The organism is Bradyrhizobium sp. 149 (assembly GCF_023073915.1).
Lineage (GTDB): Bacteria > Pseudomonadota > Alphaproteobacteria > Rhizobiales > Xanthobacteraceae > Bradyrhizobium.
In genome coordinates, this window is sequence record NZ_JADPKK010000022.1 from 1,120,292 (window position 1) to 1,347,075 (window position 226,784).

General features: G+C 64.1%; 221 protein-coding genes (2 of these 221 running past the window's edge). 89 read left to right on the forward strand and 132 right to left on the reverse strand.

Translation table 11 applies throughout. The features are described from left to right. Both IVA88_RS23035 and IVA88_RS23040 read right to left on the reverse strand, forming a co-directional pair. A protein-coding gene (locus IVA88_RS23035; RefSeq protein ID WP_247499450.1) for an ABC-F family ATP-binding cassette domain-containing protein crosses the window boundary here: on the reverse strand, positions 1-1,615 show its 5' portion. 8 nt of this gene lie to the left of the window's left edge; 1,615 of the gene's 1,623 nt are visible here — the first part of the coding sequence; the start codon lies at positions 1,613-1,615; its stop codon lies off the left edge, out of view. A gap of 121 nt (positions 1,616-1,736) precedes the next feature. After that, the gene (locus tag IVA88_RS23040) at positions 1,737-3,344 is read right to left on the reverse strand and encodes a multicopper oxidase family protein (protein WP_247499451.1); all 1,608 of its coding nucleotides are present in this window, start codon (positions 3,342-3,344) and stop codon (positions 1,737-1,739) included. Positions 3,345-3,577: 233 nt separating this feature from the next. Between IVA88_RS23040 and IVA88_RS23045 the strand changes: the two genes are divergently transcribed. The 3 genes from IVA88_RS23045 to IVA88_RS23055 are packed head-to-tail and all read left to right on the forward strand — an operon-like array spanning position 3,578 to position 7,511. Beyond that, positions 3,578-6,364 carry a molybdopterin cofactor-binding domain-containing protein gene (locus IVA88_RS23045; protein WP_247499452.1) on the forward strand — a complete coding sequence of 929 codons (2,787 nt, stop codon included), beginning with the start codon at positions 3,578-3,580 and terminating at the stop codon, positions 6,362-6,364. After that, positions 6,361-6,885: a 2Fe-2S iron-sulfur cluster-binding protein gene (locus tag IVA88_RS23050; RefSeq protein WP_247499453.1), complete on the forward strand. Its 525-nt coding sequence runs from the start codon at positions 6,361-6,363 to the stop codon at positions 6,883-6,885. The genes IVA88_RS23045 and IVA88_RS23050 overlap by 4 nt, the downstream gene beginning before the upstream one ends. Before the next feature lie 8 nt (positions 6,886-6,893). After that, complete coding sequence (locus IVA88_RS23055; RefSeq protein WP_247499454.1) at positions 6,894-7,511, forward strand: Isoquinoline 1-oxidoreductase subunit; 618 nt, start codon at positions 6,894-6,896, stop codon at positions 7,509-7,511. Positions 7,512-7,646: 135 nt separating this feature from the next. Here the strand turns inward: IVA88_RS23055 and IVA88_RS23060 are convergent, their stop codons facing one another. Continuing rightward, complete coding sequence (locus IVA88_RS23060; RefSeq protein WP_247499455.1) at positions 7,647-8,126, reverse strand: heme-binding protein; 480 nt, start codon at positions 8,124-8,126, stop codon at positions 7,647-7,649. A gap of 48 nt (positions 8,127-8,174) precedes the next feature. Between IVA88_RS23060 and IVA88_RS23065 the strand changes: the two genes are divergently transcribed. Then, positions 8,175-9,116 (forward strand): LysR family transcriptional regulator, encoded by a 942-nt coding sequence (locus tag IVA88_RS23065; protein WP_247499456.1) that lies wholly within the window; start codon positions 8,175-8,177, stop codon positions 9,114-9,116. An 84-nt stretch (positions 9,117-9,200) separates the two neighbouring features. Here the strand turns inward: IVA88_RS23065 and IVA88_RS23070 are convergent, their stop codons facing one another. The 7 genes from IVA88_RS23070 to IVA88_RS23100 all read right to left on the reverse strand — a co-directional run bounded on the left by IVA88_RS23070 (position 9,201) and on the right by IVA88_RS23100 (position 15,208). Continuing rightward, entirely contained in the window at positions 9,201-9,458 is a 258-nt protein-coding gene (locus IVA88_RS23070; RefSeq protein ID WP_247499457.1) for a hypothetical protein, read from the reverse strand. Positions 9,459-9,635: 177 nt separating this feature from the next. Beyond that, positions 9,636-10,481 (reverse strand): alpha/beta hydrolase, encoded by an 846-nt coding sequence (locus tag IVA88_RS23075; RefSeq protein ID WP_247499458.1) that lies wholly within the window; start codon positions 10,479-10,481, stop codon positions 9,636-9,638. 101 nt (positions 10,482-10,582) lie between these two features. Continuing rightward, positions 10,583-11,287, reverse strand: coding sequence for a hypothetical protein (locus IVA88_RS23080; RefSeq protein WP_247499459.1), 705 nt, complete (start codon positions 11,285-11,287; stop codon positions 10,583-10,585). Between the two features lie 431 nt (positions 11,288-11,718). Further along, positions 11,719-12,540 carry a tetratricopeptide repeat protein gene (locus tag IVA88_RS23085; RefSeq protein ID WP_247500394.1) on the reverse strand — a complete coding sequence of 274 codons (822 nt, stop codon included), beginning with the start codon at positions 12,538-12,540 and terminating at the stop codon, positions 11,719-11,721. 32 nt (positions 12,541-12,572) lie between these two features. Then, a complete protein-coding gene (locus IVA88_RS23090) occupies positions 12,573-13,256 on the reverse strand; it encodes a substrate-binding domain-containing protein (protein WP_247499460.1) in 684 nt (227 codons plus the stop codon). 18 nt (positions 13,257-13,274) lie between these two features. Continuing rightward, positions 13,275-13,976 (reverse strand): GrlR family regulatory protein, encoded by a 702-nt coding sequence (locus IVA88_RS23095; protein WP_247499461.1) that lies wholly within the window; start codon positions 13,974-13,976, stop codon positions 13,275-13,277. Between the two features lie 197 nt (positions 13,977-14,173). Beyond that, positions 14,174-15,208 carry a glutamine synthetase beta-grasp domain-containing protein gene (locus tag IVA88_RS23100; protein WP_247499462.1) on the reverse strand — a complete coding sequence of 345 codons (1,035 nt, stop codon included), beginning with the start codon at positions 15,206-15,208 and terminating at the stop codon, positions 14,174-14,176. A gap of 534 nt (positions 15,209-15,742) precedes the next feature. Here IVA88_RS23100 and IVA88_RS23105 point away from each other — a divergent pair. The 5 genes from IVA88_RS23105 (at position 15,743) to IVA88_RS23125 (ending at position 18,779) form a co-directional block, all read left to right on the forward strand. Further along, a complete protein-coding gene (locus IVA88_RS23105) occupies positions 15,743-15,946 on the forward strand; it encodes a DUF2735 domain-containing protein (protein WP_247499463.1) in 204 nt (67 codons plus the stop codon). Between the two features lie 147 nt (positions 15,947-16,093). Next, positions 16,094-16,858 carry a tyrosine-protein phosphatase gene (locus IVA88_RS23110; protein ID WP_247499464.1) on the forward strand — a complete coding sequence of 255 codons (765 nt, stop codon included), beginning with the start codon at positions 16,094-16,096 and terminating at the stop codon, positions 16,856-16,858. A gap of 40 nt (positions 16,859-16,898) precedes the next feature. After that, positions 16,899-17,579, forward strand: a complete 681-nt coding sequence (locus IVA88_RS23115; RefSeq protein ID WP_247499465.1) for an SDR family oxidoreductase — start codon at positions 16,899-16,901, stop codon at positions 17,577-17,579. 112 nt (positions 17,580-17,691) lie between these two features. Further along, positions 17,692-18,378, forward strand: coding sequence for a DUF2161 family putative PD-(D/E)XK-type phosphodiesterase (locus tag IVA88_RS23120; protein ID WP_247499466.1), 687 nt, complete (start codon positions 17,692-17,694; stop codon positions 18,376-18,378). A 95-nt stretch (positions 18,379-18,473) separates the two neighbouring features. Next, positions 18,474-18,779: a hypothetical protein gene (locus IVA88_RS23125; protein WP_007591844.1), complete on the forward strand. Its 306-nt coding sequence runs from the start codon at positions 18,474-18,476 to the stop codon at positions 18,777-18,779. A gap of 80 nt (positions 18,780-18,859) precedes the next feature. On the opposite strand, the gene IVA88_RS23130 is transcribed toward IVA88_RS23125, so the two are convergent. From IVA88_RS23130 to IVA88_RS23160, 7 genes are all read right to left on the reverse strand, one after another. After that, positions 18,860-19,471: a GNAT family N-acetyltransferase gene (locus IVA88_RS23130; RefSeq protein ID WP_247500395.1), complete on the reverse strand. Its 612-nt coding sequence runs from the start codon at positions 19,469-19,471 to the stop codon at positions 18,860-18,862. Between the two features lie 168 nt (positions 19,472-19,639). Then, positions 19,640-20,041, reverse strand: coding sequence for a PaaI family thioesterase (locus IVA88_RS23135; RefSeq protein WP_247499467.1), 402 nt, complete (start codon positions 20,039-20,041; stop codon positions 19,640-19,642). Positions 20,042-20,289: 248 nt separating this feature from the next. Next, positions 20,290-21,504: a kynureninase gene (gene kynU, locus IVA88_RS23140; RefSeq protein ID WP_247499468.1), complete on the reverse strand. Its 1,215-nt coding sequence runs from the start codon at positions 21,502-21,504 to the stop codon at positions 20,290-20,292. An 11-nt stretch (positions 21,505-21,515) separates the two neighbouring features. Continuing rightward, the gene (kynA, locus tag IVA88_RS23145) at positions 21,516-22,355 is read right to left on the reverse strand and encodes a tryptophan 2,3-dioxygenase (RefSeq protein ID WP_247499469.1); all 840 of its coding nucleotides are present in this window, start codon (positions 22,353-22,355) and stop codon (positions 21,516-21,518) included. A gap of 33 nt (positions 22,356-22,388) precedes the next feature. Further along, positions 22,389-23,201, reverse strand: a complete 813-nt coding sequence (locus tag IVA88_RS23150; protein WP_247499470.1) for an alpha/beta hydrolase — start codon at positions 23,199-23,201, stop codon at positions 22,389-22,391. A gap of 261 nt (positions 23,202-23,462) precedes the next feature. Continuing rightward, positions 23,463-24,740 (reverse strand): ArgE/DapE family deacylase, encoded by a 1,278-nt coding sequence (locus IVA88_RS23155; protein WP_247499471.1) that lies wholly within the window; start codon positions 24,738-24,740, stop codon positions 23,463-23,465. Positions 24,741-24,794: 54 nt separating this feature from the next. Next, a complete protein-coding gene (locus tag IVA88_RS23160) occupies positions 24,795-25,520 on the reverse strand; it encodes a pyridoxamine 5'-phosphate oxidase family protein (protein WP_247499472.1) in 726 nt (241 codons plus the stop codon). A 75-nt stretch (positions 25,521-25,595) separates the two neighbouring features. Here IVA88_RS23160 and IVA88_RS23165 point away from each other — a divergent pair, with 75 nt between their 5' ends. Together IVA88_RS23165 and IVA88_RS23170 are read left to right on the forward strand one after the other, a co-directional pair. Continuing rightward, positions 25,596-27,068: a PLP-dependent aminotransferase family protein gene (locus tag IVA88_RS23165; RefSeq protein ID WP_247499473.1), complete on the forward strand. Its 1,473-nt coding sequence runs from the start codon at positions 25,596-25,598 to the stop codon at positions 27,066-27,068. 67 nt (positions 27,069-27,135) lie between these two features. Next, complete coding sequence (locus IVA88_RS23170) at positions 27,136-27,384, forward strand: DUF6719 family protein (protein WP_247499474.1); 249 nt, start codon at positions 27,136-27,138, stop codon at positions 27,382-27,384. Positions 27,385-27,387: 3 nt separating this feature from the next. On the opposite strand, the gene IVA88_RS23175 is transcribed toward IVA88_RS23170, so the two are convergent. The 3 genes from IVA88_RS23175 to IVA88_RS23185 form a co-directional block, all read right to left on the reverse strand. After that, complete coding sequence (locus IVA88_RS23175; protein ID WP_247499475.1) at positions 27,388-27,750, reverse strand: hypothetical protein; 363 nt, start codon at positions 27,748-27,750, stop codon at positions 27,388-27,390. A 34-nt stretch (positions 27,751-27,784) separates the two neighbouring features. Beyond that, a complete protein-coding gene (locus IVA88_RS23180; protein WP_247499476.1) occupies positions 27,785-27,949 on the reverse strand; it encodes a hypothetical protein in 165 nt (54 codons plus the stop codon). Positions 27,950-28,597: 648 nt separating this feature from the next. Continuing rightward, entirely contained in the window at positions 28,598-29,146 is a 549-nt protein-coding gene (locus tag IVA88_RS23185; protein ID WP_247499477.1) for a CreA family protein, read from the reverse strand. A 209-nt stretch (positions 29,147-29,355) separates the two neighbouring features. Between IVA88_RS23185 and IVA88_RS23190 the strand changes: the two genes are divergently transcribed. From IVA88_RS23190 to IVA88_RS23205, 4 genes are all read left to right on the forward strand, one after another. Continuing rightward, positions 29,356-31,002, forward strand: a complete 1,647-nt coding sequence (locus IVA88_RS23190) for a L,D-transpeptidase (protein WP_247499478.1) — start codon at positions 29,356-29,358, stop codon at positions 31,000-31,002. Positions 31,003-31,094: 92 nt separating this feature from the next. Further along, complete coding sequence (locus IVA88_RS23195) at positions 31,095-31,664, forward strand: glutathione peroxidase (RefSeq protein ID WP_247499479.1); 570 nt, start codon at positions 31,095-31,097, stop codon at positions 31,662-31,664. Between the two features lie 163 nt (positions 31,665-31,827). After that, positions 31,828-32,853, forward strand: a complete 1,026-nt coding sequence (locus IVA88_RS23200; RefSeq protein WP_247499480.1) for a polysaccharide deacetylase family protein — start codon at positions 31,828-31,830, stop codon at positions 32,851-32,853. Between the two features lie 8 nt (positions 32,854-32,861). Next, positions 32,862-33,413 (forward strand): dihydrofolate reductase, encoded by a 552-nt coding sequence (locus tag IVA88_RS23205; protein WP_247499481.1) that lies wholly within the window; start codon positions 32,862-32,864, stop codon positions 33,411-33,413. 5 nt (positions 33,414-33,418) lie between these two features. On the opposite strand, the gene IVA88_RS23210 is transcribed toward IVA88_RS23205, so the two are convergent. The 3 genes from IVA88_RS23210 to aspS all read right to left on the reverse strand — a co-directional run bounded on the left by IVA88_RS23210 (position 33,419) and on the right by aspS (position 38,433). Continuing rightward, positions 33,419-33,871: a DoxX family membrane protein gene (locus IVA88_RS23210; protein WP_247499482.1), complete on the reverse strand. Its 453-nt coding sequence runs from the start codon at positions 33,869-33,871 to the stop codon at positions 33,419-33,421. A gap of 213 nt (positions 33,872-34,084) precedes the next feature. Next, on the reverse strand, positions 34,085-36,394 hold the full coding sequence (locus tag IVA88_RS23215) for an NADP-dependent malic enzyme (RefSeq protein WP_247499483.1): 2,310 nt from the start codon (positions 36,392-36,394) through the stop codon (positions 34,085-34,087). 266 nt (positions 36,395-36,660) lie between these two features. Beyond that, complete coding sequence (gene aspS, locus IVA88_RS23220; protein ID WP_247499484.1) at positions 36,661-38,433, reverse strand: aspartate--tRNA ligase; 1,773 nt, start codon at positions 38,431-38,433, stop codon at positions 36,661-36,663. Positions 38,434-38,627: 194 nt separating this feature from the next. Between aspS and IVA88_RS23225 the strand changes: the two genes are divergently transcribed. Further along, the gene (locus IVA88_RS23225) at positions 38,628-40,106 is read left to right on the forward strand and encodes a protein adenylyltransferase SelO (protein ID WP_247499485.1); all 1,479 of its coding nucleotides are present in this window, start codon (positions 38,628-38,630) and stop codon (positions 40,104-40,106) included. 87 nt (positions 40,107-40,193) lie between these two features. Here the strand turns inward: IVA88_RS23225 and IVA88_RS23230 are convergent, their stop codons facing one another. Then, entirely contained in the window at positions 40,194-41,183 is a 990-nt protein-coding gene (locus IVA88_RS23230) for a zinc-dependent alcohol dehydrogenase family protein (RefSeq protein ID WP_247499486.1), read from the reverse strand. A 103-nt stretch (positions 41,184-41,286) separates the two neighbouring features. Here IVA88_RS23230 and IVA88_RS23235 point away from each other — a divergent pair, with 103 nt between their 5' ends. Then, the gene (locus IVA88_RS23235; protein WP_247499487.1) at positions 41,287-42,186 is read left to right on the forward strand and encodes a LysR family transcriptional regulator; all 900 of its coding nucleotides are present in this window, start codon (positions 41,287-41,289) and stop codon (positions 42,184-42,186) included. A 374-nt stretch (positions 42,187-42,560) separates the two neighbouring features. Next, positions 42,561-43,712, forward strand: coding sequence for a ribonuclease D (rnd, locus tag IVA88_RS23240; protein ID WP_247499488.1), 1,152 nt, complete (start codon positions 42,561-42,563; stop codon positions 43,710-43,712). A 56-nt stretch (positions 43,713-43,768) separates the two neighbouring features. Here the strand turns inward: rnd and IVA88_RS23245 are convergent, their stop codons facing one another. From IVA88_RS23245 to IVA88_RS23265, 5 genes are all read right to left on the reverse strand, one after another. Next, positions 43,769-45,151: an aspartate aminotransferase family protein gene (locus IVA88_RS23245; protein WP_247499489.1), complete on the reverse strand. Its 1,383-nt coding sequence runs from the start codon at positions 45,149-45,151 to the stop codon at positions 43,769-43,771. Between the two features lie 160 nt (positions 45,152-45,311). Continuing rightward, a complete protein-coding gene (locus IVA88_RS23250; RefSeq protein ID WP_247499490.1) occupies positions 45,312-45,482 on the reverse strand; it encodes a hypothetical protein in 171 nt (56 codons plus the stop codon). Positions 45,483-45,512: 30 nt separating this feature from the next. Beyond that, on the reverse strand, positions 45,513-46,076 hold the full coding sequence (locus IVA88_RS23255) for an isochorismatase family protein (protein WP_247499491.1): 564 nt from the start codon (positions 46,074-46,076) through the stop codon (positions 45,513-45,515). Positions 46,077-46,101: 25 nt separating this feature from the next. Next, positions 46,102-46,722 carry a GNAT family N-acetyltransferase gene (locus IVA88_RS23260; protein ID WP_247499492.1) on the reverse strand — a complete coding sequence of 207 codons (621 nt, stop codon included), beginning with the start codon at positions 46,720-46,722 and terminating at the stop codon, positions 46,102-46,104. After that, positions 46,709-47,326 carry a hypothetical protein gene (locus IVA88_RS23265; protein WP_247499493.1) on the reverse strand — a complete coding sequence of 206 codons (618 nt, stop codon included), beginning with the start codon at positions 47,324-47,326 and terminating at the stop codon, positions 46,709-46,711. The genes IVA88_RS23260 and IVA88_RS23265 overlap by 14 nt, the downstream gene beginning before the upstream one ends. A gap of 71 nt (positions 47,327-47,397) precedes the next feature. On the opposite strand from IVA88_RS23265, the gene IVA88_RS23270 reads away from it, so the two are divergent. Further along, positions 47,398-48,438 carry a LysR family transcriptional regulator gene (locus IVA88_RS23270; RefSeq protein ID WP_247499494.1) on the forward strand — a complete coding sequence of 347 codons (1,041 nt, stop codon included), beginning with the start codon at positions 47,398-47,400 and terminating at the stop codon, positions 48,436-48,438. An 80-nt stretch (positions 48,439-48,518) separates the two neighbouring features. Here the strand turns inward: IVA88_RS23270 and IVA88_RS23275 are convergent, their stop codons facing one another. Further along, positions 48,519-49,676, reverse strand: a complete 1,158-nt coding sequence (locus IVA88_RS23275; RefSeq protein ID WP_247499495.1) for an autotransporter outer membrane beta-barrel domain-containing protein — start codon at positions 49,674-49,676, stop codon at positions 48,519-48,521. Between the two features lie 377 nt (positions 49,677-50,053). Here IVA88_RS23275 and IVA88_RS23280 point away from each other — a divergent pair, with 377 nt between their 5' ends. After that, on the forward strand, positions 50,054-50,260 hold the full coding sequence (locus IVA88_RS23280) for a cold-shock protein (protein ID WP_007591938.1): 207 nt from the start codon (positions 50,054-50,056) through the stop codon (positions 50,258-50,260). Positions 50,261-50,357: 97 nt separating this feature from the next. On the opposite strand, the gene purN is transcribed toward IVA88_RS23280, so the two are convergent. Together purN and purM are read right to left on the reverse strand one after the other, a co-directional pair. Next, entirely contained in the window at positions 50,358-51,011 is a 654-nt protein-coding gene (gene purN, locus IVA88_RS23285; protein WP_247499496.1) for a phosphoribosylglycinamide formyltransferase, read from the reverse strand. Then, complete coding sequence (gene purM / locus IVA88_RS23290) at positions 51,011-52,084, reverse strand: phosphoribosylformylglycinamidine cyclo-ligase (protein ID WP_247499497.1); 1,074 nt, start codon at positions 52,082-52,084, stop codon at positions 51,011-51,013. The genes purN and purM overlap by 1 nt, the downstream gene beginning before the upstream one ends. Positions 52,085-52,239: 155 nt before the next feature. Between purM and IVA88_RS23295 the strand changes: the two genes are divergently transcribed. The 4 genes from IVA88_RS23295 to ppx all read left to right on the forward strand — a co-directional run bounded on the left by IVA88_RS23295 (position 52,240) and on the right by ppx (position 57,386). Next, a complete protein-coding gene (locus IVA88_RS23295; RefSeq protein ID WP_247499498.1) occupies positions 52,240-52,782 on the forward strand; it encodes a CDP-alcohol phosphatidyltransferase family protein in 543 nt (180 codons plus the stop codon). A gap of 92 nt (positions 52,783-52,874) precedes the next feature. After that, positions 52,875-53,552: a DnaA/Hda family protein gene (locus IVA88_RS23300; RefSeq protein WP_247499499.1), complete on the forward strand. Its 678-nt coding sequence runs from the start codon at positions 52,875-52,877 to the stop codon at positions 53,550-53,552. A 123-nt stretch (positions 53,553-53,675) separates the two neighbouring features. Further along, positions 53,676-55,868, forward strand: coding sequence for an RNA degradosome polyphosphate kinase (locus tag IVA88_RS23305; protein ID WP_247499500.1), 2,193 nt, complete (start codon positions 53,676-53,678; stop codon positions 55,866-55,868). Between the two features lie 15 nt (positions 55,869-55,883). After that, positions 55,884-57,386: an exopolyphosphatase gene (gene ppx / locus IVA88_RS23310; RefSeq protein ID WP_247499501.1), complete on the forward strand. Its 1,503-nt coding sequence runs from the start codon at positions 55,884-55,886 to the stop codon at positions 57,384-57,386. Positions 57,387-57,390: 4 nt separating this feature from the next. On the opposite strand, the gene IVA88_RS23315 is transcribed toward ppx, so the two are convergent. Continuing rightward, positions 57,391-58,251 carry a TerC family protein gene (locus IVA88_RS23315; RefSeq protein WP_247499502.1) on the reverse strand — a complete coding sequence of 287 codons (861 nt, stop codon included), beginning with the start codon at positions 58,249-58,251 and terminating at the stop codon, positions 57,391-57,393. Between the two features lie 44 nt (positions 58,252-58,295). Continuing rightward, positions 58,296-58,718 (reverse strand): nucleoside-diphosphate kinase, encoded by a 423-nt coding sequence (gene ndk, locus IVA88_RS23320; RefSeq protein WP_092294601.1) that lies wholly within the window; start codon positions 58,716-58,718, stop codon positions 58,296-58,298. Between the two features lie 310 nt (positions 58,719-59,028). Between ndk and IVA88_RS23325 the strand changes: the two genes are divergently transcribed. The 3 genes from IVA88_RS23325 to IVA88_RS23335 all read left to right on the forward strand — a co-directional run bounded on the left by IVA88_RS23325 (position 59,029) and on the right by IVA88_RS23335 (position 61,598). Continuing rightward, positions 59,029-59,274 carry a sulfur globule protein precursor gene (locus IVA88_RS23325; protein ID WP_247499503.1) on the forward strand — a complete coding sequence of 82 codons (246 nt, stop codon included), beginning with the start codon at positions 59,029-59,031 and terminating at the stop codon, positions 59,272-59,274. Between the two features lie 216 nt (positions 59,275-59,490). Beyond that, positions 59,491-59,664: a hypothetical protein gene (locus tag IVA88_RS23330; protein WP_247499504.1), complete on the forward strand. Its 174-nt coding sequence runs from the start codon at positions 59,491-59,493 to the stop codon at positions 59,662-59,664. A gap of 71 nt (positions 59,665-59,735) precedes the next feature. Beyond that, positions 59,736-61,598 carry an ABC-F family ATP-binding cassette domain-containing protein gene (locus IVA88_RS23335; protein WP_247499505.1) on the forward strand — a complete coding sequence of 621 codons (1,863 nt, stop codon included), beginning with the start codon at positions 59,736-59,738 and terminating at the stop codon, positions 61,596-61,598. A 162-nt stretch (positions 61,599-61,760) separates the two neighbouring features. Here the strand turns inward: IVA88_RS23335 and IVA88_RS23340 are convergent, their stop codons facing one another. After that, positions 61,761-62,726, reverse strand: coding sequence for a tripartite tricarboxylate transporter substrate binding protein BugD (locus IVA88_RS23340; protein ID WP_247499506.1), 966 nt, complete (start codon positions 62,724-62,726; stop codon positions 61,761-61,763). Between the two features lie 40 nt (positions 62,727-62,766). Here IVA88_RS23340 and IVA88_RS23345 point away from each other — a divergent pair, with 40 nt between their 5' ends. Beyond that, positions 62,767-63,003 (forward strand): tripartite tricarboxylate transporter substrate-binding protein, encoded by a 237-nt coding sequence (locus tag IVA88_RS23345; RefSeq protein WP_247499507.1) that lies wholly within the window; start codon positions 62,767-62,769, stop codon positions 63,001-63,003. 135 nt (positions 63,004-63,138) lie between these two features. On the opposite strand, the gene IVA88_RS23350 is transcribed toward IVA88_RS23345, so the two are convergent. The 3 genes from IVA88_RS23350 to IVA88_RS23360 form a co-directional block, all read right to left on the reverse strand. Next, complete coding sequence (locus tag IVA88_RS23350) at positions 63,139-63,633, reverse strand: hypothetical protein (protein WP_247499508.1); 495 nt, start codon at positions 63,631-63,633, stop codon at positions 63,139-63,141. Positions 63,634-63,799: 166 nt separating this feature from the next. Next, complete coding sequence (locus IVA88_RS23355) at positions 63,800-64,252, reverse strand: DNA polymerase III subunit chi (RefSeq protein WP_247499509.1); 453 nt, start codon at positions 64,250-64,252, stop codon at positions 63,800-63,802. A 6-nt stretch (positions 64,253-64,258) separates the two neighbouring features. After that, positions 64,259-65,758 (reverse strand): leucyl aminopeptidase, encoded by a 1,500-nt coding sequence (locus IVA88_RS23360; RefSeq protein ID WP_247499510.1) that lies wholly within the window; start codon positions 65,756-65,758, stop codon positions 64,259-64,261. 339 nt (positions 65,759-66,097) lie between these two features. Here IVA88_RS23360 and lptF point away from each other — a divergent pair, with 339 nt between their 5' ends. From lptF to IVA88_RS23405, 9 genes are all read left to right on the forward strand, one after another. Beyond that, positions 66,098-67,267, forward strand: a complete 1,170-nt coding sequence (lptF, locus tag IVA88_RS23365; RefSeq protein ID WP_247499511.1) for an LPS export ABC transporter permease LptF — start codon at positions 66,098-66,100, stop codon at positions 67,265-67,267. After that, positions 67,264-68,361: an LPS export ABC transporter permease LptG gene (gene lptG, locus IVA88_RS23370; protein ID WP_247499512.1), complete on the forward strand. Its 1,098-nt coding sequence runs from the start codon at positions 67,264-67,266 to the stop codon at positions 68,359-68,361. The genes lptF and lptG overlap by 4 nt, the downstream gene beginning before the upstream one ends. Continuing rightward, the gene (locus IVA88_RS23375) at positions 68,361-70,850 is read left to right on the forward strand and encodes an LPS-assembly protein LptD (protein WP_247499513.1); all 2,490 of its coding nucleotides are present in this window, start codon (positions 68,361-68,363) and stop codon (positions 70,848-70,850) included. Before lptG ends, IVA88_RS23375 begins: the two co-directional genes overlap by 1 nt. 69 nt (positions 70,851-70,919) lie before the next feature. Further along, entirely contained in the window at positions 70,920-71,846 is a 927-nt protein-coding gene (locus IVA88_RS23380; RefSeq protein WP_247499514.1) for a SurA N-terminal domain-containing protein, read from the forward strand. Next, entirely contained in the window at positions 71,846-72,862 is a 1,017-nt protein-coding gene (gene pdxA, locus IVA88_RS23385; protein ID WP_247499515.1) for a 4-hydroxythreonine-4-phosphate dehydrogenase PdxA, read from the forward strand. Before IVA88_RS23380 ends, pdxA begins: the two co-directional genes overlap by 1 nt. Beyond that, positions 72,859-73,719 carry a 16S rRNA (adenine(1518)-N(6)/adenine(1519)-N(6))-dimethyltransferase RsmA gene (gene rsmA / locus IVA88_RS23390; protein ID WP_247499516.1) on the forward strand — a complete coding sequence of 287 codons (861 nt, stop codon included), beginning with the start codon at positions 72,859-72,861 and terminating at the stop codon, positions 73,717-73,719. The genes pdxA and rsmA overlap by 4 nt, the downstream gene beginning before the upstream one ends. Before the next feature lie 16 nt (positions 73,720-73,735). Continuing rightward, positions 73,736-74,794: an alcohol dehydrogenase gene (locus IVA88_RS23395; RefSeq protein ID WP_247499517.1), complete on the forward strand. Its 1,059-nt coding sequence runs from the start codon at positions 73,736-73,738 to the stop codon at positions 74,792-74,794. Positions 74,795-74,876: 82 nt separating this feature from the next. After that, positions 74,877-75,113: a hypothetical protein gene (locus IVA88_RS23400; RefSeq protein WP_247499518.1), complete on the forward strand. Its 237-nt coding sequence runs from the start codon at positions 74,877-74,879 to the stop codon at positions 75,111-75,113. Positions 75,114-75,429: 316 nt separating this feature from the next. Then, positions 75,430-76,182 (forward strand): Crp/Fnr family transcriptional regulator, encoded by a 753-nt coding sequence (locus tag IVA88_RS23405; RefSeq protein WP_247499519.1) that lies wholly within the window; start codon positions 75,430-75,432, stop codon positions 76,180-76,182. Here IVA88_RS23405 and IVA88_RS23410 read toward each other — a convergent pair. Beyond that, entirely contained in the window at positions 76,161-76,898 is a 738-nt protein-coding gene (locus IVA88_RS23410) for a Crp/Fnr family transcriptional regulator (RefSeq protein ID WP_247499520.1), read from the reverse strand. The genes IVA88_RS23405 and IVA88_RS23410 overlap by 22 nt on opposite strands. 346 nt (positions 76,899-77,244) lie before the next feature. Here IVA88_RS23410 and IVA88_RS23415 point away from each other — a divergent pair, with 346 nt between their 5' ends. Continuing rightward, entirely contained in the window at positions 77,245-77,967 is a 723-nt protein-coding gene (locus IVA88_RS23415) for a Crp/Fnr family transcriptional regulator (protein ID WP_247499521.1), read from the forward strand. A gap of 216 nt (positions 77,968-78,183) precedes the next feature. Here the strand turns inward: IVA88_RS23415 and IVA88_RS23420 are convergent, their stop codons facing one another. Further along, complete coding sequence (locus IVA88_RS23420; protein ID WP_247499522.1) at positions 78,184-78,798, reverse strand: cupin; 615 nt, start codon at positions 78,796-78,798, stop codon at positions 78,184-78,186. 1,768 nt (positions 78,799-80,566) lie between these two features. Between IVA88_RS23420 and IVA88_RS23425 the strand changes: the two genes are divergently transcribed. Then, the gene (locus IVA88_RS23425) at positions 80,567-81,796 is read left to right on the forward strand and encodes a hypothetical protein (RefSeq protein WP_247499523.1); all 1,230 of its coding nucleotides are present in this window, start codon (positions 80,567-80,569) and stop codon (positions 81,794-81,796) included. Here the strand turns inward: IVA88_RS23425 and gmk are convergent. The 9 genes from gmk to IVA88_RS23470 all read right to left on the reverse strand — a co-directional run bounded on the left by gmk (position 81,729) and on the right by IVA88_RS23470 (position 90,425). Next, positions 81,729-82,388, reverse strand: coding sequence for a guanylate kinase (gmk, locus tag IVA88_RS23430; protein WP_247499524.1), 660 nt, complete (start codon positions 82,386-82,388; stop codon positions 81,729-81,731). The two genes, IVA88_RS23425 and gmk, sit on opposite strands and share 68 nt — an antisense overlap. A 3-nt stretch (positions 82,389-82,391) precedes the next feature. Continuing rightward, complete coding sequence (locus IVA88_RS23435) at positions 82,392-83,279, reverse strand: YicC/YloC family endoribonuclease (RefSeq protein ID WP_247499525.1); 888 nt, start codon at positions 83,277-83,279, stop codon at positions 82,392-82,394. 117 nt (positions 83,280-83,396) lie between these two features. Continuing rightward, positions 83,397-84,671: an endolytic transglycosylase MltG gene (gene mltG / locus IVA88_RS23440; protein ID WP_247499526.1), complete on the reverse strand. Its 1,275-nt coding sequence runs from the start codon at positions 84,669-84,671 to the stop codon at positions 83,397-83,399. A gap of 125 nt (positions 84,672-84,796) precedes the next feature. Next, positions 84,797-86,062 (reverse strand): beta-ketoacyl-ACP synthase II, encoded by a 1,266-nt coding sequence (gene fabF, locus IVA88_RS23445; protein ID WP_247499527.1) that lies wholly within the window; start codon positions 86,060-86,062, stop codon positions 84,797-84,799. Between the two features lie 108 nt (positions 86,063-86,170). Next, positions 86,171-86,410, reverse strand: a complete 240-nt coding sequence (locus tag IVA88_RS23450; protein WP_006020277.1) for an acyl carrier protein — start codon at positions 86,408-86,410, stop codon at positions 86,171-86,173. 309 nt (positions 86,411-86,719) lie between these two features. Further along, positions 86,720-87,457 carry a 3-oxoacyl-[acyl-carrier-protein] reductase gene (gene fabG, locus IVA88_RS23455; RefSeq protein WP_247499528.1) on the reverse strand — a complete coding sequence of 246 codons (738 nt, stop codon included), beginning with the start codon at positions 87,455-87,457 and terminating at the stop codon, positions 86,720-86,722. A gap of 102 nt (positions 87,458-87,559) precedes the next feature. Then, a complete protein-coding gene (gene fabD, locus IVA88_RS23460; RefSeq protein WP_247499529.1) occupies positions 87,560-88,519 on the reverse strand; it encodes an ACP S-malonyltransferase in 960 nt (319 codons plus the stop codon). Positions 88,520-88,691: 172 nt separating this feature from the next. Continuing rightward, entirely contained in the window at positions 88,692-89,717 is a 1,026-nt protein-coding gene (locus tag IVA88_RS23465) for a fatty acid desaturase family protein (protein WP_247499530.1), read from the reverse strand. 3 nt (positions 89,718-89,720) lie between these two features. Beyond that, the gene (locus tag IVA88_RS23470; protein WP_247499531.1) at positions 89,721-90,425 is read right to left on the reverse strand and encodes a TetR/AcrR family transcriptional regulator C-terminal domain-containing protein; all 705 of its coding nucleotides are present in this window, start codon (positions 90,423-90,425) and stop codon (positions 89,721-89,723) included. A 344-nt stretch (positions 90,426-90,769) separates the two neighbouring features. Here IVA88_RS23470 and rpsF point away from each other — a divergent pair, with 344 nt between their 5' ends. The 4 genes from rpsF to rplI all read left to right on the forward strand — a co-directional run bounded on the left by rpsF (position 90,770) and on the right by rplI (position 93,309). Then, positions 90,770-91,288, forward strand: coding sequence for a 30S ribosomal protein S6 (rpsF, locus tag IVA88_RS23475; protein WP_247499532.1), 519 nt, complete (start codon positions 90,770-90,772; stop codon positions 91,286-91,288). Positions 91,289-91,293: 5 nt separating this feature from the next. Continuing rightward, positions 91,294-91,533: a 30S ribosomal protein S18 gene (gene rpsR, locus IVA88_RS23480; protein WP_007592020.1), complete on the forward strand. Its 240-nt coding sequence runs from the start codon at positions 91,294-91,296 to the stop codon at positions 91,531-91,533. 129 nt (positions 91,534-91,662) lie between these two features. After that, entirely contained in the window at positions 91,663-92,640 is a 978-nt protein-coding gene (locus IVA88_RS23485) for a DUF2232 domain-containing protein (RefSeq protein ID WP_247499533.1), read from the forward strand. Between the two features lie 63 nt (positions 92,641-92,703). Continuing rightward, positions 92,704-93,309 carry a 50S ribosomal protein L9 gene (rplI, locus tag IVA88_RS23490; RefSeq protein ID WP_247499534.1) on the forward strand — a complete coding sequence of 202 codons (606 nt, stop codon included), beginning with the start codon at positions 92,704-92,706 and terminating at the stop codon, positions 93,307-93,309. Between the two features lie 37 nt (positions 93,310-93,346). On the opposite strand, the gene IVA88_RS23495 is transcribed toward rplI, so the two are convergent. The 3 genes from IVA88_RS23495 to IVA88_RS23505 form a co-directional block, all read right to left on the reverse strand. Continuing rightward, positions 93,347-93,814: a PaaI family thioesterase gene (locus IVA88_RS23495; RefSeq protein WP_247499535.1), complete on the reverse strand. Its 468-nt coding sequence runs from the start codon at positions 93,812-93,814 to the stop codon at positions 93,347-93,349. Between the two features lie 11 nt (positions 93,815-93,825). Then, positions 93,826-94,422 carry a TetR/AcrR family transcriptional regulator gene (locus IVA88_RS23500; protein ID WP_247499536.1) on the reverse strand — a complete coding sequence of 199 codons (597 nt, stop codon included), beginning with the start codon at positions 94,420-94,422 and terminating at the stop codon, positions 93,826-93,828. A 106-nt stretch (positions 94,423-94,528) separates the two neighbouring features. Then, on the reverse strand, positions 94,529-95,533 hold the full coding sequence (locus IVA88_RS23505) for a hypothetical protein (RefSeq protein ID WP_247499537.1): 1,005 nt from the start codon (positions 95,531-95,533) through the stop codon (positions 94,529-94,531). Positions 95,534-95,814: 281 nt separating this feature from the next. Here IVA88_RS23505 and IVA88_RS23510 point away from each other — a divergent pair, with 281 nt between their 5' ends. The 3 genes from IVA88_RS23510 (at position 95,815) to alr (ending at position 100,657) form a co-directional block, all read left to right on the forward strand. Continuing rightward, complete coding sequence (locus IVA88_RS23510; RefSeq protein WP_247499538.1) at positions 95,815-97,065, forward strand: cyclopropane-fatty-acyl-phospholipid synthase family protein; 1,251 nt, start codon at positions 95,815-95,817, stop codon at positions 97,063-97,065. Between the two features lie 754 nt (positions 97,066-97,819). Continuing rightward, on the forward strand, positions 97,820-99,328 hold the full coding sequence (locus tag IVA88_RS23515; RefSeq protein WP_247499539.1) for a replicative DNA helicase: 1,509 nt from the start codon (positions 97,820-97,822) through the stop codon (positions 99,326-99,328). 51 nt (positions 99,329-99,379) lie between these two features. Then, positions 99,380-100,657, forward strand: a complete 1,278-nt coding sequence (alr, locus tag IVA88_RS23520) for an alanine racemase (RefSeq protein ID WP_247500396.1) — start codon at positions 99,380-99,382, stop codon at positions 100,655-100,657. Between the two features lie 12 nt (positions 100,658-100,669). Here the strand turns inward: alr and IVA88_RS23525 are convergent, their stop codons facing one another. After that, complete coding sequence (locus IVA88_RS23525) at positions 100,670-100,888, reverse strand: cysteine rich repeat-containing protein (protein ID WP_247499540.1); 219 nt, start codon at positions 100,886-100,888, stop codon at positions 100,670-100,672. Between the two features lie 40 nt (positions 100,889-100,928). Here IVA88_RS23525 and IVA88_RS23530 point away from each other — a divergent pair, with 40 nt between their 5' ends. Beyond that, complete coding sequence (locus IVA88_RS23530; protein ID WP_247499541.1) at positions 100,929-101,699, forward strand: exodeoxyribonuclease III; 771 nt, start codon at positions 100,929-100,931, stop codon at positions 101,697-101,699. 1 nt (position 101,700) lies between these two features. On the opposite strand, the gene IVA88_RS23535 is transcribed toward IVA88_RS23530, so the two are convergent. From IVA88_RS23535 to IVA88_RS23550, 4 genes are all read right to left on the reverse strand, one after another. Then, positions 101,701-102,516 (reverse strand): hypothetical protein, encoded by an 816-nt coding sequence (locus IVA88_RS23535; RefSeq protein ID WP_247499542.1) that lies wholly within the window; start codon positions 102,514-102,516, stop codon positions 101,701-101,703. Positions 102,517-102,616: 100 nt separating this feature from the next. Then, positions 102,617-102,985 (reverse strand): GFA family protein, encoded by a 369-nt coding sequence (locus tag IVA88_RS23540; protein ID WP_247499543.1) that lies wholly within the window; start codon positions 102,983-102,985, stop codon positions 102,617-102,619. Positions 102,986-103,572: 587 nt separating this feature from the next. Next, positions 103,573-104,580 (reverse strand): DUF4407 domain-containing protein, encoded by a 1,008-nt coding sequence (locus IVA88_RS23545; protein WP_247499544.1) that lies wholly within the window; start codon positions 104,578-104,580, stop codon positions 103,573-103,575. A gap of 522 nt (positions 104,581-105,102) precedes the next feature. Then, complete coding sequence (locus tag IVA88_RS23550) at positions 105,103-105,951, reverse strand: L,D-transpeptidase (RefSeq protein ID WP_247499545.1); 849 nt, start codon at positions 105,949-105,951, stop codon at positions 105,103-105,105. A 222-nt stretch (positions 105,952-106,173) separates the two neighbouring features. On the opposite strand from IVA88_RS23550, the gene IVA88_RS23555 reads away from it, so the two are divergent. After that, positions 106,174-106,899 carry a sulfite exporter TauE/SafE family protein gene (locus IVA88_RS23555; RefSeq protein ID WP_247499546.1) on the forward strand — a complete coding sequence of 242 codons (726 nt, stop codon included), beginning with the start codon at positions 106,174-106,176 and terminating at the stop codon, positions 106,897-106,899. A gap of 11 nt (positions 106,900-106,910) precedes the next feature. Here IVA88_RS23555 and IVA88_RS23560 read toward each other — a convergent pair whose 3' ends face one another. Together IVA88_RS23560 and IVA88_RS23565 are read right to left on the reverse strand one after the other, a co-directional pair. Then, positions 106,911-108,980, reverse strand: a complete 2,070-nt coding sequence (locus tag IVA88_RS23560; RefSeq protein WP_247499547.1) for an EAL domain-containing protein — start codon at positions 108,978-108,980, stop codon at positions 106,911-106,913. Then, complete coding sequence (locus tag IVA88_RS23565) at positions 108,980-110,137, reverse strand: ABC transporter substrate-binding protein (protein ID WP_247499548.1); 1,158 nt, start codon at positions 110,135-110,137, stop codon at positions 108,980-108,982. The genes IVA88_RS23560 and IVA88_RS23565 overlap by 1 nt, the downstream gene beginning before the upstream one ends. Before the next feature lie 203 nt (positions 110,138-110,340). Between IVA88_RS23565 and radA the strand changes: the two genes are divergently transcribed. The 6 genes from radA to IVA88_RS23595 all read left to right on the forward strand — a co-directional run bounded on the left by radA (position 110,341) and on the right by IVA88_RS23595 (position 117,634). Next, positions 110,341-111,786: a DNA repair protein RadA gene (radA, locus tag IVA88_RS23570; RefSeq protein ID WP_247499549.1), complete on the forward strand. Its 1,446-nt coding sequence runs from the start codon at positions 110,341-110,343 to the stop codon at positions 111,784-111,786. 165 nt (positions 111,787-111,951) lie between these two features. Next, positions 111,952-112,578 (forward strand): CvpA family protein, encoded by a 627-nt coding sequence (locus IVA88_RS23575; protein ID WP_247499550.1) that lies wholly within the window; start codon positions 111,952-111,954, stop codon positions 112,576-112,578. A gap of 28 nt (positions 112,579-112,606) precedes the next feature. After that, positions 112,607-114,112 carry an amidophosphoribosyltransferase gene (gene purF, locus IVA88_RS23580; RefSeq protein ID WP_247499551.1) on the forward strand — a complete coding sequence of 502 codons (1,506 nt, stop codon included), beginning with the start codon at positions 112,607-112,609 and terminating at the stop codon, positions 114,110-114,112. Between the two features lie 157 nt (positions 114,113-114,269). Next, positions 114,270-115,010, forward strand: a complete 741-nt coding sequence (locus IVA88_RS23585; RefSeq protein ID WP_247499552.1) for an SDR family NAD(P)-dependent oxidoreductase — start codon at positions 114,270-114,272, stop codon at positions 115,008-115,010. Between the two features lie 78 nt (positions 115,011-115,088). Next, a complete protein-coding gene (locus tag IVA88_RS23590) occupies positions 115,089-116,237 on the forward strand; it encodes a hypothetical protein (RefSeq protein WP_247499553.1) in 1,149 nt (382 codons plus the stop codon). Positions 116,238-116,407: 170 nt separating this feature from the next. Continuing rightward, positions 116,408-117,634, forward strand: a complete 1,227-nt coding sequence (locus IVA88_RS23595) for an ABC transporter substrate-binding protein (RefSeq protein WP_247499554.1) — start codon at positions 116,408-116,410, stop codon at positions 117,632-117,634. A 181-nt stretch (positions 117,635-117,815) separates the two neighbouring features. Here the strand turns inward: IVA88_RS23595 and IVA88_RS23600 are convergent, their stop codons facing one another. The 8 genes from IVA88_RS23600 to IVA88_RS23635 all read right to left on the reverse strand — a co-directional run bounded on the left by IVA88_RS23600 (position 117,816) and on the right by IVA88_RS23635 (position 126,534). Further along, on the reverse strand, positions 117,816-119,072 hold the full coding sequence (locus IVA88_RS23600) for a TCR/Tet family MFS transporter (protein ID WP_247499555.1): 1,257 nt from the start codon (positions 119,070-119,072) through the stop codon (positions 117,816-117,818). Next, positions 119,069-120,451, reverse strand: coding sequence for a ribosome biogenesis GTPase Der (gene der / locus IVA88_RS23605; protein WP_247499556.1), 1,383 nt, complete (start codon positions 120,449-120,451; stop codon positions 119,069-119,071). The genes IVA88_RS23600 and der overlap by 4 nt, the downstream gene beginning before the upstream one ends. Before the next feature lie 49 nt (positions 120,452-120,500). Continuing rightward, positions 120,501-121,052 (reverse strand): hypothetical protein, encoded by a 552-nt coding sequence (locus tag IVA88_RS23610; protein WP_247499557.1) that lies wholly within the window; start codon positions 121,050-121,052, stop codon positions 120,501-120,503. A gap of 41 nt (positions 121,053-121,093) precedes the next feature. After that, entirely contained in the window at positions 121,094-121,747 is a 654-nt protein-coding gene (locus IVA88_RS23615; RefSeq protein WP_247499558.1) for a tetratricopeptide repeat protein, read from the reverse strand. A 168-nt stretch (positions 121,748-121,915) separates the two neighbouring features. Continuing rightward, on the reverse strand, positions 121,916-123,508 hold the full coding sequence (locus IVA88_RS23620) for a class I adenylate-forming enzyme family protein (RefSeq protein ID WP_247499559.1): 1,593 nt from the start codon (positions 123,506-123,508) through the stop codon (positions 121,916-121,918). Between the two features lie 73 nt (positions 123,509-123,581). Further along, the gene (locus IVA88_RS23625; protein ID WP_247499560.1) at positions 123,582-124,166 is read right to left on the reverse strand and encodes an NnrU family protein; all 585 of its coding nucleotides are present in this window, start codon (positions 124,164-124,166) and stop codon (positions 123,582-123,584) included. 71 nt (positions 124,167-124,237) lie between these two features. After that, positions 124,238-124,816 (reverse strand): hypothetical protein, encoded by a 579-nt coding sequence (locus IVA88_RS23630; RefSeq protein WP_247500397.1) that lies wholly within the window; start codon positions 124,814-124,816, stop codon positions 124,238-124,240. A gap of 98 nt (positions 124,817-124,914) precedes the next feature. Next, positions 124,915-126,534, reverse strand: coding sequence for a peptide chain release factor 3 (locus IVA88_RS23635; RefSeq protein ID WP_247499561.1), 1,620 nt, complete (start codon positions 126,532-126,534; stop codon positions 124,915-124,917). Positions 126,535-126,703: 169 nt separating this feature from the next. Here IVA88_RS23635 and sugE point away from each other — a divergent pair, with 169 nt between their 5' ends. Then, entirely contained in the window at positions 126,704-127,018 is a 315-nt protein-coding gene (sugE, locus tag IVA88_RS23640) for a quaternary ammonium compound efflux SMR transporter SugE (RefSeq protein ID WP_027569634.1), read from the forward strand. On the opposite strand, the gene IVA88_RS23645 is transcribed toward sugE, so the two are convergent. The 7 genes from IVA88_RS23645 to IVA88_RS23675 form a co-directional block, all read right to left on the reverse strand. Then, positions 127,011-128,018: an inorganic phosphate transporter gene (locus IVA88_RS23645; RefSeq protein ID WP_247499562.1), complete on the reverse strand. Its 1,008-nt coding sequence runs from the start codon at positions 128,016-128,018 to the stop codon at positions 127,011-127,013. The genes sugE and IVA88_RS23645 overlap by 8 nt on opposite strands. A gap of 72 nt (positions 128,019-128,090) precedes the next feature. After that, positions 128,091-128,735, reverse strand: coding sequence for a DUF47 domain-containing protein (locus tag IVA88_RS23650; RefSeq protein WP_247499563.1), 645 nt, complete (start codon positions 128,733-128,735; stop codon positions 128,091-128,093). Between the two features lie 158 nt (positions 128,736-128,893). After that, the gene (locus IVA88_RS23655) at positions 128,894-129,862 is read right to left on the reverse strand and encodes a branched-chain amino acid ABC transporter permease (protein ID WP_247499564.1); all 969 of its coding nucleotides are present in this window, start codon (positions 129,860-129,862) and stop codon (positions 128,894-128,896) included. 1 nt (position 129,863) lies between these two features. Next, the gene (locus IVA88_RS23660; protein WP_247499565.1) at positions 129,864-130,733 is read right to left on the reverse strand and encodes a branched-chain amino acid ABC transporter permease; all 870 of its coding nucleotides are present in this window, start codon (positions 130,731-130,733) and stop codon (positions 129,864-129,866) included. A 73-nt stretch (positions 130,734-130,806) separates the two neighbouring features. Continuing rightward, positions 130,807-132,030 carry an ABC transporter substrate-binding protein gene (locus IVA88_RS23665; RefSeq protein WP_247499566.1) on the reverse strand — a complete coding sequence of 408 codons (1,224 nt, stop codon included), beginning with the start codon at positions 132,028-132,030 and terminating at the stop codon, positions 130,807-130,809. Between the two features lie 89 nt (positions 132,031-132,119). Then, the gene (locus IVA88_RS23670; RefSeq protein ID WP_247499567.1) at positions 132,120-132,866 is read right to left on the reverse strand and encodes an ABC transporter ATP-binding protein; all 747 of its coding nucleotides are present in this window, start codon (positions 132,864-132,866) and stop codon (positions 132,120-132,122) included. Next, the gene (locus tag IVA88_RS23675; RefSeq protein WP_247499568.1) at positions 132,859-133,614 is read right to left on the reverse strand and encodes an ABC transporter ATP-binding protein; all 756 of its coding nucleotides are present in this window, start codon (positions 133,612-133,614) and stop codon (positions 132,859-132,861) included. The genes IVA88_RS23670 and IVA88_RS23675 overlap by 8 nt, the downstream gene beginning before the upstream one ends. A 322-nt stretch (positions 133,615-133,936) precedes the next feature. Between IVA88_RS23675 and IVA88_RS23680 the strand changes: the two genes are divergently transcribed. Beyond that, on the forward strand, positions 133,937-134,632 hold the full coding sequence (locus IVA88_RS23680) for a hypothetical protein (protein ID WP_247499569.1): 696 nt from the start codon (positions 133,937-133,939) through the stop codon (positions 134,630-134,632). A gap of 3 nt (positions 134,633-134,635) precedes the next feature. Here the strand turns inward: IVA88_RS23680 and IVA88_RS23685 are convergent, their stop codons facing one another. Then, complete coding sequence (locus IVA88_RS23685) at positions 134,636-135,025, reverse strand: ArsC family reductase (protein ID WP_247499570.1); 390 nt, start codon at positions 135,023-135,025, stop codon at positions 134,636-134,638. Positions 135,026-135,130: 105 nt separating this feature from the next. Here IVA88_RS23685 and IVA88_RS23690 point away from each other — a divergent pair, with 105 nt between their 5' ends. Next, complete coding sequence (locus IVA88_RS23690) at positions 135,131-135,502, forward strand: tRNA-binding protein (protein ID WP_247499571.1); 372 nt, start codon at positions 135,131-135,133, stop codon at positions 135,500-135,502. Here IVA88_RS23690 and IVA88_RS23695 read toward each other — a convergent pair. The 9 genes from IVA88_RS23695 to IVA88_RS23735 all read right to left on the reverse strand — a co-directional run bounded on the left by IVA88_RS23695 (position 135,499) and on the right by IVA88_RS23735 (position 142,357). Continuing rightward, positions 135,499-136,209, reverse strand: coding sequence for a glutathione S-transferase N-terminal domain-containing protein (locus IVA88_RS23695; RefSeq protein WP_247499572.1), 711 nt, complete (start codon positions 136,207-136,209; stop codon positions 135,499-135,501). The two genes, IVA88_RS23690 and IVA88_RS23695, sit on opposite strands and share 4 nt — an antisense overlap. Positions 136,210-136,309: 100 nt before the next feature. Further along, a complete protein-coding gene (locus IVA88_RS23700) occupies positions 136,310-136,453 on the reverse strand; it encodes a hypothetical protein (protein WP_247499573.1) in 144 nt (47 codons plus the stop codon). Positions 136,454-136,567: 114 nt separating this feature from the next. Then, positions 136,568-137,233: a DUF429 domain-containing protein gene (locus tag IVA88_RS23705; protein WP_247500398.1), complete on the reverse strand. Its 666-nt coding sequence runs from the start codon at positions 137,231-137,233 to the stop codon at positions 136,568-136,570. A 148-nt stretch (positions 137,234-137,381) separates the two neighbouring features. Beyond that, on the reverse strand, positions 137,382-137,903 hold the full coding sequence (locus IVA88_RS23710; protein ID WP_247499574.1) for a sigma-70 family RNA polymerase sigma factor: 522 nt from the start codon (positions 137,901-137,903) through the stop codon (positions 137,382-137,384). Next, positions 137,900-138,109, reverse strand: a complete 210-nt coding sequence (locus IVA88_RS23715; protein WP_247499575.1) for a DUF2892 domain-containing protein — start codon at positions 138,107-138,109, stop codon at positions 137,900-137,902. Before IVA88_RS23715 ends, IVA88_RS23710 begins: the two co-directional genes overlap by 4 nt. Positions 138,110-138,206: 97 nt before the next feature. Beyond that, positions 138,207-139,391: a serine hydrolase domain-containing protein gene (locus IVA88_RS23720; protein WP_247499576.1), complete on the reverse strand. Its 1,185-nt coding sequence runs from the start codon at positions 139,389-139,391 to the stop codon at positions 138,207-138,209. A gap of 76 nt (positions 139,392-139,467) precedes the next feature. After that, the gene (locus IVA88_RS23725; protein WP_247499577.1) at positions 139,468-140,160 is read right to left on the reverse strand and encodes a GNAT family N-acetyltransferase; all 693 of its coding nucleotides are present in this window, start codon (positions 140,158-140,160) and stop codon (positions 139,468-139,470) included. A 4-nt stretch (positions 140,161-140,164) separates the two neighbouring features. Then, positions 140,165-140,512: a Lin0512 family protein gene (locus IVA88_RS23730; protein ID WP_247499578.1), complete on the reverse strand. Its 348-nt coding sequence runs from the start codon at positions 140,510-140,512 to the stop codon at positions 140,165-140,167. A gap of 180 nt (positions 140,513-140,692) precedes the next feature. Then, positions 140,693-142,357 carry an acetolactate synthase large subunit gene (locus IVA88_RS23735; protein WP_247499579.1) on the reverse strand — a complete coding sequence of 555 codons (1,665 nt, stop codon included), beginning with the start codon at positions 142,355-142,357 and terminating at the stop codon, positions 140,693-140,695. Between the two features lie 336 nt (positions 142,358-142,693). On the opposite strand from IVA88_RS23735, the gene IVA88_RS23740 reads away from it, so the two are divergent. The 6 genes from IVA88_RS23740 to IVA88_RS23765 all read left to right on the forward strand — a co-directional run bounded on the left by IVA88_RS23740 (position 142,694) and on the right by IVA88_RS23765 (position 148,560). Next, the gene (locus tag IVA88_RS23740) at positions 142,694-142,996 is read left to right on the forward strand and encodes a hypothetical protein (RefSeq protein ID WP_247499580.1); all 303 of its coding nucleotides are present in this window, start codon (positions 142,694-142,696) and stop codon (positions 142,994-142,996) included. Positions 142,997-143,108: 112 nt separating this feature from the next. Continuing rightward, on the forward strand, positions 143,109-144,851 hold the full coding sequence (locus IVA88_RS23745; protein ID WP_247499581.1) for a type I secretion system permease/ATPase: 1,743 nt from the start codon (positions 143,109-143,111) through the stop codon (positions 144,849-144,851). Continuing rightward, positions 144,848-146,173, forward strand: coding sequence for an HlyD family type I secretion periplasmic adaptor subunit (locus IVA88_RS23750; protein WP_247499582.1), 1,326 nt, complete (start codon positions 144,848-144,850; stop codon positions 146,171-146,173). The genes IVA88_RS23745 and IVA88_RS23750 overlap by 4 nt, the downstream gene beginning before the upstream one ends. A 15-nt stretch (positions 146,174-146,188) precedes the next feature. Continuing rightward, a complete protein-coding gene (locus tag IVA88_RS23755) occupies positions 146,189-147,136 on the forward strand; it encodes a hypothetical protein (protein WP_247499583.1) in 948 nt (315 codons plus the stop codon). Positions 147,137-147,257: 121 nt separating this feature from the next. After that, the gene (locus IVA88_RS23760; protein WP_247499584.1) at positions 147,258-148,130 is read left to right on the forward strand and encodes a helix-turn-helix domain-containing GNAT family N-acetyltransferase; all 873 of its coding nucleotides are present in this window, start codon (positions 147,258-147,260) and stop codon (positions 148,128-148,130) included. A 43-nt stretch (positions 148,131-148,173) separates the two neighbouring features. Continuing rightward, positions 148,174-148,560, forward strand: a complete 387-nt coding sequence (locus tag IVA88_RS23765) for an ester cyclase (protein ID WP_247499585.1) — start codon at positions 148,174-148,176, stop codon at positions 148,558-148,560. A gap of 22 nt (positions 148,561-148,582) precedes the next feature. Here the strand turns inward: IVA88_RS23765 and IVA88_RS23770 are convergent, their stop codons facing one another. The 5 genes from IVA88_RS23770 to IVA88_RS23790 form a co-directional block, all read right to left on the reverse strand. Next, the gene (locus tag IVA88_RS23770; protein ID WP_247499586.1) at positions 148,583-149,803 is read right to left on the reverse strand and encodes an MFS transporter; all 1,221 of its coding nucleotides are present in this window, start codon (positions 149,801-149,803) and stop codon (positions 148,583-148,585) included. Positions 149,804-149,918: 115 nt separating this feature from the next. Beyond that, complete coding sequence (locus IVA88_RS23775; protein ID WP_247499587.1) at positions 149,919-150,935, reverse strand: esterase; 1,017 nt, start codon at positions 150,933-150,935, stop codon at positions 149,919-149,921. Between the two features lie 188 nt (positions 150,936-151,123). Further along, positions 151,124-151,738 carry a DUF308 domain-containing protein gene (locus IVA88_RS23780; RefSeq protein ID WP_247499588.1) on the reverse strand — a complete coding sequence of 205 codons (615 nt, stop codon included), beginning with the start codon at positions 151,736-151,738 and terminating at the stop codon, positions 151,124-151,126. 101 nt (positions 151,739-151,839) lie between these two features. Continuing rightward, complete coding sequence (locus IVA88_RS23785) at positions 151,840-152,424, reverse strand: TetR/AcrR family transcriptional regulator (protein WP_247499589.1); 585 nt, start codon at positions 152,422-152,424, stop codon at positions 151,840-151,842. 162 nt (positions 152,425-152,586) lie between these two features. Further along, positions 152,587-153,849 carry a hypothetical protein gene (locus IVA88_RS23790; RefSeq protein WP_247499590.1) on the reverse strand — a complete coding sequence of 421 codons (1,263 nt, stop codon included), beginning with the start codon at positions 153,847-153,849 and terminating at the stop codon, positions 152,587-152,589. Positions 153,850-154,039: 190 nt separating this feature from the next. On the opposite strand from IVA88_RS23790, the gene IVA88_RS23795 reads away from it, so the two are divergent. Beyond that, positions 154,040-154,537: a peptide deformylase gene (locus IVA88_RS23795; RefSeq protein WP_247499591.1), complete on the forward strand. Its 498-nt coding sequence runs from the start codon at positions 154,040-154,042 to the stop codon at positions 154,535-154,537. A gap of 27 nt (positions 154,538-154,564) precedes the next feature. On the opposite strand, the gene IVA88_RS23800 is transcribed toward IVA88_RS23795, so the two are convergent. Next, complete coding sequence (locus IVA88_RS23800) at positions 154,565-155,212, reverse strand: TetR/AcrR family transcriptional regulator (RefSeq protein ID WP_247499592.1); 648 nt, start codon at positions 155,210-155,212, stop codon at positions 154,565-154,567. A 110-nt stretch (positions 155,213-155,322) separates the two neighbouring features. Between IVA88_RS23800 and IVA88_RS23805 the strand changes: the two genes are divergently transcribed. The 3 genes from IVA88_RS23805 (at position 155,323) to IVA88_RS23815 (ending at position 157,361) form a co-directional block, all read left to right on the forward strand. Then, entirely contained in the window at positions 155,323-156,156 is an 834-nt protein-coding gene (locus IVA88_RS23805) for an oxidoreductase (RefSeq protein WP_247499593.1), read from the forward strand. 60 nt (positions 156,157-156,216) lie between these two features. Further along, positions 156,217-156,513 carry a YciI family protein gene (locus tag IVA88_RS23810; protein WP_247499594.1) on the forward strand — a complete coding sequence of 99 codons (297 nt, stop codon included), beginning with the start codon at positions 156,217-156,219 and terminating at the stop codon, positions 156,511-156,513. Positions 156,514-156,587: 74 nt separating this feature from the next. Continuing rightward, a complete protein-coding gene (locus IVA88_RS23815; RefSeq protein ID WP_247499595.1) occupies positions 156,588-157,361 on the forward strand; it encodes an SDR family oxidoreductase in 774 nt (257 codons plus the stop codon). A 248-nt stretch (positions 157,362-157,609) separates the two neighbouring features. Here the strand turns inward: IVA88_RS23815 and IVA88_RS23820 are convergent, their stop codons facing one another. The 7 genes from IVA88_RS23820 to IVA88_RS23850 form a co-directional block, all read right to left on the reverse strand. Continuing rightward, positions 157,610-158,869, reverse strand: a complete 1,260-nt coding sequence (locus tag IVA88_RS23820; RefSeq protein WP_247499596.1) for a serine hydrolase — start codon at positions 158,867-158,869, stop codon at positions 157,610-157,612. Positions 158,870-159,019: 150 nt separating this feature from the next. Beyond that, on the reverse strand, positions 159,020-160,975 hold the full coding sequence (locus IVA88_RS23825; protein ID WP_247499597.1) for a TonB-dependent siderophore receptor: 1,956 nt from the start codon (positions 160,973-160,975) through the stop codon (positions 159,020-159,022). A 653-nt stretch (positions 160,976-161,628) separates the two neighbouring features. After that, on the reverse strand, positions 161,629-162,387 hold the full coding sequence (locus IVA88_RS23830; protein WP_247499598.1) for an SDR family oxidoreductase: 759 nt from the start codon (positions 162,385-162,387) through the stop codon (positions 161,629-161,631). Between the two features lie 105 nt (positions 162,388-162,492). After that, on the reverse strand, positions 162,493-163,371 hold the full coding sequence (locus IVA88_RS23835) for an AraC family transcriptional regulator (RefSeq protein WP_247499599.1): 879 nt from the start codon (positions 163,369-163,371) through the stop codon (positions 162,493-162,495). A 193-nt stretch (positions 163,372-163,564) separates the two neighbouring features. Beyond that, positions 163,565-163,969: a nuclear transport factor 2 family protein gene (locus tag IVA88_RS23840; protein ID WP_247499600.1), complete on the reverse strand. Its 405-nt coding sequence runs from the start codon at positions 163,967-163,969 to the stop codon at positions 163,565-163,567. A 1-nt stretch (position 163,970) separates the two neighbouring features. Further along, on the reverse strand, positions 163,971-164,867 hold the full coding sequence (locus IVA88_RS23845; protein WP_247499601.1) for an MBL fold metallo-hydrolase: 897 nt from the start codon (positions 164,865-164,867) through the stop codon (positions 163,971-163,973). Between the two features lie 67 nt (positions 164,868-164,934). Beyond that, positions 164,935-165,579, reverse strand: a complete 645-nt coding sequence (locus IVA88_RS23850) for a DsbA family protein (RefSeq protein ID WP_247499602.1) — start codon at positions 165,577-165,579, stop codon at positions 164,935-164,937. A 105-nt stretch (positions 165,580-165,684) separates the two neighbouring features. Between IVA88_RS23850 and IVA88_RS23855 the strand changes: the two genes are divergently transcribed. Continuing rightward, the gene (locus tag IVA88_RS23855) at positions 165,685-166,647 is read left to right on the forward strand and encodes a LysR family transcriptional regulator (protein WP_247499603.1); all 963 of its coding nucleotides are present in this window, start codon (positions 165,685-165,687) and stop codon (positions 166,645-166,647) included. A 67-nt stretch (positions 166,648-166,714) separates the two neighbouring features. Here IVA88_RS23855 and IVA88_RS23860 read toward each other — a convergent pair whose 3' ends face one another. Then, on the reverse strand, positions 166,715-167,611 hold the full coding sequence (locus IVA88_RS23860) for a LysR family transcriptional regulator (protein WP_247499604.1): 897 nt from the start codon (positions 167,609-167,611) through the stop codon (positions 166,715-166,717). A gap of 268 nt (positions 167,612-167,879) precedes the next feature. Here IVA88_RS23860 and IVA88_RS23865 point away from each other — a divergent pair, with 268 nt between their 5' ends. Continuing rightward, complete coding sequence (locus tag IVA88_RS23865) at positions 167,880-168,614, forward strand: SDR family oxidoreductase (protein WP_247500399.1); 735 nt, start codon at positions 167,880-167,882, stop codon at positions 168,612-168,614. A gap of 41 nt (positions 168,615-168,655) precedes the next feature. Beyond that, complete coding sequence (locus IVA88_RS23870; RefSeq protein WP_247499605.1) at positions 168,656-169,249, forward strand: NAD(P)-binding domain-containing protein; 594 nt, start codon at positions 168,656-168,658, stop codon at positions 169,247-169,249. Between the two features lie 158 nt (positions 169,250-169,407). On the opposite strand, the gene IVA88_RS23875 is transcribed toward IVA88_RS23870, so the two are convergent. The 5 genes from IVA88_RS23875 to guaA all read right to left on the reverse strand — a co-directional run bounded on the left by IVA88_RS23875 (position 169,408) and on the right by guaA (position 174,940). Further along, entirely contained in the window at positions 169,408-169,791 is a 384-nt protein-coding gene (locus IVA88_RS23875; RefSeq protein ID WP_247499606.1) for a hypothetical protein, read from the reverse strand. Next, positions 169,791-169,937 carry an integrase gene (locus tag IVA88_RS23880; protein ID WP_247499607.1) on the reverse strand — a complete coding sequence of 49 codons (147 nt, stop codon included), beginning with the start codon at positions 169,935-169,937 and terminating at the stop codon, positions 169,791-169,793. Before IVA88_RS23880 ends, IVA88_RS23875 begins: the two co-directional genes overlap by 1 nt. Before the next feature lie 182 nt (positions 169,938-170,119). Next, complete coding sequence (locus IVA88_RS23885; RefSeq protein ID WP_247499608.1) at positions 170,120-171,568, reverse strand: hypothetical protein; 1,449 nt, start codon at positions 171,566-171,568, stop codon at positions 170,120-170,122. Beyond that, complete coding sequence (locus IVA88_RS23890; protein WP_247499609.1) at positions 171,565-172,926, reverse strand: ParA family protein; 1,362 nt, start codon at positions 172,924-172,926, stop codon at positions 171,565-171,567. The genes IVA88_RS23885 and IVA88_RS23890 overlap by 4 nt, the downstream gene beginning before the upstream one ends. 415 nt (positions 172,927-173,341) lie before the next feature. Further along, on the reverse strand, positions 173,342-174,940 hold the full coding sequence (guaA, locus tag IVA88_RS23895; protein ID WP_247499610.1) for a glutamine-hydrolyzing GMP synthase: 1,599 nt from the start codon (positions 174,938-174,940) through the stop codon (positions 173,342-173,344). Between the two features lie 149 nt (positions 174,941-175,089). On the opposite strand from guaA, the gene IVA88_RS23900 reads away from it, so the two are divergent. Next, positions 175,090-175,461: a nuclear transport factor 2 family protein gene (locus IVA88_RS23900; RefSeq protein ID WP_247499611.1), complete on the forward strand. Its 372-nt coding sequence runs from the start codon at positions 175,090-175,092 to the stop codon at positions 175,459-175,461. A gap of 41 nt (positions 175,462-175,502) precedes the next feature. Here the strand turns inward: IVA88_RS23900 and IVA88_RS23905 are convergent, their stop codons facing one another. Further along, a complete protein-coding gene (locus tag IVA88_RS23905; protein ID WP_247499612.1) occupies positions 175,503-175,955 on the reverse strand; it encodes a helix-turn-helix domain-containing protein in 453 nt (150 codons plus the stop codon). 93 nt (positions 175,956-176,048) lie between these two features. Here IVA88_RS23905 and IVA88_RS23910 point away from each other — a divergent pair, with 93 nt between their 5' ends. From IVA88_RS23910 to IVA88_RS23920, 3 genes are all read left to right on the forward strand, one after another. Further along, complete coding sequence (locus IVA88_RS23910) at positions 176,049-177,308, forward strand: MFS transporter (RefSeq protein ID WP_247499613.1); 1,260 nt, start codon at positions 176,049-176,051, stop codon at positions 177,306-177,308. A 92-nt stretch (positions 177,309-177,400) separates the two neighbouring features. Further along, the gene (locus IVA88_RS23915) at positions 177,401-177,733 is read left to right on the forward strand and encodes a DHCW motif cupin fold protein (protein ID WP_247499614.1); all 333 of its coding nucleotides are present in this window, start codon (positions 177,401-177,403) and stop codon (positions 177,731-177,733) included. Positions 177,734-177,992: 259 nt separating this feature from the next. Beyond that, complete coding sequence (locus IVA88_RS23920; RefSeq protein WP_007592195.1) at positions 177,993-178,202, forward strand: cold-shock protein; 210 nt, start codon at positions 177,993-177,995, stop codon at positions 178,200-178,202. A 150-nt stretch (positions 178,203-178,352) separates the two neighbouring features. On the opposite strand, the gene IVA88_RS23925 is transcribed toward IVA88_RS23920, so the two are convergent. Next, a complete protein-coding gene (locus IVA88_RS23925) occupies positions 178,353-179,654 on the reverse strand; it encodes an RsmB/NOP family class I SAM-dependent RNA methyltransferase (RefSeq protein WP_247499615.1) in 1,302 nt (433 codons plus the stop codon). A 34-nt stretch (positions 179,655-179,688) separates the two neighbouring features. Next, on the reverse strand, positions 179,689-180,111 hold the full coding sequence (locus IVA88_RS23930) for an MAPEG family protein (protein WP_247499616.1): 423 nt from the start codon (positions 180,109-180,111) through the stop codon (positions 179,689-179,691). A 167-nt stretch (positions 180,112-180,278) separates the two neighbouring features. Between IVA88_RS23930 and IVA88_RS23935 the strand changes: the two genes are divergently transcribed. Beyond that, positions 180,279-180,938, forward strand: coding sequence for an acriflavin resistance protein (locus IVA88_RS23935; RefSeq protein WP_247499617.1), 660 nt, complete (start codon positions 180,279-180,281; stop codon positions 180,936-180,938). Positions 180,939-180,992: 54 nt separating this feature from the next. On the opposite strand, the gene IVA88_RS23940 is transcribed toward IVA88_RS23935, so the two are convergent. The 3 genes from IVA88_RS23940 to guaB form a co-directional block, all read right to left on the reverse strand. Continuing rightward, complete coding sequence (locus tag IVA88_RS23940) at positions 180,993-181,313, reverse strand: hypothetical protein (protein ID WP_247500400.1); 321 nt, start codon at positions 181,311-181,313, stop codon at positions 180,993-180,995. A gap of 151 nt (positions 181,314-181,464) precedes the next feature. Continuing rightward, positions 181,465-182,487 carry an NADP-dependent oxidoreductase gene (locus IVA88_RS23945; protein WP_247499618.1) on the reverse strand — a complete coding sequence of 341 codons (1,023 nt, stop codon included), beginning with the start codon at positions 182,485-182,487 and terminating at the stop codon, positions 181,465-181,467. 254 nt (positions 182,488-182,741) lie between these two features. After that, positions 182,742-184,232: an IMP dehydrogenase gene (gene guaB, locus IVA88_RS23950; protein WP_247499619.1), complete on the reverse strand. Its 1,491-nt coding sequence runs from the start codon at positions 184,230-184,232 to the stop codon at positions 182,742-182,744. Between the two features lie 400 nt (positions 184,233-184,632). Here guaB and IVA88_RS23955 point away from each other — a divergent pair, with 400 nt between their 5' ends. Beyond that, a complete protein-coding gene (locus IVA88_RS23955) occupies positions 184,633-186,123 on the forward strand; it encodes an MFS transporter (RefSeq protein WP_247499620.1) in 1,491 nt (496 codons plus the stop codon). Between the two features lie 100 nt (positions 186,124-186,223). Here IVA88_RS23955 and IVA88_RS23960 read toward each other — a convergent pair whose 3' ends face one another. Together IVA88_RS23960 and IVA88_RS23965 are read right to left on the reverse strand one after the other, a co-directional pair. Beyond that, positions 186,224-186,910 carry an RlmE family RNA methyltransferase gene (locus IVA88_RS23960; protein ID WP_007592230.1) on the reverse strand — a complete coding sequence of 229 codons (687 nt, stop codon included), beginning with the start codon at positions 186,908-186,910 and terminating at the stop codon, positions 186,224-186,226. Between the two features lies 1 nt (position 186,911). Beyond that, entirely contained in the window at positions 186,912-187,982 is a 1,071-nt protein-coding gene (locus tag IVA88_RS23965) for a Ppx/GppA phosphatase family protein (RefSeq protein ID WP_247499621.1), read from the reverse strand. Between the two features lie 209 nt (positions 187,983-188,191). Between IVA88_RS23965 and IVA88_RS23970 the strand changes: the two genes are divergently transcribed. Further along, on the forward strand, positions 188,192-190,564 hold the full coding sequence (locus IVA88_RS23970) for a xanthine dehydrogenase family protein molybdopterin-binding subunit (protein WP_247499622.1): 2,373 nt from the start codon (positions 188,192-188,194) through the stop codon (positions 190,562-190,564). Between the two features lie 122 nt (positions 190,565-190,686). Here IVA88_RS23970 and IVA88_RS23975 read toward each other — a convergent pair whose 3' ends face one another. Continuing rightward, the gene (locus IVA88_RS23975) at positions 190,687-191,487 is read right to left on the reverse strand and encodes a hypothetical protein (RefSeq protein WP_247499623.1); all 801 of its coding nucleotides are present in this window, start codon (positions 191,485-191,487) and stop codon (positions 190,687-190,689) included. A 141-nt stretch (positions 191,488-191,628) separates the two neighbouring features. On the opposite strand from IVA88_RS23975, the gene IVA88_RS23980 reads away from it, so the two are divergent. The 3 genes from IVA88_RS23980 to IVA88_RS23990 all read left to right on the forward strand — a co-directional run bounded on the left by IVA88_RS23980 (position 191,629) and on the right by IVA88_RS23990 (position 195,084). Continuing rightward, the gene (locus IVA88_RS23980) at positions 191,629-192,126 is read left to right on the forward strand and encodes a YaiI/YqxD family protein (RefSeq protein WP_247499624.1); all 498 of its coding nucleotides are present in this window, start codon (positions 191,629-191,631) and stop codon (positions 192,124-192,126) included. Between the two features lie 8 nt (positions 192,127-192,134). Beyond that, the gene (locus IVA88_RS23985; RefSeq protein ID WP_247499625.1) at positions 192,135-193,940 is read left to right on the forward strand and encodes an ATP-binding cassette domain-containing protein; all 1,806 of its coding nucleotides are present in this window, start codon (positions 192,135-192,137) and stop codon (positions 193,938-193,940) included. Between the two features lie 64 nt (positions 193,941-194,004). After that, complete coding sequence (locus IVA88_RS23990) at positions 194,005-195,084, forward strand: alanine racemase (RefSeq protein WP_247499626.1); 1,080 nt, start codon at positions 194,005-194,007, stop codon at positions 195,082-195,084. Between the two features lie 37 nt (positions 195,085-195,121). Here the strand turns inward: IVA88_RS23990 and IVA88_RS23995 are convergent, their stop codons facing one another. The 8 genes from IVA88_RS23995 to IVA88_RS24030 form a co-directional block, all read right to left on the reverse strand. Next, positions 195,122-196,339 (reverse strand): TIGR03862 family flavoprotein, encoded by a 1,218-nt coding sequence (locus IVA88_RS23995; protein ID WP_256466846.1) that lies wholly within the window; start codon positions 196,337-196,339, stop codon positions 195,122-195,124. After that, positions 196,336-197,253, reverse strand: a complete 918-nt coding sequence (locus IVA88_RS24000; RefSeq protein WP_247499628.1) for an SDR family NAD(P)-dependent oxidoreductase — start codon at positions 197,251-197,253, stop codon at positions 196,336-196,338. The genes IVA88_RS23995 and IVA88_RS24000 overlap by 4 nt, the downstream gene beginning before the upstream one ends. A 274-nt stretch (positions 197,254-197,527) precedes the next feature. Further along, a complete protein-coding gene (locus tag IVA88_RS24005; protein WP_247499629.1) occupies positions 197,528-198,007 on the reverse strand; it encodes a MaoC family dehydratase in 480 nt (159 codons plus the stop codon). Continuing rightward, positions 198,008-199,726, reverse strand: a complete 1,719-nt coding sequence (locus IVA88_RS24010) for an AMP-binding protein (protein WP_247499630.1) — start codon at positions 199,724-199,726, stop codon at positions 198,008-198,010. Further along, a complete protein-coding gene (gene mmsB, locus IVA88_RS24015; protein WP_247500401.1) occupies positions 199,726-200,736 on the reverse strand; it encodes a 3-hydroxyisobutyrate dehydrogenase in 1,011 nt (336 codons plus the stop codon). Before mmsB ends, IVA88_RS24010 begins: the two co-directional genes overlap by 1 nt. Beyond that, positions 200,646-201,713, reverse strand: coding sequence for an enoyl-CoA hydratase/isomerase family protein (locus IVA88_RS24020; RefSeq protein WP_247499631.1), 1,068 nt, complete (start codon positions 201,711-201,713; stop codon positions 200,646-200,648). The genes mmsB and IVA88_RS24020 overlap by 91 nt, the downstream gene beginning before the upstream one ends. Next, on the reverse strand, positions 201,710-202,855 hold the full coding sequence (locus IVA88_RS24025; RefSeq protein ID WP_247499632.1) for an isobutyryl-CoA dehydrogenase: 1,146 nt from the start codon (positions 202,853-202,855) through the stop codon (positions 201,710-201,712). Before IVA88_RS24025 ends, IVA88_RS24020 begins: the two co-directional genes overlap by 4 nt. A gap of 125 nt (positions 202,856-202,980) precedes the next feature. Further along, complete coding sequence (locus tag IVA88_RS24030) at positions 202,981-204,477, reverse strand: CoA-acylating methylmalonate-semialdehyde dehydrogenase (protein WP_247499633.1); 1,497 nt, start codon at positions 204,475-204,477, stop codon at positions 202,981-202,983. Positions 204,478-204,579: 102 nt separating this feature from the next. Here IVA88_RS24030 and IVA88_RS24035 point away from each other — a divergent pair, with 102 nt between their 5' ends. Then, a complete protein-coding gene (locus IVA88_RS24035) occupies positions 204,580-205,494 on the forward strand; it encodes a LysR family transcriptional regulator (RefSeq protein ID WP_247499634.1) in 915 nt (304 codons plus the stop codon). 9 nt (positions 205,495-205,503) lie between these two features. On the opposite strand, the gene IVA88_RS24040 is transcribed toward IVA88_RS24035, so the two are convergent. Together IVA88_RS24040 and IVA88_RS24045 are read right to left on the reverse strand one after the other, a co-directional pair. Next, positions 205,504-206,121, reverse strand: a complete 618-nt coding sequence (locus IVA88_RS24040; RefSeq protein WP_247499635.1) for a TetR/AcrR family transcriptional regulator — start codon at positions 206,119-206,121, stop codon at positions 205,504-205,506. 69 nt (positions 206,122-206,190) lie between these two features. Further along, complete coding sequence (locus tag IVA88_RS24045) at positions 206,191-206,718, reverse strand: PaaI family thioesterase (protein ID WP_247499636.1); 528 nt, start codon at positions 206,716-206,718, stop codon at positions 206,191-206,193. Between the two features lie 155 nt (positions 206,719-206,873). Between IVA88_RS24045 and IVA88_RS24050 the strand changes: the two genes are divergently transcribed. The 3 genes from IVA88_RS24050 to IVA88_RS24060 all read left to right on the forward strand — a co-directional run bounded on the left by IVA88_RS24050 (position 206,874) and on the right by IVA88_RS24060 (position 210,387). After that, entirely contained in the window at positions 206,874-207,644 is a 771-nt protein-coding gene (locus IVA88_RS24050) for an enoyl-CoA hydratase (RefSeq protein ID WP_247499637.1), read from the forward strand. Positions 207,645-207,785: 141 nt separating this feature from the next. After that, positions 207,786-208,982 (forward strand): acetyl-CoA C-acyltransferase, encoded by a 1,197-nt coding sequence (locus tag IVA88_RS24055; protein ID WP_247499638.1) that lies wholly within the window; start codon positions 207,786-207,788, stop codon positions 208,980-208,982. Positions 208,983-209,091: 109 nt separating this feature from the next. Continuing rightward, positions 209,092-210,387, forward strand: coding sequence for an MFS transporter (locus IVA88_RS24060; RefSeq protein WP_247499639.1), 1,296 nt, complete (start codon positions 209,092-209,094; stop codon positions 210,385-210,387). 33 nt (positions 210,388-210,420) lie between these two features. Here the strand turns inward: IVA88_RS24060 and IVA88_RS24065 are convergent, their stop codons facing one another. From IVA88_RS24065 to IVA88_RS24095, 7 genes are all read right to left on the reverse strand, one after another. Continuing rightward, positions 210,421-210,561, reverse strand: coding sequence for a hypothetical protein (locus IVA88_RS24065; RefSeq protein WP_247499640.1), 141 nt, complete (start codon positions 210,559-210,561; stop codon positions 210,421-210,423). 27 nt (positions 210,562-210,588) lie between these two features. Next, positions 210,589-211,152 carry a hypothetical protein gene (locus IVA88_RS24070; RefSeq protein ID WP_247499641.1) on the reverse strand — a complete coding sequence of 188 codons (564 nt, stop codon included), beginning with the start codon at positions 211,150-211,152 and terminating at the stop codon, positions 210,589-210,591. A 300-nt stretch (positions 211,153-211,452) separates the two neighbouring features. Beyond that, complete coding sequence (locus IVA88_RS24075) at positions 211,453-213,162, reverse strand: response regulator (protein WP_247499642.1); 1,710 nt, start codon at positions 213,160-213,162, stop codon at positions 211,453-211,455. Continuing rightward, positions 213,159-214,673, reverse strand: coding sequence for an ATPase domain-containing protein (locus IVA88_RS24080; protein WP_247499643.1), 1,515 nt, complete (start codon positions 214,671-214,673; stop codon positions 213,159-213,161). The genes IVA88_RS24075 and IVA88_RS24080 overlap by 4 nt, the downstream gene beginning before the upstream one ends. 199 nt (positions 214,674-214,872) lie before the next feature. After that, entirely contained in the window at positions 214,873-216,570 is a 1,698-nt protein-coding gene (locus IVA88_RS24085) for a GMC oxidoreductase (RefSeq protein WP_247499644.1), read from the reverse strand. A 106-nt stretch (positions 216,571-216,676) separates the two neighbouring features. Further along, positions 216,677-218,236 (reverse strand): carboxyl transferase domain-containing protein, encoded by a 1,560-nt coding sequence (locus IVA88_RS24090; RefSeq protein ID WP_247499645.1) that lies wholly within the window; start codon positions 218,234-218,236, stop codon positions 216,677-216,679. Then, complete coding sequence (locus IVA88_RS24095; RefSeq protein ID WP_247499646.1) at positions 218,166-219,140, reverse strand: helix-turn-helix domain-containing protein; 975 nt, start codon at positions 219,138-219,140, stop codon at positions 218,166-218,168. The genes IVA88_RS24090 and IVA88_RS24095 overlap by 71 nt, the downstream gene beginning before the upstream one ends. Before the next feature lie 94 nt (positions 219,141-219,234). On the opposite strand from IVA88_RS24095, the gene IVA88_RS24100 reads away from it, so the two are divergent. From IVA88_RS24100 to glsA, 4 genes are all read left to right on the forward strand, one after another. After that, positions 219,235-219,456, forward strand: a complete 222-nt coding sequence (locus IVA88_RS24100) for an acetyl-CoA carboxylase biotin carboxyl carrier protein subunit (RefSeq protein WP_247499647.1) — start codon at positions 219,235-219,237, stop codon at positions 219,454-219,456. A 164-nt stretch (positions 219,457-219,620) separates the two neighbouring features. Then, the gene (locus IVA88_RS24105) at positions 219,621-220,787 is read left to right on the forward strand and encodes a TAXI family TRAP transporter solute-binding subunit (RefSeq protein WP_247499648.1); all 1,167 of its coding nucleotides are present in this window, start codon (positions 219,621-219,623) and stop codon (positions 220,785-220,787) included. A 35-nt stretch (positions 220,788-220,822) separates the two neighbouring features. Further along, positions 220,823-222,898, forward strand: coding sequence for a TRAP transporter permease (locus IVA88_RS24110; protein ID WP_247499649.1), 2,076 nt, complete (start codon positions 220,823-220,825; stop codon positions 222,896-222,898). 22 nt (positions 222,899-222,920) lie between these two features. Next, positions 222,921-224,768, forward strand: a complete 1,848-nt coding sequence (gene glsA / locus IVA88_RS24115; RefSeq protein WP_247499650.1) for a glutaminase A — start codon at positions 222,921-222,923, stop codon at positions 224,766-224,768. A gap of 128 nt (positions 224,769-224,896) precedes the next feature. On the opposite strand, the gene IVA88_RS24120 is transcribed toward glsA, so the two are convergent. Next, a complete protein-coding gene (locus IVA88_RS24120) occupies positions 224,897-225,424 on the reverse strand; it encodes a carboxymuconolactone decarboxylase family protein (protein WP_247499651.1) in 528 nt (175 codons plus the stop codon). Here IVA88_RS24120 and IVA88_RS24125 point away from each other — a divergent pair. Continuing rightward, complete coding sequence (locus IVA88_RS24125; protein WP_247499652.1) at positions 225,423-225,605, forward strand: hypothetical protein; 183 nt, start codon at positions 225,423-225,425, stop codon at positions 225,603-225,605. The two genes, IVA88_RS24120 and IVA88_RS24125, sit on opposite strands and share 2 nt — an antisense overlap. A gap of 313 nt (positions 225,606-225,918) precedes the next feature. Here IVA88_RS24125 and IVA88_RS24130 read toward each other — a convergent pair whose 3' ends face one another. Next, a complete protein-coding gene (locus IVA88_RS24130) occupies positions 225,919-226,278 on the reverse strand; it encodes an OB-fold domain-containing protein (protein ID WP_247499653.1) in 360 nt (119 codons plus the stop codon). Next, positions 226,275-226,784 carry the end of a thiolase family protein gene (locus IVA88_RS24135; protein WP_247499654.1) on the reverse strand. It continues 627 nt past the right edge of the window, so only the last 510 of its 1,137 coding nucleotides appear in the window; its start codon lies beyond the right edge, outside the window — the gene reads right to left on this strand; the stop codon is at positions 226,275-226,277. The genes IVA88_RS24130 and IVA88_RS24135 overlap by 4 nt, the downstream gene beginning before the upstream one ends.

A 226,784-nucleotide genomic window follows, 5' to 3' on the forward strand; every position in this document is an offset into this window, starting at 1 on the left:
GCAACCCCGGCGCTTCCTGCCCGGTCCGCGCGACGTACTCCGTGTAGCCGCCGCCAAACTGGTGGATGCCCTCTGGCGTCAGCTCCAGCACGCGGTTCGACAGGACGCTGAGAAAATGCCGATCATGCGACACGAACAGCATGGTGCCCTCGAAATCCGACAGCGCCGTGATCAGCATCTCCTTGGTGGCGAGATCAAGATGGTTGGTCGGCTCGTCCAGCACCAGGAAGTTCGGCGGATCGAACAGCATCTTCGCCATCACCAGGCGCGCCTTCTCGCCGCCCGACAGCACGCGGCAGCGCTTCTCGACATCGTCCCCGGAGAAGCCGAAACAGCCGGCGAGCGCGCGCAAGCTGCCCTGCCCCGCGGTCGGAAACTGTTCTTCCAGCGACTGGAACACCGTGTGTTCGCCGTCGAGCAGGTCCATGGCGTGCTGGGCGAAATAGCCCATCTTGACGCTGCCGCCCACCGCCACCGTGCCTTGGTCCGGCTCGCTCGCACCGGCGATCAACTTGAGCAGCGTCGACTTGCCGGCGCCGTTGACGCCCATCACGCACCAGCGCTCCCTACGGCGGATCATGAAATCGAGGCCGTCATAGATGCGCTTGCTGCCATAGCCCTTATAGACGTTCTTCAACGCCACGACGTCCTCGCCCGAGCGCGGCGCGGGCAGGAAATCGAACGCCACCGTCTGGCGGCGGCGCGGCGGCTCGACCCGCTCGATCTTGTCGAGCTTCTTCACCCGGCTCTGAACTTGAGCGGCATGAGACGCGCGCGCCTTGAAGCGCTCGATGAATTTGATCTCCTTGGCGAGCATCGCCTGCTGGCGCTCGAACTGCGCCTGCTGCTGCTTCTCGCTCAGCGCCCGCTGCTGCTCGTAGAATTCGTAATTGCCGGCGTAGGTCGTCAGCGATCCGGAATCGATCTCGACCACTTTCGAGATCACGCGGTTGATGAACTCGCGGTCATGCGAGGTCATCAGCAACGTGCCTTCGTAGTCGTGCAAGAACTTCTCGAGCCAGATCAGGCTTTCGAGATCGAGATGGTTGCTGGGCTCGTCGAGCAGCATGACGTCGGGGCGCATCAAGAGGATGCGGGCGAGCGCCACGCGCATCTTCCAGCCACCGGAGAGCTTGCCGACATCGCCGTCCATCATCTCCTGGCTGAAGCCGAGGCCGGACAGCGCCTCGCGCGCACGGCCGTCGAGCGCGTAGCCGTCAAGCTCTTCGAATGCGTGCTGTACTTCCCCATAACGCGCGATGATCTCGTCCATCTGGTCGGCTTTGTCGGGATCGGCCATCGCGGTCTCGAGCTCGCGCAGCTCGGCGGCCACCGCACTCACCGGTCCTGCCCCGTCCATGACCTCGGCCACGGCGCTGCGGCCGGCCATCTCGCCGACGTCCTGATTGAAGTAGCCGATGGTGATGCCGCGATCGGTCGAGACCTGCCCCTCGTCGGGCAGTTCCTCGCCGGCGATCATCCGGAATAGCGTGGTCTTGCCCGCGCCGTTCGGGCCGACAAGGCCGATCTTCTCGCCCCTGTTGAGGGCGGCGGACGCTTCGATGAACAGGATCTGGTGGCCGGCTTGCTTGCTGACGTTGTCGAGGCGGATCATGGGGTCTTTTTGGGGGATTGTTGCGTTGCGGCGTAATAGGCCATGCGGGCCGCCAGGGGAAGCCCGGCCGGCCCCGGATCTGCCCCCGCCAGCAGCCAAATTCGCTCAATTCGACAAAGAACTAGGGCTTGTAGACCTCGACGGTCTGCATCATGCCCATCTCCTCATGGTTCATCATGTGGCAGTGGAGCATGTAGACGCCCGTGAAATCGATGAAGCGTGAGCGGAACACGACCTGGCCGCCCTTGCGCTCCACGATCACGGAATCCCGCCATTCCGGCACCGCCAGCGCCTTGCCATTGGCCGAGACCACCTGGAACGGGTTGGTGTGGATGTGAAAGACGTGGTCGTCATGCTCATGCGTGTTGACGATGGTCCACTCCTCGACCGCGCCGAGCTTGACCCGCTGATCGATGCGGCCGGGATCGAACTTCTTGCCGTCGACGAAGAACTCGAACTCCTGCCAATGGCCGGCAGCGTCCGCCTCCGGCGCGGTCGCCGACAACGTCACCTTGCGACGGTTGGTGATCTCGGAATCCTTGATCGTGGCGAGCGGCGCCGGCGGCAGGGCGCGCGGCAGCTTCATGTCCATCGGCGCGCCAGCCACCACGACCCGCGCCAGCGGCCCGACCGGCGAAGGATGCCCCTGGTCGTAGGGCGCGGCGTTGAAGGCGTAGGTGCCGGGACCGCCTGCCTTCACCAGAATGTCCGCGCGCTGGCCGGGCGCGATCAGGACCTGCTTGAGCGACTGCATGGCGCCGAGCTGGATGCCGTCATACGCAATCGCATGCAGATCGTGCTTCTCGAGATCGAGCAGCATGTCGTCCTGATAGGCGGCATTGAGGATACGCCAGCGCTGCACTTCGCCCGGACGCATCTCGATCGCCGGCCGCCGTTGCCCGTTGATCGCCAGGAAGCGCGTCGCGGTCTCCGGAAACAGCGTCTCGAAATTCTCGACCATCCCCTTGGCGTCGTAGACCACCTGGGTCAGCACCAGCAGCCGCTCGCGCGCATCCGTGATCTCCGGCACACCGGCGAAATCGCCCTCGATGACGACGGCGCCCACCATGCCGCTGGACATCTGGATATCGGCGCTGCCGTGGTGATGCGGATGATACCAATAGGTGCCGCTGGTGTGGTCGGCCGGCAGCGAGACCTCGATGTTGTAGCTGTGCCCCGGCGCCATCGAACGCATGACATTGTCCGCAATCCCGCTCGGGCTCGCATGCGCACCGTGAAAATGGAAATTGGTGTTGTTGAACTGGTGCGGATGGCTGATGTCCGCGGGCAGCCCATCGCGGTTCGGCGGCAAATCGTTGATCAGCTTGATGCGCAGCGTCTCGCCGGGCTTCATCCGCAGGGTCGGACCGGGACTGCCGCCGTCGTACGACCTGACATAGAGCTTGACGCCGCCGATCTGGCGATAGGCGTAGCCGACGCGCAATGTGGTGCTGAGCACGCCATTGACGGACCTGCGCACCTCGGGCTCGACCAGCGGCTGGTCCATGGCCGGAGCCGGCGTTTCAGCGACCATCCCCATCGTCGGCGACATGTCCGCGCTGTGGGACATGCCCGCATGGTCGTGCACGGCGTTCTGCGCATTTGCGACACCTGCGAACAGCGACAACGCGCCGGCCTTGAGACCGCAATCGAGCAATTGTCGGCGCGACAATGTCGTAGTCCCTGTCACGCTGGTGACTGTAGCTGCACCGTTCGAATCGTGCTGCATTTGCGTTTCGCCCCCTTGTTGCCTGACGGTCTTCCGTTCGATTCGATTTTAAAGCAAGCTCGAAACCACAATTCGAACCGCAAGCGTATCACATTCATTGGTTGTAAACCTCCTCACCCGTTCTATCGTCAATGAAACGTAACGGATTCGGCGCTCGAGCTGGTCCGTGGCCTCCCGACATCGAATGCTGCCAGCATCCCGATGTCCTCGGAACTCTGTACAAGGAACTGATCATGAGGCCTTCGCGGCGCGAGTTCGTGAAGTGGTTGTCGGCGGGAGGCATCTCGGTCAGCCTGTCACACCTTGCTTCCGCAACGGGCGTTCCCTTCGCAGCCCACGAGACGCTGCCTGGACGCGGCAAGTTCAATCCCGCGACCAAGGGCGCCGGCCGAGTCGACGGCGTCGCCAAGGTCACCGGCGCAAAGCTTTACGCCTCCGACTTTCGCGCCAATGATCTGCCGGGCTGGCCGCAGACCACCTCGCACGCCATCCTGGTCCGTGCCAACGACGCCGCGCACGTCTATACCGGGCTGGACCTCGGCCGCCTCGGCGGCGCGCTCAAGCCGTCGGTGGTGGTGACGGCCGCTGATCTCGACCGGATCGGGACGCAGGTGCCGGAATTCTATGCGGGCGACCTGTTCTGTCCGCCCGGCAAGACGCCGCTTTATCTCGGCCAGCCGGTCGCGCTTTTGATCTTCGAAAAGTTCGACGCCTTCGACCAGGCGCGTCTCGCGCTGCGCGACGGCACGTTCGTCCAGTTCGGCGAGGAGACCGGGCCAGTCGTCGTGCCCGATTACGGGGCCTTCCGCTTCACCCGCGTGGCAGGTCCCTCGCCTGACAAGCCGGATGTCTATTCGCCGCTTCAGGCCGGCTGGGTCTCGCCGAAGAAAGTGCAGAGCGCAGCGCTGCCGGTGTGGTCGCCGCTTGCGAAGGAAATGCCGGCGGATTACGCCAAGGCAGCGAAACATGGCGAGCAGATCCGCGCCGAGCTTGCAGCGGATGACGCCTCGATGCTGGTGCTCGACCGCGAGTTCGAGACGCAATCGGTCGACCCGATGTTCCTCGAGCCGGAATGCGGGCTCGCCTGGTACGACGGCAAGGGCGGCAATCTCGAACTGCTGCTTGGCGTTCAGTCGCCCTACGAGGCGGCGGAGTCGATCGCGCATCTGTTCGGCAAGGCCCGCGCGCCCTACAAGCCGGCGCACATCAACGCGCAGTTCGCCCATGTCGGTGGCGGCTTTGGTGGCCGCGATCACACACCTTTCATTCTCTATGTTGCGCTCGCGGCGGTCTGCTTTCCCGGCAAGCCGGTGCGGCTGGCGCATGACCGCTACCAGCAGTTTCAGGGCGGCATCAAGCGCCACGCGATCAAGATGCGCTCGCGCATCGGCATCGATCGCGCGACCGGCAAGATCAAGGCGTTCGCCGCCGATCACGTGCTCGACGGCGGCGGGCTCGCCCATTTCTCGGCCAGCGTCGCCGTCGTCGCGGCCACCGGCGCGATCGGCATCTACGACATTCCGAAGGTCGACGTCAGAACCGTCGCGGTGCACTCGCGCGGCGTGAGCGCGGGCTCGATGCGCGGCTATGGCATCCTGCAAGCCATGACGGCGCTGGAGGTCCTTATCGACGAGGCGGCGTCCGAACTCAAGCGCGATCCGATCGAATTCCGGCGGCGCAATGCGCTGCCCCAGAACGGCCGGACCATGACGGGCAATCCCTACATCGTCTCGGTGCGCACGCCCGAAATCCTCGACAAGCTCGAGAAGCACCCGATCTGGCAGCAGCGGGCGCAGTTCAGGCAGACATCGTCGGATCGGCTGGTCGGCACCGGCGTCGCCTGCGTGACGAAGGACTATGGCTCCGGCGCGGACGGCTCGCTCGGACGCGTGGAGCTTGCCCCTGACGGCAGGATCGTCATCTATTGCGATCATGTCGAGATGGGCAACGGCATCGGGACGGCGCTGGCCAACCGGGTCGCCGGCCATCTCGGCGCCGTCGCCGACGAGGTCTCGGTCGCCCGCGTCGACAGCTATGACGTACTCGGACTGGTCACATCCGGCGATCCCTCTAGCATCGACCAGAAGACCCAGGATGCCGCGGAGAGAAATCCGCGCTGGGTGCCCGCGATCAGCTCGCCGACAAGCTCCTCGATCGGCGCGCATGTCGGCACGCATTCCGCCGCGGAGGCCGCCCGCGTCATCTTCCGCTTCGGCCTGTGGCCCGCGGCGCTTGAGCTGTGGCGCATCCCAAGGACTGATCCGCGCGCACGGCAATGGGCCAGCGCAAGCTGGCAGAACGGCCAGCTCACCATGCCAGGTCTCGAAATGGCCGGCCTCGAACCGCTCGCGCTCCCTGTGCTCGCGGCAACAGCTCACGCACGCGGCTTCGTCACCGGTGCGGTCGCGCACAGCTTCTCGCGCTGGGCGTGGTCGCGGGCACGCTTTCCGCTGCTAGGGGAGCAATACCGCGCCGACATCGACGCGCTGGCGATCCGCAAAGGCAAGGGCAAGTTCGAGCGGATCAACCGCGCTAGCGTCAAATTTCCGCCGACCGATAACAACCGGATCGGCACCGCCTACACCTCGATGTGCGGCACGGTCGTTCGCGTCGAGATCGAGCGCGCAACAGGTGCGCTTCGCATTGCCAAGGCCTATAGCGTGTTCGAATGCGGCACCGCGCTTGTGCCGGAAGTCGTGATGGGCCAGGCCCAGGGCGGTTTCGCCATGGGGGTCGGCTACGCGCTGCTCGAAACCCTGCCCCCGTTCGAGGGCGGGCCGGGCAACGGCGAGTGGAATCTCGGCCGCTATCTGGTCGCGCGCGGCTCCGACCTGCCGCTCCGCGATCTCGAGATCGAGATGCTGAAGCCGCAGACAGCAGACGAAGCACCGAAGGGCATGGCGGAGGTCGTGATGATCCCGATCGTGCCGGCGCTGATCAACGCCATCCATGACGCCACCGGCCACCGCTTCCGCGCGCTGCCGGTCACAGCAAGTCTATTGAAGGGAGTGCTCGCGTGACCACCCTCAGCCTCACCATCAACGGCCAGAAGCACGGCCCGATGGACGTCCGCGACGATCTGTCGATGAACGATTTTTTGCGCGAGATGCTGGGCATGACCGGCACCAAATTCGGCTGCGGCGCCGCGCAATGCCTAAGCTGCGCCATCATCGTCGACGCGCCCGACGGCTCCAGCACCACCAGCCCGACCTGCGTCGCGCCCGCCGTATCCTTCGACGGCAAATCGATCCGCACCGTCGAGGGCCACGCCCAGGGCGGCCAGCTCTCGGTATTGCAACAGGCCTTCATCAATCACTTCGCCTTCCAATGCGGCTATTGCACCGCCGGCTTTCTTGGCGAAGGCCAGGTGCTGCTCGAGCGCCTGGCGCGCGCGCCCGTACCGCGCGAGGCGCTGGAGCGGACCATCGCAGACGCGCTCGACGGCCATCTCTGCCGCTGCACCGGCTACATCAAATATCAAGAGGCGATGCGCGACGTGATCCTGGCCGATTCAAACCGCTACCTCATAGCCGCGAAGTGACACCCGCCATGATCTCCGACGCGCGGTTCAAGATGATTGCCGTGGTCGCGGCACTGGCCGGCAGTCTCAGTGCGGGCTACGCGGCCTCGGAAAGCGCAAGCCCTGCGCTGGCCTCGCCGGAAAGCTTCGCCGGCATCAGCGAGACCGAGAAGCGATCGGCTGCGATCTTCACCGAGCTCGGCAAGGTCCTGACAAATCCGCGTTGCACCAATTGTCATCCGGCCGGCGACAGGCCGCACCAGGGCGACAATCCCCGGCTCCATCAGCCGCCGGTCTCGCGCGGCGCTGACGGCCATGGGCTCGAGGCGATGCGCTGCAACAGCTGCCACCAGAAGGCCAATTTCGAGCCCGGTCGCATGCCCGGCCATCCCGACTGGCATCTGGCGCCGCGCGAGATGGCTTGGGAAGGCAAGACGATCGGCGAAATCTGCGAGCAGATCAGGGATCCCGCACGCAATGGCGGGCGCAAGGTGGAAGACCTGATCGACCATATCGGCAAGGACACCCTCGTCGGCTGGGCCTGGAAGCCCGGCTTCGGCCGCTCGCCCGCGCCGGGCACGCAGGAGCAGGCCGGCGCGCTGGTCGAGGCCTGGGTGAAGACGGGAGCGGCGTGTCCCGCGCCTTGAGCGCCTTCGGGCTTGTGATAAGCACGAACAGCTCCACTCCCGTTCGGGAGTGACGCTGCGGCAAACGCAGTAAACGAAGCCTTAATGAGCCCGGCCGTCGCGCCGGGCTTTTCATTGAGTGGCCTGATTTGATTTTCAGAGTGGCTCGTTCAGGCCAGTACCGAAAGCCGCAAGACCCGCCGACGCGACCTGCGCGTCCTGGGTTGATTGCATGCCTGACACACCGATCGCGCCGATCACCCTCCCCCCGCGCACGATCGGAAGGCCGCCTTCCAGAGGCGTCAGATTGGTCATACCCAGGAGCCGCAGATGAAGGCCGCCGGCGGAGAGCGCCGATTCGAACATGCCCGTAGACCGCCTGAAATCGACCGCTGTTTTCGCCTTTTGCTGAGCGACGAGCACGCTGCCATGCTGCGCCTGATCGAGACGGTAGAGCAGAACGAGATGGCCACCACTGTCGGCGACGGCGATCACCATCGGCCATCCCTGACGTTGCGCTTCGGCGCGCGCCGCGCCGGCAACGAGCGCGGCCTCGTCGAGCGTTATCGGGTCACCATAGAGGGGCGTCAGGGCCACTATAGGTGCGTTTACTTTCGAGCGATCAATGTCCGTCATGGGAAGCTCCAGGTTGCTGAGAGCTGATGACAACATATCGCGCATCTGGTGATAATATACGCTAATGAGGATATATTATCTCACTTTTCGAGAGAATGGCCCCTGACCTCGCTTGCGGACTACACGATTTTTCTGGCTATTGTTGATGAGGGCAGCCTGACATCGGCAGCTGTTCGTCTTGGCCGATCGCTTCAGGCGGTGAGCCGGTCGCTGGCAAGGCTCGAGCAGGATCTTGGCGTTGAGCTCGTGTCGCGGACGACGCGGCGCCTGCACCCCACGGCGACAGGGCTTGATTTTGCCGATCGCATCCGCCTGGCACTCACCACCATTGACGGCGCGCGTGAAGATCTCCTTGCTCGCGATCGGCGCCTCGCCGGCACCATCCGCATCGGCACGTCGAGCCTGTTCGGGCCCGAATATGTGACTCCTGCGCTGAGCCAATTTCTTACGCGGAATCCGGAAGTGCACATCGAGCTTGTCTTGTCCGATGAGCATATCGACCTCGTCGCTGAGAAGCTGGATTTCGCCGTTCGCATCGGCAACCTGCCGGACTCGAACTTGAGGGTTCGCCGCATCGGCGGATTGAATTGGGCGGTCTTCGCTTCACCGGCTTATCTCGCCGCGCACGGTCGTCCCGGGCATCCGCGAGAGCTTTCCCATCATGAGTGCGTGTTGCGGGCCAGCGACGACGACAGATGGGTATTTGACGACAACAAGCGGCGCATCGCGGTGCATGGCCGCTTTCGCTCGGAAAATGCTGCTGCACGCAATGCGGCCGTAGCTTCAGGCGTTGGCATTGGGCTCGCGCCGCTCTGGCAGGTGCGCAGGCTGATCGAGCAAGGGATCGTGGAGCAAATCCTTGTCGGCCACGAGCCGCCGCCTATTCCACTCCAGATCGTTTGGGTCAGGCGGGGCGCCGGCGCGTTGCCGCGGCGTATCCGTGCCGCAATGGATTTCCTCGTCGCGCGGCTCTCTGCCCAGCGGATATGAGTTGCGGCATTCGCCACATCGCCGTCGTCGGCGTCGTGGTAGGCGCGGACCGCGTTGCGCGGCTGTCATCGGCCAAGCTGGAATTCAGGACCGCCGCATCAACTTGAGCGAAGCCGCAAACCGTAGGCTGCGCTTACCGGCGAGCGCGATGCCTTCGAGCTCGGCGCTATCGGCCGTGCAGGTTCCGGAAAAGCAATCGAGCGCGCGCAGGCTCATTCCATAGAACCCGTTGGTGATGCCGCCCTCCCCGATCGCGCCGCGAGACGGCAGCGCCCCGTGGTCGAGCCGCGTCAGATGTGCCCAGAAACGACCACCCGGGGAATACGATGACAGCGCATTCAACTAACACGACACCCGTCGTAGCAGGACGCCCCAAGTGGTTAAATGCACTGTCACCGCAATTAAGGAACGGACCCGTGCACCGCAGCAGTTATCTCCTCTATTTCATCACCTCGTCGGCGCGGGCGAGCAGGGTCATTGGAACGTAAAAGCGGCAAGGTGTACCGGAAAAGGCTGTTTTCAATGCTCCGAAGTAAACTTTAGAACAGCTTCATTGAAAGCCTTTGGGTTCTCAGCGGTCATTGCGTGACCCGCGCAAGGAATAACGACCGGCGGCTCGAAATTGCCCCGATTCTGCATCTCGGAAATCAAAACACCATACAGTGGTGGCGATTTCTCGCCATTTATCATGAGGACGGCGAAATTGAAATTCCGCAAATCTTCGTCTGTGGTGAGAGGAAGTGGATCATCGACGATCGCGGTCCGAATATTCTGAAGAAACTCTTTCTGCCGCCCCACTGACAAACTCTGCCAAAAGTCCGGACCGACCAAGCGATGCATGAAGCGGGCCGTGCCGCCCTCAACATCTCTATTGGCTACATCTTTCCGCAACTCAGCAAACAAGTTTGATCGGAAGGCCGTCGCCTTTAAATTTGCTTCCGTTTCAGGAAGCTCAAGCCTGACGCCTGCATCCGCCAGAATGAGGCTTCGGATGAGGTCAGGATATTTTTTCGCCACTTCGATAGCAACAGCACCGCCGCGAGAAACACCCAACAAGTGCACCGGACCAAGATCCAGCTTTTCTACGAAGGCGCCCACATCGTCGGCGTGCTGGGCGAATGAGAAATCGTTTCCCACGCCGTCCCACAATTCAGGGAAATAGTGCCTGAGGCTTACGTTCAGAACTCGATGTTGTCTGGAAAACGGTTCGATCTGATCCGGCCAAATTCGATAATCGCAGAACGATCCATGGACCAGGACAAGCGGCGGGCCAGCTCCACGATCTTGATAGGCCATGGGATATCCATTGACCTCGATCCATTTTACATCAGCAGGGATCGGCCATTTCGGCGGAAGATAAGACATCAAGGAAGCTCCAGCGTGGTCCGTCAATGCTCCGAGGTCGTACCACTTTCGGGCCTGCTTTACCCTCTCAAGCGGACACCCCGGATCTTTGAATAACCGCCCTACGCCCGTCGCATCAACTTGAGCGAAGCCGCGAGCCGCAAACTGCGCTTGCCGGCGAGCGCGATGCCTTCGAGCTCGGCGCTCTCGGCCGTGCAGCTTCCGGAAAAACCGATCCCGACCTCATAGCCGCCGAACACGGGGTTTTCGCCTTTCGCCGGCGTGTGCTCCTGGTTGAGCATCTCGCCCTTCCAGCGGCCGTCCGCCGAGGAGTAGGAGCCGAGATAGTAGAAAAACGCATCGCCGCCGAGAATGCGGCCGTCGATCAGCAACATCACGCCGGAGAGTCCCGCCTCGACCCCGTCGAGTCCACGGATGTGGATCGAGTACAACCCGTTGACGATGCCATCCGGGCCGACCGTGCCGCGCGGTGGCAGCGCCTCATCGTCGAGCGGCGCCAGGTTGGCCCAGAACACGCTGCCCGGCATCGGATCCGCCTTGCCTTCGAACAGGATCGTCGATCCCTCCCTCCTGCCGCGCACCTTGATCGCGGCGACGTCGGTGCCCATCAGCGGCTTGTAATTGGGATCGTCATTGTGCCGCTCGGTGATCACACTGGCTTCGATCGCGCCGTCCTTGACGTCATAGGTCCCGAGATGCGCAAAGGCGGAATTGCCGCCGAGCATCTTGCCGTCATGCATGCACATGATGCTGCGGCCGAAGGCGCCGTTGATGCCGTATTCAACCTTGTAGAGTCCGTCCAGCAACGCAATAGACCCGCAAATTCAAAAGGAAAGCATGCGCTACCTAGCATCGCCGCCGCACCAAGGCCATCGGGCTTTTCCGCGCACGGCCATTCGCGGAGCTACACCTGCGATGATGCCATCATGCCCCTGTTTTGCCCGACGGCGCAACGATTTCGTCAATTCCGTAGAGCTGTAATTTCAACACCATCCGCAGAGCTGTGATTTCAAACACTTGGCTACTGTGCATGGGGTTGTTTTTCGACTTTTTGTTTGCCAGTCCCCGGCGGCCCCTTCCGCAGTCATCAAAGCCGGCTTCGGACCCGCCGGCGCAGGCGCGCGACCAAGCCGCATGGGTCAGACGGAGCCATCAGCCGAGGCGCAGATCGCAACCTTCGTCGCAAGCGCAGCGAAGCTGCTGCTGCTCGATGCCGCGTTCTACTACGACAAGTGAACTAAAAACACAGCGTGGTGACGAGCTTGCCCTGCTTGTCCTTGATTGCATAGGGACAGCGCAGCCGCTCCAGCGCCTGCTTGGCATCCGCGTCGCCGAGCGCTGCGGCGCGTTCGTAATAGGATTTCGCGGCGTCCTTGTCCTTGGGCCCGCCGCGGCCTTCCTGCGCGAAGGCGCCCATTCGCTCCAGCGCGCCGGGATGGTTTTGCGCCGCCGCCTTCTCGAACAGCGCGCGCGCCGCGGCGTCGTCCTTCGCCCCGCTCGTGGCTTCGGAGAGCATCACGCCGAGCTGGTACTGCGCCTCCGCGTTGGTCTCGGCGGCCTTGCCGAGCAATGCGCGCGCCTGCGCGGGATCGGCCGGCGCGGCGCCGCCGCTGCCGCCGAGCGCGGCGAGATTGCTGACGCCGCGGGGATTGCCCGCCTGCGCCGCCTTCTCGAACAATTTGCGCGCCTGCGCTTCATCCCTGGCGACGCCGGAGCCGGTGCCATAGGCCACACCGAGCTCGACCATCGCGGCGCTCGATCCCTTGTCGGCGGCCTTGCGCCAGGCAGCCATTGCTTCCGCTGTCTGCCGGTTGGCCGCATAGGCGCGGCCGAGCGCGAACATCGCGCGCCGCGACGAGGGCGCGGCCTGCTTGCAGAATTTGATGGCGGTCGCAACGTCGGAGGCCGCAATCTCCGTCACGCCACTCAATTCGGCCGGCTTGTCGGGATCGCTGGGATCGGCCGCGACCCGGTCGCACAGGACGAGATCGGCCGATTGCGCATGCGCCGACAACGGCGCGGCAAGCGTGAGAAGGATGGCAACGTGGAAAGTCCGCATGAACATCAGGTTGCGTCGCGGTCCCGGCAAATTCAAGGCTCCAGTCCCGATTGGCGCAGCACGGGGACGACCTCCGGTGATGCCAGATAGCGCAGCAGCCGGTCCGCGGCGTCGGCGTGCTCAGCGCTTGCCATGCGGCCGGCGGAGAACACGGCCGGCGTTTGCAGATCGTGCGGGACCGGGCCGACCACCTCGATGCCGGCGACCTGCTTCAGTTCGCTGATCTGCTGCACGGCGAGGTCAGCCTCGCCGCTCACGAGCCGCTCTGCGGTAAAGCCCTGCTCGACGATAGTGGCTTTGGCGTTGATCTCTGCCGCGATCCCCATCTGCGCGATCAACCGGGCGAAATAGACGCCACTCGCGCCCAGCCGCGAATAGGCCACGGACCGCGCTGCGAGCAGCGTGTGGCGCAGCGCGGATGCAGTGGCGATGTCGGGATGCGCTTGCCCTGCCCGCACTGCGATGCCAACGAAGGAACGCGCGAGATTGGCCGCGCTTTCGCCGATCACGCGGCTCTCGCCGATCATCTCGTCGAGCCCTTCGCGGGTGAGGATCACGAGATCGGCGGCCTCACCGTCGCGCAAGCGCTTGAGCAGTGCCAGGGTCGGCGCGAAATCGGCATCGATGCGGACGCCAGTCGCGGTCTCGTATGCAGAGGACAGGCTGCGCATCGCGCCCATCAGGCCGAGCGTCGAGAGCATGCGAACATTTTCCATAAGCGATTCCTGTCGCGATCAGGCGCGGTGCATCAGCTTGAGCGCGGCGGTCAGGCGCAGGCTGCGCTTGCCGGCGAGCGCCGTGGCCTCCAGCACTGCCTGCTCGGCATCATAAGTGCCTGAGAAGCCGATGCCGACCTCGTGGCCGCCGAAGATCGGATCGTCCTTGGCCGGCGTGTGCTCCTGATTGAGGATCTGGCCCTTCCAGCGCCCGTTGGCGGCGGTGTAGCTGCCGAGATAGTAGAACGATGCGTCGCCGCCGAGGACGCGACCCCTGTTGAGCAGCATCACGCCGGTGAGGCCGCCGTCGACGCCATCGAGCATGCGCACATGCACCGAGTAGAGCCCGTCGGCGATGCCGGCCTCGCCGACGCCGCCGGCGATCGGCACCTCGTCTTCGGTGATCGGCGTCATCAACGACTGGAACGACACGCCGGGCAGCTCCTTGAGCTCGCCCTTGAAGCGATAGAGATCGCCGTCGGCCCAGCCCTTGGCAAGCAGGGTGGCATCGTCGGTGCCGGCCATGGCGCGGTAGTTCGGATCGGGGTTATGACGGACGGTCTTGATCACGATGTCGACGCCGGCTTCGGTCTTGGCGTAGGTGCCGATATGGGCAAAGGCCGAATTGCCGCCGAGCATCTTGCCGTCGCCGGCATGCATCACGCTCCGGCCGACCGTGTCGCCGAGCTGAAATCTCACCTTGTAGAAGCCTTCAAACACCAGCCGTCCCCGGCCCTGCGCGCATCCAGACGCACTCTATCCCGCTTTCCGCGGCGATGGACAAGTTTCCCGCGATCGAGGCCCGAGGGACCACAGCAACGGCGGTCAACAGAAATAGAAAAATCCGCCGAAGCCTTTCGGCTTCGGCGGATCGAAGTCCAACCCGGGCCAGCCCCCCAGCCCGGGCCGGGAGGATCTTAGGCGGCGGCCTTCTTGTCGGCCGGCACGGAGGCGATCGTCTTCAGGATCTGCGAAGCGATCTGGTATGGGTCGCCCTGCGAGTTCGGACGGCGGTCTTCCAGATAGCCCTTGTAGCCGTTGTTGACGAAGGAGTGCGGCACGCGGATCGAGGCACCGCGATCGGCAATACCGTAGCTGAACTTGTTCCACGGCGCGGTCTCGTGCTTGCCGGTCAGACGCTTGTCGTTGTCCGGGCCGTAGACGGCGATGTGGTCCATCAGGTTCCTGTCGAAGGCCGCCATCAGCGCCTCGAAGTACTCCTTGCCGCCGACTGTACGCATGTACTCGGTCGAGAAGTTGGCATGCATGCCGGAGCCGTTCCAGTCGGTGTCGCCGAGCGGCTTGCAGTGGAACTCGATGTCGATGCCGTACTTCTCGGTCAGGCGCAGCATCAGGTAGCGGGCCATCCACATTTCGTCAGCGGCCTTCTTGGAGCCTTTGCCGAAGATCTGGAATTCCCACTGGCCCTTCGCGACTTCCGCGTTGATGCCTTCATGGTTGATGCCGGCAGCCAGGCAGAGGTCAAGATGCTCTTCGACGATCTTGCGGGCGACATCGCCGACGTTCGAGAAGCCGACGCCGGTGTAGTACGGACCCTGGGGCGCCGGATAGCCGGAGGCCGGGAAACCGAGCGGACGGCCGTCCTTGTAGAAGAAGTATTCCTGTTCGAAGCCGAACCAGGCGCCGGAATCGTCGAGGATGGTGGCGCGCTTATTGGTCGAGTGCGGGGTCTTGCCGTCGGGCATCATGACTTCGCACATCACGAGCACGCCATTGGTGCGGGCGGCATCCGGGAACACCGCGACCGGCTTCAGCACGCAATCGGAGCTGTGGCCTTCAGCCTGCTGGGTGGAGGAGCCATCGAAGCCCCAGAGCGGAAGCTGCTCAAGCGTCGGGAATGACGCGAATTCCTTGATCTGAGTTTTGCCGCGCAAGTTCGGAGTCGGCGTATATCCGTCGAGCCAGATGTACTCGAGCTTATACTTGGTCATTGAGCCTCTCTGTAGATGATGCGAAAGGTGGGGGCCGTAGGCCCCCGCACGATTGTTTACCCGGCCAACATCGGCCGACCCCTCACAAGCATTTAACGTGCCAAAAGGCCGCAGCGCGGGAGGTTTTCCACCGCGGCCGGCCTCACCTCGCTCCCGGCAGATCGTCCACCGCGCCGTGCGTCATAGCGGCGCACCTTTGCGTGAAGCTGCACCGCAAAAATCCTGCGGAAAACGCCCGATTCTGGAGCAGGCAGCTTGGTGCCGCAGGTTGCCGATGAAACGCGCATCAACGTCCGGCAATATTTGCCAAGTCTGTGCCCGTCGCCCGCAACCTTCGCAACGACCCACGCGTTAGCCACCCGACCGCTGCCTTAGAGGAAGCAGAATGCAGCCTGCCTACAAAATAGGCCAAGGCTGATTTCCTTTTCAGCACTTTGCATTTCGGAATGCACGGCCGATATCGGGATTCCAGTAACCACAAGCCAACGAGTCGGGCGCACCATGGAGGCCGCTGCGATCTCGGGAGATACCGCAATGATGAACAATGGACTGAGTCACGGATCCGCACAGATCTACCAATTCCCGGTCGGGGGCCGCGCGGCTCTCGGGGGGCGCCGCAACGGTGAGACCCGCCTTCCCGCCGACCACGCCTCGCTCCCCGTGAACGAGACGATTTGCAGTGGCAGCTGGTACCACCAGGAAGCAGTCGATGAAGCCAAGCCGAAATGGGATCGCTGATGCCTGCGTTCGGTTCAATACCGCCGCGTGCTCTCGATGCCGGGCGTCGGTTTGAAAAAGGGTCGGAACAACGGTGTTTCGGCCCTTTTTGATTCCGGACTCGATTGTAGGATTATATGCCCGCGCAAACCGTGACCGCCGCTTCAGATGCTTGACCAAGACACGTCCCCAAAAGACCCCCCTGCCCGCCATCTCGCGCTGCAAGGCGCCAGCAATTTTCGCGACCTCGGCGGCTATCCGACCGCAGATGGCCGTACCACGCGCTGGCGGCATATCTTCCGCTCCAACCATCTCGGCCAGCTTACCGCTGCCGATATCAAGATCGTCCGCGCGCTCCGCGTGCGCAGCGCCTTCGATTTTCGCGGCATCGAGGAGCGCGCAGCGGGCGTCTGCGTGGTCGACGAGATCGCCGTGCATTCACTGCCGATCGAGCCGACGGTCGTGGCCGCGCTGCGCGCCGAGCTTGCCAGAGGCAGGCTGACCGCGGCAGTCGCGCTCGAACTCATGCGCGAATCCTATCGCAACTATGTCCGCCACAACACGGCCAGTTTCCGCAAGCTGTTCGGGCATCTCCTTGAGGACCGCGCGCCGCTCGTCATTCACTGCACCGCCGGCAAGGACCGCACCGGCTTTGCCAGCGCGCTGATCCTGCATGCGCTCGGCGTAGCCGACGAGGTCATTGCCGAGGACTACCTCTTGACCAATCGGCACTACAAGCGCGACGCATCAAACGTGTCGGATCTTCCCACAGACGTTCTCGACGCAATCGGCAATGTCGAGGCCTCGTATCTTGCCGCTGCTTTCGAGGCCGTGGGTAGCGAGTATGGCGATCTCGAAACCTACTTGCGCGAGGGCCTCAAGCTCGGCACACCGGAGCGGACCGCGCTGAAGGCACGTTATCTGCAATCGTGAGCGGCCGTAAATCTTCGGCGGCCGTGCCGGGAGAACGATGATGCAAGGCAAGGTTCTGATCGTGACCGGAGCACTCGGCGCACTTGGGAAAGTCGTCGCCGAAACCGCACAGTCGCGCGGCGCACGCGTGGCCGGCATCGACCATGCGCCCTCGCAAATCTCCGCGACGCCTGAGCGCATCGAGATCGGCGGCGTCGATCTGTCCGACGCAGCACAAGCGAAGACGGCGGTGGATGCGGCAGCAAGACACTTTGGCAAGCTCGATGCGCTGATCAACATCGCCGGCGGCTTCGCCTTCGAGACCGTGAGCGACGGCGACATCAAGACATGGCAGCGCATGCATGCGCTCAACGTGCTGACGGCGCTCAACGCCTCGCACGCGGCGCTGCCGCATCTGGCCGCGTCCAAGGCTGGCCGTATCGTCAATATCGGCGCCATGGGCGCGCTTCAGGCCGGCTCCGGCATGGGCCCCTATGCGGCGTCGAAAGCCGGCGTCCATCGCCTCACCGAGGCGCTCGCGAGCGAGTGGAAAGGCAAGGTGACCGTGAACGCGGTGCTGCCCTCGATCATCGACACCAAGGCCAATCGCGCCGACATGCCGAAAGCCGACTTCGCCAAATGGGTGACGCCGCAGGAGCTCGCCGAAGTCATCCTGTTCCTCGCCAGCGATGCCGGAAGCGGCGTCACCGGCGCGCTGATCCCGGTCGCCGGACGGGTGTAGTTGCATACCGGTTTGGCTGTCGCTGCGCCGGCTCCGATTCAATCGGAGGCAGGAAACCTCTACACTGCCCGCAACTGATTCTCCGATCGGACGTGACATTCGGAAGCTTTCTTTGGAAACCACGCTCTATCTGCCTGTCAAACGCTTCCTCGAAGAGCTCGGCTTCACGGTCAAGGGCGAGATCGGCGGCTGCGATCTCGTGGGCCTCAGCGCCGGCGATCCGCCTGTCGTGGTGATTGGCGAGCTCAAGCTGACCTTCAATCTCGAGCTGATCCTTCAGGCGGTCGATCGCGCACCGGCCGGCGACGAGGTCTGGATTGCCGCAAAGATGTCCGCGCGCGGCAAGGGGCGCGAGACCGACGCGCGCTATCGCAATCTTTGTCGCCGCCTCGGATTCGGCATGCTCGGGGTGACCGACCGCGGTCAGGTCGAGGTGCTGGTGAAGCCGCCGACGACAGCGCCGCGCCGCGAACCGAAGCTCCGTTCGCGCCTCGTCACAGAGCATCAGCGCCGCCAGGGCGATCCGGTGCTGGGCGGCAGCACCCGCGCGCCGATCATGACGGCCTACCGGCAGCAGGCGCTGGCCTGCGCCTCGGAGCTTGCAACAGGGCCGCGGCGGGTGAGCGAATTGCGCCAACGCTGTCCCGATGCCGGCAAGATCATGCTTAACAATGTGTATGGCTGGTTCGAACGCACTGAGCGGGGAATTTACGGGCTGACGGAAGCGGGCCACGCGGCGCTGAAACGCTGGCCACAACAGCGGGTTGAGGTTGCTGCCGGTGTCGCGTCACCGCCCTGACACCCAACCGGTGCATAGCTGAGATGCCACACCGATTTCATATTGCAATGCAACATATACGGCACTAGGTATCCCGGCATCGAAACGAGGCCGTTATGAACGCAGATTGGAATACCAAATATGGCACGCGGCGCGTGCGCCACGATCCCCCGACCCTGGACGAGGCGATCTTCGCCGCCGTCGGCATCACCGACGATCAGGAGCAGCAGGCCGAGATCGCGGCAGCCCTGATGGGGATGCCGCTTGATGTCGTTCAGGCCGAGGTGAAGAAACAGGTCCGCACCAACAGCCGCATCACCTCGACGCGCGTGATCGCCGGCGAACAGGGCGCGCAGCGCTCGGTGGTGGTCGAACGCCGTGTCGTGCGTCGCTTCGGCAACGACAAGCGCACCGGCACCTGAGCGCCTAGTTCCCTATTTCCAAATCGAAAGCGGACCGGCTTTACCGGTCCGCTTTTTTGATTCCAGTCGGCTTTTTCAGGTCAGGCGGCGCGATTGCCATACATGCTGGAGATGATCTTCCAGCAAGTCGAGTTGAAGCTGAGAAGAGCGCGCCCGGCCGTGAATGGCGAGGCTGCGAGATCAGCGAGTTCGTCTTCGGGCGCCTTGGCGAGATCAATCGTGCCGGTCGATTCGCCGTGACGGAATTGCAGATGCGCCCCGAACTTCCTGGCGAGCGCTCGCATCGCGTGATTCTCGGCGCCAGTGGTGATGCGCAGGCGCTTGTAGCCTTTCCAGCGCGCTTCCGCGATCAGGCGGCTGAACAGCACGGTGCCGACATTCTGGCGCCGCGCCGAGGCTTCCACGCTGAAGGCGACCTCGGGCAGCGAATCGCTCTCGGGCGGATGCAGCTCGGCCGCACCGCGGACCACGCCGTCAACGATGTAGGCGACGATCACGGTGCCGTCCTCGGCACAGCGGGCGGCGTAACGCTCGATAAAGCTGTCGTCTAGAAAACCGTTGAAACGGTCGTGCCGGCTTTCGGCGTCGAGCCTCAGCAGGTGATCGCGCAAGAGCGGCAATTCTTCCTGCTGGCTCAAGGTCCGCACATAGCCCTGAACGGACTTCGGGCGGTTGGTTTCTTCAGGTTCCAGATCTGCTGCAAGTGACAAGTCAAAACTCCTCTTGGTGTCCCTCGAGGAGGCGTTCGAATCCCTAGGCCTCCAATATTGTGCGTCGCAACAAATTTTTCAAGACGGGAACCTGCCCAAGTTTTGAGCATCGGAGGCGACCAATTCGTTAACGAAATCAAGCCCCCGTATTCATACGAGGACCAGCTGGGTCTGCGTCACCACGGCGATCAGCTTGCCGTCCTCAGTCTCCAGCCGGGTGGTCCAGACCTGGGTCCGCCGACCCCGGTGGATCGGGGTGGCGGTCGCGATCACCATAGTTCCCTCCTTGGCGCCGCCGATGAAGTTGGTCTTGCTCTCGAGCGTCGTCGTGCCCTTGGCGTCCTCCGGCAGATTGATCACGGTGGCCGCCGCGGCGACGGAATCGGCCAGGGCCATCACCGCGCCGCCGTGGATAGTGCGATGAAGCGTGCAGAGATCGGGCCTGACCGTCATCCGCGCCACCACGCAGTCCTTCCCGGCCTCGACGAATTCGACGCCCTTGAGCTCAGCAAACGGCATCTTCATCGCTTTGAGTTTCTCGAGCGGCGTCATCGGATCTCCTCCCAAATCATTCTGCTCACAGGATGAATTGCTCAACGCGGCAAAGCAATGACGTCCAAGGTAATAGTCATCGTGACATCGGTCGGAGCGTTTGCGCATATGATTTCGCCATGCGCTGCTTCCCGCCCGCCGTATCGTCTGCTTGACCGAAGAGACCGTCGAGACGCTCTATCTCCTCGGCGAGCAGGACCGCATCGCTAAGTGGCGCCGCGCTGTGTCTGGGGCGAGACCGGCACTTCTCACGTCACCGCATTCACCACCTGATACTCCGGCCGCCGCCACACCTCGCCGGTGATCACGTCCTCGACGACCTCGGCCGCCTTCAGCACCTCGGCCTCGCCGATATACAGCGGCGTGATGCCAAATCTCATGATATCAGGCGCGCGGAAATCGCCGATGACGCCACGGGCGATGAGAGCCTGCATCGCGGCGTAGCCCCCTTCGAAGGCGAAGGAGACTTGCGAGCCGCGGCGGTCATGGGCACGCGGGGTGACCAGGGTCAGCTGGGGGCAACCGCGCTCGACTTCGCTGATGAGGAGATCGCCGAGCGCCAGCGAGCGGGCCCGGACCTCGGCGATATCGACGCGGTCCCAGATGTCGAGCGCGGCCTCCAGTGCCGCCATTGCCAGCACCGGGGGTGTCCCGACGCGCATGCGCTCGACGCCACCCGCGGCCGCATAGGAAAGCTCGAACGCGAACGGCTTTGCGTGGCCCATCCAGCCCGACAAAGCGGCGCGGACGCTGTCGGCGTGGCGCGGCGCGACGTAGAGGAAGGCCGGCGCGCCTGGGCCGGCATTGATGTATTTGTAGGTGCATCCGGCGGCGAAATCAGCGCCGGTGCCTGCAAGGTCAACCGGCAGCGCGCCGGCCGAATGCGCGAGGTCCCAGACCGTGACGATGCCGAGCCGATGCGCTCTTGCAGTCAGCTTGGCCATATCGTGGCGGCGCCCGGTGCGGTAATCGACCTCGGTGATGTAGAGGACCGCAATCTCTTCCGACAACGAAGCCTCGATCTCCTCCGGCGTCACCAGGCGTAATTGATGGCCACGGCCGAGCGTCGCGATCAGGCCTTCGGCCATGTAGAGATCGGTCGGAAAATTGCCGGTGTCCGACAGGACGACCTTGCGTGACGCGTTCATGTCGAGCGCGGCGGCGAGCGCCTGATAGACCTTGAGCGACAGCGTATCTCCGACCATGACGGAGCCGGTTTCCGCGCCGATCAGTCGCGCGATGCGATCGCCGACATGGCGCGGCTGGGCATACCAGCCCGCACTGTTCCAGGCGCGGATCAGCTGGTCGCCCCACTCGGCGGTGATGACGCGGCTGACGCGCTCGGCAACGCCAAGCGGCAGCGCGCCGAGCGAATTGCCGTCGAGATAGATTACACCGTCGGGCATATGGAACAGCGCCTTGGTGTCGTCGTAGACGCGAAGCTTGGTCGTGCGAGCAGACATTCTGGAAATCTCTACAGGATCGTGCGCACGCGCCAGAGTTCGGGAAACAGCTCGACCTCCAGCATGCGCTTGAGATAGCTGACGCCGCCGGTGCCGCCGGTGCCGCGCTTGAAGCCGATGACACGCTCGACCGTCGTCACATGGTTGAAGCGCCAGCGGCGGAAATAATCCTCGAAATCGACCAGCTTCTCGGCGAGCTCGTAGAGCATCCAGTGCGTTTCCGGCGCCTCGTATACGATACGCCAGGCCTGCAGCACGCCCTCGCTAAAACTGTGGGTCTCACGAATATCGCGCGCCAGCACGGCTGCAGGCATCTTGAGCCCGTTGCGGTCGGCGAGCCGCAGCACCTCGTCATAGAGGCTTGGCGTCGCGAGCTCGGCTTCGAGCAGCTGCGTCGTTTCCACATCGTGCGCGTGCGGCTTGAGCATGGCATGGTTGCGATTGCCGAGCAGGAATTCGATCAGCCGGTATTGCCGCGACTGGAAGCCTGAAGACTGGCCAAGCTGCGAGCGGAAGCGCGTATACTCGCTGGGCGTCATGGTGCGCAGCACGTCCCAGGCGCCGTTGAGCTGCTCGAAGATGCGCGACATCCGCGCCAGCATCTTCATCGCAGGCTGCACCTCATCCTTCGCGATCGAACGGCGTGCGGCGCTGAGCTCGTGGATGGCGAGCCGCATCCACAGTTCGGTCGTCTGATGCTGGATGATGAACAGCATCTCGTCATGCGCTTCCGACAGCGGATGCTGTGCGCCGAGGATGGCGTCCAGCGCCAGATAGTTGCCATAGGACATGCGCCGGGCGAAATCCGTCTCGGCGCCTTCGCTTGCGGGATCGTATTCGCTGGACGTCATGACAGGCCCTTTCGATCGATCTTCCAGGCCTCGTCAGTCGAGGCCGATCAGGCGCGCGGTAATTGGCGACGACGGGTCCTTGAGGGCGTCGATCACGGTGAAATGGTTCAGCCCGGGATCGACGACAAGACGCGTCGGCACGTCGAATCCAGTCCAGACATTGGCCATCAGATCGGACTGGCGGATGAATTCGGGCCGCTCGTTGCCGCCGACCCAAGCCGTCAACGGCGAAGGCCCGCGCGGCAGATGCAGCGCCGCGCTTTCCAGCGTCGCCTCTTCCATCGTCATGCGCAGGGTGTCGTTCATCTTGGTCTTGAGCAGCGGACGCAGATCATGCAGGCCGCTGATGGAGAGCGTGCCGGCGATGCGGTTGGCGACGGCAGGCTCGAGCCGGCTGTCGTCACACAGCATGCGCGTGACGAGATGCCCGCCGGCGGAGTGGCCGGCGAGCCGGATCGGGCCTGCGACGAGCGAAGCCGCCTTGGAGATTGCGGCTGTGATCTCAGCGGTGATGTCGGAAATGCGCACGGATGGCGCCAGCGTGTAGCTCGGCAATGCCACAGTCCAGCCATGATGACGCGCGCCTTCGGCGAGATCGGTCCACGTCGACTTGTCGAAGCGCATCCAGTAGCCGCCGTGGACGAACACGACGAGGCCCTTGCTGTCGCCGTCGGGCAGGATCAGGTCGAGACGCTGCCGCTCGGTGGCACCATAGGCGATGTCGGCGCGAAGAAAGTCTTTCAGCCCAGCGCGATAAGCCGCCGCCCGCTCCGCCCACAGCGCCGGCATCTTGTCCGAACCCGGGATGTGGGCCGAATTGGCATAAGCATCATCCCAATCGCGCATTGTTGCTACCTCGACGGACTCAAGACCTTATGGACCTGGTGCCAGTTTGCCACCGGCGCGGGCGGCATCCTAGTCTTTCTTTTAAGCTTAAAGGATTTTGAGGCGCCGATGGATTGGGCGGGCGAAGATTTGCTGGTTCGTTCCCCGGGCAGCGCAGCGTGCAACGATGCGCTGCTGAACCGGGGTCCAGCGTGTGCGGTGACGTGGGTCCCGGCTCTGCGGCGCATCGCTTCCCGCTGCGCCGCGTCCGGGACACGAGAACTACCCCTTCTCCACCCCGCACCAATCCGCGATGAACAGCGCCATCGCCTTGGTCGTCTTCTTCAGCGAGTCCAGATGGACATATTCATTGAAGCCGTGCATCTCGCCGCCACTCGCGCCGAAGCAGAGGCTCGGGATACCGTGATTGAGGCCGTAGAAGCGGGTGTCGGTGAGCGCGGTGAAGACGAGGTCTTCAACTTCGCCGCCATAGACGGTATTGAAGGCCTTGCCGAACGCCGCCTCGGGCGCGGCGGCGTCGGTCAGCTCATAGCCTTCCGACAAAAAGCCCGACCATTCGATCTGCGGCGGATTGTTGGCGAGGAAGCGGTGGTTGCGCGCGGCAGCCGTAACGCAGGCCATGATCTCCTTCTGGTGATCGGCGATCGACCAGCCCGGCAGCACGGCAATCCGGCAATCGACGTCGCACCAGGCCGGCACGCTGGAGGCCCAGTCGCCGCCCTTAATGATGCCGGGGTTGAAATTGATAGGATGGTTCAGTGCCTTGAAGTGACGATCGGCTTTCGCGCGCTCGTTCCACTCGATCTCGAGTTTTTGCAGCGCCTGGATCAAGTGATAGGCCGCCATGATTGCGTTCGCGCCGGAGCCGGCGAAGGCAACATGGGTCGGATGGCCCTTCACGCGCAGGCGGAACCAGATCACGCCGACCTGCGAGCGCACCATCTTGCCGCCGGTCGGCTCGGGGATGAAGCAGGCGTCCGCGCGATAGCCGCGCTGAAGCGTCGAGAGTGCACCTACGCCGGTGCTCTCCTCCTCGATCACGGACTGGAAGTGAATCCGCGCCGTCGGCTTGAGGCCCGCGGCCTTGATCGCATCCAGAGCATAGAGCGCGCCGATCGTGCCCGACTTCATGTCGCAGGCACCGCGACCGAACATCTTGCCGTCCTTGATGACGGGTGAGAATGGCGGGGTATCCCACAGTTCCAGCGGCCCGGCCGGCACGACGTCGCAGTGGCCCTGGAGGATCAGCGATTTGCCGGCCTCGGTCTTGGGACGATATGTGCCGACCACCGTACGGGCCTTGGAGAAGTCGTGCTCGATCGGCCCGAAGCCGCGCAGATCCTTGAGGTCGTCGACATTGATGTGCCAGTCGTCGACCTCGTAGCCGCGCGCGCGCAGAAGGTCGCCGATCATGTCCTGGCACGGTCCCTCCGCACCGCGGGTCGAGGGGATCGCGACGAAATTGCGTGTGGTCGCAAGCTGGGCTTCGAAGCCGGCGTCGACGGCGTCAAGAATCCTCTGCTGCGTTTCGGCATTCATCAGGCAACTCCAATCGGGCATTCAGATCATCGATGGAGCGCAAGCTAACCGATTTCAGCCGTTCGGGTACTCTGCAAAATAGGCATCCCGCAATGCATCTTCGAGCAGCCGGCCTTCGGAATAGCCATTCAGCGTCACCGGCCGGCTCACGCCGTCCAGCAGCCGCGGGCAAGGTTCCGGCGCGCCGAGCATGGTGCGTACCGGGATGCGTTCGGCATAGATCGGCAACGCATAGTCCTCGTCGTCGTCGGCGACACCCTTGGCGCGGACTTTTGCGGAGGCCTCGTCGATCTCCATCGCGATAAAGGAGGTCGCCTTGATCTCCTGCGCATTGCTCTGGCGCAGGCTCGCGGTGCGATCCGGGAAGAAGCGGTCGACCATCGCGATCACCGCGCGCTCTTTCTCCTCCGGATCCGTGACGAGATAGGCGGTGCCGAACGCCATCACGGCGCGGTAGTCGGCCGAGTGATTAAATCCGCAGCGTGCCAGCACCAGACTGTCGAGATGGGCGACCGTCAGGCACACACGCTCGCCCCGAGTCTGGTTGCGCAGCATGCGGCTGGCGCTCGAGCCGTGCCAATACAGCTTCGTCCCTTCGCGCCAAAAGAAGGTCGGCGTGCAATAAGGTTGGCCGTCGATCGCGTAGGAGACGTGGCACAGCATCGAGGAATCCAGGATGCGATGAACAGTGTCGTGATCGTAGAAGCCGCGGTCATGACGGCGCTTCACCTGGTTGCGCGCGGAGGTCGGATAGGAATTTGGGCTTTCGGTCTGGCTCACGGCCGCTCCTGGCGGATCGGAAACAATTCCAGAGCAGTTGTAGCGGTGGATTTGGTCTGCGATAGTACCAATTCCATGCGAAAAATTCCGACCAATTACGCCCCCTCGCCGGCCAAAGCCGAGCTGCCGCTCGACCTCACCGGCCCGCACATCACGTTTGGCGCCTCGTCGGCGCACCGGCTGTACCAGGCGCTGTGCGAGATGATCGTCGGCGGCCTGGTGAAACCCGGAGAGCCGCTGCCGCCGTCGCGCACGCTGGCCAAACAGACCGGCTTTCGGCGCAACGCCGTCGTCAGCGCTTATGAACGGCTGATCGCCGACGGTTTTGCCGACGCCACCGTCGGCTCCGGCACGTTCGTCGCCGCGCGCATCCCCACGCGCGCAGCCGGGCCGAAGCGGCCGAAGATCATCGTCGAAACGCCCGGGCAAGGCCCGTTTTCGCTGGGCTGTACCCATATCGACGACCGCGCCGTGCAGCGTTTCCGTGCCTTTGTCGGCCGTCGCATGCGCGCCTTCGGCGCGGAGCATCTGCACTATGGCGACCCCCGCGGCAGCCGCGAGCTGCGTGCGGCAATCGCCGATCACCTGTTGTCGGCGCGGGGCCTGCGCTGCGATCCCGATCAGATCATGCTGACGTCAGGCACGCTGCACGCGCTGCGTATCGTGCTGAGCGCAATCCTGAAGCCCAACGACCAGGTCTGGTGCGAGGACCCGGGTTACCCCGCCGCGCGCAAGACCATCGCGCATTGCGGCTACCGCGCCGTGCCCGTTCCGGTCGACGAGCACGGCATGCGGGTCGCCAGGGGCCGCACTGCGGCGCCGTCCGCCCGCGCCGCCTATGTGACGCCGTCGCACCAGTTTCCATTGGGCGTGCAGATGTCGATGCCGCGACGGCTCGAGCTGCTGGATTGGGCGAAGCAGGCCGGCGCCTTCGTGCTGGAAGACGATTACGACAGTGAGTTCCGCTATGACGGCGCACCGCTGATGTCGCTCGCCGGAATCGATCACCTCCAGCGCGTGATCTACATGGGCACGTTCGCCAAGACGTTGTTTCCGGGCCTGCGCATCGGTTATTGCGCCCTGCCCGAGCGCTTGATCGCGGATGTCGCCGCCGCGCGGGCCGCGCTCGACCGCTTTCCCGGCACGCTGATGGAGGGCGCGGTAGCCGACATGCTCAATTCCGGCGCGTTCGCAGCGAACCTGAAGCGCGTGCGCAAGCTTTACCGCGAGGCGCGCGACGCACTCGCCGAGACTCTGCAAGCGGCATCCGACGGCGTGCTGTCGGTGCCGGTCCCATCACAGGGTCTGCATCTCGTCGCCCGGTTCGATGCCTCGGTCGATCTGCCGGTGGCGGCAGAAGCCAAGCAGGCCGCCGGCGCCGAAGGCTGGCTGTTGGCCGACACCTATTCACGCGCACGTCCCCTGCCCGGTTTCGTGCTGGGATTTTCAGGCCACGCGATTCCGAAGCTCGTGGCATCCGCCGAGCGGCTCGCGCGGGAATCGCGAGCGGCCTTGCGTGCGAGGAGCAAGCCGGCCCGGCGGGCATGATGAACGTTCACTATGAGAATCGGCCGCCGCTCCCTACATTGCGGCATCGATCCCGGGACGTCACACCATGCTGCTGCGCCGCGCCACTTGCCTCTCGCTCCTGATCGCCATCGCATTCGCCGCGACGGCGCGCGCAGGCACGGTCGGACGCGAGCAGGACATCATCGATCTCAAGCTCGGCCAGCGCGTGCAGGTGGATGACGGAACCTGCCCCGCCGGACAGGTCAAGGAAGTTCGCGGCGCCAAGATGACCGACAAGGGCGTCGCGCGGACGAGCACCTGCGTCTCGCGATTTGGTCCGAAATCAAAGCGGTGAGCGCTACTTCGCCGGATCGAACATGCACTGCAAGGTCGGCTTGGCGATCTTGGTGAAGGTCGGGCCGATTTCAGTCTGCTTTGCGGCCGGCACCCAGTCGGTCTCGATCGTCGGCACCCCGGTCTCGCTGATGCCGCGCAGCAGGGCCTCGCGGAGATCGCGATCCTCGACGACAGCAGCGGCATGATCGTGCAGGCAGCCGCAGACCTCTTCCGGATGCTCCCAGCGCCCGAGCATGCGCGGCGCACATTGCCTCACGAACTCGGTACGGGGATCCGGAAGCCTTGAGGGTGAGCGCACCTGAGCCTGAGCGGCACTGATCGTCAGAACGGATATGAACGCCGCGGCGCAGAAACGAACGAGCATGATGGCCTTTGTCGGCTGATTTTCTTGTTGGCGATCAGAAGCGCGCGGCGACCACGATCGGCTGCGGCGCCGGGGTCATGACCGGCGAGCCGCTGTACTGGAAAGTGCCGATACCCGGGAGATTGCCATCCGGCGAGCCTGCGAACGAGGAGCCGGCGAGCACGAAACCGAAAGCAAGGATGAGGCTGAGCGTGCGCATGGACTTGTCTCCGAATTCGGTGGCCGGCGTGCGCCGTCGTCGTTGTCAGGTTGATAACCATGGCCGGTTTCGCGCGTGATGCGCCAGGGGCGGAAAATGGTTTCATCTCCCTGAGAATTGTTTCGTCCCGTTCGGGGCGACGACACATTCCACGGAATATCTCAATGTTTTCAGATGGCTCGTGCAGCTGCCCAACGTGGCTTGGCAGGTTCCGTGCGAGCTCGGACGCGCTTCGGACGGGAGCGCCGTCATGATCCTGCCTCACACGCTTCACATGCGTTTTACGTTTTTCTGCTGAAGCGAAGCCGAACGAAGGCTGGGCCGAGTCGAACCGGAAGCGCTTCGACAGCGACCCAAACCATCGAGACCGAGACGCCGGGGATCACCGGGCGCGCGCTCATATGAGGAACGGCCATCATGATGGCGCAAGATCGCGCAACGGCGCGCGATGCGGACCTACGGACGGACTGCGGAGATCAAGGACCTGTTCGCAGCATCGCCAACTCGTCTGGCGAAATGGCGTTGCAATTGAGCCGCGGCTTTGAGGCCACGCCGCAGACATTCGTGCGGCTGACCGGCTCGCATCTTGCCAAACCGCGCGCCAGCCGCGCTGACACTGCTGGATGACACTGAGTGAACGCGAGCGCGTCACTGAGTGAAGAACTCTCCGCACTTCTGGACGTTTGCGTCCGCCGGTCCCCATGGCATGACCGGCACGGTCGAGGTCGAGTTCTTCGGCGAACCTTCGATCAGCCTGTCCGAATAGACCATGTAGACCAGCACATTGCGCTTGGCGTCACAGCCGCGCACGATCTGCATCTTCTTGAAGAACAGCGAGCGGCGCTGGCGGAACATGTCATCGCCCTGCTCCATCTTGGTCTTGAACTTGATCGGGCCGACCTGACGGCAGGCGAGCGAGATGTCCGAGACCTCCTCGGCAAGGCCCAGCCAGCCCTTGAAGCCGCCCTTCTCCGGTACCGTGAAATGACAGGCGACGCCCTCGACTTCAGGATCGTCGAGGCCGTAGGTCGCAAGCTTGTCGTTCGGGCTCATCCATTTGAACACGGTCGAGCGGCGGAAGATGAGATCCGGCTCGTCCGCGGCGGAGGTGGACGCCGCCGGCACGGTCAGCGCCAGGAGGAATAAAGCGAGGCCTTTCAAGCGGATGCCGGAAAGACTGGGGAAACGAGATGACATGAAGTTCTCCGGTCACAAGTCCCAGACAATGTAGGCACGAGGCGACCGATCAGGAAGACGACCGGCGAGCCGACACGGGCGCCGTTTACCGCTCCGTGAGGCTTTTTTGATACGGTTTGGACAAATGTAGCTGATGGCAGAACTGCCGTGCTGGTGAACGCGTATCCCCTCTGAGAGACTAACATCTGATTTGGATTATGGATTCGAGGATGAATAGCGTGAACGGGTCCGGTTTTTCTGCCAAGCCGACGCGGCTTTGGCAGGTCGCCATTTTGACGGCGGCGGGGGCGATCGGCACGGCAAGCCAGGCGGACGCAGCGTTTTATTACTGGACGGATTATTCCGACGGGTCCTACGGGCGCCAGGAGCGCCATTCCGAAGTCCCGCGCCAGAAGCCGCAGAAGCGCGGTCCGGCCGGCAAGAAAGACCTTGTTGCCGAAAAAGAAGCCGGCACCAAACCGCAAGGTCCTCTCGTGATCGTCGTCTCGATCGACCGGCAGAAGGTCACGGTCTACGACACCAAGGGCGTGTTCGCGGAATCCCCGGTGTCGACCGGCATGAAGGGCCATTCGACGCCGATGGGTGTGTTCAGCGTCATCCAGAAGCACAAATTCCACCACTCCAACATCTATAGCGGCGCGCCGATGCCGTACATGCAGCGGATCACCTGGTCCGGCGTCGCCATGCATGCCGGCGTGCTGCCGGGCTATCCGGCCTCGCACGGCTGCATCCGCATGCCGATGGCGTTCGCGGTGAAGATGTGGAACTGGACCAAGATGGGCGCGCGCGTGATCGTTTCGCCCGGCCAGATGTCGCCGCAAAGCTTCTCGCATCCCCTGCTTGCCTCCATGCGCGTGCCGCCGCAACCCGCGGCCAGCCTGGAGCCGCAGACCAACGCCGGCGACAAGTCCGACAAGGGCGCGGCTGATGCGAAGGCCGCCGACGCAAAGCCGGTTGGAACAAAGACCGCCAGCGCCGAGGGCGTGCTCGAGCTGCGCTCGTCGGTCGGCCACACCGTGATGTCGAACCTGACCATCGGCAATGCGCCGGCCCGCGCGGACGCCGCGGGATCGGCCGACCAGACCGAGACAACGGCAAAGCCCGAGACCAAGACCGCTGACGCCGGTGACGCGGTCAAGCCACAGGAGCCCGCGAGCACTGAAGCGAAACCTGTCGAAGCCGCGGAGGCGCCCAAAGAAACGCCAAAAGAAACGACTAAGGCTTCGACGGCTGCCGAAGACGAGGTAGAGGCCGGCAAGTCTGACACCGCAAAATCCGAGCCCGCGAAGACGCCCGATGCATCGGCAACCGCGCCAGCGCAGGCCGCCACGTCCGAGGTCAAGAAGGACGAAACCCGCGTTGCCGATCCGTTGCCAGCGGCAAAGCCTGAAACGCCGAAGCGCGCCGGCCAGATCGCGGTCTTCATCAGCCGCAAGGATTCCAAGCTCTACGTGCGGCAGAACTTTGCGCCGCTGTTCGAGGTGCCTGTCACGATCGCCGCGAGCGATCGGCCGCTCGGCACGCATGTCTTCACCGCCGAAGTCGACAAGGCCGATTCCAATGCACTGCATTGGTCGGTGGTGTCCTTGCCGGTGTCCGTCCGCTCTGCCGCGCGCGAGGACGACGGCCGCACGACGGGCCGCCAGCGTGGCGCAGCTGTGATCCCCGTCTCCGCAAAGCCTGTGGTCACGCCGGACAGCCCGGCCGAGGCCCTCGACCGCGTTTCGATCCCGGCCGACGCGATCATGAAGATCAACGAAATGCTCACATCAGGCGGCTCGATCATCGTCTCAGACCAGGGCATCAACCAGGGCGAGACCGGTGAAGGCACCGATTTCATCGTCCGCCTGTACTGATGGGTTTCACCGCGGCAGATAACGCGGTGTTGACGAGGCCGCTCGCGCCGGCGGAGTAAGATGCGCCTCGGGTCATTTCGGGGGATGCCGTCATGATGAACCGCAGGTCCATGCTCATCGCCGGCTTTGCAGCCACACTGGCGCCGGCAACGCGTGCGCTGGCCGATGGCGGCATGAGCCGGATCTCCGCCTACGCCTTCTCCTTCCCGGCATTGTCCGGCGACGACATCCGCCTCGCTGCATTCACCGGCAAACCGCTGCTGGTGGTCAACACCGCTTCGCTCTGCGGTTACACGCCGCAATATGCCGGCTTGCAAGAAATCTGGAGCGAGTTTCGCGAACGCGGGCTCACCGTCATCGGCGTGCCTTCCAACGATTTTGGCGGACAGGAGCCTGGCGGCACCAGTGAGATCTCGGAGACCGCCCACCACCAATACGGCGTTACCTTCCCGATTGCGGCCAAGGCGGTCGTGGTCGGTGCGAAGGCGCATCCGTTCTACCGATGGGCAGCAGAGGCACGGCCGAGGGAGGTCCCGAAATGGAACTTCCACAAATATCTGATCGGCCGACACGGCTATATCGCCGACGTCTTTGCATCCACGGTCGAACCGGCCGACACGCGGATCAAGACGGCGGTCGCCAAGGCGCTGGCCGACACTTGAGCCACATGCCCCAACCCGGTTGGGCACAATCGTGGCGTGACGCCAAACAGCCGTTGCAATGGCGAGGGCCCACCATCTAGGCTAGGATAGTTTGGGGCAGGATGGTTTTGCCGGAGGCGAAAAGCCGCGGCGGAACAACGGGATCAATCTCGAGGACAACACGATGCGTGTGGCGGCAGGACTGATTTTAGCGAGCGCGATGTCTCTGGCGATGACAGGCGCGGCATGGTCGCAGACGCCGGCTGCAAAGCCCGCTGCCACGACGCAAGCCGCACCGGCGGCAACGCCGGCCGCGGCTGCGCCCGCCGCGGCTCCGGCACCCGCGCCTGCAGCAGCCGCCGCGCCGGCTGGCTTCGTCAATCCGCCCCCGCCCAAACAAGCGCCGCAGCCCGCGCGCGCAGCCTGCAACACGCCGGGCGCGCTCGGGGTCGCCCGCACGGTCGAGATCGACACTACGGGCGGTCCCGGCTTCGGCTTCGAGCATTTCAAGGAGCTCGACTTCCTGCGTGACAAGGAGGTCGTGCTGACCTTCGATGACGGCCCCTGGCCGAAGAACACACCCGCGGTGCTGAAGGCGCTCGCCGACGAATGCACCACCGGCATCTTCTTCTCCATCGGCAAGCACGCGACCTACGAGCCCGAGATTCTCAAGCAGGTCTACGCAGCCGGCCACACCGTGGGCACCCACACCTGGTCGCACGCCAATCTCAACAACAAGAAGCTCACGGAAGGGCAGCGCAAGGAAGAGATCGAGAAGGGCCTTTCCGCGGTGAAGTGGGCGCTCGGCGGCATCTCGCCCTCGCCGTTCTTCCGCTTCCCGGCCCTCCAGCATCCGCCGGAGATGGTCACCTATCTCGGCAACCGCAACACGGCCATCTTCTCCTGCGACATCGACTCTTTCGACTTCAAGGCCTCGAAGCCCGAGAAGGTGATCGAGACCGTCATGAAGAAGCTCGACACCAAGGGCAAGGGCATCATCCTGATGCACGACTTCCAGAAGCACACCGCGGAAGCTCTGCCCGAGTTGCTCAAGCGCCTGAAGGCGGGCGGCTACAAGGTGGTGGCGATGCGCGCCAAATTCCCGGCCTCGACGCTGCCCGAGTATGACCAGGAGCTGCTCAAGGACATCAAGCTGCCGACCGTGAGCAGCCGACCCGTCAACAGCGTCGTGACCACGGTGTCCGAATAGCTGCGCCATTGTCCTTTCGCATCGAAGGCTACGTCATCGTCTCCGCGGACGGCATGCTCGCGGACGCCGATCATGTCATGCCCGACAGCCTGAAGTTCGAAGGCGACAAGCTGTTCTTCGAGCAGGCGCTCGATCGCGCCGCGCTGATCGTGCACGGCCGGCACTCGCATGAGCAGCAGCCGAATTCACCCAAGCGCAAACGCCTGATCCTGACCCACAAGATCAGGGCGCTGACCGTCGATCCCGAGATGCCGAACGCGACCTTGTGGAATCCGGATCACGCGAGCTTCGAGGATGCCTGCGCCTTCGCCGATGTCGCCTCCGGCACCGTCGCGATCATCGGCGGTCCCGTCGTGTTCGACATGTTCATGGACCGGTACGACACGTTCTGGCTGTCGGAAGCCCCGCATCTGCGGCTGCCCGGCGGCGAAGGCTGCTTTGTCGGCGTGCCGGAGCGGACGCCTCAGGACGTGCTGGCCTCACGCGGGATGAAGCCAGGCACGCCGTATCTGCTCGACGCCGCGCATGGGGTGACGGTGACCCCGTGGCGTAGGACGTAGTTGGTTTACACGTCCCCGTAGGCCGCCTCGGCCGGACGCGTGGCGCGGCCGTAGCCCATGATCATGAACAGGGCGCCGATGATCGACAGGTTCTTGAGCGCGTCGACCAGCATCTTGGCGTTTTCGGGCGCCGCCTGGTTCCAGAAATCGTAGAACAGGAAGGTCGCGACCGCGACATAGATGATCATCAGCATCGCGAAGAAGCGCGCGCCGAAATTCAGCGCGATCATCACACCTGCGATGATCTCGAGCCCGCCGCCCGCGATTGCCAGCAGCTGCGGCGTCGTCATGGCCGTCGCCGTCTCGATCTGCTTGGCGTAAGGCGCGATCATGTCGGGGACCACGACCTTGGCGGCGATGAAGTCAACCGTCGCCTGCATGGCAAACAGTCTTGCCGCGCCCGTGTAGATGAACAGCACGGCGAACAGGATCCGCCCGAAAGTCACGAACGCTGGCATGATCGGCCTCTTGGCTCAGGCTTTTTGAAACCGGAATTTCGACGAAAGCGCCGAGCGATTATGAAGAGTCATTCGTCGGTTTACAAACGCGGAATGCCTAACTGCAAGTAATTCAAGATCGAAGAGCGCGCGGAGAAAACCTGTCATTCGGCTTCGCGCCACCTTCTCCCACAACAAGGGGAGAAGGGAATGCACCCCCAGCGCGGCTATTCCTTACGTAAACAACGTCGGCTGCTGCCGCGCCGCACGCTCCTGCGCTTCGACCACCGCGACCGCAGTCATGTTGAGGATGCCGCGCGCCGTCACCGACGGGGTGAGGATGTGGGCCGGGCGGGCCGGGCCGATCAGGATCGGACCGACGGGCAGCGCGTCGGCCAGCGACTTGATCATCTGATAGGCGACGTTGGCGGTGTCGAGGCTTGGCATGATCATGATGTTGGCCTCACCCTCGAGATTGGAGTGCGGAAGCACCATTTTTCGCGCGGCGGCTGAAAGGGCAGTGTCGCCCTGCATCTCGCCATCGGCCTCGAGCTCCGGATGCTTCTCCTTCAGCAGCTGGGTTGCCCGCCGCATCTTGCGCGAGGATTCCGTATCATAGCTGCCGAAATCCGAATGCGAGACGAAGGCGATTTTCGGCTTGATGTTGAAGCGCTGGACGTGGACCGCCGCAAGCGAGGCGATCTCGGCGAGCTCTTCAGCGGTCGGATTGGGCCGCACCTGGGTGTCGGCGATGAAGAAGGCCCCCTTGCTGGTGATCAGCAGCGCCAGCGCCGCATAGTCGCTGATGCCCGGTGTGAACCCGACGATCTCGCGGACATGGCGCAGATGGCTCATGTAGCGGCCCTCGACACCGCAGAGCATCGCGTCCGCCTCTCCACGTACCACCGCGAGCGCCGCGATGACAGTATTGTTCGTGCGCACCACTGTGCGCGCCGCATCCGGCGTGACGCCGCAGCGCCCGGCGACCTCGCCATACGACTGCACGTAGGAGCGATAGCGCGGATCGTCCTCGGGATTGATGAGGTCAAAGTCCTTGCCGGCCTTGATCGACAGGCCGAAGCGCTTGATCCGCGCCTCGACCACCGACGGACGTCCGACCAGGATCGGCGTGGCCAGCTTCTCTTCCAGCACCACCTGGGTCGCGCGTAGCACCCGCTCGTCCTCGCCTTCAGCGTAGATCACGCGGACCGGTTGGGTCTTGGCCTTCGCGAACATCGGCTTCATGACGAGACCGGAGCGGAAGGCGAAGCGCTCGAGCAGCGCGGTGTACTCGTCGAAATTGGTGATGGGCCGGGTCGCCACGCCCGATTCCATTGCGGCCTTCGCCACCGCCGGCGCGATGCGCAGGATCAACCGCGGATCGAACGGACTCGGGATCAGCGAGCCCGGGCCGAACCCTTGCGTCTCGCCCGTATCGAAGCCCTGCGCGACCGCATCGGACGGCGCCTCGCGCGCGAGTTGCGCGATGGCTTCCACGGCGGCGTGCTTCATCTCTTCGTTGATCGCGGTGGCGCCGACGTCGAGCGCGCCGCGGAAGATGAAGGGAAAGCACAGGACGTTGTTGACCTGGTTCGGATAGTCGGAGCGCCCGGTGCAGATCATGGCGTCGGGGCGCGCTTTGCGTGCCTCCTCCGGCATGATCTCCGGCGTCGGATTCGCGAGCGCCATGATGAGCGGCTTGTCGCCCATCGCCTTCGCCATCTCGGGCTTGAGCACGCCCGGTGCGGAGAGGCCAATGAAGATGTCAGTGCCGCCGATAACGTCGGCCAGCGTGCGCTTGTCGGTCTTCTGTGCATAGACCGCCTTCCAGCGGTCCATCGTGGTGTTGCGGCCTTCGTGAACGAGGCCGTCGATATCGCAGACCCAGATGTTCTTGCGCTGCGCGCCCATCGAGACCAGCAGGTTCAGTGTCGCGATCGCCGCGGCCCCCGCCCCTGATGCCACGATCTTGACGTCCGACAGCTTCTTGCCGTTCAGGCGCAGGCCGTTGGTGATCGCAGCGGCGACAATGATCGCGGTGCCGTGCTGGTCGTCATGGAAGACCGGGATCTTCATGCGCTCCTTGAGCTGCGCCTCGATCTCGAAACATTCCGGTCCGCGGATGTCCTCGAGATTGATGCCGCCGAAGGTCGGCTCCAGCGCGGCCACGGTCTCGACCACGCGATCGATGGTATCGGCCGCGATCTCGATGTCGAACACGTCGATGCCGGCGAACTTCTTGAACAGGACCGCCTTGCCCTCCATCACCGGCTTCGAGGCCAGCGGGCCGATATTGCCGAGGCCGAGGACGGCGGTGCCATTCGAAACCACGGCAACCAGATTGGAGCGGATCGTCAGCGTCGCCGCTTCCGCCGGGTTCTTGGCGATCTCCATACAGGCGGCGGCGACGCCCGGCGAATAGGCCAGCGCGAGGTCGCGCTGGTTGGCAAGCGGCTTGCTTGCCTGGATCTCGAGCTTTCCGGGGCGGGGCAGCCGATGATAGGCCAGCGCCGCCTGGTGGAGATCATCAGAATAGGACGACATGCGGTGTCTCGCCTCGCGTTACCGGCCTCAAGATGCACGATCCGGAGCGGCCGTCCAAGCGGACCTTATTCCGGCTCATGGAACCGGGATGAAGCACGGCCGGCGGCTCGGTGGCAACATCCGATTGCGTATCCATCAACATCGACGCGCGATGGGACTGCAAGCGCAGTGGTGGCTTGACGCTCGCGTGTCCGGTTGCGGCGCGTCCGCCGAGGGGCCGCGACGCCGAACCGAACCGGAGAGGCGCGAGCGAAAGCCGCCTCGACTCACTTCTGCGGCAAATTCACCCGCACATGCAGCTCGCGCAGCTGTTTTGTCGTGGCTTCCGAAGGCGCGCCCATCAGCAGATCCATGGCCTGCTGGTTCATCGGGAATAGCGAGATCTCGCGCAGATTGTTGGTGCCGCATAAGAGCATCACAATGCGGTCGACGCCGGCCGCCATGCCACCATGCGGCGGGGCGCCGTACTGGAAGGCGCGGTACATGCCGCCGAAGCGGTCGACGACTTCCTGCTCGCCATAGCCGGCGATCTCGAACGCCTTCACCATCGCTCCCGGCACGTGGTTACGGATGCCGCCGGAGGCGATCTCGTAGCCGTTGCAGGTGATGTCGTACTGGAACGCCTTGATGGTCAGCGGGTCCTGGCCCTTCAAAGCATCGAGGCCGCCCTGCGGCATCGAGAAAGGGTTGTGCGAGAAGTCGACCTTCTTGTCCTCGTCGTTGTACTCGTACATCGGGAAGTCGACAATCCAGGCGAGTTCGAACCGCTCCTTGTCCGTGAGGTTCAACTCCTCGCCGACCTTGTTGCGGGCGAGGCCTGAGAACTTCCAGAACTTGTCGGGATCGCCGGCGACGAAGAAGGCGGCATCGCCCTCCTTCACGTTGATCTGTGCACGGATCGCGGCTGTGCGCTCAGGCCCGATGTTGTTCGCGAGCGGACCGGCGCCCTCGCCGCCCTCGCGCCACATAATGTAGCCGAGGCCCGGCTGGCCCTCACCTTGCGCCCACGAGTTCATGCGGTCGCAGAACGCGCGCGAGCCGCCGCCCGGCGCCGGGATCGCCCAGACCTGGTTCTTGGGATCTTCGAGCATACGCGCGAACACCTTGAAGCCGGAGCCGCGGAAGTGTTCGGAGACGTCCTGCATCTCGATGGGGTTGCGCAGGTCCGGCTTGTCACTGCCGTATTTGCGCAGCGCTTCGGCGAACGGAATCCGCCGCCAGCCCTTGGTCACCGGCTTGCCCTTGGCAAACTCCTCGAACACGCCCGTGATGACCGGCTCCATCGCGGCGAAGACGTCATCTTGGGTCACAAAACTCATCTCGACGTCGAGCTGATAGAACTCGCCTGGCAGACGATCAGCGCGCGGGTCCTCGTCGCGGAAGCAGGGCGCGATCTGGAAGTAGCGATCGAAGCCCGACATCATCAAAAGCTGCTTGTACTGCTGCGGCGCCTGCGGCAGCGCGTAGAACTTGCCGGGGTGGATGCGCGACGGCACCAGGAAGTCGCGCGCGCCCTCCGGCGAAGACGCGGTCAGGATCGGGGTGTTGAACTCGAAGAAGCCCTGCCCCTCCATGCGCCGACGCATCGACTTGATGATTTCGACGCGCGTCATGATGTTCTGGTGCAGCTTCTCGCGGCGCAAATCGAGGAAGCGGTACTTGAGGCGGATGTCCTCGGGATATTCCTGATCGCCGAACACCGGCAGCGGCAGGTCGCCGGCCGGGCCCAGCACTTCGATCTCGCTGACATAGATCTCGATCTTGCCGGTCGGCAGATCGTCATTGTCGGTGCCTTCGGGGCGACGGCGGACCTTGCCGTCCATCCGCACCACGAATTCCGAGCGCAGCTTTTCGGCCTGCGAAAACGCCGGCGAGTCCGGATCGACCACGCACTGGGTCAGGCCGTAATGGTCGCGCAGGTCGATGAACAGCACGCCGCCATGGTCGCGAACGCGATGGACCCAGCCCGAGAGGCGGGTCGTCTCGCCGATGTTGCTCTCGCGGAGCGCGCCGCATGTATGTGACCGGTAGCGATGCATGGTCGTCCCAAAATCAATGTCGGAGGATCGAATCGGACCACCGAAACGGCCGGTCCGAAGTTGCGGCAGGGTTTACCCGACGAGGCCGAAGGCGGCAACCAAGGGAACGCGCTGTTTTCGGCTGGATGTGCCCATTTTTGCCCAATCTGGGCTCAAGCCTTTGCCATCACGTGTTCCAGCCCTATCTTGATGCCATGACAGTCCATTTCCCGTTCCAGAACTCCTATTCGGCGCTGCCGGACAGCTTTTTCGCCCGGGTCGCACCGACCCCTGTCGCGGCCCCCCGGCTGATCAAGCTGAACCGGCCGCTGGCGGTCCAGCTCGGGCTCGATCCTGATGTGCTGGAGACCCCTGAGGGCGCCGAGATCCTGGCCGGCAAGACGGTTCCCGCCGGCGCCGATCCCATCGCCATGGCCTATGCCGGCCACCAGTTCGGACAGTTCGTCCCACAGCTCGGCGACGGACGGGCGGTCCTGCTCGGCGAGGTCATCGACAAGGACGGCATCCGCCGCGACATCCAGCTCAAGGGCTCGGGTCCGACCCCGTTTTCCCGCCGCGGCGACGGCCGCGCCGCGCTTGGGCCGGTGCTGCGGGAATACATCGTCAGCGAAGCGATGTTTGCGCTGGGCATTCCGACCACACGTTCGCTCGCGGCCGTCGTCACCGGCGAGCACGTCATCCGCGAGACTGCACTGCCCGGCGCGGTGCTGACCCGCGTCGCCTCGAGCCACATCCGCGTCGGCACCTTCCAGTTCTTCGCCGTCCGCCGCGACACCGACGCCATCCGCCGGCTCGCCGACCACGTCATCGCCAGGCACTATCCGGAGCTGCTCGGCAACGAGCGCCCCTATCATGCCCTCCTCGCCGGCGTCGTCACGCGCCAGGCAAATCTCATCGCGCGCTGGCTGCTGGTCGGCTTCATCCACGGCGTGATGAACACCGACAACAGCTCCATCTCCGGCGAGACCATCGACTACGGCCCGTGCGCCTTCATGGACGCCTACAATCCCGCGCAGGTGTTTTCGTCGATCGACGAGATGGGCCGCTACGCCTATGCCAACCAGCCACGCATCGCACTGTGGAATCTGACCCGGCTCGCCGAATGCCTGTTGCCGTTGTTCTCTGAGGACCAGGAAAAAGCGGTCGCCGAAGCCCAGGACATTCTCGGCGCCTTCCCCGAGACGTTCAGCAAAGCCTATCAGGCAGGCCTGCGCAGGAAAGTCGGCCTGTTCACCGAGCACGACGGCGACGAGGCGCTGATCCAGGACCTCCTGGATGCCATGGCGAAGAACCAGGCCGATTTCACCCTCACCTTCCGCAAGCTCGGCGACGCCGCGGGCGATGAGACGGGTGTTGCCGACGTTCGCGCGCAGTTCATGGATCCTGCGGCTTTCGACGAGTGGGCCAAGCGCTGGCGCGAGCGCACTGCTCTGGAGTCGCAAACCGCAGCCGAGCGGCGCACGGCGATGCACGCCGTCAATCCCGCCTTCATCCCGCGCAACCACCGCGTCGAGGCCGTGATCCAGGCGGCCGTCAACAATGACGACTACGCGCCGTTTGAGGAATTGGTGAAGGTGCTGGCCAAGCCGTTTGAGGACCAGCCCGAGTACGCGGCATACGCCGATCCGCCGCTGCCGAGCCAACGTGTCTTGCAGACGTTCTGTGGGACCTAGAAGCGAACCGGGTGCGTAGGGTGGATCAGCCGAAGGCGTAACCTGTGACGCGGGTGCCGAAATCGTTTATTCAAGACGAACGCTGGCTCAGATCGTCACGACGATCTTGCCGAACTGCGTGTTTGACTCAAGAAAGTGATGCGCCTGGACGATCTCCTCGAACGGAAACGTTTTGGCGATGATTGGCTTCAATGTGCCGTCTGACAGTCCATCGAGGATGAATGTCTTCGCCTTCGCAAGTCGCGCGGGATCGCGGATGATCTCGTGCACGAGATAGCCGCGCAGCGTCAGGCTCTTGCTCAGGACGTTGACCAGCGGAAACGGCGTCGGCTCTGGGCTCAGGCCGCCATATTCGATGAGAACGCCACCCAGCGACATCACGGCGGTGAGCGGCTCAAATATGGGGCCGCCGACGGAGTCGAACACCACGCGAACGCCGTTTGAGCCGACGATGTCCTCCAGGCGCGACCGGATGTCCTCTTCCGCCGACGCGATCACGTCGGCGGCGCCAGCATCGCGCAAGGCCTGCCGCTTGATCAAGGTTCGCGTCACTGCAATCGGGATCGCACCGATCCGGTTCGCGATCTGAATCGCTGCAAGCCCGACACTGCTCGAGGCCGCCGTGATAACCACGGCCTCCCCTCGCTCCAGCCCAGCAATATCGACCAGAGCGCCGAACGCCGTGAGGTATTGCATCCATACCGCGGCCGCTGCGTCGAAGCCGAGCTCGGGCGGGTGCTTCACGACGAACTCGGCCGGAAACGTGACGAACTCGCCATAGGCCGGCCATCGCACCATCGACACGGGCGGCACGATGCTGACGGCCTCGCCCGGCGAAAAGCCGCTCACGCCTTCGCCGATCGCCTCGATGACACCCGCGGCCTCGAGCCCAAGGCCGGACGGAAACGTTGCGGTCTCAATATAGGTCCCTGTCCGCAATAGCGCCTCCGCGCGATTGAGCCCGAGGGCCTTGACCCTGATCTGCACCTCGCGCCTTCCTGGCGGTGCGACGTCAATGGTCTCGATGCGCAGCACCTCGGGGCCACCGTGCCGGTGGAAGCGAACGACGCGCGCCATGGACACACTCCAAAACAGTTGAATTGAATGGAGCTATGCCAACCGTTCGGCAGCGGATAAAGCGTTCAGATGGGCAAACAGTCGAAACCAGGAGTTTGCAATCATGGACCGCCTGACCAGCATGGCCGTCTTCGTCAAGGCGGTTGATGTGGGTTCGTTCGCCGCTGCCGCCGATGCGCTCGAAATGTCGGGGCCGATGGTCGGCAAGCACGTTCGTTTTCTCGAAGAGCGCCTGGGCGTCCGCCTCCTCAACCGCACCACACGGCGCCAGAGCCTGACCGAGGCAGGTCAAGCCTATTACGAGCGCTGCCGCACCGTGATCAGCGAGGCCGAAGCCGCCGACGCGGTCGTTGCCGACGAGCTTTCCGAGCCGCGTGGCCGGCTCCGCGTGACCATGCCTGCCCTGCTGGGACGGCACTGCATCGCCCCCTTGCTGATGAAGCTCGCGCGAAAATATCCGCATCTCGAGCTCGACCTCTCGTTCGGCGACCCGATCGCCGACATCATCGAGGCCCGCTATGATCTTGCGATCCGGACGGGCGATCTCGACGATCAATCCGGCCTGATCGCCCGGCGCATCGCAAGCCAGCGCATGGTGGTGTGCGGCTCGCGCTCCTATCTGCGCGCCAACGGCAAGCCGAAATCGCTCGACGATCTCGGCCAGCACCAGGCGATCATCTATCGCCGCTCCGGGCGTGTCCTGCCGTGGTTGTTTCCCTGTGAAGGCCAGCCTCCAAGCGAAATCATGCCGGCGGGAAGGCTCAGGCTCGACGACCTCGAGGCGATCGCCGATGCCGCCGCGCAGGGCATGGGACTGGCCTGGCTCCCCTACTGGCTGGTCCGTGAACGCCTGCGCGCGGGTACACTCATCGCTCTGTTCAGCAGTCGGCCGGGATTCCTCTACGACTGCCACGCGCTCTGGCCGCGCTCGCCCCGGATGCCACCGAAAGTTCGTGCCGCCGTGGACGGCTTGGCGGCCGCCCTGCCGAAGCTCATGACCTGACCCCGGATGCCATGACGCTGCGTCGCATGGCGCCCCCGTTAACCCCTCATCCACCATCCGGCCCGGCCCGCGCGCCGGTAACCACGACAATTAACAGACCCTCAATTCGCCCCAGACAAGTTTAGCAATCTTTCTGAGGGGTTTTGCCGTGGATCTGTTGGTTTTCGAGTTCCTGGGGCTGGCGCTGGTCGCCATGTGCGTGGTCGTGGTGGCACTGCCTTGCGCGCGCAAACCGGCCCGGCGGATCCGCTACGAATAGGACTTTCGTCGGAAAATGCGATTCCGGCCCAAATGCAAGGCTCGAATTCGCATCGAGCCCCTTGACATCACAGCGCTTTCGGCAGAACGGCTGATACAAATGTCATGGGCCGTTCATGGATTTGATTACCACCACCGCTGACCTTGCGGCTGCCTGCAGCCGGCTGGCCAAGCACCCCGTCATTACCGTCGATACCGAGTTCCTGCGCGAGACCACCTATTACCCGCTGCTGTGCGTGGTGCAGATGGCCAGCGCCGAGGAAGCGATCGTCATCGACACCCTGGCCGAGGGCATCGACCTCAAGCCGTTCTTCGAGCTTATGGGCAACGAAGGCGTGTTGAAGGTGTTCCACGCCGCCCGGCAGGACATCGAGATCATCTGGCACCAAGCCAACATCATTCCGCATCCAGTGTTCGACACCCAGGTCGCGGCCATGGTGCTCGGCTACGGCGACAGCATCGCCTACGACGCGCTGGTTGAGAAGGTCACCGGACATCGCCCGGACAAAACCCACCGCTTCACCGACTGGTCGCGCCGGCCGCTGAGCAAGGAGCAGATGCACTACGCCGTGTCCGACGTCACGCATCTGCGCGACGTGTTCGCAGCACTCGATGCCGACCTCAAGAAGCGCCGACGCAGCGAGTGGGTCTCGATCGAGATGGAGGTCCTGACCTCGCCGAAGACCTACGACTTCCATCCCGAGCGGGCTTGGGAACGGCTCAAGACGCGGGTGCGCAAGCCCAAGGACCTCGCGGTCCTGATGGAGGTCGCCGCCTGGCGCGAGCAGGAGGCGCAGAGCCGGGACGTGCCGCGCGGCCGCGTGCTGCGTGATGAGGCGGTCAGCGACATCGCGACCCACGCGCCGAACACGATCGAGAAGCTCGCAAACCTGCGCTCCGTGCCGAAGGGTTTTGCGAAATCCAAATGGGGCGCCGACATCGTCGCCGCCGTCGAGCGCGGGCTGGCGCGGGATCACGCCACGCTGCCGAAGCTGGAAAAGCCGCGCAACAACAACAATGGCGCCGCGATCGTCGAGCTGTTGAAGGTGCTGCTGCGCATGACCGCGGAGCGCCACGCGGTCGCCAGCAAGGTGATTGCGACCGTCGACGATCTCGAGGAGATCGCGGTCGACGACGAGGCCGACGTGCCGGCGCTACGCGGCTGGCGCCGCGAGCTGTTCGGCGAAGCCGCACTGAAACTGAAGCGCGGCGAGCTGGCGCTGGCCGTCGAGAAAGGCCGCGTGATCGGGGTTCAGCGGGCGGAATAGGCCGTTCCTCCCCGATGTCTCTTGGCGAACGCCAGCTCGCGATGAAGCGCCGCCCCCTACGCCGGCGTCAGCTTCGCCACTTCCGGCTTCATGTCGTCCAGCACGCCTGATATCGCCGCGACCAGCTCGTCGATCTGGGCCCTGGTCACGATCAGCGGCGGGCAGATGGCGATGGCGTCGAGCATGTTGCGCGAGATCACGCCGCGCTCCTGCAGCATCCGGCTAGCCATGCCGCCGACGGCGCCCGGCGTTGCCGCTGCGGTCTTGCGTCCCTTGTCCAGCACCAGCTCGATCGCTGCGATCATGCCGACACCGCGGACCTCACCGACCAGCGGATGGCTGGTGAGCTCACGCAGCTTGCCTTGCATGTAGCCACCGAGTTCGGCGGCATGCGCGACCAGGCCGCGCTCCTCGATGATTTTCAAATTCTCCAGCGCAATCGCCGAGCCGACCGGATGGCCGCCCGCGGTGAAGCCGTGGCCGAGCACGCCGATCTTGTTGCTCTCGTCCGCGATCGGTTCGAACATACGGTCGTTTAGGATGATCGCCGACAGCGGGAAATAGCTCGAGGTGATTTGCTTGGAGACCACGATCGCGTCGGGCTTGATGCCGTAGGTTTCGCAGCCGAACATCTTGCCGGTGCGGCCGAAGCCGCAGATCACCTCGTCGGCGACGAGCAGGATGTCGTACTTGTTCAAAACCTTCTGGATCTTGTCCCAATAGGTCGCCGGCGGCACGATGACGCCGCCTGCGCCCATCACCGGCTCGCCAAAGAACGCCGCGATCGTATCCGGGCCTTCGTTCTGGATCAGCGCATCGAGCTCCTCGGCCCGCCGCGTCGCGAAGGCTTCCTCGCTCTCGCCGGGCTTGCCGTCCTTGTAGAAATGCGGCGAGCCCGTGTGCAGGATGTTCGGGAGCGGCAAGTCGAAAGAGCGGTGGTTGTTCGGCAGGCCTGTGAGGCTGGCGGATGCAATGGTGACGCCGTGATAGGCGCGCATCCGGCTGATCACCTTCTTGCGCTGTGGCTGGCCAAGCGCGTTGGAGCGATAGGCGATCAGTTTCAGAACGGTGTCGTTGGCCTCGGAGCCGGAGTTGGTGAAGAACACCTTGCTCATCGTAACAGGCGCGAGCGCGACCAGCTTCTCGGCGAGATCGATCGAGGGCCCGTGCGATTTTGCGGAGAAGGTGTGGTAGAACGGCAGCGCCTGCATCTGCTTGTGCGCGGCGTCGACCAGCCGCTTCTCGTTGAAGCCGAGCCCGACGCTCCACAGGCCTGCCATCGCCTCGAAATAGCGCTTGCCCGACGCGTCGAACACGTAAGGGCCCTCGCCGCGTTCGATCACCAGAGGACCAGCCTGCTGATGGGCGCGCGCGTTGGTATAGGAATGAAGCTGATAGGCCACATCCCGGGCCTCTTGTGAATTGGGCAACATGGACATTTGCAGAATCCTTGAAAGCGTCACGCCGCCGGCGCAGCCAGCGTCATCACTTGGCTTTTGCGACAACACTTGGCTATTGCGGCAACGCAAAACTTGCAACGCCAATTCGTCGGCGGCAAGCGCTCAGCAGCGTTGCACAAAGCCACATATTGGGCAGCTGTCACGCCGCGCCGTCGTCATTCCCATCGCTATCAGCGGCAGCGGCTTCCCGCACCTCCACCAGTGCCATCGAGAGCAGATACACCGTGGTGGGCAGACCAAGACGGCGCGCCGCCTCGGCGGCATGCGACAGGTCGCTTGCCAGCTCCTTGAGCTGATCTCCCCGTGACAATGTCCCACTCCATCCGCCGATCGCGACCGCCTACACCGCGATGGCGCCGCTGGTTCTGATCAGTTCGACGCTGGACTGGATTGTAGCAAAATTCCCAATCATATTCACTACCGCATGCTTGTAGGCGGCGGCATCGCTGGTCCCCGGCTGCCGGCAGGCTACCGCGTCGGCCACCACCTGGTAGCGATGGCTGCGGTGAAACCCGTCGACGGCGGTGGCCAGGATAGTTTCATCCAGGGAAAAGCCCGCGAGCACGCAACGGACATTGCGGATATTGGACATGTAGTCCACGAACCGCGACGAACTGTAGGCCGACGGCAACGGGTGCTCGAACGTCATTTCTCCCGGCCGCGGCTTCGCCTCCGCGACCCAATCGGTCAGCCTGGATGCCGGATTGAACCAGGCCGCCTGCGCGATGCGCTTCAGATGCATCACCGGCCAGAGATTGTCGCGCCACAGCGTCAGCAGTTCCAGGCAGCGCGCCGTGGCAACCTCGCCGTCGAGGATGACGTGGCGACGTCCAGGGGTCAGATATTCGACCTGGAGATCCGCGCAGACCAGGATCGGCGGATCGTCGGTGATGGAAACCAGCATGATCTTGCGCGCAGCTGCACCAGTTTCAACGGCTAGCGGGCGCGACGTCCCGCAGCGGCGACGTCACGGCCCGTCCTGCCGAGGCGTCGAGCACGCCCGGCCGGTCCCAATCACCCTCGGGACGGATGATCACGTAAGGATCGCTGTCCAGCGTGATGGCATCCGGGCCGGGTTCGATCTCCAGCAGCATTTCCGTGTAGGAAAAATCGGAAAACGTGATCTTGCGGTTGTGGCCGAGCGGCTTGGCGCCGAAATGGGCCCAGAAATCGACCAGCCGGTCCTGCGCCTGGCCGTAGATCTTGCGAAAGCCCTTGCGCTTCACATAGTCGACGCTCGCCTGTACTAGCTTGAACGAGACGCGCGAGCGCCGATATTGGTGCCGCACCGCGAGCCGTTCGACCTTGGCGAAATCGCCGAAGAACCGCACCCGCAGACAGCCCGCAGGCTCGTTGCCGACGTAGCCTATGAAATGCGCGGCGACCATGTCGTTGCCGTCGAACTCCTCCTCGAACGGACAATCCTGCTCGGCAAGATACACTGCGGAGCGAATGGCGGTGACCAGCATGAGATCGCTGAGATCGCGCGCGAGGCGAATGGTGATGGAGCGGGAGTCGGGCTTCGCGAGAGGAATCCTAGTACCGTGCATCTGCAAAACTCCTTGCTTGGATGATCGCGCCCGGCATGCGCATCGGCTGCCGATGCCACGGCCGCTCGTAGCACCAGAGGTCGGGTTGGAAGCTCGGAACAGGCTCGAAGCCGGTCGCCCTCATGATGTCGCGTCCGGCCACGGTTGACGGCTGCGCATAGCAATCCGCGTTGCGAAACCTTAGCTGTCGCAGATGAGCCGCGGCCTTGCCGAGACCGGCGACACCGCGCCCTGTCGCCGCGATCGCCCAGATGTAGATGGCAGCAACGTCCTCGTTCGCAGAGGCGAGATGGCGCGTCTCCGGCGCGGTGAGGCAGATCTCGTCCAGCAGCAGCGCATCGTGCCCGCGGTCGTTGAGAAACAGGAAGGCCATGCCGCCGACGAGGTTGCCCTTCCGGCTGAAAGTCAGGATGCTCTCGGGATCGAAGGTGAAGTACTTTGCAAGCTCGGCCGTCCCGATCCGAACGCCCGGCACGAGCCGGTGCGCCATCTGCGAAAGCGCGGCGAGTTCGGAAAATCGGGCACAACGGACATCGATATCCGGACTGAGCGGCAGCGCGTCAAAATCATGCCTTGCGGCAAACGAGCCCCTTTCCATACCCATGTCACCCCTCTATCGTTTGCGGCTTTCGTGCCCCGCTATGACCTAGAGCTTAGCGGCTGGGGATCAGTCGTATGCAGCAGTTATTGCACCGGGGTGCTGCGATGATGCAGCACGGTGAAGAAGCCCTGGATGCGTCCTGGGACGATTTGAAACTGTTTTTAGCTTGCGCAAAATATAAAAGCTTCCGCAACGCCGCCGAGGAGCTAGGGCTCACCTCCACCACCCTGATGCGCAGGATCGACCGACTCGAAGAGAGCATCGACTGCAAGCTGTTCCTCCGCGACCAGAGCGGGCTCACGCTCAGCGACGAAGGCAGCGCGATGATCGCCGACGTCGCGCACATGGAGCGTCATGCTTTCAACGTTTTCCGGCGTGCCTCGCGGTCGTCGAACGACATGTCAGGCACCGTGCGCGTCGCGGTGACGGAAGGCCCCGGCAATTTCTGGATCCTGCCGCGACTGATCGACTTCCAGAAGACCTATCGCAAGATCACCGTCGACCTGCGCTGCGCGATGGAGCAAGCTGACGTCGCGCGCCTCGAATCCGATATCGCGATCCAGCTGGAGCCACCGACCAATCCCGATCTGATCGTCGCCAAGCTCGGCCGTCTGCACATCTATCCGTTCGTCTCGAAGGAGTACGAGAACCTCTACGGCGTGCCGGCTAGCCTGGCCGAGCTGAGGAACCACCGCATTATCAAGCAGAGCGCGCCGCAGGTCGACGACGGCGCTTATGCCCGTGTGCTCGGGCTGAAGTCCCTCGAGGGCATCGTCGGAATCAAGACCAACTCATCGGTCGGCGTGCTCTATGCAGTGGAGCGCGGCGCCGGCATCGGGTTCCTGCCGACGGTCTCGATCGCGCTCGGCGCTCCGCTCGTTGCCGTCGATCTCGGCGTCAGTCACCACGCCGATCTCTGGCTCACCTATCACAAGGAGTTCCGCGCCTCCGAGCGCCACAAGATCGTGGTCGATTGGCTGAAGAAAATCTTCGATCCCAAGGCCTATCCCTGTTTCCGCGAAGAGTTCATCCACCCGAACGCACTGGTGCCGATGATGACGGCCGCGCGCGAGGGCTTTGGATTGACGGGATATATCGCGGCAATGCCGACCTGAAGCTTGGGCATGACCTTTTTCGGAGAACCGCTTCGCACTTTTCCGGATCATGCTCTGGGCGGACGCGGGCAGGCTTCGCCTCACCACCGATATTCAAAGCCGACCGTCCCCTGGTGCGATGTCAGCTCGTTGCGGAACTTGCCGTCGTAATTGACGTAGAGCCGCGCGGTGTTGGTCAGGCTGAGGGAGGCCGAGGCGCCGGCATCCATGCCGTAGCGGCTCTCGCCGATGCCGGGCACGACGATGCTCTGGGTGCCGAGGCTGACCTGCACGGATCCCAGGTTCTGATAGAAATTGTCGACGAACTTGCCGTAGGCGGACAGGTCCAGGATCTTCTGGTCGAAGATGAAGTAGCGCCCGATCTCGGCCCCGATCATGACGCGCGCACGTGAGAGCGCCGTTGCGCCGACATTGAGGGGATCGAGGCCGCCGGTCTCCTGGAACGCGACGCTGGTGGCGCGAACATATTCCAGCGCGCCCTTGGGCACGATGCGCATCTGGTCCTTGGTCCAGTAATAGTTGATCTCGGTCAGCGCGCCGTCGATCGCGGCGCGATAGCCCGCGGTCGCAAGGCCCAAGCCGGTATCCCGGCTGGAACCGACCTTGCCGAAACCGTGCACCACCGCGAAAGCCCAGGTCCACGGGCCCTTGTCGACGGAGCCGTTGAAGCCGAGTTGCGTCAGGTCCAGGGTTGCGGATTGCAGCGCGAGCGGCACGTCGATGTCGGTGTGGCTTTGGTCGACGGAGAAGCCGATATTGACGCCGGGTGCGAGCCGAGCGCCAAAGCCTGCGACACCGCCAAACGTCTTGCGCTTGTCGCCGACAAAGTCGCCCTGCGCATCGGTCCGGACCGAGATGCCGTAGCCCTCGAACCAGGTGCGGTAGCGCGGATCTTCCGTACCGGCTGACGCGCCGCCGCCGCCGGGATTGGTCCGGAACGCCCGGTTGACGCCGCCAGATGCCTGGGCGCCGAGCCGCTCCAGGAAATTCGAGCCGAGATTGAGCGCGCTATTGCCGGCCGACTGGTCGTAATTGGTCGAACTTGGCATTGGAATCGGCGTCGGTGATGGCGTAGGTGTCGGGGACGGAGCAGGTGTCGGGCTCTGCGCGAAGCCGGGCGCCGCGGAAGACATCATCACGACGAGCGCAAACGCCATCGCGATCGCCGTTTTGATCCGGAGGAGGCCGGCCAGCCTGAACGTCTGCCGTGTCCTTGAGGGCTGCGAGGTGCAGCACATGACGACCAATCCTAAAGTAAAGTGGTGGCGCGCAAAAATGCAACACGGCCTGCGGCGCATGCGAGATTTGTGCTGAACTGCCACGATGGGTCAACCGGTCGGCACCTGATCACCGCGGCGTTTGCACCCAATTGTGGTTCCCCGGCAACAGGTCGCAAATTGCATGTCGACGCGGCCGGCCCGATCTTGAAATCCGCGCGCGGCTTGCTAACGCGCGATTTTCATGTTGCAATATCGGACACAATCGGAATTGGCCGCTCGACTGTGCGTTTCGCGACATTGACACTCAAGATCGAACAGACTTCCGGAAGCCCGTTTGTGGCGTGGCACGCGAAAAGCGGCCGCGTCTTTTTTGTATCCAGCGGAGGAGACTGAGGATGCCGCAAAAGGGCACCGTCAAATGGTTCAACCCGACCAAGGGTTACGGGTTCATCAAGCCGAACGGCAGCGACAAGGACGTGTTCGTCCATATTTCCGCCGTCGAGCGTGCCGGACTCTCGACCCTCAATGAAAATCAGGTGGTTGAATACGACCTCGTGGAGAACCGCGGCAAAGCATCCGCGGAGAACCTCAAGGTTTCCTGATTTCTCTCGCCGTCCGCGCAAGAGATCATGACGTTGCCCCCGGCTCTGCCGGGGGTTTTTGTTTGGGATGAGTAGTATTTCGCAGTGTGACGGCGCTTCACCGCACCAACGGCGCAACCAGAAAATTCTCCGATGGCCCGCTGCCCGCGGTCTTGCAGACATCGCCCTCGATCCGGACCTTGCCGGTCGCGAGCAGGCTCAGGGCTGCGGGATAGATGCGGTGCTCGACTTCGAGGATACGCTCCGACAGCGTCGCCCCGGTATCGTGATCGCTCACGGGCACCGCACCCTGCATCACGATTGGGCCGGCATCGGTCTCGGGGATGACGAAGTGCACCGTCGCACCAGACAGCTTGACGCCGGCGCGCAAGGCCTGGCCATGCGGGTCCAAGCCTGGGAACGACGGCAGCAGCGAGGGATGGATGTTGAGCATCCGCCCGTACCAGGCTTTTGTGAATTCAGCCGTGAACAGCCGCATGAAACCGCCGAGACAGATCAGCTCGATGCCGTGCTGATCGAGCGCTGCTTGCAGCACCTTCTCGAAGCCGGCGCGGTCCTTGCCGAACGGCTTGCTTTCGATCACCAGCGTGTTCACGCCGCTCGCTTTGGCCCGTTCGAGCCCGAGCGCGTCGGCCTTGTTCGAGATGACGAGCGAAATCTCCGCCGGGAAATCCGCAGCAGCAGCGGCCCTGATCAGCGCGGACATGTTGGAGCCGCGGCCGGAGATCAGGATGGCGACGCGGCGTTTCATCACAGCGCCAGGTCGAGGTGGCCATTATAGACGACGCGATGCTCGCCTTCGGCCGCGATCACGGTGCCGAGCTGCGCGACGGTCTCGCCGGCTTCGGTGAGGACCCGCACGACCTCGTCGACCTTGTCCGGTTCGACGATCGCGATCATGCCGATGCCGCAGTTGAAGGTGCGCAGCATTTCGAGCTCGGCGATGCCGGCTTGGGCTGCCAGCCATTTGAACACCGGCAGCACCGGCAGGCGCGGCAGGTCGATACCGACGCCGAGATGCGGCGGCAGCACGCGCGGAATGTTGTCGGTGAAGCCGCCGCCGGTGATGTGGGCAAGCCCCTTCACCGCGTCGGTCTCGCGGATCGCGCGCAGGCAGGATTTGACATAGAGCCGCGTCGGCGTCAGCAGCGCGCCGCCGAGCGTCATGACAGGCGCAAACGGCGCCTGCGCCCCGAAGCCGAGGCCGGATTGTTCCACGATCTTCCGCACCAGCGAGAAACCGTTGGAGTGCACGCCCGACGAGGCGAGCCCGATCACGGCATCGCCGGCGGCGATATCCTTGCGCGGCAAGAGCGTGCCCCGCTCCGCGGCGCCGACGGCAAAGCCGCCGAGGTCGTAGTCGCCGTCCTTGTAGAGGCCGGGCATCTCGGCCGTCTCGCCGCCGATCAGGGCGCAGCCGGATTCGCGGCAGCCTTCGGCGACACCGGCGACGATCGATGCGGTCGCCTCCGGGTCGAGCTTGCCGCAGGCAAAATAGTCCAGGAAGAACAGCGGCTCGGCGCCCTGCACCACGAGGTCGTTGACACTCATGGCGACGAGGTCGATGCCGATCCCGCCATGCAGGCCGGTCTCGATCGCGATCTTGACCTTGGTGCCAACGCCGTCGGTCGCGGCCACCAGGATGGGATCCTTGAAACCGGCCGCCTTGAGGTCGAACAGGCCGCCGAATCCGCCGATTTCGGCGTCGGCGCCGGCCCGCGCGGTTGCGCGCACCATTGGCTTGATCAGGTCGACCAGGCGGTTGCCCGCGTCGATATCGACGCCTGAATCGGCGTAAGTGAGGCCGTTTTTGCGGTCGGTCATGCCCGATTTCCAGTGGGTTTGGGGCTGGTTACGTCGAATTCCGGGGACGCGCAATGGCTCGCATGGCGCGTCTCCGTATACTATGTAGAGATATCAACCGGTTCAGCCTCCAAAGGGCCGAATTCGAGGTCAGGCCGGGTGCCGGGAAGCGCCGTGTGAGTATACCGAACATCATTACTTTGGGCCGCATCATGCTGGTCCCGATCATCGTCTGGGCCATCGTGTCGAGCCAAATGGAGGTGGCGTTTGCCGTCTTCCTGATCGCGGGTATCAGCGACGCGGTCGACGGCTTCCTTGCCAAGCGCTTCAATATGACGAGCGAGCTTGGCGCCCTGCTCGACCCGCTCGCCGACAAGGCGCTGCTGGTCTCGATCTACATGGCCCTGGGCATCTGGGGTGCGATTCCGCGCTGGATCGTCATCCTGGTGGTCTCGCGCGACATCATGATCGTCGCCGCCGTGATGGTTTCGTGGCTGTTCGATCGCCCTGTCGAGATGAAGCCCTCGAGAGTATCCAAGCTCAACACTGTGGCTCAGGTGGCATTCGCGGCGCTGGTGCTGGCCGCCCTCGCCTTCGGCTTCAAAGCCGGTCCTTATGATATAATCCTGATGGGGCTCGTCACGATCTTCACGCTCTCCTCCGTATCGCTCTATCTCGTCGAGTGGTTGCGGCACATGAGCACCATCGAGGCCAAATGAGTCGGGATGCGGCCCCGCAAAAGGCCAACTCCCGCTCGATCGGTCGCATCTCTTCAAACGAAGCCGGCACGCCGGCACGGAGCAAAGCAAGCGTGCCAGGCCGCGTTCATCCCCGACAATTGGCGTTTTCGCTTCCGCATGCGGAGAGCCTGAGCCGGGACAATTTCCTCGAAGGCCCCGCCAACACCGCTGGTCTTGCCCTCATCGACGCTTGGCCGGAATGGCCGAACCGGATCATGTGGCTGGCCGGTCCGGAAGGAAGCGGCAAGAGCCATCTCGCCGCGATCTGGGCCGAGGCTTCAGGCGCCCGCTCGACCACGGCCAATGGGCTGACCGCCGAAGCCGTCCCGGGTGCGCTCGCCACCGGCGCCCTGGTGGTCGAGGATCCCAACGCCAGGGAATTCGACGAGCGCGCCTTGTTCCATCTGATGAACCTGGCCCGGGAGGACGGCGCCTACGTCCTCTTCACCGGGCGCGAGGTGCCCGCATCTCTCGATATCGAGCTTGCCGACCTGCGCTCGCGGCTCCGCGCCGTGCCGGTCATCTCGCTGCTGCCGCCCGACGACCAGCTCTTCCGCGGCCTGATCGTCAAATTCTGCGCCGACCGCCAACTTGCCGTGGACGAGAGCGTGGTCAGCTACCTCGCCACCCGCCTGGAGCGGTCCCCGGCCGCCGCCCGGCAGGCCGTGGACCTGCTCGACAGCGAGGCCTTGCGCCTCGGTCGCCCCGTCACCCGGGCGCTGGCCGCCGAGCTGCTTCGGGATGTCTGACCAAGGCGGCTTGACGCGGCCGGGGGGCGGAACATCAATGTCATCGAAACGTCATCGCTCTAACACATGCTCCCGCGGGTTTTGCGCGTAAGTCGCAAATTGAACTGGATGGACCGACTTCTGATGGACTCTGCGCAAGCTGTTGAAGTTAAAGAAAAAGCCCCGGAAGCCGGAGGCCCGCCGGCGATCGCATCGAGCCCCGAGCGGTTCATCAATCGCGAGCTCTCCTGGCTGCACTTCAACCGCCGCGTCCTGGAGGAATCGGTCAACCCCAGTCATCCCATGCTGGAGCGGGTGCGGTTCCTGTCGATTTCAGCGAATAACCTCGACGAGTTCTTCATGGTCCGCGTCGCCGGCATCAAGGCCCAGGTGCGCGAGGGCATTGCCGAACGCAGCCCCGACGGCCTGACGCCGTCCGAGCAGCTCGCGCTCATCAACCGGACGGTCTCGCAGCTTGCCTCCGACCAGCAGGCGATCTGGCGCGACCTGCGCGGCACGCTCGCCGGCGAGGGCATCGTGCTGGTCGAGGGCAAGGAGGTCACCAAGGCGGAACGAACCTGGATCGAGGACTACTTCCTCAGCAACGTGTTCCCGCTGCTGACCCCGCTCGCGATCGACCCGGCCCACCCCTTCCCCTTCATTCCGAGCCTCGGCTTCACCATCGCGCTCCAGCTCACGCGCGCCGCCGACGGCAAGCAGATGAACGCGCTGATCCGCATGCCCGGCAAGATCGACCGTTTCATCCGTCTGCCGGCGGAGGGCAAGGTCGTCCGGCTGATCTCGCTGGAGCAGGCCACCGCGCTGTTCATCAACCGCCTGTTCCCCGGCTACAATCTCCACGGCCAGGGCGCCTTCCGTGTCCTCCGCGACTCCGAACTCGAAATCGAGGAGGAGGCCGAGGATCTCGTCCGCCTGTTCGAGACTGCGCTGAAGCGCCGCCGCCGCGGCTCGGTGATCCGGCTCGAGATCGACGCCAAGATGCCGGAGCAGCTGCGCAGCTTCGTGCAGCACGCGCTGTCGACCTCCGACGACGAGGTGTTCCTGGTCGACGGAGTGCTCGCCATGAACGAGCTCTCCCAACTCACCCGCCTCGACCGGCCCGACCTGGAATTCACCCCTTACGTGCCCCGCCATCCCGAGCGCGTGCGCGAGCAAGGCGGCGACATCTTCGCTGCGATCCGGCAGAAGGACCTCGTCGTCCATCACCCCTACGAATCCTTCGACGTCGTGGTGCAGTTTCTTCAGCAGGCGACGCGCGACCCTGATGTCGTCGCCATCAAGCAGACGCTCTACCGCACCTCGAGCAACTCGCCGATCGTGCGCGCGCTCGTGGAAGCTGCCGAGGCCGGCAAATCCGTCACCGCGCTGATCGAGCTGAAGGCGCGGTTCGACGAAGAGGCCAACATCCGCTGGGCACGCGACCTCGAACGCGCCGGCGTGCAGGTCGTCTACGGCTTCCTCGAACTCAAGACCCACGCGAAACTCTCGATGGTGGTGCGGCGCGAGGGCGGCAGCCTCACAACCTACGTCCACACCGGCACCGGCAATTATCACCCGGTGACCGCGCGCATCTACACCGACCTCTCCTATTTCACCTCGGATCCGACCATCGGCCGCGACGCCGCGCGCGTGTTCAACTTTATCACGGGCTACGCCGCACCGAGCGACCTGGAAAAGATGGCGGTCTCGCCGCTGACCTTGCGCAAGCGGATCATCGAGCACATCCAGGGCGAGACCGCGCATGCGCGGCACGGCCGGCCCGGTGCGGTCTGGATGAAGATGAACGCGCTGGTCGACCCCGACATCATCGACGCGCTCTACGAGGCGTCACAGGCCGGCGTGCAGGTCGAGCTCGTGGTGCGCGGCATCTGCTGCCTGCGGCCCGGCATTCCCGGCCTGTCGGAGAACATTCGCGTCAAGTCGATCATCGGACGCTTCCTTGAACACGGCCGAATCTACTGCTTCGGCATGGGTCAGGGCTTGCCGAGCGCGAAAGCGGCTGTGTATATCTCCTCGGCCGACATGATGCCGCGCAACCTCGACCGCCGCGTCGAGGTGCTGTGTCCGCTGCAAAATCCCACGGTGCATCAGCAGGTTCTCGAACAGATCATGGTCGCGAATCTCAAGGACAATGAACAGAGCTGGCAATTGTTGCCGGACGGGTCCTCAACGCGTATGAAGACCGCGAAGGGCGAGGAGCCTTTCAACGTCCACAACTACTTCATGACAAATCCGAGTCTGTCTGGCCGTGGTAAGTCGCTCAAGGAATCCTCGCCGCGCCGCCTCACGCGCCGTAATGAACGTCATCAATCCTGATCCGGGATCGTCGACGTGAAGCGGCCGCGCAGGCGCGGCTCGAGCGTCGCGGTCATCGACATCGGCTCAAATTCGGTCCGTCTCGTCGTGTACGAGGGACTGGCGCGGAGCCTCATTCCGATCTTCAACGAGAAGACGCTGTGCGGCCTCGGGCGCGAGGTGCAGAGCACGGGACTGCTTGCGCCCGACGCCGTCGACAAGGCGCTGACCTCGCTCAAGCGCTTCCGTGCGCTGTGCCGGGTGATGCAGGTCGGACGGGTGTTTGCGATTGCGACCGCCGCCTGCCGCGACGCCTCCAACGGCGCTGACTTCATCGCGAAAGCCGAACGCATCTGCGCCGTGAAGATCGAGATCCTGTCGGGCCCGCGCGAGGCGCGGCTGTCGGCGCTTGGCGTGATCTCCGGCATCCATCATCCCGATGGCATCGTCGGCGACCTCGGCGGCGGCTCCCTCGAACTGATCGACGTGCGCAAGAACAGCGTGCGCAGCGGCGTGACGCTGCCGCTCGGCGGCCTCGCGCTGCAGGACCTCGCGCATAAATCCCTGAAACGCGCCGACCGAATCGTGCGCGAGGCACTCGCCGAGGTATCGCAGCTCAAGTCCGGCAGCGGCCGCAGCTTCTACGCCGTCGGCGGCACCTGGCGCGCGCTTGCGCGCATCCACATCATCCAGAGCGGCTATCCGCTCCAGGTGATGCACGGCTATTCGATTTCGGCCGCCGAGGCGCTCGACTTTTCGCGGCGTCTCCGCCGGCTTGCGGCCGCCGACATGCTCGCCGATATCGAGATCGTCGCCGATGCCCGGCGCCCGCTCCTCACCTATGCGGCACTGGTGCTCGAGCACATCATCCGGGTGGCGAAGCCGAAGACCATCGTGTTCTCGACCTTCGGTGTGCGCGAGGGTCTGCTGCACGAAAAGCTGCCGGAGTCCGAACGCAACACGGACGGACTGATCTGTGCGGCCGAGGAGCTGAACCAGCTGCTGTCGCGTTCGGCGAAGCACGCGCGCGAGCTGATCGCCTGGACCGACCGCCTCGTGCGTGTGGTGAAACTGCGCGAGACTGCGGAGGACCGCCGTCTGCGCCACGCCGCGTGCCTGCTGTCCGACATCGGCTGGCGCGTGCATCCCGACCATCGCGGCGAGCAGACGCTGAGCCTCGTCGTCAACGGCAATTTCGGCGCGATCACCCACATCGAGCGCGCGTTCGTCGGCCTCTCCGTGTTCTACCGCTATGCGGGCCTCAGCGAGGAGAACCAGCCGCCGGTCGCCATGCAGGAGTTGCTGACGCCGGCGCAGCTCGAACGCGCCCGCCTGCTCGGCGCGGCCTTCCGCGTCGCGCATCTGATTTCGGCTGCGCGTCCGGGCGTCCTGCCCGCGACACATTTCCGCAGCTTGGGCGGCAAGCTGTTGCTGGTGTTCGAGCACCGCCTCGGCGATCTCGTTGCGGATCGCGTCGGCAGCCGCTTCCGCGCGCTCGCCCGGCTGATCAACCGCGCCGGCTCCATCGTCAGACGGTAGAAAACTATTCTGCCGAGGCCTTGGCGTGGCGCTCGGAGGAGTCCGGTGCGGCCGCGCTGAGGCTGCGGCGGCGCCAGATGGTGCCGACCACCAGCACGACGACGACGCCAAGAGCTGCGCAGAGATATTCGCCGCCTCCGCCGCCATGGGTGAATTGCGGCGGGATGCGCAACACGCCGAGCATGTTGTCCAGCGAGGCGCCGAACGGACCGTCAAACAGCGTGTGCAGCCTCGGCGCGATGCCGGGATCGGTCGCGATCACCTCGCCCGCGATCCAGCCGAGCAGCGCCGCGCCGGCCCACACCAGAACCGGCAGCTTTGCGAGCAGCGCCATGATCAGCGCCGCACCGGCGACGATCAGCGGCACGCTGATGGCAAGACCGAGCACCAGCAAGGGCGCGCTGCCATTGGCGGCGGCGGCCACCGCAATAACGTTGTCCAGACTCATGACAATGTCGGCGACGACGACGATCTGCACGGCCTGCCACAGATGCGAGGCCGATTCGACGCCGTCCTCGTCCTCTTGCTCCGGCACCAGCAGCTTGGCCGCGATCACGATCAGCGCGAGACCGCCGACGAGCTTGAGGTACGGCAGCTCCATCAGGCTTGCGACGATGCCCGTGAAGATGATCCGCAGCAATACTGCGGCGCCCGCACCGAAAATCATGCCCCACAGCCGATGCCGCGGCTTCAGGCCGCGGCAGGCGAGCGCGATCACCAGCGCATTATCGCCGGACAAAAGGACGTTGATCCAGATGATCTTGCCGACCGCAACCCAGAAGGTCGGCTCGGCCATCTCAACGCGGAACTGGGTGAAGAATGCCCCGATCATAGCGGGATCGAAGATCTGCCAGAGCCAGTTCACACTACGTCCTTTCGCCGCGTCTTTTTAACTTATCGGCTGATGGATCAGCCGACGATCTCGTTGCCCGAGAAGAACTGCGCGATCTCGATCGCGGCGGTCTCCGGCGCATCCGAACCGTGCGCGGAGTTCTCGCCGATCGACTTTGCGTAGAGCTTGCGGATGGTGCCGTCGGCCGCTTTGGACGGATCGGTCGCACCCATCACGTCGCGATACTTGGCGACGGCGTTCTCGCCTTCCAGCACCTGGACCACCACGGGGCCCGAGGTCATGAATTCCACGAGTTCGCCGAAGAACGGCCGCGCCTTGTGAACCGCATAGAAGGTCTCGGCCTGCTCCTTGGTCATGCGGATGCGCTTCTGCGCGACGATGCGCAGGCCCGCCTTCTCGATCACGGCGTTAACCGCACCGGTGAGGTTACGCGCGGTGGCGTCGGGCTTGATGATCGAGAAAGTGCGTTCGATGGCCATAATCTTGTCCTTGGGGAGAATGCGGCGGTTCGGAGTTGCCGGGCTTATATCGGCGCCTTCGCCTGACGGCAAGCGACCGCCAAAACGGGCTCGCGAGCGCTTCGCCGCAGGCCAGGGGTCCGAATTCCAATATGGATGACAACGATTTCACTCAGATGAACCCAATCTAAAGGCTCCGTCAGGGTTTGGTTCAGCCTCGCTCGGATAATCTCAGGTCCATCGAAACCTAAGCCTCCGCCCGAGGCGGACCGTTTCGGCGGCCTTTCCATCGACGCGATAGCCCCGCGCCGGCAGTTTTGAGGAGATCACCATGTTGAGGAAACTTTCGCTTGCCGCTGTCGCCGCGCTCGCGCTGGGTGCCGCGCTGGCGCCGACCTCCGCTTCCGCTCACTGGCATGGCGGCTGGGGCCATGGCGGCGGCGGTGGCTGGCATCACGGCTGGGGTGGACCGCGCTTCTATGCCCCCGTCTCCTACGGCTACGGCGGCTGCTACGTGCGCCGGCTGGTCCCGACCCCCTGGGGACCCCGCTGGCGGATGATCAACCGCTGCTACTGAGCCCGACAGCACCTTTCCAAGGGTACTTGAGCCCCCAAGGGTACTTCCAAGCGAAGCCCCGGCGTCCCCAGCGCCGGGGCTTTGTATTCGGAAGGGATATTGCGCGGCTTCATACAATTTTTGCTAGAATGCCGGGCGATCGCCGCGAGTGGCGAAACCATTTGGGGGCCAAGGACTTGGTACCGTGTCGCTCCTTTGAGAACACGGAACCCCGCGATGGCTGGCCTTTTCGCCGATGACAGCGAACAAATCGACCGGCGCACCAGCCGCTCGATCCGCGATGCCGTGGGCGAGCGGCTCCAGCAGAGCCTGCGGCCCGAAGCTAGGCTTCCGACGCACCTCGAGCAACTCCTCAATGAGCTGAAGCAGCGCGACCGCGATTCGCACTGACCTGATAAGCACCGGCTCGCGGACACGGAAAAACGGGTTGCGTTTGATCCCGGGTGCGGTGACAAGGCCGCATGCTCGCTATCACCGACCTCTCCATCCGCCTCGCCGGACGCCTTCTGATTGACCAGAGTTCCGTGCAGATCACGCCCGGATCTCGCGTCGGCATGGTCGGTCGCAACGGCACCGGCAAATCGACCCTGTTCAAGGTGATACGCGGCGAGCTCGCGGCCGAGCACGGCACGGTGACCCTGCCGCCCCGCTGGCGCGTCGGCAGCCTCGCGCAGGAAGCGCCGAACGGCCCCGAGAGCCTGATCTCGGTCGTGCTCAAGGCCGACCTCGAGCGCGACGCGCTGCTCACCGAGGCCGAGAGCGCGACCGATCCGCACCAGATCGCCGAGATCCAGACCCGGCTGGTCGACATCGACGCGCATTCGGCACCGAGCCGTGCCGCAGCCATCCTTTCCGGTCTCGGCTTCTCCGCCGCCGACCAGCTCCGCCCCTGCGCCGAATTCTCCGGCGGCTGGCGCATGCGCGTCGCGCTTGCCGCAACGCTGTTCGCGGCTCCCGACCTGTTGCTGCTCGACGAGCCCACCAACTATCTCGATCTGGAAGGCACGCTGTGGCTCGAGGATCACCTTGCGCACTATCCGCGCACCGTGATCGTGATCAGCCATGATCGCGACCTGCTGGAAAGCTCGGTCGACCAGATCCTGCATCTGGAGCGCAGCAAACTCACGCTTTACAAAGGCACCTACTCCTCCTTCGAGGAGCAGCGCGCCATGCGCGAGATGCTCGATGCCAAAGCGGTCAAGCGCCAGGAAGCCGAACGCGCGCGCCTGCAAGCCTTCGTCGACCGCTTCAAGGCCAAGGCCTCCAAGGCCCGGCAGGCACAATCGCGCGTCAAAATGCTGGAGCGGCTGAAGCCGATCACGGCGCTGGTCACCCAGGATGTGCGCGAGATCAGTTTCCCCGCGCCCGAGAAAATTCTGTCGCCGCCGATCATCGCCGCCGACAACGTCGTGGTCGGCTACGATCCGAACACGCCCGTGCTTAACCGCGTCACATTGCGCGTCGACAATGACGACCGCATTGCGCTGCTCGGCTCCAACGGCAACGGCAAGTCGACCCTTGTAAAGCTGCTCGCCGGCCGCCTCGCGCCGTTCTCGGGCAAGGTGACGCGCGCGGACAAGCTGTCGATCGCCTATTTCGCGCAGCACCAGCTCGACGAATTGAACGAGGACGGCTCCGCCTACGATCACGTCCGCAAGCTGATGGGCGAAGCGCCGGAAGCGAAAGTACGCGCCCGGGCCGGCGCGATCGGCTTTTCCGGCAAGGCGGCCGACACCAAGGTCGGAAAATTGTCGGGCGGCGAGAAGGCGCGGCTCCTGCTGGGACTTGCGACCTTCTTCGGCCCCAACATGATCATCCTGGACGAGCCGACCAACCATCTCGACATCGACAGCCGCGCCGCGCTCGCCGAAGCCATCAACGAATTTCCCGGCGCTGTCATTATGGTCTCGCATGATCGCTATCTGATCGAGTCCTGCGCCGATCAACTCTGGATCGTCGCCGACCGCACGGTGACCAATTACGAGGGTGACCTCGATGAATATCGCCGCCTGGTGCTGTCCGCGCGCAATGGCGAGCCCGCCCCGCGCGAGCGCAGCGCCGCCAGCGAGAGGCCGCAGCGTCCGAGATCGGACAATCGCGGCTCGCTGAAGAAGCGCATCGCGGAAGCCGAGTCCGAGATCGCCCGCGTCAGCGACATCATCGCCAAGATCGACACTGCACTCGCCCTGCCCGACATCTTCACCCGCGATCCCAAGCAGGCCGCGCAATTGTCGAAAGCACGCGCCAATGCGGCCGACGCGCTGGCACGCGCCGAGGAGCAGTGGCTCGAGGCGAGCACGCAGTTTGATGAGGCGGCGGGGTAAGGTCTCCGCGACGACGGCCAGCATCATCAAAAGCCGAAAAACAACCCCATGCGAAGTACCGGTATTTTATTACCTGATAATTGGCCATTGAAGGGTATGTTCTTTTCGCTATCGACTTGGCCCAACCCACGGGCAATGCCGGCGCGAGATTGCGCAGGAATCTTAGTCCGCAAATTGGCCGGCTGCCTTGATCATCGGGGCCCACCGGTCGACTTCACTCGCGAGCATCGCAGCGAGGGCCTCCGGCGTCGCCCTGTCCTGCGGGACAGGCTCCGTGTTGATGTCGTTGAACCGAGCGATCAGCGTGGGATCCTTGAGTGCGGACTGGAGCGCCGCCGTCAGCTTCTGAACGACCGCCGGCGGCGTGCCCTTGGGGGCATAGATGCCGTGCCAGACGCCAAGTTCGAACCCTTTGAGGCCGGCCTCGTCGGCCGTCGGCAGATCGGGCAGGCTCTTGAGCCGCTCTTTGGTGGTGATCGCATAGGCCTTGACCTGCTTCGACATGATCGGGCCGGTCGTGTTCGTCGCCTGGTCGCAGGTGAGATCGATCTGCCTGCCGAGAAGATCGTTCATGATGGGGCCGTTGCCCTTGTAGGGCACCGCGGTGAGCTGCTTCTGGATCGCCGTCATGAACAGCATGCCGCAGAGATGCGACGCCGCTCCGAGCCCGGCATTGGCATAGGTCAACTTGTCGCCCTGCTGTTGGGCGTAGGCGACCAATTCCTTCAGCGTGTCGGCCGGAAAATCCGGACGCGCGATGATGGTCATCGGCGCATTGGTCACAAGCCCGATCGGCGCAAAGGCCGTCTTCGTGTCATAGCTGAGGTTGCGGTACAGTGTAGCGGCGGTCGACAGGCCGACATGATGGATCAGCAGCGTGTATCCGTCGGGCTGGGCCCGCGAGGCGCGGGTCGTGGCGATGGTGCCACCAGCGCCGGGAGCGTTCTCCACGACGACCTGCTGGCCGAGCGATTTCGACATGCCTGCCGCGGTCAGGCGAGCAATGGTGTCCGTAGGTCCCCCGGCGGCGAACGGCACCAGCATGGTGACGGGCCTTGTTGGATAGTCCTGAGCGAGCGCCGCGCCAAAGGGCAAGAGCAGAGCCGATACGAGGGCGATAAGCCGCATACTTTCCTCCAAGTTTTTGCTTACTCCATATGTAGCATTCTTGGCCGCAGCCATCACGTCATCAGGCGTGTCGCGGCCGCGGCATAGTGTGGCTGCCGGCGCGACGCTGCTAATGGCGGGCAATGCGGCGATCGTCATCAACCCGACTCTTTATGCAAAGCTGCCGTATGATCCCGCGCACGATCTGGTCGCCGTAGCTCAAATCATGATCGCGCCAAACATCCTGGTCGTGAACAAGGACGTGCCGGCGACGGCGTGCAGGATCTGGTCGACCTGACGCGGCGCGACCCGGGCACCCTTACATTCGCCTCGGCGGGCGTACCCAGATCCGGGTCGAAACTCCGAGATGGGCGGAATTGATCAAGCGGGTGGGAATCGCGCCGATCCAGTAACCGGCGCGGCACTCAGAGCGTCAAGCCGCCGACTTCTTCTTCGGCTTCGGCTTGGTCGCCTTGGGCAAGACCGGCGCTTCCGGCGTGCCCTCGATCGAGGACAGGCGGCCGGCCGTAAACGTATAGATGCCGGCGCGCGGGCCGGTCGTCCACGTCACGACCGCAACGCGCCTGCCGGCGGCATCAGCGGAGAGGTTGACGTTCGAGGGCGCGCCGATGCCGCGCACGACGTCGCATTCGGTGTGGCCGAGTGCGACGGTACCGCCCGTGGGCGCAGGCGCCGTGGTGGACGCATTCGCATCAGCCGGCCCGGGCGGCGGCGCCATGCCGGCACAGCCCCCGTCGGCGCTGACCAGATCCTCGGCTCGAACCGGCTTGTCGGGGGTCAGCGGCGGCGACTCAATCGAGATGCTTTTGATGAACAGGCGGCTGGGCGTGTTGAACCACTGGGTATCCCTGGACAACAGATCGGTCCCGCCCGAACAGCCCGCGACCAGCGGGGCTACGGCAGCCATCGCAACTATGAGCGAGCTGGGAAGCTTTTGATGTCGCACGATAAACTAAATTCCCCGCGTGAAGGATCGGCTCTAAGCGATTGTCCCAACATCACTTTGCGGCACGAAGGTGACAAAAGCCATCATTGTCCGAAAAGTAGAAATTATCATTAATTGCGAGCGATCGCTAATTCCGCTTCTGCCACCGGCCCCGCTCGTCGGCCTGCCAATAGGTGACATCAAATCCGCGCGCCTTGCAATCCGTCCAGGCGCTGCGGGCGAACGCAAGCGCGTCCGGATCATCGCCGTTGAACAGCAGCACCATGCGCTCATAGTTCTGTGCGTCCTGCGGCAGCGCGGCGCTGTCGACGAGGAAGCGGACATTGGCACCGTTCGGATTGTCCTCCTCGACCGTCAGGACAATCGGCTGATCGGCGGCGTCGCCCACCCGCCATGTCGCGTGCGGCAGGAAGGAATCGTCGCGATAGGTCCACAAATGAGCGTCGAGCGCATCGGCGCGCTCCGGCGAAGTCGACTGCACCACGACGCGCCAGCCGCGCTCAAGCGATTTCTCGAGAAGCGGCGGCAACACGTTCTCCACCGTCATGTTTTGCAGATGGTAGAACAGTACTTCAGTCATCTCGGGTCATTTGCGCTCGTAATGGTCGGCGACCAGACGGTCGAGCAAGCGGACACCATAGCCGCTTCCCCAGCTCTGGTTGATGTCGGTCTTCGGCGCCCCCATGGCGGTGCCGGCGATGTCGAGATGCGCCCAAGGCGTGCCGTCCACGAAGCGCTGCAGGAACTGCGCCGCGGTGATCGAGCCGCCATGGCGGCCGCCGGTGTTCTTCATGTCGGCGAACTGGGAATCGATCAGCTTGTCGTATTCAGGGCCAAGCGGCAGGCGCCAGACCTTCTCGCCGCTCTCGATGCCGGCTGCCAACAGCCGCTCGGCAAGCTCGTCATTGTTGGAGAACATGCCGGCATGCTCGGTGCCGAGCGCGACCACGATCGCGCCGGTCAACGTCGCCAGATCCACCATGAATTTCGGCTTGGTTTTCTTGGCGACGTACCAGAGGACATCGGCAAGCACCAGGCGGCCTTCCGCGTCGGTGTTGATGATCTCGATGGTCTGGCCCGACATCGAGGTGACGATGTCGCCGGGGCGCTGCGCGTTGCCGTCGGGCATGTTCTCGACGAGGCCGATGGCGCCGACGACGTTGACCTTGGCCTTGCGTGCCGCCAGCGCATGCATCAGGCCGACGACGCAGGCCGCGCCTCCCATGTCGCCCTTCATGTCCTCCATGCTCCCGGCCGGCTTGATCGAAATGCCGCCGGTGTCGAAGCAGACGCCCTTGCCGACGAAGGCAACCGGTGCCTCACCCTTCTTGCCGCCGTCCCAACGCATGATCACGGTGCGGCTCGGCCGCGCCGAGCCTTGGCCGACGCCGAGCAGCGCGCCCATGCCGAGCTTGTCCATCGCCTTGACGTCGAGCACCTCGAGCTTGACGCCGAGCTTGCGGAGCAGGCCCGCGCGGCGCGCGAACTCCTCGGGAAAAAGCACGTTCGGCGGCTCGTTGACGAGGTCGCGCGCAATGATCACGCCATCCACGATCGCGGCGGCCGATGCGAATGCCTTCTTCGCGCCGGCGACGTCGCCGACCGCAAGCGAGATGTCGGCACGCGACCCGCCCTCCTCGCCGTCCTTCTTCTTGGTCTTGTAGCGGTCGAACTTGTAGGTGCGCAGCCGCAGGCCCGAGGCGATCGCGACCGCCTGCTCGCTCGTCATGGCGCCATCGGGCAGTTCCGCCATGATGGTCATGGCCGCCGCCCCGGCCGGAAGCTTGCTCGCCGCCACGCCGCCGAATTTGAGGAAGTCGTTGGCCTTCAGGCCGGCCGCCTTGCCGACGCCGATCACGATAAGCCGGGTGGCCTTCACGCCCTCCGGCGCGAGAATGTCGAGCGCAGCGCCGCTCTTGCCCTTGAAGGCGGCGGCGGTTGCCGCCCGCTTCACGAGTTCGGTGGCCCCGCCGAGCGCCTTGGCGGTCGCCGGCCCGAGCTTCAGGCCATCGTCGCAGAACACGACCAGGATGCCACGGGCGGCGGAAGCCAACGGGACAAAGCCGACCTTGATGGCATCGGACATGAGTAACTCCTCAAAAACATGGGGCTTTTTACCGATCGGCGGTCCCGGCCACGGGCCGGAGCTGAACGGCGATTCACTGAGCATGCCGCACTATGGGCCACCGGCCCGGCAGATGCCAAGCACCCCCGTGGCCGCGAGGCCACAACGAGGGAAATATTAACCATATGTTGAGGGTGCCATGGGGCAGCCATTTTGTTGACAGATCAAAGGGATGGTAGTGAGAGAGTAAGCTGCCGGATGAGATGGATGGCCGACCTTGGGGATCCCCTCGCGGGGATTGGTTGGAGAGCCGAAATTCCGGCCGACATTGGGGACTTGGTGGGATTCGTGCGGTAGCGCATGGGGTCAATCGACAGGTATATCTTCCGCACGACGCTCGCGTCGTTTGCGCTGGTTCTGGTCAGCCTCACGGGCGTGATCTGGATTACGCAGGCGTTGCGCGGCATCGACCTGATGACGAGCCAGGGTCAGACCATCCTGACCTTCCTCGGCATCACCAGCCTCGTCGTGCCCGCGCTGGTCCTGATCATCTCGCCGATCGCGCTGATGATCGCGATCTCGCATACGCTGAACAAGCTCGCGACCGATTCCGAGATCATCGTGATGAATGCCGCCGGCTTCTCGCCGTTCCGGCTGTTCTATCCGTTCTTCTATGCCACCTGCGTGGTGGCGCTGCTGGTCGCCTTCATCGCGGCCTATCTCGCCCCCGACGGCATGCGGCGGATCAAGCAGTGGGACGCCGAGATCACCGCCGACGTGCTCACCAACATCCTGCAGCCCGGCCGCTTCGCTCAGCTCGACAAGAACCTGACGATCCGGATTCGGGAACGCCAGCCCGGCGGCATTCTCGCCGGCATCTTCATCGACGACCGCCGCGATCCGAACGAGCGGGTCTCGATCGTCGCCGAGCACGGCGAAGTCGTGAAGAACGAGACCGGTTCGTTCCTGGTGCTGGAGACCGGCAATCTCCAGCGCTTCGAAGCCGGCAAGCGCGATCCCGCGCTGGTGGCGTTCGGCCGCTACGGCTTCGACATGTCGAAGTTCTCGGGCCAGGGCCGCGACGTCACCCTCGGCATCCGCGAGCGCTATCTCTGGGAGCTGCTCTCGCCCTCCGAGGACGATCCCGTCTACAAGCAGATTCCCGGCCAGTTCCGCTCGGCCCTGCATGACAGCCTGTTGGCGCCGATCTATCCGTTCGCCTTTGCCGTGCTGACCTTCGCGTTTCTCGGTGCGCCTCGCACCACTCGCCAGAGCCGCAATTTCTCGATCGGCTCCTCGATCATCGCAGTGTTCGGCCTGCGCATGGCCGGCTTCGCCTGCTCGGTGATGGCGGTGAAGTCGCCGGGCGCGGTACTGGTCCAATATGCGATGGTCATTGGAGCCATCGGCATCGGGCTGGCGATCATCATTGGCGGCGTCGTGGTCGAACCGCCGGCTCGCCTCATGGAGGCCATCAACAGGTCGAACGCGCGCATCGCGCGGCTGTTCGGACGGCCGGCCACCGCATGAGCATGCTCACCAACACACTCGGGCGCTATTTCGCCGGCCGTTTCGTGGTCGCAGCGCTCGGCGTGTTCGCCAGCATTTTCCTGCTGCTGGTGCTGGTCGACTACATCGAGATGGTGCGCAAGACCTCAGGCCTTGCATCCGCCTCCGCGGTCATGGTGGCCGAGACCTCGCTGTTCCGCGTGCCGCAGCTGCTGGAGAAGCTGACGCCGTTCTGCATGCTGATCGGCGCCATGACCTGCTATCTCGCCCTCTCCCGCCGGCTCGAGCTCGTGGTCGCGCGCGCCGCCGGCGTCTCCGCATGGCAATTCATCTCGCCGGCGCTCGGCAGCGCGCTCCTGATCGGCGTGATCGCCACCGTCGCCTACAATCCGATGTCGGCCAATCTGCGCGAGCTGTCCAAGCGCATGGAAGCCGAGCTGTTCGGCTCGGCGCCCGGCGGCGGCATTCAGGACGCCTCCGGCTTCTGGCTCAATCAGGTCACCAATGACGGCCAGACCATCATCAACGCTGCGCGCAGCGAGCAGCAGGGCGTCCGGCTCACAGGGCTCACGCTGTTCCGGTTTGACACAGAGCAACACTTCAAGGAACGGGTCGAGGCGCGCGAAGCGACGCTCGAGGCCGGCCGTTGGCTGTTCAGAGGCGTCCGCCGCTTCTCGCTGGATTCGCCGCCGGTCGACCAGGCCAGCCTGGAGATTCCGACGACGCTGACCGAGGCGCAGGTCCGCAACAGCTTTTCCACACCCGAGACTGTGTCCTTTTGGCAACTACCGAGCTACATCCGCTCTTCCGAAAGCTCGGGCTTCGCGACAGCCGGATACCGACTCCAGTATCAGAAGCTTCTGGCGCAGCCGTTTTTGCTTGCGGCCATGGTGATGCTCGCGGCCTCCGTGTCGTTGCGTTTCTTCCGGATGGGCGGCGTGCAGAAGATGGTTTTGAGTGGCGTGGGCGCAGGCTTTCTGCTCTACGTTCTGTCGAAAGTGACTGAAGATTTGAGCAAGGCTGAGTTGATGCATCCGATCGCTGCGGCGTGGTTGCCCGCAGTGGTGGGCGGCCTCACCGGCTTTTTGGCCTTGCTGTATCAGGAGGACGGATAGTGACGGCCGTCCACCGAGGGCCCGTGTCTCGTTTGACGCGGCGCACATTGGTGCGCGCGAACGGGTGTGGCTTGTCCATTCGCAAGTTCCTGCTTGCTGTCGCCGCTGTGGCCTCGCTCGGCGGCCTGATGGACGTTGCCGCCGTGGCGCCGGCCTCTGCCCAGAGCTTCACCTACAATCCGCTGCCGCCGCGTCCGAAGCCGCCGAAGGCTGTCAACGACAACCAGATGCTGGTTCAGGCGACCGAGGTCGACTACGACTACAACAATTCGCGCGTCTCCGCGGTCGGTAACGTCCAGCTGTTCTACAACGGCACCAGCGTCGAGGCCGACAGGGTCATCTACGACCAGAAGACCAAGCGGCTCCATGCCGAAGGCAACATCCGCATGACGGATGCCGACGGCAAGATCACCTATGCCGAGATCCTGGACCTTTCCGACGACTACCGTGACGGTTTCGTCGATTCGTTGCGCGTGGACACGGCCGACCAGACCCGCATGGCGGCGAGCCGCTCTGACCGCTCCAGCGGCAACTACACGGTGTTCGAGAACGGCGTCTACACGGCCTGCGCGCCGTGCAAGGACGATCCGAAGAAGCCGCCGCTATGGCAGGTCAAGGGTGCGCGCATCATCCACGACCAGCAGGAGAAGATGCTGTATTTCGAGACGGCGCAGCTCGAATTCTTCGGCGTGCCGATCGCCTATATGCCCTATTTCTCGACGCCTGACCCGACCGTGAAGCGCAAGACCGGCTTCCTGATGCCGGGCTTCACGTCGAATACGCCGTTCGGCTACGGCGTCGAGGTTCCGTTCTACTGGGCAATCGCGCCCGACATGGACGCGACCTTCAGCCCGCGCATCACGTCCAAGCAGGGCGTGCTGTTCCAGGCCGAATTCCGCCAGCGCCTGATGGACGGCGCTTATCAGATCCGTGTCTACGGCATCGACCAGCTCGATCGGAGCGCGCTCGCCGGCCAACCCGGCGACAAGCAGTTCCGCGGCGCCGTCGACACCAAGGGTCAGTTCGCGCTGAACGACAAATGGGTCTGGGGCTGGGACGGCGTCCTGATGTCCGACTATTATTTCTTCTCGGACTATCGGCTGTCGCAATATCGCGATCCGCTGGGCTCGTTCCTGTATCTACCGACGGATGCGCTCTCGCAGCTCTATCTGACCGGTGTCGGCAATCGCAGCTTCTTCGACGCGCGCACGATGTACTGGCTGAGTTACTCGGGCAACCAGAGCCAGGTGCCGGTCGTCTACCCCGTGATCGATTACTCGAACGTGCTGAACTATCCGGTGTTCGGCGGCGAGTTCAGCTACAAGACCAATTTCGTGAACCTGTCGCGTGACACCGCGGTGTTCGATCCGATCACGACCCTCGCCAACACCAACAGCCTGTGCACGACGACGTCGGCCGATCCGCTCGCGCGCACGCCATCGCAGTGCCTGCTGCGCGGCTTCCCGGGCACCTACACCCGCCTGACGGCCGAGGCGCAGTGGCGCAAATCCTACACCGATCCGTTCGGTGAAATCTGGACGCCGTTCGCCATTCTCCGCGCCGATGCGATCAACTCCTCGGTCTCCAACCAGCCGGGCGTGCCGAACTTTCTTCCCGTCGGCGACACCCAGGCGTTCCGCCTGATGCCGACCGTGGGCCTCGAATACCGCTACCCCTTCATCAACGTTCAGCCCTGGGGCTCGACCACCATCGAGCCGATCGCGCAGGTCATCATCCGGCCGAACGAGACCTATGCCGGCAAGCTCCCCAACGAGGACGCGCAGAGCATGGTGTTCGACGCCTCGAACCTGTTCAGCGTCGACAAGTTCTCCGGCTACGACCGTGTCGAGGGCGGCGGCCGCGCCAATGTCGGCGTGCAGTCCACCACGCAGTTCGACAGGGGCGGCGCCGTCAAGGTGCTGTTCGGCCAGTCCTACCAGCTGTTCGGCATGAACTCCTACGCCGTTCAGGACTCCATCAATACCGGCCTGGATTCCGGCCTGCAAAAGCCGCGCTCCGATTATGTGGCGAGCGCCGCCTACTCGCCCAACAGCACCTATACGTTCAGCGTCCGCTCCCGCATGGACGAGCAGACCTGGAACGTCCAGCGCTTCGAGGCGGAAGGCCGTGCCAACTTCAATCGCTGGTCGATCAGCATGCTATACGGCAATTACGCGGCGCAGCCGGAACTCGGCTATCTGACCCGCCGCGAGGGTATCCTGACGTCGGGCTCGATCAAGCTCGCGGCCAATTGGGTGGTCACCGGTTCGGCGCGCTGGGACCTGGAGGCCAACAAGATCAACCAGTATGTGCTCGGCGCTGGCTACGTCGACGATTGTTTTGTGCTCGGCTTGAACTATGTAACTGCGTATAGCTATTCCGCGGGCGCGACGCCGCCCGTGCTGAACCACGCGATCATGTTCCAGATCGGCCTGCGCACGCTGGCGAACACAGCGACGACCAGCAGTTCCGGCGGCGGCCTCCAGTGAACGGTTTGAAGGTGCCGGCCGCGTGTTCCCGATCGCAGGTTCACGGCGGCTGACATGCGAGCGACAAATATGACGATCCCATTGCCTGGCTTCCGCCTCCTCCTCGTTCTGGCTGCGCTGCTCCTGGCCGGCACGCCGTCGCGCGCGCAGAACATCGTCCTGATGGTCAACGGCGAGCCGATCACCGACTTCGACATCGAGCAGCGCTCCAAGCTCGACCAGCTGACGACGCAGAAGACGCCGGCCCGTCAGGAGGTCATCAACGAGCTGATCGACGACCGGGTGAAGATGAAGGAAGGCAAGAAATACGGTGTCGACCCCGGTGTCTCCGACATCAACCAGTCCTACGAGGGCATGGCGCAGCGCATGCGCATCTCGACGGACCAGCTGACCAAGTCGCTCGAGGTCAAGGGCGTTCGCCCCGAAACCCTGAAGAGCCGCATGAAGGCCGAGATGGTCTGGACCAGCCTCGTGCGCGGCCGCTTCAAGGAGAAGCTGATGGTCGGCGAGCGGGACGTCGCGCAAGCCGTGCAGGCCCAGACCGGCGACAAGCTGCAGATCGAGGGCACCGAATACAAGATGCAGCCGATCGTGCTGATCGTGCCGCGCGGCTCGTCGCCGGCGTTCCTGGAGACGCGGCACAAGGAAGCCGAGCAATATCGCGCGCGCGTCGGAAGCTGCGAAGAAGCCAATTCCTTGTTCCGCTCCACGCCGAACGCCACCATCCGCGACGTCGTCACCAAGACTACGGCGGAATTGCCCGAGGCACTGCGCAAGGTGCTCGACGACACGCCGATTGGTCATCTGACCGCGCCCGAGACGACCAAGGCCGGCATCGAGATGGTGGTGCTGTGCTCGCGCAAACCGACCATGATCGACACGCCGAAGAAGCGCGAGGTCCGCGAGAAGATGTATCAGGAGAAGTACGAGAAGACCCAGAAGGCCTATCTCGAGGACCTCCGCAAGGCGGCGATGATCGAGTATCGCAACCGCTGATGGCCAAGCAGCCTGCCAAGCCCCTCGCCCTGACCCTGGGAGAGCCTGCCGGCATCGGCCCCGACATCACCATCGCAGCCTGGCTCCGGCGCCGCGAACTGGACCTGCCCGCCTTCTATCTGCTCGGCGACGAGGCGCTGATCGCCCGCCGCGCCAAAGCGCTCGGCGCCGACGTCAGGATCGCTTCGGTGAGCGCCGGCGAGGCCGAGACCGCCTTCCCCGAGGCGCTGCCCGTGGTTGCGACCGGCGGGCCCGCGAGCGCCGAGCCCGGCAAGCCCGACGGATCGAGCGCCCCGGCCGCACTCGCCTCGATCCGCCGGGCGGTCACTGATGTCCGCGAGGGCCGCGCCGGCGCCGTCGTCACCAACCCGATCGCCAAGAGCGTGCTCTATCGCGCCGGCTTCCGCCATCCCGGCCATACCGAATTCCTCGCCGAGCTCGCCGCGGAGGACGGCCGTGTGCCGCAGCCGGTGATGATGCTGTGGTCGCCGCGGCTCGCCGTGGTGCCCGTGACCATCCATGTCTCCTTGCGCGATGCACTGGCCCAGCTCACCAGTGAGCTGATCGTCTCGACCGTGCGCATTGTCGCGACCGAGCTCACATCCCGCTTCGGCATCTCGAATCCGCGCATCGCGATCTCCGGCCTCAATCCGCACGCGGGCGAGGACGGCTCGCTCGGCCATGAGGAGCAGACCGTGATCGCGCCGGCGCTCAAGACGTTGCGCAGCGACGGCATCGAGGCGAAGGGACCGCTCCCTGCCGACACCATGTTCCACGAAGCCGCGCGAAACAGCTATGACTGCGCCGTCTGCATGTACCACGACCAGGCGCTGATCCCGATCAAGACGGTGGCCTTCGACGACGCGGTCAACGTCACGCTCGGCCTGCCTTTCATCCGCACCTCGCCCGACCACGGCACCGCCTTCGACATCGCCGGCACCGGCAAGGCCAACCCGGCAAGCCTAATCGCCGCGTTGATGCTTGCAAGCCGGATGGCGGCTGCGAAAATCCGATGAGCGCGATCGACGACCTCCCGCCGCTTCGCGAGGTCATTCGCCAGCATGCTTTGTCGGCGCGCAAATCGCTCGGCCAGAACTTCCTCCTCGACCTCAATCTCACCGCGCGCATCGCGCGTGTGGCGGCGCCGCTCGAGGACTCTACCATCGTCGAGATCGGCCCCGGCCCGGGCGGGCTGACGCGCGCGTTGCTCGCACTCGGCGCCAGGCGCGTCATCGCCATCGAGCATGACGAGCGCGCGATCCCGGCCTTGCAGGATATTTCCGCGCGTTATCCCGGCCGTCTGGAGATCGTGCATGGCGACGCCATGACTTTCGATCCGCTGCCGCTGCTATCGGGCGAAAGCGCAAAAATCGTCGCGAACCTGCCCTACAACATCGCGACCCATCTCCTGGTCGGCTGGCTCACCAGCGAGCCCTGGCCGCCCTGGTACGACATGATGGTCTTGATGTTCCAGCGCGAGGTCGGCGAACGCATCGTGGCGCGCGAGGACGAAGAGGCCTATGGCCGGCTCGGCGTGCTCGCCAACTGGCGCTGCGAGAGCAAGATCCTGTTCGACATCGCGCCGTCCGCCTTCGTGCCGCCGCCGAAGGTTACGTCGTCCGTTGTGCGACTGATCCCGCGCGAAAACCCTCTCGTCTGCGATCGCAAGCTGCTCGAACAGGTCGCGGCCGCCGCCTTCGGCCAGCGCCGCAAGATGCTGCGGCAAAGCCTGAAGGCGCTCGGCGCCGATCCCGCGCGGCTCGCCGCAGCTGCCGGCGTCGATGCGACGCGGCGCGCGGAGACCATTCCGATTTCCGGCTTTGTTGCCATGGCGCGTGAATTGGCCAATATACGCGGCGAAACAGAAAGATAATTTCGGAGGAAGAAATATGGCGTTGATGCGTCGGCAGTCCCTGGTCAAGTTCGATGCGCCGCTGTGCGAGACCATCGTCGACACGCCGAAACCGCAAGGACGCGAGGTGCTGGTGCGCATCGAGCGCTGCGGCCTCTGCCACTCCGATCTGCACATCCAGGACGGCTATGCCGATCTCGGCGGCGGCAAGAAGCTCGACACCACGCGCGGCATGACGCTGCCCTTCACGCTCGGCCACGAGATCGCGGGCGTGGTCGATGAAGTCGGTCCCGACGTGTTCGCCGGTCTCGTCGGTAGCAAGAAGGCGGTGTTTCCGTGGATCGGTTGCGGTCAGTGCCGCGACTGCGCCAATGGCGACGAGAACCTCTGCGTCAGACAACGCTTTCTCGGTGTCTCCATCGACGGCGGCTTTGCCAGCCACGTACTGGTGCCCGATGCAAAATATCTGCTCGACTACGATCCCCTGCCCGTCAACCAGGCCGCGACCCTGATGTGCTCCGGCGTCACCGCCTATGGCGCGCTCAAGCGCCTGGTCGACCGTCCGCGCCAGCGCAACCTCCTGCTGATCGGCCTCGGCGGCGTCGGCATGATGGGCCTTTCCTTTGCAGAGGCCATGTTCAAGCAGCCGATCACGGTCGCCGACCTCAGCGCTGCCGCCCGCGAGACCGCACTGAAGAACGGCGCAGCGGTGGCCTACGATCCGGCTGAGCCCGACGTGATCAAGCGCATCCTCAAGGACACCGAGGGCGGCTTCGACGAGATCGTCGATTTCGCCGGCAACGAGAAATCCATGGCCTTCGCGGTCGCCGTCGCCGCGCGCGGCGGCAAGATCGTGGTCTCCGGCCTGATGGGCGGCCAGTTCACGCTGCCGATGGTGCAATGGGTCTACAAGCGCATGACCATCGAGGGCTTCATGGTCGGCACGCTCACCGAGGCTCACGAGCTGATGGCGCTCGCTCGCGCCGGCAAGATCAAGCCGACGCCGATGCGCGAGGAGCCGATGGGCGACGTCCAGACATGGATCGACGAACTTCGCGCCGGCAAGGTCGTCGGCCGCATCGTGCTCAAGAACTAGGACCCGGAAGAAGCACCAGGCGGCGGGATCGATATCCTCGCCTTGGCGCGGAACGTCGGCGGCCGCGCCGCGTTGGCAGCGCATGTCCATTCGCTGCACTGTCGAGAGCGCATTCTTCATCGCCTGGAGCTGTCTGGAGCAGAGCGGAGAGCTCGGCTCTCCGGACGAGACCGCGAACGTCCTTCTCGACGCTATCGAGGCCCAGCTCAGGACCGGCGAACGGCGGCAGTTGATGCTCGCCAACAGGGCGATCGATGCCTACCGCGCGCACGCGGAAAAAAGCCGGTCCGCGCACGATTGCGAAGTACGCTTCGGGTGATGAACATCCTCGCCGCCCCCGGGCCCGCCCGCCGGGCGGCGTTCGAGGTGGCATAGCGCACGGGGTACGGTGCTCCGCGACGAGACGCTACGCCGATCCGCGCCCCTGCTATGTGCACTCCTGCACAGAGTTCGCGAAGTTGAATGCCGCAGGGGTCGGCGCGCCATGTGGCCTCGCCGGCGCCTTCCGGAATTCCGCAAACGGGAGGCCAATTTTCCAAGGCCTAAAAACGCCTTGTGTGCACTTTGGAACCGTCAGCTCCGTCAGGGGAACGTAGGGTTCTGGCTGACGCCGATTCCCGGCCAGAGCAAGACATGTGACCGGTCGGCCCCAGAACGATCTCCTCCAGCAGCTCAGTCGACCCGACTTCGAACTGCTCGCGCCGCACCTCCAGCCGGTCGACATCGAGGCGAGCCACATCCTGTATCACGCCGGGGACGAAGTGTCGGCAGTCCATTTTCCCTGCGGCTCCACACTCGTGTCGTTCGCCGTGCCCGTCGAGGACGATCGTGAGGTCGAAAGCCTGCTGGTCGGGCGCGAGGGCGCGGTGGGCATTGCCACTGGCCGCAGCGCTTCGCTCGCCTATTCGCGCATCGTCGTGAAGCTGGGCGGCACCCTGGTGCGGCTGCCGTTGCGCGCCATCGAGCAGGCCCAGCAGAGGTCGGCCACGCTGCAGCAGGTGTTCTCGCGCTATGTCGACTGCCAGTTCGCGCAGCTGCTCCAGACCGCGGCCTGCAATGCCGCGCATTCGATCGAGCAGCGCGCCGCCAAGTGGATCATCTCCGCGCAGGAGCACATCGGCGGCCCCGAGATCCCCCTCACGCACGAGCAGCTTGCCGGCATGCTCGGCGTGTCCCGCAGCTATGCCAGCCGCGTCATCCAGATGTTCAAGGCGAGGCGGATCCTCGCGACCCGCCGCGGCGCCATCCTGATCCTCGATGCGCCGGCGCTCGAAGCCAGAGCCTGCCGTTGCAATCATTGGCTGAAGAAGCATTTCGACGAGGTGCTGGGCCGGCGGCAACTGCCGACCGCTGACGCTTTGCGGCCTCACACTCGCGGCGGCGACTGACGTTTGAGGTGGAGATAGGCCGGACTGAAGTCCCCGAGCCGCTGCAACTCGCGCCATTTCAGGACGATCAGCTCGCTATCGCGCAAGTCCATGGTCCCGCTCCTCCTGAGGTCGGCGAGCGTCCGGTTCACCGTCGCGATCGCCATGCCCAGCGTTTCGCCAAGTTGCGCGAGACTGAGCGGCAAGCCGCAGCGATTGCCGCGAACGAGCTGCGCGGCGCGGGCGCGGTAGAACAGCTCGCAGAATAAGTGCGCCATGCGGGCCTGCATTGGACGCGCACTGTTGTTGGTAATGGCCTCGCGAAAGATCGCGGCGTCGCGCAGCGTCTCGCGCCAGACCGACAGCGCAAAGGTCGGCCGCCGCCGGAAGGCGGCAAACAATTGGCGGTGCGGGATAAAGGCGATCGAGGCTGGCCCCAACGCACTCAAGCCATGATCCATCTGGTCGATGAAGAGACCTTGCGCATCGGGCAGGTCGCCGGCCAGATGGAAGGCAAGATATTGCCGCCGCCCACTGCCGAGCAGATGGTAGCGCGCGATCGTGCCTGTGACGACCAGTGCGGAATGTTCGGGCTCGTCCCCCTGGCGGATGAAATCCTCGTTTGGCGCGACGTCGCGCAGCATGAAGGTGAGCGCGCGAATCTCGGCAATGTCCTCCAGCGCAAGCGCGGTGTGCTCGCACAGGTTCCGGATCAGCACGTCATGTGCTTTTTCCATGCAGGGGCCCGCGAAAAAGGCGCCGACTGTATCAATTGATACATCTGGCGGGAGTCTCGCGGACTAGAACTCGAATCGACGGGACTGGTTGCAAAGTGTGACGGCGACGGTCTGGATCCCAACTCTTATCAACCCCGCATGCGGATGGGCCGCCCCTTCTCATGAGCTGCACAACCGTTCTGGAGCGCCTCTGCGGATTGCTCAGTTCGCGCCCAGGCAAAGCTTTGGGCAGGAACAGGGACGTCTCGGCGAAGGCCGCGCACGAGGAGCCGTGCCTGCCGATGTCGGACCGGGAATTGGCCCGCGCCATCCGCGAGTTCCGTTCCGCGCCGGCGTCGAAGGACGAATGACTGCACCCACGGCCAACACACCCCAATCCAAATTCATCCAGCGGCTCCAGGCGATCGCGGATCTCTCCGACGACGAGTGCCGCGAGATCGCGGTCCTGCCGACCAAGCTGCGACACGGCACCGACGGCGAGATTCTGCTGCGTCAGGACGAAACGGCGTCACGTTGCGTTTTCATCGTCAGCGGCTTCTTGTACCAGCACACGATCGTCGGTGATCGCAGCCAGATCCTATCGTTCCACGTTCCCGGCGACATGCCGTGCCTGCATACGTTGCTGGTGCCGCGGATGGATGCGGACCTCGTCTGCCTTGGTCCTTCGGTCATGGGCTACGTCGAGCACGGCCCGATCAGGCGGCTGCTCGAGCGCTCCGTCCACCTGACCCGGGCGTTCTGGCGCGCGACGCTGGTCGATGCGGCGATCTCGCGGCAGTGGGTCGCGCGTCTCGGCGGACAGGCGGCGCTCTCAAGGGTTGCGCACCTGATCTGCGAACTGGCGACGCGACTGGAGACGGTTGGCCTTGCGGCTGAAGGCTGCTTCCAGATGCCGATGACGCAGCGGCACGTTGCCGATGCCAGCGGATTGTCGATCGTCCATGTCAACCGTACCATCCAGGAACTGAGACAGCGCCGATTGATTGCCTGGGAGGGAAGCCAGATCGAGCTGCTGCAACCCGACGAACTCCGCGCGCTCGCGGATTTCACGCCGGATTATCTGACGTGAGCGAGGCGTGCGAATTGCGCCGCCAGTCGGGCGCCGCGCGCGCTACCCGCTCCGTCGAATCTCCTCCCGCTCCTTCTCGACCCGCTCGCGTCTCCAGGCAATGCCATAGGCCGCGAAACGCGGCCGGGCGCGAGGTGGCGACATGCGCGGCAACTCGCGCGGTGCGCCGACGTTCCACGAACGAGCCCGCAGGAAGGCTTGAGCGGAGCCAGCACTTCACGACCGCGATGGCTTCATTCGCCATGATTTAAGCAGCGGGCCGCTGGCTCCCAGTACGGGATCTGTCTTGGGCTTGCGAACCTTGGCGATGCGCTTGACAGCGTCTGGTCGCTGTCTTGTGTCCGTGCACTCGTCGTACGTCCCCTCCCGCGGATAAGCTCCGACGACCAGGAAGTCCCGGCTGGACTCGATCAGCCGGTGTCCGGTGCCTGCGGGAAGGACCAGAACGTCTCCAGCCTTCACGCTCACCATCCGGCCCTTGACCCCGCCGCATTCGATCTTGGCCGTGCCGCGGGCCACGCCCATCACTTCGTGGATTTGCGAATGATAATGGACGAAGTCGTACACGGTATCGCGCCATGACCGGCTCCAGCCATTTTGGTCGAACAGCGTGTCGACAATGACCTCTGGCGCGAAACGCCGGGTCTTCACGTTCACGGCGCCGCGATAGAGCAACAATGGAAAACGCGGGTTGTTGGGCACGATGCCATCGTCCTGGAAACGGATGGCGGTCGGTTTCCGAGCCTGCACAAGCGATCGCAGCGTTGCCGCGTCGGGATGATCCTCCACGAGCTTCTTGGCGAAATTCTTAATCTGGTCCTTGACCGGCATGGCTTCTCCTCAGCCGCAATCCAACCACGGCCGAGATGATAAGTTTCCCAGGCCGGAACTCGCGGTAATCGCTATCCTACGGGCTCGCGTACAAGGCCACGGGCCGGCCAGGACACTTTACGTTCTTGAACTTGACGTTCTTGGCGGCGGCGCCGGAATGGTGGAGCGCTGGCTTTCGACCCACGTCGCCTGGATGCTTGATTTAGGTCAAATCAGACTCCGGGGAGAAGCCGAGATTCTCGGAGGGCGCCGATCCTCAGGGGCGGCATCGCGATGGTGTTGCACGGCACCCCAATCACGGAGGAGCGCCATGCTACGATATGTTCTCGCTGCGCTGGCAGCTCCTGTCTGATCACCGCCAGCCTGATTCCAGATGAGGCATATGCCCGCCGCGGAGCTGGCGGCGGATATCATGGAGGCGGCGGCATGCGCGGCGCTCACATCCGGGGCGGTGCTGTGCATGCCGGACGTGCCGGCGGATCTCGCGTGGCGGGTCGCGGATATGGATACCGCCCAATACCCGGCCGACCGGTCGCCAGGGGTGTTTACCGCAATATAGCCTATCGCGGTGCCTATAGAGGCGCAGCCTATGGTTTGGAAGCGGCTGCGATAGGAGCCGCCGCTTACGGTGCCTACAACAACAGCAACAGCACCTACGGCAATTGGGTTTGCCCGGGGCAGTACGGGTATCGGCACTGACCGAAATTGTTTGGGCGAGGATGGCTGTGCCAAGAGCACTGCCGTCCGCTCCAGTTGCACCGGTGTTCAGGCAAACATAGGACAACGGCATCGATCGTGAATGAGTGACGCCGACGCGTTTCACGCAACCCGGGCTCATAGGGCCTCAGGTTCTGCACGCACGATGGATGCGGGTCGGCCCTTCCAGCTTTCGCGGAGAGGTCACACGGCGTCGGGCAACACACCGCGTCAAGCCCCCTTCGCAAAAACATTTCACTTTTCCGAATTTCGGATTTGTGGCATACAGCGCTCATCCTGGCCCTGCCAAAGGGGCGTTCGCGATCGTCACGACATGCGGGCCGGGTGGCGGTGGACGCGGCAGCGTCGGCGCGGGCAGCGTGACGACAGGGCGGGCAACCGTGAGTCCTCACGCGACGCGGTACGACACGGCGCTGGAGAGCGGGCCTGTCGGTTGTCAGGGGTGAGCACACGCAAGCCCTTGACGATTGGGGCGGGACCGTCCGCGGACGGAGAAGTCGTGTGGTCCTGACGCCCGGGGTCTGTGCGTCAAGCCTCGCGGTGATGTGGCGGCCCGACCGGGCGCGCGCATCAGTCATCGGCGGGGCGACGGGGGCAATAGTGCATCGCTCCCCGAGGAGAGCACGAAGGACACCGTTAAAACCATCCGCGCAGGGAAGGCCGGGCGATCGGCACCCATCGGTCCACCCCGTGTGCACTCTTGTGGCGCACGGACCAACGGGTGCCGATCGCCCGGCCTTCCCTGCGCCCTTTGGCTTCCATCGGGCGATGAACGGCATCACGGCTCGGGCAGCATCTGCCGCGGGAAACGCGCAAGCATGCGCCCTCCCCGGCGCAATACGCACGGGCCGCCGCAACTGCCGCGGCTCCGACGGAACCCGAACTTCGAGCAAGCAATAGCAGCGAAGAAAGCCTGATTCCGCGGTGGAACGAACGCCGCGCAGGCCCGATTCAGGCCACATCCTCTCCGGATTTGCGGCTCATTGCCACCCAAGTCTTTGACGAGAAAGGGAAGGTAACGAGTTGCGTCGCGCGTAATCGGGAGACCAGGATGGGCAACCGCACCGCAAAGTTCATATCCGCCCTTGTGGGCAGCATCATTGCCGGCGCGCCGCTGGCCGCCGTGTCGCAGAATGCACCGACGGCAACGAGCACGGCAAATGCCGCGAGCGACTGCCTTGGCTCGCCAAAGGGCGCCGCGCCGCAGGGCCAGCATTGGCATTATCGCCTCGAGCGCGCGACCAAGCGGCAGTGCTGGTATCTGCGTGCCGAAGGCAAGGCCACGCAAACCGCACAGGCTGCGCCCGATACGCCGACGGCAGATTCAACCGCGCCGCAGCAGCACTCGGTGCAGGACGCGCGCGCCGAATATCTGACGCCGCAGAGTATTGCGGCTCCGAAGACGCCTGCACAGGCGGGACCGGCACCGACGCAAGCGGCTGCGAGCCCCTCCGCTGACGCCAATGCGCAGCAGCCCGCCGTCGCTGCGCGCTGGCCCGACGCCTCCACGGCATCCGCCGCGCCCGCAGCGGAGCCGTCGCCCGCACCAGTCGCTGTTGCCGCGCAGCCGAGCGCGAAGCCGGCGAAGTCCCCTGCTCCGATTGCACTGGCCGCGGCAGACAGCACCGCCGACAAGCCGACCGGCTCGCTCCAGATGCTGCTGCTCGTGATCGGCGGCGCGCTGGCGCTTGCCGGCATCCTCGCCAGCATCATCTACCGTTTCGCCGGCGGACGCATCCGCGTCCAGGCCGCCGACCATCGCCGCGTCAACTGGGACAATTTTGAGCCGCACGATCACGACGATGGCCGCGCGCCCTGGCTCAACGCAGCGCCGACGGCCGCGCCACGCGCTCAGCAGCCGCGCCCGGTGGATTTCGATGCCGTGCGTCCGCAGGTCGCGCAGCTTAAGGCAGCCCCGCTCAAGAGCGCACAGCTCGCTGCAATCGATCGCGAGATCGATGTGATCGACGCGCGAGAACCGCGAGCCCATGCCCGGCGAGCCCCCGACGAGGCCGCAGAGCTCGACGAAGCCGACATGTTCAACGGAGAATTCGAGATCGGGGCCGCAGCGCCGCGGCTCGCGGCCGACGACGTCAATGACGAAGAGCCGGCCGATCGCGATGAAGATACGGGACTCGAGGACGCCATCGACGTCGACGTGATCACGGCGATGCTGGAACGGCTGGCGAAGCACGGGCCGCGGCTGACGCAACCTAACCCTGAAGTTGACCTTGCAGACTTCGCACGAAGCCCACGAGGCCAGTCCGCCGCTCGCGCTTGAGGCGTTCGGCTTTCAGGATCGACTGCACCTCGGCGAAGGCCTCGTCGACGTCGTGGTTGATCACGATGTAGTCGTACTCGGCCCAGTGGCTCATCTCGTGGCTGGCGCGGCTCATGCGCTTGCGGATCACCTCGTCGGAATCCTGCGCGCGCGAATGCAGCCGCTTCTCGAGATCGGCGGCCGAGGGCGGCAGGATGAACACGCTGACGACGTCGGCGCGTGCTTTCTCGCGCAATTGCTGCGTGCCCTGCCAGTCGATGTCGAACAGCACGTCCTGCCCCGCCGACAGCGCCGCCTCGACCGGCGCACGGGGCGTGCCGTAGCTGTTGTCGAACACGGTCGCCCATTCCAGCAGCTCGTCGGCCTTCACCATGGCGTCGAAGGTGGCCTTGTCGACGAACGAATAATCCCTGCCGTCGATCTCGCCCGGCCGTATCGCCCGCGTGGTCGCCGACACCGACATTCGGAGGCCGGGCATACGGTCGATCAACATGCGCGACAGCGTCGTCTTGCCCGCGCCCGACGGCGAGGACAGCACGAACATCAATCCGCGCCGCTCGACACCATCAGTTCCGTGACCGCCAATCGTCATCGATCACTCCAGATTCTGGACCTGCTCGCGGAACTGCTCGACCACGTTCTTCATGGCGAGCCCGGTATTGGTCAGCTCGATGTCGTTCGACTTGGAGCAGCAGGTGTTGACCTCACGGTGAAACTCCTGCGCCAGGAAGTCGAGCTTGCGCCCGACCGGGCCGCCCTTGCCGATCAGCTCGCGCGCCTGCGCGATGTGCGAGGCGATGCGGTCTAGCTCCTCGCGGATGTCGGCCCTGGTCGCGATCAGGATCGCCTCCTGCATCAGGCGGTCGGAATCGAAACGGTCTGAGGTGTCGAGCAGGCTCGCGATCTGCTCGGCGAGCCTGGCCTTGATGGCCTCGGGCTTGCGGCCGGGCGCGGCCTCGGCCTTTTTCGCAAGCTGCTCGACCTCGTCCACACGCTGGATCAGGATCTGTCCCAGCGAGGTCCCCTCGCGCTTGCGCATCTCGACCAGTTCGGCGAGCGCCTTGTCGAAGGCGTCCGCGGCGGCAGCGCGCGCGGCCTTGTCCTCCTCCTCGTCGCCCTCGGGCTCGGCGACTTCAATGACGCCCTTGATGGCCAAAAGCCCGTCGACGCTCGGCGCGACCGCATCGACCTTGCCAGCGATGACGGCGGCGGCCTTGAGGACGGCGTTGAGCACGTCCTCGTTGACGCGGACGGAGGCGGCGGCATTGGCGCGCTTGACGGTCAGATTGGCGTAGACGGTGCCGCGCGAGAGCAGCTCGGCGGCGCGCTTCTTGGCATGAGCCTCGAGCTCGTCGAACCCCTGCGGCAGCCGCACCCTGAGGTCAAATCCCTTGGCGTTGACCGACTTCAATTCCCATTCGAACGTGTACGGCCCGCTCGCGCCGTGGCTTCGGGCAAAGCCGGTCATGGACGACAACGCCATCAGGTCAATTTCTCCAGAAGCACGGGATTCGCGCGGCCATCAAGCCATGCGAAACTTAAGACTATTTTGCAGGAAAGTGGAATCCGCAAAGTCCCGCAGGCAGATCTGCGCGCGGGCCTAGCGCTGGACCACCGGGGGCGAGGGTTGCACCGCGCCCTGCCGGGCCGGCGCTGGCCCCGCGGGGCGAGCCGCTGGCGGCTTCTTCTGCTGGTTGGGGCGCGCCGGCGTGGTCGCCGTCGGCGTATCGGCGGCACCCGGCGCGGCGGCGGCCGGCGGCTGCGCGTCCTCGGCCGGCTCGACCGTGTCGTTCTGGATCTGCTTTTCCATCGCGCGCAGCTTGGCGACGTTCTTTTGATGCGCGTCGTAGGTCTCGGTGAAGGAATGCCCGCCGGTGCCGTCGGCGACGAAATAGAGGTCGCGGGTGCGGGCCGGGTTGGCGGCGGCCTCGAGCGAGGCCCGGCCGGGGTTTGAGATCGGCCCCGGCGGCAGGCCCTCGATCACATAGGTATTGTAGGGCGAGGGCTGCGTGATCTCGCTGCGCTTGATCGGACGGCCGAGCGTACCTTTGCCGCCGACCAGGCCATAGATGATGGTGGGATCGGACTGCAGCTTGATCCTCTGCTTCAGGCGGTTGACGAACACCGCCGCGACGCGGCTGCGCTCGTCCGGCTTGCCGGTCTCCTTCTCCACGATCGAGGCCAGCGTCACCAGTTGCTCCGGACTCTTGACCGGAATGTCCTGAATGCGGCGCTCCCATATCTCGGTCAGCACGCGCTTGTGCGCCTGCTGCATGCGCTGGATCACCTGATCACGTGGCGTCCCGCGCGGGAACTTGTACGTCTCGGGCAGCAGCGTGCCTTCGCGCGGCAACTCACGCACGCTGCCGGTGAAGATGTCGTTGTCGGACAGCCGGGCCACGATCTGCTCGGAGGTCAGGCCCTCCGGGATCGTCACGGCGTGCTGCACCACCTTGCCCTCGACCATGGTGGCGATGACGTCGCGCAAGGATGCATTCTTCTGGAACGAATACTCGCCGGGCTTGAGGTCCGAGCTCGCCTTCAGCGCGGCGACGCTCGCAATGAACGCCCAGGGGTTGACGTCGGTCACGCCTTCCCGGTTCAGCGTCTCGGCGATGTCGCGCTTGCCGGCACGCTGCGGGATGTTGACGATCTTGTCTTCCTTCAGCGGTCCCGGCGCCTCGAGCACCTGCCGGCCGTAATAGTACACGCCGCCCGCACCGATCATCGCGATCAGCAGCAGGGTGATGATGGCATTGCCGACGATCACGAAGGGATTGCGCGCGCGCTCCGATCGCTTTGGCGGCGGCGGGAGCTGCTCGGGTTCGAGCGCTGCCCGCGGACTCCGGGGCGAAATGGGCGGCCTTTCACTCATCGAAGCAACCTGAATCCTGCCGGTTCAATCGCGACCTGACAATCGCTTGCCGAGCCAAATGCACACGCCCGCTTCCATGACTATCGCCGAATAAGGCAAAACGGTGGATTCGTCGCAACAACAAACTAATGGACCAGACGCTGGAAGATGACCGATGCGTTGGTACCGCCAAAACCAAAAGAATTCGACAACGCGACGTTGACCTCGCGCTTCTTCGCCTTATGCGGCACGAGATCGATCGCCGTCTCGACCGACGGATTGTGCAGGTTGATGGTCGGCGGCACGACATTGTCGCGAATCGCGAGAATGGCGAAGATCGCCTCGATCGCGCCGGCCGCACCCAGCAGATGACCGGTCGACGACTTGGTCGAGGACATCGCGACCTTGGAGGCGGCATTGCCGAGCAGACGTTCGACCGCCCCAAGCTCGATCTCGTCACCGAGCGGTGTCGAGGTGCCGTGCGCGTTGATGTAGTCGAGATCGGATGCGGTGAGGCCGGCGCGTTTGAGCGCCGCCGCCATGCTGCGGAAGCCGCCGTCGCCATCGGGTGCCGGCGAGGTGATGTGATAGGCATCGCCCGAGAGACCGTAACCGATCACCTCGGCATAGATCTTGGCGCCGCGGCGCTTGGCGTGTTCGAGCTCTTCCAGGACCAGGACGCCGGCGCCCTCGCCCATGACGAAGCCATCCCGATCCTTGTCATAGGGACGCGAGGCCTTCTCAGGCGTTTCGTTGAAGGCCGTCGAGAGCGCGCGCGCGGCGTTGAAGCCGGCAATGCCGATGCGGCCGATCGGCGATTCCGCGCCGCCGGCAACCATGACGTCGGCATCACCGAGCGCGATCAGGCGGGCGGCATCGCCGACCGCGTGAGCGCCGGTCGAGCAGGCCGTGACCACCGAATGGTTCGGCCCCTTCAGCCCATGCTTGATCGAGACATAGCCGGAGGCGAGATTGATCAGCCGGCCCGGAATGAAGAACGGTGAGACCCGGCGGGGCCCGCGTTCTTTCAGCAGGACCGCGGTTTCGGCGATGCCGTTGAGGCCGCCGATGCCGGACCCGATCATGGTGCCGGTGGCGCATTTGTCCTCTTCGGTCTCGGGATGCCAGTTGGCATCGTCGAGCGCCTGGCCGGCTGCGGCCATGCCGAAGATGATGAAGTCGTCGACCTTGCGCTGGTCCTTGGGCTCCATCCAGATGTCGGGATTGAAAGTGTCATTCGCACCGTCGCCGCGCACGACCGTGCAGCCGATCTTGGTCTGAAGATCGGAGACATCGAAGCTCTCGATTTTGCGTGCGCCGCTTTCGCCGTCGAGGATGCGCTTCCAGGTCGGCTCGACTCCGCAGCCGAGTGGCGAAACCATGCCAAGACCCGTAACGACAACCCGCCTCATATCCGAAAACTCCGCATCGTAATATTCACGGCCAATAACAAGAAACCGGCTGACCGCTGTTGGGCGGTCCGTCCGGTTTCAATGTTGTCCCCGCGAAAATGAAGAGCCTTAGCTCTTCGCGTTCTTCTCGAGAAACTTCGTGGCGTCGCCGACGGTGAGAATCGTTTCCGCGGCGTCGTCCGGAATCTCGCAACCGAATTCCTCTTCGAACGCCATCACCAGCTCGACGGTGTCCAGACTGTCGGCGCCGAGGTCGTCGATGAAGCTCGCAGCGTCGACAACCTTCTCGGGTTCAACACCAAGGTGTTCGACCACGATCTTCTTAACCCGCTCGCCAATCTCACTCATTGCATAACCTCGTGTTGTTCCCTGTAGACCCGACCCCCCGGGACGATACGAGCCGTCGTGGTCGTTGACTGCCTTCGCTTACGAACTTTGATCTGGCCCCACCCTAACCGATGCAAGCCCGGCGAATGACGCCAAGGCTCCGCATCGCCAATATACAGGGTTTCAAAAACCTGCAATGGCGTTCTTTGCCCATCCGTTGAAGGTCCGGTTATCATACTTCAATTGCCTTGACTACAAGCCTCATTTCGCTCCGGAAACGGCCGTTTGCCGCATCCGGCACCACCCAAGGGGGCGGTGCGGCATGAGACGTCAAATCATGGCCATGCCGCCGTTGACGTGGATGGTTTGGCCGGTGACATAGGCCGCTTCGTTCGAACTCAGGTAGACGGCGGCCGCCGCGATGTCCTCTGGCGTCCCTAGGCGATTGGCCGGAACCTTGGTCAGAATCATCTCGCGCTGCTTGTCGTTGAGCGCATCGGTCATCGGCGTCTTGATGAAGCCGGGCGCAATGCAATTCGCGGTGACGCCGCGTTTGGCGTATTCGGCGCCCAACGTCTTGATCATGCCGATCAGGCCCGCCTTCGATGCGGTATAATTGCCCTGCCCCGGATTGCCGGTGACGCCGACCACCGAGGTGATGGCGATGATGCGACCGAAGCGCTTGCGCATCATCAATTTGGTGGCGGCGCGGGCAAGCCGGAAGGTCGAGGTCAAATTGATGTTGATGACCTCCTCCCAATCCTCGTCACGGAGCTGCACGAAGAGATTGTCGCGGGTGATGCCGGCATTGGCGATGAGGATGTCGACCTGTCCCATCGCCGCTTCCGCAGCGGGCACCAGCGCCTCGACCTCGTCCACCTTGGAGAGATTGCAGGGCAGGACATGGGTGCGCTCGCCGAGCTTGCCGGCAAGCTCATCCAGCACTTCCTTGCGCGTCCCTGATATCGCGACGGTGGCGCCCTGCGCGTGCAGCGCCTGTGCGATCGCGCCGCCGATGCCGCCGGTCGCGCCAGTGACGAGCGCCTTCTTGCCAGTCAGATCGAACATCGATAACTCCTCCAAAGCACGATCCGGAAAAGTGCGCAGCGGCTTTCCGAAAAGATCGTGCGCAAACTAAAGAACTCGAGCGCAATGACGGATCATCGCGCTTCAGGCCTGCTTCGCGGCGGCCAACGCATCCCTGGCGGCGGCAATGTCGTTGGGACCACCGACCGCAACGCCGACGGCACCGTCTGCGATACGCTTAACGAGGCCGGTCAGCACCTTGCCGGCGCCGATCTCGAAGAAACGGCTGACGCCCTGCCCTGCCATAAAGGCAACCGACTCGCGCCAGCGCACGGTGCCGGTGACCTGCTCGACCAGGCGGCGGCGGATCTCGTCGGGATCGGTGATCGCGCTCGCCAGCACGTTCGACACCAGCGGGGCCGCCGGCGCCTTGATCGTGACCCTGGCCAGCGCCTCCGCCATCGCATCCGCAGCCGGCTGCATCAGCTTGCAATGGAACGGTGCGGACACCGGCAGCAACATTGCGCGCTTGGCGCCCTTGGTTTTGGCGATCTCGACGGCGCGATCGACCGCGGCCTTGTCGCCGGAGACGACCACTTGCCCGCCGCCATTGTCGTTGGCGGCTTGGCAGACCTGCCCTTGAGCGGCCTCGCCCGCGACCGCCATGGCGGCCTCGTAGTCGAGGCCGAGCAGAGCGGCCATCGCACCGACGCCTACCGGCACGGCTTTTTGCATTGCGAGACCGCGGGTGCGAAGCAGCCGCGCGGTGTCGGAAATCGTCAGGCTGCCGGCCGCAGCCAGCGCCGAATATTCACCGAGCGAGTGGCCGGCGACGAAGGCCGCATCCCGCCCCACGGAAAACCCGGCTTCGGCTTCCAGCACGCGCAGGGTTGCGACAGACACCGCCATCAGGGCCGGCTGGGCATTTTGGGTGAGCTGGAGGGTTTCGGCCGGACCATCCCAGATGGTCGCCGTCAGCTTCTCCCCCAGCGCGGCATCGACCTCGTCGAACACGGCGCGCGCCACCGGAAAGGCATCGGCCAACGCCTTGCCCATGCCGACAGCTTGGGAACCCTGCCCCGGAAATGTGAATGCTGCCGTCATCGGCGCTCCCTGCTTGTCGGGCATGTCCCTGCGAGAACCAACAGCCGATGACGCACGGCCTTAGGCCCTGGTTCCGGATCATGCTCCAAAGGGGGCCGTAGACACTGTCCGGGGCCGGAATGTCAAGCCAAGATAGGAACTTCGATCAGCATTCAACCGGGGATACAGGTCCCTAGAATCCGCCGGCCGTCTGGTTGGCGTCGACCTCGGACCCAGCCTGCGCGCGGCGCGCGCTGTTGACCAATTGCCCCGGCCGATCATCGCGGTTCGGCTTCGCGGTCGCAAGCCGCAGCACGGCTGCGTAACTCGGTTGCACCTCCATACGGCCCGCGTGCCGGCTCTTGCTCAGCAAGCGGTGAACCTTCGGCAGATTGTAGCAGGGCACGTAGAACAAGAGATGATGTTCGAGGTGGTAGTTCACGTAGTACGGCGCGATGAACAGGCGTTCGAGAAGATTGGCGTAGGTGGTGCGGGTATTGCGCAGGGGATCACCGCTGTCAGGCACGACCGCGTGCTCGGCGATGTTGCGGATGCGGGTGATAACCATCATCCAGGTCAGCAGCGGCACCAGCCAAAGCAACGGATAAGCCCACCACACGCCGGCCGCCGTGAGCGCCGCGAACATCGCGCCATTGACCAGACATTGCGGGCCAAGCTTCTCGCAAAAATGCGCCGCGCGCTGACGCAACGGCCAGTCCTTCGGCCCGAGCGCATTGAGCAACTGCGCCTTGCGCTGCTGGTAGCCGGTCTGCCCGGTGATGTCGCGAATGAACTTGCGGCGGTAGCTCAGCTTCGTGATCGGAAACGGCGCCGACAGCACGAGATCAGGATCATCCTCCTGCTGGGTGCGCGCATGGTGTTGAAGGTGATAGCGCCGGTAGCTGCGCGTCTCCGCAAAGAGAGGATAGGCACAGAACCACTGGCTCAGGGTCAGATTGGTTTTCTCGTTGGCGGACAGGCAGCCATGCGCGCCGTCATGCATGAGGATCGCGAGCCCGAGCTGGCGCGAGCCAATGATGGCCACGGCGAAGATATAGGTGATCGGATTGGGCCACCACGCGACCAGCGCGATTGCGGCGATGATGAGCGCCCAGGCATGCGCGATCAGCGCGATGCCTTTCCAGGTCATGCGCTGGCGCACGTCGGCAAGCTGGTCGTCGGTTAGAAAATCGCGGGCACGCATGCGAAGCGCAGTCATGGCCTAACCCTCCTCATTCGAATTGCTTGATGCGTCGCGCGCGTCAACGAGGCGCAGGCGCGCAGTGTCATCGGTGGATTTCGCCTGTTCGCCCAGCACGCGCAGCATCTCGGCGCACAGCGCCTCGGGCGAACGGCCCATGGCGCAGCCCTCGAGAATGACGCCGATGGCGACGGCCCAGAACCGCCGCGAACTCTCGTCGGGCGCGCGCAAGGAGCGCCAGCCGTGCCGCTCAACCTGGCTCGCATAGGCCCGCGCACCTTCGCTGTGCAGGCGCTCGATGGTGCGCTCGACCAGCGGCGCGAGATCCTGGCGCCGCCGCGTCAGCGTCAGCGCCTCGGCGAAGAAGGCTACCGAATCGCCCGCCGTCACGGTCTCGGCCAGTGCGTGGGTGTAGTCCCGCGGCGTGCGCGCCTTCAGCGCCGCCCGCTCCGTCGCCCGCGCCAGATACAGCAGCTCGCGGCAGGCGCATTCGACGAACAGCGCCTCCTTGGTGCGAAAGTAATAGGTGATCTGGCTCGGGAACGCGTTCGCAGCGGCTGCGATGTCGGTGATTGCCGTCCCCGACAGCCCCCGTTCCCGAAACAACGGGCTCGCGGCATCCAGCAGCAGCGAGCGCATTTTGCGGCCGGCCGACCGTGTGGCACGGGCGGCGTGCTTGGGGTCGGCGGCCGCCTCGAGCGGTTCATGGGCCGACTTTTCTGCCATTGGATTCGCTCCGTTGATTTAGTTGTATGTTATACAAACAAACAAATCAAGCCGCATGGGGGTATTCTGCGGTAGGCTGGGCCGCCCACGTCGGAACCGGCCACGCCGAAAACGCCGCCGCAACCTTGCCAAGTCAGCCAAAATCCGTATAAGGCGCGCATCCGCAGACCCCGGCCGGGAGCTGAACGGACGGTCTCAGCAAATCATTCGTGATTTTGGTGTGGTAGGGCCAGTCGGCCCGTCGTCCCGTGTTTCCGCCTTCTGAGCTTAATCCCAGAGTCCTTTCCGAAGGCCTCTTAAGGGCTTGACGCCGGGCGATGCGCCAACATGAGGAAAGGACTTCCATGGCTCTCTATGAGCATGTTTTTCTCGCGCGCCAAGACGCGAGCACGCAGCAGGTCGAAGAGCTGACTGCGCAGATGACCGGCATTGTCGAGGGTCTCGGCGGCAAGGTTGTCAAGACCGAGAATTGGGGCGTGCGCTCCCTCACCTACCGCATGAACAAGAATCGCAAGGCGCACTTCGTGCTGCTCAACATCGACGCGCCGTCCGCGGCGATCGCCGAGATCGAGCGCCAGGAGCGCATCAGCGAAGACGTGATCCGCTATCTCAGCGTCCGCGTCGAGGAGCTCGAGGAAGGTCCGTCCGCGATGATGCGCAAGGCCGACCGTGACCGCGAGCGTGACGACCGAGGCGGCGGCTTCCGTGGTGATCGCGAAGGCGGTGGCTTCCGTGGCGACCGCGAGGGTGGTTTCCGTGGCGGCGATCGTGACGGTGGCGGCTTCCGCGGTGACCGCGGTCCGCGCCGTCCGCGCGAAGACGCTGAAACCACGACCACCACCACCACGACGGACGGGGAGTAAGAACAATGGCTGAAGCTGGTGCACGCCGCCCGTTTTTCCGTCGTCGCAAGAGCTGCCCGTTCACGGGCGCGAATGCTCCGAAGATCGACTACAAGGACTCCAAGCTGCTGATGCGTTACGTGTCCGAGCGCGGCAAGATCGTGCCGAGCCGCATCACCGCGGTGTCCGCGAAGAAGCAGCGTGAGCTCGCCCGCGCCATCAAGCGCGCGCGGTTCCTGGGCCTGCTGCCCTACGTCATTCGTTAAGACGAATTCGGCCGGCGGCGACATCGGCGCCGGCCGTACTACCTAGTTTCTCATAAGGCTTCCGGGTCGTCCGGTCGCCGATGGTTGGGGCGAGATGCCTCTAACCGCTCGAAGGGAGCGGGACAGCTGATGATGGCCTTTGGACTTATAGCCCTGATCGCCGGCGCAGCGTCGGCGCTGATGTTCGCCTCGATCGTCTCGGGCGCGCTGATCTCGCTCGTCCTGTTCTATCTCGCACCGCTGCCGCTGATGGTCGCCTCGATCGGCTGGGGACCGCTTTGCGCGAGCCTCGGCGGCATCGCCGCCGCGCTTGGCCTCGGCGCCCTGTTCGGCCTGCCCTACTGCATCGCCTTCGCCGTCACCGTCGCATTGCCGGCTTGGTGGCTCGGCCATCTCGTCCTGCTCAGCCGGCAGGTGGGACCCGCCGCGCCGGAGGCCACCGCCGAGCCGCCTGCCAAATCTGAGCTCGAGTGGTATCCGGTTGGCCGCATCCTGCTGTGGATCGCGGGCTTCGCCACACTGACCACGATCGCCGCCCTGCTCACGCTCGGCACCGACGCCGAGACCATCACCGCCGCGCTGCGCCGAGGCCTGATGCGCCTCCTCCGCGCCGCCGACCCGCAGACCGCCGGCGAGACCGATCAATTCGTCGACGCACTGGTGCGGATCGCGCCGGCCGCCGCCACCATCGCCGCGATGATGACGCTGACCCTCAATCTCTGGCTCAGCACCAAGGTGACGGCGACGTCGGGCCGGCTGCGGCGCCCGTGGCCCGACATCATGACGGCGGAGCTGCCGCCAATGACACTCGTGGCACTCTGCATCGCGCTCGCTTTTTGCTTCACCGGCGGACTGCTTGCGATCGTAGCGCAGATCGCGACGGCGGCGCTGATGATGGCATATGCGCTGACCGGCTTTGCCGTGCTGCATACGCTGACGCTGGCGCTGAAGAGCCGCACCTTCTGGCTCTGCTCGACCTACGCCGTCGTGGTCGTGTTCGGATGGCCCGTCATGGCGATGGTGATCCTCGGCCTCGCGGATGCCGTGTTCGGCCTCCGCGAACGCTTCCTTCGTACGCGCCAGCCGCCGCCGCTGCCGACCTCTTGAGTTCAAGTCCGAAAGTTCACGTTCGAAATTCCAACTCAGTCAACACATCAAAGGAGAACGAATATGGAAGTCATTTTGCTGGAACGCGTCAACAAGCTCGGTCACATGGGCGAAGTCGTGAAGGTTCGCGACGGCTATGCCCGCAATTTCCTGCTCAAGCGCGGCAAGGCTCTGCGCGCCACCTCCGACAACCGCGCCAAGTACGAGGGCATGAAGGCCGATCTCGAGGCTCGCAACCTCGAGTCCAAGGGCGAGGCGTCCAAGATCGCCGAGAAGATCCAGGGCAAGAACATCATCGTGATCCGCCAGGCCTCGGAAGCCGGCCAGCTGTTCGGCTCGGTCAACGTGCGCGACATCGTCGTGGCGTTCGAAGCCGACGGTGTTTCGCTGTCCCGCCCGCAGGTTCAGCTCGACGCGCCGATCAAGACCATTGGCAAGCACACCATCACGGTCGCCATCCACCCCGAGGTCGAGGTCGAGATCAGTGTCACCGTGGCGCGCAGCCAGGACGAGGCCGAGCGCATCAACCGCGGCGAGGACATCTCGAACCGGAACGAAGACCGGGACGCTGCCGCCGAAGCGATAGCAGCCGCCGGCGAGTTCTTCGACCCCGAAGCCCAGCAGGACGACGCCGAGCCGGCGCCGGCTGCGGAAGAGACCGAGAAGTAAGCCTCGCTTTCGCGCAGGTTTTCGAAGCCCGGCCGCCTCAGGCGGCCGGGCTTTTCGTTTTGGCAACGACGTCCTCGCTCAGCATCGCGATCGACGCGAGCGCCGTTGCCGTATGCTTCTCGACGCCGTCGCTGACGCAGAAAACGTCGGCTGCGACCACGGAGACCTGACGCCCCGGCTTGATCACCCTCGCCCGGCAAATCAGCTTCTCGCCGACCGCGGGCGACAACAGATTGAGTTTGTATTCCGCCGTCAGCGCCGGTTGGCCGCGCGACGTCGCGGCTGCGATCGTCGTGGCGTTGTCGACCAGGAAGGCGGTGACACCACCATGGAAGAAGCCGTGCTGTTGCAACAGCTCCGGCCGGCGTTCCACCGCGATCGTGCAGGTGCCGCGCGACAATTCGGACAGCTCGGCGCCCACCAGATTCATAAAACCCTGCCGGCTGACGTTGGCCTGTATGCGCTCGGCGATCGGTCCGAATTCGGGATCTGCTTCGGCTCGCATGAGGCCTCTCCTTATTGCTTGTTGACACGATCGAGCGGCCGCAGCGCCCGGCTGGCGCAGGCGACCAATGTGTCGGTCTCGGCGCGCGGATCGGCGCGATCGCGTCCCGACAGGAAGGCGCGGCAAAAAATCTGCGCCGGACCGATCAGCTGGCTGACGAACATCACCGGCGTCATCGGCAAGAGCTCTCCGCGCGCGACCAGCGGCGCGCGCCAGCGCTCGATGCCTTCGGCAAGGCGAGCATTCTGCGCGCGCTGGGCGTCGCGAACATTCTCGCCCCATTCGCCGCGCGAGATCTCGAAGAGATAGCGCGCCTCGCGCCGGCTGGTGACGACCCAGTCGAGATGCGCCCGGATCAGCCGATCGATGCCTTGCGCGGCATCGGGGACAGGATCCAGCGCGGCCAGCATCGCGGCGTGATAGTGCCTGAGCACGTCCAGGAACAGCGCACCTGCCAGATCCTTCTTCGAGCCAAAGACGTGGAAGAAGCTGCCATTGGAGGCACGCGCCCGGGCGCGTATCGCAGCCACCGTGGCAGCTTCGTAGCCGACGCGGTCGAATACGAAAAGCCCCGCCGCCAACAAATCGTCGCGCACGCTCGCCGTCATGGACGCCTCCTAGAGACGCACTCTAGAGCGCCACTCTAGTTGCGGTCAAGACGACGCGAAGGCCGCGCGAGAGCGCAGCCTTCGCAAGTCTACAAAAACGTGCCGTTTATCGAGAAATCGGCGGCGCTGGCGGGCCGGACGATTCGGCTGGCGCCGCCGGTGGGACCGCGGCGGTCGCGGGTGGCGGCGCGGGCTCCTGCGATTTCGCCGGCGGTTCGGCGCTCGCGGCAGGCTTGGGAGCAGCCTCTTCCGCCGGCTTGGGCGCAGCTGGCTCGGCGGGCTTCGCAGCCGGCGTCACCTGTGGCACCGGATCGGGCCGCAGCGCCGGAGTATCGCTGCCGCGCGGCTCGACCTTGGCGCTCTCCGGCTTGGTCTCGGCGGGCTTGTCGGACGGCTTGCTGCCTTCAGGTTTGCCGCCGTCGGATTTGGGCTCCCCGGAGTCCACTTTCGCAGTCTCGGGCTTGGACTCGGGCTTGGACTCGACCTTCGGCTCGCTCTTCTTGTCGTCTGCCGTAGGCGCCGCGGCGTCGACCTTCGGCGCCTCTTCACTCCCCGGCTTGCCGCGCTTGCCGAGACGTTTGGTCTTGCGCCCTTCGGGTGCAGCCCCGGCCTCGGGCTTCGCACCTTCTTTCGTTCCTTCTTCGGCCGGCCGCGCTGCGCGTTTCTGGCGCGCGCCCTCGGCCGCGGGAGCGGCACCCTCGCCGTCCGGCTTGGCAGACTCCTGGGAACGTTGCCGACGGCCCTGATGTTCAGGGGACTGCGCGGGATCGGTCTTGGCTTCCTTGTCCTTGGCGCCTTCCTTCTTGTCCTTGCCGTCCTTGGCCTGGTAGCGGGTGTCGGTGGCACCGTTGGAGACAAGGTAGGATGCCAGCACGCCGGCCATGTCGGAGCTGGTCGTGTAATGCTGACGCAGGAAGCCCGGCAGCGACCCGGGCGCCACCGTCTTCAACAGGCCGCGCGGGCTTTTGTGACATGCATTGCAGGTCTGCGCGAAAAGCTGGGATGGGGCCTTGCCGGCCTCGAGGTTCGTCGCCTGCGCGAGAACGGTATCGGCCGCGCCGAAGCCGATCAGAAGCAATACCGTCGCGAGGCTGAGCGCTCGGCTCGACATTCCCATCATCTCCATTGAATTCCGTGAGGTACAGCCGGCATGCGGCGCGGCGGCGGGTCACCTTTTAGCCGATTGAGCCGCGAATGGAAGCAGGCTCCGCGCGCAAGGATGTGATTAAGCGATTTTGGAATATCCGCTTTGAACGCAGCGCAATAGCGGGGCCGGGATACCCTCGCTAGATTTAGATGCAAACGCATAGGAACCGCTGCGGCGCCCGGGCGTAGGGTGTGAATGCCGGGTTAGTCGCATCTCTTCGGGTTCGCTCGAGAGGATGGGTATCGATGGACCGATTGTTGCGTCAATTCCTGTCTCAATTCATCCGCCGCGGGTCGATGACGGTGACCACGGCAAAGGGTTCGAAGTTCACCGTCGGCGATGGCTCAGGCGAACCCGTTGCAGTTCGCTTCGTCACCGCAGACGCGGAACGGAAGATTCTCGTCAATCCCGAGCTCGGGCTTGGCGAAGCCTATATGGACGGCGAGTTCGTCGTCGAGCGCGGCACCATAGCTGATGCCCTCGCGATCCTGCTCGGTCAACCCGATCTATTGCCGCACTGGGCCAAACCCTGGTGGCACCTGCGCTACCTCGTGCGGCATCTGCGGCAGTTCAATCCGCGCCCGCGCGCCCGCAGCAACGTCGCACACCATTATGATCTCGATGCGAGGCTCTATTCGCTCTTTCTCGACGCCGACAAGCAATATAGCTGCGCCTATTTCGAGACGCCGGAGAGCACGCTCGACGACGCGCAGCTCGCCAAAAAACGACACATCGCCGCAAAGCTGCTCCTCAGGGCCGGCCGGCGCGTGCTCGACATCGGCTCGGGCTGGGGTGGACTTGGGCTCTATCTCGCCGAGATCGCAGGGGCTGACGTCACCGGCGTCACGTTGTCGACCGAGCAGTTGCAGATCGCCAATGCGCGCGCAGCCGAAAAGGGCCTGACCCGATCGGCCAAATTCCTGCTTCAGGACTATCGTGACGTCGCCGGTCCGTTCGACCGCATTGTCTCCGTCGGCATGTTGGAGCATGTCGGTGCCCGCTTCTACGACACCTATTTCCAGCGCTGCGCGGAGCTGCTGAATAAGGACGGCATCATGCTGCTGCACTCGATCGGCCGTTCGCAGGGCCCGGACTCCACCAATCCCTGGATCGCCAAATACATCTTTCCCGGCGGCTACATCCCCGCTCTTTCGGAGGTGCTGCCCGCGATCGAGCGGGCGGGCCTGCTGGTCTGCGACATCGAGATCCTGCGCCTGCATTACGCCGAAACGCTGAAGGCATGGCGCGAGCGCTTCATGGCGCGGCGCGAAGAAGCCATACAGCTCTATGACGAGCGCTTCGCGTTGATGTGGGAATTTTATCTGGCAGCCAGCGAGATGACGTTCCGCAAGCAGGATATGATGAACTTCCAGATCCAGCTCACCCGGCGTCAGGGCGTGGTGCCGATGACGCGCGACTACATCGCGCACGAAGAGACCCGGTTGCGGGCTGTCGAGACCGGCGCCAAGCCCAGGCTGAAGCTGGCTGGTGAATAAGTCCTAGTGACGCAGGGTCGAAGCCGGAGCGGACCGGAAAGAGGCCGTTAAGGCCAATTGCGCCCGCAGGGCCGTAAGGATCTCGGGTGCGACCGGCTCCCGACGCACTTCGGGCCGCACGGCGTGCTCCATGGCCGCGATCAGCCCCGACAGCCAAAGCCGGCTGCCTGCCTCGCTCCGCCAATTCTGGGGCTGCCGTTCTGGCCGCATCGCTTGTCTCGTTCCCTGGTGGCGGATCGCGGAAGGCAACCCTCCCGCCCCCTTGCCTGTTCCGGCTCTACCCCCGAAAGAATCCGGGGAGATGTGATCTGCTTCACATAAGTCTCGTCGGCCCTGGCTTAGACCGTCGCCATGAGCAAAGAGACCCAAACCTCATTTGAGGTGCAGGACGACCTCCGCACCGATTACGCCCTGATCGCTACCGGCGTCGGGGCGGCCCTGATTGCACTGGTCTACCTCCTGCTGGTCTGAACCGAGCCGAAAGCGCCTAGCGAGCGTCAATTCGCGCGCGTCTCGATAGGTCTGCCCGCCAACCCGTTAGGTTCACTTCATCCGGCGTTTCCGTGGGGCGGCCGCTTCCAGCGCCCCGGCCCGGTTCCACGAAAACCCGTCAAGCGCGGCGCGTGCTGCGGCGGTCAATCATCCACCATTTTAATGATCAGTTGATAGCGGCCAGCTTTTGCTTCCGCTTCGGGCTGCGTCGGCGCTTTATCCCGGCCCCGCATCCGCCCCAGAAAATTGCTATCGCTCGACCATGGCCCTGACTGATTCGAACGTTCTCAAACTCGCGCCCGAAGCTGGAACTCCCGCCTATCGGAGCGCGCCGCATAATATCGAAGCGGAACAGAGCCTTCTGGGCGCGATCCTGGTCAACAACGACGCGTTTTACCGCGTGTCCGACTTCCTGGAGCCGAAGCATTACTTCGAGCCGCTGCACCAGACTATCTTCGAGACCGCCAGCAGCCTGATCCGGATGGGCAAGATCGCGACGCCCGTCACGCTGAAGACCTTCCTGCCCGCCGACACCGATATCGGCGGCATGACCATCGGGCAATATCTGGCGCGCCTCGCCGCAGAAGCGACCACCATCATCAATGCGCAGGATTATGGGCGCACCATCTACGATCTGGCATTGCGACGCGACCTGATCGGCATCGGCGAGGACATGGTCAATGTCGCCTATGACGCCCCGGTCGATTTCGCGCCACGGGCGCAGATCGAGGACGCCGAGCGCCGCCTCTACGAACTCGCCGAATCCGGCCGCTATGACGGCGGCTTCCAGAAATTCTCGCAGGCGCTGACGCTCGCGGTCGATCTGGCGGCGAAAGCGTTCCAGCGCGACGGAAAGCTGTCGGGCATCTCGACTGGCCTGCGCGACCTCGACACCAAGATGGGCGGGTTGCAGCACTCCGACCTCATCATCGTCGCCGGCCGCCCCGGCATGGGCAAGACCTCGCTTGCAACCAACATCGCCTACAACGTCGCCCAGGCCTACGTTCCAGAACTGCAGGCCGACGGCACCATGAAGGCCGCCCATGGCGGCGTCATCGGCTTCTTCTCCTGCGAAATGTCGGCCGATCAGCTCGCCACGCGTATCGTGGCCGAGCGCACCGGCATCCCCTCCTCGTCGATCCGCCGCGGTGGCATCTCTGAGGCCGATTTCGAGAAAATCCGCGAGGTCTCGATCGAGCTGCAGTCACTGCCCTTCTATGTCGACGAGACCGGCGGCCTCTCGATTGCTCAGCTGATGGCGCGCGCCCGCCGGCTGAAGCGGCAGAAGGGCCTCGACCTCATCGTCATCGATTACATCCAGCTGTTGTCAGGCTCGGGCAAGCGCAGCGAAAACCGCGTGCAGGAAATCACCGAGATCACGACCAGTCTGAAGGCCCTGGCCAAGGAACTCAGCGTGCCCGTGATCGCGCTCTCGCAGCTCTCGCGCCAGGTCGAGTCGCGCGAGGACAAGCGGCCGCAGCTCTCGGACCTGCGTGAATCCGGCTCGATCGAGCAGGACGCCGACGTCGTGCTGTTCGTCTACCGCGAGGAATATTACCTCGGAAACAAGGAGCCGCGCCCGGGCACACCCGAGCACGAAAAATGGCGCCTGGACATGGATCTTGCGCATGGCAAGGCCGAAGTCATCATCGGCAAGCAGCGCCACGGACCGACCGGCACCGTCGATCTGGCTTTCGAAGCGTCGGTCACACGATTCGGCGACCTTGCGCCCGACAGCCAGGTGCCGGACCGCAGCGGCAACGAGTACTGAGTTCCCTGGGTTGAACCTGACCGGCCTCTTGCGTAAAACGGCGCCATGACAATGGCGTCCGACCCGAAAATGATCCCGCAATCCGGCCTTCTCTCCGCGGAGGCCAATCAGGCTGCCGCGCTCGCCACCTTCGGCGGCGTGCTCACCGTCGATCTCGACGCCATCATCGCCAATTGGCGCAAGCTCGAGAAGACGGCGGTGCCGGCCGAATGCTCGGCGGTGATCAAGGCCGACGCCTATGGTTGCGGCGCCGAGCAAGTCGCGCGTGCCCTGAACAAGGCCGGCTGCAAAACCTTCTTCGTCGCCACCATCGAGGAAGCGCGCAAGGTGCGCGCGGCGGTGCCGGAGCCCACGATCTACGTGCTCGGCGGCTATTTCCAGAACACCGGCGAGCACTACGCCCAGATCAACTGCCGCCCCGTGATCGGCGATCTCAACGAACTCGCCGAATGGGACGTGTTCTGCCGCCGCACCGGATGGAACGGGGGCGCCGCCATCCACATCGACAGCGGCATGAACCGGCTCGGCCTGACACTTGCGGAAGCGCAGGCCATCATCCCCCGCATCAACGCCGGCGATCACGGCATCACGCTGGTGATGAGCCATCTCGTTTCGGCCGAGCAGCTCAACAATCCGGTGAATGCGAAGCAGCTCGCGGCCTTCCGCAGCATCGCCAGCGAATTCTCCGGCGTGCCGGCGGCGCTCGCCAATTCCTCCGGCATCTTCCTCGGCGCGCCCTTCCAGTTCGACCTGGTACGGCCGGGCGCCGCGCTCTACGGCGTCAACCCGACGCCGGAGGCCGACAATCCGATGCAGCCGGTGGTCGATCTCAAGGCCCGCATCGTGCAGACCCGCAATGTCGAGCGCGGCGAAAGCGTCGGCTATGGCGGCACCTGGACCGCACGGCGGCCGACGAAGCTCGCGATCATCGCGGTCGGTTATGCCGATGGCTATTTCCGCGCCGCAAGCTCCAATGACGGCACCCGCGGCGCCGAGGTCATCGTCGCCGGAAAGCGTTGCCCGGTCGCGGGCCGCGTCTCCATGGACCTGATCGCGATCGACATCACCGATCTGCCGCCGAACGCGGCGCGGCGCGGCCACATGGTGACGCTGCTCGGCGACGGCATCACCGTGGACGAGCTCGCGCATCATTTCGGCACGATCGGTTATGAGGTGCTGACCAGCCTCGGCCGCCGCTACGCCCGCATCTACAAGGGCGGCAATGTGGTGGAGCCGCTGGCCAAGCCGGCTTCTGCGAGTACGGCGGAGCAACCGCCCTCTCCGCCGCCGGTCGAGCAGCCCGCGAACCCGCCGCCGCGACCGAGCTGAGCCGATCGCCGCTTACTTCTTTTTCCTGCTGTCCAGCGCCGTCTTGCAGGTTGTGCTGAGCTTGTCGCGCTTGCCGTTGAGGCAGGCGACGATGCCGCCGCCCGGCGCAATGCCGGCGCAGAATTTGTCATAGTCCGCCTTGCACGCGCCGCGCGGATCGGATGATTGTGCCGAGGCGACCCCGGAGAACACAACGGCGACGGCGATAACGGCAAAGCTCAACTTGGACATTGTTTCTCCGGTAACGGAAGGCAGGAGCCGGTAGCTCTACATGAAGATCGCGACGTTCAACATCAACAACATCAATCGCCGCCTGCCCAATCTGTTGGCATGGATGCGAGCGGCGAAGCCTGATGTCGTCGCACTTCAGGAGTTGAAGGCAAGTGATGGCGAATTTCCGGCGGCTGCGATCGAAAAGGCCGGGTATGGCGCCGTCTGGTGTGGACAGAAGACCTGGAACGGCGTCGCCATCCTGGCCCGCAATGCCGAGCCCATTCTCACCCGCGATCGCTTGCCGGGGAATCCTGGCGATCACGAAGCCCGCTACATCGAGGCCGCGGTACGCGGTGTCATCGTCACCAGCATCTACCTGCCGAACGGCAATCCGCAGCCGGGACCGAAATTCGACTACAAGCTCGACTGGTTCGCGCGGCTCAAGCGCCACGCCAGAACGTTGATCAAGCAGGATCTGCCCGTGGTGCTCGCCGGCGACTACAACGTTGCGCCTGATGAGATCGACATTTATCCGACGCGCTCGTGGGACAAGGACGCCTTGATCCAGCCGAAGAGCCGCGCGGCCTTCGCCTCGCTGGTGGCACAAGGCTGGTGTGACGCGATCCGCGAACTGCACCCGGACAAGCGCATCTACACCTTCTGGGATTACAAGCGAAACCGCTGGCCACGCGATGCGGGCCTGCGGCTGGATCATCTCCTGCTCAGCCCTGCCCTCGCCTCACGCCTGGCGAAAGGCGGTGTCGACAAGAAGGTCCGCGGCGAGGAAGGCGCGAGCGATCACGCGCCGGCGTGGGTCGTGCTGCGCTAGGTCAACGCCCGTAATATTCCTGCACCGTGCCCCACGCTGCTTTTTGCAGAAGCTCCACCGTCAGCGCGTCCAGCCCCATCGTGTAGGTATTGCCGACCGGCGAGCGGCCCGTCAGCGCGGCGAACGTGACGCAGGTCGCCAGATATGTGCCTGCGGGACTGGGGTGCCGCTTGTCCGGCGCATACAGATTGAGCTCCGGCTGGAGTTTTCGCACGCGCGCGAAAGCAAGGCCTGCGGGGATCACCAGCGCATCATTGGCATTGCCTGCGGTCGTATAGGCCTCGGCCAACGCTTCCGTCATCTCGGGCTTGTCGGCATAAGCCCAGGACATGAACAGCACCGGCCGCATGCCGTGCGCGCGGACGATCTCGCTGTCCTTCTTCGCAAAGGTCGCGAACGCGTCCTTCAATTGCGGATGGATCGGGCACTGGCTGCAATCCATCATCACGACGGCCTCGAACTGCCGGCCCGGCTTGTTGAAAACGACGTTATTCTGCTCGTCGAACGAATAGGCGCCGATGCCGTTCGGCCGCAGCAGATTGTCCATATCGTGCCAATCGAGGCCGGAGCCGCCGATCGTCGCCATCGTGTTGCGATAGGCCAGCTTGTTTTCAGGATCCGCAGCCCGCTCCATGAAGGAGAGATGCCCGGGCATGCCGTTGTTGTAGTAGAAGAAGCTGTTGCCGACGAACAGCGCAGCCTTGGGGAAATCCGGTCCTGATGTCGTGACCTTGGGCCTGGTCTGCGCCTGTGCATTGAAGCCGGCTGCAACGGCCAGACACATCGCGAGCATCACTCGCGCGAAAAGACGCATCATCGGCTTCCTCCCTTTTCCTGTGTCGGGCCGGAAACAAATCAGCCTTTCAAGAGTGCCTCAAGAGGACGGACGTGCAGCAGCCATGCGTGAGATCGTATGCTCACCAGAGATTCTTGCCGTCGATCATGTTCACCGGCACGGCCTCCAGATCGAATTCGTCGAACAGGCGCGCGTTGACGGCGACCCTGGGATTGTCGAAATCGGGCTTGCCGCTCGACCAGTCCGGCGATTCCGAATAGGTGCCGCAGCCGCAGCTTGCGCAGAAATGATGTTTGACCCTGCGGCTGCCCCAGAGATAGGTCGCGACGTTCTCCGCCGGCGACAGCAGCCGAAACTGCGCCGGCGTGTAATAGGCCCACAACGCGCCGCGCTTGGCGCAGAGCGAACAGGTGCAGCGGGTCACGCTGGAGGGCGCCTCCGTCACCTCGAACACCGTCTCACCGCAATGACAGCTTCCCTCGATTCGCATGACCCGCTCTCCGTTTTGTCAGGAGATGGTCGTAGCCCGCCCCTGCTGCCAACATGCTGTCAGCAGCGCGCAGCTGGCCTGCCCAATGTGCTGGGAGCACCGACTTGCCGGGCCACCTCCGCAAAAACACGAAAAACAACCCCATGCACAGTAGCCGACCGCTGTCGGATCAATGGGTTACGCATATTCCGAAATCAAGTTTGACTCGTCGGGCAAAACACTGGCAGGATGTCACCATCCATGAATTCCATTGCGCCGCCGGCGTCGAGAACTTTTCAGCGAAGCCGTCATATTTCGGCCGCCCGTCAGCGTCGCGCCAAACTGCAACTCAGGAAACCACTGCAAGCCGGCGAGCGGCCCGGCTCTCCTAAGAGTCCGCTAAGGCGATCATCTGACATCACCTATTGTGCTATTGTGGCGAAGACGTCCGCGGTTGGCCCAATCGCATTTTTTTTGAGCTCGACCGCAAACTTCCGCTCGGCCTCTAAGAACCGACATGTAGCTATATCGCGTCAAGGGAAGCAACGGGCCACAAGCCGACACAAGGACCTCAACCGCATCAACCCGACCTCGCACCTTTGCCAAGGTCATTGTTGATGTTTTTCAGGCTTCTTCGCTGCATCAGGGAAAACGTAGGGAAGTACGTCTCGGCCGTTTGGCCCGATCTGGCCAAGCGTCTTTCGGTAACGCGCCCATCCGGCATAGGTCGCCGTTGTTAAGAGGCCAGCTCTGGTCTCCACCATTAATGGCGTTGTCATTGCGATAGTCACTACTTCGGTGCGCCGATAGAGCGGCACTCCATTGGCATCTAAAATTTCAAGCCGATTGACCACAGGCGGGCCGGGCCAAATAGACCATGGGTGCTCAAAAGTGCCGGTGCCTCTTTGGACATGTCGGTACGCAACAGTTGCAGCGGCATCTTCTGGCCGGCCGTCGCCCTCGATCAAACATTCGCCGTGAGCGATGCGATCCCTCACACGATCATTGAGCGTGTCGCCTCGAATTAGAGGAAAATCAGTCATCCACGCCACATCAAACTTGAGGTTTGGGCGGTCTGGACAAGTCTCACGTCGTTCAATCCAAAATGCGCTTGTGGAATTGTCGTGAGAAGGGTCCACCGCAATTACGCGAGCGACCATTGAGTTGAAGAGGAGCCGAACACAAAGTGTGTCGCATGCCGGCCTCTTTCGAGACCACTCGTAGTTACCATCAATGATGAGAGCAATAGTTGCCGGAAGAACTATCGGTTTATCTGGTTCGAAGTCGTCCGTTTGCATTCGGACGGCGGCATCATGGGCTTGCATGTTGATCAGGCGTGGAATTAACACTGCCGGTGTTGCGACGATCACGCCGCCGAGTACGGCGATGACAACCCTAAACGCGCGAGATTGAGAGTCCCTGACTGGAAGTTTTCGCAGAAGGGCACGCGTGATCCACCAGAACAGTGAGTACATCAGAAGGGTCGGCGCTATCGAAAGGATGACACCGGGAACTACACCAAGAAAAATGCCAAACAGGAGTGAGGGTGGCCAAGCAAGCGCTACTAGGGTGGCCACGCCTAAAAACCCTATGTACACCCAAAAACGGCGGCTCATTACAAAGCTCATTTACTGCCTATAAGCGAAGCGTCTTTCCAACTTTCTCATAAAGTCTTCTAACAATTTACGATTATCGCGATCCCGTTCGATCCCTATCGGATGTCCGCACCGGGTCAACAGCGCCGGTTTGACAAGCGCCGCTAGTTCCGGTCTGCCCCGAACTGCAGAAAGATCGCTGCAGCGCATGATAAAGAGCCAAGAGGAGAGACCTCCGGCTTCGCTTTGATATGAAGGGCAGCCCACCGACGCGCCTGTTCGGGAAGTCGAAGGCATGAAGACGCGATGGCTAGTTGCAATCTTTGGTGCTGGCCTCATCGGCGCAGCTCTGAGCTACGCTTATACTCACACCACAATCAGGGTGACTGAGCCCTGCCGGAGAAATTCTGCGGGAGAGGAGGTCTGTCCTTCGCCCTACAGGCCATAAATGCTTATGCCTATCACAAGCTCGACCGAATTTCCGCTGAAGGTGAATTGAATTGCCTCCTTGTCCTCCGTTGCACACCGAGGACGGAGGATGAGTTACTGGGCCTCAGCGATCTTCGGTCCAGGTGACGGCATCTGCGTGTTGATTGCCGAGGACCGGTTCGACGGCGATGCCGCGTCCGGCAATCGGAAAGCGGCGTCGGCCGGCGCTCCCTGGGGTGGTCGGCGGGCAACGGTTGTCGGAAGCACGATCACTTTCGCTCCGATTTTCACCCGCTCATAGAGGTCCACGACGTCCTCATTGGTCAGCCGGATACAGCCGGAGGAAACCCGCTTTCCGATCGTATCGGGCTTGTTGGTGCCGTGAATTCTGTATTCGGTCTCTCCCAGATACATCGCCCGAGCGCCGAGCGGGTTGCCGGGACCGCCTGCCATGAACCGCGGCAGATAAGGCTGACGCGAGACCATCTCCACAGGCGGATGCCAATCCGGCCATTCGGCCTTGCGAGCCACCGTCTGCTCACCGGACCATGTGAAACCTTCGCGGCCCACACCGATGCCGTAGCGCAGCGCCTGCGCGTCGTTCAGAACGAAATAGAGGAAGGTGTTCTTGGTATCGATGATCACGGTGCCCGGCGCCTGGCGGCTGGCGTAGTCAACCACCTGCCGAACAAATGCTCCGGCACCTTCAGCGGCTTTCGGCGGTTCGACCAGAGGGACCGGCGCCGGAGCCGGCGCTGCGGCACGAACTGGAGGCGACACGTAAACCGGAGTTGACGACGCCTGGGCCTCGTGCGCGGACGGCTTGCCAAACTGCTGCACGGTCGCCGGGCGGGACAGCAAAGCGTAGCCCAAGGTGGCGACGGCCACGGCGCCAATTGCAACTCTCGCTGCCATTGGCAGTGCGAGCGTCTCTGCCTTTCCACGTTTCGCCCGCTTCCTCATAGCTTTCCCCAGGTCATCATGCCCGGAAGAAGTAACCAGCAAGATTTAAGAAACTTCGAAGCGATTTCGTTCAAACTGGAACCGTCGGCCGTGGTTAACGCCCAACTTTTGTAAAGCCGCCACCAACCAAGGCCGATCCGAGCGCAGCGGGGTTCCCTCGCCTGTCGCGGATCGCCCGCGCCGTTGGCCACGGCTAAACTCTCGCGATTCGTGGAGAGCGTTTTGGCCTTCCTCTTCGTCCTTATCGTCGGCCTCATCGCGGGCACCATCTCAGGCATCGTCGGCACGGGCTCGTCGATCATGCTGATGCCGGTGCTGGTCTATGCCTATGGACCGAAGGAGGCCGTGCCGATCATGGCGGTGGCCGCCGTCATGGCCAACTTCTCGCGGATCCTGGCCTGGTGGCGCGAGGTGGATTGGCGAGCCTGCGCGGCCTATTCGGTCACGGGCATTCCGGCCGCCGTGCTCGGAGCGCGGACGCTGCTGGCCCTGCCCTCGCACGCCGTCGATCTCGCCATCGGCGTCTTCCTGATCGCGATGGTGCCGGTGCGGCACTGGCTGGCGCGGCACGATCTCAAGGCCAAACTCTGGCATCTGGCGATCGGCGGCGCCGTCATCGGTTATCTCACCGGCATCGTCGTCTCGACCGGCCCGCTCAGCGTGCCGCTGTTCCTGTTCTACGGCCTGTCCAGGGGCGCCTTCCTCGCGACCGAGGCGGCTTCTTCACTCGGGCTCTATGTCGCGAAATCCGTGACCTTCGAACGTTTCGGCGCGCTGACCGGCGACGTGTTCGTCAAAGGCCTGGTCGCAGGATCGTCGTTGATGGCCGGCGCCTTCATCGCAAAGCGCTTCGTGCTGCGTCTGAAGCCCGAGATGTTCCGCTTGGTGATGGACGCGATCATGATCGCCGCCGGCCTCTCCATGCTGTGGAATGCGGCGCAGCCGTAGCCGCGCCGCGCTCAGACGGCAAATTCGGGCGCGATCGACGGGCTGTCCTCGAGGACGCGGCTCCCGTGTGCCGGCTGTCCCTCGAGCCATAGCAACACGGCCTCCAGTGGCTGCGGCCGATGATAGAGAAAGCCCTGCCCGAGCCTCACACCCATCTCGCGCATCGCCTTGGCCTGCTCGGCGCGCTCGATGCCTTCGGCCACCAGCGTGAGCCCCAGCGTGCCGGCGAGCGATGCGATGACGCCAACGATCGCCTTGTCTTCCGCGCTGTCAGGGATCTCGCTGATGAACGCCTTGTCGATCTTGACCTTGTCCAGCGGAAACCGCCTGAGATGGGCGAGCGAGCTGTAGCCGGTGCCGAAATCGTCGAGCGCGATGGTGGCGCCCAGCCGGCGCAGTCGGTGCAGCGTCTCGGATGCGCTGGCCATGTTGTTGATCAGAGATCCCTCGGTGATCTCGAGTTCCAGCAATGACGCCGCGACATCGAAACGCGCGCAGGTCGCGCGCAGCTCGGCCGCCAGCGAATGGTCGGCGAGCTCGGACGGCGGCAGATTGATCGCGATCCGGATATGCGGCCTGCCGGCCGCCGCCAGATGTTGCAGGGCGCGGCAGGCGTCGGTGAGTACGTAGCGCGTCAGCCGCCCATTGTTGCCGCTGCGCTCGATCAGCGGCAAGAATTCGCCGGGACCGATCAGGCCACGTTCCGGGTGGCGCCAGCGGATCAGCGCTTCCAGCCCGACGACGTCGTGGCTTTCGAGATCGACCTGGCTTTGATACCAGACCTCGAACTGCCTTTCGGCGAAGCCTGCGGGAATGGCAAGCTCGAGATCCCGGCGGCGGCGATAGTCGCGCTGAAGCGCTTCGTCGAGCACGGCGACGGTGCCGGGCGCCTTGGTCTTGGCATGGTAGAGCGCGATGTCGGCGAGCGCCGGCAAGTGCGAAAGCTCGGGATCGCCGGCGCGTCGCACGGCAAGGCCGATGCTGGCGCGCGGCACGACCTGCTTGTCATGCAGCCGGATCGGCTCGGAAATCGTGTCCAGCAATTGGCGCGCAAATCTCTGCGCGGTCTCTTCATTGCTGACCTCGGGGCGGATGACCACGAATTCATCGCCGCCGAGCCGGGCCACCCAATCCTGCGGTTCGACCGCACCGCGAAGGCGATCGGAAATGTGCACCAGGAACTTGTCGCCGGCATCATGGCCAAAGGTGTCGTTGATACCCTTGAAGTCGTCCAGATCGATGAAGCAGAACGCGATCAGCGCGTCCGGCGAGCCGGCATCGTGGCTCAGGGTCACGAGGTGCTCGGACAGCGAGCGGCGATTGGGCAGCCCCGTGAGTGGATCGTGCGCGGCCATGTGGCCGAGCCGGTCCAGCGCACCCGAGGTCGTGTGCTGCATGGCGTTGAAGGCATGCGCGAGCTGGCCGAATTCGTTGGAGGATTTGACGTCCGCCGGATAGGCGCGGCCGTCCTGCTTGCTGCGCTGGATCGCGGACATCATTGCCGCCAGCGGCCTGCCGATGAAGATGTTGGCGGAGATCCGCATGGCGATCAGGGTCGCAAACGTTGCGAAGAGGCCGACGACCAGCAGCAGCACCAGCCGGCTGCCCGTGTCCGCGTAGAGCGCCGCATGCGAATAGGCGATCGCGATGCGGCCGGCCTGGACGGCCATGTTGCCGTTGCTGTAGTTGATCGGACGCGAGATCTCCGCGACCGCCTGCCCCGCCGAGCGCGCCACCACGCGGGCGATCGCTGTACCGGTATCGTCGTAGACGGCCGCCGCGGCGATGGTCTCGTCGTGCATGATCTCGTTGAGCACGCTCGTGACCTGGTCGTAGCGCATCTTCCAGAGCGGTTCGGCGATCAGCTCGGCGCGGCTCTCGGCGACGCGGGCGATGCGGGCGTCGAGCTGCCTGATCTGCGACCAGAAGCTCGAGGCCTCGACGCCGGCGGAGGCGAGCAATTGCACCAGCAACAGAACAGGCACGGTGGCCCAGATCATCGCGCGGACGACCGAGCGCAAGCGCGGCGGCGCGGCCTGCTGCTTGCAATCCGGATCGGTCATGTCGCCATCGTTTCGCATCAGTCAGCAGCGCCTTCAGGAAGCGGCAGCGACGAGATGAGCGCATCGATGGAGAAGTCGTATTGGCCGCAGTGCCCTGCCTTGGCCCTGAAGCGCGCGAAATCGATCCGGTCGAAAGCGCGCGTCTTGATGAGGTCGCCGACCGCGGCGAGGTTGTCGCGCGTGATCGCGGACGTCTTGACCTCGACGTGGGGCGATGCAGCCGCGAAATCGCAGCCGTCGGCGTAGTCGCGCAGGAGAACGATCGACCAGCCGCCGAGCAGGAAATGCCCGCCGTCCGTCAGCAGCATGCGGCCCGCCTTGATCTCGCGCAGCGCATCCTCCGACCAGTTAAGACCGACCACCTGGATGTCCTGCCCGGGAGCGATGCCCGCGGCTGCGATGGCCTTGAGCGCTCCCAGTGCCATCGGATCGTTTCCGGCCCATATGCCGGCAGGCCGGATCTCCTTGCGCGCGGCCCAGCTCAGATAATTCGTGGTGACGTGCTCGGCTTCCGACTGCGTCCAATTGGCGAACAGCATGCGATCTACCACGACGTCGGGCGCGGCTTCCACCGCGCGCTTGAGACCCGCGTTGCGGGCGATCGAGGTGGGCGTGATCTCGTCGCCACCGATGCCGAGAATGTGAATCTTGCCGTCCCGGCTCTGCCATTTTTCGGCACGCGCCGCGCCGATCAGGGCATTGGCCATCCGCGCGCCCGCGGTCTGAAGATCCGTCGTGATGTCGCCGAGCCAGGTCTTGAGCTTTTGGCGCGGCGGTCCAAGGCGAGCCGCGTCGTCGCCGATCAGCGTGTTCGAGAGCAGCAGCGTCCTGACCCCCGCGGCCTCGGCCGCCTCCAGGATCGGGACGGCGGCGGATTCCTCGTTCGAGAGAATGAGGAAATCGGGCTTGTCGCTGCGTGCCACCACGCCGAACCCGAGCTCCTGCATGGTGCGGTAATTGCGTTCGCTGCTCAGCACCTCGACATGCGCGCCGAGCTTGCGGCCGGCGGCCTGCATAGTCTGCGAGACCATGTCCCAATAGACCTCGCCGGTCTTGCCGGGATTGACGAAGACGACGTTGAGACGCTTCGCGTCGGCTGCAACAGCGCCGCGCATCGGCGCAAGCCCGCCGCAGGCCATGCCCACAGCGAGCAATATCCGCAAAAATACCGTCATTCGTTTCGCCATCCGCATCGGTTCCGAAACTGGACCCGCGTCCGCTAACATTTGGCAAAGCTCGGTCGGGTGCGGCGGCACAGAGCTAACAAAGGGTGTATCAGGCGTGCCGAATTGCGATATTCCCAGTGCGGCCGGGCTCACTCTCTCGACCCGTCATTCCGTGCTATCAGCAAACCTGAAACCCCTGGACTCGCCTCCCCATGGCCAAGAACACGCTTTCCTTCGTCTGCCAGAACTGCGGCGCGGCCTATAACCGCTGGCAGGGCAAGTGCGAGTCCTGCGGCGAGTGGAATACGCTCGCCGAGGAGGACACGACCGGCAGCATTCCCGTGTCGATCCGCTCCAAGCGCAAGGGACGGACGTTCGCGCTGGAGAGCTTGGCCGGAAAAACCCAGGACGCACCGCGCCTGTCCTCAGGCATGACCGAGCTCGACCGCGTCACCGGCGGCGGCTTTGTCCGCGGCTCGGTGCTGCTGGTCGGCGGCGATCCCGGCATTGGCAAGTCGACGCTGCTGACGCAGGCGACCAGCCTGATGGCACGCGCCGGGCATCGCATCGTCTACATCTCGGGCGAAGAAGCCATCGCCCAAGTGCGGCTGCGCGCCGAGCGGCTCGGGCTGTCGGACGCGCCGGTGCAGCTCGCCGCTGAAACCTCCGTCGAGGACATCGTCTCGACGCTGTCGGAGGGCGCGGTGCCCCGGCTGATCGTGATCGATTCGATCCAGACCATGTGGACCGACACGGTAGAATCCGCGCCCGGCACGGTCACCCAGGTGCGCGCCTCGGCGCAGGCGCTGATCCGCTTCGCCAAGAAGACGGGCGCGGCCATCATCCTGGTCGGCCATGTCACCAAGGACGGCCAGATTGCCGGCCCGCGCGTGGTCGAGCACATGGTCGATGCGGTGCTGTCGTTCGAGGGCGAAGGCTCGCAGCAATTCCGCATCCTGCGCGCCGTGAAGAACCGTTTCGGCCCGACCGATGAGATCGGCGTGTTCGAGATGACCGGGCTTGGCCTGCGCGAGGTCACCAACCCCTCGGAGCTGTTCCTGTCCGAGCGCGATCTCGGCACGCCCGGCACCGCCGTCTTCGCGGGCATCGAGGGCACGAGGCCCCTCCTGGTCGAATTGCAGGCGCTGGTGGCCCCGACCTCGCTCGGCACCCCGCGCCGGGCCGTGGTCGGCTGGGATCCGAGCCGGCTGTCGATGGTGCTGGCGGTGCTGGAGGCCCATTGCGGGGTCAAGCTGTCCGGCCACGACGTCTATCTGAACGTCGCGGGCGGCCTGCGCATCCACGAGCCGGCGGCCGATCTGGCCGCCGCGGCGGCGCTGGTGTCCTCTCTGGTTAATGCGCAGTTACCCACCGATGCGGTCTATTTCGGCGAGATCTCGCTATCCGGCGTGGTGCGCCCGGTGGCGCAGACCCCGGCCCGGCTGAAAGAAGCGGCAAAACTCGGCTTTCAGCGCGCCGTGCTGCCCGAATCGGCCCGGGGCGAAGCCAGTGGCGATGCCGGACTCACGCTGAACGCGATCAACAGCCTGACGACGCTGGTCGCCGAGATCGCCGCGCGCGGCTCCCGGCGAGGCGACTCGAGCGCGCCGGCAGAGAAAAATGCCACACCGGCAAGATTCCGCCGTGGAGAGGGTTAGGTGGAGGTGACGTTCCCCGTCCCCGCCGCTATACAGCCGTCACAAAAGCAGCATGGGATTGCGTGGTTGCGGCCTTGCCGGGAACGTCGTCTGGCCCTCACTTAGGGCGGCGGCCAAGCACCGATTCGCTGAGCACCTTGAAGTACGAGCGGACCAGACCAGCCGATGCCAGTAACCATCCTCGACCTGATCCTGCTCGGTGTGATGCTGATCTCGGGCCTGCTCGCCATGGTTCGCGGTTTCATGCGCGAAATCCTGTCGATCGCGGCCTGGGGCACGGCGGCGATCGTGACGCTTTATTCATTCTCGAAGCTGCTGCCGACGGCGAAGACCTATTTCAACAACGACACCGTCGCGAGCGTGGTCGTGGTCGCCGGCGTGTTCGTTGGCACCCTGGTCGTGGTCTCCGTGATCACGGTCCGGATCTCCGACATGATCCTGGATTCGCGCATCGGCGCGCTGGACCGCACCCTCGGCTTCCTGTTCGGGCTGGCGCGCGGGCTTTTGATCGTCGTGGTCGCCTTCCTGTTCTTCACCTGGCTGGTGCCGGACAAGCAGCGCCCGGACTGGGTCACGGCGGCCAAATCCCGGGTGGTACTGCAGGGAACCGGCGATTGGCTGATGGCCCTCTTGCCTGACGACCCCGAGAACACCATCTTGAAGAGATTCAAGAAAAACAAACCAGATGACGAGCAGACTGATTCCGAGCAGCAGCCTCCGGGCAGCGACGGATACAGCAAACCGGCTCGTGACAGCCTTAAGAAGCTGATCGAGAAACCCGCGGCGCGTTGATCAAGCCGTAAAGAGAGGCTCGGACGAGATGCGAAACCCTGACCAGGACGCCCAACTTGATCTCGGCCCGGCCGCGCTAGAGCTTCAGGATGATCTGGAAGGGGATACGCTGCGCGAGGAATGCGGCGTCTTCGGCATCTACGGCCACCCCGACGCCGCCGCGATCACGGCGCTCGGCCTCCACGCCCTTCAGCACCGCGGCCAGGAAGCCGCCGGCATCGTCTCCTATGACGGCGGCCGCTTTCATTCCGAACGCCGCCTCGGCCTCGTCGGCGACACCTTCTCCCGCCGCGAGGTGATCGACCGCCTGCCCGGCACAATGGCGGTGGGACATGTCCGCTATTCCACCACCGGCGCGACCATCCTGCGCAACGTGCAGCCCCTGTTCGCCGAACTGAATGCCGGCGGCCTCGCGGTCGCCCATAATGGCAATCTTACCAACGGCCTGACGCTGCGCCGCGAGCTCGTGAAGAACGGCGCGATGATGCAGTCGACCACCGACACCGAGGTGATCCTGCACCTGGTCGCGCGCTCCAGGCGCAGCCGCTTCATCGAGCGCTATATCGACGCGCTGCGCGAGATCGAGGGCGCCTACGCGCTGGTGTCGCTGACCAACAAGAAGCTGGTCGGCGCGCGCGATCCGCGCGGCATCCGCCCGCTGGTGCTGGGCGAGCTCGATGGTTGCCCGATCCTGACCTCCGAGACCTGCGCGCTCGACATCATCGGCGCGCGCTTCGTCCGCGACATCGAGCCGGGCGAGGTCATCGTGTTCGACGAGAACGGGCAGGACATTCACAAGCCGTTCCCGCCGATCGCGCCGCGCCCCTGCATCTTCGAATACATCTACTTCTCCCGTCCCGACTCCATCGTCCACGGCCGCTCGGTCTACGAGGTACGCAAGGCCTTCGGCGCGCAGCTCGCGCGCGAGAGCCACGTGCCCGTCGACGTCGTGGTGCCGGTGCCGGATTCTGGCGTGCCCGCCGCGGTCGGCTACAGCCAGCATTCCGGCGTACCGTTCGAGCTCGGCATCATCCGCAACCACTATGTCGGCCGCACCTTCATCCAGCCGACGCAGGCGATCCGCGAATCCGGCGTGCGCATGAAGCATTCGGCCAACCGCGCCGCGATCGAAGGCAAGCGCATCATTCTGATCGACGACTCGCTGGTGCGCGGCACCACCTCGAAGAAGATCGTGCGCATGATGCGCGATGCCGGCGCCAAGGAAGTGCACTTCCGCCTCGCCTCGCCGCCGATCCTCTATCCCGACTATTACGGCATCGACCTGCCGGACCGCGGCGGTCTTCTTGCGGCGACTCATTCCCTCGATGAGATGCGCGAGATCATCGGCGCCGACTCCCTCGCCTTCCTGTCGATCGACGGCATGTACCGCGCCATGGGCGAGCCGGGCCGCGACCCCGCCAATCCGAAGTTCTCGGATCACTGCTTCACCGGCGCGTATCCGACCCACCTCACCGACCAGACCCAGACCGAGCAGCAGCCGCGGCAATTGTCGCTGCTGGCGGAGGCGAGCTGACGGCGCAGCCGTCATCCCGGGGTGATGCCAAGCATCGAACCCGGGATCTCGATGTGGTCTTGCAACCTCTGGATTCCGGGTTCGGTCCTGCGGACCGCCCCGGAATGACTCTGCGATGGGGGCTTGTCCCGGCCATCGACGTCTGTAAAACCCGGCCATGACAAAACTCCTCGCCAACCGCATCGCTCTCGTCACCGGCGCCTCGCGCGGCATCGGCTATGCCACGGCCATCGCATTGGCGAAGGCCGGCGCGCATATCGTGGCGGTCGCGCGCACCCAGGGCGGGCTGGAAGAGCTCGACGACGAGATCCGCAAGGACGGCGGCAGCGCCACGCTGGTGCCGCTCAATCTCACCGATTCCGACGGCATCGCGCGGCTTGGCGCCGGCCTGCACGAACGCTACGGCAAGCTCGACATCCTCGTCGGCAATGCCGGCGTGCTTGGGCCCTCCTCGCCGGTCGGCCATATCGAGCTGAAGACCTTCAACGACGTGATGGCCGTCAACGTCTCCGCGAACTTCCAGCTGATCCGCTGCATGGAGCCGCTGCTCAAGCAGTCCGACGCCGGTCGCGCGGTGTTCATCACCTCGGGCGCGGCCAACAAGGCCACCGCCTATGTCAGCCCCTACGCCGCTTCCAAGGCGGCGCTGGAAACGTTGGCGCGCGCCTGGGCGCAGGAGACCGCAAATACCAAGCTGCGCGTCAATTTGTTCAATCCCGGCCCGGTGCGCACCCGCATGCGCGCCACGCTGATGCCCGGCGAAGACCCGGCGACGTTGGAGACGCCCGAGCAGGTCGCCGAATTCATCGTGCCGATGTGCGCACCGGACTGGACCGAGACCGGCAAGTTCTACGACTACAAGAGCCGCAGCCTGATGAGCTTCCGCTCGCCGGCCTGATTGACTTGACGGCGTCCCCGCGATTGACTGCCCGCGCTCAAGCGGCAGCAAGCCGCAAGCCAATAAAGGGAGGTCGTCATGGCGCCATGGCATGATCGCGCAGGCTTCACGCGTGCACTCGCAAATGTCTCTTACGCCTTTTCCATCCTGATCGCGGCCTCGGCGTTTGTGCTTCCGGGCACCGCGACCGCCGGCGACGTCCCGACCTTCGCGGTCGATGCCTCCTGGCCAAAGCCACTGCCGAACAACTGGATCCTCGGCCAAGTCGGCGGCATCACGGTCGATTGGCAGGGGCACATCTGGGTGATCCATCGCCCGCGCTCGCTCACCGATGACGAGAAGGGCGCGAGCCTCACCCCGCCGCGTTCCAAATGCTGCGTATCAGCACCGCCGGTGCTCGAATTCGACAGCGACGGCAATCTGCTGCGATCCTGGGGCGGTCCGGGCGAAGGCTATGAATGGGTCGGCCGCGAGCACGGCATCGAGGTCGACGAGCGCGGCTTCGTCTGGGTCGGCGGCAATGCCGACAACGACAACGCCATCCTGAAATTCACGCTCGACGGCAAGTTCGTGGCCCAGATTGGCAAAGTCGCGCCGAGTCTCGGCAGCAACGACACGACGCAACTCGGCAAGCCCGCCGAAACCGCGATCGACAAGAACGCGAACGAGATCTACGTCGCCGATGGCTATGGCAACCGCCGCGTCATCGTATTCGACGCAAGTACGCTTGCCTACAAGCGGCACTGGGGCGCCTACGGCAACAAACCGAACGACGAGAAGCAGGCGCCGTACGATCCCAAAGCGCCGGTTGCCCAGCAGTTCGCCAATCCCGTCCATTGCGTGAAGCTCGCCAATGACGGGCTCGTCTACGTCTGCGACCGCATCAACAACCGCATCCAGGTCTTCAAGAAGGATGGTACCTTCGTGAAGGAGTTCTTCTTCGAGAAGAATACGCTCGGCAACGGTGCCGTGTGGGATATCGCGATCTGGCCCGATCCGAAGCAGACCTGGCTGCTCAGTGCGGACGGCGAAAACAACGAGATCAGGGTCATCAAGCGCGAGGACGGCAGCGTGGTCGGCAGCTTCGGGCACAGCGGCCGCAATGCCGGACAATTCCACTGGGTGCATGCCATGGCGATCGATGCCAAGGGTAACGTCTATACCGCCGAGGTTGACACCGGAAAGCGCATTCAGAAATTCAAGCTGACATCGGACGCGCTGAAATAGCGTCTCGACGCATTTTGCCCAAAAGTTAACTGACGGATGACGCACCGACGCAGCGTCATCCGGCTTTAGGCGCATTGCCGCCGGTCGTGGGACACGGTAGAGCCATCAGCCGGAACAAGGCTCCCGATCAAGAGAGCCGTCCGCATGTTTGACAATGGAGGAAACCCTTTATGACGACGACGTTCGCGCGCCGCTCCGCGGCCCTTCTGGCCTGTGCCGCTTTCGGCTTTGCCACATCCGCCTTCGCCCAAGACAAGTCCGTCAAGATCGGCGTGCTCAACGACATGTCGAGCCTTTATGCCGACATCGGCGGCCCGAACTCCGTGGTCGCAATCAAGATGGCCGTCGAGGATTCCGGCTTGCTCAAGAAGGGCTGGAAGATCGACGTGCTGAGCGGCGATCACCAGAACAAGCCCGACGTCGGCGTCAATATCGCCCGGCAGTGGATCGACAACGAGAAGGTTGATGCGATCGCCGATACGCCGAACTCCGGCGTCGCGCTTGCGGTCAGCAACCTCATCAAGGAGAAGAATGCGGTACTGCTGAATTCCGGCGCCGCCTCCGCCGATCTGACCGGCAAGGCCTGCACGCCGAACACGATCTCCTATACTTACGACACCTACATGCTCGCCAACGGCACCGGCAAGGCGCTGACCAAGGCCGGCGGCGACACCTGGTTCTTTCTTACCGCCGATTATGCCTTTGGTCACGCGCTGGAACGCGACACCACGGCTGTCGTGACGGCGAATGGCGGCAAGGTGCTTGGCAGTGTCAAGCATCCAATCAACAGTTCGGACTTCTCTTCCTTCCTGCTGCAGGCGCAATCCTCCAAATCCAAGGTGGTCGGCCTCGCTAATGCGGGCGGCGACACCACCAACGCGATCAAGCAGGCAGCCGAATTCGGCATTGTCGCCGGCGGTCAGAAGCTCGCGGCGCTGCTGCTGTTCATCAACGACGTGCATTCGCTGGGTCTAAAGACCGCGCAGGGCCTGACCTTCACTGAGTCCTTCTACTGGGACATGAACGACCAGACCCGCGCCTGGTCGAAGCGCTTCGCCGCACTGGCCAGCAAGAACGCGATGCCGTCAATGACTCAGGCCGGCAATTACGCGATGGTACTGCACTATCTCAAGGCCATGGAAGCGCTCGGCGGCAACCCGCATGACGGCGCCAAGGTCGTCGCCAAGATGAAGGAGCTGCCGACCGACGATCCGCTGTTCGGCAAGGGCCCGCTGCGCGAGGACGGACGCCGCCTCATCCCGGCCTACCTGTTCGAGGTGAAGAAGCCCGAGGAGTCGAAGGGCCCGTGGGATTACTACAAGCAGATCGCCACGATCGCTGCGGAAGACGCAGCCAAGCCGCTCAAGGACAGCGAGTGTCCGCTGGTGAAGAAGTGACCGCGTAGCGGTCGCATTTAGCTCCAACAACGGCATGCCCGGGCTTGTCCCGGGCATTCACGTTTGGGGCTCTACAAAACGCTGCCGTAGGGTGGCCAAAGCGAAGCGTGCCCACCGCCCTTTGAAGTCGCGGAGAGATGGTGGGCACGGCCGCTTGTGCGCCTTTGCCCGCCCTACGCGACTACGAGACCGGCTTGATCCCACCCAGCGACCGCACCGCGATCGCCACGCAGACCACCATCAGCACCGCCGCGAGCAGGAACGGCGCGCCGGGCAGATGAAGCGGCGCGCTGGCGCCAATGAAATAGGAAAAGGTCAGCGTGAACAGGAACGGCCCGACGAGCTGCGACACGCTTTGCACGCTCGCGGTCGCGCCCTGCAGCTGGCCCTGCTGATCGGGCGCAACCAGCCGCGTCATCAGCGCTTGCGAGGCGGCACCCGAGATGCCCCACAGCGCCAAGACGGGAATGCCGAGCCAGGACAGCGGTCCGGTCGGCGCTGCGCCGAGGATCACGAATCCGAGCGCCCCACAACACAGTCCCAGCAACAATGCGTTTCTCTCGCCGAGCGCGCGCACGATCGGGCCGATGGCAAGCCCCTGCACCACCATGGCGCAGATGCCGACCATCGCCAGCGTCAACCCCACGGTTTTCGAATCCCAGCCGTAGCGATAGGTGGCATAGAGCACGAAGGTCGAGGGCAGCACGACATGCGCGACCTGCGCGATGAAGTTGACGACCGACAAGGCGGAGAGCACCGCATTGGATCGCAACAGACGCAGCGCGCCGACCGGACTGGCACTTCGCCAGCGGAACACCGCGCGCTTGTCGGGCGCGAGCGATTCCGGCAGGACGAAGAGCCCGTAGAGCGCATTGGCGAAGCTGAGGGCCGCCGACGCCCAGAACGGCAGGCGCGGATCGATATCGCCGAGCAGACCGCCCAGCGCCGGGCCCAGCACGAAGCCGGCGCCAAAGGCAGCGCCAATCCTGCCGAACACCGCTGCGCGCCGCTCCGGCGGCGTGATGTCGGCAATATAGGCAAAGGCGGTCGAGATGCTGGCCGAAGTGATGCCTGAGATGACACGGCCGACGAACAGCCAGACCAGCGACGGCGCTAGCGCCATCAGCACATAGTCGGCAGCGAGCCCGAAATTGGACAGCAGCACCACCGGCCGCCGCCCGAAGCGATCCGACAGCGCGCCGAGCACCGGCGAGAACACGAACTGCATCAGCGCCCAGGCGGTGCCGAACAGGCCAAAGATGCGGGCCGCATGCGCCGTGTCGTTGTCGACGAAGCTCTCGATCAGCTTTGGCAGGATCGGCATGATCACGCCGAGCGCGAGCATGTCGAGCAGGATGGTGACGAAGATGAAGGCGACCGCGCCGCGCCGGGCCGGCGCAGCGCCCTGCGCCATCGCCTCGCCGGCATCGTCGCTCACGACGGCCGCTTGCGCTTGTGGGCGAAGGGATTGGCCTTCTCGCGCAGGGTGATACGCACCGGCGTGCCCGGCAGCTCGAAGGCCTCACGCAGGGAATTGACGAGATAGCGCAGATAGGACTGCGGCACCGCGTCCGCGCGCGAGCAGAACAGCACGAAGCTCGGCGGGCGGGCCTTGGTCTGCGTGATGTAATTCAGCTTGAGTCGTCGGCCGGACACGGCCGGCGGCGGATTGGCCTGGACTGCCTCCTCGAACCAGCGGTTCAGCGCCGCGGTCGACACACGCCTGTTCCAGAGCGCATAGGCATCCTGGATCGCTTGCATCAATCGATCGATGCCCTCGCCCATCAAGCCGGAGACGGCGACGATCGGCACGCCCTTGATCTGCGGGAGCGAGTGATCGGCATCGCGGCGCAGGTTCGAGATTGCACCGCCACCCTTGCTCTCCATCAGGTCCCATTTGTTGACGGCGAGCACGACAGCGCGACCCTCGCGCTCGATCAGGTCGGCAATGCGAAGATCCTGCTCCTCAAAGCGGTTCTGCGCATCCATCATCATCACGACGACTTCGGCAAAGCGCACCGCGCGCAGGGCGTCGGCGACCGAGAGTTTCTCGAGCTTCTCCTCGATCCGCGAGCGCCGGCGCAGACCTGCGGTGTCGAACACGCGAAACTCGCGGCCCTTCCAGTTGATCTCGACCGCGATGGAATCGCGCGTGGTGCCGGCCTCCGGGCTCGTCAGCAGGCGCTCTTCGCCGAGCAGATGATTGATCATCGTCGACTTGCCGGCGTTCGGCCGCCCGACGATGGCGACCCGGATCGGACGCGTGGCGGCCTCTTCCTCAGTCAGCGGCTCGTCGTCCTCGACTTCATCCTCCTCGACAGGCTCCGGCATCAGCACTCTAAGGGCGTCGTAGAGCTCACCCATGCCCTCGCCGTGCTCGGCCGATATCTGGATGGGATCGCCGAGGCCGAGCGCGAAGGCCTCCATCGCGCCGGCATCGCCATGCTTGCCTTCGCTCTTGTTGGCGACAAGCAGCACCGGCTTGTCGGCCTTGCGGGCGAAATCGGCAAAGGCGCTATCGTTTGGCGTCAGGCCCGCGCGCGCATCAATCACGAAGAACAGCGCGTCGGCCTGTGCGATCGCGGCCTCCGTCTGCTCCTGCATGCGGGCGGTCAGCGAGCCCTTGGCACCCTCGTCGAGGCCGGCGGTATCGATGATCGTGAAATCGAGATCACCGAGCCTGGCCTCCCCCTCGCGGCGGTCGCGGGTGACGCCGGGCAGATCATCGACAAGCGCGAGCTTCTGCCCGACCAGGCGGTTGAACAGCGTCGACTTGCCGACATTGGGCCGGCCGATAATGGCAATCTTAAAGGACATGGGTCATTCGTGCGCTGCCGGAGCTGCGCCTGTCAATGAAATGAAATAATTAGCGCGAGAAGCTGCCGCTCGGCATCGGCGCCGGGAAGGCGCCCTGCGATTGCTGCTGGGTGGTCTGGGTCGGTTGCGCCTGCTGGACGGGCTGATCGGGCGGCGGCGCGGTCGTGCGCTTGCGCACGATCTTCTGCCTGGGCGGCGGAGCGGCCGCGGGCGGCGCGGCCTCGGGCTGGGCCTCGCCATCGACCTCGCCGGCGGGCGCCTCAGCCGGCCCGGCTGCGGCGGTGGCCGGCTGCCTGGTCTTTTTCGACTTGGCACCCTTCGCCGGCTTGGCCGGCTCGGACGGAGGCTCCGTGGGCAGGGCCGCAACGGCAGGCGCGTTCGGATCGGGCTGTTGCTGCGCGCCCTTGTACATATCCTTGGGAACACCCTGTTCGAGGCCCGGCACGCCTTCGGGGAACACGGGCTTGCGATCGCCCGGCAGCTTCTTCTTGGTATCCAGGAAGTCGAGCATGTCGCTGGGATCGAAGCTGGAGCAACCGCCCAGGACGCCGGCGAAGGCGATCAGGACGGCGGCTGCGATCAAGCGTGGCGTGCGGCGCATATCGGTATCTCGTCTCAGCTCTCGGGGCCGTCAGCTCTTGCTCAGCTCTTGGCGACGGGCGGCAGCAGGGCCTGCAGCGCCTCGGCGCGCGAGCGCAGGCCGGGCGGCGTTTCGCCGTCCTCGGCAATCGCGTCGAGCCATTTGCGGGCCGCAGTCATGTCGTTGTTGCGCCAGGCCGACAGCGCCAGCATCTCGCGGGCAGTATGGCGGAAGGTGGATTTGGGCGCGGTGGAGGCTTCCAGCCGCTGCTGCATGTCGGCATAGGACGCGCTGTCGAGCAGGAGGCCAGCGGCGCGGATCTTTGCCAGATCCTGCCACTCGCCGCCTACGCTGCGGTCGGCGGCAATGTCGTCATACAGCTTGGCGGCCGCCTTGGGATCGCGCGCCGCCGCCTCGGCGGCAGCACGCAGCCGCGCCAGGGTGCGATAGCCCGACGGAGCCTTGGCGGCGAGCTCGGTGAAGGCCGTCTCGGCCTCCGCGTGCTTGTCCTGATCGGACAACTCGGCGGCTTTCTCGAAGGCGGCGCCGGCCTCTGCCGCCTTCTTGGCCTCCAGATACTGGTAACCGCGCCAGCCACCCACGGCGGCGACGATCAGCACCATCAGGGCGATGAAGACGATAGAATACTTATCCCACAGCTTTTTGAGCTGTTCGCGACGGACTTCCTCGTCGACTTCGTCAAATAATTCAGACACTTATGCCAATCCCATGCCCGCCCGGGAGCGCGCGCCAAAGCGTTCGCGTCAGGAATCCCGTCCCCCACGTGGCGGCGGGGTACCCTAACGATATGGCGGTGGCAAGGCAAAGCGAGCCGGATCAAGGCGTTAACCACCCGGGATCGCCCGGAGGTCCGCCTGCCCGGCTCAGGTTCCCAGAAGCTCTCGCAGCTGCCGCTTCAGCACCTTGCCATTGGCGTTGCGCGGCAACGGCTCCGCGGTGATCATCATGGTTTCCGGGACCTTGTAGTCGGACAGCCGCTCCGCGCACCAGGCGCGCAAGGCCTCGCTGTCCACCGCCACGCGCGTCACCACCACGGCGTGAACGCGTTCGCCCAGCACGGGACAGGCCTTGGCGACGATCGCGCTCTCGACCACGGCCGGGTGGCCGGCCAGCACGGATTCGACCTCGGCCGAATAGATCTTCAGGCCGCCGCGATTGATCATGTCCTTCTGCCGGTCGAACACCCGGACAAATCCCTCCGCGTCGACCGAGCCGAGATCGCCGGAATGCCAGAACCCGCTGGTGAAGCTTTCGGCCGTGGCCTTCGGATTGTTCCAATAGCCCTTGATGACCGAGGCACTCTGGATCCACAGTTCGCCGATCTCGCCATGCGGCAACTCACGCCCGTCCGCCCCCATTGCCAGGATGCGCGCACCCGGACACGGCAGGCCGACGCTGTCGATATGGCTTGCCGTCAACTTGCCCGGCATGATCGTGGACGGCGACGTCGTCTCGGTCGATCCGTAGCAGTTCGCCAGCGCGAGGCCGGGAATGATCGCCTTGAGCTTCTCGATGGTGGCAACCGGCATCGGTGCGCCGCCAAAGCCGCCGATGCGCCAGCTCGACAGGTCGTAGCTCTCGAAATCGGGCTGGAGCAGACAGAGATTGTACATCGCCGGCACCATCACCGTATAGGTGACGCGCTCGCGCGCGGCGAGCTTGAGATATTCGGCAGCCTTGAACTCCGGCATGATGATCAGCGCGCCGCCGCAGCAGATCATCGTCGTGATGTTGGCGACGACGCCAGTGACGTGGCCGAGCGGCACCGCCGCGATTGAACGGTCGGCTTGCGTCAATTGCAGGCAGGACACGAAGATCATCGAGGAATGGACGATGTTGCAATGGGCCAACATCGCGCCCTTCGGCTTGCCCGTCGTTCCCGAGGTGTAGAGGATCATCGCGGTGTCCTCCTCGCTGGTCTCGACCGGCGCCGGCGCCGGCGCGTTGTCTGCCAGCACCGCGAAACGCGACAGAGCCGGATCGTCGTCGACGGCGATGCGGTGGACCAGTTCGGGCACGTCCCGCGCATCCGGCAGACGCTCCGCGAGCGCCGCCTCGTAGATCAGGATTCTGGCACCGCAATCGGTGAGGACATAGGTGATTTCGGGCTTCTGCTGGCGCGTGCTGAGCAGCACCGCGACGAGCCCCTCATGCGCGGCAGCAAACAGCAGCAGCGGAAATTCGACCCGATTGCCGAGCAGGATCGCGACGCGATCGCCGCGCTGCAGGCCGAGCTTGCGAAAGCCCGCCGCGATCCGCGCAGCCTGCTCCGCGGCCTGCCGCCAGCTCAGACGGACATGGCCCGAGATCAGCGCTTCGCCATCGGGATTGCGGGCGCAGGTGTCCGCAATCATCGCCCAGAGGCTCGGCGGCCGATCGCAAAATGCCTGTAACACCCGATCGCCAAAGCGCGCCTCGAACCGCATCGGCGGAATCTGAGATTGCGACCAATCCATCGGGATGCCCTTGCCTTGTTGCTCTTGTTACCTTCCGCGCATGGGCATGCCGGTCCTGTCTTGTGCTGATCGGCTAGCCGCCCATCACGGGAACGCCGATCACGACGGGATGGAAGGCAAAGGCCAGCGCCAGATATGCGACGATTCCAACCACCACCGCGATCAGATCGTTGGTGACGCCGCCCACCGGAATCGGCGGACCGCCACCATCGGTGCGACGCTTCAGCGTGATGCGGTCATACACCGCCCAGCCCAGGAAGGAGCCGAACAGGATGATGGAGCCTAGGTCGCCATTGGCCAGAAGATGCGCCGCCGCCCACAGCTTGATGCCGGCCAGCATCGGATGCTTCAGCGTCGCATAAATGCGGCCGCGCAGATAGGACGCAACCACCAGGACGACCGCGGGCAACATCAGCGCGACCGTGATGTGCTTCAGCGCCTTCGGCGGATACCAGACATCGATCCAGCCCGTCGCACGATAATGCGCGAAGCCCCAGATGATCAACGCGAGCCCTGCGATCGAGGCAAGCGAATAGAAGATCTTGTAGGTCCCCTCGCCCAGTGTTGCGATTGCCCGCGCGCGCGCGTCGCGCTTCGTCGTGAACACATGCGCCGCAAAAAACAGCGCAAGCCCCAGGATCATGACCAGCAGACCCACCAGATTCTCCCCTCAACCAGCGCCCCAGCCCATGGCGTATCATCGATTGGCCGCGGGTCGCAACTGATGCGCTACTTGCCGATCTCGCGATTGTCGACATACCGGATCGCGATCGGCCGCCCGGCGATGGCACCCCCAAGACCGCCGGTGAATTTCAGCGGCAAGCAGGCGTTCAACGATGAATTGATCGCATTGAGGTAGGTGGTTCTCGTCTCGGCGGGCACGCCCGCGGTCGCAAAGGTCAGGCGCGGTGCGCCGATTAGGCCGCCCGACTTGTTGAAGCTGAAACGCACGGCGATCTGCATGCCCGCGCGCGCATGGTCCGATGGCGGCGACCAGCAGGTGCGCAGCTCGGCGAAGAGATCGCCGATCGTATCGAGATCGTGATCCGGCTTTTGATATTTGGCGCGATCGGCCTCCGCTGGCACGCTTTGGATCGTGAGCTGGAGGTTCTGGCCGTAGGGATAGTCGATCTCGGGAATACAGGGACCAAGCTCGAGCGGGCTGCAATAGGACGGCGTACAGGGCCGACCGTCCAGCACGCTGCACGGCTCGTGCGAAAACGGAATCGGGTTGATTTGCCGGGGCCGCGCGTCGGCGGCGATCGTCGAGATCGCCAGCAAGAGAAATACAAGGATGCCGCGCCACATCATGCGAACCCACAAGACCACAAGGAGAACGTGGTATTGTCAGTGAACGTGTCAAGTCCGCGCGCGTTCACGTGCTCGCGTTCGACCTGTTCGCGCGCTTAGCCCTTCTTCTTGACGTCCTTGACGTTGGTGAACTCGATACCCTCGGCACGTTCCCTGGTGTAGCCGAGATAGAACTCGTTCCGCGCCAGATAGACGGGATCGCCGTCGACATCGTCGGCGATGCTCGACGTGTTGGCAGCGATGAAGGTATCGAGCTTCTTGCGGTCGTCCGAGGCGACCCAGCGCGCAAGCTGGAACTCGCTGACCTCGAATTCGACCGGCAGGGAATATTCCGCATCCAGCCGCGCCTTCAGCACGTCGAGCTGAAGCGCGCCGACCACGCCAACCAACGCGGGCGCGCCGTCGCGCGGGCGGAACACCTGCACCACGCCCTCTTCCGACATCTGCTGAAGCGCTTCCTTCAGCTTCTTCGCTTTCATCGCATCCGTAAGACGCACGCGGCGGACGATTTCCGGCGCAAAGCTCGGCACGCCGACGAAGTTGAAATCCTCACCGTCGGTCAGCGTATCGCCGATGCGCAGCGTGCCGTGGTTGGGAATGCCGACGACGTCGCCGGCATAGGCTTCGTCCGCCACCGAACGGTCCTGCGCAAAGAAGAATTGCGGGCTCGACAGCGGCATGCTCTTGCCGGTGCGCACGAGCTTCGCCTTCATGCCCCGGCTGAGCTTGCCGGAGCATAGACGGGCGAAGGCGATACGGTCGCGGTGGTTCGGATCCATGTTGGCCTGGATCTTGAACACGAAGGCGCTCATGCGCGGATCGGTGGCCTCGACCCTGCGCTGGTCGCTCTCCTGCGCGCGCGGCTCGGGCGCGAACTTGCCGAGGCCTTGCAGCAGGTCGCCGACGCCGAAATTGCGCAGCGCGCTGCCGAAATAGACCGGCGTCAGATGGCCCTCGCGAAACGCTTCGAGCTCGAACGGCTTTGAAGCCTCGGTGACGAGATCGAGCTCGTCCTTGACCGCTGACACATCGAGATTGGCGTTGAGCTTGGCGAGCTCGGCGATCTCGATCTGCTGCGCCGCGCCGGTCTTGGCGCCGCCGCCTTCGAGCAGGCGCACGCCACCGTTGACGACGTCGTAGGTGCCGAGGAATTCGCGGCCGCGGCCGACGGGCCAAGTCATTGGCGTGGTATCGAGCGCCAGCGTCTTCTCGATCTCGTCGAGGAGTTCGAAGACGTCGCGGCTCTCGCGGTCCATCTTGTTGATGAAGGTGATGATCGGGATGTCCCGAAGACGACACACCTCGAACAGCTTTCGGGTGCGCGCCTCGATGCCCTTGGCGGCGTCGATCACCATGACGGCGGAATCGACCGCCGTGAGCGTGCGATAGGTGTCTTCCGAAAAGTCCTCGTGGCCCGGCGTGTCCAGCAGGTTGAACACGAGGCCCTCGAACTCGAAAGTCATGACCGAGGTCACGACCGAGATGCCGCGCTCGCGCTCGATCTTCATCCAGTCCGAACGCGTGTTGCGCCGCTCGCCCTTGGCCTTGACCTGACCGGCCAGATTGATGGCGCCGCCGAACAGCAGCAGCTTTTCGGTCAGCGTCGTCTTGCCGGCGTCCGGATGCGAGATGATCGCAAAGGTGCGCCGCCGCGACACCTCAGCGGCAAGCGGGGAACGGGCCGTCGATTCGGCTGTGGTGGCGATGTCGGACATTGCGGCAGCGTTTGGCAGGGAAAATGCGCCTGATCAAGCCTCATCTGGTGATTGCGGAGCCTTCCGGCTAGCCCCATATCCGCCTTGGGATCAGGTTGGGAGGGACGGCCTTCCCTTCCCATCAGCACACCAGTCGCGGGGACGACCCTGCCTTGAATGGAGGGTCGTGATGGCCTGGAGCATCCTGTTCGTCGCCGGTCTGCTGGAGATCTCCTGGGCGATCGGCCTCAAATATACCGAGGGGTTTACCAAGCTCGTTCCGTCGGTCCTCACGCTGGGTGCCATGGCCGGCAGCATCATCCTGCTCGGGCTCGCCCTCAAATCGCTGCCGATTGGAACCGCTTATGCAGTCTGGACCGGCATCGGCGCGGTCGGTACCGCGACGCTCGGCATCATCCTGTTCGGCGAGCCGGCCACCGCGTTCCGCCTCGCCAGCATCGGGCTGATCGTTGCCGGGATTGTCGGGCTGAAGCTCGTTACTTGACGAAGATCTTGACCGCCCACCAGGTCAGCGCCGCGACGATCGCCGAGGCGGGCATCGTGATCACCCAGGCATAGACGATCGAACTGGCGACGTTCCAGCGCACAGCCGAGAGACGGCGGGCGGCGCCGACACCGACGATGGCGCCGGTGATGGTGTGGGTGGTCGAGACGGGAACACCGAGGAAGGTCGCGATAAACAGGGTCGCGGCACCGCCGGTCTCGGCGCAAAATCCCTGCATCGGGGTCAGCTTGGTGATGCGCAGGCCCATGGTGCGAACGATGCGCCAGCCGCCCATCAGCGTACCCATCGCCATCGCGGCCTGGCACGAGAGCACCACCCAGAAGGGTACGAAGAATTCGCCGCCGAGCTGGCCCTGCGAATAGAGCAGCACGGCAATGATGCCCATGGTCTTCTGCGCGTCGTTGCCGCCATGGCCGAGCGAATAGAGCGAGGCAGAGGCGAATTGCAGGATGCGGAAGGCGCGATCGACGGCAAAGGGCGTGGAGCGTACCGAGGCCCAGGAGACGATCGCAACCAGCACCATCGCGAGCAGGAAGCCGACGAGCGGAGACAGCACGATTGCGATCACCGTCTTGGACAATCCGCTCCAGACTGCCGCCGAAAGCCCGGCTTTGGCGACGCCGGCACCAAACAAGCCCCCGATCAGCGCATGAGACGAGGACGATGGGATGCCGAGCGCCCATGTCACCAGGTTCCAGACGATGGCGCCGACGAGCGCCGCGAAGATCACCTGAGCATCCACGACCGCGGGATCGATGATGCCGGTGCCGATGGTCTGGGCGACGTGCAGCCCGAACACCATGAAGGCGACGAAATTGAAGAATGCGGCCCAGAACACCGCGTATTGCGGCCGCAGCACACGGGTCGAAACGATGGTCGCGATCGAATTGGCGGCGTCGTGCAGGCCGTTCAGGAAGTCGAACAGCAGCGCGACGGCGATCAGTCCGACCAGGACGGGAAGACCCAACGCAACATCCACGGCGCGGCCCCTGCTCTAAGCTTTACGCATGATCTGAGCGGAAAACCGCTGCACACTTTTCCGGATCATGCGCTAAACTTGCTCGATGACGATGCTGTTGATCTCGTTCGCGACGTCGTCGAAGCGGTCGGCGACCTTCTCGAGATGATCGTAGATCTCGGCGCCGACGATGAAATCCATCGCGTTGCCGCCGCGATGCTTGAGGAACAGTTCCTTCAGCCCGATATCATGGAGATCGTCGACCCGGCCTTCCAGCTTGCCCAGCTCTTCCGTGATCGCGGTCAGCATGGCCACGTTCTGACCGATCTTCTGCATCAGCGGCAGCGCACGACCGACCAGATTGGCGCATTCGATCAGAAGCCCGCCGATCTCCCGCATCGGCGGCTCGAAGGCGCGGACCTCGAACAGCATCACGGCCTTGGCAGTCTGCTGCATCTGGTCGATGGCGTCGTCCATCGAGGTGATCAGGTTCTTGATGTCGCCGCGGTCGAACGGGGTGATGAAAGTCCGGCGCACCGCCGTCAGCACCTCACGAGTGATGTTGTCGGCGTCGTTCTCGAACTGGTTGACGCGCTGGCAATAGACCGGCGTCTCCTCGCCCCCATTGAGCATGCTCTGGAGCGCGATCGATCCCTGGATCACTGTCTTGGCATGGCGGTCGAACAGGTCGAAGAACCGTTCTTCCTTGGGCAGGAAAGCGCGAAATAATCGCATCATGGGGGAGAGACTACCGGTTGGACAATGGTCTGGCCCAAGCGGGCCGTCATGAAACTGTCATAGACCATTTTCGATCCACGCGCGTGCCACCTCACGCCCGTGGAGCCGGATCATCCACCGCTTTCACACACCAGTAAATCAAATGCTATTTCAATGACTTAGAGTGAACGCCGGAAGTAATGCGCGATTTCGCCGATGACGCCACGGCGGAACGTCAGCACACAGATCACGAAGATCGAGCCCTGGATCACCGTCACCCACTGGCCGAACCCCGCCAGATATTGCTGCATGGCGATGATCACGAAGGCGCCGACCACGGGGCCGAAGACGGTGCCGAGGCCGCCGACCAGCGTCATCAGCACGACCTCGCCGGACATCGACCAGTGCACGTCGGTGAGCGAGGCGTTCTGCGCCACGAACACCTTCAGCGAACCGGCGAAGCCGGCCAGCGTGCCCGAGAGGACGAACGCCAGGAACTTGTAGTGGTCAGTGCGGTACCCCAGCGAGATCGCGCGCGGCTCGTTCTCGCGGATCGCCTTCAGGACTTCGCCGAACGGCGAGTTGATGATGCGGAAGATCAGCAGGAAGCCGGCGAGGAAGCCGACCAGCACGACATAGTAGAGCACGGTCGGCTTGGTCAGATCGAAGACGCCGAACAGGCGGCCCTGCGGAATGCCCTGGATGCCGTCTTCGCCATGGGTGAACGGCGCCTGGAGGTAGATGAAGTACAAAAGCTGCGACAGCGCCAGCGTGATCATCGAGAAATAGATGCCCTGGCGGCGGATCGAGATATAGCCAGTGATGAGCGAGAGCACGAAGGCACCGGCGACGCCGACGAGGATGCCGAGCTCCGGCGGCAGCGCCCAGACCTTCAGCGCGTGCGCGCTGCAATAGCCGGCCGTCCCTAAGAACATCGCATGGCCGAAGGACAGCAAACCGCCGTAGCCGATCAGCAGGTTGAAGGCGCACGCGAGCAGCGCGAAGCACAGCGCCTGCATCACGAAGAACGGGTAGACTCCCGTGAATGGCACCGAAGCCAGCAGCAGCGCCATCACCACGAATACGATCATCTCGTCGCGGATCGCGCGCGGGGTTACCGGCAGCGTGTCGTCCGTCAAGGCTGTCATATCAGGCCGCCCTTCCCGTCAATCCCGTTGGCTTTACCAAGAGCACCAGCACCATCAGCACGAACACGACGGTGTTGGAGGCCTCGGGGTAGAAATACTTGGTCAGGCCCTCGATCACCCCGAGCGCGAAGCCGGTGATGATGGAGCCCATGATCGATCCCATGCCGCCGATCACGACCACTGCGAACACCACGATGATGAGGTCGGCTCCCATCAGCGGCCGCACCTGGTTGATCGGCGCCGACAACACGCCGGCGAGCGCGGCAAGGCCGACACCGAGGCCGTAGGTCAGCGTGATCATACGCGGCACGTTGACGCCGAAGGCGCGCACCAGTGTCGGGTTTTCGGTCGCGGCGCGCAAATAGGCGCCGAGCCGCGTCTTCTCGATCAGGAACCAAGTCGCGATGCAGACCACCAGCGAGAAGATGACGACCCAGCCGCGATAGACGGGCAGGAACATGAAGCCGAGGTTCATGCCGCCCTTGAGCTGGTCCGGAATGGCGTAAGGCAGGCCAGAGGAGCCGAAGTAGTTCTGGAACACGCCCTGCACGATCAGCGCAATGCCGAAGGTCAGGAGCAGGCCGTAGAGATGATCCAGCCCCGTGAGCCATTGCAGCATGGTCCGTTCCAGGATCATGCCGAAGATGCCGACGACAATTGGAGCGACGATCAATGCTGGCCAGTAGCCAATACTGAGATAATCGTTGTTGAGCAGGAAGTAGGCAACGAACGCGCCCATCATGTAGAGCGCGCCATGGGCGAAATTGATGATGTTGAGCATGCCGAAGATCACGGCAAGCCCGAGACTGAGCAGCGCGTAGAACGAGCCGTTGATCAGTCCCACCAGTAGCTGAGCGTAAAGAGCCTGCATCGATCCCGCACCCGGTCCCTTCGGCGTTCCCTGAAAGTCGCCCGCAGGCCTGATGGCCCGCGGGGCGGTTATCTTACTTCTTCAAGAGCGCGCACTTGCTCTCGGACAGCGGCGTGAAGGCCTGGTCGCCCGGCACCGTGCCGACCAGCTTGTAAAAGTCCCACGGTCCCTTGGACTCGGAGGGCTTCTTCACTTCGAACAGATAGGCATTGTGGATGGTACGGCCGTTGGGCTGGATCTCGCCCTTGCCGAACAGGTCGTCTTCCGTCGGCATCGACTTCATCTTCTCGACGACCTTGGCGCCGTCATGCGGGTTGCCGCCGAGCGCTTCCAGTGCCTTGAAATAGTGACGCACGCCCGCATAGACGCCGGCCTGCACCATGGTGGGCGGCGCGTTGCTCTTCATCTTCTCGGCGAAGCGCTTGGAGAACGCCCGGGTCTGGTCGTTCATGTCCCAGTAGAAGGTTTCGGTGAAGTTGAGGCCCTGCGCGGTCTCGAGACCGATCGCCTTGATGTCGGTGAGGAACAGCAGCAGCGCCGCGAGCTTCTGGCCGCCCTTGACGATGCCGAACTCGGCTGCCTGCTTGATCGTGTTGGTGGTGTCGCCGCCGGCATTGGCAAGGCCGATGATCTTGGCCTTGGAGGCCTGCGCCTGCAGCAGGAAGGACGAGAAGTCCGGCGTGTTCAGCGGGTGCTTGACGCCGCCGACCACCTTGCCGCCATTTGCGGTAACGACAGCGGTGGTGTCGCGCTCCAGCGCCGCGCCGAAGGCGTAGTCCGCGGTCAGGAAGAACCAGCTGTCGCCACCGGCCTTCACCAGCGCCTGGCCGGTGGTGTGGGCCAGCATGTAGGTGTCGTAGGTCCAGTGCACGGTGTTGGGCGAGCACTGCGCGTTGGTGAGGTCCGAAGTCGCAGCACCGGAATTGACGTAGACGCCGTTCTTCTCCTTGACGATGTTGTTGACGGCGAGCGCCACGCCGGAATTCGGCACGTCGACGATGATGTCGATCTTGTCGACGTCGAACCATTGCCGCGCGATCGCGGTGCCGATATCGGGCTTGTTCTGGTGATCGCCCGAGATGATGTCGATCTTCCACCCCTTCGCAGCCAGGCCGGAATCTTCAATGGCCATCTGCGCGGCGAGCGTCGAGCCCGGTCCGCCGAGGTCGGCATAGAGCCCGGACTGATCGGACAGCGCACCGATCTTGACGGTCTTGTCCTGCGCGAAGGCTGCGCCCGCGGTGGTCACGGCCAGCGCGGTGCCGAGCAGAAACGACGCAATCGACTTTGTCATCATGCTACTTCCCTGTGTATTTTCTCGTTGGCAGTTCTTTTGCTCGAGCATGATCTTTTCGGAAAACCGCCGGGCACTTTCCGGATCATGCTTTAGACGCCGAGATAGGTGTGGAGCTTGTCCATGTTGGCGGCAAGCTCCGAATTGGCAAATCCGTCAATGATCTTGCCGTGCTCGACCACATAATAGCGGTCCGCGACGGTGGATGCGAACCGGAAGTTCTGCTCGACCAGGAGGATCGTAAATCCCTCCTTCTTGAGCCGCGCAATGGTGTGGCCGATTTGCTGAATGATGACAGGTGCGAGACCTTCGGTCGGCTCGTCCAGCATCAGGAAGTTCGCGCCGGTGCGCAGGATGCGCGCGATCGCGAGCATCTGCTGCTCGCCACCGGAGAGTTTGGTTCCCTGGCTATTGAGCCGTTCCTTCAGGTTCGGAAACAGATCGAAGATCTGCTCGAGCGGCAAGCCGCCGGGACGCACCACCGGCGGCAACAGCAGGTTCTCCCGAACATCGAGACTGGAGAAGATTCCCCGCTCTTCCGGGCAGAACGCGATACCCATCCGCGCGATCTTGTCCGAGGTCGTTTGGGTGATGTCCTGGTCGTTGAACTTCACCGAGCCGGTGCGCTTGCCGATGATGCCCATGATCGACTTCAGCGTGGTGGTCTTGCCGGCGCCGTTGCGCCCGAGCAGGGTGACGACCTCGCCCGCGTTCACGTCGAAGTTGATCCCGTGCAGGATGTGGGACTCGCCGTACCATGCTTCCAGGTTGCGGACCTGGAGGATGTTGCCGCCGCTCGCGGCTTTTGCGGGAGCTTCCGCGGTTGCAGTCTCAGCCATGACCGGCTCCCAGATAGGCTTCCTTGACGCGTTCGTCCTTGGTGAGCTCGCTGTAGTGACCTTGCGCAAGCACCTGCCCGCGCGTCAACACGGTGATGATGTCGGAGAGATTGGCCACGACGCTTAGATTATGTTCGACCATCAGGATGGTGTATTTCGCGGAGATGCGCTTGATCAGCGCCGCGATCTTGTCGATGTCCTCGTGACCCATGCCGGCCATCGGCTCGTCCAGCAGCATCATCTCGGGGTCGAGCGCGAGCGTGGTTGCGATCTCCAGTGCGCGCTTGCGCCCGTAGGGCATCTCGACCGCGGGCGTATTGGAAAACTCGCTGAGGCCGACATCGTTCAACAGCTCGCGCGCGCGATCGTTGAACTGGTTGAGCACGGATTTGGAGCGCCAGAAGTCGAACGAGCTGCCGTGCTGGCGCTGAAGCGCGACGCGGACGTTTTCCAGCGCGGTGAGATGCGGAAATACCGCCGAGATCTGAAACGAGCGAACCAGCCCCATGCGGGCCACGTCGGCGGGCGCCATCGCGGTGATATCCTGTCCCTTGTACAGGATTTTTCCGGCGGACGGTTTGAGGAACTTGGTCAAGAGATTGAAGCACGTCGTCTTGCCGGCGCCGTTCGGGCCGATCAACGCGTGAATGCTCCCACGGCGAACCTTGAGCGCAACGTCGCGGACGGCGAAGAAGCCCGCGAACTCCTTGGTCAAGCCTTCCGTTTCGAGAATGAACTCATCGGCCAAACAGTTTTCCCCCTGCCCGCACAATGCGCGTGGCTATCCTTGTTGCTTCGGCTGTCCGGAGGCCTTGGAGCCACTCCTTGGATCCCATCCGGAACGCCGCCTCCGGGCGCGGAATATGCCGGAGGTGACGGGGGTTAGGCAAGGCGGAAAGCTGAGCAGGTCAGGCCTCCGGACGGGAGGCTTATGCTCCCTTAGTCGGACGTGTGTTGATGTCGCGCCTGCCCGGCCTCCCGGTTCGCAAAGCGCCGGTCATCAAGCCGTCGTTAACGGTGTTTCGTTCCATGCGCCAGCCTTCATAGAAAATTTCCCCGCAACGAGGATCATGCGCGGGTTTTATACGTCCGGAATTCTATACGTCGGGAATATTGTCTTGGATTTTGCAAGCGCCGCTCCTTCTGTGGTCAAGTCGATCAGGCAGCGTGATCTCCTCAACACGTGGCTGCGGCTTTATGCGCGCGAGCAGACGGCCCCGGCGATCTGGGAGTACCAGCCTGCGCGGCTCGAGGAAGAGCTCTCCGATCTCATCTATTATACGGTCGACAGTTCGACGCCGACGCCACGTCTGACCATCCAGAGCGAGGGTACGCGCATCTCGCGCGCCTATGGACACACAGGCAAGGGCGTTCTGCTCGACGAGTATATCGGACCGCGGCTCGTGCCCTTCGTGATGCCGGTCTATTATGAATGCGTGGGTCGCGGGCTTCCGGTCTACAGCGTTGCCGACCTCGACGACATCTACGGGCGTATCGTCGCCTATGAGCGCCTGCTATTGCCCTTCCAGAGTGAGGGCAAGATCTGCCACGTCATCGCATCGCTCAAGACCTTCTGCGAGGACGGCGGCTTCGAGATCAAGAATCTGATGCGCGGAAATGACGCGCTGCCCCGCCCAAAATTGCGCGCGGTGATCGACCGCGACCTGTTCCATCGCGCCCCCGGCCGCATAGCGCCCGCCGAACTGGTCGAGTTCGTGGACCAGCGGGGCTCCGCTGTCACCACCGAGATCATCGAGCTGAACTAGCGCTCAATCCGATTTGGCGCCGGGTTCCTTGGTCGTGACTTCCTTGGTCGTGACTTCCTTGGCATAGACGTCCGGCTTGAAACCGACCAGCAGCTTGCCGCCAACTTCCAGCACCGGCCGCTTGATCATCGATGGTTGCGCTAGCATCAACGCCAGTGCCTTTTTCTCGGAGAGGCCTTCCTTGTCGGCGTCGGGCAGCTTCTTGAAGGTCGTCCCGGCGCGATTGAGCAGCGTCTCCCAGCCGATCTTGTCGCTCCACCGCTTGAGCTTGTCCTTCTCCAACCCCGCTGTCTTGTAGTCGTGAAACGCGTAGGCGACGCCATGGGTGTCGAGCCAGGCGCGCGCCTTCTTCATGGTGTCACAGTTCTTGATGCCGTAGATGATGTTGGGCAAGACATTCCTCGCGCATGCGTCGTATCGTGATCCCAAGCCGTTGTACGCAACTCCGGTTCGCGCGACAATATTGCGAACGACGCCAGCACTCCGAACGGACATTCCATGCACGTCACCCACGACCCAGCCGCGATCACGTCAGCGACCATTGACTTCGACAGCTTCCTTGCGGTCGATATCCGTGTCGGCACCATCGTCGATGCAAAACCGTTCCCGGAGGCGCGCAAGCCGGCCTGGCGTCTGTGGATCGACTTCGGTCCCGCGATCGGCGTGCGCAAGAGCTCGGCGCAGATCACCGAAAACCATCCGATCGAAACGCTGGTCGGCCAACAGGTCGCGGCTGTCGTCAATTTCCCGCCGCGCCAGATCGGCCCGGTCGTCTCGGAGGTGCTGACCCTCGGTTTCCCCGATGCCGACGGCAAGGTCGTGCTGGTGCAGCCGAGCAAGCCCGTGCCGAACGGCGGGCGACTGTTCTAGCCTCCAGGCCTCTTCGGAATGTTCAGCCCGCGCTCAACGGCTGGACGCGCCAGCCCGCGCTCGAGCCAGGCGGCGACCGATTTGAACTGGTTGAACGCGACGAGATCGCCGGCCCCGTAGAAACCAACGAGGTTGCGCACCCAGCCGAGCATGGAGATGTCGGCGATGGTGTAGTCGTCATCCATGAACCATTGCCGGCCGGAAAGATGCGACTCCATCACTCCGAGCAGGCGCTTGGCTTCGCCCACGTAGCGATCGAGCGGCCGCTTGTCCTCAAAATCCTTGCCCGCGAATTTGTGGAAAAAGCCGACCTGGCCGAACATCGGCCCGATGCCGCCCATCTGGAAATGCAGCCACTGGATCGTCTGGTAACGGCGCGCCGCATCCTGCGGCAGCAGCTTGCCGGTCTTCTCCGCGAGGTATTGCAGGATTGCCCCGGACTCGAACAGCGGCAGCGGCCGGCCACCGGGGCCGTTGGGATCGAGGATCGCCGGGATCTTGCCGTTCGGATTGAGCGAGAGGAATTCCGCCGTCTTCTGGTCGTCCTTGCCGAAATCGACGAGATGGACTTCGTAAGGAAGCCCGATCTCTTCCAGCATGATCGAGACCTTGACGCCGTTCGGCGTCGGCAGCGAATAGAGCTGAAGCAACTCCGGGTGCTTGGCCGGCCAGCGTTTGGTAATGGGAAAGACGGACAGATCGGACATCGGGACCCCGGCTTCGTTCAAGAGATGCCGCCCAATCTAGGCGAGCCGCAGAACAACGCAAGGTCGAGCAGTCAGATCATTTTCCCGCACCGGGATCAGATCACAATGGCCGCAGCAAATGGCTGGCGGCGTAAGTCACGTCGCGCTGCGCGCGTTGCTCGATGAAGAGCTGGCCGGTCACGAGCAGTGCTCCGGTGAAGACGAGCGCAAGCATCGCGGTTGCGAACTGACTGGTATCGTTCATCGCACGAGCTTCTCCCTATTCGATTCGCACGGGGAACGCGGGCCGGCCATCGTCTGTTCCTGCAAGCTTCAAATAAATTGCAGCTTTTTCCCGAATCCTCGCAGGCTGGCGGCCTCAATAATTGATCTCCATCCGCAAGCCCCGCGGATCGGTCTCCTCCCCGCCGAAACGTTGCGTGCTGTCGCGTGCCGCGACCGCGCAGGCACAGGCATCGATGAGATCGTCACGGCCTATGCCGGTGCCATGTCGCTGCGTCAGCCATTTCGGCAGGCGCGTGAAGCCGCGTTGCGCGAGGAGCGCGATGCGCTGCTCGCGGCCTTCCGACGATGTCTTCTTTGCAAGCCGGACCCGCCCTGCCAGATTCCAAAATACCAATTCCGGATGCGCTTCGCCGATGTTCGCCTGCCGCGCCGGCGTCATGATCTCGTCGACGTCCCTGATCTTGTCCCTGAGGTTCCAGAGCTGCGCCGACACGCCCTTGCCCTTGCCGTCCTGCTCCCAGTAGTGGCGGTTAGCTACGGCCATGTCGGCAAATCTCCAGAGGTCGCGGCGCGCACCGAGAAACACGGCGGGACCGACCAGCTCGCGTGCGCGCAAATCGCACACACGATAGCCGCTCCATTTCAATCCGATCGGCATGTCGATCATCGCCCGCGCATGCGGTAGCGCGAGCAACCGCATGAGGCCGGGCGAATAATCAAAGCCGTGATCGCCGCGATGGTCGATCCAGGTTGCGACCCAGCCAAAGCGGAATCCATCGAGGCCGAGATAGTTGGGCAAGTTCCTGATCCTGACGGACATCCGCCCGCTCCTCTATCCCAGTTCCTCGCCCCGATGTCGCTCGAACAGCCGCTGCGCCAACCGGCGCGAGCGCCACGAAGGCCGGGATGGATTTCAGATCGCCGGGGTTTTGATAATTTGTCATGGCTCACCTCGTCAGATATTCGCGCATCAGGGCGCGGGCGCGATGCAGGCGTGCCTTCACGGTCTGCCGGGTCGTGCCGACTGCGACGGCGATTTCGTCGATGGTCATTTCCTTGACGTCGCGCATCAGCGCGACATCGCGATAGTGGGCCGGCAGCGCCTCGAAAGCCGCTGCGACGTCGAGCCGCAAATCGGGTTCAGGGCGCGACAGCAGCAGCGCCTCCGCCTCCCCGCCGTCGATCGCCGGCGCAAGGCCTGCCTTGCGGGCGAGCCGCAGGCATTCGCGGCGGACCACGCTGAACAGCCAGGCCGAAAACGCCAGCCACGAGCGGATCGTGCCGACATGGCGAAACAGGATCCAAAGCGCCTCCTGCGCCGCATCCTCGGCATCCGCCGAGCTGCGGCAGGTGGCGCGGGCGTAGCGGCGGATGTCCGGCTGCGCCGTCTCGAGCAGAGACGCGATCGCCTGGGGATCGCCGAGGCGCGCGGCCTCGAACAGGTTTGACGAGATCACAGCGGCGCTCACGACACGCCTCTCCTTCCGATGCCGGCCATCGCACACATCGGGCAATAGCCGATGAGGCCGGTCAGCGCGAAGCCGGTTCCGCTGAGGGCAACCAGCCACGCTGCAGCACCGGTGAGATATACGAACGCCGCTACCGCCACCACGACGCCTAAGGCAATCCGCACGGCCTGGTGCGGGCCGCCGACGTTCTTCCTGTAAAATGCCATCACATCCTCCGAGATGAGCCGAAGCAAAATGCCTCGACCATCAAGAGAGGGCGCGACGACCCAAAAGGATTCGCGGCAACGTGCAGTTTTTTCGCGATCAGCTTCCGGCAGCCTGATAGGCCAGACGCTTGAATTCGAAGAAGAACGGATTCCAGAAACCCATGTAACGCTGCGCCATCAGCACGCCGGCGGTATTGGCCTGCGGGCAGATCCACCAATGGGTGCCGGCAAGCCCGCCCCACTGGAATTCGCCGGTCGGATTCGGAGGATCGAACGGCATCGGCGCGAAGGTGACGGCGCCGCCGAGGCCAAAGCCCTTGCCGGGGATCGCGCCCAGATTGGCGAAGCGGATGGTCTGGCCGGCAGGCAACTGGTTCGTCATCATCTGCCGCAGCGTCTCCGGCCTCAGCAGCGCATCCGAGCCGGGCAGCAGCGCGCGTATCAGAGCGAGCATGTCGGGCAAGGTCGAGACCAGTCCGCCGCCGCCGGACAGCCGCGGGAATTGCCGCCGATAGGCCTGCGGATAGGGAAGATGGTCGGCCCGCGTGAGGCCGGGCTTCATCGGGTCCAGCACGTCGGCGCCATTGTAGAGCGCCACCAGCCTGCCCTGCTCCGCCTCCGGCACGTAGAAGCCGGTGTCGGTCATGCCGAGCGGCTCGAAGATGCGCTCCTTCAGAACGGCGTCGAGCGGCTTGCCGGAGACGACCTCCACGACACGCCCGAGCACGTCCGTCGCCACCGAATATTCCCAGGACGAGCCGGGATGATAGGACAGCGGCAGATCGGCGAGCTGGTCGATCATGCCGGTCAGCGGCGTGAGCGGATTGAGAACGCCCGCCTCGTTATAGCCTTTGAACAGTACCGTACCGGGATCGAAGATGCCGTAGCTGAGGCCGGAGGTGTGGGTCAGAAGCTGCCGGATCGTGATCGGGCTGTTCGCCGGCTCGACGTCGGCGAGGGTCAACGCGCCCGGCTTCAGCACCTTGCGATTGCCGAGTTGCGGCAGGAACTTCTCGACCACGTCATCGAGCCCGACGCGACCCTCCTCGACCAGCAGCATGACCACGCAGGTGACGAAGATCTTGGTGTTGGAAAACGCGCGAAAAATGTGATCGGGCCGCAGCGCGCTGCTCGCCTCGCGATCGGCAAAGCCGACACATTGCTGATCGACGACCTCGCGGCCCCGCAATACCGCCCAGGATGCACCCGGAATGATCTCCTGATCGACGTAACGCTGCATTGCCGTCCGCGTGGCGGAAAAATCAGGTGTCCTGGCGTCCATGTGCTTCCCCCAATGATGGTTGGGAATCGATATAGCGTGAATTCGCCGGATATGAAGCCCGTCCGGACGGCGCAGCTCAGTCCTGCTTCATGAACGCAGTGACGTGCAGGCAGCGCCGAATCCGCATCCCCTGCCGCTGGTACAGCGCGATGGCCGATGAGTTGCTCGAAAACACGTGCAGGAACGGAATTTCGCCGCGCGCCTCGATCTGGCGCGCGACCGCCGCGAGCAGCGCCTGCGCGTAGCCTCGCCCCCGATGATCAGGGTGGACGCAGACGGCCGTCATCTCGACGAAACCGCCCGGCTTCATGCGCTCGCCGGCCATCGCGACCAATTCTCCGCCGGCACGGATGCCGAGGAACGTCCCGAGTTCGTGCGTGCGTCGCGCGAAGGGACCGGGCTTGGTCAACTCGGTCAGCGCCATCATGGCGGGAACGTCGGCTTCACCCAGCCGGACGATCTCGGCATCGCGAAGCGGGCTGTCGGCGGGCGAGCCGATCATCTGCTCGCAGGGTCCGGCGAGCACAATCTTGAACCCTGCGGGAACATCGACGGGCTCCGGTGTGAACAGCGCGGCGACCTGCGTGCCCGACAGGAGATCGCCGAGCGCAGCAAAGCTCGCCCCGGACATGTCGACCACGTCGGCAAAAGGCGTCACGTCCACCGGATAGCGCAGCGCTCGCGGGCCACCCTCGGCCAGATGTTTGTGGCTGGTCGTCAGCGCGCTCCAGATCGGGCGATCCAGCAGCGTCTCGTCACCGTCCGACACGGTCTCACTCCTTGTCGAAGCTGACGATCACGGCGGCATTGGCGATGAGGATGGGGTCGTTGCCCTGTTCGGGGGCCGAGGGAATCTCCAGCCCGCCCTTCACCGCGTTGACGGTGACCGTGCCGTAAGGCAGCTCCTTGGCGACCGCGTCCTTGTCGACGTCCTCGGGATTCGGCACGGCGATGGTGACGTCGACGAACATGTCGTTCGCAGTCTTGCCGATCATCCGGAAGAAGCCGAGGCTCGAATGCCTGATGGCATCGGACACCGCACGCTTGGCCGCCTTAGTGGCGTCCCTGCCGTGGACGTCGACGCCCATGCCCATCTCGGTGATACAGCGAACGCGAGCCATGTCTTCTTCCTGTGGTTGGTCGGATTGCGTTGACGCAAGTTGTTATCGCATTTTTGCTGATCGTCATACTCCATCATAGCGAGGAGCAAAGCGATGAAGCCATCCAGATTGCCTCTGCGGAAGGACGCTGGATTGCTTCGCGACGCTCGCAATGGCGGGGTGGCGAGAGTGAAGAACACGTCACGCCCTCGACTTCTCCCGCGCCCGCAGCTCCTCCACGAGCACCCGCACATTCTCCGAATAATCGATCGGGATCACGACCAGATGCACGCCGCCCTGCTTGAAGGCGGCATCCAGCGTCGGAGCAAAACTGTCGATGCTCTCGATCCGATGTCCCTTCGCCCCATAGGCCTTCGCGTACAGGACGAAATCAGGATTGCCAAAGGTCATGCCGAAATCGGCGAAATGATCGACGGCCTGTTTCCAGCGGATCATGCCGTAGGCGTTGTCCTCGAGCACCAGCACGACCAGATTGAGCTTGAGGCGGACGGCGGTCTCCATCTCCTGGCTGTTCATCATGAAGCCACCATCGCCTGCGACCGCGAGCACGCGCCGCTCTGGATAGAGCATCGCGGCCATCATCGCCGATGGCAGGCCGGCGCCCATCGTCGCCAGCGCGTTGTCGAGCAGCAGCGTGTTGGCGACGCGGGTGCGGTAATTGCGCGCGAACCAGATCTTGTACATGCCGTTGTCGAGCGCGACGATCCCGTTCTCCGGAATGACCTGCCGGATGTCGTGCACGATACGTTGCGGCGTCGGCGGCCAGCGCGCTTCGGTGGCCCGGTCGGCGATATGCGAGAGAATCTGTTCGCGCAGCGGCAACAGCGCGGCCGCTTGCGGCAGCTTGCCTTCGAGCCGGTCGGCGAGCAGTTCCAGGCTCGGGCCGACGTCGCCGACCACTTCCGCATCCGGGAAATAAACCAACTCGACGCTGGCCGGCGTGTAGCTGACGTGGATCACCTTCGGGCCCGAGGGTCCCATGATGAAGGGCGGCTTCTCGATCGGGTCGTGTCCGATCGCGACGATCAGATCGGCGGCGTCGATCGCGTCGTGAACGTAGTCGCGCTCGGACAGCGCGGCGGTGCCCATGTAGAGATTGGTACCGCCGGGCACCGTGCCCTTCCCCATCTGCGTGGTGAAGAAGGGAATGCCGGTCCGCCGCACGAAGCTGGCGATGCCGTGGGTCGCGCGCGGCCGGCTGGTCGCAGCGCCCATCATCACCAGCGGATGCTTCGCGGCCAAAATCATCTCGGCAGCGCGGTCGAGCGCGGCGCGATGGGCGACCGGGATCTCGATCGGATGAACCGGGATCACCGGGACATCAGGCACTTCATCGCCCGCGATGTCCTCGGGCAGTTCGAGATGCACGGGTCCCGGCCGCTCCTCCATCGCCACGCGAAACGCGTCGCGCACCACGGTCGGGATGCTGGAGGCGCTGATGATCTGCCGCGACAGCTTCGTCAACGGCTTCATGGTCGCGACCACGTCGACGATCTGGAAACGCGCCTGCCGGCTGCTCATGATCGGCTTCTGCCCGGTGATCAAGATCATCGGCATCGCGCCAAGATGTGCATATGCCGCGCCCGTCGACAGATTGAGCGCGCCCGGGCCGAGCGTGGAAAGACAAACTCCGGGCTTGCCGGTCAACCGGCCGTAAGTCGCGGCCATGAACGCGGCGGCTTGCTCGTGACGGGTCAGGATCAGCTCGATCCTGGAGGTGCGGAGCGATTCGACCAGATCGAGATTCTCCTCGCCGGGCACGCCGAAGATGCGGTCGACACCTTCGTTCTCCAGCGCGGCGACAAACAGGTCCGATCCTTTTGCTTTGCGTTCCTGCGCACTCATGTCGCCTCCCCTCGCCGTGCCGGCTCCCGCATTCCGCGGGACCGGACGCATGGTAGCGGCTCGTGGCACAGGCACAACTCACAAAGATCTCGGAGCCCGGACGGAGCGCAGGTGCAATTGTCCGTCAATGCGGGCCAAAGGTCCCCGGTAGGTGAGGACCTTAGGAGCTACGGAACCGAATTAGAGGGCGCTGGTCCTCTGATGCGTCAAGTTCCTCGCCCAACAAATCAGCACCAAATGGCCCCATATGAGTCAGCAACCTTTGGCGGCCGGGCTGCTTCTTGAGCAGCGACTGTTCTGTCGCGATCTCAACTGCCAACCCTAAAAGGAGTTCACATGGCTCTTCTCGGAAACCTGCTCGGCACGGTAGACGGCCTGCTTGGAACAGCAACGGGTGCGCTGTCAGGCGGCGCCGATGCAGGTGGAAGTGCAACGGCCGGCGCCAGCGGCTCGGTCGATCTGTCGCACACGCTCGACGTGGGAGCGCTGATCGAAACCAACCCCAGCATTGACGTCTCCGCGTCAGGCCTTGCGGGAACCGGCGGCATCGACGCCTCGATCTCCGCGCCGACCGCGGTCGGCCTCAGTGCGGACGTCGGCCATCTCGATGTCGGTGGTCTCCTCCACGGCCTGGTCTGAATAGCAATCCCCGGATAACCGACCTGTGGCGTGGGGCTTCGGCCCCACGTCACGCCATGCGTGAGCCCGCCAGCGTCCCGGCGCAGCTTCTTTTGACACTTCGAGGATTCAGATGGCGGCAGCGCTTTTGACGGTCGCGGACGGTGCGGCAGAGCCGCCCCATCGTCGCGGCGACGACGTGCGCGAGGCGCTAAAAAAGCTCTGGCCGCACTTCCTCTGGGCCGGGCTGTTCTCCAGCGCGATCAACCTGCTCTATCTCTCCTCGCCGCTTTATCTGATGCAGGTCTATAACCGCGTTCTGCTCAACGAAAACATCTCCACTCTCGTCCTTCTCACCCTGATCCTTACAATCGCGCTGCTGACCATGGCCGGCCTCGACGCCGTGCGCGCCTGGATCCTGATCCGCTGCGGCATCCGCCTCGACATGGAATTGTCGACGCGCGTGTTCGAGGCACTGGTGGTGCGATCGGCCGAGCGCGGCGCCTCGCGTGGCGCGCAGCAGCTGCGTGATCTCGATCAGTTCCGGACTTTCGTGACGGGGTCCGGCATCTATTTCGCATTCGACCTGCCGTGGATCCCGATCTACCTGCTGCTGCTGTTCTTCATCCACCCCCTGCTCGGCCTCGTCGCAACCGTCGGCGCGCTGCTGCTGCTGGGGCTCGCCGGCGTCAACGAGGTCCTGACCCGCTCGCCGATGAGACAGGCCGAGGCATCCGGCAACCAGTCCTATGTCTTCACCGAGAACGTGCTGCGCCATGCCGACGTGATCCGCGCCATGGGCATGCAGCCGGCGGTCGAGCGAAACTGGCAAAGCCAGCGCTCCGCGATGCTGGTGCAGCAGGCCGTCGCCAGCGACAAGAATGCGGTGATGACTTCATCAATCCGGTTCTTCCGCCTGCTGTTGCAGTCGCTGATGCTCGGCACCGGCGCTTGGCTCGCCATCGACCACGCCATCACGCCGGCGACCATCTTTGCGGCGAGCATCGTCATGGGCCGGGCGCTGGTGCCGGTCGAGCAAGCGGTCGGCACCTGGAAGCAGTTCATCGGCGCGCGCGATTCCTACACGCAGGTGCGCGACCTGCTCGCCACCGTCGACCTGACCGTGCCGCAGACCATCGTGCCGAAGCAGCGCAACACGGTCGAAGTGCGCGAGCTCGTCTGCGAATTGCCGACAAGGCAGGAGCCCGTGCTCAAGGGCCTGTCCTTCGAGCTTGCCGGCGGACAGGCGCTCGGCATCGTCGGTCCAAGCGGCTCGGGAAAGAGCACGCTGGCGCGCCTGCTTGTCGGCGCGATGGCACCCGCCGCGGGGCGGCTGCGCTTCGGCGGGCTCGACTACAATCACTGGGATCCGGTCGAATTCGGCCGTCATGTCGGCTATTTGCCGCAGGATGTCGGCCTGTTCGCCGGCACCGTGCGCGAGAACATCGCACGGTTCGGCGACGCCTCGACCGACGAGATCATCGACGCCGCGATCCGCGCCGGCATCCACGACATGGTGCTCGATCTGCCCCGGCAGTACGACACGCGGCTCGGGGTCGGCGGCGTCGGACTGTCAGGCGGCCAGCGCCAACGTCTTGGTCTCGCGCGCGCCCTGCTCGGCCATCCGCCGCTGCTCGTGCTGGACGAGCCCAACGCCAATCTCGATGCGCCCGGCGAAGAAGCGCTGAAGGCCGCCCTGCTCAAGGCCAAGGCCGATGGCGCAGCGGTCATTGTCATTACTCACCGCACCACGATCCTCGACGTCGTCGACGTCATGATGGTGCTGCGCAACGGGATGCTGGACATGTTCGGCCCGCCCGGCGAGGTCTATCAAGCCTTGCAGCAGCAGGCTGCCGCACGGGCGGCCGCGTCATGAGCACGCTGGGCGCAACCTATATTGCCGACCGCGAGCGCGCCTATTACGCACGGCCGGGACGGCCCGCCCTGATCGGCGCCATCGTGGTTGGCGCATTCGCTTCCGCAATGACGCTGTGGGGCACACTCGCCCCGATCTCGGGCGCGGCGATCGCCACCGGCAATCTCCAGGTCGAGGGGCGGCGCCAGAGCGTGCAGCACCCCTACGGCGGCGTGATCCGCCAGCTCTTGGTCCGCGACGGCGTGCGTGTCGAGAAGGGCCAGCTCCTGCTCGTCCTCGACGACAGCGATCCTCGCGCCAAGCTCGAGGTGCTGGTTGCCGATCGCGACGCATCGCGCGCCGCGGAGGCGCGGTTGATGGCAGAACGCGACGGCCGCCTCGCGCCGGACTTCGGTGTCGATCCGCAAGGCGCGAAGTCGGCCCTACGTCAAGCAATGGCGAACGAGGTCGCCATGATGGCGGCGCGAAAGCACCAATTCGAGGCGGAAACGGCCGTGCTCAAAGGCAAGATCGCCGAGCTGAACGCGCAGATCGGCGGTACACAAGCGCAGCTCGCCGGCACGGAGAAACAGCGCGAGCTACTCTCCGATGAGATGAACGGTGCGCAGCACCTGTACGAACAGGGCTACACGCCGAAGACCCGGATCCTGGCGCTCCAGCGCGAGGACGCCAAGCTGCAGGCCGATATCGGCGCGCAGCGCGCCAATATCGCCGGCATGCAGCAGCAGATCTCGCAGAACGAGGCCGAGATCGCCAAGGCCGAGCGCGCACGGATGAGCGAGATCACCGATCAGCTCCGCTCCACCGAGAACAAGCTCGCCGAGCTCGCCCCGAAGGTCGATGCTGCGACCGACGTGGTGACCCGGACCCAGATTCGCGCGCCCGCCACCGGCGCGGTGGTCGGCCTGGACGTGTTCACCGAAGGCGGCGTGATCCAGCCCGGCGCAAAGCTCATGGACATCGTGCCGTCGGACAATCCGCTGATCGTCGATGCGCAATTGAAGCTCTCAGATATCAACGACGTGACGGTGGGCCGCCGCGCCGAGATCCGGCTGACTGGCGTCAATTACGTCGAACGCCCCCGCCTCTACGGCACCGTGCGAACCGTTTCGGCCGATCGCGTCACCAACGACAAGGCCGGGGGCTCCGGCTACTACGCGATCGAGGTCTCGCTGGAGCCGGAGGACGTCAAGAAGTCGCGCATCGAACTGCAATCGGGCATGCCTGCCGAAGTGATCGTGCCGACGCGTCCGCGCACGCTGTTCGAATACCTGTTTGGTCCACTGCGCGACGAATTGACCCGCGCCTTCCGCGAACGTTGACGAGGAGCAAGGCCGATGACTGCATCCGAGCAGAACAACCGCCGCGCCGAAAGGGCGGAGATTGCTCGCCACATCACGACGGAAGAGACGGTCGCGTTCATGACCGCGCTGGTCGCCTTCCTAAAGGAGGCTGAGGGCGCCGGGCATCACGACGGCAACGATGCACAGCCGGTTTCCGCGGATTTGCCGTCCACACTCACGCACGCCGCCGATCCCGCGCCCGCGGAGATAACGCCGGGCGAGCGCCCGCCCGTCTCAGGCGATCAGCATGCCGATGCGAGCGCGCCCCGGACAGGCGAGACCTCGACGGCGCTTCATGCGGATGTGATGACCGACCGCGTCTCGCATGCCGATACGGCCGCAGATGCTACCACCGTGACTGACAGACCGGTCAGCGCGTCTGTCGCGGCTGACGGTCACGACGTGACACCGACCGCCGGCGTGGCGCCTGATCATTCCTCGGGAACCAGCCTCGCCTCCACCCACGCGGATTCAGCGACATTCGCTTCGATCGATCCGATGCCGTCTCTGCACGAGCTCGGCAGCACGATCACCAATCTTGTCGACACCTCGCTGTCGGCGGTGTCGCATACGCTTGACAGCCTGAGCACGACCGTTAGTCAGTTGACGTCCACGGTAACAGGAACGATCGGGCAACTCGCAGACAGTGTCACCGGCCTTGTCGGCGGCTTGCTGCATTCCGTCGGAGGCGACGAGCATGTCGCATCCTCCCCGGACCTTTTCAGCGCGCTGGTCACGGATATCGTAGGCACGCCGCTCGCCTCGCCGCACGACAGCGCCGCGACGCACGGTGTCGACATCGGCGGTCTCGACACCGCCGGCGCGGTGCCGATGGCGGCACTGCCGCCGCTGACGATGCATCTCGGCTTCCTCGGCCAGCCCGGCGATGGCCATGACATCCACGACGGCGCGTTCTCGGCGCTCGGCGTGCATCACTTCTAGGTCATAGCTTCGCCTCGACAAGAATACCGGCGATCCGACAAGCAAGACGCGCAGTCGCAGCTCCGAGTGGCGCGTGCGGTGCTCGATTGACAGACCGCCATCTCTGACTAAAGTCAGAGATATGCTCGACCCTGTCTCCCGCGTGCGCCGCTTCAACCGTGCCGTCACATCCGCTGTCGGTGCGCTCGACACGTCATTCCTGGGACGCGGGCGACCGCTGGGGGCGGCGCGGGTGCTCAACGCGATCGGGCACGGGCGCTCGGACGTGGCCGAGATCCGCGACTATCTCGGCCTCGACTCCGGCCTGATGAGCCGCCTCCTGCGCAACCTCGAGGACGAGGGGCTGGTCGAGACCAATGCGCATGAGGACGACGCACGCCGGCGCGTCGCGACGCTGACGCGTGCCGGCCGGCGCGAGTTCGCGGCCTACGAGGCACTGTCGAATACGCAGGCCGAGGGCTTCCTCGCCCAACATTCGCAACGCGAGGCGCTGCTGGCGGCGATGGACATGATCGCCTCGGCCCTGACGCGCGAACGCGTCACGCTGGACGAGATGGATCCGCGGAGCGAGGAGGCCCGTTATTGCCTCGGCGAGTATTATGCCGAGCTCGGTCGCCGCTTCGAGCAAGGCTTTGACGTCTCGCTGTCGCGCGATCCTGACGCCAAGGACATGCGCCGTCCGCGCGGCACCTTCATCGTCGCGATCTCGGACACGCTGCCGATCGGCTGCGTCGGGCTGAAGGGCACGGATCACGGCTATGCCGAGATCAAGCGTCTGTGGGCCGCACCGGCGGCGCGCGGATTGCGGCTCGGCCGGCGCCTGATGGACGCGGCTGAGGATGCCGCTCGCGGGCTCGGCATCAAGCTGCTGCGGCTCGACACCAACAGCGCGCTGGCGGAGGCGGGCCAGCTCTACCGCCGAAGCGGCTGGAGCGAGATCCCGCGCTTCAATGACGACCCCTACCCGGATTTGTTCTTCGAAAAGCATCTGTGAGCGCGGGCACCGATTCCCCTGTTGCAGCCGCAGGAGCAACGCCATGACCAGGTCCGACCTCGCCGACATCTACCGCGACTACATCGCCTGCCTGAACCGGCAGGATTGGTCCGCGCTCGAACAGTTCGTTCACGATGGCGTCGTCCACAATGCGCGACCGTTCGGACTGTCCGGCTATCGTGCCATGCTGGAGCAGGATTTTCGCGAGATTGCGGACCTGCATTTCGACATCGAGCTGCTGGTCTGCGATCCGCCCTACATTGCCTCGCGGCTGAAGTTCGATTGCACGCCGGCTGGAAAGTTTTTGGGGCTGGACGTGAACGGCAAGCGCGTCTCCTTCTGCGAAAATGTGTTCTATCAATTTCGCGACGGAAAAATATGGCAAGTGTGGTCCATCGTCGACAAGGCCGCGATCGAGGCGCAGCTCTAGCGCCGCGCCTCGATGAACCTGCTCACGCCGCCACCGGTGCCACCTCCGCTCGCGGCTTCGCGAACGGCCTGAAATTCATCGCCATCAGGAAGGCGCCGAGGCCCATCGCCCAGGAGGCGATATAGAGCCAGGCGTAGCTCGAGAACGCATCATAGATCAGGCCGCCGGCGAGCGGGCCCGTTGCCATGCCGAGGCTGCCGGCCATCGCGCTGCCGCCGATCACCGTACCCATCATCTTGAGCGGGAAGTTCTCGCGGATCAGCACGGCGTAGAGCGGCATGGTGCCGGCATAGATGAAGCCGAAGACGGCCCCGACTGCATAGAACGTCGCAAGCTGATGCGCGAAGACATAGGCGAGCGCGCCGAACGCCTGCAACAGGAGGCCCGAGACCAGCACGCGCTTGGCGCCGTAGCGGTCGCCCATCAGACCGAATGCGATGCGCCCGCCGAGGCCGGCAAAGCCCTCAATGCTGTAGATCGTCACCGCCGCGACCAGCGGAATGCCGCAACTCACGGCGTAGCTGACGGTGTGAATGATCGGACCGGAATGGGTGGCGCAGCAGAAGAAGTTGGTGGCAAGCAGGATCAGGAATTGCGGCGAGCGCAGCGCCTCTCCCATCGACATCTCGTCTTGCGCAGCCCCCTCGCCCGCAGGCGCGGCCACGGCGTGCGCGAGCGCCGGCGGGCGACGCACCAGGAACGAGACCGGGATCATGATGGCGCCGACCACCAGCGCCACGATCTGCATCGAGGTGCGCCAGTCGTGGCCGGAGACGAGCCAAGCCGCGAGCGGCGCCATCGTCATCGGCGCCATGCCCATGCCGGCCGACACCAGCGACACCGCGAGGCTGCGATGGGTATCGAACCAGCCGGTCACGGTCGCCATCATCGGCGCGAAGATCGCGGCACAGGAGGCCCCGACCAAAAGGCCGAAGATGAACTGAAACGCCAGCAGCGAGGTGGCGTGGCTCGCCGCGAACAGGCTCACAGTCAGCACGCACGATCCCGTCAGCACCACCGGCAGCGGCCCGAACCTGTCCGTCAACGTGCCCCAGGCCATGCTGGTGAAGGCCATCGCCAAAAAGCCGATCGTCATCGCGCTGGAGATGCCGGTCACGGACCAGCCGGTATCCTTTGCGATCGGCTGCAGGAACACCGGCAGCGAAAACATGCCGCCGATCGCGACGCAGCCGAGCAAGCCGCCCGCGGCGACGATCACCCAGCGATAGGAGGAAGAGTTCATTTTGGTCTCCCGTGAGGTCTGTCTGCCTGGAAGACGAACGGGAACTGCGCTTGCCGACAGTCGGCACCACGGCATCTGAGCAACTTTTTCGAGTCCGGCCGTGGCCAGGCTCCGCCTAGTTCGCCAATCCCTGCTTCTCGATCCAGTCGTTGATGAGCCTGGCGACCTCGTCCGAATTGCGGTCCATCATCATCATATGGGTGTTGCCCTTGATCCCCATCTTGGGCAGCTCGAACGTATCGACCTTGCCGCCGGCCGCCGCGACCGCCTGGCCCCATTTGGTCGGATTGACCACGAGCTTGGACCACACCGGCACCTTGTCGAGGAAATCGCCCCACACGATCAGATGCGGCACGCCCTTGAGTTTCGCAGCATCGGCCTTGGCGGGATCGGGTGCCCCCGACGGCTCGACGGTGATCAGCGCTTTCACCTTGTCCGGCGCATTGAGCGCGGCGGTGAAGCCGAAATTGCCGCCCTGGCTGTGGACTAGGATGATGCATGGGCACGCCTTCTGCACCAATGCGTCATAGGCTTTTTGCGTGGCGGCGTCATTGGTGGCCCAGCGCGGAATGCCCTGCTTGGCGAACTGGTCGAACGCCTCGATCGGGAATTGCTCGCCTTCGAACGGCTCGCGCTTGCCGCCGACCTCGTAGCTCGGTCCGATCCGGAACAGCTCCCACGCTTCCTTCTTGGGCCGGAAGAACGGCTCGCTCTTGAATATCTCGGGATAGCGCGCCCAGGAGGCGCGGCCGCGCTCCACCGCATCCGAGACGTAGACGTCATAGCCCGCATTCAGGAAGAACTGCTGCCACCCCGGCTTGCCGTCGGGCTTGGTCTCCCATGTCACGCCCGAGAGCCCGCCGCCATGCCAGAGCAGCAGCGGCAATCTCGACTTCGGCGCTGCCTGCTTGACGAACTGGACGTACATCTGCTTGACCTCGAACTCGCCGTTCGGATCGACCTTGATCGGCGGCGCACCTGGAGAGAACACGATCTCCTTGGACGGAAGCCCGCTCAGCGTTTCGGTGTGGCCGCCGACGTGAAAGCTGCCGACTTCCTTGACCAGATAGTCGGCCGCGGCCGGCGTTTCCGCCGCGATGGTCGCCGCCAGGGCGAGTGCGATTGGGCGCATGAAGTTTTCCTCCGCCGTCGATTCTTGTTGTTGGCGGCATTGTCGCCAACAACAAACGCGAAAACAACCCCATGCACAGTAGCCCGAGCCAGCGGAATCAATGACTTACGATGCGAGCAACTTGCGATTCCAAGAACGCGCGATGCCAATCCGCGATTTGACTCGTCGGGCAAAACACCGGCATCATGTCATGATCCCGCCAAGCCATCGCAACAGCCCGACCGAGCCCGCTTGGCGCGCTGCCGCCATGCGCTGACGGTGAGCCAGACCGCCGAGACCAGGAAGTAGAGCGCGCCGACCGCAGCATAGCCCGCGACATTCGCGATCGAGGGAACCGCCGGCATCGTGGCCTGAACGATGAAGAAGCCGCCCGCGAGCGCTGACTGGGCCCCGCTGAGCACCATGGCCCATTGCGCGCCAAAACTTCTCCAGCGCCGGATTGCCGTTCCGAGTTGGAGCAATCCCGATAAAATCGCCCAAGCCCCGAAGACTCCGAGCAACTGGTTCATGCTCATCTGCAAAGTCACGAGCACCGCGACGGTGGTCGCCAAGCTAACCACGACGTTCAGAGCCTGCGTGCGGTTTTGAGCGAGCCCGCCGCTGCGAAACGCGTCCAGGAAGTTGGCCGCGGCGTCCCATGCCGGATAGAGGACGAGCAAGGCTCCGGCGATCATTGGCGATGAGGGCCCGACCGCAAAGGCAGCTCCGACCCAGGTGACGGAGAACGCCGCCCGGATAAAATAGTAAACCTTCAGCCATCGTCCGCGATTGGCACGACCGAGATCCAATTGATGATATGCCACCGCATTCGCTCCTTTATCTACTAGTTGGTAGCCTCTCGCTCACAGCGAGAGCGCCTCACCGGCTTTGCCTGCGGGTGTCGTTGCCGTCTCGCCGATGTGTGTCAGTGCTTGTTGGACAGCCGGTCCAGCAGCGGGGTGGTGATCACGCCGAACATCTTCGGATCGCCATAGGCACGCGCCGACAGCATCGCGCCATGGATGGTCGCCATGAATCCTTCGGCCTCGACCCCGGCTGTGCCGGAGAGTTTGAGCTGCCCCTTCCGCTTGCCGCGCTCCATGACGGACGTCAGCCAGGAAGCCAAGAAGCGGAAGTGCGCACGGACTTCGAGCGCGACTTCCTCGGGCAAGATCGGAAGCTCGCTGGCCAGCAGTGCGCACACGCAGAACGGCGCCGTCGCGTCATTGATGCACGCCTTCCAGTACGCGACATAGTTTTCGAGCTGGTCGCGCGGATCAGGGACATTGCGCTCGAGCGCGGACAGTCCCGCCTCGGCTTCGGCACGGTAGCGCGACACGAGGGTGCGGACCAGATCGACCTTGCTGGCGAAATGGTGGTGGATGCTTGGCTTGCGGATGCCGACAACATCGGCCACGTCGGCGTAGCTGAAGCTGTTATAGCCGCCCGCAATGATCAAGGTGCGCGCGCAGGCCAGGATGTCGTCGGCAGTCGAGGAAACGTGGGTCATGCCGAGTGACTACCTTCAGTTGGTAGGGGTCAAGAACGGGATGCTTCAACCATCCGTGAGTGGTAGGAGCCTGCATGACCATTCGCCCGATCGTCGGTTATCCCGACCAATAGGACGCGATGCGGGAGCCCACTACGCCCATCAACGCCGCAAGCCGCATTTTCAGGAGCCGCCCTTTCCTCCCGCAACCATCTCGATGATTGCCTTGAAGCTTGCGAAGAGCGGTGACGTCAATGCCGGCCCGAGAATGGCGATGATGCTCGTCACCGCGGCGGGAACTCCGAATTCAAGCTTGTCCGGATCCTGTTTTTGATCGGTGGAGTCACGATAGCGCTTCACATCCCGGTACCAGCCGGTCAATGCCGGTGCTGCCGCGGCGAACAGGGCTATCGTCCCTGTCATGCCAAGGTGACTGGTCAGGGCATTTGCCAGAGGCCTGAGAGCTTCGGCTTGTGGCGCGATGACCAGACCGAGCGGCCAGTCCATCACGACCTTGCTTGCGAACGTCGCAACCACCAGGATGGCCGAACTGAGTGCGATCAACCGCTGAAGATTTGTCTTTCGCTCCTCGAGACTGGCGAGTGAAGGCTTATCCTCCGGTCCGGAAAGCACTGCAAACGCCAGCAGGGCGATACCGACAGCCACAAGCCCGACGAATGTGTTGATGTCGATGATCAGCTTGATGGCATCGCTGACCTTGAAAGCGGCGGCATCCTTGTACGCGTCAAGCAGCGGCTTGAAAACGACGGCATTCTGATCTGCCTGATCCAGCAATGCCTTGAGGAACGTCTGGCCCGCGTTGGCATAAGCCGTCGGAGCTTTCGTACCCCCCCACGCGAGGATGAGGGCAAGCGCGAGCCCTGCGAAAAACAGCGGCGTGCTGCGGCGGAAAACGATCATTCCTCCCAGGAGCAAGGTCGCCGCGCTGACGAGGTACAGCACGCCGCTTGTAGCCGCGTAATTGTATCGGGCCGTCAGCGTGTCGGCGATCTGCTTGGACTGAGTAATCGTCCGATCCGTCCCTCGGCTCTTTTCCGCCTTTTCGATGTCGGCTTTGGCTGCCGCCTCTGCGGCCTGTGCGTTCTCGACTGCCAACCGCGCTTCCTTTCGCTTGTCCTCGGTCGCAGCTGCCGCCTCCAGCCGGTCCAGCGCGCCCTGCTTCTCGCTTGCCGTCTTTTGTTTCTCGGCAAGGGCAGCCTTCAGCTTTTCGATTTTCGCGGCGGATTCGGCGTCCGGATTTGGGAGAACGAAACTGACGATGGATCTGTCAGCCAGCGGCACGAGCATGTCGGCAACTCGATTGGGCGCCAAATAGCCCAACAACAATGGTCCAATCACGCAGCAAATCGCCAAGAAATATCTGGTTAGGAAATCGAGTGACAGCCACAGGTGCTCTTCCTTGCCGGTCGAATCGACAGCGCTCATATTCCCCTCCAAAAAAAGTAGGTGCAAAAATGAAGAAAAGTGTATCCCGTGTCCGTCCGTGAGAATTCCGGGTAGACACAACTAAAGGTTATGACAGACCAATCATGCGCGCAATGACGAACCGTGTCTGGCCGCCTCTGGAATTGCCGGCAATCGCTCTGACGGCCCGGCCGCACCAGCCGATTCAATCATGACCATTCGCCCGATCGTCCGCTATCCCGACCGCCGCCTCGCGATACCGGCCCGCCCCGTCACTGCATTCGACGAGGCTTTGCGCGAGCTCGCAGCCGATCTGCTCGAGACCATGCGCGCCGCGCCCGGCATTGGCATCACGGCGCCGCATATCGGCGTACCCCTGCGTGTCGTCGTGCTCGAGCTTGACGCCAAAGACGGCCCGCAGACCTATGTCAACCCGGAGATCTCATGGGCGTCACCCGAGATGATCCTGCATCGCGAAGGCAGCGTCTCGATGCCCGGGGTCAACGACGACGTCCAGCGCCACGCCCGTGTGCGGATCAGCTATCGGGACATCGACGGCAACATGCAGACCGAGGAGTCGGAAGCCCTGCGCGCCGTCTGCCACCAGCACGAGATCGACCAACTCGACGGGGTGTTCTGGATTCAGCGGCTGTCGCGGCTGAAGCGCGAGAGGCTGGTGAAGCGGTTCGAAAAGATGTCGCGAGGATGAGGCAGTTCGACGGCATTGGCTCGGCGCTCAGGCAGACTTCGATTTCGCGTGGCGTTTCACGAGGTCATTCGAGACGGTGTCGATGATTTCACCGGAGAGAGCCGGATCCGGCACAACACGGGAGAGGACAACCGATCCGATCATCTCGGAGAGAGCGGCGATCGCTGCACGCCGCTTGGCGGCACCGTCACATCCCGGAACGAGCTTGGTCAGAAGCCCAATATAGTTGCTGACCATGCTGCCGAAGCACTCCCGCAGCGCCGGATCGTCATGACGCGCCGCGTCGGCGGCCATTGCCGCAAGGCCGCACCCCTGCCCCGGATCATCGCGGTGATAATCCGACACGTAGTGGCGCACGAGGGTCTCCAGCGGATCATCGCTCGCGGCAAGACGGCCCGCGATATCCTCGCTCATATCCTTGTAGGCTCGCTTGACCGCCTGTACGACAAGGTCATCCTTTGATTTGAACTGCCGGTAGAAGCCTCCAGGCGTGAGCCCAGCCGCCTTCATCAAGTCGACCAGCCCGATACCGTCGATCCCGCGTTCCCGGAACAGCCTTGCGGCGGTCGCGATCACCCGCTCGCGATTCTGCTCGACCGTTTCCTTGCTGACCTTCACGAGCCCATTCCTTCCGATGGCGGCGCCGACACATAACGCCGGCGTGACCTGTTTCATGGGGCTCCAAGCGTGGTCCAGAAAGCCCCTTGACAATGATTATGCATATAATCATAACCAAATATGATTACGAACATAATCATTGAATGAGTCGAGCGAGGAATTCTAGGATGGCACAGGCAAAATCGCGCGCAGCCGGCGACAAGGTCGCGCTGATCACGGGCGCTTCCGGGGGCATCGGGCTTGCGGCCGGGGTTGCCCTGATCCGCGCGGGATATCGGGTGTTCGGCACCAGCCGTCATGCCGGGCCCAACGAGGTACGCCAGGGCATTCATATGCTCCGCTGCGACGTCACCGATGATGTCTCCGTCAAGCAGCTGATCAAGGACGTCATCGGGCTTGCAGGTCGGATCGACGTGCTCGTGAACAATGCAGGCCGCAGCCTGATCGGGGCCGCCGAGGAATCATCTCTCGATCAAGCCAAGAGCCTGTTCGACATCAACGTCTTCGGCATCCTTCGCACCACCGCTGAGGTGCTGCCCATCATGCGCAAGCAGCGCCAGGGCCGGATTATCAACATCAGTTCGGTCGCGGGCTTCCTGCCGGGACCCTATACGGCACTCTACAACGCCACCAAGCATGCGGTCGAAGGCTATTCCGAATCGCTCGATCACGAACTGCGGACCTTCGGCATTCGTGTCTCACTGGTTGAGCCCGTCTTCACCCGCACCGCGCTGGAAGAGAATGGCGACAAGCCCGATCAAATCCTGGGCGTCTACGACAAGGGACGCGCGGCCATGAACGCGACATGGCGCAACGGCATCGCGGCCGGCGATCCCGTGGAAGCCGTGGCGGACAAGGTGGTGCTGGCCGCCACCGAAAAACAGCCGAGCATTCGCTACACGCCTGGAAAGATGGCGGGCCGGCTCCGCCTGATGCGGCGCTTCGTTCCCGAAAAGATGTTCGAGAAAAGTTTTCGCAAGCAGATGGGCGTGGCCGACTGATCCCTCAGATCGAGAGATCTCCAAGCCAACTGAGATGTCACTTTCACCAAGGAGCGACCGATGAAGTACTATTTGTGCAAGTACATCCCGCCGCGCGCCGATTTCTTGGCGACCATGACCGCCGATGAGAAGACATGGATGAAGCAGCACGGCGCGTACCTGGATGACCTGCTCGAAAAGGGGCAGGTCGTTGCACACGGCCCTGTCATGGACCCCAGTGGCGGCTATGGCGTGTCGCTCTATCAGATCGCCGATGACCAGGACATCAAGGCGATCACCTCGGAAGACCCCATCGTGAAGAACGGCGCCGGTCACTATGAGCACCATCCGATGCTTCATCTGAAGACGCGCGGCTAATCCTGCCGCCGACGATTTGTCACCCATCCCCGGCAGGGCATTCCGATGCTCGAAACTCAATCAGGACGACATCCATGACGATCGCACTCGTTACCGGCGCTTCGAGCGGCATCGGCGCAGTCTACGCACGCCGCCTCGCCGCACGCGGCCACGATCTCGTCCTCGTCGCTCGCGCGACCGACAGGCTCAACATCCTCGCCACCGAACTGCGCAATGCGCATGGCATTGCGGTCGAAGTCATCACGGCCGACCTGGTCGACGGCTCCCAACTCGAACCGGTTCTCCGGCGCCTCCGTTCCGATCCGCCCATCCACATCCTCGTCAACAATGCAGGCGCCGCGTTGATCGGTGATTTCGCGACCGCCGATCCAATCAAGATGGACGATCTCTTGGGGCTGAACGTGGTCGCGCCGACGCTGCTTGCGTCCGCCGTCATCGGCCGCATGGTTGAACGCGGCAACGGCGCGATCATCAACATTGCGTCGGTGCTGGCCCTGCTCCCCGAATACTCCCGTGGCATCTACCCGGCGACCAAGTCCTACCTGATGACGCTGTCGCAAGGCCTCGCTGCCGAAGTCGCGTCGAAGGGCGTCTATGTGCAGGCCGTGCTGCCTGCGGCCACGCGCACCGAAATCTACGAACGAGCGGGTGGCGACGCCAGCAAGGTGCCGAATGTCATGGAGGTCGAAGATCTCGTGGATGCAGCCCTCGTCGGCTTCGATCGCAAGGAACTGGTGACAATACCGCCGGTGCCCGATGTGGCGGCATGGGAGGCCTTTGAGAAGGCGCGCGGGGCGTTGGCGGCCGGCTTCGGCAACTCCAGGCCCGCCGCGCGGTATCGGCCCTGACGGCGGAGTTGGTCGTCGTCGCCCACTGATTTGCGCATGCCTCCTGCAAAGACGGCTACGCCACGGCCGGCCTGCAAGTGAGCCTCAACGGTGTGCTTTGTGACTTGACCGCATGAGAGCGGCATTCGTGGTGGAGTGGATTATGCCTCTCGGTTAATTAGCGAAGCGTAACCCGCCATCCATCAGCGCGATCAAAGAGACGGATGAGCTACGGCGGACGTGTCGGCTAATCCACCCAAGGGGATTGCTCAACCGCCGGCCATCAACTCCGTCGCCAGCGCCATGTAGGCCGGCAGCGTGACGGGGTCGTTGGCGGCGTTGCCCGCGGCCGGATGCGAGGCGTAGCGCGCGATCACCATCTCGGCTTTGGGATCGACGTAGATGCCTTGGCCGTGAACGCCGCGCGCCATGTAGGCGCCGTGGGCGTTGTGCGTGACCCACCATTGATTGCGATAGGACGCACCGGGCAGCGTGGTGTAGCCGGCCGGCTTGAATTTTTCAGGATCGCCGCCGCGCGCGATGTCCTCGACCACCGATGAAGGCACGATCTGTCGGCCGTTGAAGCGGCCGTGATTGCGCATGGTCTCGCCAAAGCGGGCGAGATCGCGCAAGCAGGTCGACAGGCCGCCGCCGCCGCTTTCGGTGCCGATGCGATCGACGTGATAATGCGCGTCCTCCTCCGCGCCCATGGGCGTCCAGATCCGCTCGGAGAGGAGATCGGACAGCGTCATGCCGCTGGCGCGCCTGATGATCCAGGCCAGCACGTCGGAGTTGACGGTCTTGTAGGCAAAGGCCTTGCCGTGCTCGCCCTGCTTCTGCTGCGCGAGGAGGAAATCGAAAATATTGGTGGCGCCGTCATAGTCCGGCGGGATCGGCGCCATGCCGTTGGCGCGCCGCAAGCCCCAAACGGCGGAGTTGCTGTCGGTGTAAACTTCGGTGTATGCGAGCCCCGTGGTCATATCCATGGCCTCGTGCACGCGCGCATCGCCGAAGGCGCTGGCCTTCAGCTCCGGCACATACTCCGTAACAGGCGCCTGCGGATCGATCTTGCCCTCCGCGACCAGAATGCCGGCGAGCACACCGGTGAACGACTTCGTCACCGACATCGCGAGATGCGGCTTGTGCGGCTTCAGCGCACCGGAATAGCGTTCATAGATCAGCCTGCCCCGATGCAGCACGGCGATGCCGTCGGTGTAGGTCTCCTCCAGCATTGTCGCGAAGGTCATCGGACGCCCGTCCATCGTGGTCGAGGCGGAGGCGCCGACGTCATGATCCTCCCGCGGCAGCACTGATGCAGGCCCCGCCCCGCGCCAGACGTTCACCGTCGGCACCAGCTGGCGGATGTTGCTCCAGGCCCAGCGCAGCTCGGGGAAGCTGCGGAACGAGCCGTCCTGGAAGGTGATGGTGCGGTCCGGCGCCGGCGGGAAGCCTTTCATCCAGCCAAGGGTTTCAGGGTCGGTTTCGCTGGCGCTGGCGGGCTGTTGATTGGTGGTGGTCGCGACGGACATGCAGCTGGCTCCGAAGAGAACGATGCGAAAGTCGTATCACGGGAGTACGTGGCCGACATCCGGCGTTTGCGCTGGGTCCCTGCGCGCCGATCAGAGCGGCGGCACATCCTTCAAAGCACCAAAGATGAGCACAGTCGGGGCAAGCCAGGCTTACCACCGCGCGGTCGCGCTCCCCAGCACGGTTCGTCCCTGCGTGAACGCGCAAGTCCCGCCATTGCAGATTGGAACGCGCTCATCCGACAGGTTGCGGGCATTCAAAGCCAGCCGCATGCCGCGATAGTCGTAATGCACACCCGCATCAAAGGCCGCAACGGCGGGATTTCTGATCGTATTGATGTCGTCCGCCCAAGTCTGCCCGATCCAGCGCGCACCGGCACCGACGCCAAAGCCTGCAAGGGGGCCGCCCTGCCAGGTGTAGTCGAGGAAGATCGCTGCCTGCTGCAACGGCACGCCAATCGGCACCTTGCCCAAATCGAGCCCATTGCTCCGCGTGACGGTTGCATCGGTATAGCTGTAGGAAGCGATGCCTTTCAGCCCCTCGGCCAATGACAGCACGGCTTCGAGCTCCGCGCCACGCGAACGGATCTGGCCGGTCTGCACCGAGAAGGTGGGAAAGGCCGGATCGATGGTCAGCACATTGTCCTTGGTCAGATTGAACCAGGTGGCAGTGAAGTAACTGTTCCAGCCGAGCGGCTGGTACTTGATACCGGCTTCCAACGATTCGCCTGTTGTCGGCGCAAAGGGTGTTTCGCCGCGTTGGGGGGCCGTCGTGCCGGTCTGCGGCAGAAACGACGTCGCGTAGTTCACATAGGGGGCGAGGCCGGACTCGAACAGATACAACAATCCGGCGCGGCCCGTGAACTTGCTTGGCTCGCTATCGCTCATCAGGCCCGTCAGGTCATTGCGGTTCGAGAGCGCGGCGAAGTCCTGACGGCCGCCGATGGTCAGCCGCCAGCCGCCCAGCGCCATTTGATCCTGAGCGTAAAGCCCGACCTGGCCTAGCGTTTGACTGTTCGCACTCATGAGCCCAAGAGGCATCGTCGGCGCCGAACCGCCGTAAACCGGATTCGTCAGGTCGAGTGACGGTGCCAGGCCCGCATAGTAATCCAACGTCGTGCCCTGCCGGAAATAATCGACACCGGCAAGAACCGTATGCTTGATCGGTCCGGTGGCCAGCCTCGCCTCGATCTGATTGTCGACGTTGAACGTGTTCAGGCGCTCCCGGAAGGTCGCCGCGTAGCGATTGAGCGTGCGGCCGTCGGGAGAGAGACTGAGAGCATCGACCATGTTGCCCTCGAACGACACGTGGCCGAGCCGGACATGCTGCCGAATCGCCAGCGCCTCGTTGAAACGGTGTTCGAGCCGGTAGCCGATCGAGGCTTGCCACTGCGTGAGCGCGTCGAAGGCGGGGTCGCCGAGACGTATGTTGGTGACCACGCCCGTCAGCGGGTTGCGCAGATAATACGGCCACATCGACGTCTTGCTTCGCTCGTACTCGGCGAGCACCGTCAGCGTCGTGTCCTCGCTCAGCCTTGCGGTAAAGCTCGGGGCGAAAAACACGCGGTCGTCCCACGTTCCGGGAATTTGCGTGCCGCTGTCACGCACCAATCCGGTGAAGCGGTAGAGCAGCTTGTCGTTGTCAAGTGTCGGTCCGCTGAAGTCGAACCTGCCTTGATAGCGATCGAAATTGCCGATATCGAGGCCGACCTCGTTGAGCCGTTTCTCGAGCGGCATCTTGCTCACATAGTTCACCATGCCGCCGGCTTCGTTGGCGCCATACAGCACTGATGACGGACCGCGCATCACCTCGATGCGCTCGGCGCCGTAAGGTTCGTTGCGGAAATACGCGAACGAACCATTGCCCTGCCGCAAGCCGTCTCGATAATTGCCGTACTGGTTGGCCGCAAATCCCCGGATCAGAAACTGGTCGTAACGCGGATCGAAGCCGTAGGGTTGCGTTTGCACGCCGGCCGTGTAGGCCAACGCCTCCCCGACCGTTCGCGCCCCGGTATCGCGGATCTGATCTTGCGTCACGACCGAGATGGACTGCGGCGTCTCGATCAGCGGCGTATTGGTCTTGGTGCCAGTGGCGCTGCGCGTCGCCACGAACCCCTGAACAGGGCCGGTCGCACTCTGGAGAGTCGTGGTTGACGCCGGGGGTACTGCAGCGATCTGCACCGTTCTGCGCGGATTTTGGCGCCGCACCGATCGTCGCATTTCGCTTGCGGCACCAGGACGTGCAGTCTGCGCCCGGCGAATCTGGCCTCCTGGAGCGTCGACGGTCACTGGAGGTAGCTGGGCTTGAGCGTAACTCTCACCGCCAAGGCCTGCGTCCAACACGAACAAACTGCAGGTCGCAAGAAAAACTCGCCTCACGGCATTCAAACCCAGCATTCCAATCCCCGGTTGGTCGAACCTCAGACGGGGACTTATGGGCACACGCAGACGAAGAAGCGAAATTGAATGGGTCTAAGGAATGCTCTCTCGTCACGACCGTGGCATTGCTGCGACGTTGCTGCTGCGCCTGCGACAAATTGGGCGTCGCGCCGGCCGAGATGTCGCGGGAAAAATCCCGAGCGCTGCCTGAACTATTCCTTCGCCTTGGGCGCCGTCACCGCCTATGTCACCTAGCCGCATTGGCAGGCGGCGCGCGGGTGAGGCGCAATCACCACGGGCCTGCTCCATGGCCTCATCGACAACCATAGAGCTGCTCTGACCGCGGCGCCTGAGCGCCGTCGATCAAGCCGCCGGCTTCGTCCTCAGACCAGGCGGACCGACATGCCTCCATCAACCGTCATTGGGCTGCCCGTCATGAACGACGCCCGGTCACTCAGGAGAAAAAGGGCCGCATGCGCGATCTCCTTCGGACTGGCCATCCGCTTCATCGGGTGCAGCCCGGCGATGAAATTCAGGACGTCGGGATTTCCTTCGCCTCCCGCCGGGGTAACGGTCCCTCCAGGCAGGAGGGCGTTGACACGAATGCCTTCGGCCGCGTGCTCGGAGCCCAGCGATTGAGTGAGGCCGATCATTCCTGCCTTCGAGGCTGCGTAAGCCGCCATCCCCGGCATACCCCCGTTTCTGAAGCCAACGAATGACGAGGTAAAGACGATCGAACCACCACCCCGTTGCCGCAGCGCCGGGATTTGCGCCCTTGCACCCAGGAAAGCAGAGGTGAGATTCACCGCAAGCACATCGGTCCAGTTTTCGACTCTCATCTCAGGGACCGCGATCATGTCGCCGACGACGCCGGCATTGTTGAAGGCACCGTCGAGCTTTCCGAAGCTTGCAATGGCGTGTTCTACGAGGCCGGCAGCGTATCCGGCGTCCCGGACGTCGCCCGCCAGAAAAGTCGCGCGCCCTCCGGCGCGTTTGATGTCCTCGGCAACGATCTGCAGCTCGGTCGAGCGACGGGCCCCGAGCACCACGTCGGCGCCTTCGGACGCGAACAGCGAGGCCGCGGCAGCACCGATACCGCTGCTGGCGCCGGTTATGATGATTGTCTTGTTTGCAAGTTCCACCGCGAGACACTCCTGATCAGCAAGGAGCCAAACAAGACATCAGGCACCTGTCAGCCGCCACCCGTTTCCTGAGATCGCTTCGTGGTGCGGCCGCCGCCAGCCGCGCTATTTCAGCGGCAGAAAAAGCTCCGCGACCGTCTCATGCTCCGGCACCTCCGGAAAGAAGCTCAGCCGCTGGCAATAGATCGGGAAGTCACGTGCTTCCTCGCCGCTGGCCGGAAGCCAGTCGCGATAAAGGTAGAGCGCGGCGGGCTCCAGATTGTCGGTGTTGCCGACGACGCGCAGCACCGCGCAGCGTCCGCCAGGGATCTCGCCAGCTTTGATCTGTTCGCCGTTCGCCTCGATCGGCGGTGCGGTCCCGACGCAAAGGTCCACGCTGTAATCGGCAGGCGACGCAGGCCGCCGCTCGGAACGCCAGACGTTGAAGGTCGGACTTGTGCTGGGGTGCAGGTTAGCTGCCTTGCGCCACGCGATGAACCGCTGGATGGTGGCGGGAAGCGTGGCCGGGTCGCCGCGGTGCTCCATGATCGCGACCTTCGTGGATGGCACATCGCGTATCGTCACGTCATCATTGGTAAAGTTCTTCATGAGCTTGCTCCTGGCGTTGTCGAGAGGCCCGAAGGCCGCAAGCCACGGCTCCCAGTCGGGAGATTTCCGGAACGACGACGGCGATTGCCCGAACCGTTGCCGAAAGGCGCGGGCGAAGGCATCGGGCGCATCGTAACCGGCATCCATCGCGATCTCCGTGACGCTTTGGGCGTCACTGTAGGCCAGCCGGTGCGAAGCGCGCTTCATCCGCGCCAGCTGGACATAGCGATGCACGGACAACCCGAAGGTCGCCGTGAACTGCCGGTGGAAATGAAACTTCGAGAAGGCCGCAACGCCGCTCACCGATTCCAGGTCCAGATCAGCGTCAAGATGCCGGTCGATATGATCCAGCACCCGCCGCATCCGGGCCTGATAGTTTTGCAGCGCCGCCTTCATCGTCCCTCCTCCGTGGCGGCTCCATCTAGTCGCTGACGGCCATGACTTGCTCGACCGATCTTGCGGTTTGGCATGGATCGCGTCGATCCCGTTTTTGAGCGTAATGGGCACCTGCGTAACGGTTAGAACGAAAAAGAGGAGCCCGCACGTCGCAAGCTCCCCTTCTCTCGTACGTTCCGACGTCATACGGCTGCTAGTGGACAGCAGGCTCCAGCGCCTTTTGCACCATCGCGGTGTCGACATATTGAGTCATGCTGGCGATCTTGCCGTCCTTCACCAGATAGAGGTGCGCGAAGGTGGCGCGCATGGCCTTGCCTGTCGCCTTGTAGGTCCCGGAGTAGACGCCGAAGGCGGCGACGCGATCGCCGTCTTCGAGATAGGTGTGGACGTCGGCGCGATAACCGCTCCATTCAGTGGCGAGACGCCGGAACACGCCTGCGACAATCGCGTCGGGTCCGACATAGGTCCCCGCATACGGAAATCCTTCCGCTTCGGTCCATGCGGCATCGGGAGCGAGAGCGGCCAGCAAATTGCGGCCGTTCTCTTCCGACGATGATCCCTCGTAGGTGGCGCGGATCAGGTCGAGGTTCGCACCCATCTCAGCCCCATTTCATCTCGCCGGTGGCGACTTTGGAGCCGATGTCGAGCGCAACGCCCATGTCAAGGCCGGGGAAGCGCGCTCCCATCGCTGCCTTCAGCGTCGCGGAGTCCTTGGCCTTCGCCAGTTCCTCGTCGAAGGCTTTGAGGTAAGCGATCGTGTGCTCGACACCGGATAGATCGGTCTTTGCGTCCACCGCGGAGTGGCCGGGCACGACGATCGCCGGCTTGCGCGCCGCGATCTTTTCGAGATTGGCGATCCAGGCGGCCCGCTGCTCTGTGGTCGGCGTGTCGGCGGTCCAGACATGGACGCCCGAGAAGATCAGCACGCCGCCGAACACCGCGTTCAGCGACCGCACGAACAGATAACGCCGGTTGGCCAGGCCGTCTGCGCCGACGATCTCGATGGTTTCGCCGTCGACGCTGAGCGTCTTGCCATCGAACGCTTCGGGGATGACCACGTCGGCAAGCACCTGCGGGCCGTTCTCCTTGAGTTGCGGCCCCCAGACGGCAAGCTTCTTTTCGACGCTGGCGTTGATGGCCGCCAATGTCGCGGGCGCCGCGAGCACGCGGGCCTCCGGGAAAGCTGCCTTGATCGCGCCGAGGCTGAAGTAATAGTCCGGGTCCGACTGGCTGATGTAGATGGTGGTGAGCTTCTTGCCGGTTGCCTTGATCGCTTCTGCGACAGCCTTGCCATCGGGCAGCGTGAAGCCGCCATCGATCAGCACGGCTTCGCTCGGCCCGGACACCAGAACGGGAGCCCGGAAGAAGCCGTTCTGTCCGGCTGGGAGATGCTTCCAGGTGAGCCCGCCGGCGGCATGGCCGAGGCCTGCAGGTGCGAACAAAGCGGCGGCGCCGGCGGCGAGAGTCGTCTTCATGATGGTTCTCCTTGTCTGCATGGTCGTCTCCTGGTGCTGATGTGCGATCACGAATTGGAAGTGGATGGGTCTGTATCGAGCGTCGTGCTCAAGCCGCCTTCAGTCCATCGACGAGGGCGTCGAGGCCGCCGAACAGCGCGCTCGCCTGCACGAGGCGACGGTCGTTGCCCTTCCCCTTGATCAGGGCCGGGACGCCGTTGGCGCCGAAGCGGCGCATTTCCGCACGCCCGGCTTCGAGGCGGTCGCGGTAAGCGGCGATCAATGCGGCGTCTGGGGCCGCCAAGCGATCGGCGGCCTCCGCGAGCTGAATAGCGCGCAGCGCATCGGCGAGAACTGACATGTCCGTGCTGTCGCGACCTTCGACATAGCGGGCGTTCTGAATGGACTTCAGAGCTGCGAACTCTCGACCCGGAGCGGTGAGCGCAACAGCCGTGAGCGCCAGTGTCGCCGGGCCGGAATCGAACAGCCGCGTGCGGTCGCCGAGGACGTCACGACGGTAGGCTTCGCTGAAGATCTGACCGCTCAAGCGCGAAATGCGCTGGTCGTTCGACCAGGCATAAGCGGCAAAGCCGTCGTCCATCGGACGGGCACCATCGCCGGCGAACAGGCCTGTCGGCGCAAGCTCGACAGTGAAATCGGGTCGGGCGACAAGCTGTTCGAGCAGCGTGGCGGCGCCGTAGCACCAGCCGCAGAGCGGATCGAACAGGTAGGTGATGTGAATGGGCGAGGACATGGCGATCTCCTTGATCGCAACTTGGCACGCGCAAATTGATCGATAAATACCGACAAAACATACAGAATGTATGCTATTTCTTGACAATTCTGAGACGATGAGCTCATGAACCTGAACCGACTGGCCTATTTCGCCGCCGTCGTGGACACCGGATCCTTCACGCGGGCCGCCGAGCGGCTCGGCATCACCAAGGCCGTGGTGAGCCAGCAGGTGGCGCAGCTGGAGCGCGATCTCGGCACCAGCCTTCTCGTGCGCACGACGCGCCGGGTCCATCCGACCGAAGCGGGCCGCATGTTTCATGCGCGCTGCGTCATGATCCTGCGCGAAGCGGAGGATGCCTTCGACGAACTCGCCCAGGCGGCCGCCGAGCCGACCGGCACGTTGCGGATCACGGCGCCCAACGACTACGGGACGGCCGTCGTCGTCGCCGTCGTCACGGCCTACGCGGCACGCTATCCCAACTGCCGCGTGGAGTTGACGCTCGAAGATCAGACGGTCGATCTCGCCTCGGGCCAGATCGACATGGCGATCCGTGTCGGGTGGCTGGTCGATTCCAGCCTGCAAGCGCGCAAGATCGGCGCGTTCCGGCAGTTGCTGGTCGGCGCTCCCGCCTTCACGGACCGGATCGCCGCCGCGCGCGATCCCGACGACCTCGTGACGCTGCCGTTCATCGCCAACATGGCGCTGCGCGAGCCGCTGCTGTGGCAGTTCTCGCGCGGTGATCTCGATCGACGCGCCGTGCGCCTGCAGGCAAGCATCGCCATCGACACGACGCCGGGAGTGCTCGCGGCCGTGCTCGCCGGCGGCGGCCTTTCAGTGCTGCCGGATTTTTTGGTGGCAGACGCTCTGGCGGCGGGGCGCCTCATTCACATCCTGCCGCAAAGGCAACTGCCATCCGGCGGCATCCACACGGTCTATCCCGCAGCCCGCTTCCGTCCGCCCAAGGTGACGGCGTTTGTGGAGATGCTGACGCGGCCCAGCGACAGGCGGGGTTGGTCGGGGCAAAATAGCTGCGGGGGACTAATTAGTCCCCTCCGCTGGACCGTTTGCTTGCCTCAGGCAAGCTAAGTGCACTGTCACCGAATGCCGGCTTGCGACCGGATGACGGCAAGCGTTGTCGGCGACCTGCCGCGCGTCAGTCGCGCGATACGGACAGCCCCGCGAGCAGCGGCGCGTACGCGGCGAGCCTGCGTGATACGAACTCGGTGAAGAGCCGCACGCGCTTGGTCTTGCGTGTCTCGCCCTGTGTGAGAAGCCAAACCGTTCCGTACATGTGCAGGTCGGTGCCCGGCACCCTCACCAGCAGCGGGTCGGCATCGCCGACGAAGCACGGCAGCGTCGTGATCCCGAGCCCTTGCTGGACAGCAGCGATCTGCGCCCCGGCGTCCGAGGTCCTGAATGGAACGCTCGTGGCGCGAACTTCACCCGCGCTGGCCCAATCCGGGATGCCGTGAATGCTGATGACGATCCACCGGATCGGATCAGGCGCGCCCGCACGCCACGCGGCTAGTCGATCCCTGGACATGTAGACGCCGCCGAACAGCTCCGGTCCCTTCAGGCCGTGAAGATTGAGCGGCAGGGTTTTGCGGTCATAGACAACGCGGATCGCGACGTCGGCCTCCCGGTTGGTCAGATTCGCCAGCTCGCCGAACGACAGGATATCCATCTCGATATCAGGATGCAGACGCGCGAAATCGGCGAGATCAGACATCAGCAGGTGCGTCGCCATCGGCGGCGCCAGCGTCACCCGCAGACGCCCGCGCACGCTCTGGTCGCGCCCGAAGACGCGCGTCTCCAGCTGGTGCGACGAGGCTTCCATCTGGTCCGCGAATTCGAGGACCTCCTCGCCTGCTTCCGTCAGGCGGTAGCCCGAAGGCAGCTTTTCGAACATGTGGACCTCGAGACGTTCCTCGAGCTGGGCGATGCGTCGCAGCACGGTCGCGTGGTTCACACCTAGGCGCTCGGCGGCAGCCCGCACCGAGCCTCCACGCGCGACGGCAAGAAAGTAGCGAACGTCATCCCAGTCGATCATGGTGCAATCCCGCACCGCGCGGTGCGCCTTCCAAAGCCCGTAGCAATTGCTCCTACAGCAGCACGGGCAGTCATCATAGCCCATCCCGACAAGCACGGCTCACTTCCGAACGGCGGACACCGATCGTCGCCGTTTGGCGTCGCTCGTGCGGCCGGATCGATTTCGCACCACCGATGTGCGCGCATCCGCACTCAACGCCTGCCGCCGGTGGACCTATGTCGCGGGTCTCGGGGGCAGATGCTGTCCCGACACGACGACAGGAGAAATCATGGGAAAGCTTGACGGTAAGGTTGCAGTCATCACGGGTGGATCGAGCGGCATGGCGCTGGCGAGCGCCAGGCGCTTCGTTGAAGAAGGAGCCTATGTCTTCATCACGGGACGAAGGCAGGAGACGCTCGACCAGGCCATCAAGCTGATTGGCCGGAACGTGACCGGCGTGCGCGGCGACGCGGCCAATCTCGACGACCTCGACCGCCTGTTCGACACGGTCAAGCGGGAAAAGGGCAAGATCGACGTCCTGTACGCGAGCGCCGGCATCGGCGAAGCCGTCGCACTGGGCGAGATTACCGAGCAGCATTTCGATGCGACCTTCGGCCTGAACACGCGCGGCACGCTGTTTACGGTGCAGAAGGCGTTGCCGCTGTTTCGCGATGCCGGATCGATCTTCATGACCGGGTCCGTTGCATCGGTGAAAGGTTTTCCCGGTTACGGCGTGTATGCGGCGAGCAAGGCGGCGCTGCGCTCATTTGCACGCACGTGGCTCAACGAACTGAAGGGCAGGAATATCCGGGTGAACGTGCTGAGCCCGGGGCCGATCGCCACACCGATGCAGGATCAGGTTCTCACCGAGGAAGCGAAGCGGATGTTCGAAGCCCTGATCCCCAGGGGAACGATGGGTCGTCCTGAGGAAATTGCGGCGGTCGCGCTGTTTCTTGCTTCGGACGATTCGAGCTTCGTGAATGGGGTGGAGTTGTCCGTCGACGGCGGCTTCTCGGCCATCTGAACGGCCTGAAAATCAATATCAACACGGATCGGAGAAATATCATGAGCTGCGCAATCATAGGATTCGGCAAGATCGGCCAGGCCCTCGCCCACGCCTTCGCCCGTAAGAACATCGACGTAACAATCGCGAGCCGCCGGCCGCCCGAGGCGTTGGCGCCGCAGGCCCGGGCGATTGGCACCACGGTCGTGGCCAGGTCGCTGCGGGAAGCGCTGGAGGCCGACACGATCATCCTGGCGGTCCCGTTCGGGGAGCATCGCGAGGTTGCGAAGGCCCTGCCGAGCTGGAAAGGCAAGACGATCATCGACGCGACGAACGGGTTTGGAGAAGAGCTGGACGGTCTCCTGTCCTCCGCCGTCGTCGCGAAGGCGTTCACCGGCGCCAAGCTCGTGAAAGGTTTCAATCACCTGGGTGCGGCCACTCTGGCCACCGATCCGGTCGTCGAGGGCGGCCACCGGGTCGTCTTTATCTCGAGCGACGACGACGACGCGATCGCTCCCGTGGCGGCCCTGGCCAAACAACTCGGGTTCGCACCCGTCAAGCTGGGAAAGCTCAACGAAGGTGGCGCGCTGGTGCACGCACGCGGCCGCGTTTGGGGCCAGCTGATCTTCCAGGATTTGTTCAGGAAGGAACAGTAATCGAGCTACGACCGTGTGATCGACGCCGAGAACTGGTCGCGCGCTAACTTCTTCGAGCAGCGCGCGACCGAATATTTGAAGGAGTGACAGAAGGAGTTGCGTTGACAGTGCACAAAACTAACCTCGAGTTTAGTGCACTGTCACCATGACGACGCGGATCACTTTTTAGTCGTGCCCTCAGATGGCTGCTCAGCAGACTCGCCGATTTTCTTCGAGACCACGTAGACGTCGACGCCGCTCATCGAGCATTCCTCGCTTGATGCCTGGCTTTTCGTGATGACCTCAATTGTCTTGCCGTCCTTGGTGTGAAACGTGATGTCGTAAACCTGCTGGTAGAGGTCCTTGCCGATCTTTTCGGATGCGAGACGAACGGCCTTGGTCTGCGCCTCGATCACCGATGGGATATCAATCAGGCCGGCGTTCTTGAGGTGCACGAGGGCCATGTTCTTGGGCCAACTCGCGCAGTCCGGAGACTTCGCCAGAGCCACCGCAGCCGGCATAGAAAATATTGCGGCCATCACCCCTTTCAACGCCGCGCGCATCAATGCACCACCTTGGTGTGGTCGCCACTTTCAAAGACCTGCTTGCGCCCATTGATGGGCAGGAGGGCAACGTACATGCCGTCGCGGTCGCCGCGCTTGCAAAGCTTCTCGCCAGCCTCGAGCTTCTGAAGTCCCGCATCGGTCAAAGGTATTCTCCGTTCGGTTCGCCGCCAGATACAGGCCGCGGCGCTTCGTAAGACGTTGAACAGGTCGATCGAGGGCGATCCTACTAAGCCCGGCCATTGAATGCACTGGACTGCAGTGCGTTCAACTCGCACGCCTTCTTTGGCGAGCGTTAGTTCAATGCACTGTCAACGTAATCCTGAAATTACCCCGCCGTGGGCGGTCGAACGCCTCCGCGACGCTTTATCTTCGCAGCGACCCGGAATAGATCCGGCATGTTGATGCGGTCGCCGGACCGTTCTTCGACTACCCCAATACTCTTGAGTGCATCCAGCAGGACCTCCTCAGCCGCACTATGCCCAGTAGTACCTTCGAGTCCAATTGGACCTGGTCGACTGCTTCGACGAGCAACTTGGTTCACTCGGGCAACAGTTCCTTGACTCCGCCATCGCCTCACAAAAGCGTCTGGAGGACAGGGAACTTCAAGCCCTTCCAGATCGTCAAGCACGGTCTTAATCCACGGATAGTCTTCGCCCAGTTGATCCACACGCACGGTTGAAGCCGCCTGAACTCCCTCTCGAATACCGAGGTGATCGATAGGCGTTATTTTTGATTGAATTCGAGTTTGCGCCGCCTTGCGTAGCGCAATGAGAAAGCTACGGGGCGTAGTTTCGTGAAAGGCATCGGCGAGGTGATCTATGACCCAAGTGTACGTGCGACCTCTTCGTCGGTCGGCGCCCATGAACTCGCCAGCAATCAAATTGAAGATTGCTCGCTGAGTATCCTCATCGTCCATATCCGCATCGGCCGTACTGCCTATCGCTTCCCGCAATAGTCGCCTGAAAGCTGCCTTAGACTTGCCATCGCGCGACAACGCCGAAAAAAGGAGGCCATACAGCTCAACCGAATGCCACGAAAGGGGAACGGTCATTGCCTTGAGCTTGGATGCATCGGTGAAATCGAAAAGCGCTTCGTCTCTCTCTTGGTCAGTGCGCAAAAACACCTTCGCCCGCATATTGGCGAAGCCGAACATGTTGAGCGCGAGTTGAAGTATTCCCTGTGAAAGGGGACGAATCTGGTCCCAGTTTTTCGCGAGGCGATCTAGAGCGTCGAATACTATTAGAAATTTTCTATTGCTTCGACCGAAAGCCTGATCCGCGTCTCGCAAGACCTGCTCCGCGCGTTCGGGATCCTCGCTTGCCCACTCAACCACGTCCTTCAGGGATTTTGGCAGAGATCGGCGCAATGTCGGCGCAACCGCTCGCAGCAAGACTGCGGTCCAGATTGCCTCTGGCTCGATCTCACGACTAAGCAAGCTAGTCAGCGTCGCGGATGATGGAGCAACGCCCTCCACCTTCCCAGCGTGCTCATGAAAGCCAAGTACTACGACCATCCTATCCAGCTTGAGCTCACGATAATTCTTAGCGAGTTCAAGACGCGTGCTATCGTGCGCCAAGGCACCAGACCACACGCTTTTTCCAGCGCCACGATTTCCAACGATGAGAGGGTTATTGAAGCTAAGCGCCTTGGAATGCGCTGGCGGTGCATACAGATCGGAGATTGCCAATGGTTTATCTGCACTGGCAGCCGACTTTGGGTCTAAGTGAGCCAAAACAGACCGAATGTCAGCGATATCAGATTCGGAAACGCTCATTTTATTCCTAGCCTATCCGCCAACAATTTCAGGAATTGGCCAAAGGAAGCGTTATAGCGCTCCGGTGAAAGCTGGCTGCGATCTGCGACCGGATCAAACTCATAGTATCCTTCATCCACGAATATCGGCCAACCGAAATGAGGGCCGGTAGGATCGTCAAGATCAAAACCAAACACATCTGATCGACCGCTTTCTGTCTCTTCCTCTTCGTCATAAAGATGCTCCGCGAACATCTCGAAAGCATTATCGCGGAAATGAGCAAGAGACCCTTCGTTTGGCGCTGCCTTTGCGTGAACCATTTTCAAGCGGAATCGCCAATCGTCTACCCCGCCGAGAGGCTTAAAGCGCGCTAGGTGCGCCAGAAAGTACCGATATCCATCCCACGTTTGCGGCGTATCGATTCCGAAGAAGAGAACGTCTGCGCCCAACCCCTGAACCGTGGCGGCAGTAGTCTCATTGAGGCCCGCGCGCGCATCCACGAAAATAACGTCGTAGTGGCGACGTGAGGCCAAGTCTCGTATCATTGTCCTCATTTGTTCCAGTAAGGTAAAACGCTCCACTCCTCCTTCGCCTACGTCCTCTAAGTACGCGCGTGAAATCTTTCCAATGACATTCTGAGGAAATTGGCGGCAACGCCGACCAACCGCCGGGACGACGAACACCTTACCTGGGCCTCTCGTCAATGCGCTTGGCGCTCTCATTTCATCGAGAAAACGCCCGTCGACGGATCCACGTCCATTCTCTACAAAGTAATCGATGGCACCGAAGAGTGGTTGTTTATCCTCGGGAATAAACAGCTCCCCAAGCCCAGGCGCTTCAAGATCAGCATCGAGAGCTAGAATGGAGAGCCCTCTCCTTGCAAATTCCGCGGCAGCAACTGCCAAAGCTGTCGATCGGCCAACTCCGCCCTTGTGACTTGCAAAAACAACAATTGGCGGGACATTCCCGATTGCCGGCCAAATTCCTCTAATCCAATCCTGGCCTACGATTCTGCGTTCAACGACTCGAACGAACCGTGGCTTAGCTGCCGTCGCAACGTACTCGAGGATACCAGCCTTAGGATCGCTGAGCGTATCATCAAACAATTCGCTGGGCGTAGCAATTGGGAATTCACCTGCGTAGGTTGCCATCGCGGCCTTCACTGCGCTTGTAAGCGCATCACGTTTCGCTTGTGCTATCTCGCCACGCACGATGTACGTCAGATTTCCATCGGCATCGCGCAGAAAACAGTCTCGCCGAAGCGCTTTTGGCCCGAGGTGCTCAGCCACCAAGTCTGTAAATGTTGGTAGAGCATCGTCGTAGCGAACTGTCAGCTTCGCCTTACGTGCGCTTCCCTTCTGAGCTTTCTTTTTTGTCATCGCTTGAGCCCTGCGGCCGACATTAATCGTGATGCGTGTTGGCGCCACACGTCATACTGCGACTTCCCAATGGAGGAGTCTGCCGCATATCGATCGTTAACAGTCCACCCATCCATCAATGCGCTCATTTTAAGCACAGTGTGAAGAGCAGTGTCACGTCGGCCATTCAAATGTTTTCTGGCAACCGCTAACAAGGTTGGAAAATGGACATGCGGCGCCTCCGCAGTGGGTCGCAAATTCTCAAGGCGGTACTTCACAGCGCATTCCGCTGCGAACCCCACGAGATGACTTGCATTGCCCCACCGCGAGGTGTTCGCCAGCAGTTCGGCGTCCTGGAAATGCCGGATTGCAGCCTCAGAATAATTCTCAGCCATTACAACAGCGCATTATTGTTTGTCCGCCAACTCGATTGATCTCACTCCCACTCAATCGTCCCCGGCGGCTTGCTCGTCACGTCATACACCACCCGGTTCACGCCCTTCACCTCGTTGATGATGCGCGTGGCGGTCTCGCCCAGAAACTTCATGTCGAAGGGGTAGAAGTCCGCGGTCATGCCGTCGGTTGAGGTGACGGCGCGCAGGCCCACGACGAAGTCGTAGGTGCGGCCGTCGCCCATGACGCCGACCGTCTTCACCGGCAGCAGCACGGCAAAGGCCTGCCAGATGTCGTCGTAGAGGCCGTGCTTGCGGATCTGGTCGATGTAGACGGCGTCGGCCTTGCGCAGGATGTCGAGCTTTTCGCGCGTGATATCGCCGGGGCAGCGGATGGCGAGGCCGGGGCCCGGGAACGGGTGGCGGCCGACGAAGATTTCGGGGAGGCCAAGCTCGCGGCCGAGCTTGCGCACCTCGTCCTTGAACAGCTCGCGCAGCGGCTCCACCAGCTTCATGTTCATGCGCTCAGGGAGGCCGCCGACGTTGTGGTGCGACTTGATCGTCACCGAGGGGCCGCCGGTGAAGGAGACGCTCTCGATCACGTCGGGGTAGAGCGTGCCTTGGGCGAGGAAGTCGGCGCCGCCGATCTTCTTGGCCTCCTGCTCGAACACCTCGATGAAGAGGCGCCCGATGGTCTTGCGCTTGGTCTCGGGGTCGGTGACGCCTTCAAGCTCGCCCAAGAATTGCTTGGAGGCATCCACGTGTACGAGCGGGATGTTGTAGTGGTGGCGGAACAGGTCGACCACCGTCTTGGCTTCATCGAGACGGAGCATGCCGTGGTCGACGAACACGCAGGTGAGCTGCTCGCCGATCGCTTCGTGGATCAGCACGGCCGCAACCGCGGAATCGACTCCGCCGGACAGGCCGCAGAGCACCTTGCCCTTGCCGACCTGGCTGCGGATCTTCGCGATCTCCTCCTCGCGGAAGGCGCGCATGGTCCAGTCGCCGGACAGGCCTGCGATCTTGCGGACGAAATTGCGGATCAGTTTGGCGCCGTCCGGCGTGTGCACCACTTCGGGGTGGAACATCAGGCCGTAATATTTGCGCGTCTCGTCCTGGATGATCGCGAAGGGCGCGTTCGGCGAGGTGCCGGCGACGGAGAAGCCCGGCGGCATTTTTGTGATGCGGTCGCCATGGCTCATCCAGACCTGGTTCTTGCCGCCTGACGACCAGACGTCCTCGAACAGCTTGCTCGCGGCCTTGACCTCGACATCGGCGCGGCCGAACTCGCGGTGATGGCCGCCTTCGACCTCGCCGCCGAGCTGGGCCGCCATGACCATCTGGCCGTAGCAGATGCCCATCACGGGCACGCCGGAATCGAAGATCGCCTGGGGCGCGCGGGGCGAGCCCGCCTCGTGCACCGATTCAGGGCCGCCGGAGAGAATCACGGCTTTCGGCTTCATCTCGTTGAAGGCCACTTCGGCCTTGTTGAACGGGACGATCTCGCAATAGACGCCGTCCTCGCGCACGCGACGCGCGATCAGCTGCGTCACCTGGCTGCCGAAGTCGACGATGAGAATCTTGTCATGCGCCGAGGCCACCGAGGGCGTCGACGCGGAGCGGTCGTTCTGTGCTGCTGTCATGGCCAGCAGATACGCGACAGGGGCTTTTCCCGCAACCGCGCGGGCCGCGCGCCCACATTCTTCTTTGGGCATGGACAGACGGAGATAGGTAAGTATTGTTGACCTAATATGCCTCACACCCGAACAAGGGCCGATCAGGGAGAAACGTCATGCCACAGCATCATCAGCCGTCATCGCTCGCCGCGCTCGGCCGCACCTGGGTCGAGGCCTGGAATGCGCGCGATCTCGAACGCGTGCTCACGCTCTATGACGAGGACGCCGTGATGACCTCGGACCGCATTCCCGCGATGGGGTTCGATGAAAGCGGCACCGTGCGCGGGAAAGATTCGTTGCGCGCCTATTGGGGCAAGGCGCTCGGGCTGATCCCGAACCTGCATTTTTCGCTCATCGACTTGTTCGTCAGCCCCGACAGCGTGGTGGTGTTTTACGAGAACGAGCGCGGCAAGCGGATCTGCGAATATCTGCGCGTGAATGCGGCGGGAAAGATCGTGCAGGGATCGGCGAATCATCCGGTGCACTGAAGCCGCGATTCTGGCTTGAGACGCACCAAGGCCGCCGCGATTCAGCGCTTGCGCTGGCCGGCCTTTCTCACCCTGGTATCGGACCATGCCAGCGGACGGCCGGCCCGCGACGGGAGCACGAGCTTCCCAACGGGCTGGCCGGTCTCGTCCACCAGGTCCGAATGGACTTCGCCCCGCGCGTAAAGATTTGCTTCGCCCCATTGGCGCAAGCTGACGACGACCGGAAACAGCTCGCGTCCCCTCTTCGTCAGCGCATATTCCCGATAGGCGCTCCCGTCGGAGGCCGGAATCGGTTCGAGCACGCCAAGCTCCACCAGCCTGTGCAGGCGCGCGCTGAGCATGCCCTTGGCGATGCCGAGGTTCTTCTGGAAATCACCGAACCGGCGCAAACCATCGAAGGCATCCCGCACGATCAGAAGCGACCAAATGTCCCCGATCGCGTCGAGTGCACGCGCCACCGGGCAATCAGCCTGGGCAAAACCGGTCCGCTTCATTCCCGCCTCCAAGTTGGTCTTAAAATAGGACTAGACAATGCGGTGCGCAACTGGTCTCATTTAAAGACTAGATTAAACGTGCCGGAGACGACAATGACAAACCACGACACCGCGACGGCCGGACCGATCAAAGCCGACGACACGGCCGGGCGCGGACTCTCGCGCGGGATGGCGGTGTTGCTGGCGCTGACCTGCGGCCTGAGCGTCGCCAACGTCTATTTCGCGCAGCCGCTGCTCGATGCGATGGCGCACGATCTCGGCATCGACCCCGCCGCGATCGGGATGGTGGTGACGTTCACCCAGGTCGGCTACGCGTTCGGCCTGATCCTGATCGTGCCGCTCGGCGACCTCTGGGATCGCCGCAGCCTGATCGTCGGCCAGACCGTGCTGTCGGCCATCGCCCTTGTCATGGTCGGCACCGCCTCGCATGCCGCCGTGCTCCTTGCGGGAATGGCGCTGGTCGGCGTGCTGGCCGTCGTCGTCCAGGTCCTGGTCGCCTTTGCCGCGACGCTGGCCACACCGGACGGGCGCGGCCGCGCGATCGGCACCGTCACGAGCGGCGTCGTCGGCGGCATCCTGCTGGCGCGGTTCGCCTCCGGCGCGCTGGCAGATTTCGGCGGCTGGCGAATGGTCTACCTGGTCTCGGCCGGCCTCATGCTCGCCATGGCCGCGCTGCTGCTGCGCGTGCTGCCGCGCGGCCGGCAATCGGTGCTGGCCGGATCCTCTTATCTGTCGCTGTTGCGCTCAACCGCCTCGCTGTTTGCCGAGGAGCCGATCCTGCGCGAGCGCGCGCTGTTTGCGTTTTTGATCTTCGCCAATCTCAACGTGTTCTGGACGTCGATCGTGCTGCCGCTCTCGGCACCTCCCTTCGCGCTGTCGCACACCACGATCGGATTGCTCGGCGTCGCCGGGCTTGCCGGAGCGCTCGCGGCGCGCAATGCCGGGCGGCTTGCTGATCTCGGATGGGGCCAGCGCACCACGGGGCTGTCGCTGCTGCTGATGCTGGCCGCCTGGGCTGCGATCGCCTGCCTGCAAACGTCGCTCTGGTTGGTCGTCGCCGGCGTGATCATGCTGGATCTGGGGCTCCAGGCCGTGCATGTGACGAGCCAGAGCCTGATCATCGCCGCGCGCCCCGATGCGGCGAGCCGACTGGTGGGCGGCTACATGGTTTTCTACTCGGTCGGAAGCGCGATTGGCGCGATTGCGTCAACGATGGTGTACGCAATGGCTGGCTGGACCGGCGTCTGCGTGCTCGGCGCGGGAATCAGCGCCGCCGCGCTGCTGGTTTGGGTCATCATCGCAAGCAGGATGCCGGTGACGGCGGATTGCGCGCTGACGCATTTCCAAAAATGAGGGCCGCAAAATAAATAAGGGCAGCAACGATGAGGACTATGGCGAACGCATCCGATAACAACAGCACTGCCGGAACGAGACAGGACATCGCCATGAAACTCCCCACCTCCCCCTTCACCGTCACCGACTGGAGCAAGGTCGAACCGACCATCCATCCCGGCGAGACCGGGCAGGCCCAGTGGCGCACGCTCAACATCGGCGATCTCCGGGTGCGGATGGTCGAGTATTCGCCGGGCTATCTCGCCGACCATTGGTGCGATCGCGGCCACGTGCTCTACGTGCTGCAAGGCGAGCTCGACAGCGAGCTCCGCAACGGGCGCAAATTCAAGCTCACGGCGGGGATGAGCTACCAGGTCTCTGATTTCGGCGACGCCGCGCACCGGTCCTCGACCGTGACGGGGGCGACGCTGTTTATCGTCGATTGACGCACCCCGGATGGGTTAATTTGCAGCGCAAAATAGCAAGATTTAGCGACATCCCGAGTTGCGGGTGGTGCCTTGAAGTGGCCCCAAAATCTCGCTATATTGTGATCATCGATACTTGGCCGAACGACTGGGCCGCTTCGCTTCGTTGCTGACGGGCGCGCACGCTTCAGATGATTTCTCCAACATCGACTGATCAGGATTATGGGCGCAATGGTGCGTACCGGTCCGCGTGTTAACTTCTTAAGCAAAGGAAATCCCCATGGCTATGGGCACCGTGAAGTGGTTCAACAATCAAAAGGGCTTTGGTTTCATTCAGCCGGATGACGGCGACAAGGACGTGTTCGTGCACATCAGCGCCGTCGAGCGCGCTGGCCTCTCGACCCTCAACGAGGGCCAGAAGGTCTCGTTCGACATCGTCGCCGATCGTCGCAGCGGCAAGTCCTCCGCTGACAATCTCCGCGTCGGCTAATAGCCCGCGCAGCACTTCTGACCACGGACGTACCGGTTAGAAGCGCTGAGACACTAAACCCCGCGACCGGGTTCCGGTTCGCGGGGTTTTGTTTCGGCGAGACTGTCATTCGGGCTCGCCCCTCGGGCGCCCCCCGGAATGACGGCGGACTCAGCTGACCTTCTTCAGAACCGAGACAAAGAACCCGTCCGTCCCTGTCCGCCGCGGCGTCATCAACCAGCCTTCGGCCGACTGCAGCGCAGCTTGCGCAAACTCCTCCGCCTTGTCCCAGAGCACGCTCGCGGTCTGCTCGGGCGGCACCACCGCGAACTCGCGGTGGCGGCCGGTGAACGCCCTCACCTGCTCGCCGTTCTCCTCTGAAAGCACCGAGCAGGTGATGTAGGCGATGCGGCCGCCGGTCTTGACCAGCGGGACCGCGCGCTCGAGCACCTCCGTCTGGTCCCTCAGGCGAATCTCCAGCGCGCCCGGCCGCATGCGCCATTTGGCGTCGGGGTTGCGACGCCAGGTTCCGGTTCCCGTGCAGGGCGCGTCGATCACGACGAGGTCGGCGGTGGCGCTGATGTCGGCCAGCGGATCGGCCTCGCCTTTGGGCGTGCGAACATCGGCATTGTGGACGCCGGCGCGCGACAGGCGCTCGTGAATGGGAACAAGCTGCCGCTTGTCGCTGTCGGTCGCGATCAGCCGGCCCTTGCCCTGCATCATCGCGGCGAGCGCCAGCGTCTTGCCGCCGGCCCCCGCACAGAGATCGATCACTTGCTCGCCGGGCTTTGCGGCGGTCAGGGCAGCGGCAAGCTGCGACCCCTCATCCTGCACTTCAACAGCGCCCTTGATGAAATCCTCTTCGGCCTGGATGCCGGGATTGCGCGCATCGGCCAAAAGCTCGATGCGCAGGCCCGTCGCCGACCAATGCGTCGGTTTCGCATGAAGATGAGCAAGCGCCCCCAGCACCTTGTCGCGATTGGATTTTAGCGTGTTGACGCGCAGGTCGAGCGGCGCCCGGCTCGCCATCGCGGTCGCCTCCGCGACGCGCTCTTCGCCGAACGCTTTTTCCAAGTACGGATCCAGCCATTGTGGATAGTCGCCGGCGATCGCGGCCGGAGCACCTTCAAGGGATCGCGAGGCGAGCGCGGCCTGCTCGGCCTCGGTCAACGGCGCGGGGGCAAAGCGGCTGCCGTCGAATAGCGCACCCATGGTGGCCGCGTCCATGTTGCGCTCGAGGCGAAGCATGCCGATCAGCCGCGCCCGCGCGGTGTCGGCGTCCATCAGGTACGCGCTCGAGGCATAGCGGCGCAGCACGTCCCAGACGAGGCCGGCGATGGCGGCGCGGTCGCCGGAGCCGGCGAAGCGGTGCGCGGTGCCCCACTCCTTCAGTGCCTTGGCCGCGGGCACGCGGTCTCTCTCGATGATGTCGATCAGTTCGATGGCTGCGGACAGCCGGGCAGCGGGAGTCATTTGAATCTTTCAGATCAAATCCGACGACTAACCGTCAGATCAACAAGAGCATCTTCAGGGCGAAATAGACCCACATCGCGAGCAGCACGAGCACGCCGGCGAGCCAGATCGTGGAGCGCCGGCCGAGATTGTTGGAGGAGACGAAGATTCCGGCATGGACGAAGCGCGTCACCACGAACACCCAGGACATCAGCACGATGAAGAGATCGGCATGGCGCAAGGGGAGCGCCAGCGCGATCAGGGCGTAGAACAGCACCGGCAGCTCGAACTGGTTGCGGTAGCAATTGGCGATTTGTGTGGCGCCCTTGGGCCAGTTGGGCTCACCGAGCGCAATGTCGCGGCTCTTGGTCTCGCCGGAGACGAGCGCGCGCCGTCGTCCCAGCGCCATGGCGATCAGGAGCGCGAAGGTGAGACCGACCTGCACGAAGACCGGCAGCAAAACCATTTGAATGGACATCGGAATTTCCCGGGATCGTCCCATCCGGCGGAAGGCACAGCTGGCGTCCATTAGCCGTCACCGCTGTTCCTGACAATCAACGAGTTGAACCGGCGTTCCCGATGAGGCGACCAACTGTCGATAGTTAAAGCGATTTTGCCCCCTGGGGCGCAAGGCGAGCGACCGCCATGAACACCCTCTTCAGCCAGATCGCCGGCCTGATCGGCGTTTTGACCGAATCCCCTGACGGCCGGTTCGGCATCCTGATGTCAGCACTATCAGGGATCGCGACGGCGCTCGCGGTGACGCTGGCGATGACGGTCTACTTCCGAACGAGCTATCGGACTTGGCGCGATGTCCTCAGGCATGGCCTCGCTACGCTCGCCGCCCTCACCCTGTTCGCCTTTGCCGCCTACGACATGCGCCATGCCGCGCTGGCCTATCTCGGCCTCAATCCGTCGAAACCCGCGGTCGAGTTCGAGATCCGCATGCCCAGGGAAACGCTGGGGGCGGCGTCCGACACCCAGATCGAGCTGCATACCGACCGCAACCAGACGCTGGCGGTCGTCGACGGCGTGCGGGAGCTCGGCGATGGCAGCTCCGTGCTGCGGGGCGCGGTGGCGCTCAACCACCGTACCGCGGACCGCGTGCTGGTCGTGAACCTGCCCGGCAAGGGCACCTTCGAATTCCGCCTCCGCCTGCCGGCCGAGCCGCATCGATCCGAGCAGTTTGGCGCGCAGTTCGGCCCTCAGTTCGGCCCTTGGCACCTCGCCGACCGCATCGCCTCGCCGCTGGCGGGCCCGGTCGCGCCGCAGGACGCTTACACGATCCGCTACCGCGTGCTTTAAACATTGTCGATCGCTCCAGGATGGGCGGCGAGCACTGCACTGCCGGTTTGCTGCTCAAGCAACGCTCTTGAGATCCTGCTGGATCGCGGCAAGCAAGGACTGCAACGCCTCGCTGCTCACCGGCTTGGCCCCGGTATTGGCAGACTGAGCCTTGGCAGGCTGAGCCTTGGCAGGCTGAACATTGGCGGGCCGCACGGCTTTGACCGGACGCCTGGGGAATGGCGGCTTGGGTGTGGGCATCGCAGAGTGCGCGAACACGTCCTCGGTGTGGACGAACCTGCCATGGATGACGTCGTCGCGGCGGCCCATGACAAACATGGTCGCCCAATAACCGGCAGCCAGCAGAATTACGCAGAAAACAACAAGCTCTAACATCATCGCACCTGAAATATGCGCAATGATTCAACGCCTTCCTCGGGCCGTCAACGAACCGACGGTCACACCTGCGGCTTTTGCCGGCAGGTGTGGCCGATCGGTCACTCTTTGTTAACCATACCCGGCCCCAGAGGGGGCCGGGAGCAGCGGATCAAGCCCTATCCGGCCCGACCCGCACCAGCTGCTTGCCGAAATTGGCGCCCTTCAGGAGCCCGATAAAGGCCCCGGGCGCGCTCTCCAGGCCCTCGGTGACGAACTCCTTGTACTTGACCTTGCCGTCGCGGACCCAGCCGGACATGTCGCGCAGGAAGTCGCCATGGCGGGAGGCGAAGTCGGAGACGATGAAGCCGCGGAAGGTCAGCCGCTTGGTCAGGGTCGCGCGCATCATGCTGGCGGCCCATTTCGGCGGCTTCGATTCAGTGTCGTTGTAATGGGCGATGAGGCCGCAGACCGGCACGCGCGCGAACGGGTTGAGCAGCGGGAACACCGCTTCGAACACGGCGCCGCCGACATTCTCGAAATAGACGTCGATGCCTTTCGGGCAGGCATCCTTCAGCCTCGCCGCCAGATCGCGATCACGGTGATCAAGGCAGGCATCGAAGCCGAGCTCCTTGACGACGTAGTCGCATTTGTCCTTGCCGCCGGCGATGCCGACCGCGCGCGCGCCCTTGATCTTCGCGATCTGTCCCACGGCCGAGCCGACCGCGCCGGAGGCGCCGGCGACGACGACGGTCTCGCCTTCCTGCGGCTTGCCGATGTCGAGCAGGCCCGTGTAGGCGGTCATGCCGGGCATGCCGAGCACGCCGACAGCCGTCGAGATCGGCGCGATCTTCGGGTCGATCTTGTTCAGCCCCTTGCCGTCGGAGATCGCGTGCGTCTGCCAGCCGGCGCGCGAGAGCACGATGTCGCCCTTGGCGAAGTTCGAATTGTTGGAGGCTGCGACCTCGCAGACTGTACCGGCCTCCATCACGCCGCCGACTGGCACCGGCGTCGCGTACGACGGACCGTCGCTCATGCGGCCGCGCATATAGGGATCGAGCGAGAGCCAGATGGTGCGCAGCAGGACTTCACCTGGCGCGGGCGTCGGCACAGCGAATTCCTCGATGCGGAAATCGGACGGCTTTGGCTCGCCGACGGGACGCGCGGCGAGAACGATGCGTTTTGCTTGGGACATGGTGGCTTCCTCCGGAGTTTTCTTCGCCGCGAAGCGAAGCGGAGGGAGCGGAGCGCGTCAATACAAAACGATTGGAGTGACCGGCGCTGATGCGCGCGCGTCTCTCGTGTCCCGAACGCGCCGCAGCGCCCATGCGCTGCTGCGCAGAGCCGGGACCCAGATAGCCAGATGCAACGAGGCGGAGAGATAGGCCCCGGCTCTGCAAACGCACCGCAAGAGCGCCGCGCTGCGTCCGGGGCACGAGACCCGCGAGACTAACCGCCGCCCGGATAGTTCGGCGCCTCGCGCGTGATGGTGACGTCGTGGACGTGGCTTTCGCGCAGGCCGGCTCCGGTGATGCGCACGAACTGCGCCTTCTTGTGCAAGTCCTGGAGGTTGCCTGCACCGACGTAACCCATGGCGGCGCGCAAGCCTCCGGCGAGCTGGTGCATGACGTTGCCGACCGGACCCTTGTAAGGCACCTGACCCTCGATGCCTTCGGGCACGAGCTTGAGCGTGTCCTTGATGTCCTGCTGGAAGTAGCGGTCGGCCGAGCCGCGCGCCATCGCGCCGACCGAGCCCATGCCGCGATAGGCCTTGTAGGAGCGGCCCTGCCACAGGAACACTTCACCGGGCGTCTCGTCGGTGCCGGCGAGCAGCGAGCCGACCATCGCGATGTCGGCGCCGGCAGCGAGCGCCTTGGCAAGGTCGCCGGAGAACTTGATACCGCCGTCGGCGATGACGGGAATGTCGGACTTCTTTGCAGCTTCCACCGCATCCATGATCGCGGTGAGCTGCGGCACGCCGACACCGGCGACGATGCGCGTGGTGCAGATCGAGCCCGGGCCGATGCCGACCTTGATGCAGTCCGCCCCCGCATCGATCAGCGCCTGCGCGCCCTCTGATGTCGCGATGTTGCCGGCAACGACCTGCACGGAATTGGACAGGCGCTTGATGCGGTTGACCGCATGGAGCACGTGACGGGAATGACCGTGCGCGGTGTCGACCACGACGAGATCGACGCCGGCATCGATCAGCCGCTCGGTGCGCTCGAAGCCGCTGTCGCCGACCGTGGTGGCGGCGGCGACGCGCAAGCGGCCCTGCGCATCCTTGCAGGCCAGCGGATGGGCGACCGCCTTCTCCATGTCCTTCACGGTAATCAGGCCGACGCAGCGATATTGCTCGTCGACCACGAGCAGCTTCTCGATGCGGTGCTGGTGCAGCATCCGCCGCGCCTCGTCCTGGCTGACATTCTCGCGCACCGTGACGAGACCTTCATGCGTCATCAGCTCGGAGATTTTTTGCTGGCGGTCGGTGGCAAAGCGGACGTCGCGGTTGGTGAGGATGCCGACCAGCTTGCCCGGCGTGGACTTGCCCGCACCGGTGACGACGGGAATGCCGGAGATGCCGTGATCGCTCATCAGCTTGAGCGCATCGTCGAGGCTGGCCTCGGGACTGATGGTGAGCGGGTTCACCACCATGCCCGACTCGTAGCGCTTGACCTGCCGCACCTGGGCGGCCTGCCCTTCGGGATCGAAATTGCGGTGGATGACGCCGATGCCGCCCGCCTGCGCCATGGCGATCGCCATGCGGGCTTCCGTGACCGTGTCCATGGCCGAGGCCATGATCGGGATGTTGAGCGGAATGGCGCGGGTGACGCGGGAGCGGATGTCGACCTCGCCGGGCATGACGTCCGACAGGCCCGGCTTCAACAGCACGTCGTCGAACGTGAGGGCTTCGCGAATGCCTTGTTGCACCGTGGCCATGTGCCAACTCCTTCCGCGGCCCTGCCGCAAATAGCTATGGATGAGCGCCGCCCTCGGCGTACCTTGCGGCATCGCCGGAGAATCGGAGCCCATCGGTGGGGTTGACGCGGGTCGATAGCACGGGTGGGTGACGAATCAAAGCAAATCGGACCGCTGGCCAGCCATGCACGGGCTTTTTAGGCAAATTCAGCGGGGATAGCCCGGCGGCGCAGAGGCTGGGTGAACCGCGTGCATCACCTCCCCCTGCCGGCAGATCATCGCGGTCTACGGCACCGGGCTCACCCACCTCGGGGTCACGCAGGATTTAGGTGCCATGCGTCGATCCGCAATGGCCGCGGCCCGGCGGCGGTGATAAGCCGCAATTCTCGCCCTTCTTTCCGATGTCCATTACCGATCCGTCATGGTCGACAAGCAACGCATCATTCCGCTGATCGTGGCCACTGCTCTCTTCATGGAGAACATGGACTCGACGGTCATTGCCACCTCGCTGCCCGCGATCGCGGCCGACATCGGCACCAGCCCACTGACGCTCAAGCTCGCGATCACCTCCTATCTGCTGTCGCTTGCGGTGTTCATCCCGGCGAGCGGCTGGACCGCCGACCGGTTCGGCGCGCGGATGGTGTTTGCGATCGCCGTCGGCGTGTTCATGGTCGGCTCGGTCGGCTGCGCGCTCTCGACCTCGGTCACCGATTTCGTGTTCGCGCGCATCCTGCAAGGCATGGGCGGGGCGATGATGACGCCGGTCGGGCGCCTTGTGCTGTTGCGGTCGGTCGACAAGAGCGCGCTGGTCAATGCGATGGCGTGGGTGACGGTTCCTGCCCTGATCGGGCCCGTGATCGGGCCGCCGCTCGGCGGCTTCATCACCACCTATGCGTCCTGGCACTGGATCTTCCTGATCAACATTCCGATCGGGCTGCTCGGCATCTTCATGGCCTTGCGCTTCATCGATCCCATCAAGAGCGAGGAACGAGAGCCGTTCGATCTCTACGGCATGGTGCTCGCGGGCCTCGGGCTCGCCGGCATTGCCTTCGGGCTATCGGTTGCCGGACTCAATCTGCTGCCGTGGAGCACGATCGCCGCCCTGGTCGTCGGCGGATCGATCTCGATGACGCTGTATGTCCTTCACGCGCGACGAACGGGATCGCCGGTCCTGGACTTTACGCTGCTGAAGCTGCCGACGCTGCGCGCGGCCATTTTCGGCGGTTTCATGTTCCGGCTCGGCATCGGCGCGCTGCCGTTCCTGCTGCCGCTCCTGATGCAGATCGGCTTTGGCCTGTCGCCGTTCAAATCCGGCCTCGTCACGTTCGGCTCCTCGCTCGGTGCCATGGGCATGAAGGCGCTGGCCGCGCGCATCATCCGCGCCTTCGGCTTCCGCAATCTGATGACGGTGAACGCGATCGTCAGTGCAGTTTTCCTCGCCGCCTGTGCGCTTTTCACCGTGACGACGCCGCTGCTGATCATCATGATCATCCTGGTGGTCGGCGGCTTCTTCCGTTCGCTCGAGTTCACCGCGATCAATACGGTTGCCTATGCCGAGGTCGAGAACGCGCAGATGAGCCGCGCCACCACGCTGGTCAGCGTCAACCAGCAGCTCGCCGTCTCGGCCGGCGTCGCCGTCGGCGCAGCGTCCGTGGAGACAACGATGTGGCTCAGTCATGTCAGCGAGCTCAACGCCACCGTGTTCGCGCCGGCCTTCGTCGTGATCGCGCTGACCTCGGCGGCATCGAGCTGGTTCTTCTGGCAGATGCCTGCGGACGCCGGCCACGAAGTCTCGGGCCGCAAGGCGGTGGAGATCGCGAGCCGCAAGGGTGCAGGCAAGGGCGCGGCTAAGGCAGCCGTCAAGGCGGCGACCGAGGATACGCAGGACGTACGGGATCAGCGGCTGGGGTAGTCTCTCTTCTCGTCATTGCGAGCGCAGCGAAGCAATCCAGGCTGTCGCCGCGGAAAGATTCTGGATTGCTTCGCTGCGCTCGCAATGACGGAGTTTGTTGCTATTCCGTCGCCCCGCCCCGAAATCCCGTCGCGAGCACGTAGCGCTCCGAGGAATCCGCACGGCTTGCGGCCGGCTTCACATGACGCACGGTCGCGAAATCGCGCTTGAGCTGGGCGAGCAGCTCGGCGTCAGCCCCGCTCTGGAACGCCTTCGCCAGGAAGGTCCCGCCCGGTTTCAGCACGTCGCAGGCGAACGCGGCGGCGGTCTCGATCAAGCCGACGATGCGAAGCTGGTCGGTCTTGCGGTGGCCGGTGGTGTTGGCAGCCATGTCGGACATCACGATGTCGGCGCCGCCGTCGAGCATGGCCTTGAGCTTGTCCGGCGCGTCATTGTCCATGAAGTCGAGCTGTGCGAACTCGACGCCGGCAATCTCGGGGATTTCCAGCAGGTCGATCGCGATGACCTTGCCCTTGCCGTCGACCGAGCCGACCCGCTTGGCGGCGATCTGGCTCCAGCCGCCCGGCGCAGCGCCGAGATCGACCACGGCCATGCCGTGCTTGAGCAGCCGGTATTTGTCGTCGATCTCGAGCAGCTTGAACGCCGCGCGCGAGCGATAGCCCAGCGCCTTCGCCTTCACCACATAGGGATCGTTGAGCTGCCGCTCCAGCCACAGCTTGGACGACAATTTGCGCTTGCCGTGGGTCTTGACCTGGACGTGCAAGCGGCCGGTGGTGTCCTTGGCCATCTCACCAGCTCCTGAGCGCGCCGTCTTCGCGCATCATCTCGACCAGCATGCCCTCGCGCAGGCCCCGGTCGGCGACGCGCAGGCGCGGCAGCGGAAAGGCGCGGCGGATCGCGTCGAGGATGGCGCAGCCGGCCAGCACGAGATCGGCGCGCTCGACGCTGATGCAGCTGTTCGCCGCGCGCTCCTCGTAGCTCATGCCGAGCAGCTTGCTGATGGTCGCGGTGACGTCGGTATCGTTCATCCAGACGCTGTCGATGCGGCGGCGGTCGTAGCGCGCGAGATTGAGATGGATGCCGGCGAGCGTCGTCACAGTGCCTGACGTGCCGAGCAGATGCATATCGGTGAGATCGCCGCCATGCTGTTCGGCGAACGGCGTGATGTGATGGGCGACCTCGCGCTCCATCGCGGCGTAGATCTCCGGCGTCACGTCGCGCCCGCCGAACTGCTCGGCAAGCGTCACCACACCGAACGGAATCGACATCCAGGCCTTTATGCGCGGCTCCGGATTTGCGGCGTCGCGCTCGATCCGCACCAGCTCGGTCGAGCCGCCGCCGATGTCGAACAGGATCGCGCCGCGCCCCCTGGGATCGACCAGCGGCGAGCAGCCGAGCACGGCGAGCGCCGCCTCGGTCTCGCGGTCGATCACCTCGAGCTCGATGCCGGTCTCGGCCGCGACGCGGCTGCGAAAACCCTCCGCATTCGAGGCGGCGCGGCAGGCTTCGGTGGCGATCAGCCGCAGCCGCCGCGCCTTGCGCAGGTTGATCTTGTCGCGGCAGATGCCGAGCGCTACGATGGCGCGCTCGATCGCGGCCTCGCTGATGCACCCCGTTGCCGAGACGCCCTCGCCGAGGCGGATGATGCGCGAGAAGGAATCCACCACGCGAAAACCGTCGTGGGTCGGACAGGCGATCAGGAGCCTGCAATTGTTGGTGCCGAGGTCCAGCGCTGCGTAGACGCCGGTTCCCGGCGCTTGCGCGCCGACGGCCGGTTCAGTGGCGAACGCCACCGCCGCCATCGACCCCAGCTCACCGTGCGGCGCAAGGCCGTCGCGGAGCCGCGTGTGGTCATTCATACAAACTGTCTTTCCGCGGCCGCTTGGGCCGAGCTGGAATTGCTTTTTCGCCTCAAACATTAGCAGCGCGTCAATCCTGCGCAACAACGCATCACATGGGACCATGCCCATTCGTGCGTTGTCGTGAACCGGCCGGTGGGTTATCTCAGCAGGATCCGGTCCCCCGCTGCCGCGAAAATGCGCAAATGCCGGCTTTTCAGGTCATTTCCATGCAAGAACACACCAAATCCTCCACGCTCGAAAACGCTATTGCACTGCAAAAATATGGCGTCGGGCAGCCCGTCCGCCGCAAGGAGGACGACACGCTGGTGCGCGGCAAGGGCCGCTACACCGACGATTTCAACCTGCCCGGCCAGGCCCATGCTGTCGTTGTCCGCTCCACGCATGCCCACGGGATCATCCGCGGCATCGGCACCGATGCCGCCAAGGCGTTGCCAGGCGTGCTGGGGGTCTGGACCGGCAAGGACCTCGATGCCGCCGGCTATGGCCCCTTCACCTGCGGCCTGCCGCTGAAGAGCCGTGACGGATCCCCCCTGCGCCAAACCAATCGCCAGCCGCTGGCGACCGACAAGGTGCGCTTCGTCGGCGATCCCGTCGCCTTCGTCGTGGCTGAGACGCTGGCACAGGCACGCGACGCCGCTGAAGCGGTTGAGCTCGATATCGAGCCGCTGCCGGCGGTGACGGAGCCGGAGGAAGCCGCCCAGCCCGGCGCGCCGCTTCTCTATGACCACATCCCGAACAATGTCGCGCTCGACTACCACTATGGCGACACCGACAAGGTGAACGCGGCCTTCGCAAGTGCCGCGCACGTCACCAAGGTCGACATCGAGAACACTCGCGTCGCCGTGGTGTCGATGGAGCCGCGCGTGGGGCTTGCCTCATACGACAAGAAGACGGAGCGCTACACTCTTCAGGTGCCGACGCAGGGCGTTGCGGGCAACCGCGCCAATCTCGCCAAGAACCTGAAAGTGCCGAACGAGAAGGTGCGCATTCTCACCGCCAATGTCGGCGGCTCCTTCGGCATGAAGAACATCAACTACCCCGAATACATGTGCATCCTGTACGCGGCCAAGACCCTGGGACGGCCGGTGAAGTGGCTCGACGAGCGCTCGACCAGCTTCCTCTCCGACAGCCACGGCCGCGCGCAGAAGATCCATGCCGAGCTGGCACTCGATGCCGAGGGCCATTTCCTTGCGGCGCGGCTGTCTGGCTACGGCAATCTCGGCGCCTACATCACCGGCGTTGCGCCGAGCCCGCTCTCGCTCAACACGGCCAAGAATTTTGCCAGCGTCTATCGCACCCCGCTGATGGCGGTGGATATCAAGACGGTGCTGACCAACACCACGCTGATGGGCGCGTATCGCGGCGCCGGCCGGCCCGAGGCGAACTACTACATGGAGCGGCTGATCGACCGCGCCGCCGACGAGATGGGCATTAACCGGCTGACCTTGCGCAAGCGCAATTTCATCAAGCCGAACCAGATGCCGTTCCCGGCCTCCTCCGGCGTCACCTATGACAGCGGCGACTTCCAGGCTGTCTTCAACAAGGCGCTCGAAATCTCCGACCACGAGAATTTCGCCAAGCGCAGGAAAGAGAGCAAGAAGGCCGGCAAGCTGCGCGGAATCGCCGTCGGCTCCTATCTCGAGGTCACTGCACCGCCGAGCCCCGAGCTCGGCAAGATCGTGTTCGATCCCGATGGCTCCGTGCAGCTCATCACCGGCACGCTCGATTACGGCCAGGGCCACGCCACGCCGTTCGCGCAGGTGCTGTGCGAGCAGCTTGGCGTCCCCTTCGAGAGCGTCAAGCTGGTGCAGGGCGACAGCGACATCGTCCACGCCGGCAACGGCACCGGCGGCTCGCGCTCGATCACCGCGACCGGCATGGCGATTGTGGAAGCCTCAAAACTCGTGATTGAGAAGGGCAAACGCGCCGCTGCACATATGCTGGAGGCATCCGAAGCCGACATCGAGTTCGCCGGCGGCAGCTTTACCATCGCCGGCACCGACCGCAGCATCGACATCATGGAGCTGGCAAAACGCCTGCATGACGGCAAGATGCCGGAGGGCGTGCCCGACAGCCTCGACGTCGACCACACCAGCGAACCGGTGCCGTCGGCCTTCCCGAACGGCTGCCACGTCGCCGAGGTCGAGATCGATCCTGAGACCGGCGTGGTGCAGATCGTCCAGTACAGTGCCGTCAACGATTTCGGCACGGTGATCAACCCGCTGCTGGTCGCAGGCCAGCTCCATGGCGGTGTCGTCCAGGGCATCGGACAGGCGCTGATGGAGCAAATCCGCTACGACGAAAGCGGTCAGCCGATCACGGGCTCGCTGATGGATTACGCACTGCCGCGCGCCGAGGACGTACCGTTCATGACGGTCGGCGATCACCCGGTGCCGGCAACGACCAATCCGCTCGGCAGCAAGGGCTGCGGCGAAGCCGGCTGCGCCGGCAGCCTGTCGACGGTCGTGAACGCGGTGATCGATGCGCTCTCCGACTACGGCATCAAGCACATCGACATGCCGCTGACCCCGGAGCGCGTGTGGCGCGCCATCCAGGACGCGAAGGCGAAAGCGGCGTAGGGCATTGTCTCTCCGCCGTCATGGCCGGGCTTGACCCGGCCGTCCACGCCGTGAGGCACCAAGAACGTGGATGCCCGGGACAAGCCCGGGCATGACGATGTGGTGGCGCTGTGCCCCTTCGCCTACGCCGCCGCCTGCTCGCGGGGTTGGTAGATCGCGGTGTGCTGGCAATGGGCGAGCGGCGTCGTGCCGTTGGCGACCACCAGCGCGTCGAGCTCGACGAAGCGGTGGCCCTTCTTCTCGTAATTCGCGGTGACTTTTGCCCGCGCGGTGATCTCGTCACCGCCGCGTGCGGCTGACAGCAGCTGCATGCGGCTGCCGACATGGATCCACGGGCCGAGGATCGTATTGTCCACCAGCACGCGGTTCATGACGCGCTGGATCAGGCCGGGATGGCCGAGTCCCTCGCGCGCGAAGATCGGATCGGCCTCACGGATGTCGGCGAGATAGTCGGCCGCATCCTGCCCGGCCCAGCGCCGCGGCGTCGTGCCCAGCCATTTGCCTGTCTCGAAGATCGCGGGGCTGACCGGCTTGCGTTCGGCAACTACCGGGACTGCGATGTAGTCGCTCAACGACACCGCTGGCGCGATCGCCGGCAGCGATGCCGTGCCGGTGGCACAGAGCTCGGTGCGGCTGAACACCTCGATCGTGAGCAGGCCGTTGTGCTCGGTCGCATCAACGTCGGCGATCTCGCCGTCATAGACCGGCTTGATGAAACGCGCCTCGACCAGCCCGCGCGACAGGAAATCGCGGCCCCAGCGCGCCACCGGCACGTGCATCATGTAGGCGAACACGTCGACGCCCGGGACCAGCCCGCCGGAGAAGCCGAAGCGGCGCGCCACATTGTCGTCATGCATCTTGTTTTCGGATTGTTTTGCGGTGTTGTAGGCCTCGACGCGGTAGGTCTCGAGCCGGTTCGGCATGGCTTGGCTTTCCCCAAATTCTTGTTGTTTCGGGCCGATCGTAGGCCCTGAGGAACCGGGGTCAATCCCCTCGCCTTTGCAGCCCGAATGGGGTACCACGCGGCTGCTGCGAAACCACTTCGCAAGCCCTATCTACGGACAATGACGAACCCTCAACACACCACCCGCATCTATGTCGACGCCGACGCATGTCCGGTGAAGGACGAGATCTACCGCGTCGCCGGCAGGCACGGCCTGCCTGTGAGCGTGGTCGCGGGCAATTTCATCCGCGTGCCCCAGGATCCGCTGATCGAGCGGGTCGCCGCCGGCGCCGGCATGGACGCGGCCGATGACTGGATCGCGGAACGCGCCGGGCCCGGCGATATCGTCATTACCTCGGATATTCCGCTTGCGAGCCGCTGCGTGAAGGCCGGCGCCGACGTGATTGCGTCCAACGGCAAGGCGTTCACTGAGGAATCGATCGGGATGACGCTCGCGGTCCGCAACCTGATGACGGATCTGCGCTCGGCCGGCGAAGTCACCGGCGGTCCGAAATCGTATTCACCGCGCGACCGCTCGACGTTTCTGTCGACGCTCGACCAGACCATCCGCCGCATCCAGCGCCGCCGCGCCGATCAGGCCGCAACAAGACAGGACTGAGACACCGCATGGCGCCACCGCTGATTCAACTGCGCGATATCAAGCTGACCTTCGGCGGCACACCGCTCCTGGCCGGCGTCGAACTGTCGGTTTCGACCGGCGAGCGCGTCTGCCTGATCGGCCGCAACGGGTCCGGCAAGTCGACGCTGCTCAAGATCGCCGCCGGCCTGGTCGAGCCGGATGGCGGCAGCATTTTCGTGCAGCCCGGCGCCACCATCCGCTACCTGCCGCAGGAGCCGGATTTTTCCGGCTTCTCCACCACGCTGGCCTATGTCGAGGCCGGCCTCAATGCGGGCGACGACCATTATCAGGCGCGCTATCTGGTCGAACAGCTCGGTCTCAGCGGTGAAGAAGATCCGGCGCATGTCTCCGGCGGCGAAGCGCGCCGTGCTGCGCTGGCGCGCGTGCTCGCGCCTTCGCCCGATATCCTGCTGCTGGACGAGCCGACCAACCATCTGGATCTTCCGACCATCGAATGGCTGGAGGGCGAACTGGAGAGCCGCCGCTGCGCCCTCGTGATCATCAGCCACGACCGGCGCTTCCTGAGCAATCTCTCGCGCAGCACCGCCTGGCTCGACCGCGGCCAGATCCGGCAGATCGACCGCGGCTTCAGTGCTTTCGAGGCTTGGCGCGACGAGGTGCTCGCGGAGGAAGAGCGTGACCAGCACAAGCTGGACCGCAAGATCGTCAACGAGGAGCACTGGTTGCGCTACGGCGTCTCGGGCCGCCGCAAGCGCAACGTCAAGCGGCTCGGCAATCTCCACGCGCTGCGCGACCAGCGCCGCACCTATCGCGGCGCGACGGGCAACGCCAACCTCGCGGCCGCCGAAGCCGACAAGTCCGGCAAGCTGGTCATCGAGGCCAAGAACATCAGCCGGTCCTATGGCGAGCGAAAGATCGTCGATGGCTTCTCGATCCGTGTCCAGCGCGGCGACCGCATCGGCATCGTCGGCCCGAACGGCGCCGGCAAGACCACGCTGATCGAGATGCTGACCGGCAGCACCGCACCCGACAGCGGCAGCATACGGCTCGGCGCCAACATCGAGATGGCAACACTCGACCAGCATCGCGAAAGCCTCGACCCGAAAGCAACACTGGCCGAGGCGCTGACCGGCGGGCGCGGCGACCACGTCATGGTCGGCGGCAAGCCGAAGCATGTCGTCGGCTACATGAAGGACTTCCTGTTCGCCCAGGAACAGATGCGCACGCCGTTGGAGGTGCTGTCCGGAGGCGAGCGCGGCCGGCTGATGCTGGCACGCGCGCTGGCGAAGCCCTCGAACCTGCTGGTGCTGGACGAGCCGACCAACGACCTCGACCTCGATACGCTCGACGTGCTCGAGGAAATGCTCGGCGACTATGAGGGCACCGTGATTTTGATCAGCCATGATCGCGATTTTCTCGACCGCGTGGTGACGTCGGTGATCGTGCCCGAGGGTGACGGACGCTGGGTCGAATATGCCGGCGGCTACACCGACATGCTGACCCAGCGCGGCGCCGACGTGAAGCGCGCGACGGCGAAGGCCGCCGAAGAGACGAGAGAGGCGCGCCCCGTCGCGCCTTCCGGTGCCACCAAACGCCGGTTGACCTTCAACGAGCAACACGCGCTGGAGACGCTGCCCAAGACCATCGCCAAGCTGCAGGCCGAGATCGCCAAGCAGCAGCGCTTCCTTGACGACCCCGATCTCTTCCGCAAGGATCGCAAGCGCTTCGACCAGGCATCCGATGCTCTGACGAAGGCGCAAAAGGAACTGGCCGAGGCCGAGGACAAATGGCTGGAGCTCGAAGTGCGGCGCGAAGAGATTCAACAGGCCTAGCGTGCAATCCGCAAAAGTGGGCACCGCTTTTGCAAACGGAATCCGCGCCAACTCAGAGACTTCAATGACAACGATCCTCGCCGCCAAAATCGCCCGCGAATACGGCACGCCCTGCGCCGTCATCGACATGGACAAGGTCGAGCGCAACATCGCGCGGATCCAGAAGGCTTGCGACGACGCCGGGATCGCCAACCGTCCCCACATCAAGACGCACAAGAACCCCACCATTGCGAAGATGCAGATCGCGGCCGGCGCCAAGGGCATCACCTGCCAGAAACTCGGCGAGGCCGAGATCATGGCCAATGCCGGGATCGACGACATCCTGATCAGCTACAATCTGCTCGGCGAAGAGAAGATGGCGCGTCTAGGGGCGCTGCAGACGAAGGCCAACATGACGGTCGCCGCCGACAATTCGACCGTCGTCGCCGGCCTGCCCAGGGCTGCCGCCGCCTCGGGCCGACCACTGTCGGTCGTGGTCGAATGCGACACGGGGCGCAAGCGCGCCGGCGTCGAGACGCCAGCTGAAGCCATTGCGCTGGCGCAGCAGATTGCTGCATCCAAGGGCCTGCAATTCGCCGGCTTCATGATGTATCCGACCGAGACCGGCTGGGCGGACGCGCAAAGATTCTATGACGAAGCCCTGGCCGGCGTGCGCACGCACGGGCTGGATGCAAAAATCGTCTCGACTGGCGGCACGCCGAACCTGAAGAATATCGGCAAGCTCAAGGGCGGTACCGAGCACCGCTTCGGCACCTACATCTACAACGACCGCATGCAGGTCGCCGCCGGCTCCGCCACCTGGGACGACTGCGCGCTGCACATCTATTCGACGGTGGTCAGCCGCGCCGCACCGGAGCGCGGTATCCTCGACGCCGGCTCCAAGACGCTGACCACGGATACCGGCGGCCTCGACGGCCACGGCCTGATCCTGGAGCACCCCGAGGCCAAGATCGCGCGCTTCGCCGAGGAGCACGGCTTCCTCGACCTCTCCCGCAGCAACACCCGGCCCAATGTCGGCGACGTCGTGCGGGTTGTGCCCAATCATGTTTGCGTCGTCGTCAACATGATGGACGAAGTCGTGATGGTGCGCGGCGATGAGATCATCGGCACGCTGCCGGTGGCGGCGCGAGGGAAGTTGCGGTAGGGCTCCGTAGGATGGGTAGAGCGGAGCGAAACCCGTCCTACAGGTTGAGCCGTCGCAACACGCCCCGCCCCGCCGCAGCCCCCGTCGCGAACGAGGCCTGGAGCAAATAGCCGCCCGTCGGCGCTTCCCAATCCAGCATCTCGCCGGCCGCGAACACGCCCGGCAGCTTGCGGATCATGAATTCGGCGTCGAGCTCATCGAACAAAATCCCGCCGGCGCTCGATATCGCGCGCGCGATCGGCGCGACGCCCGTGAGCTTGACCGGTACGGCGTTGATGCGCTCCGCCAGCCGCTCGGCCGACATTGCCGACAACGACTGGCCAGCGCCGATGGTGGCTTCCTGCAGCAGCCCGACCCCAACGGGCGACAGTTGCGCAGCCTTGCGCAAGAAGTTGGAGAACGATTGCTTGCCGCGCGAGACGGACAGGCGCTTGACGAGCTCGCCATGATGGACATCCGGCCGCAATGCGACGTGCAGGACCGCTTCGCCGTTCGCCGCGATCGCCTCGCGCAGTTCGGCCGACAGCGCATAGATCGCGCCGCCCTCGATCCCGCCACTTGTGATCATGGCCTCACCGCGCGCGCGCTGTGGGCCGAAGGACAGCGCCGCGCCCTTGAGCGGCTGGCCTTCGAAGCGCGTGCGGAAGATTTCGGACCAGGCGACGGTAAAGCCGCAGTTCGCCGGCCGCAGCGGCGAGATCGCAACGCCTTTTTCGGCCAGGATCGTTGTCCAGCCGCCGTCGGAGCCCAGTCGCGGCCAGCTTGCGCCGCCGAGTGCCAGCACCGTGGTCTCCGTTGCGATGGCGGTAGCACCACCGGGTGTCTCGAAGACCAGGCGTCCTTCTCCGTCCCACCCCATCCAGCGCTGGCGAAACGCAAAACGCACGCCGGCGGCATCGAGCCGTCGCAGCCAGGCCCGCAGCAAGGGAGAGGCCTTGAACGCTTTCGGAAACACACGCCCGCTGGAGCCGACAAAAGTCGGCTCGCCCAGCGCCTCGCTCCAGGCGCGCAGCGAGTCGGGCGGAAACGCTTCGATCGCGGCCTGCAACCTCTGCGCCGCCTCGCGGTAGCGCGTGATGAAGCGCGGCAACGGCTCGCTATGCGTAAGATTGAGGCCGCCGCGGCCGGCCATCAAGAATTTGCGGCCCGCGGACGGCATGGCGTCATAGACGGTGACGCGAGCACCGCCCTGCGCGAGCACTTCGGCCGCCATCAGCCCGGCGGGGCCGGCGCCAATGACGGCGACAGCGGTCAGAGCTTTATCCCGGCGCGCGCCGCGGCCTGCGCCACGTATTTCTGCGTTTGCTCGAAAGCCCCCTGCAGCGCCTTCGCCTTCGACATGTCGCTGATCTCGGCGAAATGCGCCGCGACCGCGTCCGGGGTCCACTCGGATTCCGGCAGGTTGATGCCTTCGCTCTCGACGATCTTGATCACCGCGAACGAGCCGGCGCCGGCACCCATGATGGTGCGGGTCGGCGCGTCCCCGCTGAGCATGTACTCGACCGCGGGTGTGATCGCGTTCGGCTTCATCAACTGCAGCGCCTGCGGCGGCAGCAGCTCTTCCGTCATGCGGGTTGCCGCCGTTGGCGAGATGATGTTGACGCGGATGTCGGACTTGCGGCCCTCTTCCGCCAGCACGTTCATCAGGCCGACCATGCCGGACTTGGCCGCACCGTAATTGGCCTGGCCGAAATTGCCGTAGAGACCGGACGACGACGTCGTCAGCACGATGCGGCCGTAGTTGCGGTCGCGCATCCCGGCCCAGACCGCCTTGCAGCAATAGAAGGTGCCGACGAGGTGCACGTCGAGCACCTTCTGGAAATCGGCCGCTTCCATCTTGCCGAACGACTTGTCGCGCAAAATGCCGGCATTGGCACACAGGAGATCGACGCTGCCCCACTCCTTGGTGGCACGCTCGACCATCGCCGTGACCTGCTCGAATTTCGAGACGTCGGCGCCGTCGGCCATCGCGGTGCCGCCGGCTTTGCGGATTTCCTCGACCACGGCTTCCGCGGGCGAGAGCGAACCGCCGCTGCCATCGCGCGCGCCGCCGAAATCGTTGACCACCACTTTCGCGCCGCGGCTCGCCAGCCCCAGCGCATGCGCCCGTCCGAGACCATTGCCGGCGCCGGTGACGATGGCGACGCGTCCGTCGAACCTGATTGCCATTGTGCTTCCTTTCTTCCTTCTCCCCTTGTGGGAGAAGGTGGCGTAGGCGGCCTACGGCCGCCGTACCGATAAGTGAGGCCGACGCGCAGCGTCGGCTGCGGCGCCGGATGAGGGGTTTCTCTCGGCAGATGAGCCCGAGGAGAGATACCCCTCACCCGGCTTCATCTCGCTCCGCTCGATTTCGCCACCCTCTCCCACAAGGGGAGAGGGTGCACCGACCGCAATTCGATAGGCTTTGAGCAGCGATGGATCGCCGGGTCAAGCCGGACCCGCCCTAGGCGAAATAGATCAACCCAAGCCACTCCGCGACCAGCGCGGGCTTGTCCTCGCCTTCGATCTCCACCGTGACGTTGGTGCGCGACTGCAGCTCGTTCGGCTTGCGCAGCTTGGCTTCCGCCAGCACGAAACGACCGCGAACGCGTTTCCCCGAACGCACCGGCGAGATGAAACGCAGCTTGTCGAAACCGTAATTGACGCCCATCGTGGTGCCCGCGATGACGGGCATCACCTCGTAGGACATGATCGACAGCAGCGACATCGTTAGGAAACCGTGCGCGATGGTGCCGCCGAACGCCGTCTCCTTCCTGGCTCTGTCAGGATCGACATGAATGAACTGATGATCCTCGATCACGTCGGCATAGGTGTCGATGCGGGGCTGATCGACCAGGTGCCACGACGATACGCCGATCTCCTTGCCGACCATGGCCTGATAGGCCTGAAGCGCAATCGGCGGCTTCTTCCAGACTTCGTTCACTTAGGTGTCACTCCGTGTTTTCGACAGCTCCGGAAAGTCCTCTTCGCGGAATTCGCGGCCGCGCAGGGGATCGTTGCGGTCGTCGTCGCGCTCTAGCCGCCTGAGCTGGACGCGGCGGATCTTTCCCGAGATCGTCTTCGGTAGCTCCGTGACGATTTCGAGGCGGCGGATTCGCTTGAACGGCGCAAGGCGCGTGTGCAAATGCCTAAAGATGGAGAGCGCCGTCGCCGGCGAGCGCTCCGCGCCGGATGTCAGCAGCACAAAGGCCTTGGGAATCGCAAGCCGGATCGGATCCGGGCTCGGGACCACGGCGGCTTCTGCGACGAGCTCGTGCTCGAGCAACACGCTCTCGAGCTCGAACGGGCTGATGCGATAGTCAGAGGATTTGAAGACGTCATCGGAGCGGCCGACGAAGGTGAGATAGCCATCATCGTCCTCGAACACGACGTCGCCACTGCGATAGAGCTCGCCTTCGGCGCCGGACAGCCCACCGTTGTCGCCCTGATAGCCCTGCATCAGGCCGGCGGGACGGTTTTCGCCGAGCACCAGAGCCACCTCGCCCTCCTTGGCCGGATGACCATCGGCGTCGCTGACCTGCACGCGATAGCCCGGCAGCGGCCGTCCCATCGATCCGATCTTGATCTTTTGCCCCGGCGAGTTGCCGGCGAGCGCGGTCGTTTCAGTCTGGCCGTAGCCATCGCGAATGGTGAGGCCCCAGGCGGCCTGCACCTGATCGATCACTTCAGGATTGAGCGGCTCGCCCGCGCCGCAGACCTCACGCAGCGCCACGTTGAAAGCTGCAAGGTTCTCCTGGATGAACAGCCGCCACACCGTCGGCGGCGCGCACAGCGTGGTGACGCCGCAGCGGCCGATGGTGGCAAGCAGTCCCTTGGCGTCGAAGCGCGGCTGGTTGACCACGAACACGGTCGCGCCCGCGTTCCACGGCGCGAATAAACAGCTCCAGGCGTGCTTGGCCCAGCCGGGCGAGGAGATGTTGAGATGGACGTCGCCGGGCTTCAGCCCGATCCAGTACATGGTCGAGAGATGGCCGACGGGATAGCTGCGCTGGCTGTGCCGCACCAGCTTTGGCTTTGCCGTGGTGCCCGAGGTGAAATAGAGCAGCATTGCGTCGTCGGCGTTGGTCGGGCCGTCAGGCGCAAAACTCTCCGAAGCCTTCGCGGCATTGTCGTACGAAAGCCAGCCGTCGGAGGCCGCACCGACAACAATGCGGACGATGTTCTCCGAACCAAGGCTGGTGAATTTTGCGACCTGATCCTCGGCGGCGACCACCGCCTTCGCCTGGCCCCGATCGAGCCGGTCACGCAGCTCGTCCGCGGTGAGCAGCGTCGTCGCGGGAATAACGACGACGCCGAGCTTGATCGCAGCCAGCATGGTCTCCCACAGCGGAACCACATTGCCGAGCAGCAGCAGGAGATGATCGCCGCGTTTCAGGCCCTGCGCGCGGAGGAAGTTCGCCACCTGGTTCGAGCGGCGCGAGAGCGTTGCAAAGGACAATTTGGTCTGCCGGTCCTGCGCGACATCGACAATCCAAAGCGCGGGGCGATCCTTGCTGTCCGCATTAGCCGCCAACTCGGCGTCGAACCAGTCCAGCGCCCAGTTGAAGGGAACCGGATCGGGCCAGCGGAAATCTTTGACCGCTGTCTCGTAGTCCGTGCGGTTGTGCAGCAGAAACGCGCGCGCTTCCTGAAATGTCGTCATCAAGTTTTCCCGGCCAGCCCCCTAACGTGCTTGATAATTCCGGAAAAATCCACCCCGCCCTGGCCGGCTGCGTCGAAGGCCTGGTAAATTTCCTGCGCATGGCGGCCGAGCGGCGTAGCCGCGCCGGCGGCCTTCGCCGCGTCCTGCGCCAGCGTCAGATCCTTCACCATCAGAGCGGCCGCAAAGCCGGGCTTGTAATCGTTGTTGGCGGGCGAGGTCGGCACCGGCCCGGGCACCGGGCAATAGGTCGTCAGCGACCAGCACTGGCCCGACGAGGTCGAGGCGACGTCGAACAGTGCCTGATGCGAGAGCCCGAGCTTCTCAGCCAGCGCGAACGCCTCGCTCACCGCGATCATGGAAATGCCGAGGATCATGTTGTTGCATATTTTTGCGGCCTGGCCTGCGCCGGCACCGCCGCAATGCACGATCTTCTTGCCCATGTTCTCCAGCACGGGCTTTGCCGCTGCAAACGCGGTGTCCTCGCCGCCGCACATGAAGGTGAGCGTCGCACCCTTGGCGCCGCCGGTGCCACCGGAGACCGGCGCGTCGACCGAAAGCACGCTGTTTTTGGCCGCCAGCGCATGCGCCTGACGCGCGCTCTCGACGTCGATGGTGGAACTGTCGATGATCAGCGCGCCCTTGGACATGGCAGGAACGACCTCGCCCCACACGCCGAGAACGTGCTTGCCGGCGGGCAACATGGTGACGACGACGTCAGCGCCCTTCACAGCGCCCGCCGCGCTCTCGGCGATGCCGGCACCGTCAGACTTGGCTTGATTGCGGGAGGCCTCGGCGAGATCGAAAGCGACGACCTTGTGGCCGGCCTTGACCAGATTGGCGGCCATGGGGCCGCCCATGTTGCCGAGACCGATGAATGCGATCGTGGCCATCTTCGTTTCCTCCGCTGAACTTTCGTTGATTAGTTGAACTTCAATTCGTCGGCGCCAATCTCCGCGAGATATGGCGCAAGCAGGTCCGGCGTGACATCCTCGATGCGCGGCGGCGACCAGCTCGGATTGCGGTCCTTGTCGATCACGGCGGCGCGTACGCCCTCGCGAAAATCGTCGCTGCGGAAGACTTCCAGCGCAGCACGATATTCGCGCACCAGGCATTCTTCCAGGTTCGACGCGGTGCGCGCGAGCCGCAGCAGCTTCAGCGTGACCACCATGCCGCGCGGCGACTTCTCATTGAGCGTCTCCAATGTCGCTAGTGCGAACTCCGAGCCGTCTCGCTTGAGCGCAGTCACAATGTCCTCCATGCGGTCGAAGCTGAACAGCGCGTCGATCGTCGTCTGCCTGGCAGCCACCGGCCCCGCGGCCTCGCCGATCGCAAAACTGCTGATCAACTCGCTCACATCGGCCGCGGTGGCGCCTTGGCGAACCTTGATCAGGGCGTCGCGCAACTGCGGCCATTTGGCTGCCGGCACCACCGCGTCGGCAAACTTCGCATGGATCGCATCGGGGCCGTTCATGGTCTGGCCGGTCAGGCCAAAATAAGTGCCGATCTCGCCCGGCGAGCGCGACAATAGCCAGGTGCCGCCGACGTCGGGAAAGAAGCCAAGCCCGACCTCGGGCATCGCGAGCCTGGTGCGGTCGGTGACGATTCGATGGCTCGCATGCGCCGAGAGTCCGACGCCGCCGCCCATCACGATGCCGTCCATGAAGGCGACATAGGGCTTTGGGAACTTCTTGATCCGGGCGTTGAGGATGTACTCTTCCCGCCACAGGATCTTGCCGAGGTCACCATTGACCTTCGAGCTCTCCCACAGCGCACGGATGTCGCCGCCGGCACACAGGCCGCGCTCGCCGGCCCCTTCCAGCACGATCACGGCCACGGCCGGATCGGCTTCGAAGCGGTCGAGCGCCTTGTCGACGTCGCGGAACATCTCCAGCGTCACGGCATTGATCGCCTTCGGGCGGTTGAGCCTGATAATTCCGGCCGAGCCCTCCATCCGGGCGACCAGATCGCCCTCCTCCGCTCCACTCATCGCGCGCCCTCGATCAGTTTGCGCGCCACGATGAGCCGCATGATTTCATTGGTACCTTCGAGGATCTGGTGCACGCGCAGATCGCGCACGATCTTCTCGATGCCGTATTCGCTCAAGTAGCCATAGCCGCCATGAAGCTGGAGCGCCTGGTTGGCCACCTCGAAGCCGGCATCGGTGCCAAAACCCTTGGCCATGGCGCAGAGCATGGTGGCGTCCGGGTCCTTGCGGTCCAGCGCCGCCGCTGCGCGCCATAGGAAGGTGCGCGCGGCTTCGAGCTCGATTGCCATGTCGGCGAGGCGAAATTGCAGCGCCTGGAATTCGTCGAGGCGCTTTCCAAAAGCCTTGCGCTCCTTCATGTAGGAACGCGCCTTGTCGAGCGCGGTCTGCGCGCCACCGAGCGAGCATGCTGTGATGTTGAGACGTCCGCCGTCGAGACCGGCCATCGCGATCTTGAAGCCGACGCCCTCCTCGCTTAAGCGGTTGGCAACCGGCACGCGTGCATTCTCGAAGATCACGGCGCGGGTCGGCTGCGCGTTCCAGCCCATCTTGCGCTCGTTGGCGCCGAAGGAGACACCCGGCGTGTTGCCGTCGATGACCAGCGTCGAGATGCCGCCCGGGCCGTCGGCGCCGGTGCGCACCATCGCGACCAGCAGATCAGTGCCGCCGGCACCGGAGATGAACTGCTTCTGGCCGTTGAGGATGTAATGATCGCCGTCGCGTACGGCGCGGGTGCGGAGCGCTGCCGCGTCCGAGCCGGCGCCGGGCTCGGTCAGGCAGTAGCTCGCAATCAGCTCCATGGTGCAGAGCTTGGGCAGCCATTTGTGACGCTGGGTGTCGCTGCCGTAGGCATCGATCATCCAGGACGCCATGTTGTGGATGGAGATGAAGGCCGACGTGGTCGGACAGCCCGTCGCCAGCGCCTCGAAGATCAGCGCCGCGTCGAACCGCGTCATGCCGGAGCCGCCGACGTCGTCGCGGATGTAGATGCCGCCCATTCCGAGCGTGGCGGCCTCGCGCATGACTTCGACGGGAAAATGCTTCTCCTCGTCCCAGCGCAGCGCGTGCGGCGCGATCTTTTCCGCCGCAAACGCCAGCGCCATGTCGCGAACCGCGATCTGATCCTCGTTCAGAGCGAACTGCATCGTTGCCGCCTGTCGCCTTTATCCGTTCGTCATTGCGAGCGCAGCGAAGCAAATCCAGCATCCCTCAGCGGAGACAGTCCGGATTGCTTCGTCGCAAGAGCTCCTCGCAATGACGGTGGACGAAATCACTTCATCAGCGGAATCGAGAACTCCGCGCCTTCCTTGACGCCTGACGGCCAGCGCGAGGTCACCGTCTTGGTCTTGGTGTAGAAGCGGACCGAATCCGGACCGTGCTGGTTGAGATCGCCGAAGCCCGACTTCTTCCAACCGCCGAAGGTGTAATAGGCGATCGGCACTGGGATCGGCACGTTGATCCCGACCATGCCGACGTTGACCTTGGCCGCGAAGTCGCGTGCGGCATCGCCGTCGCGGGTGAAGATCGCAACGCCGTTGCCGTAATCATGCTCCGACGGCAGCGCCAGCGCTTCCTTGTAGTCGTGCGCGCGCACGACAGAGAGCACGGGACCAAATATCTCTTCCTTGTAGATCCGCATGTCCTTGGTGACGTTGTCGAACAGCGAACCGCCGAGATAGAAGCCGTTCTCGTAACCCTGCATCTTGAAGCCGCGGCCGTCGACGGCGAGCGTCGCGCCTTCCTTGATGCCGACATCGATGTAGCCCTTGACCTTCTCGACTGCCTCGCGCGTCACCAGCGGACCGTAATCGGCCGACGGATCGATCGAGGTGCCGATCTTGAGCGACTCGACGCGCGGAATCAGCTTTTCCATCAGCCGGTCGGCGGTGGATTTGCCGACGGGGACCGCGACGGACACGGCCATGCAGCGTTCGCCGGCCGAACCGTAACCGGCGCCGATCAGTGCGTCGACCGCCTGGTCCATGTCGGCGTCGGGCATGATGATGGCGTGGTTCTTGGCGCCGCCAAAACACTGGCAGCGCTTGCCGGTCTGCGCGGCACGCTCGTAGATGTATTGCGCGATCGGCGTGGAGCCGACGAAGCCGACGGCCTTGATATCGGGATCGTCGAGGATGGCGTCGACCGCCTCCTTGTCGCCGTTGACGACATTGAGGATGCCGGCCGGCAGGCCCGCCTCGATCATCAGCTCGGCGAGCATCATCGGCACGCCGGGATCGCGCTCCGACGGCTTCAGGATGAAGGCGTTGCCGCAGGCGATCGCCGGAGCGAACTTCCACATCGGGATCATCGCCGGGAAATTGAACGGCGTGATGCCGGCGACGACGCCGAGCGCCTGGCGCATCGAGTAGATGTCGATGCCGGGGCCGGCGCCTTCGGTGTATTCGCCCTTCATGAGATGCGGGATACCGCAGGCGAACTCCGCGACTTCGAGGCCGCGCTGGATGTCGCCCTTGGCGTCGGGAACGGTCTTGCCGTGCTCGCGGGCGAGCAGCTCGGCGAGCTTGTCGTAGTCGCGCTGCACCAGTTCGACGAACTTCATCATGACGCGGGCGCGGCGCTGCGGGTTGGTCGCAGCCCATTCCGGCTGCGCGGCGCGGGCGTTTTCCACGGCGGCGCGGACCTCGGCCTTGGACGCCAGCGCCACCTTGGCCTGGACGTCACCGGTCATCGGCTCGAAAACGTCGGCAGTGCGGCCGGAGGTGCCCTTGACCTCCCTGCCGCCAATGAAATGTCCGATTGAACGCATGAATAATCTCCTTGGAAGTCGAGCCCGATCGCTTTGACAAATCCTATCAACCTGCATTTTATAGGATTCAAGTCTGAGATAATGCACCATAGATGTGCGAAAATGCTGGATCAAGGTCACCTCGACTGGGACGACTTCCGCTTCGTGCTGGCCATCGTGCGGGGCGGCTCGGTTTCGGCTGCGGCCAAACAGCTCGGCGTCGATCATGCCACCGTCATCCGCCGCGTCGACCGGCTGGAGAAGCACCTCTCGGCAAAGCTGTTTGACCGGCGCAAGACCGGCTACCTGCTGACAGAGCCCGGCCAGCGCGTTGCCGACAGCGCGGAAGCCATGGAATCGACCATCGCCGCCAACCAGGAGCAGGTCGGCGGCTCGGTGGCGCGGCTGACCGGCACGGTGCGGATCGGCGCCCCCGACGGTTTTGGGACCGCGTTCCTGGCGCCGCGGCTCGCGCCCTTCGCCGACCGCTATCCCGACCTCGATCTGCAACTGGTCGCGACCGCGCGGCTGTTCAGCCTGTCCAAGCGCGAGGCTGATATCGCCATCAGCCTGACCATGCCGAAGGAAGGTCGCATCGTCGGCCGCAAACTGCTCGACTACCGCCTCGGACTCTATGCCGCGCCCGCCTATCTCGACCGCTACCCGAAGATCACCTCGCGCGAAGTCCTGCCGCAGCACCGCTTCGTTGGCTACATCGAGGAGCTGTTGTTCACGCCCGAGCTCGACTATCTGCCGCAGGTGTCGCCGAAGATCTCCGCACGCTTGCGCAGCGCCAATCTGATCGCGCAACTCAATGCCACGCTCGCCGGGTTCGGTATCGCGGTGCTGCCGCACTTCATGGCGGCCGACTATCCGCAGCTGATTGCGGTGCTGGCGGACGAGGTCTCGATCACCCGCACCTTCTGGATGCTGATGCACGCCGACAGCAAGGACCTGGCGCGGATCAGGGCGGTGGCGGATTACATCGGCGAGATCGTCGAGCGCGAGCGGGCGCTGTTTGCGGGGCGCACTTCGTAAGCTCGATCGCTAATTCTGCTTCGGCTTCTTTGCGGCCTTCACCGGCTCACGGCGCGCGCCATCCAGCGCGCAGTCCTTGCCCGTTTTGAGCACTTCGTCCGACAATTCGCTCGAGCCGGCGATGCGCGCGAGCAGCATGGTTCCGGCCATGGTCGCCAGCGTCGCGATCGCCTGCTTGCGCGCGGCCTTGCGCGGCAGATTCGGGATGAAGTCGGTGATCATCTCGATCATCTCCTCGAGCTTGCCGGCAAAGGCCTTTCGCGTCTTCGGGCTCTCGCGGGCGATCTCGGCGCCGAGCGCGGGAATCGAGCAGCCGTGACCGGGGTTGTCGCGATGCACGGTCGAGAGATAGGTCTCGACGATTTGGGTGAGCTGCTTCTCCGGCGCCACCTGAACGGACTGCTTGCGCCAGTGCTCCATCGCGCGGTCCATGGCGTAGCCAAACGCCTCGATCACCAGCGCCTCGCGGGAATCGAAATGCGCGTAGAAGCCGCCATGGGTCAGGCCCGCTTCCTTCATGAGGTCGGCGACGCCGATGCCGTGGGCGCCCTTTTCGCGCAACCGCACGGAGGCTTTCTTCACGATACGATCGTGGGTTTCCTGCTTGTGTTCCCGGGAATAGCGCATGCGGGTCTCATTGAATGTCGAAGATCATCTCATAACACAGAAACGGACCAGGCGGGGCATTAATTCATGTTAAGACGTTGCGATCATCGAAAAGGTTGCAGTTGCATGGACCGCGAGCGCACCCTTGCCGTCGCGCACAAAGCCCTCGGCGTAGCTGGTCTGGCGTCCCAGCTTGATCACTTTACCTTCGGCCGAGATCAGCCCCGAACGGACCGAGAGCGGACGCAGGAACGTCATCTTCAGGTCGAGGGTCACCGAGCTCTGCCCAGCTTCCAACCGGGTCGAGATTGCGCAGCCCATGGCAGTGTCGATCAGCGCCGCGGCGGTCGCCCCGTGCAGCAGACCGATGGTATTTTCGAGATCTTCGCGGGGCTCCAGTTCTATCACGATCCGGCCCGGTTCAACCACGGCCACGGTGAAACCGATCAGCTTGGCGAACGGGGGCGGCGGCAGCCGTCCGTCGCGGATGCCCAGCATGGCATCCATCCCTGACAAACCCATGGCCGCCTTTGCGACGGGCGCGGGCACTTGCCAGTCCACCACACGCTCGCGCCGATGCGCGGGCGAAAACAGGTCGAGTTGAGCGTTGCAGGTCATGGGCAGTCCCTTGATATGATATACATCATACTATCCTGTGGACTTCGCACTGGCAACTCCGGCTCCTCACCGCTTGACAACTAAAGCGTTTCGGCCCGGAAGTGATCCCGACCGGCGTATCCCTGCGCACGTCCACGAAAATCAGAGATTCTCTCATGGAAATGCTCAACCACCACTGCGGCGTGACGCGCGATGCGCGCGGCGTCGTTCATGTCACGATCTGCAATGCGGGGTCACTCAACATCCTCGGCTCGCCCGTGATCGACGCGGTGCGCCAAGGCTTGCAACAGCTTGCCTCCGACCGCAGCATTCGCGTGGCGGTGCTGCGCGGCCAGAGCGAGAAGAGCATGATCGGCGGCGCCGACATCAAGGAGATGGCGAATCTCGACCAGACATCGGCCGAGGCGTTCATCAGTCGCCTGCGCGATCTCTGCGAGGCGGTACGCGCCTTCCCGGCCCCTATGATCGCGCGCATGCCCGGCTGGTGCCTCGGCGGCGGGCTCGAGGTGGCCGCGGCCTGCGACTTCCGGATTGCCGCGCATGATGCGCATTTCGGCATGCCGGAGGTGCGCGTCGGCATTCCCTCGGTGATCCATGCCGCGCTGTTGCCGCGCCTGATCGGCTGGGCCCATGCGCGCTGGCTGGTGATGACGGCCGAAAACATCGACGCGCCGACAGCGCTGGCTTGGGGACTGGTCGACAAGGTCGCGCCGGAGGGCGGGCTGGACGCGGCTGTCGAGCATCTTGTGACCGCGCTGCTCGAATGCGGCCCCGAGGCGCTGCGGTCGCAGAAGGCGCTGCTACGGCAATGGGAGGAGCTGCCGCTGACGGAGTCGGTGAATTTGAGCGTGAAGGTGTTCGGCCAATCGTTCCTGACCGACGAACCGACGCGGCTGATGCAAGCGTTTGTCAATCGGAAGCGGTAGTCGCTCTCCACCTCCCCCAATCGAACGACCAAATCTCATCCGACCCACGACAATTTCTCATGCCGGGCGCCGTTGCTTTTTTTGCGCCGCATCATATGATGCACATAATCTTATTCACCCATCATCGCAGGGAGCTCCACCATGGCCGAAGCCGCCGATCCTGTCGTCATCGTCTCCGCCGTCCGCACCCCGCTCGGCCGTTTCATGGGCGAGCTGTCGCCGCTTCCCGCACACAAGCTCGGATCGCACGTGATTGGCGCGGCACTCGAGCGGGCGAAGCTTGCGCCGGAGAAGATCGACGAGGTCTTCATGGGCTGCGTGCTGCCGGCCGGCCAGGGCCAGGCCCCGGCGCGCCAGGCGGCGCGCGCGGCCGGACTTCCCGACGCCACCGGCGCCACCACCGTCAACAAGGTTTGCGGCTCCGGCATGAAAGCGACCATGCTGGCGCACGACATCATTCGCGCCGGCTCGGCCGAGATCGTCGTCTCCGGCGGCATGGAGAGCATGAGCAACGCGCCGTATCTCCTCGCCAAGGCGCGCGGCGGCTATCGCGCCGGCCATGACCGCATCATCGACCACATGATGATGGATGGCCTCGAAGACGCCTACGAGACCGGCCGCTCGATGGGCGACTTCGGCGAGGCCACCGCGGAAAGTTACCAGTTCACCCGCAAGGACCAGGATGCCTATGCGATGGAGACGCTGAGCCGCGCGCGCAAGGCGGTCGAGGGCGGCGCGTTCAAGGCCGAGATTGCGCCGATCACGCTGAGCGAGAAGGCAGGCCCGCGTGTCGTCGCCAATGACGAGCATCCGCTGAAGGTCGATCCGGCAAAGATCCCCGGGTTGAAGCCCGCGTTCCGCGCCAACGGCACCATTACGCCGGCGGCTTCCTCCGCCAACGCCGACGGCGCCGCCGCGCTGGTGCTGACGAAGCGGTCGCTCGCCGATCGCAACGGCCTGCTCGCATTCGCCGAAATCAAGGGCCACGCCACCCATAGCCAGGAGCCGCAATGGTTCACCACAGCGCCGATCCCGGCGATCCGCAAGCTGCTCGACAAGGTCGGCTGGAGCGCCGGCGATGTCGATCTGTTCGAGATCAACGAAGCCTTCGCGGTGGTCGCGATGGCAGCGCAGCGCGATCTCGGCATTCCCCGCGAGAAGCTTAACATCAACGGCGGCGCCTGCGCGCTCGGCCATCCCATAGGCGCCACCGGCGCACGGCTGATCGTGACGCTGCTGCATGCACTCGAGGCGAAGAACCTCAAGCGCGGCGTGGCGGCGCTCTGCATCGGCGGCGGCGAAGCCACAGCGATCGCGGTGGAGCGCCTGACGCACTGACATAAACGTCCGGAAATGAGGGAACTCTGTCATTTCCGAAAGACGAGTCCCGTGTCATTCTGCATGCTTGCGCAGGTCTCTCCACGCCTGCCTTCAAGATTGAGGCCCAATGATCTCGAACTGGCTCGCGGCAACACTCGGCCGCCGCAATATCCACTACGGCTGGGTGATGGTCGGCGTGACTTTCCTCACCGCGCTGATCAGCGCCGGCACGGTCGGCGCGCCCGGCGTGTTCATCATTCCGCTTCAGAAGGAGTTCGGCTGGAGCACGGCGGAGATCTCATCCGCGCTGTCGATCCGCTTCATCCTGTTCGGGCTGATGGCGCCGTTCGCGGCTGCCCTGCTCAACCGCTACGGCCTGCGCAACGTCACGCTGACCGCGCAGCTCATTGTCGTCTCGGCGCTGGTGCTCTCGCTCGGCATGACCGAGGTCTGGCAGCTCGTGGCGCTGTGGGGCGTGGTGATCGGGATCGGCACCGGCATGACCGCCCTGGTGCTGGGCGCCACCATCGCGACGCGCTGGTTCGCGGCGCGGCGCGGCCTCGTCGTGGGTATCATGACCGCGAGTGTCGCCACCGGCCAGCTCGTGTTCCTACCGCTGCTGGCAAGCCTGACCGAACGTTTCGGCTGGCGGCTTGCGCTCGGCTTCGTCTGCATCGCGCTTGGCGTTTCCGCCCTCGCGGTCCTGCTCGCGATGCGCGACCGTCCGAGCGATGTCGGCCTGCGCCCGTTCGGCGACGAAGGCACCGAGCCCCTGCCCGCGCCGCCGGTCAGCCATGGCTCGATCACCGGCGTTGCACTCGGCACGCTACGCGACGCCTCGAAGAGCGGCGCATTCTGGGTCCTGTTTGGGACGTTCTTCGTTTGCGGCGCCTCCACCAATGGCCTCGTGCAGGTGCATCTGATTCCGATGTGCCTCGATTTCGGCATCCCGCAGGTGCAGGCCGCCGGCCTGCTGGCTGCGATGGGCATTTTCGACTTCTTCGGCACCATCATGTCGGGCTGGCTGTCGGACCGCTACGACAACCGCTATTTGCTGTTCTGGTACTACGGCCTGCGCGGACTCTCGCTGATCTTTCTCCCCTTCAGCGATTTCTCGTTCTATGGGCTCTCGATCTTCGCGATGTTCTACGGGCTCGACTGGATCGCAACCGTGCCGCCGACGGTGCGCCTCACCGCGCAGAAATTCGGGCCCGAGCGCGCCAATCTGGTGTTCGGCTGGATTTTTGCCGGCCACCAGCTCGGCGCGGGCACCGCCGCCTTCGGCGCCGGTTTCTCGCGGACGGTCTACCAGAGTTATCTGCCCGCATTCTTCATCGCCGGGGCACTCTGCGTGTTCGCCTCGCTGATCGTGCTGACGCTGTCGCGACAACCGAAGCCAAAGGCACAAGCCGCGATGGCTTAGGCAATCACACGTACTGAGCCGGCCCGCGCTGGCTCAGTACCTGATCGTGGTGGTCACGCCGAACGTCGCGGCATCGCCGATCCGCGACACGCCGGTCAGGTCGTTCCGGTCCGGGATGCCTCCCGAGGATCCGCAAGGCGGACTGCCGTCAACGGGCGCCTTGCGGATGTTCATGCATCGGCAATGACGCCGGTTGGCCTCTCAGGCAACCGAACCGCCGCGCGGGTTGACGATCGTATAGCCACGCAACGAACGCGCGTGCATTCGCGTCGCGTGTCCGCCCGAGTTGGCGTCGTACGCCAGCCAGGTGTCCCCTTCCAGGTGCTGCTCGAGGACGAACACATGTCCACGTCGCGCTGCGACCATTCCCGGTGCGGGTGATGTCCGCGGGAAGCGCAGCCAGTTGGCCGCAAGATTCAACTCCGGCACGATACGGCCGAACACGCGCAGAGCCGCGCCGCAGCCGCAGAAGGAGGAAGGGCAACCTGCCGGACGACTACCGAGAATGCGAGTCTCAGCGACGTTCGCCGTCGGGGCGCTGCCCGCGTTGGTCACTGTCAGTTGCGTCGCGCGATAGGCTTTTAGAGAGGACCTGGGAGTTAGTGAGGACTTGGAAGTCCGCTCACGACGCGTTTGCGAATATGAGAAGTCGCAGGGCATCGTGACGTTGCATTCGAGTGCTTGATGAATGCGATAGGACCGTGCTTCGGAAGCGACAGAGCTAGAGGCAACGAAGAGACACGCAGAAAGAACCGCCTTGAACATTGCAGGGCTCCAATTGAAGGTCCCTGCCCCGGCAATGAAAAACCAATAACAGTTTGGCTGAAATGGGCTGAAAGCGCGGCTGAAAGTGGCTGCATTTGCGGGCCGATTTCTGCAATCGTCATAACCCACACGTAGCGCTGGAAATGAATAACTCGCAGAGAACGAATGCCTATCATCGCAACCAAAACGCGACCGCGTGTGCATTCGCTATTGCGCGACGGGCGTCGACCCGGCCGAGCGCGCAGTCGCGCAGGGGCCCCAGAAGCCATAAGCCCCAGGCAGAGGTTGTCGCGCGAATGGTCAGCCCCGAGTCGTCGCCAAACCCGATCCTGTGGTTATCGCAAAGTCCGACTTTGCAGCCCCGAGCGCGGCGGCGAGCTCGTCGATGTGGTAGGGTTTCGGCAAGATCCGGACGCCGGCCATTTCGGCGTCGCGAACCGCGGCTTCGGCGTATCCGCTCGTCAACAAGACCGGGATGTCGCTTCGCCGTCTCTTGATCTCGCGCGCGAGGTCGACGCCGTTCATGCCGCCCGGCATCATGACGTCAGAAAACACGAGATCGACGGAGCGGCCGTCGGCCAAGGCACCCAGAGCGGCCGCAGCGCTGGCCGCATGCGTGACCTGATAGCCGAGCTGCGCAAGCATCTCGCTGACCAGCGCAGCGACTTCGTCGTCGTCTTCGACGAGGAGAATTCGGCCGTGATTGGCCTTCTTGGGCCGCGCCCTGTTCAGGTCGATCAGATGCCGCTCACCTGTTGGGATATTCCTGGATCGCGGCAAATACAGCTCGATGCTGGTGCCCTCGCCGAGCGTCGACTTGATGCGAACCATTCCGCGTGACTGCGTCGCAAATCCGTGGACCTGAGCAAGTCCCAGGCCCGAGCCTTTGCCGACATCCTTGGTCGTGAAGAACGGTTCGAACACCCGCCCCAGGATCTCGGGACTCATCCCGACGCCCCGGTCGACCACGGACAGCCGAACGTAATTGCCCGCGATCTCATCCTCGTTCAGGCCGGCCAGGTTCTCGCCACGGACAACGATCGTGCCACCGTTCGGCATCGCATCGCGGGCGTTGACCGCCAGGTTGAGAATGACCAGTTCGAGCTCTCCCGGATCGACCTCCACCGGCCAAAGACCATCCGGAAAATCGAACTCGACGTGAACGTCGCCTCTCAGGCTCCGATCGAGCAATTCGCGCATGCCGCCGATCTGCGATGCGATGTCGACGGCCTCGGGCCGGAGCTTCTGCCGCCGTGAAAAAGCCAGGAGCTGCCTGGTCAGGCCGGCACCACGCTGCGCCGCCTGAACCATTCCTTCCAGCAGACGGCGCCGCCGATCAGGATCTGTCTGCCGGTCGAGCATGTCCAATCCGCCGGAGATCACCATCAGCAGATTATTGAAGTCGTGAGCTACTCCGCCGGTCAACTGTCCGATGGCTTCGATCTTCTGGGCCTGACGAAGGGTCTCCTCGACGCGGGCGCGCTCTTCCATTTCGGCCCGCAGATGCTTGTTGGCCTCTTCGAGCGCACGGGTGCGCTCCACCACGAGCTTCTCGAGCTCATGGGCCGTCCGCTCGCGCGCCTGCAGGAGAGTGCGAATTTCATATTGCCGCCGGCGGGCCCGCAGTGCGGATTGAACCGCGCTTGTCAGCGTGATCGGCTGAACCGGGCGCTCAAGCAGCGAAACATTGCGAAGTGTCTCGACGATGCCGCGGCGCCAGGCAACCACCGCCGGCTGCTCCCGGTGGCTGGTGAGAATGACAAAGGGCAGGTCAGACCAGGGCGGCTGCCTTTCGATCCACTGTGCCAGCGGCTGGGTATCCTTCCCGAACAACCCTTCCTCGGCAAGAAGGACCGCGCCCACGCCCGCCGACATCTCCCTGACCAGTTCATCGAGACTTCGACAATTGATCGCTGCGATATTCGAATTGCGGAAAAGCTCGACCGATGCCGGCCCATCACGGCCGATCGGAGCAAACACGAGAACGCAATGATCGTGGTCGGCGCTCATCCCGCCGGCCCTTCCGGCATCTCAGTGCCCGTATAACGTGGATTTCCGGAGAAGATGCCGCTGAACTCGCTCAGCGGAGGACCCAGCGCGATGCCGGCACGGCCAAGACGAAACTCGCGGATGGAATTTTCATGATTGCCGCTGCGTTTCTTCACGACCGAGATGGCACGCCGCACCGTTCCGCCGACCTCGAAATAGCGCAGCATGAGCACGGCATCGCTCAAATAGCTGATATCGAGAGCCGTTTCCATCGGACCAACCAGCCCATGCTGGGCGAGGATCAGGACGGTCAGCACGCCTTTTTGCCCGAGATAGCTCAGGAGCTCATGCATCTGGAGGATGAGAAATCGCTCATCCGGCATCGCGTTGAGGTAGCCATTCAGACTGTCGATGATGACAATTCGCGCGTTGTCCTTTTCGACGCTCTTGCGCACATTCGCGGCGAATTCGCCGGGGGACATCTCGGCGGGATCGATCTGTTGAAATCGGATGAGTCCCGATTGCAGGTAGTTTTCAAGGGGCAGGCCGAGCGTTCGAGCCCGGGCCTCCACCGTACCGCGACCTTCATCGAAGGCAAAGAACACCGCATGCTCACCGCGGACTGCCGCCGCGATCCCATAGGTCAGCGCGAGAGAAGATTTGCCGACACCGGCGGCGCCTAAAAGAAGCGCACTGGTGCCGCGCTCGAGCCCTCCTCCCAGGAGCTGGTCGAGCTGCGCATTGCCGCTGGGCGTCAACTCGCCGATAAACGAGGCGTGATGTTCTGCGGCCACGAGACGGGGGAATATCCGCACCCCCCCCGCTTCGATCGTGAAATCGTGGAAGCCGCCGCGAAATCGAATCCCGCGCATCTTGATCACGCGAAGCCGCCGGCGCTCTGCTCCATAATCGACGGCGAGCTGTTCGAGCATCACGACGCCATGCGCGATCGAATGGAGTTGCAGGTCGTCCTGGGACGACGAGAGATCGTCGAGGAGAATGACCGTGCAATTGCGGTTGGTGAAAAAGTGCTTCAGGGCCAGAACCTGGCGCCGATACCGCAGCGGATTCTGCGCAAGAAGACGTAGCTCGGACAGACTGTCTAGCACCACGCGCGCGGGATTGATCCGTTCGACTTCCTTGAATATCAGGCCTGTGGTTTCGCTCAGCTCCATTTCGGCGGGATGGAAGACGGTGAGCTCCCGGTCGGGATCGAGCGTGGTCTCCGGCGGAACCAGCTCGAAGATATCGACGCCTCGCAGCGACCAGCCGTGCCGCTGCGCAACCAACGTCAGCTCACGCTTGGTTTCCGACAAGGAGATATAGAGCACGCGTTCACCGCAGCGGGCTCCCTCGAGAAGGAATTGAAGCGCCATCGTGGTCTTGCCCGAGCCGGGCCGACCCTCGTAGAGGTACATGCGATTGGGATCGAGCCCGCCATAGAGGATGTCGTCGAGGCCGTCGCTGCCGGTCGAAATCCTGGGTAACTCTCTGGGGTCGCTGATTTGCGCCCGGCTCGATGAATCGATCATTGAACCCCCGTGAAGTTCTATCGCTGAAAACATGCGCTCCGGCCGAGCCGGGCCGGCAGATCAGCGGCCCGGCTCCAACCGTAAGGCGAAATCAGGCAAAGAACGCCCAAGCAGGGTTCCAAGTTCCGTCGCCGGACGCATGCCCGCCAGACTGTCTGCTGCGGAACAGTTCGCTGGCCGCGGAAAAAGCCGCACCAGCTCACTGCATCATCGCGGCCGCGATCTTCTCCGCCGACATCAGGACCGGAAAATTGGTGTTGGCGCACGGCACCACCGGGAAGATCGAGGCGTCGACGACGCGCAGGCCCTGCACGCCTTTGACGCGCCCCTCTGGGTCGACCACCGCCATCGGGTCGTCGGTCCGACCCATGCGGCACGAGCAGGAGGCGTGCCACACGCCGATGGTCGCCTTGCGCACGAAGGCTTCCAGCGCCTCGTCGTCGTTGATGACGTCGTCGAAGGTGAAGCCCTCGACCACGAAACTGTCGATCATGTAGTGGCGCAGCGCTGCCGGCCCGTCCATCAGGACCGCGGCGATCGTGGTGAGAATCCTGTTCTGGGTGTTGACCACGCCGATCTTGCGCACGCGATCGGTATAGGAGGCCGGGAACGGCTTGTCGGTCACGGCCCTGACGACGTCGCTCATCTGCACGGCCGCCATCTTGCGAAAGCCGCTCATCAGGCGATCGAGGTCGCGCCGGTCGGACAACAGGTTGAACTCGACGATCGGCTCGGCTGCCGGGTCGCGCGAGGCAAGCTTGACCTGTCCGGTCTCGGAATAGGTCTTGTTGACGAACGTCAGCAGCGATCCGATCTGCTCACCGACGGCGTGCCAGGCTGATTTGCTGAGCAGGACGACGAACATGTCGCCTTTCGGTACGCCTTCGAGCCCGGACGAGTAACGCAGGCCAAGCTGCATGTGGCGCCTGGTGTGCTCGTTCATGCGCGCGCCGCGGCGGACAAAAGACGACAACGAGATCGAGGGATGATCCATCAGGCGCTGCCCGACGCCTTGCAGCCCCATCAGCACGGGAATGCCCATATCCCTGAGGTGACCGACCGGGCCGATGCCGGCGCGCAACAGATGCGCCGGCGAATGGATGGCGCCGCTGGAGAGAATGATCTCGCGGGCGCGGAATTCCTGCTCCCGCCCGTCGACCACCGCCTTCACGCCGACGCACCGCGTGCCTTCGAACAGCAGCTCTCCGACGTGCGTGTTGGTGGAGATCGTCAGGTTGGCGCGCTTGCGCGTGTCGCGATCGAGATAGCCCATGGCGGCCGAGACGCGCTGCTCGGCCTGGTTCGAGTGCGTCACCGGAAAAAACCCGTCGACGAACTCGCCATTCTGGTCCGGAAGGAACTGATGCCCGGCCTGCTGGAAGGCTTGCGCGAACGCCTGCGAATGCCGCGTCCAATGTTCCCTGGGGATTCGGCGGACCGGGATCCTGCCGTCCTTGCCGTGAAACGGTCCGTCGAAATCGAGGTCGCGCTCGACCTTCTTGAAGAAGGGCAGCACGTCGTTCCAGCTCCACCCCGCAGCGCCGCGCGCTTCCCATTCGTCGTAATCGGTCGGCGCGCCGCGGTTGGCCATCTGGCCGTTGATCGAGGAGCCGCCGCCAAGCACGCGCGCCTGCTCGTATTTGCGTAAGGGCGGACGTCCTTCGTCCGGATTGTTGTGGCTGACGATCTGGGTCGTGACCTTGAGCTCGGTCCAGTGGAAGCGCGGATCGAAATAGGCCGTCCCCGGATAGCTGTCCCTGATCTCGGCCGGCTCGTCTCCGGGCGGCGTGTCCTGCCCGGCCTCGCAGAGCAGGACCTTGTTGGCGCTCCTTGCGGAGAGCCGGTGGGCCAGCACGGACCCCGCCGAGCCGCCGCCCACGATAATGAAGTCATACACGATTGGCGCTTCCTGTTGTTCTTGTCGGGAGAGCGTAACGCGCTATTGTTCTGAGGTCACGCCATCGCTGCTGCGGCAAAGCGCGAGCAGCGCTCGACGGCTCCGCTTACGGCCTGATCGAAAACTTCTCCGGCGGCCCGGGCTTTCGCAATGGCTCCGCGAGCCGCGCGAACTCGCACAGCAGCGACCGGGTCTTCCTGGGATCGATGATTTCCTCTACCCAGAACTTTTCGGCCGAGCGGAACGGCGAGCGCAGCTTGTTGAGACGATTCTGAATCTCCTTCAGTTTCTCCGCCTTGTCCTCGGCCGCGTCGATGTCCGCGCGGTAGGCGGCTTCGATGCCGCCTTCGAGCGGGAGCGAGCCCCAATAGGCCGACGGCCAGGCGTAGCGGATCGAGAAGCGGTCGGCGGGCTGATGCACCACGCCGGCGACGCCGAAGGCGTTGCGCAGGATCACCGTGCACCAGGGCACCGTGGTCTGGTTGACCGCGGCCATGGCGCGGACGCCGTGACGGATCGTGCCGGCCTTCTCGGCGTCGAGGCCGATCATGAAGCCGGGGCAGTCCATGAGGTAGACGATCGGCAAATGGAAGGTCTCGGCGAAGTCGACCCAGCGCACCACCTTCTGGCAGGCATCCGCCGTCCAGGAGCCGCCATAGTGAAAGCTGTCGCTCGCAAGTACCATCACCGCCCTGCCCTCGAGCCGGGCGAGGCCGACAATGATCGGCTTGCCGAAATTCTTTGCGACCTCGAAAAACGAGCCCTTGTCCACGACCTGTTCGACGATGGGCCGCATCTTGTAGACCTGCTTGCGATTGCGCGGCACCGCGTTCATCAGCGCCTCTTCGGTGCGCTCCGGAGGGTCGGTGCAGGGCAAGGTCGGCGGCAGCTCGTAGACCGACGACGGCAGATAGGACATGAATCGCCGCGCGCAGGCGAACGCCTCCTCCTCGGTGTCGACGGCATGATCGACCGCACCGGCACGGGTCTGGATGTCAGCGCCGCCGAGCTCCTCCTTCGAGAGGTCCTGCCCCAGCGCCTTCACCACCGGCGGTCCTGCGACGAACATCGCGGACTTCCTGGTCATGATGGAATAGTGGCTGGCGGCGAGACGCGCGGCACCGAGCCCTGCGACCGAGCCGAGGCCGAGCGCGACCACGGGCACACGCGACAAATTCTCCGTGGTGAAGCGATACCAGCGTGTGCCGCCGATGCCGCCCGGCAAGTTAGCCGCGCCCTTGGTCTCGATGGTCTTGACCGAGCCGCCGCCGCCAGAACCTTCGATGATGCGGACGATGGGCAGGCGAAAATCGTGCGCCATCTCCTCCGCCATCAGCGGTTTTGCGGAGATGGACGCATCCGCGGAGCCACCGCGCACGGTAAAGTCGTCGCCGACCACGACGACGGTGCGGCCCTCGACGCGCGCGCGGCCAAACACGCAGTTCGCCGGCGTCAGTTTCTGCAGCTCACCGCTGGAATCGTACTCGCCGATGCCGGAGACGGCACCGATCTCGTGAAAGCTGCCCTTGTCGGTCAGTCTGTCGATACGCTCCCGAACAGTCAGTCGGCCCTGGTCATGCTGTCGCTTGACCTTGTCAACGCCGCCCATCTCCCGCGCGAAGGCTTCGCGCCGGGCTAGCTCGTCGAGTTCCGGCTTCCAGTTCATTCACGCCCTCCGCATTGATCGGCTTGTTATTATTATGCACGGCCATTGCGACCGGTTTGCGCGAGATGCGATTGTTGAATACGTCGCCTTCCGCGCCTTCCATGAGGCTGCCGAGCGAGCGGCCGAGCGCGAGCATCGGCGGGGCGACTTCGGCGTGCAGACGCTGCTCGTCGTACATCGCGGACAAAAGACCGATCGTGATGACGACGAAGGTCTGGTACTGCGGCGACCAGATCGGCACCGCGAGCCCGTTGATGTGCGGGCTCCACAGGCCGCAGGCCACGACATAGCCGCGCTCACGCAGCGACTGCCGATTGGCTTCGATGCGGGGCCGTAGGATTTTCACAGCCTCGGGAGCTTCCCGCTCCATGTCCGCGATGAAGGCATCACCCACCTCGGGCGTCAATGCAGCGGTGTAGGCTGCGCCCGCGGCGGTCGAGGCCATCGAGATACGGCTGCCGGTGCCCTCGTGCAGGCCGAGCGCCGAGGCCGAGCGCGCGAACTGGAGATAGACCAGATGGAAGCGATCGGGGACCACGAAGCCGACCGTGCCGGGCAGTTGCTCGGCGACTTCCTGGAGCCGCTGCCGAATCATGCTGCGCAGTTGCGCGCCCTTCATCATCGAGGCGCTCATCGCTACCGCGCTCGGGCCGATGCGATATTTTTGATCGCGCGGCAGATAGACCAGTTGCCCCATCCGCGTCAGCGTGTGCGTGAGCCGCGACACCGTCGAGCGCGGCAGGCCGCAGCGATTTGAAATCTCGAGATTGCCGAGCCTGATCTCGTGGCCCTCGAAGCATCGCAACACGTCGAATGCGCGCGACACCACCTGGATGACATCACCCTCACCGGCATCGCCGGCGAGCGCACCTTGTCTACTCAACCGCTCTGAACGTCGTCCCATGTTCCCTACCGCTTGTTCCGCTCTGCGGAATTAAATTCCACTTGCAGATGACGCTACCTCAGGCATTTTGCGACGACAACAAAAAGGCGATGGCATGCCAGAAATTAAGATCGTCACGGAGATCGCCGGACGGGTCTGCGCAACTCCCGTGCAAGTTGGAGGAACCGTTGCAGATGGCGATGAAATTGTGGTGGTCGAAGCGATGAAGATGGAGATACCTGTGCTTTCTCCCGCGAGCGGCGAGATCACATCGCTTCTGGTGAAGCTCGACGACATCGTTGCCGAGGGACAGGCGATCGCGATCGTCGCGAGCTGACTGCATTATCCGTCGTTTCCGCGACAATCTGTCAGCCTCTTTCCTGCGTTCGCGGTACGGCGTTGCTATCGCCTGATCGCGATGACATGATCTGTTTCAAACAAACCTGTTTCAAACAAAGAAAGAAATCGTCGCGGCAAACGCGAGGATCATTGGAGGGAAACATGCTTCGTGGGCTGATCATGCTCGCGCCTGCCTTGGTGGCGGGCTTTTCTTTTGCGTCTACACGCTATGCATCCGCCGAAGATATCAAGCTGCCGGCGACATTGACGTTCACCGCCTATGACACCGGCACGGCCGGCTTCAACATCGCGGTCGGCGTCGGCAAGATGATGAAGGACAAATACTCAACCGACGTGCGCGTGCTCCCCGCGGGCAACGACGTCGCGCGTCTCGCACCGCTGCGCGCCAAGCGCGCGGTCTCCGCGGCGATGGGATCGGGTACCTATTTCGCGCAGGAAGGCGTGTTCGAGTTCGGCTCCAGGGAATGGGGCCCGCAGCCGCTCCAGATCCTCTTGTCCAGCGTCGACTGCAATTGCGGCACGCTCGGCGTGGCCGCCGACACAGGCGTCAAGGAGCTGAAAGACCTCAAGGGCAAGCGTGTCGGATTCGTGGTCGGCTCGCCGGCGCTGAACCAGAACTCGCTCGCGGTGCTCGCCTTCGCCGGCCTGACGCAGAAGGACGTCAAGGTGGTCGAGTTCGCAAGCTACGGCGCGATGTGGAAGGGCCTGATCAACAACGACACCGACGCGGCCTTCGGCACCACCATCACCGGCCCCGCCAAGGAAGCCGAGACCTCGCCGCGCGGCCTGATCTGGCCGCCGCTGCCCGCCAAGGACAAGGAAGGCTGGGCGCGGATGCAGAAGGTCGGCTCGTTCTTTTTCCCCCAGACCGCGACCTGCGGCGCCGGCATCTCGCCGGACAAACCGATCGAGCTCGGCAACTATCCCTACCCGATATTCGTTGCCTACGCCTCGCAGCCGGCCGACCAGGTCTACGCGATCACCAAGGCGATGATCGTGAACTACGACGCTTACAAGGATTCCGCGCCCGGCGCCGGCGGGCTCGCCGCCGATCGCCAGACCAAGGACTGGGTGGTGCCGGTGCACCCCGGCGCGGTGAAGGCGCTGAAGGAAGCCGAGCAATGGAGCGACGCGCAGGACGCGCACAACAACAGATTGATCAAGCGGCAGGAAGTACTGGGCGCCGCGTGGACCGAATACGGCAAGACCAATCCCCCCTCGGATGACAAGGCGTTCCTCGACGGCTGGATGAAAGCGCGTGCCGCGGCACTCGCGAAGACCGACATGCCGAACGGGTTCGAGGATTAGTTCTCAGCGTTAACTGCCCACGCGCGGGGTCGACCATGTCGTCTGCTTCAATCTCCACCGCCCCGCAGGACGAGGCCAAGCGGCTTGTGTTCGACGATCCCCACGGCGCCGCCGGCAACATGCAGGAAGCCGAGGTCACGCGCGTGCGAAGCCTGCGCGGCGGCTGGCGCTGGACGCTGGTGGCCGCAACCGCCGCGACCATCCTGCTCTGCATCAACCAGCAATTCTCGCTGCGCTTCTTCGTCGGCTACACCCAGCTCAACACGGAGTACTTCTATCTCCTGATTGCGCTGATGCTGCCGTTCACGTTCCTGATCTTCCCGGGGACCCCGCGCGCGCCGCTCGACCGCATTCCCTGGTATGACCTTCTCTGCTTCGTCGTGACCTTTGCCGCCGCGCTGCTGTTGATGTCGAACGTCCGCAAGGCCGCGGAGGCCGGGTGGGAATTCGGCGGCGCACCGAACAGCGTGATCGCCGCCGGTCTCGTGATGTGGGTGATGCTGATGGAGGCGCTGCGCCGTACCGGCGGCTGGAGCCTGCTCCTGAGCGTGCTCCCTTTCACCGTCTATCCGCTGTTCGCAGAATCCGGCTGGCTCGGGCCGTTCCGCGGCACGCAGTCGACGCTGGAGCAGGCAACGTCCTATCATGTGCTGTCCGGCGAGAGCCTGCTCGGCATTCCCATCCAGGCCTTTGCCGACACCGTGATCGGCTTCCTCGTGTTCGGCACGGCCCTGATGATGACCGGCGCCGGAAGATTCTTCATCAATCTCGCCTTCGCGCTGTGCGGCACGTTCCGCGGCGGCGCGGCGAAAGTCTGCATCTTCGCCAGCGGCCTGCTCGGCATGATGTCGGGCTCAATCATCTCCAACGTGCTCACCGCCGGCACCATGACCATTCCGGTGATGAAGAAGAGCGGCTTTCGCGCCTCCTATGCCGGCGCGATCGAGGCCTGCGCATCGACCGGCGCGGTGCTGGCGCCGCCGGTGATGGGCGCGACCGCCTTCGTGATCGCACAGTTCCTCAACGTCAGCTACGCCGATGTCGCGATCGCAGCCATCATTCCCGCCACGCTCTATTATATCGGCCTGTTCATGCAGGTCGATTCCTATGCCGCACGCCATGGGCTGAAGGGCATTCCGCGCGCGGAGCTGCCGCGGGTCATGGATACGATCCGGGACGGCTGGTACTACGTCTTCGTGATCGCGCTCCTGATCGTGATGCTGCTCTACTTCAAGCGCGAAAGCCATGCGCCGTTCTACGCCACCGCCCTGCTTCTGGTCCTCAACCAGCTGTTCTCGAAGGACACGCGCTGGACTGTCGCGACCATCGGCAAATTCCTCGAAGTCAACGGCCGCACCTTCGTCGAGCTGGTCGGCATTCTCGCCGGCTGCGGTCTGCTGATCGGCGCCTTCTCGATGACCGGCGTGGTGTCGAGCCTCGCCAACGACCTGCTGCATATCGCCGGCGACAACCCGTTCCTGCTGCTCGGCATGTGCGCCCTCACCAGTCTGATCCTCGGACTCGGGCTGACCACGACGGCCTGTTACATCTTCCTCGCCATTCTGGTCGCGCCCGCGCTAGAGAAGCTCGGGCTGAACAAGATGGCCGTGCACATGTTCATCTTTTACTGGGGCATGCTGTCCTCGATCACCCCGCCGGTCGCGATTGCTTCATTCGCCGCCGCAGGAATTGCCGGCTCGCCTGCGATGAAGACGGGCTGGGAATCGATGTGGGTCGGCAGCATCATCTATTTCATCCCGTTCTTCTTCGTGCTCAATCCGGCGCTGGTGCTGCAAGGGCCGAGCCCCTATCTCGCCGGCCTCGGTCTGATGGCCCTTGCGGCGTTCGGCACCCTGTTCATCTGCGGCGGCATCCAGGGCTACCAGCCCTTCGTCGGCGATCTCCGCGGCGCCGGTGCGCTGGAATGGCCGATCCGCGTGCTGCTGGTGATCGGCGGCTTCGTGGTGGCCACCCCCGGCGGCGGCATCATGCCACTGTCGCAGATGCAGGTGACGCTGCTCGGCCTCGCCATCCTCGTTCCCACAGTTTTGCTCGCCCTGCTGCTGGTCCGGCGGCAGACCATGGTGGCGGACGGGTTGCGCGTGCCCTGATTGCGTTGCACAAAGAGAGGCGATGAAACCGCTTTCGCCTCTCGCCACCGCCTGGACCCGTTCGAAGCCGCCTTTGCTGCGGTTTCTGGACAATTGCCTTAATGAATTTTCGGCCGAGGCCTCGGGCGCGGTTGCCGACTACATTCCCGAGCTGAGCAAGGCCGATCCTGCCTGTTTCGGCATCAGCCTCGCGACCCTGGACGGACATGTCTACGAGGTCGGCGACAGCCGGGTGCCCTTCACCATCCAGTCGATGTCAAAGCCGTTCGTGTTCGCACTGGCGCTGGACCTGCTCGGCGCTGGGAGGGTCGAGAGCGCAATCGGCGTCGAGCCCTCGGGCGATCCCTTCAACTCGATCCGGCTCAACTCGGAAAACCATCCATTCAACCCAATGGTCAATGCCGGCGCGATCGCCTGCACCGGGCTGATCTATGACAGCAAGGGCGCAGACGCCTTCGAGCAAATTCGCCTCGCGCTTGGTCGTTTCGCCGGGCGCGACCTCGCCCTCGACGAGGCGGTCTATGCGTCGGAGAGCCAGACCGGCGACCGCAACCGCGCCATCGGCTATCTCCTGAAGACCAATGCGGTGATCTCGGACAATGTCGCTGCCGTGCTCGACGTCTATTTCAGGCAATGCGCGGTGCTGGTCACCGCGCGCGACATCGCGGTGATGGCGGCAACGCTCGCCAACCGCGGCGTCAATCCGGTGACGGGCGAGCAGGTGCTGACGCCTTACGCGATCTCGCGCACGCTGTCGGTGATGACGTCGTCGGGCATGTACGACTATGCCGGCGAATGGATCTACCGGATTGGCATCCCCGCCAAGAGCGGCGTCGGCGGCGGTATTCTCGCCGCCCTCCCCGCCCGCCTCGGGCTCGGCAGCTATTCGCCGAAGCTCGACAAGCACGGCAACAGCGTGCGCGGCATCAAGGTCTGCGAGGCGCTATCCTCTCATTACGATCTGCACATGCTCAACCGCAGCGACGATGCACGCAACGCCGTCATCGCCGACTACGACATCGGCAAGAGCCCGTCGCGACGCGTCCGCCGCCCGCAGGAGCGCGATATTCTCGCGGCCCACGAGCAGGAGGTGCGGGTCATCGAGCTGGTCGGCACGCTGTCGCTGTCGGCGGTGGATTATGTCTCGCGCCGGCTTGCGGGCCGACCGCGGCCGCAATTCGTGATCTTCGATCTCCATCGCGTCACCTCCACCACACGCGCCGGTGCCCGGCTCGTGGCAGAGGCTTTCGAGGAGCTCGCCGCGCTGAACGTCACGGTGGTGCTATCAGGCGTCAGGCGCGCCTCCAAGGAATGGGACAGCCTGCGGGAATGGACCGCCGAGCTGAAGAACGTCCGCGATTTCTACCTGCTCGACACCGCGGTCGAATGGGCCGAAGACCAGATCGTCTATCGCTATGGCGGCTCGATCGATTTTCACGAGACCACCGAGCTTGCCGAGCAGCCGCTGCTCGCCGGCATGAGCGAGGAAGAGCTGACCGACCTCGCGTCGATCTGCACGATCCGGACCTTTCAGTCCGGCGCAAAGATCATCACGGCAGGCGATCCCGCCGACGCTCTGTTCTTTCTGCGCAGCGGCGCGGTGCATGTCACCTTGCCCGACGGCGTGCGACTGGCAACGCTGACCGCCGGCATGGCGTTCGGCGAGATGGCGCTGCTGGAGCCGACCCGCTCGGCCGACGTGTTCGCGGACATGGCGGCTACGGCGCACGAGGTGCCCCTGAAGGACTTCGAACGCTTCCGCAAGCAGCACCCCCGCGCCAGCGAGCGGGTCATGCGCAATTTGGCACAGCTCCTCGCAGACCGCCTGATCGTCGCTAACGCCAGGGTGGATATCCTCAGCGCGACCTGACGACGCTGCTCCCCCTCCTCATTGCGAGCGCAGCGAAACAATCCAGAAATGCGCCCGCGGAAGGACACTGGATTGCTTCGCTGCGCTCGCAATGACGGAGTGCGGATAAAGACCGTGCTTCTCCTAAATTAGCCCACCACTTCCGTGACCGGCTGGAGGTCGATCTCGAAGGTCTCAAGGAATTTCGAGGTCATGATGTAGAAGCCGACCGAGAGTTGCAGCTCGACCAGCGCGGCCGGCGTCAGCTTCGACGAGATCGCCTTAAAGGTCGCATCCGTCGGCTTGTTCAGCTTGACGATCTCGTCGGTGAAGGCGAGTGCGGCGCGCTGCGTCTCGTCGAAACAGGAAGCAGCCTGCCAGTTTTCGAGCGCCTCGTTCTGCTCGTCGCTGACCCCGACATTCTTGCCGATGCGCTTGTGCGCGACGATCTCATACGGTGCCTCGCACAAAATGCCGGTGCGCGTGATCGCGAGCTCGCGCACGATCGGATCGAGCTCGCCCTTATGACGGATGGCGCCGCCGAGCCGGCAGTACTGCTCGAAATAGCTGGGCGAGTGCGACATCATCCGGAAGATGTTGGCATTGCGGTTCTTGTCGAGGATTTCGCGGGTGCGCTCGGATGCCTTGGACGGGTCGCTGTAGTTGATGCGGGCCATGATTTTCCTGATATTTTTGTCGAAGGCTTTCTCGGAGCCTTTGATGCTCATTGTCGTTGCCGGCGAAAGTTCCATGAAACTCTATTCGCGCGGAGACGCAGGAGCAACAACATCGAGTCAAAATGCCGCCGCATTGCTGATCGACCTTGGGACAGTCGATATTCGCTGCGTGGGGACTTGATCGCAAGCGAGTACTCGAAGTGGGGTGTTCCGAGTAAAATAATTGGCCGTCCTTGCGCTCGCCGCGCATCGATGAGTCACGCCCGAGTCTAGGGAGAAACGACATGAAGGAAGCCACCAAGGGGGCGGCCTCGGAAGCGCTTGCGCATATGCTGGCGGTGATGGCGATGCTCGTCATCGCCAGCATCCTATTCTACGGGCGTTAGGTAGAGTTTTGGAGTTTTCGTCATTCCGGGGTGGCGTTTCGCACACGCCAGGCCCAGAATCCCGTTCCAGGCTCGGTCCTCAGGACCGCCCCCGAATGACGAATCCCACTATTTCCTTTTCACGAAGAACGGCACCAGCCTGCCGGCGAACGGTTTGAAGCTCGCATCGACCTCATCGCCGATGGCGAGGTCATTCTCACCATGCGCCATCATGCGAAAGCCCTCGGCGCAGTCGACCAGCAGGATGTTGTAGGGCACGTGTGTGCGCGTCTCAGGCGTCGCGGCGCGGCAGACCAGCGACGTCGCGTACACCCGGCCCTTGCCGCTGGCGCGCTGCTCGCGTGGATCCGACGCGCCGCAGGCCGCGCAGAAGGCGCGGCGAAAATACTGCACCTGGCCGCATGCGCTGCAGGTCTGAAAGGTGATGGCCTGTTCACCCCTGGTCCAGTCGACCAGACGCTCGCTCATCGCACCCGCTCCAGGAACATGGTCACGTGGGACGACAGCACGCCGCCGTCGCCGTGCAGCAGCGCGATCGAAGCGTCGCCCACCTGACGATTCGCCGCCCGCCCCGTCATCTGCAAATGCGCCTCGACGAGATGCGCCATGGCACCACCGACGCCGCAATGACCGTAGCTGAGCAGGCCGCCATGGGTGTTCAGCGGGATCGCGCCGTCGCGGCTGAAATGGCCGGCGCGCACGCGGGCGGCTGCCTCGCCGCGCGCGGCAAGACCGAGGTCCTCCAGCAGCATGGCCAGCGTTATCGTAAAGCTGTCGTAGATCGCGGCGTAGCGCACGTCGGAGATCGCAAGTCCCGTGGCCTCGCTGGCGCGGGCGGCGGAGATCTCGGCGCCGAGCTCGCTGAGCGTCGGCGCTGCTGTGACGTGCTGATGGGTATGGGCCTGGGCACAGCCGCGAATGCGCACGCCGGCCTCTCGGGTCCGCTCGCGGCTGATGACGAAGGCGGCGCCACC

Coding starts and splice junctions, on each gene's coding strand:
- IVA88_RS23040 (WP_247499451.1), bottom strand. CDS start 3,344: ATGCAGCACGATTCGAACGGTGCAGCTACAGTCACCAGCGTGACAGGG.
- IVA88_RS23045 (WP_247499452.1), top strand. CDS start 3,578: ATGAGGCCTTCGCGGCGCGAGTTCGTGAAGTGGTTGTCGGCGGGAGGC.
- IVA88_RS23055 (WP_247499454.1), top strand. CDS start 6,894: ATGATCTCCGACGCGCGGTTCAAGATGATTGCCGTGGTCGCGGCACTG.
- IVA88_RS23060 (WP_247499455.1), bottom strand. CDS start 8,126: ATGACGGACATTGATCGCTCGAAAGTAAACGCACCTATAGTGGCCCTG.
- IVA88_RS23075 (WP_247499458.1), bottom strand. CDS start 10,481: ATGTCTTATCTTCCGCCGAAATGGCCGATCCCTGCTGATGTAAAATGG.
- IVA88_RS23085 (WP_247500394.1), bottom strand. CDS start 12,540: ATGCGGACTTTCCACGTTGCCATCCTTCTCACGCTTGCCGCGCCGTTG.
- IVA88_RS23090 (WP_247499460.1), bottom strand. CDS start 13,256: ATGGAAAATGTTCGCATGCTCTCGACGCTCGGCCTGATGGGCGCGATG.
- IVA88_RS23100 (WP_247499462.1), bottom strand. CDS start 15,208: ATGACCAAGTATAAGCTCGAGTACATCTGGCTCGACGGATATACGCCG.
- IVA88_RS23105 (WP_247499463.1), top strand. CDS start 15,743: ATGATGAACAATGGACTGAGTCACGGATCCGCACAGATCTACCAATTC.
- IVA88_RS23110 (WP_247499464.1), top strand. CDS start 16,094: ATGCTTGACCAAGACACGTCCCCAAAAGACCCCCCTGCCCGCCATCTC.
- IVA88_RS23115 (WP_247499465.1), top strand. CDS start 16,899: ATGCAAGGCAAGGTTCTGATCGTGACCGGAGCACTCGGCGCACTTGGG.
- IVA88_RS23125 (WP_007591844.1), top strand. CDS start 18,474: ATGAACGCAGATTGGAATACCAAATATGGCACGCGGCGCGTGCGCCAC.
- IVA88_RS23135 (WP_247499467.1), bottom strand. CDS start 20,041: ATGACGCCGCTCGAGAAACTCAAAGCGATGAAGATGCCGTTTGCTGAG.
- kynU (WP_247499468.1), bottom strand. CDS start 21,504: ATGTCTGCTCGCACGACCAAGCTTCGCGTCTACGACGACACCAAGGCG.
- kynA (WP_247499469.1), bottom strand. CDS start 22,355: ATGACGTCCAGCGAATACGATCCCGCAAGCGAAGGCGCCGAGACGGAT.
- IVA88_RS23150 (WP_247499470.1), bottom strand. CDS start 23,201: ATGCGCGATTGGGATGATGCTTATGCCAATTCGGCCCACATCCCGGGT.
- IVA88_RS23155 (WP_247499471.1), bottom strand. CDS start 24,740: ATGAATGCCGAAACGCAGCAGAGGATTCTTGACGCCGTCGACGCCGGC.
- IVA88_RS23165 (WP_247499473.1), top strand. CDS start 25,596: ATGCGAAAAATTCCGACCAATTACGCCCCCTCGCCGGCCAAAGCCGAG.
- IVA88_RS23170 (WP_247499474.1), top strand. CDS start 27,136: ATGCTGCTGCGCCGCGCCACTTGCCTCTCGCTCCTGATCGCCATCGCA.
- IVA88_RS23175 (WP_247499475.1), bottom strand. CDS start 27,750: ATGCTCGTTCGTTTCTGCGCCGCGGCGTTCATATCCGTTCTGACGATC.
- IVA88_RS23180 (WP_247499476.1), bottom strand. CDS start 27,949: ATGCGCACGCTCAGCCTCATCCTTGCTTTCGGTTTCGTGCTCGCCGGC.
- IVA88_RS23185 (WP_247499477.1), bottom strand. CDS start 29,146: ATGTCATCTCGTTTCCCCAGTCTTTCCGGCATCCGCTTGAAAGGCCTC.
- IVA88_RS23190 (WP_247499478.1), top strand. CDS start 29,356: ATGAATAGCGTGAACGGGTCCGGTTTTTCTGCCAAGCCGACGCGGCTT.
- IVA88_RS23195 (WP_247499479.1), top strand. CDS start 31,095: ATGATGAACCGCAGGTCCATGCTCATCGCCGGCTTTGCAGCCACACTG.
- IVA88_RS23200 (WP_247499480.1), top strand. CDS start 31,828: ATGCGTGTGGCGGCAGGACTGATTTTAGCGAGCGCGATGTCTCTGGCG.
- IVA88_RS23210 (WP_247499482.1), bottom strand. CDS start 33,871: ATGCCAGCGTTCGTGACTTTCGGGCGGATCCTGTTCGCCGTGCTGTTC.
- IVA88_RS23215 (WP_247499483.1), bottom strand. CDS start 36,394: ATGTCGTCCTATTCTGATGATCTCCACCAGGCGGCGCTGGCCTATCAT.
- aspS (WP_247499484.1), bottom strand. CDS start 38,433: ATGCATCGCTACCGGTCACATACATGCGGCGCGCTCCGCGAGAGCAAC.
- IVA88_RS23225 (WP_247499485.1), top strand. CDS start 38,628: ATGACAGTCCATTTCCCGTTCCAGAACTCCTATTCGGCGCTGCCGGAC.
- IVA88_RS23230 (WP_247499486.1), bottom strand. CDS start 41,183: ATGGCGCGCGTCGTTCGCTTCCACCGGCACGGTGGCCCCGAGGTGCTG.
- IVA88_RS23235 (WP_247499487.1), top strand. CDS start 41,287: ATGGACCGCCTGACCAGCATGGCCGTCTTCGTCAAGGCGGTTGATGTG.
- rnd (WP_247499488.1), top strand. CDS start 42,561: ATGGATTTGATTACCACCACCGCTGACCTTGCGGCTGCCTGCAGCCGG.
- IVA88_RS23245 (WP_247499489.1), bottom strand. CDS start 45,151: ATGTCCATGTTGCCCAATTCACAAGAGGCCCGGGATGTGGCCTATCAG.
- IVA88_RS23255 (WP_247499491.1), bottom strand. CDS start 46,076: ATGCTGGTTTCCATCACCGACGATCCGCCGATCCTGGTCTGCGCGGAT.
- IVA88_RS23260 (WP_247499492.1), bottom strand. CDS start 46,722: ATGCACGGTACTAGGATTCCTCTCGCGAAGCCCGACTCCCGCTCCATC.
- IVA88_RS23265 (WP_247499493.1), bottom strand. CDS start 47,326: ATGGGTATGGAAAGGGGCTCGTTTGCCGCAAGGCATGATTTTGACGCG.
- IVA88_RS23270 (WP_247499494.1), top strand. CDS start 47,398: ATGCAGCAGTTATTGCACCGGGGTGCTGCGATGATGCAGCACGGTGAA.
- IVA88_RS23275 (WP_247499495.1), bottom strand. CDS start 49,676: ATGTGCTGCACCTCGCAGCCCTCAAGGACACGGCAGACGTTCAGGCTG.
- IVA88_RS23280 (WP_007591938.1), top strand. CDS start 50,054: ATGCCGCAAAAGGGCACCGTCAAATGGTTCAACCCGACCAAGGGTTAC.
- purN (WP_247499496.1), bottom strand. CDS start 51,011: ATGAAACGCCGCGTCGCCATCCTGATCTCCGGCCGCGGCTCCAACATG.
- purM (WP_247499497.1), bottom strand. CDS start 52,084: ATGACCGACCGCAAAAACGGCCTCACTTACGCCGATTCAGGCGTCGAT.
- IVA88_RS23305 (WP_247499500.1), top strand. CDS start 53,676: ATGGACTCTGCGCAAGCTGTTGAAGTTAAAGAAAAAGCCCCGGAAGCC.
- ndk (WP_092294601.1), bottom strand. CDS start 58,718: ATGGCCATCGAACGCACTTTCTCGATCATCAAGCCCGACGCCACCGCG.
- IVA88_RS23325 (WP_247499503.1), top strand. CDS start 59,029: ATGTTGAGGAAACTTTCGCTTGCCGCTGTCGCCGCGCTCGCGCTGGGT.
- IVA88_RS23330 (WP_247499504.1), top strand. CDS start 59,491: ATGGCTGGCCTTTTCGCCGATGACAGCGAACAAATCGACCGGCGCACC.
- IVA88_RS23335 (WP_247499505.1), top strand. CDS start 59,736: ATGCTCGCTATCACCGACCTCTCCATCCGCCTCGCCGGACGCCTTCTG.
- IVA88_RS23340 (WP_247499506.1), bottom strand. CDS start 62,726: ATGCGGCTTATCGCCCTCGTATCGGCTCTGCTCTTGCCCTTTGGCGCG.
- IVA88_RS23350 (WP_247499508.1), bottom strand. CDS start 63,633: ATGGCTGCCGTAGCCCCGCTGGTCGCGGGCTGTTCGGGCGGGACCGAT.
- IVA88_RS23355 (WP_247499509.1), bottom strand. CDS start 64,252: ATGACTGAAGTACTGTTCTACCATCTGCAAAACATGACGGTGGAGAAC.
- IVA88_RS23360 (WP_247499510.1), bottom strand. CDS start 65,758: ATGTCCGATGCCATCAAGGTCGGCTTTGTCCCGTTGGCTTCCGCCGCC.
- lptF (WP_247499511.1), top strand. CDS start 66,098: ATGGGGTCAATCGACAGGTATATCTTCCGCACGACGCTCGCGTCGTTT.
- lptG (WP_247499512.1), top strand. CDS start 67,264: ATGAGCATGCTCACCAACACACTCGGGCGCTATTTCGCCGGCCGTTTC.
- IVA88_RS23380 (WP_247499514.1), top strand. CDS start 70,920: ATGACGATCCCATTGCCTGGCTTCCGCCTCCTCCTCGTTCTGGCTGCG.
- pdxA (WP_247499515.1), top strand. CDS start 71,846: ATGGCCAAGCAGCCTGCCAAGCCCCTCGCCCTGACCCTGGGAGAGCCT.
- rsmA (WP_247499516.1), top strand. CDS start 72,859: ATGAGCGCGATCGACGACCTCCCGCCGCTTCGCGAGGTCATTCGCCAG.
- IVA88_RS23395 (WP_247499517.1), top strand. CDS start 73,736: ATGGCGTTGATGCGTCGGCAGTCCCTGGTCAAGTTCGATGCGCCGCTG.
- IVA88_RS23400 (WP_247499518.1), top strand. CDS start 74,877: ATGTCCATTCGCTGCACTGTCGAGAGCGCATTCTTCATCGCCTGGAGC.
- IVA88_RS23410 (WP_247499520.1), bottom strand. CDS start 76,898: ATGGAAAAAGCACATGACGTGCTGATCCGGAACCTGTGCGAGCACACC.
- IVA88_RS23415 (WP_247499521.1), top strand. CDS start 77,245: ATGACTGCACCCACGGCCAACACACCCCAATCCAAATTCATCCAGCGG.
- IVA88_RS23420 (WP_247499522.1), bottom strand. CDS start 78,798: ATGCCGGTCAAGGACCAGATTAAGAATTTCGCCAAGAAGCTCGTGGAG.
- IVA88_RS23425 (WP_247499523.1), top strand. CDS start 80,567: ATGGGCAACCGCACCGCAAAGTTCATATCCGCCCTTGTGGGCAGCATC.
- gmk (WP_247499524.1), bottom strand. CDS start 82,388: ATGACGATTGGCGGTCACGGAACTGATGGTGTCGAGCGGCGCGGATTG.
- IVA88_RS23435 (WP_247499525.1), bottom strand. CDS start 83,279: ATGGCGTTGTCGTCCATGACCGGCTTTGCCCGAAGCCACGGCGCGAGC.
- mltG (WP_247499526.1), bottom strand. CDS start 84,671: ATGAGTGAAAGGCCGCCCATTTCGCCCCGGAGTCCGCGGGCAGCGCTC.
- fabF (WP_247499527.1), bottom strand. CDS start 86,062: ATGAGGCGGGTTGTCGTTACGGGTCTTGGCATGGTTTCGCCACTCGGC.
- IVA88_RS23450 (WP_006020277.1), bottom strand. CDS start 86,410: ATGAGTGAGATTGGCGAGCGGGTTAAGAAGATCGTGGTCGAACACCTT.
- fabG (WP_247499528.1), bottom strand. CDS start 87,457: ATGTTCGATCTGACTGGCAAGAAGGCGCTCGTCACTGGCGCGACCGGC.
- fabD (WP_247499529.1), bottom strand. CDS start 88,519: ATGACGGCAGCATTCACATTTCCGGGGCAGGGTTCCCAAGCTGTCGGC.
- IVA88_RS23465 (WP_247499530.1), bottom strand. CDS start 89,717: ATGACTGCGCTTCGCATGCGTGCCCGCGATTTTCTAACCGACGACCAG.
- IVA88_RS23470 (WP_247499531.1), bottom strand. CDS start 90,425: ATGGCAGAAAAGTCGGCCCATGAACCGCTCGAGGCGGCCGCCGACCCC.
- rpsF (WP_247499532.1), top strand. CDS start 90,770: ATGGCTCTCTATGAGCATGTTTTTCTCGCGCGCCAAGACGCGAGCACG.
- rpsR (WP_007592020.1), top strand. CDS start 91,294: ATGGCTGAAGCTGGTGCACGCCGCCCGTTTTTCCGTCGTCGCAAGAGC.
- IVA88_RS23485 (WP_247499533.1), top strand. CDS start 91,663: ATGATGGCCTTTGGACTTATAGCCCTGATCGCCGGCGCAGCGTCGGCG.
- rplI (WP_247499534.1), top strand. CDS start 92,704: ATGGAAGTCATTTTGCTGGAACGCGTCAACAAGCTCGGTCACATGGGC.
- IVA88_RS23495 (WP_247499535.1), bottom strand. CDS start 93,814: ATGCGAGCCGAAGCAGATCCCGAATTCGGACCGATCGCCGAGCGCATA.
- IVA88_RS23500 (WP_247499536.1), bottom strand. CDS start 94,422: ATGACGGCGAGCGTGCGCGACGATTTGTTGGCGGCGGGGCTTTTCGTA.
- IVA88_RS23505 (WP_247499537.1), bottom strand. CDS start 95,533: ATGTCGAGCCGAGCGCTCAGCCTCGCGACGGTATTGCTTCTGATCGGC.
- IVA88_RS23510 (WP_247499538.1), top strand. CDS start 95,815: ATGGACCGATTGTTGCGTCAATTCCTGTCTCAATTCATCCGCCGCGGG.
- IVA88_RS23515 (WP_247499539.1), top strand. CDS start 97,820: ATGGCCCTGACTGATTCGAACGTTCTCAAACTCGCGCCCGAAGCTGGA.
- alr (WP_247500396.1), top strand. CDS start 99,380: ATGGCGTCCGACCCGAAAATGATCCCGCAATCCGGCCTTCTCTCCGCG.
- IVA88_RS23525 (WP_247499540.1), bottom strand. CDS start 100,888: ATGTCCAAGTTGAGCTTTGCCGTTATCGCCGTCGCCGTTGTGTTCTCC.
- IVA88_RS23530 (WP_247499541.1), top strand. CDS start 100,929: ATGAAGATCGCGACGTTCAACATCAACAACATCAATCGCCGCCTGCCC.
- IVA88_RS23535 (WP_247499542.1), bottom strand. CDS start 102,516: ATGATGCGTCTTTTCGCGCGAGTGATGCTCGCGATGTGTCTGGCCGTT.
- IVA88_RS23540 (WP_247499543.1), bottom strand. CDS start 102,985: ATGCGAATCGAGGGAAGCTGTCATTGCGGTGAGACGGTGTTCGAGGTG.
- IVA88_RS23545 (WP_247499544.1), bottom strand. CDS start 104,580: ATGAGCCGCCGTTTTTGGGTGTACATAGGGTTTTTAGGCGTGGCCACC.
- IVA88_RS23550 (WP_247499545.1), bottom strand. CDS start 105,951: ATGAGGAAGCGGGCGAAACGTGGAAAGGCAGAGACGCTCGCACTGCCA.
- IVA88_RS23560 (WP_247499547.1), bottom strand. CDS start 108,980: ATGCGAAACGATGGCGACATGACCGATCCGGATTGCAAGCAGCAGGCC.
- IVA88_RS23565 (WP_247499548.1), bottom strand. CDS start 110,137: ATGACGGTATTTTTGCGGATATTGCTCGCTGTGGGCATGGCCTGCGGC.
- radA (WP_247499549.1), top strand. CDS start 110,341: ATGGCCAAGAACACGCTTTCCTTCGTCTGCCAGAACTGCGGCGCGGCC.
- IVA88_RS23575 (WP_247499550.1), top strand. CDS start 111,952: ATGCCAGTAACCATCCTCGACCTGATCCTGCTCGGTGTGATGCTGATC.
- purF (WP_247499551.1), top strand. CDS start 112,607: ATGCGAAACCCTGACCAGGACGCCCAACTTGATCTCGGCCCGGCCGCG.
- IVA88_RS23585 (WP_247499552.1), top strand. CDS start 114,270: ATGACAAAACTCCTCGCCAACCGCATCGCTCTCGTCACCGGCGCCTCG.
- IVA88_RS23590 (WP_247499553.1), top strand. CDS start 115,089: ATGGCGCCATGGCATGATCGCGCAGGCTTCACGCGTGCACTCGCAAAT.
- IVA88_RS23595 (WP_247499554.1), top strand. CDS start 116,408: ATGACGACGACGTTCGCGCGCCGCTCCGCGGCCCTTCTGGCCTGTGCC.
- der (WP_247499556.1), bottom strand. CDS start 120,451: ATGTCCTTTAAGATTGCCATTATCGGCCGGCCCAATGTCGGCAAGTCG.
- IVA88_RS23610 (WP_247499557.1), bottom strand. CDS start 121,052: ATGCGCCGCACGCCACGCTTGATCGCAGCCGCCGTCCTGATCGCCTTC.
- IVA88_RS23620 (WP_247499559.1), bottom strand. CDS start 123,508: ATGGATTGGTCGCAATCTCAGATTCCGCCGATGCGGTTCGAGGCGCGC.
- IVA88_RS23630 (WP_247500397.1), bottom strand. CDS start 124,816: ATGTGGCGCGGCATCCTTGTATTTCTCTTGCTGGCGATCTCGACGATC.
- IVA88_RS23635 (WP_247499561.1), bottom strand. CDS start 126,534: ATGTCCGACATCGCCACCACAGCCGAATCGACGGCCCGTTCCCCGCTT.
- sugE (WP_027569634.1), top strand. CDS start 126,704: ATGGCCTGGAGCATCCTGTTCGTCGCCGGTCTGCTGGAGATCTCCTGG.
- IVA88_RS23650 (WP_247499563.1), bottom strand. CDS start 128,735: ATGATGCGATTATTTCGCGCTTTCCTGCCCAAGGAAGAACGGTTCTTC.
- IVA88_RS23655 (WP_247499564.1), bottom strand. CDS start 129,862: ATGACAGCCTTGACGGACGACACGCTGCCGGTAACCCCGCGCGCGATC.
- IVA88_RS23660 (WP_247499565.1), bottom strand. CDS start 130,733: ATGCAGGCTCTTTACGCTCAGCTACTGGTGGGACTGATCAACGGCTCG.
- IVA88_RS23665 (WP_247499566.1), bottom strand. CDS start 132,030: ATGATGACAAAGTCGATTGCGTCGTTTCTGCTCGGCACCGCGCTGGCC.
- IVA88_RS23670 (WP_247499567.1), bottom strand. CDS start 132,866: ATGGCTGAGACTGCAACCGCGGAAGCTCCCGCAAAAGCCGCGAGCGGC.
- IVA88_RS23680 (WP_247499569.1), top strand. CDS start 133,937: ATGCGCGGGTTTTATACGTCCGGAATTCTATACGTCGGGAATATTGTC.
- IVA88_RS23690 (WP_247499571.1), top strand. CDS start 135,131: ATGCACGTCACCCACGACCCAGCCGCGATCACGTCAGCGACCATTGAC.
- IVA88_RS23695 (WP_247499572.1), bottom strand. CDS start 136,209: ATGTCCGATCTGTCCGTCTTTCCCATTACCAAACGCTGGCCGGCCAAG.
- IVA88_RS23700 (WP_247499573.1), bottom strand. CDS start 136,453: ATGAACGATACCAGTCAGTTCGCAACCGCGATGCTTGCGCTCGTCTTC.
- IVA88_RS23715 (WP_247499575.1), bottom strand. CDS start 138,109: ATGGCATTTTACAGGAAGAACGTCGGCGGCCCGCACCAGGCCGTGCGG.
- IVA88_RS23720 (WP_247499576.1), bottom strand. CDS start 139,391: ATGGACGCCAGGACACCTGATTTTTCCGCCACGCGGACGGCAATGCAG.
- IVA88_RS23730 (WP_247499578.1), bottom strand. CDS start 140,512: ATGGCTCGCGTTCGCTGTATCACCGAGATGGGCATGGGCGTCGACGTC.
- IVA88_RS23735 (WP_247499579.1), bottom strand. CDS start 142,357: ATGAGTGCGCAGGAACGCAAAGCAAAAGGATCGGACCTGTTTGTCGCC.
- IVA88_RS23740 (WP_247499580.1), top strand. CDS start 142,694: ATGGCTCTTCTCGGAAACCTGCTCGGCACGGTAGACGGCCTGCTTGGA.
- IVA88_RS23745 (WP_247499581.1), top strand. CDS start 143,109: ATGGCGGCAGCGCTTTTGACGGTCGCGGACGGTGCGGCAGAGCCGCCC.
- IVA88_RS23750 (WP_247499582.1), top strand. CDS start 144,848: ATGAGCACGCTGGGCGCAACCTATATTGCCGACCGCGAGCGCGCCTAT.
- IVA88_RS23755 (WP_247499583.1), top strand. CDS start 146,189: ATGACTGCATCCGAGCAGAACAACCGCCGCGCCGAAAGGGCGGAGATT.
- IVA88_RS23760 (WP_247499584.1), top strand. CDS start 147,258: ATGCTCGACCCTGTCTCCCGCGTGCGCCGCTTCAACCGTGCCGTCACA.
- IVA88_RS23765 (WP_247499585.1), top strand. CDS start 148,174: ATGACCAGGTCCGACCTCGCCGACATCTACCGCGACTACATCGCCTGC.
- IVA88_RS23770 (WP_247499586.1), bottom strand. CDS start 149,803: ATGAACTCTTCCTCCTATCGCTGGGTGATCGTCGCCGCGGGCGGCTTG.
- IVA88_RS23775 (WP_247499587.1), bottom strand. CDS start 150,935: ATGCGCCCAATCGCACTCGCCCTGGCGGCGACCATCGCGGCGGAAACG.
- IVA88_RS23785 (WP_247499589.1), bottom strand. CDS start 152,424: ATGACCCACGTTTCCTCGACTGCCGACGACATCCTGGCCTGCGCGCGC.
- IVA88_RS23790 (WP_247499590.1), bottom strand. CDS start 153,849: ATGAGCGCTGTCGATTCGACCGGCAAGGAAGAGCACCTGTGGCTGTCA.
- IVA88_RS23795 (WP_247499591.1), top strand. CDS start 154,040: ATGACCATTCGCCCGATCGTCCGCTATCCCGACCGCCGCCTCGCGATA.
- IVA88_RS23800 (WP_247499592.1), bottom strand. CDS start 155,212: ATGAAACAGGTCACGCCGGCGTTATGTGTCGGCGCCGCCATCGGAAGG.
- IVA88_RS23805 (WP_247499593.1), top strand. CDS start 155,323: ATGGCACAGGCAAAATCGCGCGCAGCCGGCGACAAGGTCGCGCTGATC.
- IVA88_RS23810 (WP_247499594.1), top strand. CDS start 156,217: ATGAAGTACTATTTGTGCAAGTACATCCCGCCGCGCGCCGATTTCTTG.
- IVA88_RS23815 (WP_247499595.1), top strand. CDS start 156,588: ATGACGATCGCACTCGTTACCGGCGCTTCGAGCGGCATCGGCGCAGTC.
- IVA88_RS23820 (WP_247499596.1), bottom strand. CDS start 158,869: ATGTCCGTCGCGACCACCACCAATCAACAGCCCGCCAGCGCCAGCGAA.
- IVA88_RS23835 (WP_247499599.1), bottom strand. CDS start 163,371: ATGAAGGCGGCGCTGCAAAACTATCAGGCCCGGATGCGGCGGGTGCTG.
- IVA88_RS23840 (WP_247499600.1), bottom strand. CDS start 163,969: ATGGGTGCGAACCTCGACCTGATCCGCGCCACCTACGAGGGATCATCG.
- IVA88_RS23845 (WP_247499601.1), bottom strand. CDS start 164,867: ATGCAGACAAGGAGAACCATCATGAAGACGACTCTCGCCGCCGGCGCC.
- IVA88_RS23850 (WP_247499602.1), bottom strand. CDS start 165,579: ATGTCCTCGCCCATTCACATCACCTACCTGTTCGATCCGCTCTGCGGC.
- IVA88_RS23855 (WP_247499603.1), top strand. CDS start 165,685: ATGAACCTGAACCGACTGGCCTATTTCGCCGCCGTCGTGGACACCGGA.
- IVA88_RS23860 (WP_247499604.1), bottom strand. CDS start 167,611: ATGATCGACTGGGATGACGTTCGCTACTTTCTTGCCGTCGCGCGTGGA.
- IVA88_RS23865 (WP_247500399.1), top strand. CDS start 167,880: ATGGGAAAGCTTGACGGTAAGGTTGCAGTCATCACGGGTGGATCGAGC.
- IVA88_RS23870 (WP_247499605.1), top strand. CDS start 168,656: ATGAGCTGCGCAATCATAGGATTCGGCAAGATCGGCCAGGCCCTCGCC.
- IVA88_RS23875 (WP_247499606.1), bottom strand. CDS start 169,791: ATGCGCGCGGCGTTGAAAGGGGTGATGGCCGCAATATTTTCTATGCCG.
- IVA88_RS23885 (WP_247499608.1), bottom strand. CDS start 171,568: ATGAGCGTTTCCGAATCTGATATCGCTGACATTCGGTCTGTTTTGGCT.
- IVA88_RS23890 (WP_247499609.1), bottom strand. CDS start 172,926: ATGACAAAAAAGAAAGCTCAGAAGGGAAGCGCACGTAAGGCGAAGCTG.
- guaA (WP_247499610.1), bottom strand. CDS start 174,940: ATGACAGCAGCACAGAACGACCGCTCCGCGTCGACGCCCTCGGTGGCC.
- IVA88_RS23900 (WP_247499611.1), top strand. CDS start 175,090: ATGCCACAGCATCATCAGCCGTCATCGCTCGCCGCGCTCGGCCGCACC.
- IVA88_RS23905 (WP_247499612.1), bottom strand. CDS start 175,955: ATGAAGCGGACCGGTTTTGCCCAGGCTGATTGCCCGGTGGCGCGTGCA.
- IVA88_RS23910 (WP_247499613.1), top strand. CDS start 176,049: ATGACAAACCACGACACCGCGACGGCCGGACCGATCAAAGCCGACGAC.
- IVA88_RS23915 (WP_247499614.1), top strand. CDS start 177,401: ATGAAACTCCCCACCTCCCCCTTCACCGTCACCGACTGGAGCAAGGTC.
- IVA88_RS23920 (WP_007592195.1), top strand. CDS start 177,993: ATGGCTATGGGCACCGTGAAGTGGTTCAACAATCAAAAGGGCTTTGGT.
- IVA88_RS23925 (WP_247499615.1), bottom strand. CDS start 179,654: ATGACTCCCGCTGCCCGGCTGTCCGCAGCCATCGAACTGATCGACATC.
- IVA88_RS23930 (WP_247499616.1), bottom strand. CDS start 180,111: ATGTCCATTCAAATGGTTTTGCTGCCGGTCTTCGTGCAGGTCGGTCTC.
- IVA88_RS23935 (WP_247499617.1), top strand. CDS start 180,279: ATGAACACCCTCTTCAGCCAGATCGCCGGCCTGATCGGCGTTTTGACC.
- IVA88_RS23940 (WP_247500400.1), bottom strand. CDS start 181,313: ATGTTAGAGCTTGTTGTTTTCTGCGTAATTCTGCTGGCTGCCGGTTAT.
- IVA88_RS23945 (WP_247499618.1), bottom strand. CDS start 182,487: ATGTCCCAAGCAAAACGCATCGTTCTCGCCGCGCGTCCCGTCGGCGAG.
- guaB (WP_247499619.1), bottom strand. CDS start 184,232: ATGGCCACGGTGCAACAAGGCATTCGCGAAGCCCTCACGTTCGACGAC.
- IVA88_RS23955 (WP_247499620.1), top strand. CDS start 184,633: ATGGTCGACAAGCAACGCATCATTCCGCTGATCGTGGCCACTGCTCTC.
- IVA88_RS23960 (WP_007592230.1), bottom strand. CDS start 186,910: ATGGCCAAGGACACCACCGGCCGCTTGCACGTCCAGGTCAAGACCCAC.
- IVA88_RS23965 (WP_247499621.1), bottom strand. CDS start 187,982: ATGAATGACCACACGCGGCTCCGCGACGGCCTTGCGCCGCACGGTGAG.
- IVA88_RS23970 (WP_247499622.1), top strand. CDS start 188,192: ATGCAAGAACACACCAAATCCTCCACGCTCGAAAACGCTATTGCACTG.
- IVA88_RS23975 (WP_247499623.1), bottom strand. CDS start 191,487: ATGCCGAACCGGCTCGAGACCTACCGCGTCGAGGCCTACAACACCGCA.
- IVA88_RS23980 (WP_247499624.1), top strand. CDS start 191,629: ATGACGAACCCTCAACACACCACCCGCATCTATGTCGACGCCGACGCA.
- IVA88_RS23985 (WP_247499625.1), top strand. CDS start 192,135: ATGGCGCCACCGCTGATTCAACTGCGCGATATCAAGCTGACCTTCGGC.
- IVA88_RS23990 (WP_247499626.1), top strand. CDS start 194,005: ATGACAACGATCCTCGCCGCCAAAATCGCCCGCGAATACGGCACGCCC.
- IVA88_RS24000 (WP_247499628.1), bottom strand. CDS start 197,253: ATGGCAATCAGGTTCGACGGACGCGTCGCCATCGTCACCGGCGCCGGC.
- IVA88_RS24010 (WP_247499630.1), bottom strand. CDS start 199,726: ATGACGACATTTCAGGAAGCGCGCGCGTTTCTGCTGCACAACCGCACG.
- IVA88_RS24020 (WP_247499631.1), bottom strand. CDS start 201,713: ATGAGTGGAGCGGAGGAGGGCGATCTGGTCGCCCGGATGGAGGGCTCG.
- IVA88_RS24025 (WP_247499632.1), bottom strand. CDS start 202,855: ATGCAGTTCGCTCTGAACGAGGATCAGATCGCGGTTCGCGACATGGCG.
- IVA88_RS24030 (WP_247499633.1), bottom strand. CDS start 204,477: ATGCGTTCAATCGGACATTTCATTGGCGGCAGGGAGGTCAAGGGCACC.
- IVA88_RS24035 (WP_247499634.1), top strand. CDS start 204,580: ATGCTGGATCAAGGTCACCTCGACTGGGACGACTTCCGCTTCGTGCTG.
- IVA88_RS24040 (WP_247499635.1), bottom strand. CDS start 206,121: ATGCGCTATTCCCGGGAACACAAGCAGGAAACCCACGATCGTATCGTG.
- IVA88_RS24045 (WP_247499636.1), bottom strand. CDS start 206,718: ATGACCTGCAACGCTCAACTCGACCTGTTTTCGCCCGCGCATCGGCGC.
- IVA88_RS24050 (WP_247499637.1), top strand. CDS start 206,874: ATGGAAATGCTCAACCACCACTGCGGCGTGACGCGCGATGCGCGCGGC.
- IVA88_RS24055 (WP_247499638.1), top strand. CDS start 207,786: ATGGCCGAAGCCGCCGATCCTGTCGTCATCGTCTCCGCCGTCCGCACC.
- IVA88_RS24060 (WP_247499639.1), top strand. CDS start 209,092: ATGATCTCGAACTGGCTCGCGGCAACACTCGGCCGCCGCAATATCCAC.
- IVA88_RS24065 (WP_247499640.1), bottom strand. CDS start 210,561: ATGAACATCCGCAAGGCGCCCGTTGACGGCAGTCCGCCTTGCGGATCC.
- IVA88_RS24070 (WP_247499641.1), bottom strand. CDS start 211,152: ATGTTCAAGGCGGTTCTTTCTGCGTGTCTCTTCGTTGCCTCTAGCTCT.
- IVA88_RS24075 (WP_247499642.1), bottom strand. CDS start 213,162: ATGAGCGCCGACCACGATCATTGCGTTCTCGTGTTTGCTCCGATCGGC.
- IVA88_RS24080 (WP_247499643.1), bottom strand. CDS start 214,673: ATGATCGATTCATCGAGCCGGGCGCAAATCAGCGACCCCAGAGAGTTA.
- IVA88_RS24090 (WP_247499645.1), bottom strand. CDS start 218,236: ATGAACTGGAAGCCGGAACTCGACGAGCTAGCCCGGCGCGAAGCCTTC.
- IVA88_RS24095 (WP_247499646.1), bottom strand. CDS start 219,140: ATGGGACGACGTTCAGAGCGGTTGAGTAGACAAGGTGCGCTCGCCGGC.
- IVA88_RS24100 (WP_247499647.1), top strand. CDS start 219,235: ATGCCAGAAATTAAGATCGTCACGGAGATCGCCGGACGGGTCTGCGCA.
- IVA88_RS24105 (WP_247499648.1), top strand. CDS start 219,621: ATGCTTCGTGGGCTGATCATGCTCGCGCCTGCCTTGGTGGCGGGCTTT.
- IVA88_RS24110 (WP_247499649.1), top strand. CDS start 220,823: ATGTCGTCTGCTTCAATCTCCACCGCCCCGCAGGACGAGGCCAAGCGG.
- glsA (WP_247499650.1), top strand. CDS start 222,921: ATGAAACCGCTTTCGCCTCTCGCCACCGCCTGGACCCGTTCGAAGCCG.
- IVA88_RS24125 (WP_247499652.1), top strand. CDS start 225,423: ATGATTTTCCTGATATTTTTGTCGAAGGCTTTCTCGGAGCCTTTGATG.
- IVA88_RS24120 (WP_247499651.1), bottom strand. CDS start 225,424: ATGGCCCGCATCAACTACAGCGACCCGTCCAAGGCATCCGAGCGCACC.
- IVA88_RS24130 (WP_247499653.1), bottom strand. CDS start 226,278: ATGAGCGAGCGTCTGGTCGACTGGACCAGGGGTGAACAGGCCATCACC.